Origin of the sequence: Enterobacter sp. BIGb0383 (genome assembly GCF_003751845.1) — a bacterium.
In the GTDB taxonomy this organism is placed as follows: domain Bacteria; phylum Pseudomonadota; class Gammaproteobacteria; order Enterobacterales; family Enterobacteriaceae; genus BIGb0383.
Genome location: NZ_RJKQ01000002.1, coordinates 457,055 through 687,740, shown reverse-complemented (window position 1 = coordinate 687,740; position 230,686 = coordinate 457,055). Strand labels below are relative to the sequence as shown.

The window sequence follows — 230,686 nt, the reverse complement described above, 5'->3', positions numbered from 1 at the left end:
CCGTTTTCGGCCGCCACTGATTATACAAGGATTCTAAGATGACGATTCAATCTACCCCCGTAGTGACCTCCATGCAGGTGATCCCGGTTGCCGGGCATGACAGCATGCTGATGAACCTGAGCGGCGCGCACGCGCCGTTCTTCACCCGCAATATTGTGATTATCAAAGACAATTCCGGTCATACCGGCGTGGGTGAAATTCCGGGCGGTGAGAAGATCCGTAAAACGCTGGAGGATGCGATCCCGCTGGTGAAGGGCAAAACCCTGGGCGAGTACAAAAACATCCTCAATACCGTCCGCAGCCAGTTTGCGGATCGCGATGCCGGTGGCCGCGGTCTGCAAACCTTCGACCTGCGCACCACCATTCACGTGGTAACCGGGATCGAAGCGGCGATGCTGGACCTGCTGGGTCAGCACCTGGGCGTTAACGTTGCCTCTCTGCTTGGCGAGGGCCAGCAGCGTACGGAAGTCGAAATGCTCGGCTATCTGTTCTTCGTCGGCAACCGCAAGGCAACCCCGCTGCCGTACCAGAGCCAGCCGGATGATAAATGCGACTGGTATCGTGTCCGTCACGATGAGGCGATGACCCCGGATGCGGTCGTGCGTCTGGCGGAAGCGGCCTATGAAAAATACGGCTTTAACGATTTCAAACTGAAGGGCGGCGTACTGGCGGGCGAAGAAGAGGCGGAGTCCATCGTCGCGCTGGCAAAACGCTTCCCGCAGGCGCGTGTGACGCTCGATCCTAACGGCGCCTGGTCCCTGGATGAAGCGATTAAGATCGGTAAATCCCTGAAAGGCGTGCTGGCCTATGCGGAAGATCCGTGTGGGGCCGAGCAGGGCTTCTCCGGCCGCGAGGTGATGGCGGAGTTCCGTCGCGCCACCGGCCTGCCGACCGCCACCAATATGATCGCCACCGACTGGCGTCAGATGGGCCATACCCTGTCGCTGCAATCGGTCGATATCCCGCTGGCGGACCCGCACTTCTGGACCATGCAGGGTTCCGTGCGCGTGGCGCAGATGTGCCATGAATTCGGCCTGACCTGGGGCTCACACTCCAATAACCACTTTGATATTTCACTGGCGATGTTTACCCACGTGGCCGCCGCCGCGCCGGGTAACGTCACCGCTATCGACACCCACTGGATCTGGCAGGAAGGCAATCAGCGTCTGACCAAAGCGCCGTTTGAAATCAAAGGTGGCATGGTGCAGGTACCGACCACGCCGGGTCTGGGCGTCGAACTGGATATGGATCAGGTGATGAAAGCGCACGAGCTGTACCAGCAGCACGGCCTGGGTGCGCGTGACGACGCCATGGGGATGCAGTATCTGATCCCGAACTGGACGTTTGATAATAAACGTCCTTGTATGGTGCGTTAAGCCGTCAGGATGCCGCTCTTTGCGAAGAGCGGCATTTTTACCGGATATCCCGGTGTATGTTTTGGGCAGTTAATCCGCGTAAGGACGGCTTATGAAAATTGTGATCGCTCCCGACTCGTACAAGGAAAGTTTGAGTGCACTTGAAGTAGCGACGGCGATTGAACAGGGATTCAGCGAAATCTTCCCCGACGCAGAGTATGTCAAAATCCCGGTTGCTGACGGCGGTGAAGGGACCGTTGAGGCGATGGTCGAGGCGACGGAAGGCCGCATTGTGCGGATTGCCGTCACCGGGCCGCTGGGCGAACAGGTCGAAGGTTTTTATGGCCTCTCCGGCGATGAGAAGAGCGCCTTTATCGAAATGGCAGCGGCCAGCGGTCTTGAACTGGTGCCGCAGAATCAACGTGACCCGCTGAAAACCACCTCGTGGGGTACCGGCGAGCTGATCCGCCATGCGCTGGATGCCGGGGTGAAGCACATTATTATCGGTATCGGCGGCAGCGCCACCAACGACGGTGGATCCGGGATGGTGCAGGCGCTGGGCGCGAAGCTCCTGAACGGCGATGGCGAGCAGATTGCGCCCGGCGGCAGCGCCCTGGAGAGTCTGCAAAGTATTGATATCAGCGAGCTGGATACGCGGCTGAAATCCTGTCGTATCGAAGTGGCCTGCGATGTGACCAACCCGCTGACGGGGAAAAAAGGCGCGTCGGCAGTGTTCGGGCCGCAGAAAGGGGCTACCGCAGAGATGATCTCCCGCCTCGATGGCGCCCTTGAGCGCTATGCCAAAATTATTGAACGCGATCTCGACGTTAACGTGCTGGAGCTCTCCGGCGGCGGCGCGGCCGGGGGGATGGGCGCTGCGCTGTACGCCTTCTGCGGCGCGGAGCTGCGGCCTGGCATCGAGATTGTGACCGAAGCGCTGGGACTGGCGGAGCAGCTGGCCGACGCGGACCTGGTGATCACCGGGGAAGGCCGCATTGACAGCCAGACCATTCACGGCAAAGTGCCGGTTGGGGTGGCGAAAGTAGCAAAACGCTACGACATACCGGTTATCGGTATTGCCGGTAGCCTGACCGAGGATGCGGGCGTGGTGCACGACCACGGTCTGGATGCGGTATTCAGCGTGATTTACACCGTCTGCACGCTGGAAGAGGCGCTGCGCAACGCCCGGGACAATGTCCGCATGACGGCGCGTAATGTGGCGGCGGTGCTGAAGGCGGGGCAGGAGAGCTGACATATCACCCTGTGGTCCCCTCCTTCAGGAGAGGACCATTAGCCTAACATGCGTTTTGCTTCCCGCGTCACGTTATCCATTTCATCCAGCAGCTCAAGAAACTCCGGCTCCAGCGCTTCCGGCACGCTGCCGTTGCGCATCTGATGCTCCAGCAGTGAGCAGAGGTTTTTCAGCCGTGGCACGCCGCTGTAGCTACAGCTGCCGTGCAGTTTGTGGATCGCCTCCAGCAGCCCTTCCGGCGTTTCGCCGACCAGCTGTTCCTCGACCTTATTGCGGATCTCCGGCAGGAACGACACCAGCATTTGCAGCATATCGCGGGCTAGATCGCTTTTTCCGGCGGCCTGACGCAGGGCCAACTGCCAGTCGAGGGTCGCGTCGGGATCGACCTGCGGTTCGACCGGTTCCTGTACAGGCTGCAGATCGGGATGCAGCCCGGGCATATAGCGCAGCAACAGGTTGCGCAGCTTGCTTTCGTCAATGGGCTTCGCCAGATAGTCGTTCATTCCTGCGGCCAGCAGCTTCTCTTTCTGTCCGGCCATGGCGTGTGCAGTCACGGCGATCACCGGGGTATTCTGCTGATTCGGCAGCTGACGGATCAGTTCGCAGGCGCGGATGCCGTCCATGCCCGGCATCTGAATATCCATCAGGATCAGGTCGCACTGCATCTGTCCGGCACGGGCCACCGCCTGATGGCCATCTTCGCACAGCTCAACCCGGGTCACCTGGTCATCAAGCAACGCGCCTATCAGTTTCAGATTGGCGGGATTGTCATCCACCGCCATCACCGTCATCGGCAGCCGGTTTTCATCGACCAGCAGCGGCAGGGTACTCTGGGTGGTACGGCAGTACTGGGTCAGCGCCGGCAGCAGGCGAGTGGACGTGAGGGGTTTGAGCAGACAGGCTGCCGCACCGCCGCGCTTCAGCGCCTCGGCATTGATCTGCGCGTGGCAGGGCAGAGCCAGCACCAGATAGCGGGTCAGTGACGCGGCGTGCGCCAGCCAGGCCTGGTGCATATTCAGCGGTTCACGCATGGAGACCGGGATCGCCAGCAGCAGAATATCGTAATGCGTATCCTCCAGCTCCTCCAGACTCTGGCCGTAGACCACCTCAAGCGGCGTCGAGGTGAGCAGCTCCAGCGTGCTTTGCGCCGCGGCGCTGTTGCTCTCAACGTAGGCCACGCGTTTACCGGCCAGACAATCCAGCGCGTGACTGTCGGTCAGGGCATTCAGGTTTAAGTCGAGGCTGATATGGAACCAGAAGGTTGAACCCCGGTTGGGCTGGCTGTGGAAGGAGATATCCCCGGCCATCTCTTTGACCAGCTTCTGGGTAATGACCAGCCCCAGGCCGGTGCCGCCGTGGCGGCGGGAAATGCTGGCGTCCGCCTGACGGAAGGCCTGGAACAGGCGGGACTGATCGCGCTCGGGGATACCAATGCCGGTATCGCGGATCTGCACTTCAATCTGCACCTTGGTTTTGCTGATGGAGCGCTGCTCCACCAGCACGTCAATATTGCCCGTTTCGGTAAACTTAATCGCATTGCCAACCAGGTTGGTAATGACCTGCTGCAGACGCAGCGGATCGCCAATCACATTATCCGGCACGTCATTTTTGATACTGAGGGTTAGCTCAAGGCCTTTATCGTGCGCCGAGTGCGCCAGCAGCGTCACCACCTCATCGAGAGCGTTACGCAGCGGGAAGGGGATGCTTTCGAGGATCAGCTTACCGGCTTCCAGCTTGGAGAAGTCCAGCACGTCGTTAATGATCGCCAGTAGATTGTTCGCCGAACGCTCGATGGTGCCAAGATGGTCGCGCTGGGTCGGATTCAGATCGCTTTTCAGCGTCAGTCGGGTAAAGCCAATCACGCCGTTCAGCGGGGTGCGCAGCTCGTGGGACATATTGGCGAGGAACTCTGACTTAATACGCGCTGCTTCCTGGGCGCGTTTCTTCGCCAGATCCAGCTCTACGTTCTGGATCTCCATCTGCTCAAGGGTTTCACGCAGGTCCGAGGTGGCCTGGTCAACGTTGTGCTGCATCTCTTCGTGGTAGGCCGCCAGCGACATCGCCATTGAGTTAATGCCGTTTTTCAGCATATCCAGCTCGCCGAGCATAAACCCCTCCACCCGGCTATCAAGCTGGCCGCGGCGGATACGGTCGACCGTGTTGACCATATTGCGAATGGGACCGGTGACGTCGCGCATCAGACGCCAGCCAAAAATCAGCGCAATACCGATACAGAACAGCATCATCATGCTGGAGATGAAAATTTCTTTATACTGCTGCAGTCGCACCGACTTAAGATCCAGCTCGAGCGCAACATAGCCGAGCATATTGTTGGGAGACTTGGCATCTGAGGCGGCCGACTCATCCGGCGAGTAGCTTTCGGAAATAATCGGCGTGCGCAGGATCATCACATCCCCGCGTCGGGCAACGCTCAGGCGGCGGGGAAAAGGTACGCCGTCCGCCAGTTGGAGCGTGCCGGGATCGAGATGAAAATTAGAGGTCGCAAACAGGCGGTTATTCTCGTCATACACTGAGATAGCCCGCACAATTTCCGAGTGGCGACGATGCAGAACGCTCAACAGCTGGCCGATAGACTCGCGGTTTTGCAGGTTCATCCCATATTCGCTGGAGACGGCAAGCGGTTCGATAATGCTGGCACCGGCATCTTCCAGCTGGCGCTGCAGATCGTTATAGCGATGGACGACAAAGAAGACGCTGAGCAGTAAGCCAATCAGTACGGTTGGCGCCAGGATCAGAATCATCATGCGAGCACGCAGGCTGTAGTTGGTCATGGAGTTCCGTTATGGGACAATCAGTGTGAAAATGTTTTATTGAGAAAAATCTCGACGATGGCGCAATTCTACTCTGCAAAACGGCGCGTGACGACGCGTCAAATCATAACCGTGACGGCGGACACCCTCGATCCCTTTGGCCAGGGCGTTGCGCGACATAACGGTAAAGCGCTGTTTGTACCCGGATTACTACCGGATGAACGCGCCGAAGTCACGTTAACGGAAGAGAAAAAACAGTATTCACGCGGGCAGGTAAAACGCCGTCTGAACGACAGCGACCAGCGTGAAGCCGCCCGCTGCCCGCACTTCGGCGTCTGCGGCGGCTGCCAGCAGCAGCATGCCAGCGTTGCGCTCCAGCAAAACAGCAAGCGTGCGGCGCTGTCGCGTCTGATGCACCAGCAGGTCGATGAGGTGATCGCCGATAAGCCCTGGGGATACCGTCGGCGGGCGCGTTTAAGCCTGAATTATCAGCCAAAAACCCAACGTTTACAGATGGGATTCCGTCAGGCCAACAGCAACGATATCGTCGAAGTGGCGCAGTGCCCGGTTCTGGTGCCCCGTCTTGAGGCATTGCTGCCCGAGGTTCGCACCTGCCTGAGTGAATTAAACGCGGCTCGCCACCTGGGGCACGTGGAACTTGTGCTGGCAGATAACGGTCCACTGATGGTGCTGCGGCATACAGCGGCCCTGTCGGCGGACGATCGGCAAAAGCTGGAACGTTTTTCGCATTCCCGGGGTATCGCACTGTTTCTGGCGCCCGATAGCGACACACTGGAGGCGGTCGATGCGGAAATGCCCTGGTACACCTCTGACGGGCTACGCTTAATGTTCAGCCCCCGCGACTTTATCCAGGTGAACGACGGCGTAAACCAGCAGATGGTGGCTCGCGCCCTGGCGTGGCTGGACGTACAGAAAAGCGACCGTGTACTGGATCTGTTTTGCGGAATGGGTAACTTTACTCTGCCCCTTGCTGCGCGTGCGGCAAGCGTGGTCGGGGTTGAAGGCGTCCCGGCGCTGGTCGAAAAAGGGCAGGCCAACGCCGTGCTTAATGGTTTACAAAATGTGACCTTCTTCCATGAAAATCTGGAGGACGACGTCACCTCCCAGCCGTGGGCACAGCTGGGGTTTGATAAGATTCTGATCGACCCGGCACGTGCCGGTGCGGCAGGCGTTATGCAACATATTATCAAGCTGGCGCCAGCAAAGCTGGTGTATGTTTCCTGCAATCCGGCGACGCTGGCCCGGGACAGCGAAACGCTGCAACAGGCCGGATACCAAATTCAGCGGCTGGCAATGCTGGATATGTTTCCGCACACTGGGCACCTGGAATCGATGGTGCTGTTTGAGCACGAGTAATTCATTCCGGCTTGTCGACTTCGACAGGCCCGTTTCCTTAAGGAGAGGACAATGGTTGCGGTAAGAAGTGCACATCTCAATAAAGCTGGTGAGTTTGACTCACAAAAATGGATCGCCAGTCTGGGAATTTCCAGCCAGCAGTCGTGTGAACGCTTAGCCGGGACCTGGGATTACTGTCGGGAAAAAACGCAGGGCCACCCTGACGCTGACCTGCTCCTGTGGCGCGGCGTGGAGATGGTCGAAATCCTCTCCATGCTGAGTATGGATATCGAAACGCTGCAGGCCGCGCTGCTGTTTCCGTTGGCGGACGCCAACGTGGTCAGCGAAGAGGCGATGGAGGAGAGCGTCGGCAAGCCGGTGGTCATTCTGATCCACGGCGTGCGCGATATGGCGGCTATCCGCCAGCTCAAGGCCACCCATACGGATGCCGTCTCCTCTGAGCAGGTGGACAACGTCCGTAAGATGCTGCTGGCGATGGTCGACGACTTCCGCTGCGTGGTCATCAAACTGGCGGAGCGCGTGGCGCACCTGCGCGAGGTCAAAGACGCCCCGGAAGACGAACGGGTGCTGGTGGCGAAAGAGTGCACCAATATTTACGCCCCGCTGGCGAACCGCCTGGGCATCGGCCAGCTGAAATGGGAGCTGGAAGACTACTGCTTCCGCTACCTGCATCCGGAAGAGTACAAGCGCATCGCCAAACTGCTACACGAGCGGCGTATCGACCGCGAGCACTATATCGACGAGTTTGTCGGGCGGCTGCGGGAATCCATCAAAGAAGAGGGCGTCAAAGCCGAGGTTTACGGCCGTCCTAAACATATTTACAGCATCTGGCGCAAAATGCAGAAAAAACACCTCGCCTTTGACGAGCTGTTTGACGTGCGCGCGGTGCGTATCGTGGCCGAGCGCCTGCAGGATTGCTACGGCTCGCTGGGGATTGTCCACACCCTCTGGCGCCATCTGCCGGACGAGTTTGACGACTACGTCGCGAACCCGAAACCGAACGGCTACCAGTCTATCCATACCGTGGTACTCGGGCCGGGCGGCAAAACCGTTGAGATCCAGATCCGCACCAAACAGATGCACGAGGACGCCGAACTGGGCGTTGCCGCGCACTGGAAGTACAAAGAAGGCTCCGCCACCGCTGGCGGCCCGCGCACCGGCTACGAAGACCGTATTGCGTGGCTGCGTAAGCTGATCTCCTGGCAGGAAGAGATGGCGGACTCCGGCGAAATGCTCGACGAAGTGCGCAGCCAGGTCTTTGACGACCGGGTTTACGTCTTTACGCCGAAGGGCGACGTGGTGGATTTACCCACCGGTTCTACGCCGCTGGATTTTGCCTACCATATCCACAGCGATGTCGGACACCGCTGTATTGGGGCGAAGATTGGCGGCCGCATCGTGCCGTTCACCTACCAGCTGCAGATGGGCGATCAGATTGAGATCATCACCCAGAAACAGCCGAACCCGAGCCGCGACTGGCTGAACCCGAACCTCGGCTACGTTACCACCAGCCGCGGGCGTTCCAAGATCCACGCCTGGTTCCGTAAGCAGGATCGGGACAAAAACATTCTTGCCGGGCGGCAGATCCTCGATGACGAACTGGCGCACCTCGGCATTAGCCTGAAAGAGGCGGAAAAACAGCTTCTGCCGCGCTACAACTTCAATGAAATGGATGAGCTGCTGGCGGCCATCGGCGGGGGCGATATTCGTCTCAACCAGATGGTCAATTTCCTGCAGGCGCAGTTTAACAAGCCGAGTGCCGCAGAGCAGGACGCCGCGGCGCTGCGTCAGCTGCAGCAGAAAACTTACAGTCCGCAGGGGCAGGGGCGAGCCAAAGATAACGGCCGCGTGGTGGTCGAGGGCGTCGGCAATCTGATGCACCATATTGCCCGCTGCTGCCAGCCGATCCCGGGAGATGAGATCACCGGTTTTATCACCCAGGGACGCGGGATCTCCATCCACCGCGCCGACTGCGATCAGCTGGTAGAGCTCCAGTCCCACGCGCCGGAGCGTATCGTCGATGCGGTCTGGGGGGAAAGCTATTCCGCAGGCTATTCGCTGGTGGTGCGGGTGGTGGCGAACGATCGCAGCGGCCTGCTGCGTGATATCACCACGATTCTGGCGAACGAGAAGGTCAACGTGCTCGGCGTTGCCAGCCGCAGCGACACGAAGCAGCAGCTGGCGACTATCGATATGACCATTGAGATCTACAACCTGCAGGTGCTCGGACGGGTGCTCGGTAAACTCAACCAGGTCCCGGACGTGATCGACGCCCGCCGTCAGCACGGCGCCTGATTTCTTCTTCTAAAGGGCCATGGGTGCGATGGCAACGTCGCACCCCTTCTTATTTTTCAAGGACATTCCATGACCGAAATTGACCGCCTCCTCGGCATTATGAAACGCCTGCGCGACCCGGAAAACGGCTGCCCGTGGGACAAAGAGCAGACCTTCGCCACCATCGCCCCCTACACCCTGGAAGAGACCTACGAGGTGCTGGACGCCATTAACCGGGAAGATTTTGACGATCTGCGCGGCGAGCTGGGCGATCTGTTGTTCCAGGTCGTGTTCTACGCCCAGATGGCCCAGGAAGAGGGGCGCTTCGATTTTAACGATATCTGCGCGGCGATTTCCGGCAAGCTGGAGCGTCGTCATCCGCATATCTTTGGCGATGCCACCGCCGGAAACAGCGAAGAGGTGCTGGCGCGCTGGGAAGAGATTAAAACCGCCGAGCGTGCCGAAAAGGCCCAGCATTCGGCGGTAGATGATATCCCCCACAGCCTGCCTGCGCTGATGCGCGCCCATAAAATCCAGAAACGCTGCTCGACGGTCGGGTTTGACTGGACCACCATCGGCCCGGTGCTCGATAAAGTGCATGAAGAGATCGATGAAGTGATGCACGAAGCGCAGCAGGCGGTGATTGACCAGGCAAAACTGGAAGAGGAGATGGGCGATCTGCTCTTTGCCACGGTCAATCTTTCCCGTCATCTGGGCGTGAAAGCCGAGGTGGCGCTGCAAAAAGCGAACCTCAAATTCGAGCGCCGTTTCCGCGAAGTGGAGCGAATTGTGGCCTCCCGCGGGCTGGAGATGACCGGCGTTGACCTGGAAGTAATGGAAGAAGTCTGGCAGCAGGTAAAACGGCAGGAAGCTGATCTCTAACGAGTTTTCCGGAGCAGGCGCTGTTTGTCCGTTTTTTAAATAACAAGCGCTTGATTTGCGTCAAAAACATTTACCCAAAAGGGGCTATTTTCTCACTCCTTATGTCGGCTGAAAGGCCCTGATAAATGCCTCTCCAGGGGCTTCAACGTTATCGGGGCTGCAACGATGCGAATCCAGGGCCGATGCTGCCTGAAGAACGAAGGGAGGGAGAATGAAAATTTGTCGCGCTCGTCATGTTCGGGTATACTATTTTCCCGTCCTGGTTATTCCATCGTCCTTTAAACCTAACCTCTCAGGTTCAGCATGACAACGAACTATATTTTTGTGACCGGCGGGGTCGTATCCTCTCTGGGTAAAGGCATTGCCGCAGCCTCCCTCGCAGCCATTCTTGAAGCCCGTGGCCTCAATGTGACCATGATGAAACTGGATCCGTATATCAACGTCGATCCGGGTACCATGAGTCCGATTCAGCATGGCGAAGTGTTCGTTACCGAAGACGGTGCTGAAACCGATCTGGATTTGGGCCACTACGAGCGCTTTATCCGCACCAAGATGAGCCGCCGCAACAACTTCACCACCGGTCGTATCTACTCCGACGTTCTGCGTAAAGAACGCCGTGGCGACTATCTGGGCGCGACCGTCCAGGTTATCCCGCACATCACCAACGCGATCAAAGAACGCATCCTGCAGGGTGGCGAAGGCCACGACGTGGTGCTGGTCGAAATCGGCGGCACCGTCGGCGATATCGAATCCCTGCCGTTCCTCGAAGCGATTCGCCAGATGGCGGTTGAAGTGGGCCGCGAGCACACCATGTACATGCACCTGACGCTGGTGCCGTATATGGCCGCAGCGGGCGAGGTGAAAACCAAGCCGACCCAGCATTCCGTGAAAGAACTGCTCTCTATCGGCATCCAGCCGGACGTGCTGATTTGCCGCTCCGATCGTGCCGTACCGGCCAACGAACGTGCGAAAATTGCTTTGTTCTGCAACGTTCCTGAAAAAGCCGTTATTTCACTGAAAGATGTCGATTCAATTTATAAAATCCCGGGCCTGTTGAAATCACAGGGTCTGGACGATTATATTTGTAAACGATTCAGCTTAAACTGTGCGGAAGCAAACCTGGCCGAATGGGAACAGGTTATCTATGAAGAAGCGAATCCGTCAGGCGAAGTGACTATCGGTATGGTCGGCAAGTACATTGAACTGCCGGATGCCTACAAGTCCGTTATCGAAGCGCTGAAACACGGTGGCCTGAAGAACCGCGTAACCGTCAACATCAAGCTGATTGACTCGCAAGATGTTGAAACCCGCGGCGTAGAAATTCTGAAAGGTCTTGATGCGATCCTCATCCCGGGCGGCTTCGGCTACCGTGGCGTAGAGGGCAAAATCGCCACCGCACGCTTTGCGCGTGAAAACAATATTCCTTATCTAGGCATCTGCCTGGGTATGCAGGTTGCGCTGATTGAGTTCGCGCGTAACGTAGTGGGTATGGAGAACGCCAACTCCACGGAATTTGTGCCAGACTGTAAGTTCCCGGTTGTGGCGCTGATTACCGAATGGCGTGACGAAGACGGTAACGTCGAGCAGCGCACCGAGAAAAGCGATCTGGGCGGCACCATGCGTCTGGGCGCACAGCAGTGCCAGCTGAGCGATGAGAGCAAGGTTCGCCAGATGTACGGCGCACCGGTGATTACCGAACGTCATCGCCACCGCTACGAAGTCAACAATATGCTGTTGAAACAAATTGAAGCTGCGGGTCTGCACATTGCGGGCCGCTCCGGGGACGATCAGTTGGTCGAGATCATCGAGGTGCCGAATCATCCATGGTTCGTGGCCTGTCAGTTCCACCCGGAATTTACTTCCACGCCGCGTGATGGGCATCCGCTGTTCTCTGGCTTTGTGAAAGCCGCTAGCGAGTACCAGAAGCGACAAGAGAAGTAAGTAAAGTTACAACGACAACGCGTGCCAAAGGTACGCGTTGTTTGTCTGGAGTTTTAGTTTAACTTGTACTGAGGAAAACCTAATGTCCAAAATCGTTAAAGTCATCGGTCGTGAAATCATCGACTCCCGTGGTAACCCGACTGTTGAAGCCGAAGTACACCTGGAAGGTGGTTTCGTCGGTATGGCTGCAGCCCCGTCAGGTGCTTCTACCGGTTCTCGCGAAGCGCTGGAACTGCGCGATGGCGACAAATCCCGTTTCCTGGGTAAAGGCGTAACCAAAGCTGTTGGCGCGGTTAACGGCCCGATCGCACAGGCAATCCTGGGCAAAGACGCAAAAGACCAGGCCGGCATCGATAAAATCATGATCGATCTGGACGGTACTGAAAACAAATCCAACTTCGGTGCGAACGCCATCCTGGCCGTTTCCCTGGCGAACGCCAAAGCCGCTGCTGCTTCTAAAGGCCAGCCGCTGTTCGAACACATCGCTGAACTGAACGGGACTCCGGGCAAATACTCTATGCCGGTTCCGATGATGAACATCATCAACGGCGGTGAGCACGCGGACAACAACGTTGATATCCAGGAATTCATGATTCAGCCGGTTGGCGCGAAATCACTGAAAGAAGCTATCCGTATGGGTTCTGAAGTGTTCCACACCCTGGCTAAAGTTCTGAAAGCCAAAGGTATGGGCACTGCGGTTGGTGACGAAGGCGGCTACGCGCCGAACCTGGGCTCCAACGCCGAAGCACTGGCTGTTATCGCTGAAGCGGTAAAAGCAGCAGGCTACGAGCTGGGCACCGACATCACCCTGGCGATGGACTGTGCAGCGTCTGAATTCTACAAAGACGGCAAATACGTTCTGGCCGGCGAAGGCAACAAAGCCTTCACTTCTGAAGAGTTCACTCACTTCCTGGAAGACCTGACCAAACAGTACCCGATCGTCTCCATCGAAGATGGCCTGGACGAATCTGACTGGGATGGTTTTGCTTACCAGACCAAAGTGCTGGGCGACAAAATTCAGCTGGTGGGCGACGACCTGTTCGTTACCAACACCAAGATCCTGAAAGAAGGTATCGAGAAAGGCATCGTTAACTCCATCCTGATCAAATTCAACCAGATCGGTTCTCTGACCGAAACTCTGGCTGCAATCAAGATGGCTAAAGACGCTGGCTACACCGCGGTTATCTCTCACCGCTCTGGCGAAACCGAAGATGCAACCATCGCTGACCTGGCGGTTGGTACTGCTGCAGGCCAGATCAAAACCGGTTCCATGAGCCGTTCTGACCGTGTTGCTAAGTACAACCAGCTGATTCGTATCGAAGAAGCGCTGGGTGAACGTGCACCGTACAACGGTCGTAAAGAGATCAAAGGCCAGGCATAAGCCTGACTTTAGCTCTTAAATAAAAACCCGCTTCGGCGGGTTTTTTTATGTCCAATTCCCGTGCAGCAGCTCTCGCACATGACCTGCCGCCCGTCTTCTGCGATAATCCCCGTCCTCCCCCCTTTACCGAGTTGAGTATGCAGTACCCGATTAACGAGATGTTCCAGACCCTGCAAGGCGAGGGTTACTTTACCGGCGTTCCCGCCATTTTTATTCGTCTACAGGGATGCCCGGTAGGCTGTGCCTGGTGCGACACCAAACATACCTGGGATAAGCTCGCGGATCGTGAGATTTCGCTGTTCAGCATTCTGGCGAAAACCAAAGAGAGCGATAAATGGGGCGCGGCCAGCCCGGAAGATCTGCTGGCGATTATCGGCCGCCAGGGCTGGACGGCTCGCCACGTGGTGATCACCGGCGGCGAACCCTGCATTCATGATTTAACCCCGCTGACCACGCTGCTGGAGCAGAACGGCTATGGCTGCCAGATCGAAACCAGCGGCACCCATGAGGTTCACGCCTCAGCCCGGACCTGGGTAACGGTTTCGCCGAAGGTGAATATGCGCGGCGGCTATGACGTGCTGTCTCAGGCGCTGGAACGTGCCGATGAGATTAAGCATCCGGTCGGGCGCATGCGCGATATTGAAGCCCTTGATGAACTGCTGGCGACGCTTAGCGACGACAAGCCGAGAATCATTGCGCTGCAGCCTATCAGCCAGAAAGAAGACGCGACGCGTCTGTGTATCGAAACCTGTATCGCCCGCAACTGGCGTCTCTCCATGCAGACGCATAAATACCTCAATATTGCCTGATTCAGACGCGTCAGTATCATGCCGGACGGTGCGATACTGACGCGATTCAGTATTAATTCCCTCACTTCTTTCCGATCTGAATTATATCCGGATGAATACTCACCACCATAAATTATAAGGTTATTGCTGGCATCCCCACGGCGTTAAATAATATAGATTTTGCTGCCGATTATATGGATCTTAAATCCCAGCTTCGCGTTTTATAAACTGACTCACTTCACCGCGCTTTTTTATCTCGTAGATTACGATCCACACATGCCCGATGGGATCCCTGTCGAACGAGGTCAATATGGTTCATGAAGTGGTGGTGCCTGATAACGACGCTATTAGCGTCGCGTCAGCGGAAGATCGCTTAACGGTTCGTGAAAAATTAGGGTTCGGTTTTGGTGATGCGGCCTGCAACATGAGCTGGGGCCCGGTTACCATGTTTTTAACCTATTTCTATACGGATATATTTGGTCTCAATGCGGCGCTGATTGCCAGCATGTTTTTAATTGTCCGGCTTTTCGATGCCTGTATGGATCCGGTCATTGGTGCGCTGGCCGACCGAACCACTTCCGTATACGGACGCTTTCGTCCGTGGATCCTCTATGGCTGTATTCCTTTCTGCGGTATCTGTATTCTGGCGTTTTATACGCCGGACTTAACGGGTAATGCGAAGGTGGTTTATGCCTTCTGTACCTATCTGTTGCTTTCCGTGCTCTATAGCACGGTGAATATTCCCTACTGCTCGCTGGGCAGCGTGATTACCGCGAATCCACAGGATCGGGTCTCCTGTCAGTCATACCGTTTTACCATGGCCAACTGTGCCGTACTGCTGTGCTCTTTTACTCTGCTGCCGCTGGTGGACTATTTCGGCGCGGGCAATCAGCAAAAAGGTTTCTTTATTACCAACGCGCTGTTTTCGGTCATTGGCCTGACGATGTTTTTAATGTGCGTTTTTAATACTCGTGAACGTATTTTTCCGCAGCATCGGGTCAAAGAAAATATTCTTGTCAGCTTCCGTTCGGCGTTTAAAAACGATCAGTGGCTGATGGTGGTCGCCGGAATGTTTATTGGCTGTATTCCCGCCTTTGTCTGCGGCGGGGCGACCATCTATTTTGCAAAATATCTTATGCACCTCGATAACGTGTATACCACGCTGTTTATCAGTATCGGGGTGGTGGCCTGCGTGGCGGGAAATCTGACCACCAATATGATGACTCGCTATTTCTGCAAGGTGAAACTGTACATCGCCGTCGGTTTTATTACCGCGGCGATCTCGATGATGATTTTCTTTGTCGATCCCGCCAACGTGATGCTGATTTTTATTCTTAACACCCTGCGGGCGTATATCGGCGCGATTACCGTGCCGGTGTTTTGGTCCTTTATTGCGGATGCCGACGACTACGGCGAGTGGAAACTGAAAAAACGCATGTCCGGCGTTTATGCCTCCGGCAACCTCTTTGCCCTGAAGGTCAGCCTGGCGATTGGCGGGGCGATAACGGCGATGGTGCTCTCCCTGACCCACTATGTGCCGGAAGCGGCGATACAAAGCCCGACCACCCTTAATGCCATCATGATGATGATTACGCTGATTCCGGCGGCGGGTGGAGTACTGACTTCGACCATTTTCCTGTTCTACCGGCTGGACAAGAAAATGATGCTGCGGATCCAGAACGATCTGCGCTTTGGAAAATATGCTGACTCACCGGAGATCTCGTGATGCCAAAGATAACCTTTACCCTCGATCCTCAGAACCGTATTTCGCAACTCGATCCGCGTCTGTTCGGGTCGTTTATCGAACATTTAGGCCGGGCGGTCTACACCGGCATCTATGAGCCGGAACATCCGCAGGCGACGAAAGAGGGCTTCCGTCAGGACGTCATCGAGCTGGTCAAAGAGCTGGGCGTCACTACCGTGCGCTATCCGGGCGGCAACTATGTCTCCGGCTTTAACTGGCGCGACGGCATTGGTCCGCAGGCCGACAGGCCGGTACGGCTGGATTATGCCTGGATCAGCAAAGAGACGAACCAGTTTGGCATCGACGAGTTTGCCCGCTGGTGTGAGAAAACTGGCGTTGAGCCAATGATTGCCGTGAATCTTGGGACCGGAACGCCACAGGAGGCGGGCTACTTTGCGGAGTACTGCAACCATGAAGGCGGGACGACGCTCAGCGACTTACGCATTCAGCACGGGCGGAAAAATCCCTACAACTTCCGGCTCTGGTGTCTGGGCAATGAGATGGACGGCCCCTGGCAAACCGGGCAGATGAACGCCCGCGAGTACGCGCACAAGGCGCGGGAAACGGCCAAGATCCTGCGCTGCGTCGACCCGGACGTGGAGCTGGTGGCCTGCGGCAGCTCCAGCGCCCAGATGACCACCTTCCCCGAATGGGATCGCGTGGTACTGGAGGAGCTGTACGACTACGTGGACTACATCTCCTGCCACCAGTACTACGAGAATGAGGGCAGTGAAACCGACTTCCTCGCCTCCTTCGTCAATATGGATAACTTTATCGAGACCATCGTCAGCACGGCCAACTACGCGAAGGCGCTGCGGCGAAGCGATAAAAATATGATGATCTCCTTTGATGAGTGGAACGTCTGGTATCTGCGCGGCGATCCCTGGGATGCGCCGTTCAAAGATAAAAACAACCGCTTCCCCGTTGCGCCGCCGCTGCTGGAGGATAAGTACAGCTTCCTCGACGCGCTGGTGGTGGGCGGCCTGCTCTGCTCGCTGCTCAACCATGCGGATCGGGTCAAAATGGCCAGCCTGGCCCAACTGGTGAACGTCATTGCGCCAATCTTTACCGAAGAGGGCAAAGGCGCTATCCGCCAGACCATCTTCTGGCCATTTGAGATGGTGGCCAGCGTCGCCCGGGGCTGCGTGCTGCAGCACCATTTGCCGGTGCCGACCTTCAGCAGTAAGTATGGCGAGGCGCGGATGGTCCAGTCGGCGGTGATCCATAACCCGGAGCAAAAGGAGTTGATTATCTTTGCGCTTAACTGCGACTTCAGCCAGAGCTGGGCGCTGGATATCAACCTGGCGGCCTTCGGGCGTACGCGCGTCCGCGAACACAGCGTGTTACGCAGCGACGATCTCTACGCTAAAAATACCTTTGACCAGCCGGAACGGGTAAAACCGGAGAGTATTCCACACAACGGCACGATCGAACTGCCGCCGCTGAGCTGGAGCCGGATTATCATCGCGATTGAGTAACGGAAGGGAAGGAGAGGGGCAGCGGGCGCTGTCCCTCTTTGAGATCAGCCTTTGTAGACACAGCCTGCGGTGCAGGTCTCTTTGACCATCACCGCGCTCAGCAGGGGCACAACAGGCTTCATCTGCTGCCAGATCCACTGGGCCAGCACTTCGCTGGTCGGGTTCTCAAGGCCTGGAATATCGTTGAGATAGTAGTGATCCAGGCGGTCGTAAACCGGCTTAAAGGCCGCTTTCAGCTCGGCAAAATCCATAATCCAGCCGGTATAAGGATCGACCTCACCGGTAATCTCCAGACGCACCATAAATGAGTGGCCGTGAAGGCGGCCGCACTTGTGGCCTTCCGGTACGTGGGGCAGGTGGTGAGCAGCTTCGAAGGTGAAATCTTTAAACAGGGTGGTGGACATCATAACCTCAGACTGACGAAAAACCGCCGTAGGGTACCGGAAATGACCTTTTTTAGCATTAACTAAAACCGCCAAAAACGATAAGGGAAAATCACCCTGCACAATGTCCTGGTTTTATTGATGAATATCAACGGGTTAATTAACCACTTTTACTGTTAATAACTATGACTAAAAGGGGTTAGTCCTTTTGGTTATTTATTATTTCTATCCCTTCTTTAATTGTTATTATCCCCGCCGTTAACCTTACTTTCACTTCTGTTTTTCGACATTGATACCCGGTGGGTTTTTGGCTGCATTGCGAAGGTAGCTGAGAAGATCGCGGGAATAAAAAAATAGCTTTGCTACTGGAACATAACGACGCATGACGACACAGGTCCCCCCTTCCGCTTTGCTTCCGCTGAACCCGGAGCAGCTGGCGCGCCTGCAGGCGGCCACGACCGACTTATCTCCCGCCCAGCTTGCCTGGGTTTCCGGCTATTTCTGGGGCGTGCTTAACCAGCAGCCTGGCGCAGCCATTGCTTCCGCACCGGCTCCTGCCGCAGAAATTCCGGCGATAACCCTGCTCTCCGCCTCGCAGACCGGCAACGCCCGTCGCGTCGCGGAAGCCCTGCGTGACGACCTGCTGGCCGCCAAACTCAACGTCAACCTGGTCAACGCCGGGGACTACAAATTTAAGCAGATCGCCGCGGAAAAACTGCTGGTGGTGGTCACCTCCACCCAGGGTGAAGGGGAGCCGCCGGAAGAGGCGGTTGCGCTGCATAAATTCCTGTTCTCCAAAAAAGCGCCGAAGCTGGATGGCGCGGCCTTTGCCGTCTTCGGCCTGGGTGACAGCTCCTATGAGTTCTTCTGCCAGTCGGGGAAAGACTTTGACAGCAAGCTGGCCGAGCTGGGCGCTGAGCGCCTGCTGGACCGGGTGGATACGGACGTGGAGTATCAGCCTGCCGCCGCCGAGTGGCGGGCGCGCATTGTTGAGGTACTGAAAGGCCGCGTGCCGACGGAGTCTCCGGCTCAGGCGGCGGTGACCGCGACCGGTGCTGTTAATGAAGTCTTCTCCAGCCCGTACACCAAAGAAGCGCCGCTGACGGCGACGCTGGCGGTAAATCAGAAAATTACCGGCCGCGATTCAGAAAAAGATGTGCGCCATCTGGAAATCGATCTTGGCGACTCCGGCCTGCGCTACCGTCCGGGCGATGCGCTCGGCGTCTGGTATCAGAACGATCCGGCTCTGGTCAAAGAGCTGGTGGAACTGCTGTGGCTGAAGGGCGATGAGCCGGTTAACGTTGACGGCAAAACCCTGCCGCTGGCGGAAGCCCTGCAGTGGCACTTCGAGCTGACGGTCAATACCGCCAATATCGTTGAGAACTACGCCACTCTGACCCGCAGCGAAACCCTGCTGCCGCTGGTGGGCGATAAAGCCCAGCTTCAGCACTACGCGGCGACCACGCCGATTGTCGATATGGCGCGTTTCTCCCCGGCCCAGCTGGATGCGGACGCGTTAATCGGCCTGCTGCGTCCGCTGACGCCGCGCCTCTACTCCATCGCCTCCTCGCAGGCGGAAGTGGAGAGCGAAGTCCACGTGACCGTGGGCGTGGTGCGCTACGATATAGAAGGGCGTGCCCGCACCGGCGGCGCGTCCAGCTTCCTGGCAGACCGTCTGGAAGAGGACGGCGAAGTTCGCGTCTTTATCGAGCACAACGACAACTTCCGCCTGCCGGCTAACCCGGAAACTCCAGTCATTATGATTGGTCCCGGCACCGGCATTGCCCCGTTCCGCGCCTTTATGCAGCAGCGCGCGGCGGATGAAGCGACAGGTAAAAACTGGCTCTTCTTCGGCAACCCGCACTTTACCGAAGACTTCCTCTATCAGGTTGAGTGGCAGCGCTACGTGAAAGAGGGCGTACTGAGCCGTATCGACCTGGCCTGGTCTCGCGACCAGCAGCATAAAATATACGTACAAGACAAACTGCGCGCACAGGGCGCAGAACTGTGGCGCTGGATCAATGACGGTGCCCATATTTACGTCTGCGGCGATGCAAATCGCATGGCAAAAGACGTTGAGCAAGCTTTGCTGGAAGTGATTGCTGAATTCGGCGCGATGGACGCTGAATCGGCGGATGAATATTTAAGTGAGCTGCGCGTAGAGCGCCGTTATCAGCGAGATGTCTACTAATGAGCGAAAAACATCCAGGCCCACTGGTGGTCGAAGGTAAACTGACCGATGCCGAGCGCATGAAGGTCGACAGTAACTACCTGCGCGGCACCATCGCCGAAGATTTAAATGACGGTCTGACCGGCGGTTTTAAAGGCGACAACTTCCTGCTGATCCGCTTCCATGGGATGTATCAGCAGGATGACCGCGATATCCGCGCAGAGCGCGCCGAACAGAAGCTGGAGCCGCGTCATGCGATGCTGCTGCGCTGCCGCCTGCCGGGCGGGGTGATCACCACTAAACAGTGGAAGGCGATCGATAAGTTCGCTGAAGAGAACACCATCTACGGTAGCATTCGTCTGACTAACCGTCAGACCTTCCAGTTCCACGGCATTCTGAAGAAGAACGTGAAGCCGGTACACCAGATGCTGCACTCCGTCGGGCTGGACGCGCTGGCGACCGCCAACGATATGAACCGTAACGTGTTGTGTACCTCCAACCCGTACGAATCCGAGCTGCATGCGGAAGCCTACGAGTGGGCGAAAAAGATTTCCGAGCATCTGCTGCCGCGCACCCGCGCCTATGCGGAGATCTGGCTCGATCAGGAAAAAGTCGCCACTACCGACGAAGAACCGATCCTCGGCCAGACCTATCTGCCGCGTAAGTTCAAAACCACGGTGGTGATCCCGCCGCAGAACGATATCGATCTGCACGCCAACGACATGAACTTTGTCGCGGTGGCGGAAAACGGCAAACTGGTGGGCTTTAACCTGCTGGTCGGCGGCGGACTGTCTATCGAGCACGGTAACAAGAAAACCTATGCCCGTACTGCCAGCGAGTTCGGCTATCTGCCGCTGGAGCACACCCTGGCCGTGGCCGAAGCGGTGGTGACCACCCAGCGAGACTGGGGTAACCGTACCGACCGTAAAAACGCTAAAACCAAATACACCCTGGAGCGCGTCGGCGTCGACACCTTCAAAGCGGAAGTTGAGCGCCGGGCGGGGATCACTTTTGAGCCGATCCGTCCGTACGAATTTACCGGCCGCGGGGATCGTATCGGCTGGGTAAAAGGTATCGACAATAAATGGCACCTGACCCTGTTTATTGAGAACGGCCGTATCCTCGACTATCCGGGACGTCCGCTGAAAACCGGGCTGCTGGAGATCGCGAAGATCCACAAAGGCGACTTCCGTATTACCGCCAACCAGAACCTGATTATTGCCGGCGTGCCGGACAGCCAGAAGGCGAAGATCGAGAAAATCGCCCGCGACAGCGGTCTGATGAATGCGGTGACGCCGCAGCGTGAAAACTCGATGGCCTGCGTCTCCTTCCCGACCTGTCCGCTGGCGATGGCCGAAGCCGAACGCTTCCTGCCGTCGTTTATCGATAAGGTTGAGACGGTGATGGAAAAACACGGCGTCGGCGATGAGCATATTGTTCTGCGCGTCACCGGCTGCCCGAACGGCTGCGGCCGCTCAATGCTGGCCGAGCTGGGTCTGGTGGGTAAAGCGCCTGGCCGCTACAACCTGCACCTCGGCGGCAACCGTATGGGCACGCGTATTCCGCGTATGTACCGCGAAAACATTACCGAGCCGGAAATTCTCGACTCCATTGATGAGCTGGTCGGCCGCTGGTCGAAAGAGCGTGAAAACGGTGAGGGCTTCGGCGACTTCACCGTACGCACCGGCATTATCCGTCCGGTACTCGATCCGGCGAGAGATTTCTGGGAGTAACCACGAGAGGTGACTATGTCTGTACTCGATCTGAACGCCCTGAACGCACTACCGAAAGTCGAGCGCGTGCTCCAGCTTGCGGAAACTAACGCCCATCTGGAAACCCTGGATGCCGAAGGGCGCGTGGCCTGGGCGCTGGAAAACCTGCCCGGTGAATACGTGCTCTCTTCAAGCTTTGGGATCCAGGCGGCGGTCAGCCTCCACCTGGTCAACCAGCTGCGCCCGGACATCCCGGTGATCCTGACGGACACCGGCTATCTGTTCCCGGAAACCTATCAGTTTATCGATGAGCTGACGGACAAGCTGAAGCTCAATCTGCAGATCTACCGTGCAGAGCAGAGCCCAGCGTGGCAGGAAGCGCGCTACGGCAAGCTGTGGGAGCAGGGCGTTGACGGCATTGAGAAATACAATGAGATCAACAAAGTCGAGCCGATGAACCGGGCGCTGAGCGAGCTTAACGCGCAAACCTGGTTTGCCGGCCTGCGCCGCGAACAGTCCGGCAGCCGGGCAAATCTGCCGGTGCTGGCCATTCAGCGCGGCGTCTTTAAGATCCTGCCGATCATCGACTGGGACAACCGCACCGTTTACCAGTACCTGCAAAAACACGGCCTGAAGTACCACCCGCTGTGGGACCAGGGCTATCTCTCCGTTGGCGATACCCACACCACCCGTAAATGGGAACCGGGCATGGCCGAGGAAGAGACCCGTTTCTTTGGGCTCAAGCGTGAGTGTGGATTGCACGAAGGGTAAGTGGTTTTGAGGCCCGGCAAGATGTGTGCCGGGCTGCTTTGTATTACCGAACTACTCGACAGGCATACATTCCAGGATTTTCGCCAGAACGGGGCCGTGGACTCTGGACTCGCCGGGTGGGACGTAGACAAGGGCGCGTGTGCCCATAATCTTTTTAAAGCCATATTCAATGACGGTCAGATAGTAATCCGGCGTCAGACTCCCCTTTTGATATACCCTGAAGTATTTATGTCTTTCATCGCTATAATCCCTGGGCAGAAACCTTGCGCCTTTAATGTCCTCCAGACACTGTAAAACGGCGGGGAGCCAGGTTGTGGGTGCCGCGACAGCAATCGACCGCATCCCAAGGTCACGCGCCATTTTGCCTTCAAGCTCGATTGCGGCGCTTTTGGTGGAAAACTCAGTGGCCATCAGAGGTAATGAAAAAAGACAAAGTGCAGCAGATAAAGCCAGTACTCGCATGGTAAATCCTTTCTCTTATTCACTTAATACAGTGAGATGCCACTTATCAGGTGGCGATCGGGTATTGCTCCATTGCAAAAATGCCTTGTTGGCAAAGGGTGTGGTTCGGGAAATAATCATTGTACTCACCGTTCCCGTTAACCAGAACGCTATTGCTATGCTACTGGATTCAAAATATTAATGAGTAAGCTGAAGTCATAACGAGTGTAAATTTATGGAAAAGAAACTTTTTGAAGACCTGGTCGAGAGCATGGCTGAGATGGTTGCAATCGAAAAAGGCGAGTGTGTACCCGCTCCGGAAAATGTACATCGCCATGCGCTCCCGGATGTTAAAGCCATCCTTAAAAACGGCGGGCCTGAAGCAGGCTGAATTTGGCGATGCGATGGGCTTGAGTGTTGACCTGATACGTAGCTGGGAGCAGTACCCTGGAATAATTAACTCTCTGAGAAGTATCCCTGCCTGAAAGAATTGAAACCCCATAGAACGGGGTTTCTCTTCGTCCCCTCTGAAATCGTGATTGCCAGGTCAAATCTTCTGGTGGGTGCTAACGTTTTTTGGCTCCGGAAGGTATTAATATACTTCATCTGTACTGTGGGAAATCGAAGTATCGCTAAGGATACGGAAATGGATTATTTGCGTTACTGGGGTAAAAGTCATGGCCATGACGGCGAGCAGTGCTCTGAATACCATCTGCTGGCGTACCATTGTCTGGATGTCGCGGCTTGCGGCTATATCATGATGAAACAAAACAGATATGGCGTCGCAGATGTTTTTTCTGAATTAAACATGCCCGACGCTGATGCAGCGCAATGGCTAGCCTGGCTTTTTGCCTGTCATGATATAGGCAAATTTTCGCGTGGTTTCCAGAAGTTAGTTGATCATAAGAGTGACCAGTTGGTGCCTCCGGTGGCGCGTGTTATCTATGGTTCTCGCCATGATACATTGGGCTTTTGGTTATGGAAGAAAATCAGTGCTCGCTGGGTTTCGGGGGAGGGGGATCTCTTTCCTGATATAAATATCGATGAGCGGAAGCGATTTGGCCGTGCGCTGGATATATGGATGGAGGTCAGTGCCGGCCATCATGGTGTACCGCCGGATAAAATGGATGCAGGGGCATTAATTTCGTTTGTTGATGATGATATTCAGGCCGCAAATAATTTTCTGAGAGATTTACATCGTTTTTTTTCTATCGATTCGTTACCCGCAGAATGGCTAGTGCGTGACGGGCAAAAAAGTTTAAAGCAGTGGAGTTGGTTTTTTGCCGGTTTGATCACCCTTGCCGACTGGCTAGGCTCGGATGAACGTTATTTCCCGTTTGTGAGCCGCCAAATGCCACTGAGTGAATACTGGACGATTGCCTGCCAGAATGCAGAAAAGGCGTTGCAGTCTCTGCCTGTCTCATCACCGATTTCATCCTATCAGGATTATCGTCATTTATTCCCGTTTATTGAGACGCTGACGCCGCTACAACGGTGCGCCACAACGCTTGAGCTTTCAGCTCCTGGTCCGCAGTTGATCGTGCTGGAGGATGTGACCGGGGCGGGAAAAACAGAAGCTGCGCTGATCCTTGTTCATCGGCTTTTATCCGAGGGTAAAGGCAAGGGATTGTTTGTCGGCCTGCCCACGATGGCAACGGCAAATGCCATGTATCAGCGACTGGCCGGTGCCTGGCACGTGCTTTTCGCGGAAGGCTCCCGACCTTCTCTGGTACTGGCTCATGGCGGATCCCGTATGTCCGCTGCATTTCGCGATTCCATCTGGCAACCGTCAGAAAATAAAGAAAATGACTATGCGAAAGATGATGCCAGTACGATTGCCGAATGCCATGCCTGGTTTGCTGACTCGCGTAAGAAAGCACTGCTGGCTGAGGTCGGCGTAGGCACGCTGGATCAGCTACTGATGGCGGTGATGCCTTTTCGGCATCAGTCCCTGAGATTGCTGGGGATACGGGACAAAATCCTGATCCTCGATGAAGTGCATGCCTATGATGGCTATATGGTGAAATTACTCGAAGGGCTACTTCGTTTTCATTCGGCGCAAGGCGGCAGCGTCATTATTTTAAGCGCAACGCTTCCCGCTTCCCTCAGAGAAAAACTGCTCTCCGCTTTTCGCGAGGGAGCCGGATTCTCTTCTTTGCCCTCAACGCAGGATGCAGGCTACCCCTGGCTAAGCCATTTATCTTCTCAATCCCTGATGGAGCAACAGCTCCAGACCCGAGAAGACGTTAAGCGCCGGGTGTCGGTTATATGGATTACCGAACGTGCCAGGGCCATTGAGCTTATTTACCAGGCGGTAGAGCAGGGACAATGCATATGCTGGATACGCAATACCGTTGATGATGCGATGGGGGTGTTCCGGCAGTTACTCAACGATGGAAAGATCCCAGAGGATGACCTGTTACTTTTCCATAGCCGCTTTGCTTTTGCTGACCGTGTGGCCGTGGAGGAGAAAACACTGAGCTGGTTTAGCAAAGCATCGTCAGGCAAAGAACGAAGAGGGAAAGTATTAATCGCGACTCAGGTCGTCGAGCAGAGTCTGGATCTGGATTTCGACTGGATGATCAGCGATCTCGCTCCGGTCGATTTGCTTATCCAGCGTGCGGGGAGGCTTCAGCGACATATTCGCGACGCGGACGGTAATCGAAAAATGGATCTTCCGGATGGGCGTCATTCTCCGGTGCTGTATATTCTGGCCCCGGAATGGCAAGAAGATGCGAATGAGGGATGGCTGGGGGATGAGCTTAAAGGAACCGGATATGTTTATCCCGACCATGCCTGTTTATGGCGAACCCAGGCGTTATTAAGAGAGCAGGGCGAAATTCGTATGCCGGATAACGCCAGACTGCTGGTGGATGGCGTTTATGAGGTCCTTATTGCTGCACCTGCAGCCCTGGAATCTATTGAGATTAATGTATACGGCAAAATGCTCGGGCAAAAGGCGGTGGCGGGACAGAGTCTTTTGCAACGCAATAAGGGTTACGACAGCGAGTCCAGCGATTTCTTATGGGATAAGACACGGGAACTTTCGACCCGGCTTGGTGAAGAGAGCGTCGATGTCTATCTTGGATGGCTGGATAGCGCTGGCGAGCTGCAGCCGGTGGCTGGCGGGACTGAATTCCCTTGGGAAATGAGTCGCTTACAGGTGCGTGTATCATGGTGGAAAAAACAGCAGGAACATTTCGTGTTACCTGACGAGGTGCTGCTTGAGCGCTTTCGTAAACAATACCATCGCCCGGTGGCGCAGGTACTGCTGGTGTCGGAAAAGGGCGAGGCGGATTACTACAGCAAATGTTTTGGGCTGATGTGTCCCCAAACAAAGCGGCTCTAATGTTCTGCTGCCCTTTCAGGCAGCTTTAGCGGAGTAACATAAATGGATTTGATTACGGAAGCCTGGTTACCCGTGGTGACACGCTCGGGTAGCACAACAAAGATCTCTCTTCTTGAATTGCTGGATGATGATATTGCCGATGTCGCCTGGCCCCGCGCTGATTTTCAGGGCGCGGCATGGCAATTTTTAATCGGGCTGATGCAATGCACCATTGCGCCGGAAGATGATGGAGCATGGGAAGATATCTGGGAGCAGGGGATAGCCTCGGCAGACTGGGATCATGCTCTGCAATCTCTCTCTCCAGCAATGCAATTCGGCCAGCAAAAACCAGCTTTTTTGCAGAGCTTTGAACCCCTCGACTGTGAAAGTACCTCGATTTCCGGCTTACTCATTGAAGCTCCTGGTGGAAATACGCTCAAACTGAACAAAGATCATTTTGTTAAGCGTCACGTCGTTGAGCGGATCTGCCCGCATTGCGCAGTGATGGCGCTCTTTGCCGTTCAGACAAACTCCCCTGCAGGCGGTGCCGGATACCGCGTCGGCCTGCGCGGCGGGGGTCCGTTAACCACCCTGGTGGTGCCTGCCAGCGATCAACACATCCCTCTCTGGAAAAAGTTATGGCTGAACATACTTGAGCAGGATGCATGCCCTTCACCCCAACAGTTTCAGGATATTTTCCCCTGGCTGGTGCCGACAAAAACCAGCGAAAAAGCAGGAAGGATGGTGACCCCGGAGAACGCGCACCCACTTCAGGCTTACTGGGGGATGCCGCGCCGTATTGAACTGGATTTTGAGCATACCGAGCCAGGAAATTGCGATCTTTGTGGCGAGCATCATGATGGGCTACTTCTGCAAATGCGCACTAAGAATTACGGCGTGCAGTATGACAGCTGGCTCCATCCTCTTTCCCCTTATCGCCAGGCGCTCAAAGATGCTTCAGCACCCTGGCTCGCCTTAAAGGGGCAACCAGGTGGTCTGAGCTACAAAGACTGGCCCGCTCTGATGCTGAAAAGTGAGGATAAATTCAACCGTATGCAGCCTGCCAGGGTTGTGCGTGCAATTGCCAGCCGCTATCTCAGTTTTCCGGTAGGGCTGTGGTGTTTTGCATATGATATGGATAACGCCAAGGCGCGTTGTTGGTATCAGCACCGGGTGCCTCTTATCCAGTCATCCTCCCCCGAACGTTTTAATGTCGTGATTCAGTTTGTTCTACAGCTTGCTTCGGGGTCGCTGGCGACGTTAAGAAAACATCTAAAAAAGGCGTGGTTTGAGAACCCGGATGAAGCCAAAGTGGACTTTAGCCAGGTGGATACGGCTTTCTGGCAGGAGACCGAGGCTATTTTCCAGACGCTGGTGGGCGTGCTGCTTAGCGATCCGCAGTGTGAACATGCTGTCACCCGCAGGGCAATGCACGACTGGGAGCGGAGTCTGCATCGGTACCTGTTTACGATCTTCGATCGTGAAGCGTTGAGCGACCTGGAATGCCCGGACGATATTCTGCTGCGTCAGCTGGCCGCACGTCAAAGCCTGGATGAAGACTATTGCAAGCAAAAAGCGCGTAAGGATGTATTCGCGCTATCCGAAGAATAGAGGGAAACCCAATGATGGTTAATCGTGATACATCGAAAGAGCTGGTGATAACGAATTCTGACGCGCAAAAAGCCCTGCTTGAATGGTTTGATATTTTATCCGACCGCTATGCAAGTCAGGGGGGAAAACAGATTAATGGTCGTGCCTGGCGAGCAGAGCTACGCCGTATGGAGCCGCCATTTGGCGTGATGATGTGTGAAGGATATAGCGTCCTACTGCGCCAGCTATCCGTCCATATGCCATTGTCGGCGGTAAATAAAATGGCGCTGGCGATATTCATTTCCGTGGCTGTGCATATAAAAAAACATTGCCCGGAGGGCAGCTTTGCTGCGCAACTGGGTGAAAAAAAGGATGAGAAACCTTTTCTTTCCTCCTTACGCTTTCAGCGTCTCCAGCAGGCTCGTGACCCCGATACCTTTTCTCAGCAACTGATCAGGGCAGTGAAAATACGAGAGGATAAAGGGGTGAATATTATCTCTTTAGCCGACAGTATTTTTTTATGGATGCGTGAGTGGCAAGACAGTCAGGAACATATTCCCCCGCAAAGCCATCCGTTTGCACGTAACCGTATTCGCTGGGCAAACGAATATATCTCCTCTTCCCGATAGTTATTTCTATAAGGATATTAATAATGACCACATTTATTCAGCTACATCTACTGACCGCCTATGCGCCTTCTAACCTTAACCGGGATGACTCTGGGCGGCCGAAAACCGCGCTGATGGGCGGCGTTGATCGGTTACGCGTTTCCTCTCAGAGCCTCAAGCGTGCCTGGCGGACCTCTGAATCTTTTGCCGGGGCCATGGCGGGGCATATCGGTCAAAGAACTCGACGTATTGGGGTTGAATATGTTTATAAGCCAATGCAGGCGGCAAATATCGCTGAGAAGATAGCGAAAAGCGCTGCTGAAAAAATAGCCAGCCAGTTCGGTAAATTGAAGAATGAAAAAAATGGACCGGTTGAAAAAAATCTTGAAATCGAACAGTTAGTGCATATCAGCAACCATGAAATTGAGTTGATCAACCAGTTAGTCAGCACGCTCATTGCCGAGAACCGTGAACCGGTTGATGATGAAGTCAAGTTGCTGAGAAAAGAACAGCGCAGCGTTGATATGGCGCTGTTTGGTCGAATGCTGGCATCCTCTCCAGAGTTTAACGTCGAGGCCGCCTGTCAGGTTTCTCATGCGCTGGGGGTGAGTGCCGTCACCATTGAAGATGACTTTTTTACTGCTGTTGACGATCTTAATAACAAGGACATCGATTCGGGTTCTGCCCATATGGGAGAGCAGGGCTTTGCATCTGCATTGTTCTACACCTACATCTGCATTAGCCGGGATCTGCTGCTGGAAAACCTCGGCGGGGATGAGGAACTGACCGGTCGGGTTATTGCGGCCCTGACTGAAACCACCATGACGGTTTCTCCCGGAGGAAAACAAAATAGCTTCGCCTCCAGAGCCTATGCGTCCTATGCCCTGGCTGAAAAAGGAAATCAGCAACCGCGTTCCCTTGCCGTCGCGTTCTTCCAGCCGGTGCGTGGTGATAATCATGTTCCAGTGGCAATTGAGCGCTTACAGCAACAGCTCGACAACTTTAAACGGGCCTATGATCAGCGTGCATCGAGTGAGTACGAGCTGAATGTAGATAAAGGTGAAGGTTCGCTTAGCGCGCTGCTGGAGTTTGTGCGTCAGTAAGGATGACTATGAAACAATATCTTGTTTTTCAACTTTACGCGCCTATGGCTTCATGGGGAGAGGAAGCCGTTGGCGAAGTGCGCCATACGGCATCTATCCCCACCCGCTCGGCAATACTTGGGTTGCTGGCTGCCGCATTAGGTCTTCGCAGGGATAATGAAGACGCGTTATGCCAGTTTAACCAGCATTATCATTTGGCCGTGCGACCGCTTTCATCTCGGGAACGCTGGCTGCGTGACTATCACACGGTCAGTGTTCCACGTGAAAATAAGAAGCGCCGTTATTACACGCGTCGGGATGAGCTATCCATTGCGCCTGAAGAGATTGGGACGCTGAGCACTCAGCGTGAATATCGCTGTGATGGCTACTGGCATATTGCGATAAGCGCGACGCCTGATGCGCCCTATACGCTGGATGCAATGAATAACGCGCTGCTGACGCCTCATTTTCCGCTCTATCTGGGACGGAAATCCTGTCCACTGGCCCTGCCTCTTGCCCCCCGATTGCTCGACGGTTCCTTGCAGGATGTTTTCCTTCAGGCCGCCCGGGAAATGGTCGCTCCCGAACTGGAAATGCTCGCCCAGGGAGGCACGCATTGCTACTGGGATGATCCTGATGAAACCAGTCTGGTAAGCCAGCAGCAGCGAAGCTGCCACCACCAACCGGTAAGTCGTAAACGCTGGCAATTTACGTCCTATACCCGCTACAGCGGATTGTTGCAGGAGAAGGAATAATGTATCTGTCGCGTATTCAACTTCGATTAGAAAACCTGACGCCGCAGATGCTGGAAAAATGGCAGTCTGCGATGCCTTACGCCAGTCATCAGTGGCTCTGGCAGCTTTTTCCTGAACATGCCACTCGCCCGTTTCTTTTTCGCCAGGAGCCTAAGGCGCGTTTTTTTGTGCTATCGGACACCCTGCCTTTATCGTCACATACGCTTTTCGATATTGAGACGAAGCCATTTACTCCGCAGCTTGAAGAGGGGATGGTGCTGGCATTTCAGCTGCGGGCTAATCCGGTCATTACCCGAAAAGCGAAACGCTATGACGTGATGATGGATGCGAAGTTTCAGGCAAAACTGCGTGGTGAAGCGCAGGACACATGGTGGGATCGCCAGCTGGAAGCGGCGCAGTTATGGCTGGAGAAGCAGGGTCTCCAGCACGGTTTTCGTCTCCAGCCTTCATCATCTGATGAGTTTGATAGCTGGGCCGGAACGGACGATACAAATGTATCTGTACCTACAGCCACTATTGATGCTTATCAACAGCATCGCTTTATGCGTCCTGGGGCAGACAAATCGATTATGTACAGCAGCGTGGATTACTCCGGGGTATTAGAAATCATCAACCCTTCTTCTTTTGAGCAAGCCCTGTTTCATGGCATAGGCAAAAGTAAGGGATTGGGATGCGGGATGTTGATGGTGAAAAGGCGTCGCTGATGAGCTGGCTTCCTCTGAATCCCATCCCGTTAAAAGATCGCGTCTCAATGATATTTCTCCAGTACGGCCAGATTGATGTTGTTGATGGCGCGTTTGTTTTAATCGATAAAACGGGCATCCGTACCCATATTCCGGTGGGATCGGTCGCCTGCATTATGCTCGAACCCGGCACGCGTGTTTCTCACGCAGCCGTTCGCCTGGCGGCGACCGTTGGCACGCTGCTGGTTTGGGTTGGAGAGGCGGGCGTTCGCGTATACGCTTCAGGGCAGCCCGGTGGAGCAAGATCCGATAAATTGCTCTATCAGGCTCGACTGGCGCTGGATGAAGATCTTCGTCTCAAGGTCGTAAGGAAAATGTTTGAACTCAGATTTGGGGAACCGGCTCCCAGCCGTAGATCGGTAGATCAGCTACGTGGGATTGAAGGTAGCCGGGTGAGGGCGACCTATGCGCTTCTGGCGAAGCAATACGGCGTTAAGTGGAACGGCCGCCGCTACGATCCGAAAGACTGGGGAAAAGGATATACTGTCAACCAATGTATCAGCGCGGCGACAGCCTGCCTTTACGGTATTACAGAGGCTGCGGTGTTAGCGGCGGGATACGCTCCCGCCATTGGTTTTGTCCATACCGGTAAGCCGCTTTCCTTTGTTTATGATATTGCGGACATCCTGAAATTCGATACGGTAGTCCCTAAAGCGTTTGAAATTGCGCGCGCTAATCCGGCTGAACCCGATCGTGAAGTCAGGCTTGCCTGCCGTGATATTTTTCGCAGTAGCAAGGTACTGGCAAAACTTATCCCTCTTATTGAAGACGTTCTGGCTGCAGGGGAAATATCACCGCCGCTACCTCCATCTGATGCCCAGCCCATTGCTATCCCTCTACCCGTATCGCTGGGGGATTCTGGTCACAGGAATCATTAATCATGAGCATGCTGGTAGTTGTAACCGAAAATGTGCCCCCTCGGTTAAGAGGAAGGCTCGCCGTGTGGCTACTCGAAGTGCGTTCAGGAGTTTACCTCGGAGATGTATCAACGCGTATTCGTGCAATGATTTGGGAAAATATCACTGTTCTTTCCGGTGAGGGCAATGTCGTTATGGCGTGGGCAACAAATACAGAATCGGGTTTTGAATTCCAAACCTACGGTGAAAATAGACGCATTCCGGTGGATCTGGATGGGCTGCGTTTAGTTTCCTTTCTCCCCCAATAAAATCATCGTGTTAACGCTCTTTAAAAAGTAGGTATTTTTGGTAGAACTTGAAGGCACAATAAAGTCGTTATTATTCAATTGCATACTTTTAGAGTGTTCCCCGCGCCAGCGGGGATAAACCGCGCCTGCAGCAGCTGCTGCAGATGACCTGAATGTGTTCCCCGCGCCAGCGGGGATAAACCGCTCGTCTTTGGTTTTCTTTAGCTGCTCCTGTCGTGTTCCCCGCGCCAGCGGGGATAAACCGACAACTCCGTTACGAATCATGGGCTGATCTGCGTGTTCCCCGCGCCAGCGGGGATAAACCGTTTTTCATTAAAACACTCCAACTATATGGGAGTGTGTTCCCCGCGCCAGCGGGGATAAACCGCTGGCCAGCGTAACGGACGAAACGGACGTTGTGTGTTCCCCGCGCCAGCGGGGATAAACCGCACGCCTACAACGTCACGATAGGGCACGTATTGTGTTCCCCGCGCCAGCGGGGATAAACCGTGTTGGACGTGCTCAATCAGTTCTGCGCGGGCGTGTTCCCCGCGCCAGCGGGGATAAACCGCCCGCCTGATCGCTAAGGGTACGGCATCGCTTGTGTTCCCCGCGCCAGCGGGGATAAACCGGTCGACGTGTTAATCCCGAACTCCATTACCCGGTGTTCCCCGCGCCAGCGGGGATAAACCGAACGCATCTTCCTGTCCGATTTATTCAACGCAGTGTTCCCCGCGCCAGCGGGGATAAACCGGGCCCCGTCGATACGTTCTGGACGCGTTCCGTGTGTTCCCCGCGCCAGCGGGGATAAACCGGTATGGCTGGAAACCGTGCAGCGCCTGATGAAGTGTTCCCCGCGCCAGCGGGGATAAACCGATATCAGAGAGTATTTTTTTCAGATGATGGGCGTGTTCCCCGCGCCAGCGGGGATAAACCGGGTAATGGTTATGCTTTTAGGCTTCCTCACTTGTGTTCCCCGCGCCAGCGGGGATAAACCGATGGCCTCCACCGTCTCCGTGGCGAGGTTAGAGTGTTCCCCGCGCCAGCGGGGATAAACCGCACTGGGCACGGCAGTGTTTCCGGCATCCGCTGTGTTCCCCGCGCCAGCGGGGATAAACCGGTTCACTGACATGCCAATAAGGTCGAGAAGGTGTGTTCCCCGCGCCAGCGGGGATAAACCGGGTTTCGATTTCTCGCCGAATAGCGTGACTTCGTGTTCCCCGCGCCAGCGGGGATAAACCGGCAAAGGTGCGAAAGCTGCAGCGCCACGAAGGGTGTTCCCCGCGTCGTGTTCCCCGCGCCAGCGGGGATAAACCGATCAACCGCATACGGGTTTTTATTACCATTGGGTGTTCCCCGCGCCAGCGGGGATAAACCGGGAGGGCGACTTGGGGTTAGCCGTAGCAGTTTGTGTTCCCCGCGCCAGCGGGGATAAACCGCTCCTTGCGCGAGATGTCGCCGTAGCCTGGCTGTGTTCCCCGCGCCAGCGGGGATAAACCGAACATGGCACGAGTGACTAAATCGGCCCAGAAGTGTTCCCCGCGCCAGCGGGGATAAACCCTCCATCCATATATCCAGCACACAGCCAAATCGGTGTTCCCCGCGTCAGCGGGGATAAACCGCAGGTTGATGACAGCTACTGGCTGCGGTTATCGTGTTCCCCGCGCCAGCGGGGATAAACCGCGCAAGAGCCAGCTGATCGACAAAGCCACTAAGTGTTCCCCGCGCCAGCGGGGATAAACCGCTAGATTGCAACAGCGTGGTGTTCCGTACTGGGTGTTCCCCGCGCCAGCGGGGATAAACCGGCCGCACGCGGCGGCCAGTAATGACTGTTTAAGTGTTCCCCGCGCCAGCGGGGATAAACCGAATCGGCGCAACCGACGCCTCGAGCTGCACACGTGTTCCCCGCGCCAGCGGGGATAAACCGGGCGATAATTTCATGCGGCAGCGATGCAGTACGTGTTCCCCGCGTCAGCGGGGATAAGCCGATGTGCTGCTCAACTTGATCGAGATGCTGCTGGTGTTCCCCGCGCCAACGGGGATAAACCGATGCTGCGTAATCTGCCGAAACTGCTGCGCATGTGTTCCCCGCGGCAGCGGGGATAAACCGTCGTCTGTGCCGGGGTCTGGCCGTCCATGCTGGTGTTCCCCGCGCCAGCCGGGATAAACCGGGTTATCTGGTGAAGGTGAACAGGAACCATGACGTGTTCCCCGCGCCAGCGGGGATAAACCGAAATCGCAGGTGCATTTCTGCATCTGTGACAAGTGCTCCCCGCGTCAGCGGGGATAAACCGCAACAGATTGTCTGCAGCCGGTCATTTGGAGAGTGTTCCCCACACCAGCAGGAATAAACCCCATTTATTTCCCCGCCTTCGCCAGTTCCTTCACCAGCGGCAGCATAATTCGGATTATGTCCCGGGTTCGTTTCTCGATACGGCCGGGCAGGGTCTGGTCGATATGCTGCTGGTTATCCAGCCGGATGTCGTGCGCGCTGCTGCTGTGCTTGCCAGAGGAGGCGCTGGCAGCTTCGACGGTAAGCACCGGGATATCGGCGTTGTCGAATACCGCGGCATCGCCCGGGGCGACGCCTGAACGGGTGGTGGCCTGGATCCCGTGGCGGCGGGCAAGCGTCATTGCCCGGTCTCGGGTGAGCTTGCGTACCGATGCGGGGGTGTTTTTACCGCTGCTGAAAACGAGCTTATCGCCGACGATCAGGCTATCGAGATTGATGACCAGCAGAATATTTTTCTTTTCCGCCAGGCTCAGGCGCTCAAGGTAGTTCTCCGCGCCGAGCTGTCCCTCTTCTTCGCCGCTGGTGGCGACAAAGCGGATGCCGTATTCCGTCTTCAGCTGTTTTAGCGCGTCGGCCAGCTCAAGCATCACGCCCAGCCCGGCGGCGTTATCGTCGATACCCTGCAGGGTGAGCCCGCCGAGGTTTTTTTCCGCATCCAGATCGCTGTGGGGCGCGTAGGTATCAAGATGCGCGACAATCACAATCTGCTGGCGTGCCTTGCCTTCGTGGGCGGCGATCACCGTGCTGCCGGTGACGTTGTGCCAGCTTTTATGGTTATCTTTTGCGGTGTAGAGATAGCGGCTGTTAAAGGTGCGGATATCGCTCTGGTAGCCCATCTGCGCGAACTGCTGGCGCAGGTAGTCGGCGGAGAGCATCTCGGCCGGGGTACCGGTCATGCGGCCGGGAAAGTAAGTGGCAATATAGCGGGTCTGGGTACTGGCGACGCTGCCGGGCTGCGGCGCTTTCGCCTGCGCGGGAAGCGTAAAACATGCGCCGAGAGCCAGGGAGGCTAGGGTGAGGCGCAATGCGGCGTGCATAGTGGGTCCTTACGACAGAGCAATAAAATAGACTCGCCTAGTATGAAACTGTGATCGACGTTACACAATTTCATTTGCTCTCAAATCCCCGAAAAATCGCGCCTTAAGCACTTTTTGAACTTAGCTTTTCCAGGTCGTTATTCCTTTCAGTAACTACTCATTCCAATTCGTAATTTCATTCGCTCTAAGGCGCGCCCTATAGTCCCCCTATGACTATTGTGAGTGAGCCTTAGCGCCGTGGATTACCTGCCTTTATTTGCCGCCGTCAAAAATCGTCCCGTCCTGGTGGTGGGTGGCGGTGAGATCGCTGCCCGCAAGATTGCCTTTTTACGCCGGGCCGGAGCACGGGTACAGGTAGTGGCCGACACGCTGTCGGCGGATCTGGCCGAACAGGTGCGTCTACAGCAAATTAGCTGGCTGGCAACGGCGTTCGATGAGCCGCAGCTCGATGACGTGCTGCTGGTCATTGCGGCCACCGATGATCGGGCGCTAAACCTGCGAGTTTATGAAGCGGCCAACGCTCGTCACCGGCTGGTGAACGTGGTGGATGACCAGCCGCTGTGCTCTTTTATCTTCCCCTCGATTGTCGATCGTTCTCCGCTGGTGGTGGCCATCTCTTCCGGCGGCAATGCGCCGGTGCTGGCACGGCTGCTGCGAGAAAAAGTTGAGGCGCTGCTGCCGACCAATCTCGGGCGGATGGCGGAGGTTGCCGGAGGCTGGCGTCAGCGTCTTAAAGCCTTTCGCACCACCACCGATGCGCGCCGTCGTTTCTGGGAAAAAGCCTTTCGCGGTCGTTTTGCCAGCCTGATGGCGGCGGGTAATGAAGCGGCCGCCGAGCAGGTGCTGGAGCGGGAACTGCACAGGCCCAATAGCCAGACCGGTGAAATTATTCTGGTCGGGGCAGGGCCTGGCGATGCTGGGCTGCTGACCCTGCGCGGTCTGCAGGTGATCCAGCAGGCCGACGTGGTGTTTTACGATCACCTGGTCAGCGACGAGGTGCGCGAACTGGTGCGTCGCGACGCGGAGCAGGTTTGCGTGGGAAAACGGGCTGGCGGCCATGCGGTGGCTCAGCAGGATATCAACCGGTTGCTGATTGAAGCGGCACGCGAAGGTAAAACCGTGGTGCGGCTCAAGGGTGGCGATCCCTTTATCTTCGGCCGCGGCGGGGAAGAGCTACAGGCCGCCGCTGCCGCCGGTATTGCTTTTCAGGTGGTGCCTGGTATTACCGCAGCTGCAGGCGCTACGGCCTATGCCGGGATCCCGTTGACCCATCGCGATTATGCCCAGAGCGCGACCTTTGTTACCGGCCACTACAAGGCCGACAGTCAGCCGTTTGACTGGGCGCAGCTGGCGCAGAGCCGCCAGACGCTGGCGATCTATATGGGCACCATGAAGGCGGGAGAAATCAGCCAGCAGCTGATGGCACACGGGCGCGCCAGCGATACGCCGGTGGCGGTGATCTCGCGCGGTACCCGCGTCGATCAGCAGGTGCTGACCGGCACATTACAACAACTTGAGGAACTGGCGAAAGACGCGCCGATGCCTGCCCTGCTGGTCGTGGGTGAGGTGGTGCGGCTGCATGGCGAGCTCGCCTGGTTCCGGCAACATACCTTAGCGCAGGGCTTTGACTCTGCGGTGGTGAATCTGGCTTAAGGAACGGTTATGGACCAAAAACGACTCACTCACCTGCGACAACTGGAAGCGGAAAGTATCCATATTATCCGCGAAGTGGCCGCAGAGTTTGCCAACCCGGTGATGATGTACTCCATCGGGAAAGACTCCAGCGTGATGCTGCACCTGGCGCGCAAGGCCTTCTATCCGGGCACGCTGCCGTTCCCGCTGCTGCACGTGGACACCGGCTGGAAATTCCGCGAAATGTATGAGTTCCGTGACCGTACCGCCAAAGCCTACGGCTGTGAGCTGCTGGTGCACAAAAACCCGGAAGGGGTGGCGATGGGCATCAACCCCTTCGTTCACGGCAGCGGCAAGCACACCGATATTATGAAAACCGAAGGGCTGAAGCAGGCGCTGAATAAGTACGGCTTCGATGCCGCATTCGGCGGCGCACGCCGTGACGAAGAGAAATCCCGCGCCAAAGAGCGTATTTACTCTTTCCGCGACCGCTTCCACCGCTGGGATCCGAAAAACCAGCGCCCTGAGCTGTGGCATAACTACAACGGGCAGATTAACAAAGGCGAAAGTATCCGCGTCTTCCCGCTCTCCAACTGGACCGAGCTGGATATCTGGCAGTATATCTACCTGGAAAATATCGACATCGTTCCGCTCTATCTGGCTGCTGAGCGCCCGGTGCTGGAACGTGACGGCATGCTGATGATGATCGATGACGACCGTATCGATCTCCAGCCGGGTGAAGTGATTGAACAGCGGATGGTGCGTTTCCGTACCCTCGGCTGCTGGCCGCTGACCGGCGCGGTGGAATCAAACGCGCAGACGCTGCCGGAAATTATTGAAGAGATGCTGGTTTCCACCACCAGCGAGCGTCAGGGGCGCGTGATTGACCGCGACCAGGCTGGCTCCATGGAGCTGAAAAAACGTCAGGGGTATTTCTAAGGAGCCGCCATGAACACGACTATTGCACAACAGATTGCCGATGAGGGTGGCGTTGAGGCTTACCTGCACGCCCAGCAGCACAAAAGCCTGCTGCGTTTTCTCACCTGCGGCAGCGTGGATGACGGCAAAAGCACCCTGATCGGTCGCCTGCTGCACGACACCCGTCAGATCTACGAAGATCAGCTCTCCTCGCTGCACAACGACAGCAAGCGTCACGGCACCCAGGGCGAGAAGCTCGATCTGGCGCTGCTGGTGGACGGTCTGCAGGCCGAGCGTGAGCAGGGCATCACCATCGACGTGGCCTATCGCTACTTCTCCACCGAGAAGCGTAAATTTATTATCGCCGACACCCCAGGCCACGAGCAGTACACCCGCAATATGGCGACCGGTGCCTCGACCTGCGATCTGGCGATCCTGCTGATTGACGCCCGTAAAGGCGTGCTGGATCAGACCCGTCGTCACAGCTTTATCGCCACCCTGCTGGGAATTAAGCACCTGGTCGTGGCGGTCAATAAAATGGACCTGGTCGGCTTTAGCGAGCAAACCTTCGACGACATTCGCCAGGAATACCTGACCTTTGCCGAACAGCTTCCGGGCAATCTGGATATTCGTTTTGTGCCGCTCTCCGCGCTGGAAGGCGATAACGTGGCGAGCCAGAGTGCGAACATTCCCTGGTACAGCGGCCCGACGCTGCTGGAAGTGCTGGAAACCGTTGAGATCCAGCGGGCTGTGGAAAACCAGCCGATGCGCTTCCCGGTACAGTATGTTAACCGCCCGAACCTCGATTTCCGCGGCTACGCGGGCACGCTGGCCTCCGGCAATATTGCCGTTGGTCAGCGGGTGAAAGTCCTGCCGTCCGGCGTTGAGTCCACCGTGGCGCGGATCGTCACCTTTGACGGCGACCTGCAGCAGGCGTCCGCCGGGGAAGCAATCACCGTGACCCTGAAAGATGAGATTGATATCAGCCGTGGCGATCTGCTGGTCGACGCGCAGGACGCGCTACCGGCGGTACAGTCGGCCAGCGTTAACGTGGTCTGGATGGCGGAGCAGCCGCTGACCGCAGGGCGCAGCTACGACATTAAAGTGGCCGGGAAGAAAACCCGCGCCCAGGTCAACGGCGTTGAGTATCAGGTCGATATCAACAGCCTGGCCCGTCATGAGGTGGATAACCTGCCGCTGAACGGTATTGGCCTGGTGGATCTGACCTTTGACGAGCCGCTGGTGCTCGACAACTACCAACAAAACCCGGTGACCGGCGGGCTGATCTTTATCGATCGCCTGAGCAACGTGACCGTCGGGGCGGGGATGGTTCACGAACCGCATCAGCAGGCGTCCGGTGTGCCGTCGCAGTTCAGCGATTTTGAGCTGGAACTGAACGCGCTGGTCCGTAAGCACTTCCCGCACTGGGGCGCACGCGATCTGCTGGGAGGCCAGTAATGGCGCAGCATGACGAAAACGTCGTCTGGCATGCCCATCCGGTGACCGCAGAGCAGCGCGAACAGCATCACGGCCATCGCGGCGTGGTGCTGTGGTTTACCGGGCTGTCCGGCTCCGGTAAATCCACCGTTGCCGGGGCGCTGGAAGAGGCGCTGCACAAGCTGGGGGTCAGTACGTATCTGCTGGATGGTGACAATGTGCGTCACGGTCTGTGCAGCGATCTGGGCTTCAGCGATGCGGATCGCAAAGAGAATATCCGTCGCGTCGGCGAAGTGGCAAAGCTAATGGTCGACGCCGGACTGGTGGTGCTGACCGCGTTTATCTCGCCGCACCGCGCCGAACGGCAAATGGTGCGCGAGCGGGTCGGGGAAGGGCGCTTTATCGAAGTGTTTGTCGACACGTCGCTGGCGACCTGCGAAGCGCGCGATCCTAAGGGGCTGTATAAAAAAGCCCGCGCCGGGGAGCTGCGTAATTTCACCGGGATCGATGCGGTGTATGAAGCGCCTGAACAGCCGGAAGTGCATCTCGATGGTGAACAATTAGTAACAAATTTAGTGAGCCAATTGTTAGACCTGCTCAGGCAGGACGATATTATCAGATCCTGAGATTACGCCGGGGATATCTGGATGCGCTGAAGCATTCATGATGTCAATTTACTGCCCGGCGAGTCAGGCAACAGGATTGAGATATGCGTAATAGTCAGAACATCACCATGACAGACACCGAATCGTTCGCCACCGACGATGACACGAACTGGTCTTTTCCCGGGGCGTTGATCGGCTTTGTCTCGTGGCTGCTGGCGCTGGGGATCCCCTTTCTGATTTACGGCAGCAATACGCTGTTTTTCTTCCTCTACACCTGGCCCTTCTTCCTCGCGCTGATGCCCGTTGCCGTGGTGGTGGGCATCGCCCTGCATTCCCTGCTGGATCGCAGGCTGCTGCTGAGCATTCTGGCGACGGCGCTGACGGTGGTGCTGGTTTTCGGTACGCTCTTTCTCTGGCTGATAAGCTAACCTTCACGTACCCGCCGCTAAAATGTGGTACATTTGCCCGCGTTTACGCGGCGTCACCCGCTTCCGGGGTGGAGTACTCCGGGGAGTTGTGGGATGATGAGGCCGTTTTTCAGGGGGCAGGATGGGTAAACTAACGCTGCTATTGCTGGCTTTGCTGGTCTGGCTACAGTACTCGCTGTGGTTCGGCAAGAATGGCCTGCATGATTACCAGCGCGTCAGCGATGATGTGGCCGCACAGCAGGCGACTAACGCCAAATTAAAAGCGCGAAACGATCAGCTTTTTGCCGAAATTGACGATCTCAATGGCGGCCAGGAAGCGATTGAGGAACGCGCACGCAACGAACTTAGCATGACCCGTCCGGGCGAAACCTTCTATCGCCTGGTGCCGGATGCGTCCAGACGCAGCCAGAGCGCAGGGCAGAATAACCAATAACAGGCCCAGGATTACGAGATGGCAGCAACTTTTCCGGGCGTTTGCGCTGTGGTACCGGCCGCCGGGTTTGGCCGCCGTATGCAAACGGAATGCCCGAAACAATATCTCTCAATCGGTAACAAAACGATTCTCGAACACGCCGTGGCGGCGCTGCTGGCGAACGCCCGCGTCGAGCGCGTGGTGATTGCCGTCAGCCCCGGCGATCGCCGGTTTGCACAGCTGCCGCTGGCGCAGCATCCTCAGATAACGGTCGTGGACGGTGGCGCAGAGCGCGCCGACTCGGTGCTGGCCGGACTGGCCGCCGCCGGAGACGCGGAGTGGGTGCTGGTCCATGATGCCGCGCGCCCCTGCCTGCATCAGGACGATCTTGCCCGCCTGTTGAGCTTAAGCGAAACCAGCCGCATCGGCGGGATCCTCGCCGCGCCGGTCCGCGATACCATGAAGCGCGCCGAACCGGGGCTGAATCTGATTGCCCACACCGTGGAGCGCCAGGATCTCTGGCATGCGCTGACCCCTCAGTTTTTCCCCCGCGAGCTGCTCCACGACTGCTTAACCCGCGCCCTGAACGCGGGCGCAACCATTACCGATGAAGCTTCGGCGCTGGAGTACTGCGGATTTCATCCGCAGCTGGTCGCCGGTCGCGCTGATAATATTAAAGTCACGCGCCCGGAGGATCTGGCGCTGGCAGAATTTTACCTTACCCGCTCGGCCCTGCAGGAGAATGCATAATGCGAATTGGACACGGTTTTGACGTACACGCCTTTGGCGGAGAAGGCCCAATTATCATTGGCGGCGTGCGCATCCCCTTTGAAAAAGGGCTTCTGGCGCACTCCGACGGCGACGTGGCGCTCCATGCGCTGACCGATGCTCTGCTGGGCGCGGCGGCGCTGGGCGATATCGGCAAACTGTTCCCGGACACCGATCCGGCCTTTAAAGGTGCGGACAGCCGCGAGCTGCTGCGCGAAGCCTGGCGACGTATTCAGGCCAAAGGCTATACCCTCGGCAACGTCGACGTCACCATCATCGCTCAGGCACCGAAAATGCTGCCGCATATCCCGCAGATGCGCGTCTTTATTGCCGAAGATCTCGGCTGCCATATGGACGACGTCAACGTGAAAGCCACCACCACCGAAAAACTCGGCTTTACCGGGCGCGGAGAAGGCATTGCCTGCGAGGCGGTGGCGCTGTTGCGTAAGGCGGGCCAATGACCGGTTTTGACGACCTGACCTTCCTGCACGGTGCGCCGCAGGGGCGCGGTGTACTGAAGGCCAACCCGGAAGATTTCCAGGTGGTTGAGGATCTCGGCTTTGAGCCGGACGGTGAAGGCGAGCATATTCTGGTGCGTATTCGTAAGAGCGGCTGCAATACCCGCTTTGTCGCCGATGCGCTGGCAAAGTTCCTTAAAATTCATGCTCGTGAAGTCAGCTTTGCCGGGCAGAAAGACAAACACGCGGTCACCGAGCAGTGGCTCTGCGCCCGCGTACCGGGTAACGGCATGCCGGATCTGAGCGCCTTCCAGCTGGAAGGCTGCCAGGTGCTGGAGTACGCGCGCCATAAGCGCAAGCTGCGTCTCGGTGCGCTGCAGGGCAACCAGTTCACGCTGGTCCTGCGTGAAATCAGCGATCGTGATGAGGTGGAGTCCCGCCTGCAGGCGATCCAACAGCAGGGCGTGCCTAACTACTTCGGCGCCCAGCGCTTCGGTATCGGCGGCAGCAACCTGCAGGGCGCGCTGCACTGGGCCAAAAGCAATGCTCCCCAGCGCGATCGCAATAAACGCAGTTTTTGGTTGTCGGCGGCCCGTAGTGCGTTGTTTAATCAGATAGTCAGCGATCGGCTGAAAAAAACAGACTTTAATCAAGTTGTTGACGGCGATGCGCTACAATTAGCGGGGCGCGGAAGCTGGTTTGTCGCAACCGCAGAAGAGCGGGCAGAGTTGCAGATGCGGGTCGATGATCATCAGCTGATGATCACCGCCGCGCTGCCCGGCAGCGGCGAGTGGGGGCCGCTTGGCACGGCGCTTATCGCAGAGCAGGCCTCCGTTGCCGATGATGACGCCGTCCTGCTGCAGTCGCTGCTGCTGCGGGAAAAGGTGGAGGCCGCCCGACGGGCGATGCTGCTCTATCCGCAACAACTTAGCTGGAACTGGTGGGATGACGTAACCGTTGAATTACGTTTCTGGCTGCCTGCGGGTAGCTTCGCCACCAGTGTGGTAAGGGAACTTATCGACACATCAGGTGATTATGCGAATATTGCTGAGTAACGATGACGGGATCCATGCGCCGGGCATTCAGACGCTGGCGAAAGCCCTGCGCGCCTTTGCCGAGGTGCAGGTTGTGGCTCCCGATCGTAACCGCAGCGGCGCGTCTAACTCGCTGACGCTGGAATCCTCTCTTCGGACCTTTACCTTCGACAACGGCGATATCGCGGTGCAGATGGGGACGCCAACCGACTGCGTCTATCTCGGCGTCAACGCGCTGATGCGCCCGCGTCCCGACGTAGTGGTTTCCGGGATCAATGCCGGTGCCAATCTTGGCGATGACGTGATCTACTCCGGCACCGTCGCGGCGGCGATGGAAGGCCGACATCTCGGTTTTCCGGCCCTGGCCGTCTCCCTGAACGGGCATACCCATTATGAAACCGCTGCGGCGGTCACCTGTGCCATTTTGCGGGGGCTGCAGCGCGAGCCGCTGCGCACCGGGCGGATCCTCAATATCAACGTCCCGGACCTGCCGCTGGATCAGATCAAAGGCATTCGCGTAACGCGCTGCGGCAGCCGCCATCCGGCGGATCAGGTGATCCCGCAGGAAGATCCACGCGGCAACACGCTGTACTGGATTGGCCCACCGGGCGAAAAGCACGATGCCGGCCCGGATACGGATTTTGCCGCCGTCGATGAAGGCTATGTTTCGGTGACGCCGCTGCATGTGGATCTGACCGCCCACGGCGCCCAGGAGGTGCTGTCCGGCTGGCTGGATCGCGTGGGAGTGGACGCGCAATGGTAAACAAACGTGTACAAACGCTGTTGACCCAGCTCCGCGAGCAGGGGATCAGAGACGAACAGGTACTTGAGGCCATTTCACTGGTGCCTCGTGAGATGTTTATCGACGAGGCGTTTGAACATAAAGCCTGGGAAAACGTCTCCCTGCCGATAGGCCAGGGACAGACCATTTCCCAGCCCTATATGGTGGCGAGAATGACCGAGCTGCTGGCGCTGACGCCGGAATCACGCGTGCTGGAGATCGGCACCGGTTCTGGCTATCAGACGGCAATTCTGGCCCATCTGGTACACCATGTCTGCTCGGTGGAGCGCATTAAGGGCCTGCAGTGGCACGCCCGTCGCCGCCTGAAGCAGCTGGATCTTCACAATGTCTCGACCCGTCACGGCGACGGCTGGCAGGGCTGGAAGGTTAAGGCACCCTTTGACGCGATTATCGTCACGGCGGCACCGCCTGAGATCCCGACCGAGCTGGTATCACAGCTGGCGGATGGCGGCATTCTGGTTTTGCCCGTTGGCGATGAGCACCAGCTTCTTAAGCGCGTGCGCCGCCGGGGCGACGACTTTATCATCGACACCGTGGAAAGCGTGCGTTTCGTGCCGCTGGTTAAGGGTGAGCTGGCATAAGACCCGGAGTTTTCCTGGAATTTTTCGCCACTTTTCAGCGTATTGTGGACACATTTTACAGTGTCCGGCGCGATGCGCAGCACGGTTGTTTACGTTACAGGCAGTTAACCTATTTTGCAGGGGAAAAAGATGAGCGCGGGAAGCCCTAAATTCACTGTTAGCCGTATCGCGGCATTATCACTGGTTTCACTCTGGCTGGCGGGCTGTACGTCTTCAAATAACGCGCCTGCACCGGTCAGCTCCGTTGGCGGATCCAACAGTTCCTCTTCCGGCTCCGGCGGAATGCTGATTACGCCGCCGCCGAAAATGGGCAGCGCCGCAACGTCCTCGGCAGCACCGATGCCGCAGATCCAGGCGTCGCGCCCGACGCAAATGGAACCTGTGCAGATCCAGCCTGCCGCGCAGCCGCAGGTCCAGACGCCGGTACAAACCGAAAATGGCCGTATCGTCTACAACCGCCAGTACGGCAATATTGCTAAAGGTAGCTATAGCGGCGGCAGTACCTATACCGTTAAACGTGGTGATACCCTGTTCTACATCGCCTGGATCACCGGAAATGACTTCCGCGATCTGGCCCAGCGCAACAATGTTGCCGCGCCTTATGAGCTGAACGTGGGGCAGACGCTCCAGGTCGGTAATGCATCAGGCACACCAATTACCGGTGGCAATGCAATAACCCAGGCAGATGCGAAAGCGCAAGGAATCGTCTCAAATTCTGCACAAAATTCAACCGCGGTGGTTGCGTCCAAACCTGTAATTACGTATTCTGAGACTTCAGGTGAACAAAGTGCTAACAAAATGTTGCCTAACAATCGGCCGTCAGGCACCGTCCAGACACCGGTTACGGCACCCACGGTTAGCACTACCCAACCGACTGCAAGCAGCACGTCTACCAGCTCACCGATTGCATCATGGCGCTGGCCGACCGAGGGCAAAGTCACTGATACCTTCGCCGCCGATGATGGCGGTAATAAAGGGGTCGATATTGCAGGCAGCAAGGGACAGGCAATTGTCGCAACCGCAAATGGTCGCGTCGTCTATGCCGGTAACGCGCTGCGAGGTTACGGTAATCTAATCATCATCAAACATAATGATGATTACCTGAGTGCCTACGCCCATAACGATACGATGCTGGTCCGGGAACAACAAGAAATCACGGCGGGGCAGAAGATAGCTACCATGGGTAGCACCGGAACCAGTTCAACACGATTGCATTTTGAAATTCGTTACAAGGGGAAATCCGTAAACCCGCTGCGTTATTTACCGCAGCGATAAACCGGCGAAGTACTTGTAATGCTGCCGTTATTCAGGCCGCTGGCTGAGACAGCCGCAGCCTGAATGTGGATAGGCTCAGGTGCTTTGCCCAGGGATCACGGGTAGGAGCCACCTTATGACTCAGAATACGCTAAAAGTTCATGATTTAAATGAAGATGCGGAATTTGACGAAAACGGAGTTGAGGCTTTTGACGATAAAGCCTTAGTTGAAGAGGAACCCAGTGATAACGACCTGGCAGAAGAGGAACTGTTATCGCAGGGTTCGACACAACGTGTACTGGACGCGACGCAGCTCTATCTTGGGGAGATCGGTTATTCTCCACTGCTGACAGCTGAAGAAGAAGTGTATTTCGCACGTCGCGCCCTGCGTGGAGACGTTGCCTCCCGCCGTCGCATGATCGAAAGTAACCTGCGTCTGGTGGTAAAAATTGCCCGTCGTTACAGCAATCGTGGTCTGGCACTGCTGGATCTGATTGAAGAGGGCAACCTGGGGCTGATCCGTGCGGTTGAGAAATTTGACCCGGAACGCGGGTTCCGTTTCTCCACCTACGCCACCTGGTGGATCCGTCAGACGATTGAACGGGCGATCATGAATCAAACCCGTACCATCCGTCTGCCAATCCATATCGTTAAAGAGCTGAACGTTTATCTGCGTACCGCTCGTGAATTGGCCCACAAGCTGGACCATGAACCGAGTGCAGAAGAGATTGCGCAGCAGCTGGATAAACCGGTTGATGACGTAAGCCGTATGCTGCGTCTCAACGAGCGCATTACCTCGGTAGATACGCCGCTGGGCGGTGACTCCGAAAAGGCGCTGCTGGACATCCTGGCCGATGAGAAAGAAAACGGTCCGGAAGACACCACGCAGGACGATGATATGAAACAGAGCATCGTCAAATGGCTGTTCGAACTGAACGCCAAACAGCGTGAAGTGCTGGCGCGTCGTTTTGGTCTGCTGGGCTATGAAGCGGCAACGCTTGAGGATGTGGGCCGTGAGATTGGCCTCACCCGTGAACGCGTTCGCCAGATTCAGGTAGAAGGTCTGCGTCGCCTGCGGGAAATTCTGCAGGTACAGGGACTGAATATCGAAGCGCTGTTCCGCGAATAAGCAACCATTCGTCAAAAAAGGCCAGGTCGTGAGACCTGGCCTTTTCTTTTTGGTTTACGTCTGCTGATTTTACGGCTGCGTGGTTTCGTGCAGCAGGCGCCACGTAATTCTGTCGCCTTCCTGATTGAGCACGGCGGTAGACCAGCGTACGTTAACAGGCTGTTCGGGGCGTGTTTGCGTTTCGCGGTAGTGAAGCACCGCGCCGTTGTTCCACGTCTGCAGTGTCGTTAACTCATTAATGACAATCTTCAGACCCGGTCGGCTACCGCGCTGACTATCAAGAAAATGCGCCAGTGCCGCGTAATCAAAGTGGACGCCGTTCGGCGCAATCATCATAAAATCTGCACGAAAACGCGCGAGCAGAGCATCAAAATCACCTTCACCCTGACCTAACCAGTTTTCTAACGCGATATGGGCATCAATAATCTCTGTTTCCCAGCGGGTCATGGTTTCTCCTTCGTCATCATCTTGCGTTTACACCAGGCTCTTCAGCCGGTAAATCCACTCCAGCGCCTGACGCGGCGTCAGTGAATCCGGGTCGAGATTCTCCAGCGCTTCGACCGCCGGGCTGGTCTCTTCCGCCGGAGCCAGTAGCGACATCTGCGAGCCGTCCACCTGCGTGGCTGCCGCGCTCGGAGAGAGGGTTTCCAGCTCGCGCAGTTTCTGCCGCGCCCGCTTAATCACCTCTTTTGGCACCCCGGCCAGGGCCGCTACCGCCAGGCCATAGCTCTTGCTGGCCGCGCCATCCTGGACGCTGTGCATAAAGGCGATGGTATCGCCGTGCTCGCGAGCATCCAGATGGACGTTAGCCACGCCTTCCATCTTTTCCGCCAGCTGGGTCAGCTCGAAATAGTGGGTGGCGAACAGCGTCAGCGCCTTAATGCGGCTGGCGAGGTTTTCCGCGCAGGCCCAGGCCAGAGAGAGGCCGTCGTAGGTGGATGTGCCGCGGCCAATCTCATCCATCAGGACCAGGCTGTACTCGGTGGCGTTATGCAGGATATTGGCGGTTTCGGTCATCTCTACCATAAAGGTCGAGCGGCCGCTGGCCAGGTCATCCGCCGCGCCCACGCGGGTAAAGATGCGATCAATCGGGCCGATCTCCACCTTCTGCGCCGGGACATAGCTGCCAATATAGGCCAGCAGGGCGATCAGCGCAGTCTGGCGCATATAGGTACTTTTACCGCCCATATTCGGACCGGTAATAATCAGCATCCGCCGCTGGGGAGCCAGCTGGAGCGGGTTGGCGATAAACGGCTCGTTCAGCACCTGCTCGACGACCGGATGGCGACCTTCGCTGATGCGAATGCCGGGCTTATCGCTAAAGGTCGGGCAGCTGTAGTTCAGGGTCCAGGCGCGCTCGGCAAGGTTAACCAGCACGTCCAGCTCGGCAAGCGCGCTGGCGCTCTGCTGGAGCTCTTCCAGATGCGGCAGAAGCAGGTCAAACAGCTCATCGTAAAGCTGTTTTTCCAGCGCCAGGGCCTTGCCTTTCGAGGTCAGGACCTTGTCTTCGTACTCTTTTAGCTCCGGAATAATATAGCGTTCGGCGTTCTTCAGGGTCTGACGACGCACGTAGTGGATCGGGGCGTGGTGGCTCTGGCCGCGGCTAATCTGGATGTAATAGCCGTGCACCGCGTTGTAGCCCACTTTCAGCGTATCCAGCCCCAGTCGTTCGCGCTCGCGCACTTCCAGTCGATCAAGATAGTCGGTTGCGCCGTCGGCAAGCGCACGCCACTCGTCCAGCTCGTCGTTATAGCCAGGGGCGATCACGCCGCCGTCGCGGATCAGCACCGGCGGGGCCTCGATAACGGCACGCTCCAGAAGGGAGCAAAGTTCGTTAAATTCACCCGCTTTTTCACGCAGCGCCTGCACCGACGCATCCGGCACTTCCGCCAGCTGGGCGCGCAGTTCCGGCAACTGCTGGAAGGCGTGGCGCATGCGGGCCAGATCGCGGGGGCGGGCAGTGCGCAGGGCGAGACGAGCGAGGATACGCTCCAGATCGCCAACCTGACGCAGCACCGGCTGCAGCTCGGCGGTTCTGTCCTGAAGCGCACCGATAGTCTGCTGACGATCGCGCAGCACAGCCGTATCGCGCACCGGCATATGCAGCCAGCGCTTCAGCATACGGCTGCCCATCGGCGTCACCGTACAGTCGAGCACCGACGCGAGCGTGTTTTCAATCCCGCCCGCGAGGTTCTGAGTGATCTCCAGATTACGCCGGGTGGCGGCATCCATAATGATGCTATCCTGCTGACGATCCATAGTGATGGAGCGAATATGCGGCAGGGCGGTGCGCTGGGTATCCTTCACATACTGCAGCAGACACCCGGCGGCGCACAGGCCGCGTGGGGCATTCTCAACGCCAAAGCCAATCAGATCCCGGGTGCCAAACTGCATATTGAGCTGCTGGCGGGCGGTATCGATCTCAAATTCCCACAGCGGACGACGTCTCAGGCCGCGACGGCCCTCAATCAGCGCGGTTTCAGCAAAATCTTCCGCATACAGCAGCTCGGCCGGATTGGTGCGCTGTAGCTCCGCCGCCATGGTTTCCCGATCCAATGGTTCACTCAGGCGAAAACGCCCGGAGCTGATATCCAGGGTCGCATAGCCAAAGCCTTTACTGTCCTGCCAGATAGCGGCCAGCAGATTATCCTGACGCTCCTGCAGCAGCGCTTCATCGGTGATGGTGCCGGGGGTCACAATACGTACCACCTTGCGTTCCACCGGACCTTTACTGGTCGCCGGGTCACCCACCTGTTCGCAGATAGCCACCGATTCGCCGAGGTTAACCAGCTTTGCCAGATAGTTTTCCACCGCGTGGTGAGGCACGCCCGCCATCGGAATAGGTTCACCCGCCGACGCGCCGCGTTTGGTCAGGGAGATATCGAGCAGCTGCGATGCGCGTTTGGCGTCGTCATAAAACAGCTCGTAGAAGTCGCCCATCCGGTAGAACAGCAGGATCTCCGGGTTCTGCGCCTTCAGCCTCAGATACTGCTGCATCATGGGCGTATGCGCGTCTAAATTGTCTGGTTTGTTCATCGGTCTGTGATGTCCATTCGCTTGAAATTTAATGGGTTAATGATTTTTATTGTTGTGATTAAGTATCATCGCTTTCCTGCGGGAATGCAGAAGTCCTGCCCGCTTCCCATAAGGGTGGAGGGGTATGATAACGGAGTCCGGGAGGGAGGAAAACAGGGAGGGAGTCTGACATTATGAACGAAGGCCCCTGGAACCAGTATTGAGGGGACAAGAAGGCGCTTACTTTTCAATTCATCCCACTATATTACCGTTCATCGCCGGTTAGCACCGTTCGTCACTTGATGTGGTTTTCGATTTTAGCATTGATTAAATTGAGCGACGTTAGCTTATGCTTCTGAAAAGGAAATCACGATGCTGTCATTTTTGAATATAAAAAAAGACTACAGATTGGGAACGCAAGTTGTAAAAGCATTAGGCGGTGTGGATGGTGAAATTCTTTCCGGTGAGATGGTGGCATTATGCGGCCCGTCGGGTTCAGGAAAAAGTACATTATTGAATATTTTGGGAATGCTGGATATGAACTATCAGGGGAATGTATTTATTGATGGAAAACCATTTCCCCGGAAGGCGAGTGAAGCGACTGCAATACGTCGAAACAGTCTTGGTTTCGTCTTTCAGCGGTTCAATTTAATTCCGGTTATGACAGCCATAGAAAACGTCGCCTATCCATTAACGCTGAATAAGCTCAGTGCAAAAACGAAAAAAGAAAAAGCAGAGCAAATACTGATCAAGGTAGGTCTGGAAGACTTTCTTGATTATCGTCCGGAGCGGTTGTCCGGAGGCCAGCAGCAGCGTGTGGCTATCGCCAGAGCGTTAGTACACCAACCCCGGTTAGTCATTGCCGATGAGCCGACTGCCAGTCTCGATAGCCATTCAGCAAACACAATTATTCAGATAATGAAAACGTTAGGTCACGAAATGGGCACGACCTTCGTGATCGCAACACATGACTCGCGAATGGCAAGCCAATGTGACAGATATATTAATCTGATAGATGGATTGATCTCATCTGAGGAGATCAAATGGAACGCCTGATTCCAGAGGTTATTAAAAGAGCATGGTTTAACCTGGAACGTAATAGTCGTCGTTCAATACTGTCAATAGCCATTATAACAGTGGTTGTCTTTGCTTTATGTTGCACAGGCGGGTTTGGCCTGTATACCTATCGGTCGTTAATGAAGGAAACGGCTATGAGTATCGGTCATATAACGCTTAGTCAGCCGAGATATTTTGGAGAGGAAGAGGACCTACCGCTAAGTAATGGGTTGTCTGACTATTCACAGATTGGTAAAGCCCTGGGGGGAATTGAGGGTGTCCATGCTATTTTACCGCGCATTGAATTTAATGGATTAATTAGTAATGGTCAAAAGTCGACTATTTATATGGGGACCGGGATAGATCCCCAGGAATTTTCGATCAAAGGTGACTTTCTGGCGCTGAAATCCGGGAACACTCTGAATCCGCAAAGCGACAGAGTCGCTAAAGAAGATGAACCGGAGGTGATGCTAGGGGTTAATCTTGCACAGAATCTCAAAGTCACTACCGGGGGCGTGGTCACATTACTGTCAACCACCGCGGATGGTGTGCTGAATGCGGTCGATTTCAAAGTCCGGGGGATATTTTCTACAGGCGTCCCGGATCTTGATAAAAGACAACTTTATATCAGCGTTGCGTCCGCGCAAGCCCTGCTCGCAACGCATAAGGTTAGCACGTTATCAGTGTATTTATTTGAAACACAACAGACACTGGCTGCACAAAAACAGGTCGATGCCAAACTCAAAACCCTGAAACTGGTGGAACCGGTAATCACAACGCCGTGGCAGAAATTAGCTGTATTCTATGACGGTGTTAAAAATTTATACAATCGCATTTTCGTCATTATGGGCGGAGTTATGGCCCTGGTGGTCTTTGCCGCATTATTTAATTCGATGACGATGTCGGTAACTGAAAGAACACGTGAAATAGGTACGCTTGCCGCGTTAGGCACTTATTCGATAGAGATTATTAGAGGTTTTTTGCTTGAAGCATTGCTAATAGCAACTTGCGGGGCTGTTATCGGAGGCGGATTGTCAGCCGCAATGGCGTCACTATTAACCATAGTTGATATTAGAATGCCGCCAGCACCGGGCAGAACCTCAAGTTATCCACTGCATATCTATTTGTCCTGGGAGCTTTTTATTGGAGTCGCAGTTGCTGTAGCCATAATTTGTTTTGTCGTTGCATGGTTTGCTGCTCGTAAAGGCGTAAAAAAACCAATCATTGAGGCGCTGATTTATGTCTAAAATACTTACTCTGCTATTAGCAACTATTATGGTTTTTTCCGCGAATGCTGAAACGGTGGAGCAGATGCTAAAAAAAGCGGACCAATATCGTTCCAAAGAACCCCATGCGAAGGTGACTACAGTCGTTAAGCTCTATCAGAATAATGAGCTTGATAAGACCCGGTTGTATGAAGTTTATACCCGTCCAATGCGTGAATCACTGGTACTCTTCAGGTCGAAGGTCGAGGATGGACAGAAGTTGCTTATGCTCGGAGATAATTACTGGTTATTGATGCCACAGAGTCGCAGGCCAATTAGAATTACCCCAATTCAAAAGCTTCTTGGAAACGCATCCGTTGGTGATATTTCGACCCTGAACTGGAGCGAACACTATCAGGGAACGTTACAAGGAGATCAGGAAGTCGTTATTCAAGATAAAAAAATCATGTCGAATCGACTTGAACTGACAGCGAAAACAGCGGGGGAAACCTACGCCAGAATCGAGTTATGGCTTGATAAGAAAAATGATTTCCCTTTAAAAGCTGACCTTTATTTACTCTCAGGTAAAATGGCGAAACAAGCATTTTTTATAGCAGATGACGATGTTCATCCTAAAAAAATAGTTTCAATGGTACTCCTTGATAGTATTCAACCTGAAAAGAAAACGGTTATCGATTACCAGAACGTAGTACCTTATCAGTTGGACGCAAAATATTATAATCCAGCATATTTAATCCAGCAGCCCAGGATTGAACTATGACGAAAAAAGGGCGTCTGTTTATCTTACTGATGCTCATTACAGGAGTCAGGGCTGAAGCTAACCTGAATGTCAACTGGACATGGCAAAACAGTCTGGAAAGTGAACAGTCTCGTCATACGAAGTTAAACAACGATTCTGGTGGGTCGACACAGTCTCTGGATTCGCTAATCACTTCGACAGTCGAGTGGAATAATATCACCGGGACGTTTGTGATGACAGGCAATAATCTTTTGGCGACGGACAGTCAAAACTCCACGGATAAGAAATTCATCGTGCAGGAGTTGTTCTGGCAACCGGAAATGAAGATAGCGGGTTTACCTCTTGATATAAGCGTTGGCAAAGAACGTCTGGACTGGGGAGTCGGGTACGGGTTTCGTCCCTTAGACATTTTTAAGTCCTACGAGAGGAACCCGCCAGGCATACAGGTTGATGAGGGCGTCGGTGCGGCAACGGCCTCCTGGTTTGATGGCACCGGACAATGGGAGCTCGTGGCTACCGATGAGTCATGGACGTCCAGTAATACGGATCAAGCCAGGCGGGCAAAAAAACAACATGGTATCGGGTTCCGGCGCTATGCATTGCTCAGAAATACTGAGCTGCAGGGAATTATGTACTTTGATCAGGTGCATTATGGCACCGTTGGTGGGTCTGTCGTGGCGGTGCTTAGTCCCGCCCTGGAGGTACACAGTTCGTTTGCTTATGCGCAGCGTTATCAGGCCTACAAGCAAGGCGACATTAATGAACCTGTAAAATGGGCAATGGGTCATGATTCTTATCAATTCCTGCTGGGTTTAAATTGGGCTAATACCGCAGGTTTGAATATTATCGGCGAATATTGGTACGACGGTCGTAGCTGGGATAAGAAAATGTGGAAGCAAGCAATTCAACGTTCAGGCGAACTATCACATCACTCGGATACGCGAGAGTTGGCCAGCAGCTATTCATACGGGTTGTATAACAGAAGTCTGGTTGCGCAGAATCTGATGCTGCATTTTAAGATGGATATGTCTGCTTTACATTCCAGGCGCCTGTGGCTTGAAAAATTTGAGCCGAGTGTAGATTTGTTGATTTCGCCAACCGATGGTGGCCTGGTTGCTACCCCCAGGCTTTCGTATCAGGTGTATGAGTCTGGGCAGTCTGATATGACGCTGGAGCTGGTAAGCCGTTTCTACACTGGTTTCGCCGACTCGGTGTATGCGAATGTTCCAGACAGGAATTTGACATTTATAAACCTTAAGGTAAATTTTTGAGCAGTGTGATACCGTTTTATCGATACGGAAAATAAATGAATTAACGGGTGTGAATATTACAAAATGGCAGCAATAATGCAACGTGTGTTCTAAAAGGATATTTGGATGAGCAGATTATTTCCAGTTAGCCAAAAATTCCAGTCACAGTTTATAAAAATAAGCCTTTACTGCTTAGGCGTTACTGGATTGCTCATCCTGTTCTATTCGCCATCGGGTCCGTCCGAAACCTGGACTTCTTTATTTTTCAAGAAAATGCTCATTAGTTTTGGGTATGGGTATAGCGCGTTGTTCAGCGCGGGATTGTTACGCTGGATCAAGCCATCATTATCGGAAGTCAGCGTTAATTTTTTATCCTTGATCTGTTGCATGTTTTTTGGAAGTCTTAACCTGGTACTGTTGTATCAACCATTCTCTTTTAATGAGTTTGTCCTTAATCAACAAACAATGCTCGTACCTGGATTTATTCTATCGATTGTCGGTTTTACATTTTTTTATATGAATGAGCAAAAACTGAAAGCCCGGAACGCGCTTGAGATAGCCAGGCGGCAGCAGGCTGAACAAAAGAAAGCTTTAGCATTGAGCCAACTTAAGCAGCTTCAAAGTCAAATTGAACCCCATTTTCTTTTCAATACGCTGGCTAACCTTGATGTGTTAATTGATAAAGATCCTGCATTGGCTAAACGTCTACTTGTTAATCTGACTAACTTGTTGCGGGGAACGTTGAAAAAAAATCGCAGCGACTTTGTTCAGATTCATGAAGAGCTGGCGTTGATTGATGATTACTTATCTATCCAACAGATAAGACTCGGGGCACGATTTTTTTATAAGATAACCAATGCATTTGAATCAGATAATTTTATTATTCCGCCGATGTTAATACAGCCATTAGTGGAAAATGCCATTCGGCATGGCATTGAGCCACAGCATCAGGCAGGGCATATAGAAGTGAAGGTTTGCAAAGATGCTGAAGGTGTTCTGATTCAGGTAATAGATAATGGATGCGGATTCTCGAAAGAGACTTCATCTTGTGGGCATGGGCTGGGCCTGGATAATATCCGGCAAAGACTGGATGCGATCTATATGGGAAAAGCACGACTGCACATCAAAGAGAATCTATCCCAGGGTGTTACGGCGGAAATATTCATCCCACTGATTGTAGCCAATTCAACCCCGGAAGTGAGCAATGACTAAAACGATCACCGCGATTATTGCTGATGATGAGCCTTTACTGAGATACCAGCTAAAAAAAATGCTGGCTGACTTTTGGCCTGAGCTGGACATACTCGCCAGCTGCGCAAATGGTAAAGAAGCGTTTGATGCCATCGCTGAAGCACAGCCTGATATTGCATTTCTGGATATCCGTATGCCAGAAATGGATGGCATGACGCTGGCGCGAAGGATTAATCAGCATACAAAGTGCCCGTTAGTCGTTTTTGTCACTGCGTATGATGAGTATGCCGTACGTGCGTTTGAAGCGAACGCCATAGACTATCTCTTAAAGCCACTGAATGAAAAGAGGCTGGAGAAATGTGTGTTAAAGATAAAACAACATTTTACTAATAGTTCGAAAAGAGAGAATGTGGCTGATATCAATGCATTCTTTGAAAAAATTGAGTCTCTGCATGCTGTTGAACATAAGCGCTATTTAAAATGGGTGCGTGTGCAAAAGGGGGATGATATAGAGTTAGTTCATTGCTCAGACATTCAATTTTTCAAAGCAGAAGATAAATACATATCGCTGTACAAGAAAAATAAAACGCTCTCCGACGTTTTCCTGCTGCGCGGTTCACTGCGAGAGCTATTGTCACAGCTCGATCCGGATGAATTCTGGCAGGTCCATCGTTCCATTATTGTCAATGTTAACGCAATAGAAAAAATAAAGCGCGATTGTACCGGTAAGATACAGTTAATCATCGGTGGGCATGTGTTGCAGGTCAGTCGGGCAATGCAGGATAAATTTTTATATAACATCTGAATAGATACCAAATTAATGAAGGGAGTGGGGTGATATTTATTTTTTGTATGGACCCCGCAACTCAGCTATAGGGTGGTGCATAAAATGTCATTATTAAATATCCTGGCCGGGACGCCTGTATGGGTCTGGATTTTGTTTGTATTCCTCATTGCGAGGGGAGTCAATGCGTTGAAAGACCGGGAAATGGACGTTAAACGTCTTTTCCTTTTACCGTTAATCTTTCTGTTTTGGGGGGGAAGCGGTGTGATTAATGAACTGGCGTCTCCGCACTGGGGATTAGCGTCGATGCTGACGGGGCTGATCGTTGGTGGCGGCGTGGGTTGGTTGCTCTGGCGTACGACCCCGCGTTTAAAAAACAAGGAGGGAACAGATTTGATTATCCGGCCTGGGACGCCGTTAACCCTGGTATTTATTGTTATTGCTTTTGTCACCAAATTTGCGTTGATATTCTTTCTCAATGTTGAACCGGGTTTGAAGTACAATTTTGATTTTAATATTCTGTTTGGTTTGTTAAGTGGCGTCATTGATGGGGTGTTCTGGGGTGGGACGTTAAATCTATATTTAACGCCCCGGCAGGTCCAAAAAGGAATCTGAATACCCTCGTGCCTGCGTGTTGTTGCCGGTTTATTGTTTATTTCAGGGTATAACCCCCGTCGCAATACAGCGTACTACCCGTCATATTTTTATTCTCCAGCAAAAACAGGGCTGCGTCGGCCTGCTCCTCTACCGTGCCGGGGCGCTGTACCAGAGTGACGTTGTTCCAGTAGTCGTACGCCGCGTCACGCTGTGCGGCTTCGCGATTGCGCCACAGTTCGCTGTCGGTGGTGCCGGGTGAGAGGCAGTTGACTCTGATCGGCCGCAGTTCGACGGCGAGTCCACGAGCCAGTCCTTCCAGCGCCGCGTTACAGGCGGCGTAGGCCGGTGCGCCAATCGGCCGGGCAGAGGCGGCGCCGGACATCAGGACGACCGAGGCAGTATCGCTAAGATGGGGAAGGGCTTCGTAAACCGCCCAGTATTGCGCCCAGAATTTGGCCTGGAAGAGTCCCTCCGACGTGGCACTGTCGCCATCGCGAAAATCGCCGGTGGCGTAGGAAGCCGCCGGGGTAAAAAGACCGGACAGAGCTTCAATGCCCTCAAAGAAAATGCGCAGGGATGCTCTGTCGGTAATATCGACCACGCGTCCACTTGCCTGAGGTCCCAGGCGTTCCTGCGCCTGCGCGAGTTTTTGTTCATTGCGCCCACCGATCAGCACGCGTTCGCCGCGTGCAACCAGCTTCTGCGCCAGCGCAAAGCCGATGCCCGATGTTCCGCCAATAATGGCGTAGTTAGCCTGGGTCATATCCCTGTTTCTCACTCTTAATAGAAAGAGAGTATTGAAACCCGAACGGTCCCGTTTCTATATCTCAATAGCGGATAAGCATATGCGCAGGTCCGGCGGCAGGATGCCGCCGGAGTGCTGAGGGTTATGCGCCAGCCTTCGTCAGGGCGGCGATATCGTCGGCATAAAGGTTGAGCGACAGGGCGGTAACAAACCCGTCCACGTGGGCGACTTTCGTCGCGCTGGCGATAGGCGCTGTCACGCCCGGCTGGTTAATCAGCCATGCCAGGGCCACTTCGGCCGGTTTCACCTGGTGTTTTGCCGCCACGGCGTTCAGTGCGTCGATAATCGCAAAGCCACGTGGGTTGAGATACTTAGCGATGCCCGAACCGCGCTGGCTCTGACCGAGGTCTTTTTCACTGCGGTATTTGCCGGACAGGAACCCGGAGGCGAGGCTGTAGTAGGTGACCACGCCGATATTTTCCCGCACCGTCAAATCCTGCAGCGCACCTTCGAAACCGTCACGATCGTAGAGGTTATATTCCGGCTGTAATACCTGATAGCGCGGTAGATTCTTGTCATCGGCGACCTTCAGGGATTCTGCCAGCTGCTCTGCGTTAAGGTTGGATGCGCCCACGGCGCGGATTTTTCCCGCCTTCAGCAGTTTCTCGTAGGCGGCCAGCGTCTCTTCATACGGCGTGTCGGCGTCCGGCCAGTGGGAGAAATAGAGATCGATATAGTCCGTTTGCAGGCGATGCAGGGAGTCTTCGACCGCCTGCTCAATCCAGCGGCCGGAAAGCCCTTTCTTGCCAGGCTGACCGAGATCGGAGCCGACTTTGGTAAAGAGCGTCACCTTGTCGCGCGCGCCCGGATGGGCGGCCAGCCATTTACCGATAATGGTTTCTGACTCGCCGCCCGCGTTGCCTGGTGCCCATGCCGAGTAGACATCGGCGGTATCGATGGCGGTCAGGCCTCTTTCCAGCAGGGCATCCAGCAAACTGAAGCTCTGCTTCTCATCCACGGTCCAGCCAAACACGTTGCCGCCGAAAACCAGCGCCGGGATCTGTAAGCCTGTGGTGCCTAATGAACGTAATGCCATTTGCAAAACCCTTTTCTCATGACGGGGTTCACCCTGCTTCCTGCCGGGAGAACCTCAACAATTCGGGCCAGAGAGGCCCTTTTGTCGCGTTCCTCACTGAACACGGTGCCGTCGTGCTATCCCCGATAATAGGAAAATCACGGCGTACCGGTGTGGCTTTTTTTGCTTATCGTTAGCAAAAATAATGGATTAGGCGGTTCAGCCGCGGCTTCGGCCGGACAGATTCGACGCGCTCACGGCCAGAATTGAGAGCACGCACAGCGCCGCAGCAGGCGCCAGCACGCCCCAGTAAGCGCGTTCGATATAGGGCATCCCTTCCGCCAGTACGCGGCCCCACTCCGGGGTCGGCGGCGGCGCACCTAAACCTAAAAATCCCAGCGAAGCCAGCGCAAGGGCGATACCCGGCAGGCGCAGCATAGCGTGGCGGAAAAGCGGGCCGAGCAGGGCGGGTAGCACATAGAGCAGACTACGGCGCACCGGCCCCACGCCGAGCACCGGCAGCATACGGATATAGGGTCGGGCGTTGATCTCCGTGACCAGCGCGGCCGTATGGGCAGCAAGCGGCGCCCAGCTGACGGCGATCACGGCAATGGCTGCGCCGGTCATCGTCGGACCATTAATCGCCGCCACCACCAGCCCGGCAATCACCGGCGGCAGGGCGTTGGTGACTTCAATCGGACCGGTAAACAGGCGTGGGAACAGGCCAATCATCAGCCCGATCCCCAGACAGCTCAGCGATACAAAAAGGGCCAGCAGGCAGGTATGGAGCGTGCCGTGCGCCACCCGCGCCAGCAGATCGCGCCCCATCGCATCCGCGCCAAAAGGCAGTGCGAAAGAGGGCATCTGTAGCCTGAGAAACTCAGAGGTGTTCGGGTCGCGGGGCAAACCCGCCGCCAGTAACAGCGCCAGCAGCAGAAGACAGCCCAGCGGGAGCCAGAAAGCCCGGCGGCTGGCCGGACCGGCGTTATCCTCCTGCACCGGCATCGCGCCGCTGCGCAGAGCGTGACCGAGGATCAGCAGCCGCACGGCGCTGGCGATAATCCCGGCCAGGGAGGCGATCAGCAGCAGGATCAGCACACCCGCCTGCAGGGCGGGCACATCCTGCGCCGCGGCGGCACCCAGCGTGGCACGACCGATACCGGGAATAGCAAAGACTTTTTCAACGGCAATGGCCCCGCCGGTCAGAGAGACCAGCACCAGGCCGACCAGGGGCATTACGCCGGGCAGGGTCCGTTTCAGGACCGCCAGAATAATGTGTCGACGCGAGATCCCGGCGGTGCTCCAGGTGGCAATCCAGTTTTCACTGAAGGTTCCGGCAAGGGCATCGCCGATAATCCGCCCCAGATAACCGCCCGCCGGGATACCCAGCGCCAGGGAGGGCAACACCGCATAGTGCAGTCCCTGCCAGCCGTAGGGCGGGAACCAGCGTAGCCAGACTGCGCCCACAATCAGCAGGAACGAGGCCAGCAGAAACTCAGGCAAAGCGGTAAAGAGGGCGGCGAACATCCCCCCGGAGCGACGTGCCCGGCCGCGAAGCCCCTGAATAAGCGTTGGAGCGCACAGCAGCGAGGCCAGCGTGAGCGCAACCAGGGCTGCGGAAAGCATCAGCGTGAGTGAGACGCCCGCCGCCTGCAGCATGCCGGGCAGCACGGGACGGCCCGACACCCAGGAGGTTCCGGCATCGCCGCGCAACAGGCCCTTAAGCCATTCCCACAAGAGGTGAAGCGGACCACGATCCAGGCCCAGCGACTGGCGAATGGCGTTCAGGGTTTCCGCCGTAGCCTCCTGCTCGCCGGAGCGCGCCCGGAGCAGCGCCAGGGCCGGATCCTGACCGGAGATCCACGGCAGCATACCGACCAGCACCACCACGCCCGCCAGCGTCAGCAGGCGGGAAAGCAGAGGGAGGGTAAAGCCGTAGCGCGGCTGTCCCGTCCGGCTGACGGCCGCACAGGTACGGCAATACAGTGATTCGCTCATCAACAACTCTTTATTCGGTAATCGTGTTTATTGCGCGTTGGCAAAATGGGTCGTGGCGTTGATCAACATCCGCTCGCGGGGATCGCGCACCGCATTCTTAAGCGTCGCGCTCTCGCCCTGGATCACGCGCTCATGCAGCATCGGGATCGCCGCATCGGTGGCGAGGATCAGATTCTCGGCATGCATAATCGCCTTGCGTCGGGCTTCTCCGGTAGGGATCGCCGCAGCGGCCTGTAATGCCTCATCAATATCCGCCCGGCACAGTTGGGCAATATTAAAGGAACCTTTGCAGGCGAAGTCGCTGTACATATAGGCCACCGGATCGCCGGAATCGAGCACCGTCGCACGGGAGAGAATAAAGGCGTCGAACTTGCCCGCCAGCGCATCGGACTCAATCTGGGCATATTCGCGGACGACCTGTTTGACGTTAAAGCCTGCGGCGGTCAGCTGTTGGGCCAGATAAACGGCCACTTCCGGCAGTTCGGCGCGATCGCTAAAGGTCGCAAGCGTAATAGTTGCACCGGCGGGGATACCCGCCTGCACCGGGTTAGCTACCGGCTGGCGCAGCGCGGCCGCCCAGGGCAGAGCCGGCCCCAGCAGACCTTTGGCACTATCAGCCCGTTTCTCATAGACGTTATCGACGATCTGCTGGCGATTAATGGCATCGCGCACGGCGGCGCGCATGGCCGGATCCTTCATCACGCCATGACGGCTATTCAGATAGAGCGTGTTAGTACGCGGCATCGGAACTTCGTGGATCAGGGACTGATCCAGCAGCGGAGCCTGGGAGACGGGAATGGCCTCAACCAGATCGGCCGTTCCCGTGCGCAGAGCCGCGCCGCGGGCAGCGCCATCCGAAACGAAGTTTACGTCAATGCCGCTGGCCTGGGCTTTTTCACCCCAGTAGCCGTCGAAGCGGTCCAGTACCGCACTGCTGGTACCGGTCACGCTGCGCAATACGAACGGGCCGCTGCCCATATTTACAGGCGTGACCACGCCGTTAGCCTGATAGGCCTGGCGGGACAGGATCGCCAGCTGCGGGCTGGAGAGGCGCTGTGGCAGCAGGGGATCGGCCTGGGCCGTCGACACCAGCACGGCGCGGTCGCCATCGGCTTTTACCGTTAAGCTCACGCCGTCCAGAATACGCGGCTTGGGTGACGCGGTGGCGGCGACCGACAGGGCATTCACCACGGTATTGGCATCAAGAACGGAATTATCATGGAAATGGACATTCTCACGCAGCGTAAAGCGCCAGGTGGTCTCATCAACTTTCTCCCATGCTGTTGCCAGCATCGGCTGCGCTTCGCCCTTGTCATCCAGCACCACCAACGTTTCGGCGGTGCTCCAGCGCGACAGCTTAAAGGCGTCGTCGCTCAGCGGGGTCAGCCCGGAACGCGGAGGCTGTAGCATCGCCAGCTTGATACGCTGGTCTTTTGGGGTCTGCACCTCTTGCTCTGCTTCATTAAAGCAGCCCGCCAGCAATAACGTGGCGGCCAGCAGGCCGGAAAGCGGCCACAGGTTCTTATTGTTGAGCATGCGTCTGTCCTTATTGATTGACGGCAAAGGGTTTCAATGGCGAAAGAGGGATTATCGCAGTCCCGTTAAGACGGGCACCGCATGTAAAAGCTGGCGGGTGTGAGGCTGCCGGGGTGCGTTCAGAACATTCATCGTCGGCCTGTCTTCAATGATGCGACCGTTTTCCATGACCAGCATGCGATCGCACAGCCCGGCAAGCATGGAAATATCGTGGGATACCATCAGCAGCCCCATCCTGTTCTCTTCCGTAACCTGAAGCAGGAGGGTTTTGATCTGTTCACGCAGGGGCAGATCCAGACCGCTGACGGGTTCGTCCGCCAGTAAATAGTCAGGTTTAACGATCAGCGCCCGGGCCAGCGCCACGCGCTGGGCCTGGCCGCCGGAGAGTTCTCCGGCCTTTCTGTCGAGCAGCGCGGGGCTGAGCTCAACCTGCTCAAGCGCTTCCCGCAGACGGGTCGGCTGCGGCTTTTCGTGGCAAAGATGCTTTAGTGGTTCGCTTAGCAGATCGGCGACGCGCTGGTTAGGGGCGAGAGAGCCCGCGGGATCCTGCGGAATATACTGCACGCGGCGGCGATACCAGCGCAGAGCGCGCACGCTTCCGGGACGCACCGGAATGCCGTCACAATAGACCGCGCCCTCGTCGGGCACTTCCAGCGCGAGCAGGGTCTTTAACAGCGTCGACTTTCCGCAGCCGGATGCCCCCACCAGGCCGACACGTGCGAATCTTGTCAGGCTCAGGGAGAGATCGTGAAAAATAGGAACTGCCGGCACGGGTTTTTGCCAGAACTTATGCGGCGCGCTCTGGTAGCGGCTGACGCGGTCAAGGCGCAAAAAGGCCTGCGGGGAAAGGCTCATCCGGCAAGCGCTCCGGTCGGGTTAACGCGGAAGCAGTCTTCGGCATTCCTCGCTGCGCTGACCAGGCTTCGGGTATAGGCTTGTTGTGGGTTGTTCAGCAGCTGCGCCATGGTGCCCGACTCGATAATCTCGCCATCCTGCATCACCAGCCCGCGCTGGCAAAGCTGTGCCGCCACGGCGATATCATGGGTGATAAACAGCAGGGCGGGCGCATCTGCGGATGCGCTGTGCGCTTTCAGGGTTTGCAGCACTTCATGCTGGGTGATCACATCGAGGGCGGTTGTGGGTTCATCGGCCACGAGCAGACGGGTGTTGCCGAGAAGGGCCAGCACAATACAAATACGCTGACGCTGGCCACCGGATAGCTCGGCCGGATAGCGCTGAAGCAGATTAGGGATAGCGCTGAGCTGCATGGCGTCGAGCAGGGCGTGCAGCGACTCCGGCGTGGTTTTCAGCGCCAGCGTCAGCTGTTTACCCACCGTCATCAGCGGGTTAAGGGCGGTGGCAGAGTCCTGAAAAATGGTCGCTACGCGCGCGGGCTGCGGGCGTGCCAGGGCATTGCGCTGGCTCACATCAACACCGTTAACCCGAATCGTTCCGCTCTGCTGAACGCCCGGCACAGATACGCCGGCTATCGCTTTGGCCGTCAGTGACTTACCGGAACCGGACGCGCCGATCAGGCACACACGTTCACCGGGATAGAGTGCGAAGCTGACTTTATTGACGCGGGTCTGGCCGCCAGGCGACAGGCTGAGGTTATGGACGTCTAAAAGTGCGCCTGTGGGCTGAACGGGTCTGAGCATGGGAAAGCATCGCAAATATTAAGAGATATGTAATAACATAACAAAATGTGGCGAGGGAGTGCAAAGGGATTGTTAATTTATCTGCGCTGTTCCCCGGTCAATCGGGAACAGCGCATGAACCTGTAAATCAGTGCTTCATCGCCCGGCAAATCACCGCCATCACAATTGCGCTGCAAAACGGAAACGCAGCCATCAGCAGCCAGGGAACCGCCGCTTCCGGCGATGGCGTAAGGGCCCGATCTAGCTGATTCCCCAGCAGGAAGTTCCCCACCAGGACCGCCACGCCACCCATCGATGCCAGAGCACCGTAGTGTGCACCCAGATTTTTGTCACCGGCGAAGCGCGGGACCAGATCCATACCCACCGGTACCACCAGCATCTGCCCCAGCGTCAGCAGTGTCACCATCCCGGCCGCTGGCAGCAGACGCTGCCAGCCTTCCGGTGGCGTAGAGGGCGCAAAAACAGCCACGAAGACAAAAGAGAGGGAGAGCAGAATAAAGCCTGCGGGCAGGGTGATTCCAACCCCAATTCGGCGGGCAAACCGCGCCAGCGGCAGCTGAAGGCAGATGATCAGCAGGGAGGCCAGCATAAACAGCGGGCCGAGATCCTGTTCGCTGCTGCCGGAGCGCTTAAGTTCCACCGGAAGCGCCAGATAGAGCTGGTTATAGCTAAACAGATAGGCGCTGTAGGCGACCATAAAGACCACAAAGCGCGGCTGGCGGAAGGTTTGCCACCAGGGCGCAATATGGACTTCGCGATGACCACGTGGAGAAGGCGGTAAGCTGAAGAACAGAATCACCAGGGCGATAACAAACACGACCGCCCCGGCAAGGGCAATGCGCTGGAAGCCAAACCCCGCAAGGAGTGAACCCAGTACCGGTCCGAGAACCGCACCCAGCTCGCCGCAGATGGCAAATACCGCAAACCACTCGGCGCGACTGCGTTTGCCGTCGCTCTCGCTCTGCGTTCCCGCCGTTGCCAGCAGGGCCTGGATAGCCGGGGAGAAGAGCGCCCCGCCGATGCCGGTCAGACAGGCGCCCAGTACGACCGGCCACAGGGACTCGCCAAAGGCCAGCAGCAGATAACCCGCGATACGCACCAGACAGCCGCAGAGGATCACCACCCGGCCACCGTAGCGATCCGCCAGTGCACCGCCCACCAGGAACATCCCCTGCTGGGAGAAGGTGCGCAGCCCGATAATCAGGCCGATAACCGCGCCGGAGAGCAGCAGGTTATCCCGCAGATAGATTGCCAGGAACGGCACAACGGCATAGAAACCGATATTAAAAACAAACTGACTGCCCGATAAAAGATAAGGTGAAGTCCGTTGAACCTTGCCGGAAGTTAAGAGAGACATGCGTGGCCATAAAAACGTTAAGGGTCATTTTCAGGCATCTTACTGACTTCATTCCCGTAACCACAACGATTTATTCTTTTACTCAATAACCCTATAAATAACATGCCTTTGTGGCTCTCTAACCCCGCCGTGGTAGCCATATTGACTTTGCCGGAGCGCCCCGGTATAAGTTCGCAGTTTACGAATGATTTACATTTGCAACTATTTTCCGCGCGTCTGATGCGCCTGATGACACAAAAAATACAAGGTTAAACCCGATGTTAATTCTAAAGAAAAGTGTGATTGCAGCAGGGATGTTTTTAATGGGAATGACGTCGGCAATGGCGACAAATTATCCGCTGACGATTGAAAACTGCGGGGCGAAAGTCACCTTTACCAAAGCGCCTGAGCGTATGGTGGCGCTGGGGCAGAACACGGCAGAAATTATGCTGCTGCTGGGCCTGGAGGACAAAATGGTCGCCAGCGCCTTCTGGCCGACAAAAGTCCTGCCTTCTCTGGCAAAGCAAAATGAAAAGGTCAAAATTCTGACGGTGGAAAGCCCGACGCTGGAGTCAATTCTTGCCCAGGATCCTGACTTCGTCGCGGCTCAGCTGCCGATGCTGCTTGGTCCGGACAGCAAAGTGGCGAAGCGCGAAGACTTTACCGCCGTCGGCATTAATAGCTATTTATCCCCTGGCGTTTGCGCCACCAAAATGGATACCGGTGACATCTACGGTAGCCGCAGCAAGCTGTGGGATATGTCTTACCTCTACCAGGAAATCACCGAGCTGGCGACCATCTTTAACGTTGAGCCACGCGGTGAAGCACTGGTGGCCGACTTTAAAAAGCGCGAAAGCGACCTGAGAGCAAAATTCGGCAAGTCGGGCAAGGATCTCTCCTTCCTGGTCTGGTTCTCCAGCTCGTCTCCGTCTGCTGATGCCTATCTCGGCGGTAAAAACAGCGCATCCGGCTTTATTGCCAACGTACTTGGCGGCCACAATGCGATGACTTCCGAGACCGAATGGCCGACCGTTGGCTGGGAAAGCATTATTGCCACTAACCCGGATGTTATCGTCGTATCCCGTCTCGATCGTAACCGTTGGGCACTGGATAGCGCCGAAGAGAAAATCAAATTCCTGAAAACTGACCCGGCGGTTAGCCAGCTGGACGCGGTGAAAAAAGGCCATATCGTGGTGATGGACGGACAGGCGATGAACCCGACGATCCGCACCATTTACGGGGCTGAAGAAGTCGCGGCACAGCTTGAGAAACTGGGACTGAATTAATGGCACTGTTTTCAGGGGCTGCGTTAAAGAAAACGCAGCTGACCATCCTGTTTTTGCTGTCGCTGGTCCTGCTGGCCATCGTTATCGCCCTGAGCGTTGGCGTTGGCGAGCTGTCGATCCCTATCAGGACGACTTTCTATGCGGTAACCAATAAGCTGGGCCTGACGGCGGAACCGTTAAGCCGGATCCATGAGACGGTGATCTGGGACTTCCGCCTCAGCCGTGCACTGGTCGCGGCCTGCAGCGGCGCAGGGCTGGCGATTTGCGGCGCGGTGCTGCAAAGCCTGCTGAAGAACGCGCTGGCCGAGCCTTACGTGCTCGGCGTTTCCGCCGGGGCATCAACCGGTGCCGTCACCATCGTGGTGCTGGGTGTGGGGAGCGGTGCCGTGTCGCTCTCCTTCGGCGCTTTCGTCGGGGCCTTTGCCGCCTTCGCCTTTGTGGCGTTGCTGACTAACGGCGCACGTGGCGGTAACGAACGCACGATTCTGGCCGGGGTTGCCGCCTCGCAGCTGTTTAATGCGATCACCGCCTGGACCATCAGCACCTCCGCCAGCGCCCAGCAGGCGCGTGACGTCATGTTCTGGCTGCTGGGTAGCTTTAGCGGCGTGCGCTGGCCGGAGCTACAGCTGATTGCTGTGGTGATCCTGATTGGGCTGGCGATTTGTCTGTACCATGCCAAAGCGCTTGATGCCTTTACCTTCGGTGATGACGCGGCGGCCTCGCTGGGCATTCCCGTTGGCTACGTCCGACTGATCCTTTTTGCGACCACGGCGCTGATTGCAGCGACCATCGTCAGCATGGCAGGGTCGATCGGCTTTGTCGGGCTGGTGGTGCCTCACGTCATGCGTTATCTCTTCGGCCCGCTGCATCGTACGCTGCTGGTGGCCTGTGCGATGATGGGGGCGATTCTGATGGTGCTGACGGATATTGCTGCCCGTACCGTTATCGCGCCGCAGAGCTTACCGGTTGGCGTGGTGACGGCGCTTATCGGCGTGCCTTTCTTTGCCGTCATTCTTTATCGCTCAAGGAAATAACGATGAGCATTAGCGCAGAAAATATCTGCTGGCGAGCAGGTAAAAAAATCATCGTCGACGACGTCTCCTTGTGCGTGGAAAAAGGGCATACGCTAGGGCTGCTGGGGCCAAACGGTTCGGGAAAATCCTCCCTGCTGCGTATTCTGGCGGGGCTGAGGCGTCCCGATGCGGGAAAAATCATGCTCGACGGCGACGATATTGCCAGGCTTGGCAGAAAAACGCTGGCCCGACGCGTCGCCTTTGTTGAGCAGCACGCGCTGACCGAATCCAATATTCGGGTGCGCGATGTGGTTAAGCTGGGGAGAACACCGCACCACTCCGCGCTGTCGCCCTGGACTCATGAAGATGACGCCATTGTGAATGACGCGCTGGCGCGGGTTGAAATGCTGGATCGTTGCGAGCAGGGCTGGCAGAGCCTCTCCGGGGGTGAACAGCAGCGCGTGCATATCGCCCGTGCTCTGGCACAGTCTCCGACGGAGATCCTGCTCGATGAGCCGACTAATCACCTTGATATCCACCATCAGATGCAGCTCCTGCGCTTAATCAGCGAGCTGCCGGTGACCAGTATTGTGGCGCTGCACGATCTTAACCATGCGGCCATGTTCTGCGACTCGCTGCTGGTGATGCAAAAAGGGAAAATCGTGGCCAGCGGCACGCCGGATGAGATCCTCACGGAAGAGATGCTGCACAGCGTGTTTCAGGTGCGCTGCAAAATTGAAATCTCACCGCACCACGGCAAAAAGCATATTCATTTCCTGTAATGCCTCTGAAAGCCGCGAAAGCGGCTTTTTTATTGCTCTGCGACCGCAGCCAGCGCCGCGACGTCGCCGGAGACAATCAGCGGAAGATGGCGGCTAATCTTCTCCACCGGCCAGTCCCACCAGGCCAGCCTTTCCAGCGTCTTGATGCTATCGGCAGGGAAGCGGGAGTGGATCACTCTGGCCGGATTACCGCCTACGACGGACCAGGCCGGTACATCCGCCGTCACCACTGAACGCGCGGCGATAATCGCCCCGTTGCCGACTTTGACGCCGGGCATAATTAGCGCCTCAAAGCCAATCCAGACATCGTTGCCAATAACCGTATCGCCCTTATAAGGCAGATCGCCAGGTTCGGGCATCACCTTCTCCCAGCCGCTACCAAAGATCTGGAACGGGTAGGTCGAGATGCCGGACGTTTTGTGATTAGCGCCGTTCATAATGAACTTCACGTCGCGGGCGATGGCGCAGAACTTGCCGATAATCAGCTTGTCGCCAATAAACGGGAAGTGATACAGCACGTTGCGTTCGAAATTCTCCGCATCGACGGGATCGTCATAGTAGGTGTAGTCGCCAATAATAATATTGGGGTTGTTGACGGTATTTTTGATATAGCACACCTGCGGAAAACCGATCATTGGGTGCTTATTTTGCGGGTCCGGACCGTTCATATTGGCTCCTTGCGCGTTTGAAAGATAAGGCAGTGACAAACAGTAGCATGGATTGCGGCGCCAGGGGAAAAACTGCGGCAGAGAACGATGCTTGTCTGAAACAAATAGAGTGTCATTTCTTTTATCTGGAGTTGCCATCGCAAACGGAGAATAACCAGGTGAATCGATATTGTTTTTGAATTTTATGACGGGATAATGCCTGTACCGAAATAAAAAGGAGAGCAGAAATAAAAGATGGTACAGAGGAGGTCCGCGTTGGTTCGGTGAAAACAGCACGGGAAAAAGGTGGCGTCACCACGTTAACGAGAGAGGCAGACCATGAAAAGGAATTTATACATGCAATGAATATGCTTGTCGCTGAGCATGGAACAATCACGGATGATGAATTTTTCAGGGTGCTGTGATGCTGGGTTTTTTATATTTAGGGCGATGTCTTAATGTGGGTAAATATATTTTTATAGATACCTTAAAAATAGAGGAATACCGGTAACCCACCCCAATAGCGGTAGATTACCGGTACCCGTATTACTGCACCATCGCCAGCAGCGCTTTCGCCACGCCTTCAGAGCTGGCCGGGTTCTGACCGGTGATCAGTTTGCCGTCTTCAATGACAAACGGTGCCCAGTCAGGACCTTTCTGGTAGTCCGCACCCTGGGCGATAAAGAGATCTTCGATCAGGAAAGGCACCACGTCGGTCAGCTCAACGCCCGCTTCTTCGCCGTTGGTAAAACCGGTTACCCGGCGGCCTTTGACCAGCGGTTCGCCCGAGGCGGCTTTCACATGGCGCAGCACGCCCGGCGCATGGCAGACAAAGCCGATGGGTTTGCCCGCGCGTTCGAAGGACTCAATCAGGCTGATGGAGCGCTGTGATTCCGCCAGATCCCACAGCGGGCCGTGGCCGCCGGGGTAGAACACCGTATCGAAGTCCTCCTGGTTCACCGTATCGAGTTTTACGGTGCTAGCCAGCGCTTTCTGCGCGGCCGGGTCGGCTTTAAAGCGGTGGGTCAGCTCGGTCTGGAAATCAGCCAGATCGCTTTTCGGGTCCAGCGGCGGCTGGCCGCCCGCCGGTGAGGCCAGCACAACCTCGGCGCCGGCATCTTTGAAGACGTAGTAAGGGGCGGCAAACTCTTCCAGCCAGAAACCGGTTTTTTTGCCGGTGTTGCCCAGTTCGCTATGCGAAGTCAGTACCATTAAAATTTTCATCTTTCCCTCCGGGAATATCGGTTATGGGGCAGTCTTAGCCTTTCAGAAAGGCTTCAATATCGGCTTTTTTGTTCAGGTAAGGTGCACGCAGACGCAGATTGGACGCGCCGTCCTGGCTCTGCACGACCACCGGTTTCTGATGGCTAAAGCGACGGAAACCGTGGATGCCGTGGTAAGCCCCCATGCCGGAGGCACCGACGCCGCCGAAGGGCAGACTGTCGATAGCGGCGTGGGTCATCACGTCGTTGATCACCACCGCACCCGAGGTGGTTTTCGCCACAAACGCCGCCTGATGCGTTTTGTCGTCGCCAAAGTAGTAGGCGGCAAGCGGGCGTGGATGGGCGTTGATATACGCGATGGCCTCATCGCTGTCGCGCACGGTTTTCACCGGCAGCAGCGGGCCAAAAATTTCTTCCTGCATAATCAGCATGTCGTCAGTGGCGTTGAGTACCAGCTGTGGCGCGATTTTGCGCGTGGCAGCATCGGCATCCTGCTCGCCTTCAGGGGCGAGGCTGACGATGGTGGCGCCTTTCTCGCGGGCATCCTCAAGCAGTCCTGTCAGGCGTTCAAAGTGTCGCTGACTAATGATAGCGGTGTAGTCCTGATTCGCCTGAATTGTCGGAAAACTCCGGGCAATAAAGGTTTTGGCCGCCGCGACAAATTCGCCGACTTTCTCCTGTGGGATCAGCAGGTAATCGGGTGAAAGGCAAATCTGGCCCGCGTTAAAGGTTTTGATCGTCAGGGTTCGCTCTGCCGCCTGTGCGACGTCGGCATCATTATCGATCACGACCGGTGATTTGCCGCCCAGCTCCAGTGTGACCGGCACCAGATTTTCCGCCGCGGCCCGCATCACATGTTTGCCCACGGTGGTGCTGCCGGTAAAGATCAGATGGTCGAAGGGCAGACCGCTGAAGATTTGCCCGGCTTCGGCATTACCCAGCACGACGCTCAGTTCGCTTTCATGGAAGTACTGAGGTATCAGCTTCGCCAGCAGCTCAGAGGTGTGCGGCGTCAGCTCGGAAGGCTTCAGCATGGCGGTATTGCCTGCGGCAAACACGCCGGCCAGTGGCCCGAAAGCGAGGTTAATCGGGAAGTTCCACGGGCTGATAATCCCGACCACGCCCAGCGGCTGCTGCTCGATCCAGGCCTGAACACCGGGTGCCGGCTCGGCAACGGCTTCGGGCTGCATCCAGTCGCTCACCTGGTCGGCGGCGTGCTGCAGCATGGTGACCGTTGTCGCCATATCAACCAGCAGGGACTGATAATGGCTGCGGTTGCCGAAATCCTGGTTCAGGGCTTCGTCAATGGCTGCGTGGTTGTCGCTAATCAGTTTTACCGCCCGCAGCAGGCGATCTTTGCGCAGTTCTGCGCTGGCCGGGCCAGCCTGCAGATGGGCACTTTTCATGGTGGCTAACTGCGTCTGTAGCATAGTTTTTAGTTGTTCTGACATCACAGGGCTCCGTTATCGGGTGTGTTATTTGCGATGGGTAAAGCGTAACGGAGCTGGCTTCCCGGCGCTAACAACGCTATTTTGTTAGGGGTATAAATATTTTTATGGGGTACGTATGTCTCTGAGTCGTTTACGCACGTTTATCGAGGTTTATCGCCAGCGCTCGATTACCGCGGCGGCAAGAAGCCTGAACCTGACACAGCCCGCCGTTTCTCAGCATATTGCCGGGCTGGAAGCGACGGTGGGAAAACCGCTGTTTGAACGTCAGACTCACGGCGTGGAGCCGACGTCGGCGGCGGACGAACTGGCGGCGGATATCGGCAATAAGCTGGATGCAGCTGAAGCGGCGCTGGCCTCGGCAAGGGCGCGTTCGCTGGGCGTGGCGGGCACGCTGCAGATTATTGGCCATGCGGACTTTATGGCGGAGAAATTACCCCAGGGCCTGCTGCCGCTACTGGAAGCCGAGGTCCGGATCCGGATGCACACGGGGGATGGTCCCCTGGTGATTCAGATGCTGCTGGACGGGCACTGCGATTTAGGGATTTCCGCCCATCCGGTGACGGATGAGCGCTTAAAAAGCGAGGTGATCTTTACCAATAGCGTGGTGGCGGTAGCTGCACCGGCGGTGGTTGAGCGTATTCTCCAGGCGGACAATCCGGGCAAGGCGCTGAATCAGGAACCCTTACTGGCCTACAACCTGGAGCTCTCGCTAATCGACAACTGGCTGATTAAAAACCAGATCCCCATGCCCGATAAACTCCCCGCCGTGGTTGGGCAGGATCTTCGTGCCCTGCGCAGCCTCCTTACCCAGGGATTCGGCTGGACGGTGCTGCCCGAATACCTTTGCCGCGAGCAGCTCGGGCGCGGCGAGCTGGTGGCCATCCCACCGCCGGTGAGCAATACCGAGATCGGTTACAACCTGATCTGGACGCCGGGCACTCTGAGACAGCCGCGGGTGGCCCATGCCAGAGAAGTGCTGCTGGAGCAGATTGGACCCTAAGTGCGGCGGCCCGGACCGGTTATTTCGGGCCGAACATCGCCTCCAGCTGTTTAGCATCCGGCATGCCGACCACCTGCTGTAGCTCCTGCTTATCGTTCATATAGTAAATGGCCGGCGTGGCGTTTGCGCCCGCCTCATCCATCAGGCGCTGGTGATGCTGCAACGCGCTAAAGGTCTCTTTGCTGGTTTTCTCCGGGAACGGCGGCAGTTTTTTTCCGTTGGATAATTCGTACTCGCTCCAGGCTTTAGCCGGGTCGGCTGCGCTCAGGATTGCCGAAGCGTAGCGCCCACTTTGCGGATTTATCACCGCCACCAGCAGCGTATTCAGTTCGACTTTTCCGGCGCTGACCCACGGCTGAGCGGCGGCCCAGAACTGTTTGCAGTAAGGGCAGAAAGGATCGGCAAAGACAATGATTTTACGTTTTGCCTCCGGGTTGCCCTCCTTAATGCCCTGCGCGGCCTGGAATTTTTCCCATAGCTTGCGCCCTTCAGGGATATAGATCTGCTCCTGGAAAATCGCCTCGCTCAGGTTCTCGCCTTTTTCATTGTACAGATAGCCGGAGATGGCATGTTTGCCGTCCGGCGTCAGCCAGATGGTGACGCCCATATCCTGATATCGTCCCACCCAGCTGCGTAATCCGCCTTCCGTTTTGATCTCTTTAATAATGGTGATGCCCTGCTTTTCGATTTGCTGGACCGCCGGAGGCAGCGCATCGTTGGCCGACGCCAGCCAGGGAAGGGCGGCAAGCAGGGCGAGAGAGGTATAACGCATAAGATAATCCTTGTTGTCAGCGGCGGGTGCACTGGGGTGATTTCAGCAGTCTTTTACCCATGTCGCAACTTTGCTACTCATCACGGGGTAGTTTGTTAATGATTAGCATGCGAATGATCGTGGTCAAACTTTTCACAATATATCCGATCGTAATATAGTGTTTTATATAGCGACTGGTTCCCTATGAATAATCCAACCCGACTGGCATCCCTGATGCCGCTGCTCCTCACCTTTTCCGCGCCCCTGGTCCACGCAGCAGAGCGTGCCGCCGACGGCAAAGAAGAGAATATTATCGTCACCGGCAAGCGCGTTGCAGCCTCGACGCAGGCGGCTTCCGGCGCCGGTTTTAAAACCTCTGAACTGGATGTTGGCCCGCTCGGCAACAAAGCCTGGATCGATACTCCTCTGTCATCAACCACCGTGACCGCAGCGATGATTGAGAACCAGCAGGCTAAAAGCGTCAGTGAAATGCTGAAATACTCTCCCAGTACGCAGATGCAGGCGCGCGGCGGGATGGACGTCGGGCGGCCGCAAAGCCGTGGGATGCAGGGTAGCGTGGTGTCAAACAGTCGCCTGGACGGGCTGAATATTGTCTCCACCACCGCATTTCCCGTTGAGATGCTGGAGCGCCTCGACGTGCTCAACAGCCTGACCGGATCGCTTTACGGGCCGGCCAGCCCGGCGGGACAGTTTAATTTTATCGCGAAACGTCCCACCCAGGAGACGCTGCGCCAGGTCACGCTGGGCTACCAGAGCCGCAGCGCGCTGACCGGCCATCTCGATCTGGGCGGTCACGTTGATGACGATAACCAGTTTGGCTATCGCCTGAACCTGCTCAACGAAGAGGGCGAAGGCAACCTGGCTGACAGCACCCGCCGCCGCAAGCTGGCCTCCGTGGCGCTCGACTGGAATATCCGTCCCGGCACGCAGCTGCAGCTGGATGCCAGCCACTATGAATTCGTACAGAAAGGGTATCCAGGCAGCTTCAGCTACGGCGCCAACGTTCAGCTGCCGTCCGCACCCGATGCGAAAAATAAAAATCTGGCGCTGAGTACCGCAGGTAATGCGCTCACTACCGATACCCTCAGCACGCGCCTGATTCACTATCTCAATGATGACTGGTCCCTGACGGCGGGCGTGGGCTGGCAGCAGGCCGATCGCGCCATGCGCTCCGTCTCCAGCACTATTCTGAACAGCGAAGGCGATATTAGTCGCAGAATGAGCAACTCCAGTGCCGCAGGGCGTTTCCGGGTGCTCAGTAACACGCTCACGCTGAACGGGCACGTTGATACCGGCAGCATCGGCCACGACCTGGCCTTCGCCACCAGCGGCTACGTCTGGTCTATCTACTCTGCGAAAGGTAGTTCCCAACAGTACAACTGGGGCAACAGCAATATGTATCACCCTTCGGCGATGGACGAGAAGGGCGACGGGCGTATCAGGATGAATGGCGATCGCTATAAGTCGAGCGAGAACAGCCAGCAGAGCATCACGATCGGCGACACCCTGACCCTGACGCCGCAGTGGTCGGCGATGTTCTATCTGAGCCAGAGCTGGCTGCAGACCAAAAACTTCAACCGCAGCGGAGAACAAACCGGGCAGGACGATCAGCAGGGCTTAAGCCCGAGCGCAGCGCTGATGTATAAAATTAACCCGTCCCTGATGGCGTATATCAGCTATGCCGACTCGCTGGAGCAGGGCGGAACAGCCCCGACCGACAGCGATGTTAAAAACGAAGGGCAGACGCTTAATCCCTACCGCAGTCAGCAGTATGAAGCGGGCCTGAAGGCCGATCTTGGCGATCTCAATCTCGGCGCGGCGGTATTCCAGCTGAAGCGGCCTTTCGCCTATGTGGATAGCCGCGACATGGTCTACAAAGCGCAGGGCGAGCAGGTGAACAACGGCCTGGAGCTAACCGCGACGGGACGCGTGTATGACGGGCTGAATATTTACAGCGGCGTGACGTTCCTCGATCCGAAGCTGAAGGATACCGTATCCGAAAGCACGCGTGACAAACGTGTGGTGGGCGTGCCGAAAGTGCAGGCCAATCTGCTGGTCGAGTATAACCTGCCGTCAATGCCGGAGCTGGTCTACAGTGCCAATCTCCACTACACCGGCAAACGGGCGGCGAATGATACCAATACCGCCTGGGCCGATAGCTACACCACCCTGGATCTGGGTACGCGCTACCACACCCGAATCAGCAATGTTCCGACCACCTTCCGGGTGACGGTCAATAACGTGACCGACGAACATTACTGGGCTTCTATCTTCCCGTCAGGCACCGACGGAAACGGCGGTTCTCCGAGCGCGTTCCTCGGCGGCGGTCGCGAAGTGCGTGCCTCCGTGACCCTTGATTTTTAAGCGGGCGATAAAATGAAACGACTCTCCGCGCTGATTCTGGCGCTTGGACTCCTCGTTAACGGCGGCCTTCGGGCCGCCACGCCGGACAGCGAAGTGCGTATTGCCACCTCGTGGCCGGCACAGAACACCATCATTGCGATGCTCGGCTACGGCGACAATATTGTCGGCACCTCGATTGTCGCAAAACGGATCCCGCTGTTTCGCCAGAGCCTGCCGTATATTGATAACGTGCCGGTGATTAGCGTCAACAGCAGCCACGAGCTTAATCCGGAGCAGCTGATTTCACTGGGTGTCCAGCTGCTGTTCGTTCCGCAAGGTACGACGGTGCCACAGGCGGACCGGCTGGCGAAAACCGGGCTGCGGATCCTCACTTTTGAAGCCAACTCCATGCAGAACCTGACCGTCCGGGTGCAGCAAACCGCCGACGCGCTGGGCGAGGATGCCCGCAAAAAAGCTCAGGATTACCAGCGTTACTTCGACAGAAATGTTGCCCTGGTCGCATCCCGATTACAGGGGCTGCCGGAAAGCGAGCGGGTGACGGTCTATCACAGCGTGGGCAGTCCGCTGACCACCAGCGGTCGCCCCTCGCTGAATCAGGACTGGATGGATCTGGCCGGTGCCCGCAACATTGCGGAAAACTGGTTTGGCGGCGTGAAAAAAGGCTCGGGTGAAGTGTCGCTGGAGCAGATTGTCGCGGCGAATCCGGCGGTGATTGTCGCCATGAATAAGCATGATGCGGATGAGATCCTCGCGTCGCCCGTCTGGGCCGCCGTCGATGCGGTGGCGCATCATCGGGTGTATGTGAATCCGAGGGGGATGTTCTGGTGGTGTCGGGAAACCAGCGAAGAGGCGCTCCAGTTCCTGTGGCTGGCAAAAACCCTCTACCCGGAACGTTTTGCCGATGTGGATATGCGCCAGGAGACCCGCGATTTTTATCAGCGCTTCTTTGATCTTCAGCTTAGCGAGGCGCAGATCGGCGATATTCTTAACCCACCGTCGCCTCGCTAAAGGTTATCTCTGCGTTATCGGGCGTTCGCTTCGATTTCCTGCACTTTCTGCCAGCCTGGCAGACTTTTCAGCCGCTGTGCATAGCGCTGAAGATGAGGGAAACGTTCGCCCGCGTTCAGCTGATCCAGGGCGGTATTCACCACGAAGCCCAGCATAATATCGGCCCCGCTCAGGGTGTCGCCGACGATAAACTGACGGGTTGCCAGCGTCTCGTTCAGGAAGCCAAAGACCTTCTCAAATTCGGTGTCCGCATAGCCCGCGAGGAAATTCATGCGGGTACCTGTTTTTTGTTCAAACTCGCCAAAAATCTTTAACAGCACCGGCAGCATGGCGGAGCTTTCCGCAAAATGCACCCACTGCAGATAATCAATATAGTCAGGCGTGTCGGCTGCGGGGGCCAGATGTGGCGCATAGCGGGCGATCAGATACTCCACAATCGCGCCAGACTCGGCGATGACTTTTCCCTTCTCTTCGATAACCGGTGATTTCCCCAGGGGATGAATCGCTTTAAGCGACGCCGGAGCCAGATGCGTTGTCGCATCTCGCTGATAGCGCACCAGTTCATAGGGGATCCCGGCTTCTTCAAGTAGCCAGAGAATGCGCACGGAGCGCGAATCGTTCAGATGGTGAAGCGTGATGCCCATTGCCGTCTTCCTTCATTGTTGCCGGGGGATGCCTTTTGCATGATGAAGGGGATTTTACCGGATTCGTTCGGGCCTGGCGCATAAGGCGGTTTGTGATGGTCGATAAATATTTTTATAGGGCATTATGGGTTGAATGCTAATGATCTTGATATTAATTATCATTAGCATTTATAATCTTTTTCCTGTGCTATCAGTTTGATAAATCCTTCTGAAAGAAGGCAATAAAAAAAATTATGCAAAAAAAGACTTCCCTCATGGCCTGTCTGGCGCTGTGCGGCTCCCTGATGCTGGCAGCCTGTCAGCAGCCGGTACGCACCGACTCAAGGGCAGACAGTTCGCTAATCCCGGCCTCGTCGCTTATTCGTAACGCTCAAACGGGCGCTCAGCTGACGCCGGATGCGTTACTTCAGCTGCTGAGCCAGGCACCGATGGTGATTGTCGGTGAAGAGCACACCAATCCCGCGCACCACGATATTGAACTCTGGCTGCTCAAAAACCTGCAAAAACAGCGCCCGCAGGGCAGCGTGCTGCTGGAAATGCTCGCCAGCGACCAGCAGACCGCCGTTAATCAGGTTAAACAGGCCGTGCAGTCCGGCACCGTCATGCGGGAAGAGCGTATTCAGATGGCGCTGCGATGGATACCTGGCTGGCCATGGCCGCTCTATCGTGAGGTTGTGCTGGAGGCGCTGGCGGGTGACTACCCTCTGCTGGTGGCCAATATCAACCGGGAAAAAGTTAGCGCGCTCTATCGTGCACCGGTCTTCCCTGAGGGGAAACGGACGACGGATAAATCCGTCCAGGATGCGCTCACGGCGGTGATCTCTCTGATGCACAACGGGGAACTCTCGCCTGAACAGCTTCGGGGAATGTTGTCGATCCAGCAAAACCGGGATCGCTTTATGGCCCGGCAGCTGATGGCCGCTCCGCGTCCGGCGCTGCTGATTGCCGGTGGTTATCATGCGTCAAAAGACGTGGGGGTGCCGGTGCACCTTGCCGATCTTAACGCCGATAAACCGGTGGTGCTGATGCTCTCCACAACGGGAACAAACATTAGCCATGCCCAGGCGGACTACATCTGGTTTGTACCGGCTAAAAAATGAAGACCGTGCTGACTTTCTCCTCCGGCTTACCGCACTCTCCCTGGGCGAAAGGGACTGTCGTGAGCCTGATGGCGCACCTGGGCGTGGCTGCGGCGTTTATGCTGCACTTCGCCAGTCCGCCGTCGACGGAATCGCCTGCGGCGGTGATGATCGACTTTTCGCCCGAGTTTGAAGTCTCTTTTGTCACGCCTGAATTGCCGCCGGGTGTCAGCCAGCAGCGTAGGGTAGAGGCGATGACGCTGGAAGAGACGGTGCCGGATAAAGAGATGCCCTTACTGCCGGTAGTGGAGCAGGCCGAGCTGAAACAGGCCGCCCGTCAGCCGGTAAAAAAAGTGGAGGCGCGGAAAAAATCCCGTCAGCAGCAGCAGGAGGAAAAGGGCAACTCGACCCTGACCAGCCGCGCGGCACCGCCGGTACAGACGCAGATTAGCCAGCGTGTTGCTGCGCCAATAGACACGGATTCAGCCCGAATTAATGAAAGTAAAGTGACCTGGGAGTCGCTGGTAAAAGGGAAAATCAACCGCTCGCGTAATTACCCCGACGATGCAAGAAGGCGTAAGCGAACCGGGACGGCGATGATTGTCTTTAGCGTTAATAGCGGCGGCGACGTGCTCAGCAGCAGCCTCGTCAACTCGTCCGGAACGATCTCGCTCGATCGGGCGGCCATCGCCGCTCTGCAAAAAGCGCAGCCGCTGCCGGCTCCGCCAAAAGAACTGTTACACAATGGCGTCCATAAAGTGACGCTACCGGTTGAGTTTACGCTGAGCCAAATATAACGACAGCGATTTTTTATTTGTTATTAAAGAATGATTATCTCCGCAAAATAAAAAGGGTTATTTAGCCCTGGCTTATTGCGGCAATTTTTTGCTTTTTTCTATTCTCAATGAATTTCCGGGGGTTAAATTGAAACGTTCGTATATGGTGTGGTCCGTACTGACGGGCAGCCTTATTATTTATGGTAGCGCGGCTGCCGCAGAAAAGGAAAAAGAGGGGGAGTCGGTCTTTTCCACGCTGACGGTGACGGATAATGCGCTGGCGGAAAAAAATCACCCCGGCTCCTCTGAGCAGACTTACACCCGACCCGGGGCGCACAGCTCGCGAACCCTGAATGAGAATTTGCAAAGTCTGGATGCCTCGTTACGCAGTATGGCCGGTACCTATACCCAGATCGATCCGTTGCAGGGCGCCGTCAACGTCAACGTTCGTGGGATGAGTGGCCTGGGACGCGTCAACACGATGGTGGACGGCGTCACCCAGACCTATTTCGGCATGGCTCCCGCCAGCTACCACGGCGGCGCGGGCAGCAGCGCGGGCGCGCTTATCGACCCTAACTTCCTGGCCGAGGTGGACATCACCCGCGGCAACAGTGCTGGTTCGCAGGGCGTTAACGCCCTGGTCGGTAGCGCTAATATGCGCACTATCGGGGTGGATGACCTGGTGAAAGAGGGGCGTAATACGGGCCTGCTTTCCCGCTTCTCGGTGGGGGATAATGGCCTGGGGCGGACCGGAATGGTTGCCGTCGCCGGTAAGACCGATCTTTTTGACAATGGCGGCAGCCTGGGCGCGCTGGTCGGCCTGAGCGGCAGCCGAATCTACGCAACCTATCAAAATGGCGGTGGCCGCAGCAGTAAAGACTTTATTGGCGAAGATAATAACTATATGCGCCAGGAGCCGCGCTCTCAGCTGTATAAAATTAACTTTAACCCGGACCAGTTTAACCGGATTGAATTAGCCGGGCGAAATTATCAGAATGCGTTTACCCGGCGCGATATCACCAGCGACGACTACTACCTGCGCTATAATTATGCTCCTCTTAATGAGCTGATTGATTTTAATTTACAGGCCAGTACCAGCCGGGGTAACCAGGATTATAATATCGAGTCGCTGTATAATTTTTATGACGCCTCGACGACCAATAAATCCAATTCGCTGGATATGAGTAATACCAGCCGTTTTAGCCTGGCCGACGTTGACGTGGAATTCCTGCTGGGCGGTAAGCTGATGAATACCCGCTATACCCGCAGCTTTAGCCAGGAAAATGAGACGGACAGAAATGCCTTTGCGCCTTCGGGCAAGCAGGATATTGCCGCGCTTTATACGGGATTAACCCTCAAGAGAAGCATTTATCAACTCGATCTGAACCTGAACTATACCCAAACGAAGGTTAAGGGTCTGAAGCCGGCCTGTGCCGACAATGAGCTGTGCTTCCCGCAGGCTGAAGCCCAGCTCAACCTGGTCGACAGAGCGTTTAATCCATCGGTTAATCTCTCTGCTCAGGTGACGCCGTGGCTGCAGCCCTTCGTTGGCTGGAGCCGTTCGTCGCGCGCACCTAACGTGCAGGAAGTGTTCTTCGCCAACGAAGGCGGGGCGTCGATGAATCCGTTCCTGAAGCCGGAGCAGGCGGACACCTTCGAAGCCGGGTTTAACATCAACAAAGAGGGGGTCTTCAGCGAGAAGGATACCTTCCGTATGAAGGCGCTGGCCTACGAATCACGGTTCAAAAATTACATCTTCAGCGAGTCCTTTTTCCTTTGCAACAACCGCGCGCTGTGCCACGACATCGATAATTCTGCCAGTGGCTTTAACGCCAACGTCTCTGTGAACAGCCTGTCGCCGGTAAGCGCATCCGGCTATGAGATTGAAGCCGGATACGATATCGATGTGGCCTATATCAACGTCTCCTGGAGCAAGCAGGACACCGATCAGCCGACCTCCATCGCCAGTACGACCACCAGCTTTGGCTATGACGATATCAGTGACTTACCGGAAAGCTACGCCACCGTCGATATTGGCGGGCGCTTCTTCGATCAGAAGCTGACCGTCGGCGGCCTGATTAAATACACCGGTAAAACCAAACGCCTGAGTACCGAGGGAATTGATACCGACACCAATACGGTGCCGAAAGAGGATATGCCGAGGATCCCGACCATTATCGATCTCTACAGCAGCTATAAGGTGACGGATAACGTTCTGCTGCGTCTGGGCGTGCAGAACCTGCAAAACCGCGACTATTCAGAAGCGCTGAATAAAATGAATCAGAACCTCAGCTATGCCAGAGATGGCGCATCGATTAACACCACGGCGCGTGGCCGTACCTGGATTTTCGGCGGGGAAATCCATTTCTGAGTTTCTGACCGGTTCAACATTAATGGGATACAAGAAAATGCATCAACTGAAAACGACTCTGCGCATTGCCGCCGTCTTACTGGCGGGCTGCCTCTCGGCCCAGGCGCTGGCCATCGATCCGCCGACGGCTGAAGCCTCGCGTTTCGCGATGAAGACCAACTATCTTCAGACGGCTGAAGAAGGGATCTATGAAATGGTCTATGACGGCAAAAACAATCGGGTCTTTGCCGCCGCGATGGACAGAGTGAACCGGGAGGCGAATCAGGGCTACCTTTATGCGTTCTCGCCGTCAACGCTGGCCGTTGAAAACCGGCAGGCTATGCCGTATCGGGCATTTTCGCTGGCGATTAACCCGTCTGCTGGCCAGCTCTATGTCGGTCATACCCAGTCCGCTTCCCTGCGTATCAGCCTTGTGGATGTGGCCAGCAATAAGGTGCTCAAAACCAGCGAGAAGCTGACCTTCGGGCAGAGCAATATGGAGGATGCCCGCTTTGAGCATCTGCGCCATATGGTCTACAGCACGGCGGCCAATACGCTGTTTGTCAGCTACAGCAATATGCTTAAAGGCCCGGAGGGAAGAAAGCCGGTCCATAAGCTGCTGATGCTTGACGGCACCACTCTGAAACTGCTGGGTGAAGTGAAGGATGCCTATAACGGCACGGCTTACGGGCTCTCTCTCGATGAGAAAACCCAGAAAGTCTATGTCGGTGGCAAGGACTACGTGAATGAGATCGATGCGGTAAGCAAAAAGGTACTGCGCACCATTCCGCTGCAGAATGTTAAGCCGCAGATCACCAGCGTGCAGAACCTGACCATCGATTCCGCCTCTAACCGTATCTTTGCGGTGGTCTTCGATCATGAGGATCGCAGCGGGACGCACGACGGGCTGTATGTCTTCGATCTGCGTGACGGCAAGCAGCTGGGCTATGTGCATACTGGCGCGGGGACCAACGCGGTGAAATATAACCCGAAATATAACGAGCTTTACGTCACCAACTTTACCAGCGGCACCCTCAGCGTGGTGGACGCCAAAGATTACCAGGTGACCAAAACCTTTAATGTGCCGCTCTATCCGAATCAGATGGTGCTATCGCCGGACTTCGATACCCTGTACGTCGGGATCAAAGAGGGCTTTAACCGCCAGTGGGATCCCGACGTGTTTGTCGAAGGGGCCAAAGAGCGTATTTTACGTATCTCGCTGAATAAGTCCTGATTGTGAGATAACGCCAAAACGCCACCGGAATCGAATTCTGGCGGCGTTTTCACTTAACGTTGTTTACCCACGCTATCCAGCGCTTCCATCATCGGACTGAGCAGATAGCTCAGAACTGTTCGCCTGCCCGTTTTGATTTCCGCCGTCACCTGCATTCCCGGCTCCAGGGGCCTTTCTTGCCCGTCGACCTTCAGCGTCCGCTGATTCAGGGCGATCACCGCCCGATAAACGAGGCCCATTTCACGGTCTTCCGTTGCATCGGCGGAGACGTGTTTCAGCTCGCCTTCTACCCAGCCGTAGCGGGTAAAATCAAAGGTACTGACCTTTACCGTGACGCGCTGGCCCGGATGCAGAAAACCCACGTCCTGATTGAGAACCAGCACTTCCGCCATCAGCACGCCCTTATCCGGTACGATTTTCAGCAACTCCTGGGGTGGCTCCACGGCCCCGCCTGCGTCACGGAACACCAGAGACTCCACCGTGCCGGAAACCGGCGCACGCAGCGTGTAATGGGCAATTTGCGACTCCAGCTGTTTCAACTGGCTACCCAGGAGTCGGTTCTCATCCGCTCGCTCGGCGATCTCCTGCACCAGAGTATTCACTTTTTCCGCGTCCCCGGCCTGCCTCTGCGCTTCCACGCGCGCGATACTGCTATGGATTTCCGCAATTCCGGCGTCGGCCATTTCCACCGTATGCCGGGCTTCGAGGTATTTCTTGCTGACTTCCAGCAGGCTGTCCCGGCTGGTGAGCTGCTTACGGTGCAGGCTTTGCAGCGCCTGATACTGCTCCTGAAACAGGGGCAGCTGTCCGCTGGCCAGCGCTTTCTGCGCGTTATACCCCGCCAGCTGAGCCTCCAGTACCGCTTTCTGGGTGTCGTACACCACTTTTTCGCGCCGGTCCTGGTCCATTTCCGCCACCAGCCGGGCCGAAATCTGCTGAGCCAGCGTATTGTCCTCCTGACGGAAGGCGTCCGGGAGCGTCGCGGAAATCGATGCTCCCTGGTAATGACGCTCCAGCCGCTGCAGACGGGCAATTTGGAAGCGATTAAGCCGCTGACGGAGGCGATTTTCTGCCGCCTGTTCCTCCAGATGCCGACCGTTGAGTTTTATCAGCGTCTGCCCCTGCTTCACCTGCATCCCATCCCGCACCAGGACGGCGGTTACCTCGGCGGTGACGACCGTATTCACCGGCCGCGACAGCTCACTGATAACCACTTTCCCCTGGGTGACGGCGACAATATCCACCTTCCCGCAGGCCGCCCAGATAACCGCTGCGGTCAACAGCACGATAATACTCCACAGAATAAACCGCCCGGCGGGTGAGGGCGGCGTCTCCTGAATTTCCAGGACGGCGGGCAGGAATTCCCGATACCTGGCACTCATCCGGCATCTCCATTCTGCAGGGCATTCAGACGCGCATACAGACCGCCCTGCGTCAGCAGTTCGTTGTGAGAACCCTGTTCAATAATGCGCCCGGCTTCCATGGCGATAATCCGGTCGGCGCGGCGGACGGCCGACAGGCGGTGCGCGATAATAAACACGGTTCTGTCCCGGCAGATCTCGGCCATATTTTGCTGGATCACGCGCTCGGACTCATAGTCCAGCGCGCTGGTGGCTTCATCAAAGATCAGGATTGTGGGTTGGGTAATCAGAGCCCTTGCGATCCCGATCCGCTGCTTCTGTCCACCGGAAAGCTGGCTGCCATGCTCGCCGACAGGGGTGTCATATCCCTGAGGAAGGGCGCTGATAAATTCGTGGGCACCCGCCAGCGTTGCGGCTTCGGTTATCTGTGCCACCGAGGCATCGGGTACCGCCAGGGCGATGTTATCCCGGATGGAGCCGGAGAAGAGCTGGGTCTCCTGCAGTACAACGCCCACCTGACGACGTAGCCAGCCGGGATCGGTATGGGCAATATCCGTCCCGTCGATAAAGATTTGCCCGGAGCCGGGCAGGTACAGACGCTGGATCAGACGTGCGAGGGTACTTTTCCCCGAGCCGGAGCGGCCCACAATGCCGATGCACTCGCCGGGACGGACCGTCAGGGTGACCCCGTCCAGCACCGGGGCATCGTCCTGGCGGTAAGAGAAACGGATATTGGCAAAGCGCACGGCGCCCTTAATCGTCGCCAGCGTGATACCGCTTTCCGGCGGTTTCTCCGGTGGAACGTTTAAAATATCCCCCAGCCGCCGGACCGATACGGAGACCTGCTGGATATCCTGCCATAGCTGCACAAGCCGCAGAACGGGCGCGGTAACCTGACCGGCAAACATATTGAAGGCAATCAGACCACCCACCGTTAGCTCGCCCATAATCACCTGCTGCGCGCCGTACCACAGGATCGCGACGCTGGTTATCTTACTGATAAAACGGGATATCTGGCTGGCAATATTGCCCAGGTTGCGGGTCTGGAAACAGCTGCTGACAAAGGCGGCGATCTGCTCATCCCAACGGCGGGCCATCTGGTGCTCAACCGACATCGCCTTGACGGGCTCAATCGCCGTGATGCTTTCCACCAGAAAGGCCTGATTCTGCGCCCCCTGACGAAACTGTTCGTCCAGCCGCTGACGCAGCGGGCGGGTGATCGCCACGGATAACAGAATGTAGGGCACCAGCGAGGTCAGCACGATCAGGGTCAGCGGCAGGCTATAGAATGCCATCACCACAAAGAAGACGACGGTGAACAGCAGGTCAAGACACAGAGTCAGGGCGCTGCCGGTGAGGAACTCGCGCACCGTTTTCAGCTCGTGGACTCTCGCCACCGTGACCCCGGCCTGGCGTCCCCGGAACCAGGCCAGCGGCAGGGCCAGCAGGTGCCGGTAAAGCAGCGAGCTCAGGGTGGCATCAATGCGCTGAGAGGTGTGCGCCAGCTGATAATTTCGTAAACCATCCAGCACGACCTCTGCCAGGGTAATACAAAACATGCCCAGCGCCAGTACGTCCAGCGTTGTCAGGCTCTGATGTGCCAGAACCTTGTCCACCACGACCTGAAAAAAGAGCGGGGTGACCAGGGCCAGGAGCTGAATAAAAAACGACGCTAGCAAGACTTCGCCAATCAGCTGCCGGTAGCGCATAAAGGCCTGCAGAAACCAGCGGAAGTTAAATTCGCGTGCCAGCTGCTCCGCTGAAAAACGGCGGGTGAAGAGAAAACCGCTTACGACGGATCCCTCCGGCATCGCGTGAGTTTCCGGGCGCTGAGCTTCCGGGGATTGAATAAGCCACTGCCCGTTTTTTACGGCCAGCAACAGCACGACGCCTCTCTCTGGCAGGTGGAGCAGCGCCGGGATCGGGAGTTTATCGGTCACTCTGAGCTTTCGGTGGTATCGACAGCGCAGCCCGCTATGGCGTGCGGCACGGGTTAGCTGCAGGGCGACCTCATGATTTGCGTCGGTCCTGAACTGCTCCCGCAGCGCAGGAAGATTAACGGCGATCCCATGGAAGCCCGCGATTAGCGCGAATCCCTGCCATAAAAGGCTTTCCTCAGACATCCTGTCCCTCTGTCAGTAACCGGCGATGGATCTCAGGCTTTCCGGGCTGTTGTAAGCCGTTGCCAGCGGCGTCACGACCTCGGACACGCCGCTGTCATCTCCGTCGCCATCGGCCAGAAAGAGGCTGATATCCTGTTTGAGCAGGGCGAAAGAGATCGCGTTATCGGCGGCTTCCGTGACCGGCAGGGCAATACCGTGTTCCGTGTAGTTGAGGATATCTTCGGGCAACCAGAGCGTGCCATCCGCGAACTCGATGCGCTCTATTCTGTTGCTCTCATAGTCGAAGAAGTTATTCACCGTAACGCGGTCGGTACCGTCGGCTATCGACAGGATCAGATGATTGCTCCGTGATGTGCTGAACGTTCGCGACAGGCGTACCTGCTCCGGCAGGATCCCTTCGCCGAAGCGCAGGATATCCACCTCCTCGGTATAGAGGCGGTTATCGGTAATGACATCCTGGCCGTCACCGGCGTTAAACAGGTAGGTATCGCTGCCGTAGCCGCCCTGGAGGATATCGTTGCCGGTTCCACCCACCAGCAGGTCCTTACCCCATCCTCCCGTCAGCACGTCGTTTCCGGCCCCGCCTGCCAGCAAGTCGTTACCGGAACCGCCATCCAGCGTGTCGTTACCCTCGTCGCCGTAAAGCATGTCATTGCCGTCGAGTCCCTTCAACGTGTCATCGCCGCCCGCAGCGTGGATTTCGCTTCCTTCCTTGCAGGCCCACAGCGTATCGGCTTCTTCTGTCGTGGTCAGCACCCTCGCTTTTATGGATGCGAGGTCCCAGACGGTGCCGTCGGCAAACTCGATCCGCTCTATTTCATAGCCGACGTTGTCGAAGAAGTTATTTATCGTGATGCGATCGGTGCCATCGGCTATCGACAGGATCAGATGGTTTTTCTGCCCTGCGCTGAACGTCCGCGACAGGTGTACCTGCTCCGGCAGGATCCCCTCGCCGAAGCGCAGAATATCCACTTCCTCGGTATAGAGGCGGTTATCGGTGAGGGTGTCCTGGCCGTCTCCGGCGTTAAACAGATAAATATCGCTCCCGTAGCCGCCATTGAGGATATCGTTGCCGGTTCCGCCTGCCAGCATGTCTTTACCCCATCCTCCTGTCAGCACGTCATCTCCGGCCCCACCGTCCAGCAGGTCATTGCCCGAGCCGCCATTCAGAGTGTCGTCACCCTCATCGCCGTAGAGGCGGTCATTGCCATCGACACCCGTTAGCCTGTCGTTGCCGCCCGCAGCGTGGATTTCGCTTCCTTCGTTATAGGCCCAGAGCGTATCGGCCTCCTCTGTGACGGTCAGCAACATGGCTTTTAGGATCGCCGGGTTCCAGACGGTACCGTCGGCAAACTCTATTCGCTCTATCTCGTAGCTGACGCTGTCGAAGAAGTTATTTATCGTGACGCAGTCGCTGCCGTCCGCTATCGACAGGATCAGGTGGTTGCTCCAGCCGGTGCTGGTGGTTCGGGACAGGCGTACCTGCTCCGGCAGGATCCCCTCCCCGAAGCGCAGGACGTCCACTTCATCGAAGTAGAAACGGTTGTCAAAGAGAGTGTCCTGGCCATCTCCGACGTTAAAAATATAGGTATCGCTGCCGCTGCCTCCTTTCAGAATATCGTTGCCAGACCCGCCGACAATAAAGTCATTTGCGGCATTCCCGGTCAGTACATCATCCGCCTCGCTGCCCGTAAAGATCCGGTTTGAAGGGATCCCCAGCCGATCCCTGATCGCGTTGAAAGAAGGCTGATACTCAAACCAGGCATACAATGTACTGCTCAGCTGGAGAAACTGAATCATGTTGCTGCCCTTCAGGGCCGAAAGATGGGCTTCGAAGGCGGCAACATTCAGGGACACGGCGGCGGAATCCGCATCAATTTCCACACGAATCAGATCAAACGCGTCACGGTACAGCGTCTGTGCCAGCAGTCTGGCTTCGGTAAAGGCCGCAAAGCGCTGGTATTCATTCTGGAGCGTTTTGGCCGCATTCTGAAGCGGGTCCGTTGTGTCGTTGGTTTCATTCCGATAGCCGCTGCCGGTAGCGATTTCCAGCACCGCCAGCTGGCGGGCATCGATATACGCGCCCCGGCTGTTACTGGCTATCTCGCTCACCCCGGCCCAGGCATACATAATCTCCTGAATCAGTCCCGTATTTTTGGCGGCCTGCGGATCGGCGACAAACTGCATCACCAGAGCCTTTAGCGGCTCACTATTTTTCATGGCGATATGAAGATCGGCCAGATTGCCGAAGCCCTGCACCCAGGGCAGGGCGCGGATCGCCTCTGTCAGGCTGGCATCTCCGTTATAGCGGCTGGAACGGGTATCGGTGGCAAACCAGACATCGGCAGACTGGCCTGTAGATCCATCCGTTCGGGTGAAGATACCGATTTGCTTATGCGCATTTCCCTGGCCGTCCACGCGGGATGAGTTCTGGTAGCCGGTGCCAATGGACGCCACGTCAGCCTGCTCCATCGTCAGCAGCTCCCCGTCGTCAACCCGGCCATTGCTGTTGCGATCCTGCCAAACCTGAAGCTGCTGCCAGAGCGGATCGTTTCCGTCCAGCACGCCGTCCTGGTTACTGTCCAGCGCCTGCAGGGCCTGATACCCGTTAGCCGCCAGCTCGCCGTTTTCAAGCCAGGTGCTGTCACCGAACAGTTCGCTGCCGCTATCGATAATCCCGTTGTCGTCGCGATCCAGCACCAGCAGCCCGTCATCGGGCGCGACCCATCCGGACCGCTCCGCAAACCGGTTACCGTCGTGATCAAAGAAAATCCCGGCATCAAGGGAGAGGGTCTCCACGCCGTCATTATCGAGGTCAAGAATTACCGGGCTGAATATTTTCTGCGCCGGGTTCTTGCTCGGCCCGGATGCGTCACCCCCGAGCCCGGGTAACAGGCTGTCCGGCGGCAGCAGCCATTCGCCGCTATGGGGATCGACGATGCCGTATTTACGTGCGCCCTCAAGCACGGCGTTAGCCATGTTCTGGGCATCTTCTGATGCCAGGAAAGAAGCGATCCCCAGAATGGTTGCGAGAGCTGCACCGTACGGATGACGACCAGCAAACAAAGCTGTAATATCGCTGCTTGCGTCGAGCCAGTCACTGGCGGTATCTGTGCCGTTGCGATATTTAACCATCAGATTGGCCAGGGAAGTGACGGAACCAAATTTTCCACTTATAATGCTCAAAGACTGAGAAAGTGGTTTCATCATTTCTGTTTGAGATATTTTCCCAAGTGCAACCTGTATTGCATTCATAATGCTATTCGCAGTATCAATAAAATCAATTCTGTCTGAATCTATGTTTTCAGATGATGTTTTTTCACTCATAAATAACCTCCGTGTATAATATCCCAGATGGATTTTATGTTATGGCAAATCATACCCAACATTACCGGGATGGCCCTTCCGATACAAAACCAATAATCTATGTCCAGTGCTTCTTTAGGAATGTCTTTTCGTCCGTGTATGTACTTAAGACGTAGGGGTAATGTATCCGCTACCGTATAAATAATGGATAGGATAAGTGCAGTCACAAATAGTGAAATAGACAGCGCAGCAATACCAGCATGTTTGTCGATATGCTTGTGCAGAAGATATCCTGCCCCTTCAGCCAGAAAACAACTGATTAGAACAAATATCAACTTTTCCCTTTTCTTGAGAAGGACCTTAGTATCAATCCCGTCATATTTCAATCTCATATCCTCCGTGCTAATGATATCGACGGTAAGAGCAAGACTTCAGGGGAATGCTAAGCTATTCCGTTATGTTTTTCGATAATGATACTATCTATTCATGGTGAAAATGTATTTTTGGGAGGTTGGTGTGCAGGTATATTATTCATGCGGGTTCCCCGGTGTTAAAAACCACTCATCCTTATGTAGGATTAGATATATAGCCCGGCGCGATTGACTGTCAATGGTTTCCGCCTGTGATGGCGTATTTTCAGAAAAACATTAAGATGATTGCTGCGAATATTCAGCCAGAGAAACGCATAATAACCAGCGAAATAGATAATGCCGAAGGTTTCCCTCCGGCATTATATGCTCAGCTCAGAAATTTTCGCTGAATAAAGTCCTGTGCCAGGCGCAGGCCCTGGGGGGAGATTGTATGCGGTACGCCCTCTTCAAAGTGCGTGGTGACCGGCACGCCCAGCGCTTCCAGTCGTGCGGCGGCGCTTTCGCCTTCATGCCAGGGGATCACCGGATCGGCTTTACCGTGGATAATCAGCGCCTCTGCCCCGACAACCCGGTTAAACGGTTCGGGAGAGGAGAGGCGGGCTGAAAACGCGATGACGCCACACAGCGGAAGACGGTCGCTGACCAGTACGTCAAGGGCCATAATCCCGCCCTGGGAAAAACCGGCCAGAATCAGCTTGTCCTGGGTTGGGTCAACATCGTAGCGGCTGAAGATCGTCTGCAGATGGGCATCGAACGCGGCTCGCGCCTGTACAATTCTCTCCGCCCGGTTGGCTTCGGTGACCCCGTTAACGCTAAACCACTGAAAACCCGCGCCGCCCATATCGAAGCGCTGCGTGCCGTCCGGCGTCACGAAGGTGACGTCGGGCAGGCTTTGCTGCCACCAGGTCACCAGGTTGCCGAAGTCGCTGCCACTGCTGCCAACGCCGTGCAGCAGTATGACCAGTTTTTTAGCCATGGTGTTGTTCCTCAGGCCAGTAAGCGCCAAGGTCCGGACCCGTGGGGACGATCCCGTTCGGGTTCAGCGCCTTGATGGAGTAGTAGCCCTGTTTAATATGATCGATATTGACCGTTTCGCGGATGCCCGGTATCGCCAGGATCCGTCGGGTATAGCCCAGCAGCCGGGCATAAGCCTGAAGCGGGCGCAGGTTGCATTTAAAGATGCCGTGATAGGCCGCATCGAAGCGGATCAGGGTGACAAACAGGCGGATATCCGCTTCGGTAAATTCACTTCCGGTCAGGAAAGGACGGCCGTCGGCAAGGCGGTTTTCCAGACTATCGAGCATGGCGAAGACGCCGTCACAGGCTTCCTGATAGCTCTCCTGGGTGGTGGCAAAACCGGCGCGATAGACGCCATTATTCAGTCGGGGATAGATCTCCGCATTCAACTGGTCGATCTCTTCCCGCAGCGCCGCCGGGTAGAGATCGATACGTGAATCGGCCAGCGTGCCAAAACCGCTATTAAGCATTCTGACGATATCGGCGGATTCATTGTTGACGATGGTGTGCGTCTTTTTATCCCAGAGTACCGGTACGGTCGCCCGACCGGTAAAGCCGCTGTCAGCCTGAGTGTAGAGCTGGTGGAGCCACTCTTTATGATTCACCGTATCCCGGGTTGCGCCGGGATAGTCGCCGAAATGCCAGCCTTCATCCAGCAGCCAGGGTTCGACCACCGACAGGCTAATGACCGATTCCAGCCCCTTGAGCTTGCGGGCGATCAGCGTCCGGGATGCCCAGGGGCAAATCAGCGCCACGTAGAGATGATAACGGTCCGGCTCAGCGATAAAACCGCCGCTGCCGGTGATGCCTGGCGCACCGTCCGGGGTGACCCAGTGGCGGAAGCTGGAGGTCTGGCGCACAAAGCCGCCTTTCTCATCGGTGGCCTGAACCGGGTGCCATTCGGCGGTCCATTTTCCGTTTACCAGCATGGTGATCTCCTCTCAATTCAGTGAATAAGAAGGACTATAAACTCTTTCCATATGGATGATTATCTGGCCGTACGGCGCAACTTTATTTCCAAAATGGAATAAATCAAAGGCCGCTATCCCAATCCGGTTGACCGGCGAAAGCTGCAATCAGAAAGTCGATCAGCAGCCGGGAACGGGCGGCCAGATATTTAGCCGGAGAGTAGACAGCAAACAGCCCAAGGGGCGCGGCTTCACAGGTCTGGAGCAGGGGGCGGACAAGCCCCTCCTGTACGGCGCGGCTGGCGACAAAGGTTGGCAGCCGGGTAATGCCGAGGTCGGCGCAGGCAGCCTGCAGACAGACCTCGGCGTTGGAAAAGCGCATTTTGGCCCGGACGGTCTGGGTATGCGTGTGGCCGTGGGCATCGCGGTATCGCCACTGACCCGGCTCGCGGAAATTAGTGTCAATAATACAGTCGTGCTGCGCCAGCTGGCTCCAGTGTTCGGGGACGCCACGGGCAGCAAGATAGCCTTCGGAAGCCAGGGTTATCACGCGGATATCGCACAGCTTGCGGGCAATCAGATTACTGTCTTCAAGATGCCCTATCCGCAGGGCGAGATCGAAGCCCTCATCGACGACGCTGACCAGACGATCGTTGAAGCTGACGTCCAGTTCGATATCGGCGTAGCGACGGGCAAACTCCACCAGATGGCCGGTAAGCTGCCGTGTCCCGAAGGTGACCGGCGCGGAGATTCTCAGTACCCCGGCGGGCGAACCGGCAATATTGCGCACCGAATCGTTGAGGGCATCGTAGTCTGCAATCAGCGGGCGGACCCGCTGATAGTAGGCGTTGCCAACATCCGTCGGCGTCAGGGAGCGGGTGCTGCGGCGGAAAAGCTGCACGCCCAGCGCCTGCTCAAGACGGGAGATCAGTTTCGATGCCTGACCGTGGCTGGTGCCCAGCCGCTGGGCGGCGGCGGTAAAGCTGCCGCTTTCCATCACGGCGATAAACATGCGATCGCAATCCAGTCTTTGCATAGGGTGTCCGGCGTTGTTACAGGGGCGGTTGTACGGTTTATCTTACGGATACCCCGACGTAAAACCAGTCGTCAGGAATCAACCGGCTGTTTATTCGTGGTTTTTCTAACTAATAAGGCTAATGATAATTGGATTGCAAATCAGAATCATTATCGATAAGATCCGTTCCCTCTACAGGGATAGCGGATTTATCCTAATAACAAAAAAACACAACCCACTGTAATAAAACAACTAATACAGGTGAACCGTCCGTTGTTAATGGTTCCGGCATGGAGTGTCGGATAGCGCGAACGGGTCATTACGTGGGGCAGGGCGAAAACTTTCATGATCCCGCAATATGCTGCTGATGGCGTTAATGTGCCGTCCAATGACCGTAATGATGGAAACCCGCTGTGGCGTAAAAGCGCTGCGGGCGTTCTCTCTTTGCTGGTACACGGTGCGCTGCTGGCGGCATTTATCGGCTATACCAGCAGCAGAAGTTTGTCTCCGGTCGACACGGCCGGTCGGGCAGGCAGCGCCATGTCGGTGGTCGCGATGGCCCCTCCCGTTGCGGAAAATGTGGCGGCACCGCCACCGACTACCGTGCCGGTGATGCTGGAGCCGCCGGTTAAAACCGTCGTGGCCGAGAACGCCGAGATTGTGGTCGCGCAAAAGCCCGTTGCCCCGGAAAAACCGATCGTCAAAAAATCCCCGCTTCGCCAGAGTAAACCTGTTGAAAAACCACGCCCGGTTGTGGAAAAAGCGAAGCCGAGTGCGCCTGCAGTTGTGAGCGCTCCCAGCGAAGCGGCACGCCCTGCAGGTCCCGTTGCAACAGAGGCTACCACCTCATCGTCTGGCGTCAGTCAGCCCTCTTCCGGGAGCGCGCAGCAGCCAGGCGAAAGCGCGTCAGGCAATGCGGCAAAAGGGGCGGGCAATAACACCAGCACTCAGTTCCGCATTCTGCACCGTCGGGTGAACTATCCCACCCGCGCCCGCTCGCTGGGCGTCGAAGGGCAGGTCCGCGTGAAGTATGACGTCACCGCCTCCGGCACCGTCACCAATATTCAAATCCTGGCGGAAAACCCGCCGGACGTATTTAGCAGCGATCTCCGTCGGGATATTGCCCGCTGGCGCTATGACACCACTGGCGAACTTAAAAACCAGGTTGTCACCGTTATTTTCAAACTTGATGGACGTATTCAGGTCATTAACTGATTTTATCTCTGGGAATTTTTCATGAAACAGGTCGGGTGTATTGTTATTCCGCTCAGCATTATTGCTGCGCCAGTTATGGCTGAAAGCCAGGCTGAAATTAATCAAACAAGTAACGTGGAACAAGTCTCTCCGGCACAGGAAGAAAATGCTGTCGATGATACTATTGTTGTACGCTCTGCCCCGACCAGCCAGTCGATGGGGACGCAGATAATTAATGCGGATCAAATCAAAAAAACGCCGATGGGGAACGGAAACATTACGGAATTACTCAAAAGTAATCCGAATGTGCGTTTTTCTAACGATACTAACTCCAGCATTAACCCCGGCGAAATTGCCCCGGAGAATGTCTCCTTCCACGGTGAGAAATTCTATAACAACAACTTTATGATCGACGGGCTGTCGAACAATAACAACGTTAATCCGGGTGCGAATAACGGTGACTTAACGTTGCCGCCAGATGGTTTTTCCCCGACAGATCTGCCCGCAGGCGGCACCCAGTCGTTCTGGATAAATACGGAACTGCTCGACAGAGTTGAAGTTTTCGACAGCAACGTTTCTGCAAAGTACGGTAACTTTACCGGCGGTGTGGTCGATGCCCGACTGATCGACCCGTCTCTGGATCGCGTCAGCGGAAAAGTTTCCTGGCGCACCTCCCGCGATAACTGGACTAAATATCATCTTAATGACGAGGATGAGTCGGATTTTTACGCGGCCACCAAATTTTATAACCAGCCGCAATTTACCAAGAATTTTTATACCTTAACGGTCAACCAGCCGATTAATGATCAGAGCGGCATTATCTTCGCCTATAACCGGCAGGAGTCGGTGATCCCGCAATACCAGTCCGTCATGGGTGAATGGGATAACCAGAAACGCCTGGGTGAGACGTACTTACTAAAAGGCATCTGGTTTGCGGATAACGGCGATATTTTCCGCATGACCGGGATGTACTCTCCGCACAAATCGACCTACAACAAAGATAACGTTAAAAACGGCGGCTTCTCCAATACCGGCGGTGGCTACCGCGGGAATATCGAATGGGAACATTATGCGCCCTGGGGGAAGGTTACCAGCCTGGTTGGCTATCAGTTTGATCAGAATAAAATCGAGCAGGAGTCTGACACTTATCAGACCTGGTATCGTTACAATACTGCAAGCAACTTTGTCTCTGACACCATAACCTGGGGCAGTTCAGCGGCCAGTGCCAAAGTGCAATACGGTCATCTCGGGGGTTACGGTACCTATAGCACCGACAAATCCACGACCCGGTTTAAGCAGGACTACGAGTTTACGCCCTTCGCCGGGCTTGGCGTGGGCCATCAGGTTGATGCCGGGTGGGAGCTTGGTCTCTACGAGACCCGCTATCGCCGCTTCCGCGATGTTGCCAGCAATAACGGTGTGGCCACCATTGATAAAAATGTCGTTTGCCAGGCCGGTGATGACTTCTGTATTGACGGTGAGCAATATTTCAAACGTCGCACGCTCTACCCGCAGCGTACCGAGCAGGGCAGCTATACCGACTATGCCGTCTATCTGCAGGACAGCATGACTTACAAACGTCTGGAAGTGACCCCGGGCGTGCGCGTGCAGTATGACGATTTTATGCAGAACCTAACCGCTGCGCCGCGCTTTGCCGCATCACTGGATGTCTTTGGCGATAAGAGCACGCGTCTGTTCGGCGGAGCTAACCGTTACTATGGTCAGAGTATCCTGGCCTATAAGTTACGCACGGGGATCAGCGCAAAAATCGCCCAGACGCGCACCAATGCGAATTCGCCATGGGTGGGCGATACCGTCGGTTATAACTCTTTCGATTACGATATCTCCGATCTGAAAACGCCTTACAGTGATGAGCTGTCGCTGGGCCTCTCCCAACGCATACTCAACTCTGTCTGGACGGTTAAGTGGGTAAATCGCCAGGGGCGGGACCAGTTTGGTCGTGACAGAACCGTCGATGAAAACGGGCAGAAACGTTACATCATGACCAACAGTGCGAAGACCGCCGGTGATACCTGGTCCCTGACGGCAGAGCCAGTCAGCCCCCATCACTGGAGCATGATGGATCTTAACTGGAAGCTGGAAGCCTCCTGGATTAAGAACAAATCCAGCTCCCAGGCTTATTACGATGAAAGCAACTCTGATAACGAGATGGCGATTATCGACGGCAAGCTGATCGAAAAAGGGGACATGGAAGCAATGAACTTTAACGTACCCTGGATTGCCAGTGCGAAAATCTATACTTACTTCCCGGCACTCAATCTCAACTGGACGCACAGTCTTGGTTATAACTCCGGCATTACGGGATATACCAGCAGGTCGATCTCCTGCCCTGTGGCAAACAGCGCCTGTGGTAGCTATAGCGGCACAGCCTATCTGTATGAGAAGACAAAGTTTGACGACTACTTCACCTACGACTGGCGGTTTGGCTGGAAGCAGCCGACCTTTAAAGATCAGTCTGTTGAACTGACGCTGGATGTGCTTAACGTGCTGGACAATGTGATTGAAGCCAAACAGACCGGCACAGCCGGCAGCACTAAAGTGACCTACAAAACCGGACGTCAGTTCTGGTTCGGCGTCGCCTATAACTGGTAACCCCCTGTGACCGTTCGCCACATCGTGGCGGGCGGTTTTTTTTGCCGACGGGCGCAGGCCGGTCGGCCGCTTTGAGCAAATCGTAAGGATAATCATGATACGTAAGGGTATTCACAGCCTCTGCGTGGCGCTGTGTCTCTCCGCCTTCAGCCCGGCGGTACAGAGCGAGGAAACGCGTTCCCCTCTGCCGGTTTTGACCGAAGGCACCCTGGCTAACGGCCTGGGCTATACGCTGGTTCCCGTTCACTCCGATAAAGGGCGTATTGATATTCGTCTTGGCGTGGATGCCGGATCCCTGGATGAAACCGACGCCCAGTCCGGCGTGGCCCATATGGTTGAGCATATGGTGTTTCGCGCCAGCGAGGCCTGGCCTGAAGGCGTGGCGGAAGCGCTGGCTAAGCAAGGCTGGAAGCGTGGGCTGCACTATAACGCGGTCACCAACTATGAACGCACCCAGTACATGATGAGCCCGCCGAACGGCACCAAAGGGCTGGATACCTCTCTGAACGCGCTGGCGCAGATGGTGGCCCATGCCCGCCTCACCCAGACCGACCTCGACGATGAGCGTAAAATCATTCTCGAAGAGTGGCGCGGCAAACTGGGTGTCGCTACCCGGATGAACGCCCAGCGTATCGCTGCGCTGCGCGACGGCTCCCGCTATCCGCAGCGGGTGACCATCGGCAGTGAAGACGCAATTAATACTATGCCAGCGACGCAGCTGCAGGCGTTTTATCAGCGCTGGTATCACCCGAACAATATGCGGTTGATGATCATTGGCGATATTAAGCCCGCCGACGTTCAGGAGCTGATCGTTCGTCATTTCGGTGCTCTGCCGTCGGTTGCCTTACCGGAACGCACGCTGGCCTGGTATAACCAAAAGCTGGAATCCCAGCTGCGCGTTGTGCGCCTGCAGGATAGCGAAAGCGGCGGTAGTCAGGTTTCCTGGGTTAACCGTATTGACGATCCTAAGGCCTCCGATGACGGAGAATACCGCCATCGCCTGATTAACCAGATTACCCTCTCCGCCCTGACTCGCCAGCTGAAACGCCAGCGCGATCTGCTGCCGACTTCCGTAGGCAATGTGGTGGTGCGGAAATCCGATATTGGCCGTACCACCGTGGCCTTTGGACTCTTTGCCGATACGCTGCCAGGTGAGCATAGCAAGGCGCTGGACACCCTGATCCGCGAGCGTGAAAGGCTGATCCGTTTCGGGGTGAGCGAAAAAGATGTCGAGAACGTTAAGGCTGATATTCGTGAAACGGCCCTGAAAATGAAAGCGGCACCGGAGAAACGTGCGTTTGCCGACTGGGTACAGATGCTGGCTATCGCCTGGCAAAACCGTAACGCCTATGTCCCAACCCAGACCCGTGCCGTCAGGGCGCTGGCAGAGCTGGATGGCATTACCGCTGCGGATATCAATACCCGTCTGCGCAGCTGGCTACAGGCACCGGACCAGCTGGTGCAGTTCAGCATTCCGGGTAAAACCGAGGCCAGCCTGCCGGATGCCGCAGCCATTGAGCAGCGCGTTCAGACGATTGCTGCGGAAAAACTGCAGCCGACGCCTGCGGAGAAGACCACCGCTCTGGCACCGCTGCCGGTGCGCGATACCGCCGGGAAGCGCGTTGCGGTAACCCGTTTTGCGAAAGAAAAAGTGGAAGAGTGGACGCTCAGCAACGGCGATCGCGTGGTCTGGCTGCGCACGCCGCTGGCGAAGAACACCGTTCGCGTTAACGCGCACAGTCAGGCGGGTTATCTGAGCCAGGGTCTGGTGGCCTGGCAGGCCCAGCTGGCTTCACAGCTGGTCGACCAGAGTGGTCCTGCGGGCTGGAGCAGCGCAGATATGCAGCGCTGGAAGGCGGATAACGCTCTGTCGTTAAGCGTTACTCAGGAAGCCTGGTCCCTTGAGGTTAGCGGTCAGTCTCCCGTTGATAAAATTGACGCGCTTTTCCACCGCTATCAGCTGCTGCATACGGATGCCAATATTGATGCCGACAGCATGAAAGACAGCATTATGTCGCTGGCCCGTCGCCAGGTGATGCAGCAGGGATCCCTGTCGGCAGAACGGTCAAAAAGCACCGTCGCGCTACGCTACGGGAAGCCCGCGTTTACCGAGCCGACGGAAGCCGAACTGCTAAGTCTGACCGTCAAGGATCTGCTGGCCCAGTGGCAGACCACGCGTCGGGCGCCGGTGACCTGGTTTATCCTCGCCGATATGCCGGCGGATAAACTGAAAAAATCCGTTGAGCACTATCTGGCTGGCATCGTGCGCGATAAGCCGCTGAATGCCGCGCCGTGGCTGCCGCTGCCGGGACAGCGTGAGCAGCAGGAAGCCCTGAATATCGAGCCAAAAGCCGATGTTCGCCTGTGGAGCTTTAGTGAAACGCCGTGGAGCCCGGAGAAGGCGGTCCAGGTGAGTATTGCCCGCAACCTGGCGAATCAGCAGTTGAAAACCGCCCTGCGCGATGATGCTCGCGGCGTCTATAACCTGCTGTTTAACAGCGAGCTGAATGATAAAGACAACCGTATTGAGAGCGAGCTGCGTTTTACCACCTCATCCGAACGCGCCCAGGAACTGGCGGTACGTGCAGAGCAGGCTCTGAAGGATGCGCCGGGCCAGATCACCGCACAAATGGTGGATAACGAACGCCAGGCTTTCCGGCGTACCGAGCAGACGCGTGCGCAGGATATCACGACCGTGCAGCGCCGTTTAATCCTCAGCTATCGCCACTTTAATAGCCCGGAATATCTGAGCCGCCTGAACACCCTTGACCAGGCCATTACCCTGGAAGGCGTGCGCGCAATGGCTGAGCGTCTTTACAACCCGGATAACCGGGTGCTGTACACCGTCTTACCGCAAGAGACCCAACCATGAGAATGAAACTGGCCATTGTGTGGCAGTTAAGCCGCGCCTTCTGGAGCGGCAAGCAGAGCTGGAACGCCTGGCTGCTGCTGGCGGTTATCGTCGGGCTGGGCGGAACTATCGTCTATCTCAACGTGTTGATTAATGAATGGAGTAAATCCTTTTATGATGCGCTGGGTGCGTTTAACGGCGCGATGATCTACAGCCTGGTGAAAGAGTACTGCGTCTTTATTCTGATCTATATCGGCGTATTCGTGTATCAGGCCTGGTTCACTAAGCTACTGATCATTCGCTGGCGCGAGTCGCTGACTGCCGATCTGGTGGATAGCTGGCTGGCGAAGCAGGCTTTCTATCGGATGGCGCTCTCTGGCCGGGTGGATAACCCGGACCAGCGTATCGCCGAAGACATTAACTTTTTTGTCGATAAAACGGTGAGCCTGTCGGTATCGTTTCTGATCACCAGCGCCCAGCTCTTCTCCTTTGTCTGGATCCTCTGGAAGCTCTCCGGAGTGCAGACCTTTAACCTGTTCGGTCATGATGTGGTGATCAAAGGCTACCTGGTCTGGGTGGCGGTGGCTTACACCCTGATCGGCAGCCTGGTGACCCACTGGATCGGTAAGCGCCTGCACGGCCTGAACTACCAGAAACAGCGTGCGGAGGCGGATTTCCGTGCGGCGCTGCTGCGCAAGCACGATAACGCTGAGCAGATCGCACTCTACCAGGGCGAGCGCTGGGAGAAACAGCATCTTCACCAGACCTTTATGGGCATCGTGAAGAACTGGCGTTCCCTGATGGATCGCGAACGTAATCTGGGCTTCTTCACCACCGGCTATAACCGCGTCAGCCTGATCGTGCCGGTTTTTGCCGCGCTACCGGCGTTTATGGCGAAAACCATCACCCTCGGCGGGCTGATGCAGGTGCGTTCCGCATTTGGTCAGGTGCACGGGGCGCTGAGCTGGTTTATCCGCGTCTATACGGCGCTGGTGGAACTCTCTGCCAGTATTGAGCGTCTGGAGCAGTTCCGTCAGGCGATTGCCGAAAGCCAGAATCCGGAAGACACCACGCCGGTGGGCGAGAGCCTGCAGGTTGAGTCGCTGTCGCTCTCCACGCCGCAGGGCACGGCGCTGCTGAAAGGGATGGATTTCAGTTTCCCGGCGGGAAGCTGGAGCAAAATCTCCGGGCGCAGCGGGATGGGGAAATCAACCCTGCTGCGCACGCTGACCGGCGTCTGGCCGTGGTTCGAAGGACGCTGGCAGCGACAGCAGGGGAAAAGCCTGCTGCTGCCGCAGCGTAGCTATCTCGGGCAGGGCACCCTGCGGGAAGTCCTTTGCTATCCTGAGCAGCCGTCCGACGACAGCGAAGGCCTGGCGGTTCTGCTGGCCGACACCGGGCTGGGTGAATGGGCACCGTCTCTGGATAAGCAGCTTAACTGGGAGCAGGTGCTCTCCGGCGGGCAAAAACAGCGGCTGGCCTTTGCCCGTGCGCTGCTGCTAAAGCCGGATACCCTCTGGCTGGATGAGGCCACCAGCAGCCTGGATGCCCAGTCGGCGCAGGAGATGCTGACGCTTATCAAAGCGCGTCTGCCGGACTGTACGGTGATTGCGGTTTCGCATCAGAGCGAGATCGACCACCATTTCAGCCAGCATATTGATCTCAACCCCTATACCATGGCGCGCTAACACTTAGGGTGGATTGGTTCCCGTCTTTGTAAGGTGTATTATTAATGCACTTTTAAGAGGCGGGAACTGTTATGTCCGGAAAACGCATCCTTCGTGAAAAGCTGACCATCGGTAAGATGATTGCGCTCTGGCAGTGCAGCGGCCCGCAGGCTTCTGAAAGCGCAGAGCACTATCAGGCGCTGCAGGCCTACGCGAACAAGCGCCTCGATAAATGTGTATTCGGTGAAGAGAAACCCGCCTGCAAACAGTGTCCGGTCCACTGCTATCAGCCTGCGAAGCGGGAAGAGATGAAGCAGATTATGCGCTGGGCAGGTCCACGTATGCTGCTACGTCACCCGATACTGACCATCCGTCATCTGATTGATGACAGACGGCCCGTTCCTGAACTCCCCGAAAAGTACCGTCCGCGAAAATAACCCTCAGGGCTTTTTCTCCGGCAGGGCGGCGATCCAGTTCATAGCCATCTGCGGCCAGAGTGCGGCCGGCATTCCCTGAACGTTTCTGATCCCAAATCCGTGCTTACCTTCGGCAAACAGATGCAGTTCTGCCGGGACTTTTTTCGCCCGCAGCGCGTTAAACATCACCAGCGAGTTATCCATCGGTACGGAAGGGTCGTCCACGGCGTGCATCAGGAAAGTGGGCGGCGTATCGGCGGTGACGTGCAACTCCGGTGAATAGCGGTTCAGCTGCGCGTCCGTCGGCTTATCGCCGGTCAGCTCTTTTCGCGAGCCGGGATGGGCGATGGCCTGGTCCATGGAGATCACCGGATAGCCGAGCAGCACGAAATCGGGCCGTGCGCTCTGGCGGTCAATGGCGTCCGTCGGGCGATACACGCCTTCCTGATAGCGCGTCTCCAGGCTGGCTGCCAGATGGCCGCCCGCTGAAAAGCCCATGACGCCAATTTTACCGGCGTCGAGGTTCCACTCCCCGGCGCGGGCGCGTAGCGTCCGCAGCGCCCGCTGGGCATCTGCCAACGGCGCATCCGCGCCTTCCGCATGGCCGTCGCCGGGCATCCGGTAGGTCATCACAAACAGGGTGTAGCCGCGGGCGTTAAACAGCGGAGCCAGATCGCTGCCCTCTTTATCCAGCACCACGCGCTTATAGGAACCGCCGGGGATCACCAGCAGGGCCGAACCGTTCGGTTTTTCCGGTGCATAGACGGTAATCTCCGGCGCACGAATCCCGGTTACAGCCCTGTCGGGCAGGGCGGGATCTTTACTGCGTTCACTGAGTTCATAGCGCACTGAGCTGGTGCTGGCGCCAGGCGCTTCGCCGCCGGGCCAGACAGGAAACGACATCGGGCCTGTGGCAAGGGCGGTTTGAGAGGCGCACAGCAGCAGTGCGGCACCGGAAAGCGATAAAGCATTCATAAGCGTCTCCAGAGTGAAAACGCTTATGTATCATTGGCGGGGAAGCAGTAACGCGAGAGCAATCACAAAATACTGTTTTATAAAAAATGAAATAAAACAGGTGGTTGAATGATTACGCGCGGGTCGCGATAAGGATCGCCGAGGCTTTGATCAGGGCGATAACGCGTTTGCCCTGGGTCAGGTTCATCTCGTCGCGGCTTTCGTTAGTGACCACGGCGACAATCTCAAAACCGGCATCGGTCTGCAGATGAACGGTGGCATTCACCGCGCCCTCGCTGACCGACGTGATTTCACCGGCAAACTGGTTGCGGGCAGAGAATTTCAGGCCACAATCTTCGCTGGCAAGGGTCACCCACGGGGCTTTAATCAGAGCAATGGCCTCTTTCCCGGGAACCAGGCCCAGCGCCTCTTTACTGCTGGTGGTCACTACGGCGACCAGTCGGGCACCGCCGGACAGCGTCAGTTCAATTTCATCATTCACGGCGCCGTGCGAGGTTGCGCTGACGGTGCCTGTAAGCTGGTTACGTGCTGAAACGGCCATACTCATCTCCTTTGATAAACGGTTATCCTGCCCAGCCTAACACAACCTTTGCGGCGTTGCCTTTGCACTAAAGGAGGAGGGCGTGGGCTGGTATGAGTCTATTAGTGCGCAGCAAGTTCGTGGAAGAAAGCCGGATTGGTCTGGATCACGGCCAGAACTTTTGCCGCCAGCCCGGTAGGGTTGCGGCGTTTTGCTTCCCAGCTTTTGATGGTATCAATGCTGGTCCCTAACGCGTTGGCCATCTCTGCCTGGGAGACGTTGAGCTGCTCTCTTATGGCCCGGACATCAGCAATTTCATAGCGTGTCACGCGGGCCGGTTTTTTAACACCGTTTTTGATGTCAACTGCCTCTTCCAGCGAGGTTTTCAGATCGTTAAAAAAAGTCATTTTACACCTCATCTTTCAGTCGTTTAGTCAGCTTTTTAAGCTCGGCCTTTTCTGTATCAGTCAGACTGTCTTTAATACTTTTCGGATATACCATTACCAGCCAGATAATCTCTTCTGTTGCCAGGAAATAAATCACCCTTGCGCTACCGCTTTTCCCCTGCGGGCCCGTGGCCATTCTGATTTTGCGTAGCCCACCTGTTTTCTGTATCAGGTCGCCTTTCTCGGGGAACTGGATAAGCGTTTTTTGCAGTTCTTTAAGCTCATCATCAGTGGCAATCTGTTTTATCTGGCGGGTAAACATGGGCGTTTCGATAAACTCAATCGCGTGATCCACGGGCACTCTCCCTGTGAGGTACATAGTACACTAGTTGAGTACTATGTACACCTTTATTTGGTTGCTTTGTGAGCTGAGGGTAGTGTATTGACTGGAGAGGGGTAAATCAGGAGTGCGTCGTTTTCCGTAGCGGCTCGCAGAGTGGAGATGTTCTGCTCCTCTCGCTGTGGGAGAGGAGCAGTGGGAAGGCAAATCTTAGTCGAGGTCCGCCCCGTTGCTGGCAATCACTTTCTTATACCACCAGAACGATTTTTTACGCGTGCGCGTCAGGCTGCCGTTGCCCGCGTCGTCGCGGTCCACGTAGATGAAGCCGTAGCGCTTGCTCATCTCGCCGGTTGAGGCGGCAACCAGGTCGATACAGCCCCAGCTGGTATAGCCGATGACCGGGATCCCGTCGGCAATCGCATCGCCCATGGCGCGGATATGCTCGCGCAGATAGCTGATGCGATAGTCATCATTAATCTCGCCGCGGACGTTAAACTCATCCTTCGCGCCCAGGCCGTTTTCCACCAGGAACAGCGGTTTCTGGTAGCGGTCGTACATCATATTCATGGTGATACGCAGGCCCAGCGGGTCGATACCCCAGCCCCATTCGCTCACCTCGATATGCGGGTTGCGCAGGGATTTCACGATATTGGCGGCGCTGGTGTTAGAGGCGTTCATATCCGCCGAGGCGCAGCGGGAGGCGTAGTAGCTGAAGGAGACGAAATCGACCGTGTTCTTCAGGATTGCGGCATCGCCCGGTTCCATCTCCACGGTCACGCCTTTGTCGCGAAATACGCGGGCGGCCCAGACCGGGTAAGCTCCGCGGGCCTGAACGTCGATAAAGAACAGGTTTTCGCGATCTTTCTCCAGCGCGGTCCAGACATCTTCCGGCTTGCAGGAGTAAGGATAGAAGTTACCGCCCGCCAGCATGCAGCCAACCTGATTGGCCGGGTTGACCTCATGGGCGATTTTCGTCGCCAGCGCGCTGGCCACCAGCTCGTGGTGCGCGGCCTGGTATTTCACCTGCTCCTGATTTTCACCTTCCTCAAACACCAGTCCGGCACCGGAGAAGGGGCTGTGCAGCATGATGTTGATTTCATTGAAGGTCAGCCAGTACTTCACCAGACCGTCAAAGGCTTCAAAACAGGTACGGGCGTAGCGGGCGAAGAAATCGACCATTTTACGGTTACGCCAGGAGCCGTACTCTGTCACCAGATGCATCGGGACGTCGAAGTGGCAGAGCGTAACCAGTGGCTCGATACCGTACTTTTTGCACTCTTCAAATACCGACCGGTAAAAGGCGATACCCTCGGCGTTGGGCGTCAGCTCGTCGCCGTTCGGATAGAGGCGGCTCCAGGCGATAGAGGTGCGAAACACGCCAAAGCCCATTTCCGCCATCAGGGCGATATCTTCTTTATAGCGATGATAAAAATCGATCGCCTGATGGCTGGGATAGAACTCATCCTCGCGCAGGGCAAAACGCTTTTGCTGGCCGATTTTCACCGCCAGGCGATTCTCGCCGTGGGGGATCATATCAACGGTGGTCAGCCCTTTACCGCCCTCGCGGAAGGCCCCTTCCGACTGGTTGGCGGCCAGTGCGCCGCCCCATAAAAATCCTTCTGGAAAGACAGACATGCGTTTCCTCGCTGTGGTCATCAAACTCGTGCTTCTGTAACGGTGGCAGGCGTAGCGGCCTGCAGCTTACGGGCTTTTTCGGCCTCGTCTTCCACCGGAATATCTTCAAATCCGAGAATCAGGGTCAGAACAAAGGACAGAACGACCGCCAGTGCCATCACGCCGAATACCCAGGCGATCGTCATCGGGTTAGCCGGGTCGAAGAACTGGACGCTGGTAAACAGGCCCGGAGCTGCCATTGAGTGGCTCGCCAGTCCGGCGATACCGGCGACCGCGCCGCAGATAAAGCCGCTGATCAGGCTGGCGATAAGCGGACGTTTCAGACGTACCGCCACGCCGTACAGCGCCGGTTCAGAAATGCCCGCCAGAATGGCCGATGCCGCCGCCGCCATCGCCGTCTGACGCAGTTCAGGGTTTTTCGTTTTCCATGCCACCGCCAGGGAAGAGCCGCCCAGGGACAGGTTAGCGCCAATTTCTGACGGCATGACCATCCCTTCTTTGCCGGTTTCGGCGATAGTCTGAATAATGGTCGGGGTAAAGACGCGGTGCATCCCGGTCATCACCAGCAGCGGCCAGAGTGCGCCCATAATGGCGACCGACAGCCAGCCCAGATAGTCATGAATGGTGTACACCAGCGCGGAGATGGCGCTACCGATCCAGATCCCAATCGGGCCAATCAGCATAATCGCCAGCGGCGCCGCGATCAGCACGATCAGCATCGGCTTAAGGAAGTTTTTAGTGACCGCCGGGGTAATACGATCCACCCAGCGTTCGATATACGACAGGCACCAGGTCATGACCAGCGCCGGGATCACCGTGTAGGTGTATTTCACCGCGGTGACCGGCACCAGAGCGAACTCAACCACCTGGCCCTGGGCGGCTTTCGCCATCAGGTCGATAAAGCTCGGGTGAACCAGCACCCCGGCAATCGCAATCGCCAGCGACATATTGGTTTTGAATTTAACGGCGGCAGAGGCGGCCACCATCAGCGGCAGGAAGAAGAAGGCGCCGTCGCCGATCACGGTCAGGATCGCAAGGGTAGAAGAGCCTTTCTCCAGCACGCCGCTCATCTCGAGGATCATCGCCAGAAGCTTGATCATCGAACCGCCGATAATCGCCGGGATCAGCGGAGACATGGTGCCGATCAGCGCATCGAGGATACCCGCACCGATACGCTTCAGGGTCAGTTTTTGCTTACCTGCTGGCTGGGCTGGCTGCATATCCGTTGGCAGCAGGCTGACCACTTCACGGAAAGCGTGGGATACCGTGTTGCCGATAATCACCTGGCACTGGGTTTCGTTACGCACCACACCCATCACGCCGCTAATGCCTTTCAGCGTCGCCGTATCCACCTGGTTTTCATCTTTTACAACAAAGCGCAGACGCGTCATACAGTGGGTGACGGCTGCAATATTTTCCGCGCCGCCGAGGGCTGAGACCACGCCGTGGGCTAACGCCGCATAATTCTTAGACATAGGATTTTTATCCTGATTTATCAATAAGATGTTTTTTTATCCGTGCCGAATATGGACATCAGCACCGATGGAACTTTGTATAGGGAACCGGTTCCACAAAAGCATGAAGAGTTTCATATGCCGAAACAAGATGCAAAATGGATGACTTTTTATATTCGTGATGCTGATCACCAAAAGGTGTCCGGTCATCGCTATTTGCTGCGCGTGGGGTGGCTGAAAATCGCCGGAGGCTGAAGTACACTGCTGCACATCTTTTTCAGACGAGCAGGAAAATATGGCAACGATGCTGGAGGTAGCAAAGCGGGCAGGGGTGTCGAAGACCACCGTATCCCGCGTGCTGTCAGGGAATGGCTACGTTAGCCTGGAGGCCAAAGAGCGCGTGCTCCAGGCCATTGAAGAGAGCGGCTACCGGCCGAATTTGCTGGCGCGCAACCTGGCGACCAAAAAGACCCAGACCCTGGGGCTGGTGGTGACCAACACCCTCTATCACGGGGTCTATTTTAGCGAGCTGCTCTCCCACGCCGCCAGAATGACCGAAGATCAGGGACGGCGTCTGATCCTTGCCGACGGTAAGCACAGCGCGGACGAGGAGCGCGAGGCGATCCAGTACCTGCTCGACCTGCGCTGCGACGCGATTATTATCTATCCGCGTTTTCTGAGCGTGGATGAGATGGATGAGATTATCGAAAGCCACTCGCAGCCGATTATGGTGCTTAATCGTCGGCTGCGAAAAAACGGCAGCCACTGTGTTTACTCCGACCAGCAGGCGTCAAGCCAGGCGGCGGTGACGCAGCTGATTGAGCTGGGCCATCGGGATATCGCGTTTATTACTGGTTCGCTGGATTCACCGACCGGCGCTGAGCGTCTTTCTGGTTACAGGGATGCGCTGGCGCGGTACGCGATTCCGCTACGTGAGTCGCTGATTGTTAAGGGTAAGTGGACCGCGGCCAGCGGAGCCGAGGGTGTGCAACAGCTGTTAGCCAGCGGGAATACGTTTAGCGCGCTGGTGGCCAGCAATGATGATATGGCGATTGGGGCGATTAAACAGCTGCATCTTCAGGGAATTAACGTGCCGGAGCAGGTGTCGGTGATTGGTTTTGACGATGTGGCGCTGGCACCCTGGATGGTGCCTGCGCTCTCCAGCGTCAGAGTGCCGGTAACGGAGATGGTGAAAGAGGCCATTAACCGGCTGATTTTTATGCTCGACGGCGGGGAATTTACCAGCCAGTCCGCCTTTCCCGGCGAGCTGATTCGCCGGGAGTCGGTGGTTAACGGCCCGACGTTCTGAGCCCTTAGCCCAGCGACAGGGATTTCAGCAGGCCAAAGGCCTCCGGCATCCGCGCTTCGCTGACCGCAAAGGCGCGCAGCGAACCCGCAGCGTCACAGCCGCGGGCCACCATACCCGCTGCATCGGCGGTAATTTGCCACTGCAAATCACGGCGGCGGGTTTCTCCTGCCAGCTGCATCGGCAGCGCCGGGGTTTTAATCTTCACCAGCATCGGAGGAAGATTCACCGGCGTGGCGTTGCCAAGCAGGCTTTTCGCCAGCGCCATGGCGCTGAGCTGGATGGGCTGCAGATACGGCATAAGCTGACCGTCGATCTCCGCGCAGTCGCCCAGCGCCCAGATATCGGGCTGGCTGGTTTGCAGGCTGCGGTCGACCTTAACACCACGGTTTACTTCCACTCCGGCACAGCGTGCCAGGGCGATTTCCGGGCGCAGACCGGCGGCGGCCACCACCACGTCGGCCTCCAGCGTGCGCTGACGGTCAAACGTTGCGCGGATCCCGTTGTTCTGCTGTTCCAGCGACTCCAGCTGCGAGTTCAGCAGCAGATGCACGCCCATTTCGGTGAGTGTATGCTGCAGGCGGCTGCTGACCTCCGGCGGCATCAGCGAGGCCAGCACGCTGGCGGCGTTATCCACGACCGTTACCGCTTTGCCGGCGCGGCAGAAATCCATTGCCAGTTCACAGCCGATTAAGCCGCCGCCGACAATCAGCACCCGCTGTGCGTCGCGAAGCCGCGCTTCGCAGGCGCGATACTCCTGCTGGCCGTTGAGGGTCAGCATCAGCTCGTGACCGGGCACCGGCGGCACGGCGCTGCTGGCACCGGTTGCCAGCACCAGCTTGTCGTAGTGCCACTGTTTATCTCCGCTGCTGACCGTATGCGCCTGCGCATCGATAGCCGTAATACGGGTGTTGGGGAACAGGCTGAGCTGGTACTGCTCGGCAAACTCCCCCGCCGTCTGGCGGGTCATCTCATCGGCGGACTGGCCCAGGCTTATCACATGGCTCAGATCCGGTTTGTTGTACTCATCCATACTGTCGGCCGCAATCAGCGTCAGGGGCATATCAGCGCTCTGTTTGCGGAGATTTTTCACCAGCTGGCGGGCAGCGAAGCCCGAGCCAATAATCAGGATGCCGCGACTCATTTTGCCTCCGTTGCCAGTTCGTCAAAGACATCTTTGCCGAGAGAGCATTCCGGACACAGGAAGTTATCCGGGACATCGCTCCACGGTGTGCCCGGTGCGACGTCCTGCATGGGTTCGCCTTTTTCCGGATCGTAAATCCACTGACAGACGCTGCACTGCATGCACGGACCGAGGTCGGCTGCAGCGGCTGCAGCACAGGCGCAGGCCTCTTGTTCCGGGGACGCTTTGACGTCAGCTTCCGGCAGGGGAGCGAGCGCCCACTGACGGGCAATGTCGCGCCCGTGCTGGCGGCAGAGTTCCAGCGCATCCATATCCGGCCGCCATTTAGCCTTCAGGCTGAGGGACATTTCAAAACCGGCATCCTGCAGGCGAGTGGAGAGGCGGTCTACCGCACCGCCGCTCCAGCCGTGGGAACCGAAGGCGCTGGCGCGTTTATTGCGGAAGCGCAGGCCGGTCATCTCTTCCACCAGGCCGGCAATTTTCGGCATCATCACGTTATTCATGGTGGAGGTCCCGACCAGCGTACCTTTGGACCGGAAGACGTTGGTTAAGATCTCGTTTTTATCGCTGCGTGCCACGTTAAAGATTTTGACCGCCACGTTAGGGTCCACTTCGTTGATGCCCTGGGCGATGGCGTCGGCCATCATGCGGGTATTATTGGACATGGTGTCGTAGAAAATAGTGATGCGATCTTCCTGATAATCCGCCGCCCATTTCAGATACAGCTCAACGATTTGGGTCGGGTTATCGCGCCAGACCACACCGTGAGAGGTGGCAATCATATCGACCGGCAGATTAAAACCGAGGATCTCGGTGATTTTTGGCGTCACCAGGCGGCTGAACGGCGTCAGAATATTGGCGTAGTAGCGCTGGCACTGTTCGAACAGTTCAGTCTGGTCCACCTCGTCGTTAAACAGACGTTCGTCACAGTAGTGCTGGCCGAAGGCGTCGTTGCTGAACAGCACCGCGTCGCCGGTCATATAGGTCATCATGCTGTCCGGCCAGTGAAGCATCGGGGTTTCAACAAAGATCAGCTGTTTGCCGTTGCCCAGATCCAGCGTGTCGCCGGTTTTTGCCACGTGGAAATCCCACTCGGGGTGATGATGGTGGCCGTTAATGGAGTCAATGGCGTTAGCGGTACAGTAGATTGGCGTGTCCGGGATGCAGGACATCAGTTCGGTCAGCGCCCCGGCGTGGTCCTCTTCCGCATGGTTAATGACGATATAGTCGATATCCGCCAGGTCGATTTCGCTACGCAGATTCTGCACAAACTCGCGGCTGAACTTATGATCGACCGTATCGATCAGCACATTTTTTTCTTCACGGATAAGATAGCTGTTATAGCTGCTGCCGCGCAGGGTTTTATATTCGGTACCGTGAAAATCGCGCACTTCCCAGTCACGTTGTCCTACCCAATGAATGTTGTTTTTTACCAGAATAGACATAGCCACCTCAGACAATAAAGAGTGTTTTTTCAAACAGGATGTCTGCCTATAATCAAGTTACGTGCCAACTTTTTAATTTATTGATATTAATGGGTTTTGTGTTTTACACTGCCTGGTTGGATGTCAATATGACTATACTTGAAGTTGTCAATATGACATCATTGGTAGTCAAAATGACAATGGAGAGTGGCGATGAGTTTTTCTACCGACGTGCTGGCGCGAATTGCCATTGAACTACAGCGGGGAATTGGCCATCAGGACCGCTTTCAGCGGCTTATCGCCACTCTGCGCGAAGTGCTGGCGTGTGACGCCTCGGCGCTGCTGCGCTATGAAGCCCGGCAGTTTATTCCGCTGGCGATCGACGGCCTTTCCCCGGACGTGCTGGGGCGGCGTTTTACCCTTGAGGGGCATCCGCGGCTTGAGGCTATCGCCCGCGCCGGGGACGTGGTGCGCTTTCCTGCCGACAGCGATTTACCCGACCCCTATGACGGCCTGATCCCCGGTCAGGAGAGCCTGAAAGTCCATGCCTGCGTCGGCCTGCCGCTGTTTGCCGGGCAGAACCTTATCGGTGCCCTGACCCTCGACGGCCTTTCTCCAGACCAGTTTGATGCGTTTAGCGATGAAGAACTGCGGCTGATTGCTGCCCTGGCGGCGGGCGCGCTGAACAATGCCCTGCTGATTGAACAGCTGGAAAGCCAGAACGTTTCGCCGGGCGACGGCGGAGCGTTTGAGCAGGCGCCCGCCGCGGAGATGATTGGCCTGTCGCCGGGCATGATGCAGCTAAAAAAAGAGATTGAGATCGTTGCCGCATCGGATCTTAACGTGCTGATTAGCGGTGAAACCGGCACCGGTAAAGAGCTGGTGGCGAAGGCCATCCATGCGGGCTCGCCGCGCGCATCGCATCCGCTGGTTTACCTCAACTGCGCGGCGCTGCCGGAAAGCGTGGCGGAAAGCGAGCTGTTCGGCCATGTGAAGGGCGCTTTTACCGGGGCGATCAGCCACCGACAGGGCAAATTTGAAACCGCTGATAACGGGACGCTGTTCCTCGATGAGATCGGCGAGCTGTCGCTGGCGCTGCAGGCCAAATTGCTGCGGGTCCTGCAGTATGGCGATATTCAGCGGGTCGGGGACGACAGCAGCCTGCGGGTAGACGTACGCGTGCTGGCGGCCACCAACCGCGATCTGCGTGAGGAAGTGCTGTCCGGGCGTTTTCGCGCCGACCTGTTCCATCGCCTGAGCGTTTTTCCTCTGTCGGTGCCGCCTTTACGCGAGCGCGGAGAGGATGTGGTCCTGCTGGCGGGTTACTTCTGCGAGCAAAGTCGGCTGCGTACGGGACTGGGACGGGTGATTTTAAGCCCCGGAGCCCGGGCGCAGCTGCTACGCTATAGCTGGCCCGGCAACGTGCGCGAGCTGGAACATGCCATTTATCGCGCTGTGGTGCTGGCCCGTGCCGCCCGCGTGGGGGATGAGGTTGTGCTGGACGTGCAGCATTTTACGTTTAGTGCCGATGCCGCGCCGCCGATGGTTCAGCCCGCCGCCGAACAGCCCGTGATTCAGAATCTGCGTGAGGCCACCGACGCCTTTCAGCGTGAGCTCATTACCCGCGTGCTGGCGGAAAAGGGGCATAGCTGGGCGGCCTGCGCCAGGGCGCTGCAGACGGACGTCGGCAATCTTCACCGGCTGGCAAAACGGCTGGGGCTGAAAAGCGCGATATAAAATCTGGTGGATCTCCCTCGCCGCGCTTCCTTGAGGCAGCGGGGATGTTTTACCATACTGGCCTTTGCCGCAATTCGTTGAATGGATAGTCTATGTCTAAGCGTCGTTATATTGCTTTCCTGCCTCTTTTAGCTCTGCTGGCGGCCTGCAGCAGCAAACCGCAAACCCAGGCGGCAGCGCCTGCCGCCACCGCGCCTTCCGGCGGCTTTTTGCTTAAGCCACAGCATGATGTGACGATGCCCGGCGGCGATTTTGCCGGTAACCCGGCGGCAGAAAAGTTTATTGAACGGATGGTGAGCAAGCACGGCTTCGATCGCGGCCAGCTGCATGAGATTTTATCCCAGGCTAAACGGCTGGATTACGTCCTGCGTCTGATGGACAAGCAGGCCCCGACGCCGACGACCCAGCCGCCTTCCGGCCCGAACGGAGCATGGCTGCGTTACCGCAAGCAGTTTATTACCCCGGACAACGTGCAGAACGGCGTTGCCTTCTGGAACCAGTATCAGGATGCGCTGACCCGTGCCTGGCAGGTGTATGGCGTGCCGCCGGAAATTATTGTCGGTATCATCGGAGTGGAAACCCGCTGGGGCCGCATTATGGGTAAAACCCGTATCCTGGACGCGCTGGCGACCCTCTCCTTTGAATACCCGCGTCGGGCGGAATACTTCTCCGGCGAGCTGGAAACCTTCCTGCTGATGGCCCGTGATGAACAGGACGATCCGCTGGATCTGAAAGGCTCCTTTGCCGGAGCAATGGGCTACGGCCAGTTTATGCCGTCTTCTTATAAGCAGTACGCGGTGGACTTTAACGGCGACGGGCATATCAACCTGTGGGATCCGGAGGACGCCATTGGCAGCGTGGCGAACTACTTTAAAGCTCACGGCTGGGTGAAGGGCGAGTCGGTGGCGGTTGAGGCCAGCGGCCAGGCCGTCGGCGTGGCAAACGGCTTTAAAACGAAGTACAGCCCGGCGCAGCTCGCCAATGCCGGTCTTAAGCCGCTGCAGCCGCTGGGTAACCCGGACCAGGTCAGTCTGCTGCGGCTGGATATCGGCACCGGCTATCAGTACTGGTATGGTTTGCCGAACTTCTACACCATCACCCGCTATAACCACAGTACCCATTATGCGATGGCGGTGTGGCAGCTGGGCGAAGCCGTCGCCCTGGCGCGCGCTCAGCAGTAACCTCCTCTTCTTCCCCTCCCGGTTGCGGGAGGGGCTCCACGAAACATTTTGTCGCACTACATTTACGCGTGCTCGTTTACATCACGCGCCGCGCTGATTATTGTTACGTTATAACATTTAATCTGGTGTGCCGATGTCTCCTTCTCTTTTTTCTCTCTCCGCGCTGACCCGCGTCCTGCTGGCCAGCGTGCTGCTTATTGTGCTGGGTCTGGCGGTTCACTGGGCGGTATTACTGCCATGATCGAACTGCAACAGCTGGTGGCGGGCTATAGCGGCCAGCCGATTACCCCGGTGCTGAATCACCGAATTGACGCCGGCAGCATGACGGCGATTACCGGAGCCAATGGCTGCGGTAAATCGACGCTGCTGAAAACGCTGGCCGGATTTATTCCGCCCGTCAGCGGCGGTCTGTGCTGGAGCGGAAAACGGCCAGTGATTGGCTGGCTGGCCCAGCGACACGCCCTGGAGGCCCAGTTTCCGGTGACCGTACGGGACGTCGTGAGCATGGGCGGTTGGCCGGGGATCTCTTTGTTTCGCGGCTTTAACCGTACGATGCGCCTGCGCGTGGAGTCAGCCCTGGATCGCGTCGGGCTACTGGCGCTGGCGGGCACCACCATTGATGAGCTCTCCGGCGGCCAGTTCCAGCGGATGCTGTTTGCCCGCGTCCTGCTTCAGCGGGCGCCGCTGGTGATGCTTGACGAACCTTTTACCGGCGTGGATGAGGCGACCTGCGAAGTACTGATGGATCTGATGCTGGAGATGCATCAGCAGGGGCAAACCCTGCTGGCGGTGCTCCACGACAGCCAGCGGGTGGCGCGGCATTTCCCGCAGGTCATGCGTCTGGATACCGTTTCCTGCGAAATGACACAGGCGGTCCCGGCATGATCTGGTCTCTCTTTTTTCAGCCGTTTATCGAGTTTGGCTTTATGCGACGGGCGCTGGTGGTTTGCCTGGCGCTCTCGGTCAGCACCACCGCGCTGGGCGTCTTCCTGCAGCTGCGGCGCATGAGCCTGATGGGGGATGCGCTGTCCCACGCCATTCTGCCCGGCGTGGCGGTGGGGTATCTGCTGAGCGGCATGTCGCTGCTGGCGATGAGTATCGGCGGGTTTATTGCCGGGATCCTGGTGGCGCTGGTGGCGGGGCTGGTCAGCCGCCGTACGCCGCTCAAAGAGGATGCCAGCTTTGCCGGTTTCTATCTCGGGTCGCTGGCGCTGGGCGTCACGCTGGTGTCTCTGCGCGGCTCCAGCGTCGATCTTCTGCACTTGCTGTTTGGCTCCATTCTGGCGGTGGATCGCGATGCGGCGATCTTTGTGACCGGCGTAGCCGGGCTGACGCTGCTGCTGCTGGCACTGTTTTATCGCGGGCTGGTCAGTGAAGCCTTCGACAGCGCCTGGCTGCAGGTTAACGCTCGCTGGCTGCCGTCGCTGCTGCACGGACTGTTTCTGGCCCTGCTGGTACTGAATCTGGTCGCCGGTTTCCAGGTGCTGGGCACCCTGATGACCGTTGGCGTCATGATGCTGCCTGCGGTGGCGGCGCACTGCTGGGCACGTACGCTGCCCGGTCTGCTTCTGTTTGCGGGTTGCAGCGGGGTGCTTTGCGCCTGGCTGGGCCTGAGCCTCTCCTGGTCTGCAGGGCTTCCGGCCGGCCCTTCGATTGTGCTGACGGCCAGCGGGCTGTTCCTGTTTTCAATTTTATTTGGCACGCGCAGCAGGCTGGCAGACAGCCTGCGGGCGCTTTTTAAGTAGCAAGGAGAAACGATGAAACGTAGTGGTGTCATTATCGCGCTGGCGCTGAGCCTGCTGGCGCAACAGGCGTCAGCGAAGACGCTGAATGTGGTAACCAGCTTCTCTATTCTGGGCGATATGGTCCAGGAAGTGGGCGGCGAACATGTAAAGGTGACCACTCTGGTCGGCCCGGATGGCGATCCGCATACCTTTGAGCCGTCGCCAAAAGATAGCGCGGCTCTGAGCAAAGCGGACGTGGTGGTGGTCAACGGTCTGGGTCTGGAAGGCTGGCTCGACCGTCTGGTGAAAGCATCCGGCTTTAAAGGAACCCTGGTGGTGGCTTCTGACGGCGTGAAAACCCATACGCTCGATGAAGATGGCAAGACGGTGACCGATCCCCATGCGTGGAACAGCGCGGCGAACGGTGCGCTTTACGCGAAGAATATTCTCGCCGGACTGGTGAAGGCCGATCCAGAAGATAACGCCGCACTGGCCGCGTCGGGACAGGGGTATATCGACCAGCTGCAACGGCTGGATAGCCAGACGAAAGCGCGTTTTAGCGCCATTCCCCAGGCGAAGCGTAAGGTGCTGACCAGCCATGATGCGTTCGGCTACTTTGGCCGCGCCTATGGCGTGACTTTCCTCGCCCCGCAGGGACTGTCATCGGAAAGCGAAGCCAGCGCGGCTGACGTGGCCGGGCTGATCCGCCAGATCAAAGCCGACGGTGTTGATACCTGGTTTATGGAAAACCAGCTCGATCCGCGTCTGGTAAAGCAGATTGCCAGCGCTACCGGCGCGAAGCCGGGCGGCGAGCTCTATCCTGAGTCCCTTTCCGTAAAAGGCGGCGTTGCCGACACCTATCTGAAAGCGATGCAGCATAACGTTGATACCATCGCCAATAGCATGAAGTAACCGGCGCAGACCGGGCTGCTCTGAGGCTGGCGTTCGCCGGCCTTTTTTTCTGAAGACGCCTCGTAAAATCACAACCTCATCCCCATCTTTCACGGGAAAGTGCTATCTTGTGCGACAGCATTTTTCCGGCAGAAGAGGTCATGATGACGGACAGTGAATTGATGCAGCTTAGCGAACAAATCGGCCTGGCCCTGAAACAGCAGGGTGCCACGCTGACGACGGCAGAATCCTGCACCGGCGGCTGGATAGCCAAGGTGATTACCGATATTGCAGGCAGCTCCGCCTGGTTTGAACGCAGCTTTATTACCTACAGCAACGAAGCCAAAGAGCAGATGGTCGGCGTGCGCGGCGAGACGCTGGCGCAGCACGGTGCGGTGAGCGAACCAGTGGTGGTTGAAATGGCCATCGGCGCGCTGAAGGCGGCGCGGGCGGGCTATGCCATCTCGGTCAGTGGCATCGCCGGGCCGGACGGCGGCAGCGAAAGCAAGCCGGTGGGAACGGTCTGGTTCGCCATTGCCAGCGCGGCAGGCGAGGGGATCACCCGCTGCGAATGCTTCGAGGGCGACCGTGAATCGGTGCGTCGTCAGGCGACGGCGTACGCATTACAGACGATGTGGCAACAATTTCTACAAAACACTTGATACTGTATGATTGTACAGTATAATCGCCGCAACAGAACAGAAATCAACGGTGGGGCGCAGCAGTGCTTTACCCGGCATGACAGGAGTAATAATGGCTATCGACGAGAACAAACAGAAAGCGTTGGCGGCAGCACTGGGCCAGATCGAGAAACAATTCGGTAAAGGCTCCATTATGCGCCTGGGTGAAGACCGTTCCATGGATGTGGAAACCATCTCTACCGGTTCGCTTTCACTGGACATCGCGCTGGGCGCTGGCGGTCTGCCAATGGGCCGTGTCGTAGAAATCTACGGCCCGGAATCCTCCGGTAAAACCACCCTGACCCTGCAGGTTGTTGCCGCCGCTCAGCGCGAAGGCAAAACCTGTGCGTTTATCGATGCCGAACACGCGCTGGACCCAGTCTATGCTCGCAAGCTGGGCGTTGATATCGATAACCTGCTCTGTTCTCAGCCGGACACCGGTGAGCAGGCGCTGGAAATCTGTGACGCGCTGGCACGTTCCGGTGCGGTAGACGTTATCGTGGTCGACTCCGTTGCGGCACTGACGCCGAAAGCGGAAATCGAAGGCGAAATCGGCGACTCCCATATGGGCCTTGCGGCACGTATGATGAGCCAGGCGATGCGTAAGCTGGCGGGTAACCTGAAGCAGTCCAATACCCTGCTGATCTTCATCAACCAGATCCGTATGAAAATCGGCGTGATGTTCGGTAACCCGGAAACCACCACCGGTGGTAATGCGCTGAAGTTCTACGCCTCCGTGCGTCTGGACATTCGCCGTATCGGCGCGGTGAAAGACGGTGAGAACGTCGTCGGTAGCGAAACCCGCGTGAAGGTCGTGAAGAACAAAATTGCGGCACCGTTTAAGCAGGCCGAGTTCCAGATCCTCTACGGTGAAGGCATCAACTTTTACGGCGAAGTCGTTGACCTGGGCGTGAAAGAGAAGCTGATCGAGAAAGCCGGTGCCTGGTATAGCTACAACGGTGACAAAATTGGTCAGGGGAAAGCGAATGCGATTAACTGGCTGAAAGAGAACCCGGTTGCGGCGAAGGAAATTGAGAAGAAGGTACGTGACCTGCTGCTCAATAACCAGGACGACAAGCCGCAGTTCGCGGTTGACGCCGATGGCGAAAGCATCGAAGACACGAAAGAAGACTTCTGATCCCCGGATCGGATAAACAAGGGCTGCTGATGCGGCCCTTTTTGTTTTCCTGCGACTGAGGAAGATATCCATGAGTGAAACCACGCCGCGCCGTCCGGCCTATGCCCGTTTGCTGGACCGTGCTATTCGCATTCTGGCCTCCCGCGATCACAGCGAGCAGGAGCTGCGGCGTAAGCTGGTTGCGCCGGTTATGACCAAAAACGGCCCGGAAGCGATTGAGTTTGCGGAAGAGGATCTGGAGCGCGTTATTGCCTGGTGCTTTGAAAGCAACTATCTGGACGATAATCGCTTTGCCGAACGCCTGATTGCCAGCCAGAGCCGCAAAGGCTACGGGCCGGCGCGCATTCGCCAGACGCTGAGCCAGAAGGGCATCCCACGCTCGCTTGCCGAACAGCTGATGCGTGAGTGCGAGATTGACTGGACAGAAGCCGCCCGTGAACAGGCTGAACGAAAATATGGCGATCCGCTACCGACGGATTTTGTCCAGAAGGTAAAGGTGCAGCGTTTCCTGATGTATCGCGGCTACCTGATGGAAGATATTCAGGCTCTGTTCGCAAAATAAGTCCCGCTGTGTGGCCCGTCCTTATCCGCAAGTGACGCTAACGTGCGTCTTCATCTGCCCAAAATCGTAAATATGCTGCCCGGTGTCTGAATATTTAGCGCCTGAACGCATACGGGATTTTACTTCGCAGTAAAGAAAACTTATCTTATTCCCACTTTTTTCCGTCAGGCGGCCCGTCCTTCGACAAGAACGGTACCTGCCTGCGATACTCGTTAGCTTGATTTCAGGATAATTATGAGCAAGAGCACCGCTGAGATCCGTCAGGCGTTTCTCGACTTTTTCCATAGCAAGGGACATCAGGTTGTTGCCAGCAGCTCCCTGGTACCGAACAACGATCCGACTCTGCTGTTTACCAACGCCGGGATGAACCAGTTCAAGGATGTTTTCCTTGGCCTTGATAAGCGTAATTATTCCCGCGCAACCACCTCGCAGCGCTGCGTGCGCGCAGGCGGTAAACACAACGATCTGGAAAACGTCGGTTACACCGCACGTCACCACACCTTCTTTGAAATGCTGGGCAACTTCAGCTTCGGCGACTATTTCAAACATGATGCTATCCAGTACGCCTGGGAGCTGCTGACCGGTGAAAACTGGTTTGCGCTGCCGAAAGAGCGTCTGTGGGTCACCGTTTATGCTACGGATGACGAAGCCTACGACATCTGGGAAAAAGAAGTCGGCATCCCGCGTGAGCGCATTATCCGCATTGGCGATAATAAAGGCGCGCCTTATGCCTCAGATAACTTCTGGCAGATGGGTGATACCGGTCCTTGCGGTCCGTGCACCGAGATTTTCTTCGATCACGGCGATCATATCTGGGGTGGTCCTCCGGGTAGCCCGGAAGAAGACGGCGACCGCTATATCGAGATCTGGAACATCGTCTTTATGCAGTTCAACCGTCAGGCTGACGGGACCATGGAGCCGCTGCCGAAACCTTCCGTCGATACCGGTATGGGTCTGGAGCGTATTGCAGCCGTTCTGCAGCATGTGAATTCCAACTACGAAATCGATCTCTTCTCCACCCTGATTGACCAGGTGGCGAAGGTGACCGGTGCGACCGATCTGAGTAACAAGTCGCTGCGCGTCATTGCGGACCATATCCGCTCATGCGCCTTCCTGATTGCCGATGGCGTGACGCCGTCCAACGAAAACCGTGGTTACGTGCTGCGCCGCATTATTCGCCGCGCTATCCGTCACGGCAACATGCTGGGCGCGAAAGATACCTTCTTCTACAAGCTGGTTGGCCCGCTGATTAGCGTAATGGGTTCCGCCGGTGACGAACTGAAACGCCAGCAGGCGCAGGTTGAACAGATTCTGAAAACCGAAGAAGAGCAGTTTGCCCGCACGCTTGAGCGTGGTCTGGCTCTGCTGGACGAAGAACTGGGTAAACTGAAAGGCGATACGCTGGACGGCGAAACCGCATTCCGTCTGTATGACACCTACGGCTTCCCGGTCGATCTGACGGCGGACGTCTGCCGTGAGCGTAATCTGAAAGTTGATGAAGCCGGCTTTGAAGCCGCGATGGAAGAGCAGCGCCGTCGCGCGCGTGAATCCAGCGGTTTTGGTGCGGACTATAACGCGATGATCCGCGTTGACGGCAGCTCTGAATTTAAAGGCTACGACCACCTTGAACTGAACGGCAAAGTGACCGCGCTGTTTATCGATGGGAAAGCGGTTGAGCAGGTTAACGCAGGTCAGGACGCGGTAGTGATCCTGGATGCGACTCCATTCTACGCTGAGTCCGGCGGCCAGGTGGGTGATAAAGGCGAGCTGAAAGGCACCGGCTTCACCTTCTCCGTCAGCGACACGCAGAAATATGGTCAGGCTATCGGCCACGTTGGCAAACTGGCAACCGGCTCGCTGAAAGTGGGCGACGGCGTGCAGGCGGAAGTGGATGAAGCGCGTCGTGAACGCATTCGTCTGAACCACTCCGCGACGCACCTGATGCACGCGGCGCTGCGCCAGGTATTGGGTACCCACGTGGCGCAGAAAGGCTCGCTGGTTAACGATAAAGCCCTGCGCTTTGACTTCTCTCATACGGAAGCCATGAAGCCGGCGGAAATCCGTGCGGTGGAAGATCTGGTGAACGAGCAGATCCGTCGTAACCTGGCGGTTGAAACCCAGGTGATGGATCTTGACGCGGCGAAAGCGAAGGGCGCAATGGCGCTGTTTGGTGAGAAATACGACGAGCGCGTTCGCGTTCTGAGCATGGGCGATTTCTCTACCGAACTGTGCGGCGGCACGCACGCGCGTCGTACCGGTGATATCGGCCTGTTCCGTATCGTTTCTGAGTCTGGTACTGCGGCGGGCGTTCGTCGTATCGAAGCGGTGACCGGCGAAGGGGCGATTGCCAGCGTACGTGCTGACAGCGATCGTCTGCATGACGTCGCGCAGCTGCTGAAGGGCGATAGCCAGAACCTGAGTGAGAAAGTGCGCTCGGTGCTGGAGCGCACTCGCCAGCTGGAAAAAGAGTTGCAGCAGCTGAAAGAGCAGGCGGCAGCGCAGGAAAGCGCCAGCCTCTCCGGCAAAGCCATCGACATCAACGGCGTGAAGCTGCTGGTGAGCGAGCTTGCGGGCGTTGAGCCTAAGATGCTGCGAACCATGGTTGACGATCTGAAGAACCAGCTGGGTTCGACAGTGGTCGTTCTGGCAACCGTGGCGGATGATAAGGTTTCTCTGATTGCGGGCGTGTCTAAGGACGTTACCGACCGCGTGAAGGCGGGGGAACTGGTAGGTATGGTCGCGAAACAGGTAGGTGGTAACGGCGGCGGGCGTCCGGATATGGCGCAGGCTGGCGGTACCGACGTTGCGGCACTGCCTGCAGCATTAGCCAGTGTTAAAGACTGGGTGAGCGCAAAGCTGTAATAATGAATGCGCTGGAGAACGCCACGATCCCCGGATCGTGGCGTTTGTATCTGCGCTAACGACAACGCTATATACCCAAAATAATTCAAGTTGCAGGAAGGCGGCGACGCAGTGAATCCCCGGGAGCTTACATCAGTAAGTGACTGGGGTGAGCGAGGAAAGCCAACGCACCTGCAGCTTGAAGTATGCAGGGTATACACAAAGTTAGGTTGAAATTGTGTACATCGGCTAAACTTACGTCTAACGGAAGGTAAAGCGGTGACTGCTACCACCAGGGTATTGTCATTGCATCCCTTCTGGCGTTATATGATGGATAATGCCGGGATACAGAAAGACCCGACTCTTTATAATCTTTCAAGGAGCAAAGAATGCTGATTCTGACGCGTCGAGTTGGTGAGACCCTCATGATTGGGGATGAAGTCACCGTGACTGTTTTAGGGGTGAAGGGCAACCAGGTTCGCATTGGCGTGAACGCCCCGAAAGAGGTCTCCGTTCACCGCGAAGAAATCTACCAGCGTATCCAGGCTGAAAAATCCCAGCAGTCCAGTTACTAATGTTCTCGCGTCTCACCGCCCGGTGAGACGCAACATTTCTCTCTTCCCTCTCGATTCTTTTTCTCTTTTTTCGTCTTATTTTCTCTTTTCTCTCTCTTTTAGCGTGCGCAGGCCCGGCCTCGAGCCGATTTTTTGCAACGCATAAATGGCGTGGATCCTGCGGATTGTCACTGATAAATCGCCCTTTTTGCTGGTTTTGCAAACTAATTGAACGTGAAGTGTGCAAACGATTAAAGGTCTCGAAAAAATGTTTGACTTATAAGTGCCAGAAAGTAATATGTGCGCCACGCAGCGACGAAGAGCAGATAACAAGTTCTTCGAAGCACTCGCAAGAGGCGTTGTGTGGTGAGGTGGCCGAGAGGCTGAAGGCGCTCCCCTGCTAAGGGAGTATGCGGTCAAAAGCTGCATCCGGGGTTCGAATCCCCGCCTCACCGCCATTTTGCATCCATAGCTCAGCTGGATAGAGTACTCGGCTACGAACCGAGCGGTCGGAGGTTCGAATCCTCCTGGATGCACCATATTCTCCCGGATACGCAGTGCCGGTTGTATATAGGCAGTGTGTTCTGCGTAGTAAATCAGTTTCCCGTTGCATCCATAGCTCAGCTGGATAGAGTACTCGGCTACGAACCGAGCGGTCGGAGGTTCGAATCCTCCTGGATGCACCATCTCTGCTTTTACTAAATTGTCTTCCCGATGCATCCATAGCTCAGCTGGATAGAGTACTCGGCTACGAACCGAGCGGTCGGAGGTTCGAATCCTCCTGGATGCACCATCTTTGTTTATCCTGAATTGTCTTCCCGTTGCATCCATAGCTCAGCTGGATAGAGTACTCGGCTACGAACCGAGCGGTCGGAGGTTCGAATCCTCCTGGATGCACCATCTCTTCAAAAAATTTTCTTCGCAATCCTCCATCGATTCTCTTCATTGTCATCAGCGACAAAAAAGTCCGTTTACGCTAAAGTATCCAGCCTGTTACCCGGTTTGCGAGGATACGATGTACGAACGTTATGCGGGACTGATTTTCGATATGGATGGCACCATCCTCGATACCGAGCCGACGCACCGTAAAGCATGGGACGATGTCCTTGGCCGCTATGGCCTGCGCTACGATCTGCAGGCGATGATTGCTCTGAATGGTTCACCGACCTGGCGTATTGCGCAGTCGATTATCGAACTGAACCAGGCCGATTTCGATCCGCATCTGCTGGCGAATGAGAAAACCGCGCTGGTTAAATCGATGCTGCTGGATACGGTACGTCCTCTGCCGCTTCTTGAGGTGGTGAAAGAGTGGCACGGCCGTCGCCCGATGTCCGTTGGCACAGGCAGCGAAAGCGTGCTGGCAGAATCCCTGCTTAATCATCTTGGCGTGCGTCACTACTTCGACGCGGTGGTTGCCGCCGATCACGTTAAACATCACAAACCGGCTCCCGATACCTTCCTGCTGTGCGCAGAACGCATGGGCGTCGAGCCTTCGCGCTGCGTCGTGTTTGAAGATGCTGACTTTGGTATTCAGGCGGCGAAGTCTGCCGGTATGGATGCTGTGGACGTGCGTCTGCTGTGAGTGACGGGCTGTCGCTGTTTTCTCTTTTTATCAGCAGCTTCCTTAGCGCAACCTTATTACCCGGTAATTCGGAGGTTGTGCTGGTCGCAATGCTGCTGTCAGGCGTAAGTCAGCCGTGGTTATTGGTAGTAATAGCAACAATGGGTAATAGCGCTGGAGGGGTAACTAACGTTATTCTTGGGCGCCTGTTTCCGCTACGCGAAACCTCGCGCTGGCGGGAAAAAGCAACGGGCTGGCTAAAGCGTTATGGCGCAGCCACACTGTTACTAAGCTGGATGCCTGTTATAGGCGATTTACTGTGTCTGCTGGCGGGATGGATGCGCATCTCATGGGGACCGGTACTCTTTTTTTTGTGCCTTGGAAAGGCGATACGCTATATCGTCATCGCGGCGGTAACGCTCCAGGGGATGACGTGGTGGCACTAATTGGATTGTTTGAGCGGCCCTCGTGGAACGTCTCTTCATCATCAACCATTACAATTATGCTGAATAACATGATTTTGACAGGCGGGAGGTCGATTTGATCCCGGACGTATCACAGGCGCTGGCCTGGCTGGAAAAACACCCTCAGGCCCTTAAAGGGATCCAGCGGGGCCTTGAGCGCGAAACGCTGCGCGTCAATGCAGATGGCTCACTGGCAACCACCGGTCATCCGGCGGCGCTGGGCTCGGCATTAACACATCAGTGGATCACTACCGACTTTGCAGAAGCGCTGCTGGAGTTTATTACTCCAGTGGACGGCGATATCGATCATATGCTGACCTTTATGCGCGATGTGCATCGTCACACCGCGCGTAATATTGGCGATGAGCGGATGTGGCCGCTGAGTATGCCGTGCTATATCGAAAACGGTCAGGATATCGAGCTGGCGCAGTACGGCACCTCGAATATCGGCCGTCTGAAAACGCTGTACCGTTCCGGGCTGAAAAACCGCTACGGCGCGCTGATGCAGACGATCTCTGGCGTACACTATAACTTCTCGCTGCCGATGGCATTCTGGGAAGCGAAGTGTGGCGAGACGAATAAAGAGTCCATCTCTGCGGGCTACTTCCGTCTGATCCGCAACTATTACCGCTTTGGCTGGGTGATCCCGTATCTGTTTGGTGCTTCTCCGGCCATCTGCTCCTCGTTCCTGCAAGGGAAAGAGAGCGCGCTGCCGTTTGAGAAAACCGACTGCGGGATGTATTACCTACCATATGCGACCTCTCTGCGTCTGAGCGATCTCGGCTATACCAATAAATCGCAAAGTAATCTCGGTATTACGTTTAACGATTTAGAGACCTATGTGGCAGGATTGAAGCGGGCGATTAAAACTCCGTCGGAAGAGTACGCGAAAATTGGTCTGCAGAAGGACGGTGAGTATCTGCAAATCAACAGCAATATTCTGCAGATCGAGAACGAACTCTACGCGCCGATCCGTCCGAAACGCGTGACCCGCAGCGGTGAAACGCCGTCGGATGCGCTGATGCGCGGCGGTATTGAGTACATCGAAGTTCGCTCGCTGGATATTAACCCGTTCTCACCGATTGGCGTGGACGAGCAGCAGGTACGCTTCCTGGATCTCTTTATGGTCTGGTGCGTGCTGGCCGATGCGCCGGAAATGAGCAGCGATGAACTGCTTTGCACCCGTACCAACTGGAATCGCGTCATCCTTGAAGGCCGCAAACCGGGTCTGACGCTGGGAATGGGCTGTGAAAGCGCGCAGTTCCCGCTGGCGAAAGTCGGTAAGGATCTGTTCCGCGATCTTAAACGCGTGGCGCAGACGCTGGATAGCATTCACGGCGGTGATGCCTACCAGAAAGTGTGTGATGAGCTGGTGGCCAGCTTCGACAATCCGGACTTAACGTTCTCCGCGCGTATTTTGCGTTCTATGATCGATAATGGAATTGGCGGAACCGGTAAGGCGCTGGCGGAACAATACCGTGATATGCTGCGGGAAGAGCCGCTGGAGATCCTTAGCGAGGCGGAATTTAGCGCCGAGCACGACGCCTCTCTGACGCGACAGCATCAGCTTGAAGCGGCGGATACGGAGTCGTTTGAAGCCCTGCTGGCGAAGCACGCTTAGTACAAAAGAAAAAGGCCACATTACTGTGGCCAAAAATTTCATCTCTGAAATCCAGTGATGATGATAACAAATGCGCGTCTTTCATATATTCAGACTCGGGTCGGGCGAAAGAGTTCATTTAATTTTAAAAAATTATGCTATTCGTAATCCTGTGGGGAAAACGTGGGTGAGAATCCGCCAGTCCCAGAGTGAGAAGGATAAACCGGAGGAGACAAAATGCCGTTGTTAGATAGCTTTACTGTCGATCATACCCGTATGGACGCGCCTGCCGTTCGTGTTGCTAAAACCATGAACACGCCGCACGGCGATGCCATAACTGTCTTCGATCTGCGCTTCTGCGTGCCGAACAAAGAAGTGATGCCGGAACGCGGTATCCACACCCTGGAGCACCTGTTCGCGGGCTTTATGCGTGACCATCTGAACGGTAACGGTGTCGAAATTATCGATATCTCGCCGATGGGCTGCCGCACCGGTTTCTATATGAGCCTGATCGGTACCCCTGACGAGCAGCGCGTGGCGGATGCCTGGAAAGCGGCGATGGCCGACGTGCTGAAAGTGAAGGAACAGAACCAGATCCCGGAGCTGAACGTCTATCAGTGTGGCACCTACGAGATGCACTCCCTGAGCGAAGCCCAGGATATCGCCCGTGATATCATCGCGCGCGGCGTTGGCGTGAACAGCAATGATGAGCTGGCTCTGCCAAAAGAGACGCTGCAGGAACTGCACATCTAGTGTTAAAACAGGGCAGACGCTATGTCTGCCCTGTCTGTTTTACGGGTTCACCACCCGATATTCCACGCTGTGCGCCTCGTCGGGCTGTGGAACCTCCAGCTTTGCCGCCATCCTCTGCAGCACATTTTCCGGTACCGCATGTTCCCGGTTCGCATTCTGTTTCTTCCACTGCTGCCACGGCACTTCCAGATAGACAATCCTGACCTGTGCGCCATAGGCGGTAAACAGCGTAATTAACTGCGAGCGCAGCTGCCGGGTAATGTTGGTGGCATTCCAGACAAACGGCGTTTTACGCCGCAGCAGCACGCGGGCCTCCTCTTTTGCCTGCTGGACAATGCGCCCGGTTGCGGACGAATCGCCCGGGCTGACGCCGTGCTGGCGGCGAAGATCATCCAGGCTTACCGTTGCCATGCCCTGACAGTGCTCGCGGATATAGCTGTCCTTGCCCATACCGGGCAGGGCGCTAAGCACGATCACTTCGAAACTATCCTTTACCCAGGGTTCGAAGTCCGGCGCGCTTTCCGGGTGGGTCAGGTAGTGCCAGCGGCTGTTGGCGGAGGAGAAGGTTCGCGCTTCGCCCCAGCACTGTTGCTCCTGGCAAAACAGCTCAAACAGATCGATTCTGTCGAGCATCTCCTGTTTGTCCTCACAGTGACGGCCTGCCATATCTGCCCTGGCAAGCGTCGCCAGCAGACGGGTATCCACACGCATGGCCGCGGCCAGCAGCTGACGCTCCGGCGACGGACGCTCCATAATCCACAGAGGCAGCCCGTGCAGGCGCACCAGAGAGGCGATTTGTTCCCGTAGCGTAAAGGGCGTGGGCACCTCGCTATAAAGAATGTGCCTGGCGGTGAGTTCGCCTTTACGGGCATGGCCCGGCGAGCTGATGCGGCCATGCTCGTCCGTCTGGGTGGTGCTGCGCTTTTCCACATCGTGCAGTAGCGCAGCGGCCCATAAGAGCTCCTGCTGCTGCGGATCCAGCGCCTGCCACGCGGGCTGTGACTCCAGAGCACTGAGCACCATTCGGGTATGGATCGCCACGTCGCCTTCGGCGTGGTGATACGGATCCTGCGGAACCTCGTGCATGGCTTTGACCCAGTCAAAGCGCTGGCTTAGCGCATCCCACGATTTATCCTGACTTATCTGCCAGATCATTTTTCCTCCTTGTGGGCAAACTCCCACCCCATCAGCGCCCGACGCCAGTTGCGCTTCCAGTGCTGCGTGGTTTTAACATGATTTTTGCGTACGTACTTAAAAACGTTATGCGCAAAGCTATCGACCGGAAACGCGTCAGCGTTGCGGCTGACAATGCCTTCCAGCGTGCAGGGCTGACCGGTCTGCACATCCCAGGGATCGAACGCACCCCGGCTGCCGGTCAGCGCCAGAAAATGCTGACGCCAGCGGCTTTCGTCATCGGCAGGCTGCGGCAGCGGGATTTCCGGGACGCACTGAAAGTCGAACAGGGCGGCGTAAAACTGCACCTCTTCCCAGCTTAGCCACATATCTTTGCAGCGAACGGCAAACAGATAAAAGTCCTGCTCCAGGGCGCGGTATTCAATGGAGTGAACCGCATACAGGTTCTCACCAAACAGTTCCAGGTCGCCGAGGTCGTTTTTCAGCAGCTGCCAGCGCTGGCGGATCCGACTGGTCCATGCGGAGTCGGTCGGCGCCGCATGGGAGCGGGCAAACACCCCGTAGCGATTCAGGCAGTTGTTTTCGCCGTCCAGCTTTTCCGTATGCACCAGCGTGTCGATAGCCTGCAGATCCCGCCAGTATCCGGCGTTGATCCGGTCGTCGCTGGTGGTCCCGGGGGAGAAGGGATAGTGCCAGGTTCTCCCGTATTTACGTTGAGTATCCATAATTTTTCTTATTCTTGTGCCCATAGCTTTGCGACACACAGGCAGGCGAAGACGCACAGCGGCTGTGAGTGAAGAAGGGGCTAATGGTGATTAATTTTTTCCCGGTTCAGCGCAATGGCGTGCCGGTACGGGAAATCGGGGGTAAGTGAAACAAACCTGAGTGAATGGGCTCAGAACCGGTTAAAAAGTGAGTGGGAAATATCGGGGACGGGCGGAGAATACGCTTGTTATGACAAAGTTGCAAAAAAAATGAGGCCCGAAGGCCCCATCATAATTAGTGGGCTCCGCCACCTCCACCGCCTGCACCGAACGGCGGTTTCGCAAACCACACCAGACCTATCATCAGGATGAATATGCCGGCAGAGAACCAGAAAATCTCATTGGCGGAGATAATCAGGCCCTGATTGGTGATCTGCTGGGCAATCCAGCCGGAAGCTTGCTGCTGGCTCATCCCGAGCCCTTCAAGCTGCCGGTAAACTTCCTGGCTATTAGGGTTAAACGGATTAACCGACTCGGTGAGCTGCGCATGGTGCATCGATTCCCGACTGGTCCACAGGGTGGTGGTAATCGACGTACCAATAGAGCCTGCCAGGGTTCGGGCAAAGTTCGACAGGCTCGATGCCGCCGCCAGACGCTCCGGCGGCAGGCCGGACAGCGTAATGGTGGTCAGCGGCATAAAGAAGCAGGCCACCGCGAAGCCCTGGATAAACTGCGGCCACGCAGAGGCGCCAAAGTCCATGCCCGGTTCAAAGGTGTAAGCGCGCCAGTAGAAGCACACGGCGTACATGATAAAGCTGAACGTCACCAGCCGGCGCATATCGAGCTTATGGGCAAAGCGACCGATAATCGGCGACAGCAGGACCGGAATTAAGCCTACCGGCGCAGACGCCAGCCCTGCCCAGGTTGCGGTATAGCCATAGACCTCCTGCAACAGCTGCGGCAGCAGAACGATGGTGCCAAAGTAGAGCATGTAGGCCAGGCTGATACAGAGACAGCCAATGGTGAAGTTACGCGACTTAAACAGGGAGAGATCGACTATCGGGTTATCGTCGGTCAACTCCCAGACTATCAGGAAGCTGATGGCGACTACCGCCACCACGGTCAACACGATAATTTCGCTGGAGGCGAACCAGTCCAGCTCTTTACCGCGGTCGAGCATAATTTGCAGGCTCCCGATACCCACCACCAGCAGCGCCAGACCGATACCGTCAATACGCCGCTGTTCGGTGCGGGTTTCGCGCCCGCGCAGGCTTTGCAGCGCCAGCGCCACCACTACGGCACCGATGGGCACGTTGATAAAGAAGATCCAGCCCCAGTGGTAGTTATCGCTGATATAGCCGCCGAGGATAGGGCCGCAGATCGGCGCGACGATCACCGTCATTGACCAGAGTGCCAGCGCAATCGAGCGTTTCGCTGGAGGATAGTTACTGAGGAGCAGACTCTGGGAGAGCGGGATCAGCGGCCCGGCAACAATCCCCTGAATGACGCGGAAGAAGATCAGCATCGTCAGGCTGTTGGACATGCCGCAGGCCCAGGAGGCGATCACGAAGGCGATTGTCGACCAGAGGAACAGCCTGACCTCGCCGACGCGCTTCGCCAGCCAGCCGGTTATCGGGATAGAGATAGCGTTCGCCACCCCGAACGAGGTGATCACCCATGTCCCCTGGCTCAGTGACGCGCCCAGGTTACCGGCAATGGTCGGGATCGCCACGTTGGCGATGGTCGAGTCCAGCACCTGCATGAACGTCGCCAGCGACAGCGCAATGGTCATAATGACCAGCTGCGCGCCTTCCAGCGGTTTTCTTGGTTGCATTGCGCTCACCTCAGGTTAACCCGCGTTGGCCTGAATGATCTCGGAAATCAGCGTGTTAACCGGGTCGAGCTTCACTTCTCTCGCCGAGCTTTCATAGGCCGGACCGGTGCGCGTCTGGCTGGCCAGTACCTTGCCGTCACGGTTCGCGGTATCGACTTTCACCAGCGTTGAGAGACCGATACGCAGCGGATGCTCCGCCAGCTGCTTCTCATCCAGCTCGATACGTACCGGTAGACGCTGAACCACTTTGATCCAGTTACCGGTGGCGTTCTGCGCCGGAAGCAGGGAGAAGGCGCTGCCGGTGCCCATATCCAGGCCCACGACTTTACCGGTATAGGTGACTTCGTCTCCGTAGATATCGCTGACGATGGTCGCCGACTGGCCGATACGCATATGCGCCAGCTGGGTCTCTTTAAAGTTGGCGTCAACCCACAGCTGAGTGGCGGGTACGACCGCCATCAGCGGCGTGGTGGTGCCGATCTGCGCACCTGGCTGTACGGCACGACGCGACACATAGCCAGTGATAGGGCTCACCACTTTGGTGCGCTCCAGCGCCAGCCAGGCGTTACGCACTTCGGTGGCAGCCTGCAGTACGGCGGGCTGCTGCTCCAGCGCGGTATCGAGGATAATCGCCTGATTTGCGTTGTACTGCTGAACGGCAACGTCCAGCTGAGCCTGGGCGCTGGCGACCGCATCGCGGGCGTGCTGCAGCTCTTCGCGACCAATCAGGTTGGCGCTGCCGAGCGGAACGCGACGGTTAAGGTCGGTCTGGGCCTGAGCAAGGGCGGTTTTTTGCACCTGAATGTTGGCCTGCAGCTGCTTACTGTTGATCATCTGCTGACGAGTCTGACGAACGCCGGAGGCCAGCTCCGTTTTCGCTTTTTCAAACGCCTGCTGTGCGTCGGTCTGGTCAAGCGTGACCAGCACGTCGCCCTGTTTCACAAAGTCGGTATTGTCAGCCCAGACTTTCGTCACGCTGCCGGATACCTGCGCCATGATTTGAACCTGGTTCCCTGCCACGTAAGCATCGTCAGTTTCTTCAAAATGACGCGCTACGATAAACCAATAAATCCCATATGCCACGGCAACAATAATGAAGAGCAAGGTCAACAGAAGAAGGGTGCGCTTACGTTTACCTTTCTTATTGACCGGTTGCTGCGGGGTGTGAGTCTCCGCATTTGCGCTCATGTTATTCTCCACGATCTTATTATTTCACATCGGCTTGCGCCGACCTGCTTGTCAGAAAGGCCAGCAGTAGTTGCCTGCTGGCCTGTCAGTTTTTTCTGGTGAATTCGGTTAACTGAGCGATTTACCGCCTTAACTCATCGCCTCAAGGATCACGCCTTCTTCATCCATCTGGTCGAGGCGGGTGAGGAGCTTACGCGTAATCTGCTCAAGCTGATCTTTTTCCGATGCGTTCAGCGCGGACCACAGCTCGTGCAGGCAGTGGTGCTGAGGTGGCAGCACCTGGCGCAAAAATTCATGGCCTTTTTCGGTCAGCTGAAGATGCAGACAGCGGCGGTCGTTATCGCTTTCACGGCGTTCAATCCAGCCGCGTTTTTCCAGCTCGTCAGCGATACGGGTCGCATTGGTACGGGATGAACCGAGCGCGCAGCTCAGCTCTGAAGGCTGAATACTGTGATTTTCCTGGGATTCCAGGGTAATTAATGCCATAAACAGGGTTTCGTTAATCCCCTGGGCTTTCAGCATTTTATTGCGGTTTTCCAGCAGCTTACCCTGCATATGCATGCACAGACGAGTCAACAGGATTTCCTGAAAAGGGAAGTCTTCGTGACGGCTGGCACGAAACGTAAGCATTTGTTCAATGGGGGTAAACGAACTATCCATTTGGGTATGACCTCATTAATTTCAGTCGATATAGTAACGACTGTTACAAATAAAGTAAATGTATTATTCATCTCCGGGAATGTCATCAATCGATAAGAGCAGCAAAAATTCCCAGGCTAAACCATAGACCAGGGGGCAGCTTAACACCCCCTGGTCGGCCTGCAGGGATCAAATCAGAATAAACGCAGGCTCAGGCAGGCTGACGATGGTAGCCGCGCCACCACACCAGCAGGCCAAGCAGAGAGACAATGGCACCGGCCAGGCAGACGCCGGTCCATCCAGCGTGTTGCCAGGCGGACGCTGAGATCAGCGACCCGGCGGCACCGCCAATAAAGTAGCTGGTCATATAGCCCGCCGTCAGGCGGTTACGCGCTTCGGGCTTCAGGTGGTAGATCACCGTCTGGTTGGTGATATGCACGCCCTGAACCGTCAGATCCAGCACCAGAATACCGACGATCAGCGCGATAACCGACGTATGGCCGAACCAGATAGCGCCCCAGGAGAGCAGAAGCAGCAGCAGGCTACCGGTGGTGGTCAGGTGCGCTTTGCCCTTATCCGCCAGCGCACCCGCCGGTCGTGCTCCCAGCGCGCCGGCTGCGCCCACCAGGCCAAACAGGCCGATGGTGGCGTCGGAGAAGTTAAACGGCGGCGAGGCCAGCAGAAAGGCCATTGAGGTCCACAGAATACTGAAGTTGGCGAAGCTCAGGCAGCCGAGCAGGGCGCGGGTACGCAGCAGCCGGTCGCCGATAAACAGACTAAAGATAGAGCCCAGCAGCTGAGGGTAGTTAAGGTGATTGTCCTGCTCGATCTTCGGCAGGCCGCGCCACAGGGCCAGAGCCATCAACACCATCAGCACGGTGGCAACCCAGAAGACGGTGCGCCAGCCGCCGAGGCTGGCCAGCAGGCCCGCCACCGTTCGCGCCAGCAGGATCCCCAGCAGCAGGCCGCTCATAATTGTCCCGACCACTTTGCCGCGCTTCTCCGGCGCGGCGAGGGTGGCCGCCAGCGGCACCAGGGTTTGCGCCACGACCGAGAAGAGTCCGGTCAGGGCGGTGCCGAGCAGCATCATGCCCAGCGACTGGCTGCTGGCGGTAATAAGCAGGCCGCCCGCCGAGAGCAGGGTCATGGTGACAATCAGTTTCCGGCGCTCAAACATATCGCCGAGCGGTACCAGGAAGAACAGCCCCGCTGCGTAGCCCAACTGGGCAGACGTCACGATAAAACCGGCCTGGTTTGGCGAAATGGCGAACGCGCGGGCGATAGTATCAAGCAGAGGCTGGGCGTAATAGTTACTGGCAACCGCTAAACCGGTGGCCACGGACATCAGCGCAATCAGCGCCGGGCTAAGCCCTTGAGAAGTTTTTGTCATCACTGGAATTCGTTAGTTGAGTCATTATTTTACCAGTGGCAATAATAACCGGGGAATATGAATGAGGAAGGATTGTCGCTTGTCGGTACGTGCGGTGTTCCCCTCTCCCGGGCGGGAGAGGGGAAAGGGGAGCGTTACTTCTGCGCGGCCAGCGCGTCTTTCACCCAGCCGTCGAACTGCTGCTGGTGGGCTTTGATCCAGCCATCAACGTGGCCCTGGATATCCGCTTCAGAGGATTTGCCTTCGTGCATCATGGCGTTCTGGGCGTTGATATCCGCCAGAGGCAGTTTCATCAGGGAGAACAGTTTTGCCGCCGCCGGGTTTTTCTCAGCCCATTCTTTGTTGGCGACGATATGCATGGTGTTCACCGGGAAGCCGTAGTTCATACCGTTAGGCAGTTTGGTGTCGATATCTTTCTGCTCGCCCGGCAGGGAGGAGAACGGCACCTGCAGCCAGACCACATCTTTACCCGGTTTCAGCACGTCGCTCACCCAGTAGGGTGTCCAGGTGTAGTAGATCACCGGCTTACCTTCTTTAAAGCGGGCAATGGTATCGGCCATCATCGCGGAGTAGTTACCGTGGCTCACGGAAACGGTCTTCGCCAGATCGAAAGCTTCGTTCTGATGGTTAATCACCGGCTCACAGCCCCAGCCCGGCGAACAGCCCATCATGTCAGCCTTACCGTCACCGTTGGTATCGAACAGTTTGGCGATCTTCGGATCTTTCAGCTGTTCAATATTGGTGATCTTGTACTGCTCGGCGGTTTTCTTATCGATCAGATAACCCTGGGCAGCACCGGAAACAAAGGTCCCTTCGCGATAGAACTTCTTGTCACCGCCGGCTGCGGCATACATGTCATCATGCAGCGGCTGCCAGTTGACGGCGGTGAAGGTGGCATCGCCGGAGGCGATTGAGGTATAGCCCACGTTGTAGTCCACCTCGCTCGGCTTATTCACGGTGTAGCCGAGTTTTTCCAGGGCGCGGCTTACCAGCAGGCTCTGGAAGGTCTCTTCGGAAATGGTGCTCTGGACCGGCTGAACGGTAATGCCTTTACCTGGCAGGTCTGCAGCAAAAGCGCTGGTGGAGATAAGGGTGGCAAACGCTGTGGCAAAAAGTACGCGATGTCGCATCGTTGTTCCTTCTTCTTTATTGACGGGTCGCTGCTATCCCGGCGACGACGTGCCGCCGGGAAGACAGGATTACTTGATGAATGGACGGGTCAGCAGACCCAGCGGGCCGGTGGTGTACCAGCGGCGGTTGCCACGACTGCGGGAGTCGCGACCGACAGCCTGAGTCAGGCGGTCAAGAATAATGGCCAGGATAACGATCCCTACGCCGCCGACGGTTGCCAGCCCCATATCGAGACGACCAATGCCGCGCAGTACCATCTGACCGAGCCCACCGACGGCGATCATCGAGGCGATAACGACCATCGAGAGGGCCAGCATCAGCGTCTGGTTGACGCCCGCCATAATGGTCGGCATCGCCAGCGGTAACTGCACTTTAAACAGCATCTGTCGCGGGCTTGCGCCGAACGAACGGGAGGCCTCGATCAAATCGGCCGGGACCTGGTTAATCCCGAGGATCGTCAGGCGGATAATCGGCGGCAGGGCGAAGATAATGGTCACCACCACGCCCGGGACGTTGCCGATACCAAACAGCATGACGATGGGCACCAGATAGACAAACGCCGGCGTGGTCTGCATGGCGTCCAGCAGCGGCCGCACAATTTTTGCCGCTCTGGGGCTACGCGCCAGCCAGATCCCCATCGGTAAACCGATCACCAGACAGAAGAGCAGGGCGGTCAGTACCAGGGCCAGGGTAATCATCGCCTGGGACCAGGCGCCAATGGCACCGATGGCAATCAGTGAAATCAGCGTTGCGATACCCATTCCCGCGCTGCCGAACTGCCAGGCGATAAGCGCGAAAAGCGCAATCGCCACCGGCGCGGGCATCCCCAGCAGCAGCTGCTGGAAGCCGGTCAGGATATAATCCACCGGGACGCGGATCCCCTGGAACAGCGGGCGGAAATGCACCACCACCCAGTCGATCCCCTGGGTTACCCAGCTATCGAGGGGGATCAGCGTTTTATGGAACGGGTCCATAATATCGAAGTGTTCTGGTGCCGGTGCAGGCGCACTGGTGAGCCAGTCTGCGCCACCGCCGTCGGCCGGTGCAGCCGTTGACGGCGAGCCCCAGGCATCGGCGGACTGGGCGGCGTTATCCGCCGCCTCTGTGGTTCCCCACGGATTGGATTGATCAGCCATTGTTTGCCCCCTCGCGATCTAAAGCCTGTAGCAGCATGCGTTTTGAAATAATGCCAACGTACTGTTGTTCCTCCCCGATAACCGGCACCGCACAGGGAGCCTGGCCGACGTGGGAGAGCAGTTCGCTAAGCGGAGTTTCCGCATCCACCGCAATGGGGGCGTCAATCAGCGCGGACTCGATACCCTGGCTCTGATCCAGGGCTGCCTTCAGAGAGTCAATCGAGACAACGCCGACAAACTTATTGCCGCGTTCGATAACGTAGCCGTATTCACGATCTTCATCCTGGAGCATTTTCAGCGCCGAACGCGGACCGAAGCCTGGCGTTTTACGGATCAGGCCAACCGGGCTACGGCGGGCAATATCTTTGGCGCTAAAGACCTGGCTAATATCGACGCCGCGGAAGAAGGTGCGAACGTAGTCATTGGCCGGGTTGTTGAGGATTTCGTCAGGCGTACCGACCTGCACCACTTCGCCGTTTTGCATAATGGCGATGCGATCGCCGATACGCATGGCTTCGTCGAGATCGTGGGAAATAAAGACCACGGTGCGCTGGTGTTTAGCCTGCAGCTTCACCAGCTCATCCTGCATTTCCGTACGGATCAGGGGATCGAGCGCGGAGAAAGCTTCGTCCATCAATAAAATATCGGGGTTGATCGCCAGCGCTCGTGCCAGACCCACACGCTGACGCATACCGCCAGAGAGTTCATCCGGATAGCCGTGAGCATAGTTTTCCAGCCCAACCTGACGCAGCGCATCCAGCGCTTTTGCCTGGCGTTCAGCTGCGGGCACACCCGCAAGCTCCATACCGAAGGCGGTGTTATCCAGCACCGTCATATGCGGCATCAGGGCAAATGACTGGAACACCATGGCTATCTTCTTCCTGCGCACCTCGCGGAGTTCGGCATCGGAGATTTTGGCGATATCGACGCCGTCAATCAGTACCTGTCCGCGGGTGGGTTCAATCAGGCGATTGAGAAGGCGAACCATGGTGGATTTTCCTGATCCGGATAACCCCATGATGACAAAAATCTCGCCTTCTTCAATGGTCAGACTGGCGTCTTTAACGCCAAGCGATAGCCCCGTCTTTTCCAGTATTTGTTCTTTTGAAAGTCCTTTTTCAATATATTTGAAGGCGCGCTGTGGGTGCTCTCCAAATACTTTATATAGATTCTTAATTTCTAATTTAATTGCCATGCAATAGAAAGGTTCCTGTTATTTATTATGTCGATAAATTACCTGATGAAAATAGTTAACTGGATATACCCTAGCATAATATGAGACTGTGACAACCCTCAATTTCCTGTGTTTGCGGCCTGTGCGGATGCGGAAGTCGGCGGAAGCCCCCATGATATAAGGGCTGAGCGCCGGTGTGTTTATGCTGATATTTTTTGTTTCAGGCAGCAATATTTCGTCTGAATTGTGATGATTCAGACGAATATGGCAGGTAAATTACAGTGTAGAGGTTGTGCTAATTATGGCCAGGTTGTGGGGCGATATTTGCTGATTCTTTTTGGTTTTGAGGAATATAAAAAACGCCCTCTTTTTTTAAGAAAGGGCGTTAAAAACGAGCGTCAGAAGTTCCAGTCTTCGTCCTCGGTTTCGACCGCCTTGCCCATCACGTAGGAGGAGCCGGAGCCGGAGAAGAAGTCGTGATTTTCATCGGCATTCGGCGACAGCGCCGCGAGGATGGCCGGGTTGACCTCGGCCATTTCCGGCGGGAAGAGCGCCTCATAGCCCAGGTTCATCAGCGCCTTGTTAGCGTTGTAGCAGAGGAAGGCTTTGACATCTTCCAGCCAGTCGGTCCCGGCGTATAAATCTTCGGTGTAGGCCAGTTCGTTGTCATAGAGATCCATCACCAGATCCATGGCGAAGTTTTTCAGCTCTTCGCGTTTGGCATCGCTGACTTTTTCCAGCCCCTTCTGGTACTTATATCCAATGTAATAGCCGTGTACCGCCTCGTCGCGAATGATTAAGCGAATCAAATCCGCGGTGTTGGTCAGTTTACCGCGGCTGGACCAGTACATCGGCAGCCAGAAGCCGGAGTAAAAGAGGAAAGATTCGAGAAACACGCTGGCGATTTTCTTTTTCAGCGGTTCGTCGGCGGCGTAATGCTCAAGGATGATTTGCGCCTTGCGCTGCAGCGGGCCATTCTCTTCGCTCCAGGCGTAGGCGGCGTCCACATCTTTGGTCTGGCAGAGGGTGGAGAAAATCGAACTGTAGGAGCGGGCGTGTACCGCTTCCATAAAGCTGATATTCGACATCACCGCCTCTTCGTGCGGCGTCAGCGCGTCCGCCATCAATGCCGGCGCGCCGACGCTATTCTGGATGGTGTCGAGCAGCGTCAGGCCGGTAAAGACGCGGATGGTCAGCCGCTGTTCCGTTTCGCCGAGCGTTTGCCAGGCAGGAAGATCGTTGGACAGCGGCACTTTCTCCGGCAGCCAGAAGTTGCTGGTCAATCGGTTCCACACTTCCAGATCTTTATCGTCCTGGATCTTGTTCCAGTTAATGGCGCTGACGCGTGTTAAATGGCCCATTCCTTATCTCCTTACAGCGCGCATGACACGCAACCTTCAATTTCGGTACCGGCTAACGCCAGCTGACGCAGGCGAATGTAGTAGAGGGTTTTAATCCCTTTCTTCCAGGCGTAAATCTGCGCTTTGTTGATATCGCGGGTGGTGGCGGTATCCGGGAAAAACAGCGTCAGGGAGAGTCCCTGATCGACGTGGCGCGTTGCCTCGGCGTAGGTGTCGATGATCTTTTCCGGCCCGATATCCCAGGCATCCTGATAGAGGTGCAGGTTCTCGTTAGTCATAAAGGGAGCAGGGTAGTAGACGCGGCCGGTTTTCCCCTCTTTGCGGATTTCAACGCGCGACACGATCGGGTGAATGCTCGATGTGGCGTGGTTGATATAGGAAATCGAGCCGGTGGGCGGCACCGCCTGCAGGTTCTGGTTGTAGATGCCATGCTGCATCACCTCCTCGCGCAGCTGTTGCCACATCTCGCGCGTCGGTAGGGTAATGCCGCTGCGGGCGAACAGCTCGTGTACTCTGGCGGTTTTCGGCTGCCAGTCGTCCTGCAGATACTGTGCGAAATACTCGCCGCTGGCGTAGCGGGAGTTTTCGAAGCCTGCAAAGCGCTGGCCGCGCTCTTTCGCCAGCAGCATCGAGGTGTGCAGGGCGTGCCAGGTAATGGTGTAGAAGTAGAAGTTGGTGAAATCTAACCCCTCTTCACTGCCGTAGGCAATACCTTCCCGCGCCAGGTAGCCGTGCAGGTTCATCTGCCCCAGGCCGATGGCGTGAGAGGCGGCGTTACCGGCTTCAATCGACGGCACGCTGCGGATATGACTCATATCCGACACTGCGGTCAGGCCACGAATGGCGGTTTCGACGGTGCGGCCAAAATTGGGCGAGTCCATGGTATGGGCGATATTCAGCGAACCGAGGTTGCAGGAGATATCGTGGCCGGTGTCGGCATAATCCAGATTCTCGTCGTAGGTGGTGGCGCTGTTAACCTGCAAAATTTCCGAGCACAGGTTGCTCATATTGATGCGCCCGGCAATCGGGTTGCTACGGTTAACCGTATCCTCGTACATGATGTACGGATAGCCGGATTCAAACTGAATTTCCGCCAGCCGCTGGAAGAAATCACGGGCGCTGATCCAGGTTTTACGGACGCGTTCGTCGGCGACCAGCTCATCGTACAGTTCGCTAACGGCGATATCGCCGAAGGGTTTGCCGTAGAGGCGCTCCACATCGTAGGGGGAGAACAGCGCCATCTGCGCATTCTCTTTCGCCAGATTAAAGGTGACATCCGGGATCACCACGCCCAGCGACAGGGTTTTAATACGAATTTTTTCGTCGGCGTTTTCACGTTTGGTATCGAGGAAACGCAGAATATCCGGGTGATGAGCGTGCAGATAGACCGCGCCCGCGCCCTGACGCGCACCCAGCTGGTTGGCGTAGGAGAACGCATCTTCCAGCATTTTCATCACCGGGATCACCCCGGAGGACTGGTTTTCGATACGCTTAATCGGCGCACCGGCTTCCCGCAGGTTCGACAGCAGGAAAGCCACGCCGCCGCCGCGCTTGGAGAGCTGCAGGGCGGAATTCACCGCCCGGCCGATGGACTCCATATTGTCCTCAATGCGCAGCAGGAAGCAGGAAACGAGTTCGCCGCGCTGCTTTTTACCACAGTTAAGGAAGGTTGGGGTCGCAGGCTGGAAACGGCCGGAGAGCATCTCTTCCATTAGCTGCAAGGCCTGACGTTCATCGCCCTGGGCCAGGGTCAGTGCCACCATGCAGACGCGATCCTGGAAGTGTTCAAGGTAGCGCTTACCGTCAAAGGTCTTCAGCGCGTAGCTGGTGTAAAACTTCCATGCGCCAAGGAATGTCTGGAAGCGAAAACCGCTGGCGTGTGCCTCCGCAATCAGGTCGACCACGAATGCGCGGTCATAGCGTGCCAGCACGTTTGCGTCGTAGTACTCTTCGGCAATCAGCCAGTTGAGCCGCTCATCCTGGCTGGCAAAGGTCACGGTATTCGGCACCACGTGCGCGGTATGGAAGGCGTCAACCGCCTGATGGTCTTTCTCAAACTGAATGCGGCCCTCTGCATCATACAGATTCAGCATGGCATTCAGCGCGTGGAAGTCCGGTGCGGACTGCGTCACGCGTTCTGCGGTTGTCGTTGCCAAAATTCGCTCACTCCTTTACGCACGTTTTCAATATCACGTTGTGTACCCATCAGCTCGAAGCGGTACAGATAAGGGACCGCACACTTCTGCGCGATAACGTCACCTGCGCGTCCGTACGCATCGCCAAAATTGCGGTTACCGGCGGCGATCACGCCGCGGATCAGCTGGCGGTTATGCGGATCGTTTAAAAAACGGATCGCCTGGCGCGGCACGGCGCCTGCGGTTCCGCCGCCGCCGTAGCTCGGGACCACCAGAATATAGGGCTCGTCTACCCGGATACGCTCGCGCTCGTTGAGCGGGATACGTATCGCCGGCAGCCCCAGACGCGTGATAAAGCGGTGGGTATTTTCAGAGCTGCTGGAGAAGTAGACGAGGATACTCATGCGCTGGCGGCGCTCGGTGCCGTCGTCAGGCGATTGATCATATCCGGACGGAAGCCGGACCAGCGGGTTTCCCCGGCAACGACGACCGGCAACTGGCGGAAGCCCATCTCACGTAACTCATCGACGGCTTCCGGAACCAGATCCAGATTGACCATCTCAAATTCAAATCCGCGGCTTTCCATCGCCCGTTTGGTGGCGTGGCACTGAACACAGTCATTTCGAGTGTAAATAGTAATGCGCATGATTCGTATTTCCATCTAGAATAAGAGAACGCCGCGAGTGGTCGCGTCGGGTTGTGTGTTGCCTGCTGAAGAGAATACTAGATGTAGTTGAAAAAAGTTTCAACCATACAAGATATGGGAATTTTACCAGGGCCTGATTCCCGCTGTTGCGCACAGCGGGAGGGACTGTTTTATATCGAAATTACATACGCATGCTGACGGCGAGGCGGTTAAAGGCGTTCATCAGGCCGATGGCAAAGGTCAGATCGCTGATTTCAACCGGGCTAAATTGCTCCGCAAGCGGCAGGTAAACGTCATCCGGCGCATGGGTGTCGGCGATATGGGTGACGGATTCGGCCCAGGCCAGCGCCGCCTGCTCCCGCGCATCAAAATGGTGGCTGACGCGCCAGCCTGCCAGCGCATCCAGCTTCGTTTGCTCAACGCCTGCTTTGCGCAGCGCCTTGCTGTGCATCTCAAGGCAGAAAGCACAGCCGTTAATTTGCGACACGCGCAGATAGATCAGCTCAATCAGGGTGTTATCAAGTGAGCACTTCTCCACGGCTTTTTTAGCCTGCACAAAAGCGTTGTAGATCTCCGGTGAGAGGTCGTAGTAGGGCTGGCGTAATAGGGTCATAGTGGGTTTCCTCGTGAATTTGCGGGCAATGTAGCACTATAATGGACTGCTAATCAGTGCCATCTTTTAACAAAAAAAGCAGACCATATGGACATCCCGGCCTTATCCCGTTACCGGCAAATCGCCCGGCAGATTAAAGAAGCCATTGAGAAAGGCGAGCTGACGCCCGGTAGCCGTTTGCCCTCAAGCCGTACCTGGGCTCAGGAGCTGGGCGTATCGCGGGCGACGGTGGAGAGCGCCTACGGGGAGCTGGTGGCCCAGGGCTGGCTGGTGCGACGCGGCCAGGCCGGGACCTTTGTCAGTCAGACGCTGGCGGTCCGGCACGAGGCAAGTCCACCCACCGCGCTGGCCGGTGAAGACCCCGGTCTTCTGCCGTTTCAGCTCGGGCTACCCGCGCTGGACAGATTCCCGCGTGCGCTCTGGGCGCGGGTGATGGGACGCCGCCTGCGTACCCAGTCGCGCTACGACCTGGCCCTGGGCGATGTCTGCGGGGAGCGAATACTGCGGCAGGCCATCGTCGACTATCTGCGTTTTTCCCGCAGCATTGACTGCCAGCCGGAGCAGATTTTTATTACCTCCGGCTATGCCGCGTCGGTGACGCTGATCCTGCAAACCCTGGCCTCGCCGGGCGACGGTATCTGGATGGAAGATCCCGGTTTTCCCCTGATCAGACCGGTTATCGAGGGGCAGGGGATCGCCCTTAACCCGGTGCCGGTTGACGCGCAGGGAATGGATATCGCGGCGGGAATTGCCCGCTACCCGCAGGCGCGCTTTGCCCTGCTGACGCCCGCACATCAAAGCCCGCTGGGCGTGGCGCTGTCGGTTTCGCGCCGTCGGGCGCTTCTTGACTGGGCCGCACAGCGCCAGGCGTGGATCATCGAAGATGATTACGACAGTGAATTTCGCTATCAGGGAAAACCGCTGCCGCCGCTAAAAAGCCTGGATGCCCCGCAGCGGGTAATCTACGCCGGGACGTTCAGCAAATCGTTGTTTCCTGCCGTACGCACGGCCTGGCTGGTGGTGCCTGCGCCGCTGGTCAATGCCTTTCGTCAACGGGCGTCGCTGAGCGCCTGTACGGTGCCGCTGCTCTGGCAGCAGACGCTGGCGGATTTTATTACCGAGGGGCATTTCTGGCGGCATCTGAAAAAAATGCGCCAGTGCTACGCCTTACGGCACCGATGGCTGGTGGAAGCGCTGACCGCGCACGGTTTGTGCTGCGTTGAGCAGCAGGGGGGGATTCAGCTAAGGGTGGACGTAGAGGCCGACGATCGGGAGAGTGCCCGACGCGCCAGAGAGGCCGGACTGTCGGTTCAGGCGCTGAGCGACTGGCAGATAGAGCCACGCGGGCACAGGGGACTGCTGATCTCCTTTACCAATCTGACTTCGCCGGAAATGGTGGAACAGGCGGTGGAAAAGCTCGTTCGTGCGATAGCATAAAAAAACCTGTGAGCCGAAGCCCACAGGTCTTTTTTATCTATCACCGGTATCAGCGGCGCAGGCTAAGCAGCGCGCCGAGGAAAATACCGACCGCCGCTGCCGCGCCGACGCTGCACCAGGGGCGTTCACGGACAAAGGTATCCGCGCAGCCAACGGCATCACGCGTTGCCTGCTGTACCCGGTTCCGGCCATGCAGTCGGGCGCGGGTCTCTTTCAGGAGCGCCTGCGCTTTGCGGCGGGCGTTTTCCCCTTCCTCTTTGGCATCGCTGCCCCAGGACTTAAGCACATCTTCCAGGCTATCGGCTAACTGGCTAACATCATTGTGGATCTCTTCCACACCGTCATCGACGTCTTTACGGTTCGGTCTGTTAAACATAAATTCCTCCCTTGATTTCGATGAGACTTTTAGTTTAGACCACGTTTTTATCCTCTGTGGGCCTCTTCCTGCCGAAGAATGTGTTTATGGACTTTTCTGAAAGCCGCCTCATTGCCGAATACTGTAAGGTTGCGGGGCTGTAAAAGATGATGAGGAATCACTATGTATTTACGACCCGATGAGGTGGCGCGCGTTCTGGAAAAGGTGGGCTTTACCATCGATGCGGTAACCCAAAAAACCTATGGCTACCGCCGTGGGGAGAACTATGTCTATGTGAATCGCGAGGCGCGAATGGGGCGCACGGCGTTAATCATTCACCCGACGCTAAAAGAGCGCAGCCAGTCTCTGGCGGAACCGGCCTCTGATATTAAAACCTGCGATCACTATCGTCACTTTCCGCTTTATTTAGGCGGCGAGGCTCAGGAGCATTATGGGGTCGCTCACGGCTTCAGTTCACGTATGGCGCTGGAGCGTTTCCTTCACGGGTTGTTTGGCGAGATGCAGTAATTCAGCGACTGGCTTATTGCCAGTCGCCGTGGTTCAGATGCTGGCCTGATGATATTTGCTGACCCGGAATAAGCGACGGCAATAATCGAGAAAATAGCCATATACCGCACCCATCATCATTGAAATAACGATGTTCGAGGTGACGGCGGCGGCGATCTGCTGCCAGCTGGCGCCGACGACCAGCAGAATGGCGACATAGACCGGCGACTGAAAGCTGACGTAGGCCAGCACGTCCGCCAGGTTTTTCATCCAGCCACCCGGAGCCAGGCGGCGGGCCTGGCGCATAATCAGGTCGCGATACATCCCGTAGGGCCAGGCGATAATAATATTGACGGGAATGGCCACCAGTCGTGATGAAAGTGACTGCTCAAAGGACATTCCGGAGAGGAAAATTTCGATCAGCATGTTGACGATAGAACAGTAGACCACCATGGCAAAGGTGTCTGCTGCCGCATGACGCAGGCGCGACTGCGAAGAAAACATGTTGATGCTCCTTAGAGAATAAGCCTGAAGAAGTGCTTATTTAGCGATTTGGGTTGCATTTTTCTTTGCGTGTAGATTATATCTCTGCATATAAACTGGCAACTAGCTCAAAATTTTTATTTGATGCTTTTTTATCTATAAAATCCTCTGTTACCGTTTGTTTTTTGCTCATTTCGCTATTTTTTGTTTTGAAGGGTTTAAATTGTTTAAAATACAATGTGTTGCATTATTTGGTCGGGAAACCTGACAGACGCAGTGGAGATCGGGCGAGAAGTCAGGCTTGCGGGATTTTTACTGCTGATGTCGGCATTAAGCCAGCATAAAACACCAATATTAAGCCTTGCCAGCCAGAAGATGATCCATGCCTTATTATCCTGTTCACCTTATATGACTTTTATTCATTATTTTATTCTTTATGAAATAAGCATTCACCGGCATTATTGAATATATTTTGATGGGTTAAGGGTTGCTGGAAATAAAGTTTGAAATACATTAAGCTGCGTTTTCTTTTTTTATTTCGTGTTTAACAAGGATTGGTTAATAATTATGAGTGTGAAACTTCAGAATTTTAATAGTATACGTGCGCTACGCGCCCTGGCACGCCAGTTTTCCTCGCAGGAACTCATCGAACTCCTGCAGAAACTGCGGACGGTGATTGATGAACGACGGGAAGAAGAGCGTCTTCTTCAGCATCAGTCTGCTCAGCGCGGTGAAAAGATAGAGCAGTGGCTCAGGCTGATACAGGCTGAGGGCATCCATCCACAAGAGCTGCTGGGCGGATACGGTGAAGGGAGTGGCGCAATACGAGGCGGCCCGCGCAAGCCTCGCCCGGCAAAATATCGTTTTGTCGATATTAACGGCATGACGAAAACCTGGACCGGCCAGGGAAGAACGCCAAAAACCATTGCCAAAGCGCTGCGACAGGGAAAATCGCTGGAAGATTTTCTTATTTAACGTGGGACGGTGAGGAGCGTCGTCTCCTCACCCTGTGATATCAGCAGACGCCAAAATCACCGTCTTCTTTATAAAGGGTCACGTCGTCGGCTTTTAACGTCAGGGGTGCACCCTGTTCATTCGCAGCCGGTACGGCGACGATCCGATCGTCATGAACTTCCACGACTTTTAATTTTGGTCCGCCCATCCGCGGCTGGACAAGATCGCCTGGTGAAAATGTACTCATGATTGTCTCCTCTTTTTGTCGGAACTCTCACTGTAGTGCAGCGAGGGCTGCCGGTACAAGCCCGTACCAATCAAGGAGTAGCGTTCACCTCATTCAGCAGAAGGTAAAAGAGCGTAAACGGCTGGCTGCTTTAGGCATTTCGACTATGCTTAAAGTGAAATTCTCTTTTTTTTACAACACGCTAATTGCTTCCAGGGAGGTGCTATGGGGTTCTGGCGTATCGTATTTACCATTATTCTCCCCCCGCTGGGCGTGCTGCTCGGTAAGGGGTTTGGTGGGGCATTCCTGCTTAACATCCTGCTGACGCTGCTGGGTTATATTCCGGGTCTGATCCATGCGTTCTGGGTGCAGACAAAAGACTAAGGCCATCGTCGGGCCGTCCGGTTTAGCGGACGGCCCGGCTGTATTACCCGGCCTGCAGACCGTTCAGGCGGAAGAAAACGATACTCTCTTCCAGCACTTTCGCCTGCTCCTCAAGCGAGGAGGCGGCGGCGGAAATTTGCTGCACCAGTGACGCATTCTGCTGGGTCGTGCCATCCATCTCATTGACCGCGATATTCACCTGGTTAATGCCCTGACTCTGCTCATCCAGCGCCTGAACAATCTCGTTAATCACCAGATTGACGGCGGAGACGGCCTCGATAATTTGCTTCATCATCGCACCGGTGTTGTTGACCAGCGATACCCCTTCGCTGACGCGGGCGGAGGATTCACCGATCAGGCCGGAAATCTCTTTCGCCGCGCTGGCGCTGCGCTGGGCCAGGTTTCGTACTTCACCGGCTACCACCGCAAAACCGCGACCCTGTTCACCGGCGCGAGCGGCTTCCACCGCGGCGTTTAGCGCCAGAATATTGGTCTGGAACGCAATCCCGTCGATGATGCTGTTGATGTCGCTGATTTTCTGCGAGCTGGTATTAATCCGCGTCATGATATCGACCACTTCTCCCACCAGCGACTCTCCTTCACCGGCAATATGCGCGGCCCTGCGCGTCAGGTCCGTTGCCTTGTGGGCGTTTTCAGCATTGTTACGGATGGTGGAGGAGATCTCTTCCATGCTGGCGGCCGTCTGTTCAATGGCGGCCGCCTGCTGCTCGGTGCGGGCGGCGAGATCGAGGTTACCGGCGGCAATTTCACTGCTACCGGCGCGGACCGAGGTTGTCGCATCGGTGATATTACTGACCATCCGGTGCAGCTGTGACTGCATGGTATGCAGCGCATAGAAGATGCTGATCCGGTCGTTTTTCTGCACCGGGATGGCACTGCCGAGATCGCCGGTCGAGACGGCGAGGGCAATCTGCGCCGCTTCCAGCGGCTCACCGCCAACCGGGCGGGCCACATTGCGGGTGAAGACACCGGCCACGATAGCGCTGACCACCAGAATACTGATGACCATCAGGCAGGCTGCCCAGAGAATATTTTGCCAGGTCTGCGCCATTACCACGCTAACCGGCGTGACGATCGCCAGCTTCCACGGTGTTTCACTGTTGCCGACGTCGATAGCCTGCCAGAGGATAAACGCGGGCTCCTTGAGGATCGGATCGTCGTAGCGACTGACGCCGTTAAACGCCACGCTGCCGGTAAAGGGTTTTCCGATACTGGCCGCATCCGGACTGGATACCACCTTGCCGTCTGCGGACAGCAGCAGCGCGTAGCCGGTGCCGTTCCACGGCCGGATCTGCCCAATCGTCTGCTGCAGGGTTTGCAGCGAGAAGTCGGAGGTCACCGAGCCGATAAACTTGCCGTCGCGCATAATCGGCGCGGCAATGGAGGTCAGCATCACATCCACCCCGTTGTAGGGGTAGATATAGGGTTCAATAATCACATCGCGCTGGCGCTGGCGGGGAAGCAGATAGTAGTTGCCGCTGCCCGCCGTTTCATAGTCGGTAAGATTATGCAGCGCCGGGTTTCCGCTCCCGTCGCGGTCGATATAGCGGGCATAGCGGCCGGCGGGATCCTGCTCCGGCTGGCCGGCAAACTCGCTATCCCTGCCGTCGAAAGCGTTGGCTTCGAAGGTCAGCGACATGGAGAGAAAGTCCTCGTGCTGGCGCAGATACTCGGTCAGCAGCCGATCCAGCCCTTTACGTTCGGTTAATCCTGCCTGTCTGAGCGACCAGGCGCTGTTACCCAGATCCCGGGCGGCGGAGAGTGCGGCATCCAGCTTACGCTGAACCACCAGCGCCTGTGTCTGACCGATTTGTTGCAGATACTTGCCAGCGACATCCTGTTGCTGCGACATGGACTGCCAGGTAAGCAGTCCAATAGTGACGATAAAACCGACCGAAATGGTTAAAAAACTGCATACCAACATCAGTGTTCTGGTTTTCATCTTACGCTGAGAAAAGGTCGCTAAACCCATAGACTGCTCCACACCTGTTATCAATTTAGTAACATTCGCCTTTAATATCGGCGGCCAGCGCTGAAGCCTTACAACGCCCGGTGCGGTTTTTTGTGTGTGCCTGATTGGCAACGGATTTTTGTTTGGGAAAGTGATAAGCGGGGCATCCGGCCGGGGTCAAACCCCGACCGGGATAGCGTCATCAGAAACTGTACGAGAGGCTGCCGACGATGCTGCGCTCGGCACCAAAGTAGCAGTAGGAGAGAGAGTTACAGGTCGATACGTAGCGCTTATCGGTCAGGTTATTGACGTTAAGCTGTGCGTTCAGCCCTTTCAGACCGACGTTCGACAGGTCATAGCCCACCGCCAGATCCATCAGCGTGTAGGACGGCAGCGTATGCGTATTGGCGCGATCCGAGGCTACGCCGTTGACATAGCGCACGCCGGAGCCGACGGTCAGTCCGTTCAGCGGGCCGTTTTTCACATCGTAGCTCAGCCAGGCGCTGGCCTGGTTACGCGGGGCATATATCGCGCGGCGACCCTGCTCTTTCGGGCCGCTCTTTTTGTAGCGCACGTCGGTGTAGGTATAGGCCGCCTGCAGACGCAGGTTATCCGTCAGATTACCCACCGCTTCCAGCTCCACCCCTTTTGATTCGATCTCTCCGATGGCGCGGTACGGGTCATCCGGATCGTCTTTGGTGGCGACATTGGTCTGGTTAATGCGGAATACCGACGCGCTGTACTGGGTGTCAGAGCCTTCCGGCTCGTACTTCATCCCCGCTTCCCACTGCTTGCCTTCCATCGGGTCGAGGATTTTACCGTTTTCATCAACAAAGCTGGTGGGCGTAAAGGCGGTGGAGTAGCTCACGTAGGGCGCAAACCCATTATCGAATAAATACAGCAGGGCCGCACGGCTGCTGAAGTTGCCCTGATCGATCGTATCGCGGGTGCCGTCGAGTTTATTGACGTTGGTGACGTTGACCCAGTCATAGCGGCCGCCGAGCGTCAGACGCCAGCGATCCCAGGAGAGCTGATCCTGAGCGTAGACCCCGGTCTGATCCAGCTTGTGTTTTTCGCTGGCGTAGCGGGTAATGGAACCCAGAGGTTCAGCCCCGTAAATGGGTTTAAAGGCATTAATCGCCGGGAAATCACCGGAATAGCCGTTGGTATTGTTGCTACGGCGCTGGTAGTCGACGCCGACCAGCAGGCGGTGGTTGATATCGCCCGTATCGATGCTGCCGTCCAGCTGATTATCGATGGTAATGGCGGACAGGGACTCATCCGAGCCGGAGTAACCCCGTTTTAGATCCGTATCATTCGCCCAGCCTGCGGCGTAGACCTGGTTTAGTTCCACTTTGGTGCGCAGATAGCGCAGCTTCTGGCGCGCGGACCAGCCGCTGTCAAAGGCGTGCTCAATGTTATAGCCCACCATATTCTCGCGGCGATCGTACTTGTCGTAGTCGTCTTCGCCTTCAAAGAAGCCATTGGATATTTTCTGTCCGGCGTGTGGGACAACCGTGCCCTCATAGGGCATGCCGGAGTGGCTGCCGCCTTCCGGATCGCGGTGGATATAGGCCATCAAATCCAGGCGGGTCTGGTCGGTGATACGCCAGGTCAGGCTGGGCGCAAAGGCATAGCGCTCCTCTTTGGTGCCAAACTGGGTATCGGCGAAGCGGGTCATGCCGCCAAGGCGGAAGGCGACCCGATCGTTATCGTCCAGCGGACCGGTGAGGTCAAAGGCGGCGCCGCGCTGTTTATTGTTACCGGCGAAGACTTTTACCTGACCCCCGGCGTCAAACGAGGGCATGCGTGAGTTCATGGCGACAATCCCGCCCGGCGAAGAACGGCCGTACAGCACCGATGCCGGACCGCGAACCACTTCAATACTGTCGAGGAACCAGGGATCGATCACCAGTGAGCTATGGGAATTGGTATCGCCCATTATCTTCAGGCCATCGAGATAGAGATTATCCAGGCTACCGTCTGAAAAACCGCGCAGGACAATATAGTCAAAGCGGTTAGAGGCCCCAATCTGGTCGCTGAAAACGCCCGGCGTGTAGCTGACGGCCTGGCGCACGCTGATGGCACCCTGTTCTTCAAACTGCTGACGGGTGACGATGGAGACGGCCTGCGGAGTTTCGATATCCGGGGTTTCCAGTTTGGTTGCGCCGCTCTGTACCGTCGAGGTGACCACCACCGTATCACTCTTGCCGGTCGCGGTCGGCGTATCCTGAGCCATCGCCTGAAGGCTAACTCCGCTGGTAATACAGCCAATCATTAGCGCCAGTCGCGTTTTTGCGAACATGAAAATCTCCAAAGCACGTTATTATTGTAAATAAGAATTATTACCTTTTTCGCGCTGCCGATAGCTATGCGCCGTGCCGATTTACGTATGCGCGGTGACAAAAACGGCGAGAGCAGGGAACCTTTTGGACGGGGAAAAGGGATCAGGCGTCCCGAAGATCGCTGGGCGCAATGCCGTAGCGGCGACGGAAGGCGGTGGAAAAGTTGGTGGCGTGCTGATAGCCCGACATCCAGGCCGCCTGCTGGACGCTGTAGCCCTGCTGAAGATAGCGGCGGGCGAGGGCCAGACGACAGTCGCGCAGGTAGTCGAAGACGGAATGGCCGTAGGCCTGGCGAAACTTGCTGCGCAGGCTGCTGGAGCTCATGGCCGCCAGCTGGGCCAGTTCATTCAGGGAGTACTCTTTTTCCGGATGCTGCTCAAGCAGCTGGCGGATGGTCTCCAGTCGACCGTGCTGGGCGGCCAGCGGAAGCGTCCGCTGATGGCTGTCCTGCATGCGCAGTTGAAGGCCATGGCCCAGCAGTTGGAGCAGGACGCCCTCCAGCATCATCTGCCGCGGCAGGCCGACAAGGGCATGATGCAAAGGTTGATGCAGCCCCGATAGCAGATAGCCAGGCACCGGCCATAAAAAAGTGGGCGAGCCGTTTTCTTCCCAGGCTTCTAACAGCGAGTGCAGCAGCGGCTGGCGGCTAAAGGTGTCCGGGTAGATCCCCAGCGACAGCGTTCTGAGGTGACGGTCGGCAGAATGGCTGGCATTCATCGTCTGGTGCTCGCCGAGCCGGGCGCTGAATGCCATTCCCGCCTGCACCACGTACTCTTTCCCGCTGAGGCGAATCACGACCGCGCCTTCCAGCACCACCAGCATATACAGCGGGCAGGCGTGCAGGGAGGTGGTTTCATAGGGTTGCAGAACGCGGACGTTGGAATTGGTCAGGCAGATGCCGGAGGAGAGGGTGAGTTCTTCGACCTCACCCTGGACGACAACTCGCGTATCCTGGGCGTAACGACGGCATGACGACCAGGCCGGAAAGCGAAAGTCGATGCCGTAACGTTCACCAATATCAACGAAATCGTCGATCAGAAAAGACCGCGTCAGCGCTGCGGAGAGAGTCGTTTCATTTTGTTTGACGCCCAAAATCACACCTGCACGTAGCGAGAGTCCCAGGGAACAGCGGAGATATCGCGGAATACGATACCATCGTCACCTGGCGTCATCAATCATGTTGATAACCATTCTCACTTTGCCGGACGGCGGACATCAGGCCGCGCTGTGCTCGCCTGTCTGCCAGACTGGGCTATTTTCACCGCATTCTGCACGCATCGCGCTGTATAAGGAACAGAGTTCCTGCAGGCTCTTGGTACCGGTCCGCTTCATCAGCCCATTACGCTGTACGCTGACCGTCGTCGGGCTGACGCCGCGGATGCGGGCAATATCGTCGAGCGAGTGGCCGCGCAGGATCAGCCGCATAATTTGCTGCTCGGCACCGGTGAATTTAAACGGATAGGGCGTGTAGCCGGGCTGCTGGTTCTGTTCGGCCAGCTTACCCATGACCTGGAGAGACTGGCGAAGCTCTTCGGCAGTCATTGTTTCTGACAGGCAGAGTTTTATCAGGTCGGGGAAGAGGCGGCTCAGGGTATCAAAGTAGCGTTCGGAAGAGATAAAAATGGCGTAGTGATCCGGCGGACGGGAGAAAAACAGGCTGTACATCTCCATCATATCCATGCCGGTTGTGACATAGATAGAAGAGGCGTGTCGCCTGAAAGGATTTTCCCGCTCGCTGCTCAGCTGCTTAAGCACTTTTTCAATCCCACAGATGAAAAAGCGATCCTTTCCATAGATTGTCATATGGGCTCCAGAGGGTATCAATGTCTAATAGTATTCTTATTTATACGGGCACTATCCGGTTCTTTTTTATGCGTTTTTATCCGATTTTTGTTCATGCCAGCGAGAGGTTCAATCACAATATGTGCGCTTGTTTAGGTTCTGTTTAGGGTTGCGTTTAAATATTGTGATCCAGAGCATCCCGTGGCGACCCGCTCGGGCTGTCGCCTCAGGAGAGGATTCAGTGTATTGCATTTTCAAATCCGCGATAGAATTTTTATCCAGGAATAAGTTTATCGTAATATTTTCCTGAATCTGTCAATAGCGGCGATAAATTACAGGTGCCCATTGTTCATTCTTGTGTATCATACTGATTATATTGGTTTTTGTTTTTATTGTCATTTTTAGGAACATCTTTATAAAACCAAATTTGATGTCCGTCACTTCTTAATTGAATATCCGATCACCGTCTCAAAACGCTATTTCAGTTTGTGTAAAAGTGTGTTTCGTGTGATTTAATACTTTCAACTTATAAAGCAAGAGATAAGACATGTGGTTATCAGAATTTCTCCTGATAATGGCATCGAAATATTCTGTGTGGTGAATCCCCCTAAGCGGCGGGGTCATGCTGATATGAGGTAATCCTCAGTGATGTTTCGTTTTTATGGGCGAATTGGGCTGGTCGGCACCTAATTCACCGGGAGGCACCCGGCACCACACACCACTTAATTGTTTGCACGATCATAGATCTGTTATTGAATAATGAATTCTTGTATTACGAGAACGGTGAATTGTTTCGCGTAATGATGGAATACTATGCAATTCGGTTATTTAAAATAAATTAAAAATTATCTGCATATTTGCAGAGAACATCATGTGCCTTTCAACTATCAATACGTAGGGGATTTTTACTATGAAGTTGCGTTCATTATTAATAGCTACTGTTCCTTTTATCAGTATCGCAGCCCATGCGGTGACTTTCGACTACCGTCATGAAACCAATGACAACGGCGGCAATAACCATAAAGATCGTCTGTCGATGTCTCACCGTTTTGCTAACGGTTTTGGTTTATCGCTGGAAGGTAAATGGAAAGGCGGGCAGAAAAAGGACAAAGCCTTTGATGAGACCGTCAGCAACGGGACCGAAGTCGTCGCCAGCTATGTCTATAAAATTAATAAAACCTTCCAGGTTGAACCCGGTTTTTCACTGGACAGTAGCTCAACCTCTAACAACTACCGCCCGTATCTGCGCGGCAAAGCCAATATTACTGATGATGTGAGCGCGTCACTCCGCTACCGTCCTTATTTCAAACGTAATAACAGCAATATCGGCACTGCGAAAGATACCACTGAAAACGGTTATAACCTGACTGCAGTCTTCACGTTTAAATTCCTGAATGACTATTCACTGGATTACGAACTGGATTACAAAAAAGCGAACTCTGCAGGCGTTATTATTGCCGATAACGAGAGCTACGACTGGACCCATGACTTTAAATTGACCTATAAGTGGGATAAAAACTGGTCGCCGTATATGGCTATTGGTAATGTGTCCGGTAGCAAAGCGACGGATGAAAGACAAACCCGTTACCGTGTTGGCGTGAAATACTCCTTCTAATAACTGGTGTAGTTAATCCCATCAAGCGAATAAGGATTTCATTTGAAATCCTTATTTTTTTAGCGAGGCGACTCATGAAAATTTCAGGACTGGCGCTGGCAGTTGGGCTGTGTTGTGCAGCCTCTGCCATGGCTCAGGATAGCCAGCGTCTTAACAGCGTCAAAACCTTTGCCGACACGGTACTGGATAAAGCTGGCGATAAGTACAATCACAACGTTCCGCTGCTGGCTAACGGCGTTGATCCGCGCACAGGGAAGCAAATGGAGTGGATTTTCCCCGACGGGAAAACGGCGGTGCTCTCTAACTTCTCCGCCCAGCAAAACTTTATGCGCGTGCTGGTTGGGTTGAGCAACCTGACGGGTGATGAAAAGTATCGTAAGCGGGCCGAAGACAATGTGCGCTACTACTTCGACCACTATCAGGACAAAAGCGGCCTGCTGCTGTGGGGCGGACACCGCTTTGTCGATCTGAAAACGCTGCAGCCGGAAGGCCCAAGCGAAAAAGAGATGGTCCACGAGCTGAAAAATGCCTATCCGTATTACGACCTGATGTTTGCGGTGAATAAACCGGCCACGGCGAACTTTATTCGCGGGTTCTGGAATGCGCATGTCTATGACTGGAAAATCATGGAAACCAGCCGCCACGGCGAGTACGGCAAAAGTATGGGCAAACTCTGGGACAGCGAATTTGAACAGCAGCCGCCGTTCTACTCCACCAAAGGGCTGAGCTTCCTGAATGCCGGTAATGATCTGATCTACTCCGCATCCGTGCTGTACCAGCATGACGGCGAGCGCGGTGCCCTGACCTGGGCCAAACGACTGGCCGAACAGTATGTTCTGCCGCGGGATAAAAAGACCGGGCTTGGCGTGTATCAGTTTACCCAGCCGCTCAAGCGGGCGGAAACCACCGACGACTCGGATACGCACTCTAAGTATGGCGACCGCGCTCAGCGCCAGTTTGGTTCTGAACTCGGTGCGGATGCGCTGGAAGGCAATATGATGCTGAAAGGCCGCACCAGCACGCTCTACTCCGAGAATGCACTGATGCAGCTGGCGCTGGCGAAGTCTCTGGGGGCTGACGGTGCGGACATCAAAAAATGGACGCTCGACGGCCTGAAAGCGTTCGCGAGCTATGCCTATGATGAAAGCAACAACACCTTCCGCCCGATGCTGGCCAACGGCACCGATCTGACCGACTACGTCTTAAAGCGTGACGGCTACTACGGCAAGAAAGGATCGGTCCTGAAAGCGTATCCGGCGGGCAATGAGTTCCTGCTCTCCTACGCCCGGGCCTGGACGCTGGAACCGGACCCGCAGATGTGGAAAGTGGCTCGCGGTATCGCGCGTGGACAGGGACTGGGTGATATCGGCGAGGCGGGTGGAGCTAACAGCAAGCTGGATCTCAACACCACCAATAACGATCCGTACTCCATCTTTGCCCTGATCGATCTGGCCCAGGCGACCGGCAATAAAGGTTACCTGCAGCTGGCGGAAAAGGTCGCCGACAATATTATCAACACTCGTCGACTGAACGGCTTCTTTGTTGAAGATCCGGCCTATGTCTATGCCGATATCGACAACATCGCGCCTTACGCCCTGCTGGCGCTGGAAGCGGCTCTGCGTAACAAACCCGACGCCGTCGCCCCCTTCTTAAACGGCGCGGGCTTTACCGAAGGCGCATACCTGATGGCCGACGGCACCGTGCGTTACTCCACGCGCGATGAAGAGCTGTTCCGTCTGAAGGAAGGGGAGTTGCTTAAGCCGAACGGTAAGAAATAATCTCGTTGATTTGCCGTTGCCGCCGCGCTGCTATTATCAGCGCGGTGGCGTATCAATGATAAGGCGGCAAAGATGTTTAATCGTATGATATTGGTTGTTTCCCTCAGCCTGCTCTCAGGCTGTGTTAACCTGGGTAAAGTCGGGATGCATCCGCAGCTAAAGACGTCCAGTTTTTCAGCCAGTATGGATCGGACCTACCGCTGTCTGGACAGCGAAGCGATTCGCCAGGCGCTACGTCTCACTGAGGATGACCGTCTTCCCGGCGGTGGCAGGCGGTATAACCTCCTGGACCAGCATAATGCGGTTGTTGCGTGGCTGGATATGAACTCTTCCGGTAAGCAAACCAGTATCGATCTCTTCTACGGGCGCAGTGAACCGCAGACCGAACGGCAGTTACTGACGATGGTTAAGCAGTGCCAGCGGGAGTTGGACTGATTCTGAGGCTAGTTTTACTCATCGTCCCGCTCTTTGGCCGCACGCTGACGTTCGTAAAACTCATCTTCTGCCGTAATGATTTCATCCAGCAGCGAATCCATATCGACATCATGGAGCTCTTCGACAAAAAGGCCGGTTAGCGAGGATTCTGGCGTTAATTTTCCGTCTTCATATAACGCCCAGATCTCTTTCGCATAGCGCGTTTTCAATAGCTGCGGGGCGAACTGACCGTAGTAAGAGGTGATGTTATTCACATCACGTTCAAACATAGACTCAGCGTGGTTGTTTGCGGCGGCGTCAACGGCCTGCGGCAGGTCGATAATGACCGGCCCCTGCGCATCAAGCAGCACATTAAACTCCGACAGATCGCCATGCACAATCCCGGCACACAGCATGCGCACGATATTGCGGATCATCGTATGGAAATCAGCAACGGCCTCTTCTTCCGTCAGGGACACATCGCTAAGACGTGGCGCAACCGCGCCATCGGCATCGGTGACCAGCTCCATGAGCAACACGCCGTCTATGCACAGATAGGGCTGCGGCACGCGCACTCCGGCGTTGGCAAGGCGGAACAAGGCATCAACCTCCGCCGTTTGCCAGACCTCTTCCTGCTGCTTGCGACCGAACTTCGAGCTTTTTTGCATGGCGCGGGCATTACGCGTATTGCGGACTTTACGCCCTTCCTGATACTGCACCGCCTGCTTAAAGCTACGCTGCGTCGCTTCTTTATAGACTTTGGCGCACTGAACTTTATCACCGCATAGCACGGTGTAAACGTCAGCTTCTTTACCGCTTTTCAGTCGTTGAAGCACGTCGTCAATCAGGCCATCATCGACCAGGGGCTGGATTCTGTTTGGGATTTTCATGCCGCTTTATACCGCATTTTAGTCCGTTGATCCCCCCATTTTTCACGGAGATGATAAGTTGAATCAGGTCAGACGGTTACTGATTTTTCGGTGCCCAGTATTCGTCCTGCACATTTGCCAGGCAATCACCGCCTTTGTCTCTGTCTCTGTACGCGTAAGCGACAGCAACACGTTTGGCTTCGGCTTGCTGATAAACCCATTGATAGCGTTTAGTCGCGATTTTTATGTTCTGCACGCCTTGTGAAACTAACTTCTCACCAGCTGGCTCTCCATCAAGAGAGCCGCAAAGAACGCCAGCGTAGGAATTTGAAAGGAGTGGCAATGGTTTCGAGCTTGCCGCTTCATTCGCCATAGTACTGATTGAAGTTAATGAGGCTATCAATGCTACTACGAGTTTAAGGTTCATTGTTTTTTTCCTTGCATTTGCTAGTAGTTATTAACCGTATTTAGCGCTTAATTATGAGCATTACCAAATGACATCTCATCTCTGTTGGTCAGCCGATCCTTAACCGATCGGCATTATCTTCACTGAGTGTTAATTGCTTTAATTAATGCTGCTCCAAGTTGGCGAGTATTCAGATCATTGCCGTTAGAATTTGTGATACTTACACCAAGCACTTCAGCTATTGTCCTCAAATTTGGTCTAACTGGTCGGGCGTCCATTCCATTCACTTTAACGGTAATCGAGCCGCTGGCGTGTTGATTGATGACGTACATTTGATATTGAGCTGATAGTACAATTTTGTCAGAACTGTCCGGTGAATGCACAACCTCAAAAGTTGCTGAGACTATGCCCCTCTTTCCCCAGTTTCGAAGATAGCCTGACCATATATTAGCTCGCAAATTAGAGGTTTTTTTAAACGAATGCACCTTCCAGTCGCCAGCCTCAATGGAACCATCCTCCATCCTTAGTTCAACATAGGCACGGCCTGACTCAACTAGTCTATCTTTGAACTCTTCCTCATTTTCTGGAATGAAGGTTAATTTGGGTTTTGAGCCTGGATCTGTATCTATCTCATAAGCATCAAGGAGCCTTTCAATAACGCTTTCCGGCGTTTCAAAGCCAGCAGCGTGACTGGCAAGCCTGTTGTATGTCTTATCCGACACGCTTAACATTTTCATAAACACCCCTGACATAATCATAAAATAAATCATATATGATAGTGGTGGAAAGGCAAGTTGTTTATGAAATTATCCCCTGAGGGTCTGGAAACTTTGTGAATTGGAATGGCTTACCTCACCATCGCTCTCCACCAGTCTTATGCCGTTGCTTAAATTCTGCCGCCACAATTCGGGCGGATGCGCGTTTACATCTTTGTAGATCGGCGTAGCGTGCAAGAGACTTATCATGGAGAAAAGAATATGACCAAAGTAGCACTGGTAACCGGCGGCAGTAAGGGAATTGGCTACGCTGCGGCAAAAGCCCTCTATCAGATGGACTATATCGTGGTGGTGGTTGCACGCGATGAAGCGAAACTCACCGCCTGCGCGGAGGGCTTCGATCCGCAACGTTTTATTCCGCACGCCGCCGATGTCGCCGACCCCGCATCCGTCAGGGCGCTGTTCGCCCGAATCGAGCAGGATTATGGCCGGCTGGATATTTTATTTAATAACGCCGGTAACAACAGCCCGGCAAAATCCGTCGAAGAGATTACCTACGACGAATGGCTGCGGGTGTTTAACGTCAATGTCCATGCCAGCTTCCTCTGTGCGCAGGAGGCGATCAAACTCATGAAGGTTCAGCGGCCGATGGGCGGGCGCATTATTAATAACGCCTCGATTTCCGCCATGACCCCGCGTCTTTATTCTGCGGCCTATACCGCATCAAAGCACGCGATTACCGGGCTGACCAAAGCCATCTCGCTGGACTGTCGCAAGTTCAATATCGCCTGCGGGCAGATTAATATCGGCAACGCCGAAACGGAGATGTCCGGGCGGATGCGCAAAGGCGTGTATCAGGCGGACGGCAGAATTCAGCCGGAAGCAATGATGGACGTGGCGGATGTCGCGGCGGCGATTGCCATGATGGCGGCGCTACCGGCCTCCACTAACGTGCTGGAGATGACCATTATGGCGAACGAGATGCCGTTTGTGGGTCGCGGCTAGGCCGATTCGCGGATAATCAGTTCGCCGGAAAGGGTAATGCGCTGGGTCTGCAGGCCCGGCTCATTGAGGTTGCGGATAATTAACGCCGCGGCCTGGCGCCCGGTCTCTTCGCTGGCCGACGAGACATAGGTAAAGGACGGTGACGTCAGATTGACGTGCAGCATATCCTCAAAGCCGATCAGCGCGACCTGCTGGGTCAGGAAGACATCTTTCCCGACGGTGCGTCCCACCTGATGAATACCGTTAAGGCAGCCGATCATCGCCGCAGGCGAGTGGCAGAGCAGGGCGGTAATGGTGTTGTTCTTTTCCAGCAGTTGGCGAGTCACCTGGCTTGCCGCATGGGTATCATCGCTGCAGGCGGGCGCGGCTTCGTCACGAAAAATCATCCCGTTCTGTGTCAGGGCGCTGTGAAAACCCTGCAGGCGCTGCTGGCGAATTAAATCGTTACCCTGGCCGCCAATATAGGCGATGCTGCGGTGTCCGCGTTCGATAAGGTAACGCGCCGCAAGGCTGGCGGCCTGGCGGTTATCGCGCATCACCAGGTTGCAGGATCCACTCAGCAGGGACTGGGAGACCACCACCAGCGGCAGCGCACATTCGCGGATGGGCTCCGGCAGCGCGGTTTCAACCGTTTCCGCAGAGAGATAAATCACCCCGGCGACGCCCTGCTGTTTAAAGGAGAGCAGGCAGCGGACCAGTGATTCACCCTCATTTTGCGGCTGGCAGAGAAACACCATATAGCCCTGTTTTTCAAGATGCTGCACGACGCTCGCCATCACTTTGATGGAAAAGCTGTCGTTAAAGTCACGCAGGACAAGGCCGATCAGATTCGAGGTATTGGCGCGGAGATTAGCGGCGGCGACGTTATGCACGTAGCCGAGGCTCTGGATAGCCGCCTGCACTTTGTCGATGGTGGCTGCGGAGATTTTACCCTTCTGACGCAGCACCAGAGAGACGGTCGACACCGATACGCCTGCCTCTTTTGCGACATCAATAATGCTGACTTTCTTCACATGCCTTCCCTGAATCCGTATGCACAAAAGCACGTCCTCCGCAGGTGCGGAGGACGTGCGTTACCTTACCATCTCAGGCTTATTTGCCCATCATCGTTGACATGGTTTGCGCGATAAACTGTGCGCGAGCGCCAAAAATAACCTGAACGCCTTTGTCGCCGACGAAGACCACGCCGCGTGCGCCGACGCCGTTGAGGCCATCTTTATTCACCTTCTCACCGTCAGTGACTTCCAGACGCAGACGGGTAATACAGGAGCCGACGGAGTCGATATTCTGCGCGCCGCCGAGCAGGGCGATAATTTCCGTCGCCAGCTCGTTATCGGTTTTATCATCTGCGCTGGCGGTTGCATCGGTACGACCCGGCGTTTTCACGTCGAAGCGACGGATCACAAAGCGGAAGGTGAAGTAGTAAATCAGCGCCATCGGCACGCCGATAATAATCACGTTGAGGTAGTTGGTCTGGTAGCCGTTAAACGACGGCAGGATCCCGAACGAGATATAGTCGATAAGCCCGGCGGAGAACGACTTGGCGATATGGGCATCCAGCAGATACATGGTCATATACGCCAGACCGGCCATAATGGCGTTAAACACGTACAGGATTGGCGCCACAAAAATAAAGGTGAACTCAACCGGCTCGGTGATACCCGTCAGGAAGCAGGTCAGCGCCGCGGAGAACAGAATACCGGAGGCAATTTTCTTATTGCGGGTATGCGCTTCGTGGTACATCGCCAGGCAGGCCGCAGGCAGTGCGAACAGCATCAGCGGGAATTCGCCCTGCATAAACTTACCGGCGTTATGGTAGGTGTCGCTGCTAAAGGATTTAACGCCTTCTTCCAGCATTTTGAACCAGATTGTCTGATCGCCGTGGATCACCTGACCGGCCTGGGTGGTGTAGTCGCCGAAGGAGTACCAGAACGACGGATACCAGATATGGTGCAGGCCCAGCGGGATCAGCGCACGTTCGACCAGACCGAAGATAAAGGTCGAGGCGGCCTGGTTATCGCCGTTCACAATCACCGACAGGGCATCGATGCCCGCCTGGATATGCTGCCAGACATAGGGCAGCAGCAGGCCGAGCACAAAGGAGAGCAGGGCGGTGGCGATGGCGACAAAACGCTTGCCGGAGAAGAAGCCGAGGAACTCCGGGAGCTGCATCGCATGGAAGCGGTTATAGCACCAGGCCGCGAGGATCCCGCAGATTAGGCCGCCAAAGACGCCCATTTGCAGCGTCGGGATGCCGACGACCATCGCATATTTTCCGCCAGATGACGCCATCTCCGGTGTAATGCCCAGAACGGTGCCGATCGTCATATTGGTGATAAACACCGAGACCGCAGCAGAGAGCGCGGCAATACCGGATTCCGACGCCAGTCCGACCGCCGAGCCAATTGCAAACAGCATCGGCAGGTTATCGAAAATAACCCCACCGGCGTTCATCATCAGCGGCATATGGAACTTATCGCCGAACGCCAGCAGCAGACCCGCGGCCGGCAGTAGTGAGATTGGCAGCATCAGCGCGCGGCCAATCATCGATAATTTAGACAACGATTTAACAAACCCTGATATCAGACTCATGCTGATTCCCCCGAGTGACAACCCTTAATGACGCGTAATCGCGCTGTTCTTTTTGTGAGTAGAACGTTCTAGTAGAACGTTCTACTTATCGTCTAAGAACACGCCCGAACCCGCAACTAAATTTTTACATTCAGCCAGACGAGTTGGTGATTATTTGAAGTCGATCGAGAATAAACCGTTATGGATATAAGGGTATTTACGCCAGGAGGAAGAAACCGCCCGGCAGGCAGAACGCCGCCGGGCGAGAAGACTCAGGCAGTCACGGTTACGGTGTTACCGTCAAAGGACACCGTCTGACCGGCGATGATTTTGCAGCGTTTGCGGGTTTCCACCGCGCCGTCAACGGTCACCTGGCCGTCGGCAATCACGAGTTTGGCCTGGGCACCGCTTTCGCTCCAGCCTTCCAGCTTTAACAGATCGCACAGTTCGACATGTGGATGTTTACCTAATGAAAATGTCGCCATTCTTATGCGTCCTCTGTGTCATGGTATTCTTCACACGCCTGCAGCGTGTTCTGGATAAGCGTGGCTACCGTCATCGGGCCAACGCCGCCGGGAACCGGCGTAATATAAGATGCGCGTGCGGAAGCTTCTTCAAAGCTTACATCGCCCACGACCTTACCGCTTTCAAGGCGGTTGATGCCGACGTCAATGACGATAGCACCCTCTTTGATCCACTCACCCGGAATAAAGCCCGGCTTGCCTACGGCAACGATCAACAGATCGGCATTTTCAACGTGATGACGCAGATTGCGGGTAAAGCGGTGGGTCACGGTGGTGGTGCAGCCGGCCAGCAGCAGCTCCATACTCATCGGGCGACCTACGATATTAGACGCGCCGATCACCACGGCATTCAGGCCATAGGTGTCGATATTGTAACGCTCAAGCAGGGTCACGATACCGCGTGGGGTACAAGGACGCAGGCGCGGTGCACGCTGGCACAGACGACCGACGTTATACGGATGGAACCCGTCGACGTCTTTGTCCGGGGCGATACGCTCCAGCACCTTCACGTTGTCGATGCCCGCAGGCAATGGCAGCTGCACCAGAATGCCGTCAATTTCGGCATCGCCGTTCAGCTTATCAATCAGCGCCAGCAGATCGGCTTCGCTGGTGGTTTCCGGCAAATCGTAAGAGCGGGAGATAAACCCAACCTCTTCACAGGCTTTGCGTTTGCTTGCGACATAAATCTGCGAAGCAGGGTTGCTGCCAACCAGCACAACCGCCAGGCCCGGGGCGCGTTTTCCGGCCTCAATGCGGGCCTTCACTTTTTCAGCAACCTCAGAGCGCACCTGCTGCGCAATCGTTTTACCGTCAATAATCTTTGCTGCCATCAGAGAGAAGATTCCATCTGTCACGTTCATCGGGGGGATGGCTATATTTTGTCAGAAGCCGGGCGCGCTGTCAGGTATCTCTTTACGTGAACCGTCATTTTACCCCCTGCAATTGTCCGATAAACGCGCACTTCTCCGCCTGGTGGCCCCAAAGTCATTGACTCGTAAGGCGTGGAACGTATAATTCCAGGCGTTTCACGCAGCAATGCGTGTCTCCCGCATAAAAATGCGCCCTTAGCTCAGTCGGATAGAGCAACGGCCTTCTAAGCCGTGGGTCGCAGGTTCGAATCCTGCAGGGCGCGCCATTTCATATCAATTGATTACGCTTCTTTCATCTCCTCCTGATTTCCCATGTGGGACATATTTGGGACATCATCCCCCAAAATGGTATCAATTTTCCGTGCGTGCTCAGTCAGATGGTTTGGCGCCAGGTAGGCATAACCATCTGAACCAACACTGCTCATCTTATATATACAAAATTCTGAGCAGTGAGAGTAATGAAAGAGGAGTTGGTTTAGCGTCACCTTGAGAGAAAACCGACCGGAAGCACGGTATCAGATTAAAGTGGCCTCAAATGGAGTATTTTCGTAAAATCCACGATTCTATGTACAGTGACGGATATTCACATGGATGTAAAATTGAAGGTTATTACCGTTGGTGATAAAACCACTACCGGCGGATATGTACAAAACGGGGCGCTGACGGTGTTCTGTGACGGTCGTCCGGTTGCCCTTATCGGTTCTTTGTCACCCTGCCCCAAATGCGGCACCACAGGTGTAATTCGCCAGACCCGACCATTTAATGTTATTGCTGAAAATAAGCCGGTCTGTCTTGAGGGGGATGTGGTTGAATGCGGCTGCCCGCACGGTTCAAACCGCCTTATTGCCTCTCCCGGTGCGCAGGAGTTTATTGGTTACAGCGATGGCATGGTCGGCTCAAGGCTCAGTCTTGCGGAGGCTGAAGGATTCAGTGTCGGGGATGTGGAACCGGAACAATACGCGCAGGGGGTAAGAAGGGTAAAAATCCCTCCCTATTTAAGCGGCGAAAAAAAAGAGTCAGATTTTATTCCCGATTATCCGGTATTACGTAACACCCGTGATTTGCCGGATGAAGTCCTTCGCAATATGCTGAAAGCGAATAACCAGGATGTAATGCTTCTTGAACTGACTGAAATTTTTGAAGTGCTGGCGTCATGGGGAGCCTATAAACAGGGCTGGGCCAGCATTACGCAGAGCGGGCCGGGCCAGATCGTGGTTAATTATGGCGTCAATATCAAAGATGTGGTGACAACCTCAATGGTTATCAGTCAGTTAGGAAGCATTGGCATCAAGGCAACGATTTACGTTAACCATAAAGGCACGGAATTAATAAAGCTGAGTGGTTATCCCGGTATTAGAACAATACTTAACGCGCCCGTCTTTGCAGCTAAAAACCCAAAAGTGATTGATGTAGGGATCGGTAAATACGGGCTAAGAAATTCAATTACAAGCGGTGCGCGTCTGACATTTTATGTGGCTGCAGCATACAGAACGATAGATTATATATTAAATGATGCGACATCCCTTGCCAGGTTTATAGGATCGCTGGCTACAGATATAGTAAAAATCGGTATCTCATCACTAATTGCATGGGGAGCAGCAAGCGCAGTGATATCTTTCACGGCTTTCGTTTCTGCCCCATTAATTGTTGTCGTTGGCGTTGGACTTGCTACTTCAATCGTACTTAATGAGCTTGATGATCGGTTTGGGATCACAGATAAACTTGTTTCCTACTTAGAACATGCCCAGCAGGAGTTTGTTATTAAAGCCAAAGAAACTGGTAATGAGCTTATAGACCTTGGGGCTATGCATGCAGATAAGATGCTGGAGAAAGGTGTTAGAGTTGTAGAATCAGAAGTAAAAAAATATTTAAGGAAGAAATTAGAAGATCTAATTCCAGGGAGATTTTGATGGAGGTATTTAACTTTAAAAAGCGGTTATTTTTTGTTTTTTTTGACATTAGCCTGCTGCTGATAACATTTCTATCTGTTTACTTTGGAGTTAACAGACTGATTACTTACTTATTATATCCTGATGTTATAGTTTTTTCTTTTTTTACTGTTTTCTCAATCTTATTCTTTTTGCTAACCATGCCTATTATTGCTTTGTCGGTTAATCCTATAGGTAAGGGAAGGCAGGCTAATATTGTTTTTCAGAAGAATATGGGCAAAGCAATAATATTAGGTCTATTGTTTATTATTATCTCCACGATTTTATTTAACGTCATATTTACTAACGATCTTAATAAGGAAGGATACATAAAATGTCGTGGGATTCCTTCTGGGTGGATGCCGGGAATGGCGGTTAAATATGCCCTCAGCGAAGAACTGTGTATGAAAAAGCTGAGCGCTGAGAGCCACCTTGTCGGCAGGTGAAATAACCGTCCTGCAGAAGAGATATCCGGCACGATGGCATGGCTAAATATTAACCAGGCTGCGATGAATAACTGATGGTAACGTATGGCGTGCTGGAAATTTCATTATAAAAGCCAGAGCGCCGACAGTCTGGAGCACGAAGGCCACCAGCTTACCCCGGCAGATTTCCGGGAAATCGATCGCTCGGTTAACGCCGATACAGTCCGGCGCCACAGGTTCCGCGAAATGATGCTATCACCCGCCTATCAGTGGAAGAAGCCAGCGCCGCGCAGGCAGATGAGTATTAATAAAATTACTTTTATTCACCTTTACACTTTTGCATACAGTAAGATTACGAAATGCCTATGGGCACTAATTTTTGATGAAAAAGTGTGCTTAAAAGCAGGTTGCAAGAACATTTGGGGGCATTAAAGGGGGGCATGTCGCACCTTTGAACATGAAAATGTCATTTAAATACATTGACATGGCTGTTTATATTGAATCCTGCAGGGGCGCCATTTTTACTTCTTGTCGTATCTCCTGAAGCTCTCTCCGTAATGGGAACATTTCTGCGCCTTAATAAGGCGGTTTACACCACGATCGCTGATTTTCAATGAAACGTACTGTGCATCTTGTCAATGGATAGGGAGCTATCACGCAGAGTCGTGAAATGGCATTTTACGCAGGGCAATACCCGTGGTTATATGCATTTGTTAACGGTAGTACACCGTTTTAGACGAAAACAAACCGCAGGAGATTGCATAATGGCAGTGACAACCCTCAACAGCGTAGCGGATCACCTGCTTTGCTTTGCTCAAGAGCATGGGGATGTTATGACGCCGCTGAAACTGCAAAAGATGGTGTTTTATGCTGATGCCTGGTACATGGCATTGAACGATGGCGAAGAATTGATCCCCGAGCGGTTTGAAGCATGGGTCCATGGTCCTGTTGCACGAGAACTCTACATTAGGTTTGCTGATTATAAATGGCAGCCTATCGTCCGTGAAATACAATGCCCGGAACTCCCCAAGAATATTTCAGAGCATCTGAACGAGATCTATAACGTGTTTGGCAAGTTCTCTGCTTATGAGATGGAACAGATGACCCATCAGGAAAAGCCCTGGCTAATGGCTCGCGGTGATATTCCATCTGATGCTCCGTGCCGGAATGACATAGATAAAGGTGTCACAGCTGAGTTCTACCGCAGCATGACGGATGCTTAATCATGGTTAAAGGGAAGATTAAAGCGGGAAAACTTCTGGCAGCCGAAAACAAAATTGTTGCCAGAACGCCCAGTTCAACCGCGACAACCCTTAGTTTTTCTTTCCAGTATATTGATCCCGCACATGCTAAGTTTCGTTTTTCCGGGCAGACAGCGGTTTATTTCTGCAAAGTACTTAAGCGTCTTAAAGATATATCGAGCCTGACATTACTCGAGTTTACGACAAACCGAAATGCGTCGCTGAAATCGCATTGTATTGTGTGGGACACGACTTCCGAGCCTGAGGGTTTTACCCACTTTAACGAGCAATTCCAGAGTGTTACGCCCTATCAGTTTGCAATAACTCGTAATGAACACGGTCGCATACATGGTTTTTTCATAGGTAACGTATTCCACGTTGTATGGCTTGACCCCGATCATCAGCTTTATCCAGTGCAATAGCCGATCCGCTCGTAGATATCCGCATTCGTTATATAAAAAACTACATAACTCATTGGCTCGTCAGCAAAATCTCGTTTCCCCCATCAACCCCACACTCTTTTGATCCGGCATCTGCATTTACCTCGATTGGGGTATGCAATTCGACCTAATCCTAAAATATCTTACTGTCCAAAATAACTACTCATAAATGGTGTGGTTTTTCTTGCCGCTCTACCGCTCAGGAGGGCGTCATTTATGCAAGGGAGTGTGATGGTTGATTTATCCCGTCGGGGCATGTTGACAGGCAGCTGGCGTCGCGCCAGCAACGGGATACGTCCGCCGTGGAGCAGGGAAGAGACTCACCTTTTAGCCTGTTGCCTTCGTTGTGATGCCTGCATCCATGCGTGTGAAACCCGGATCCTGCGGCGGGGCCAGGGGGGATATCCGAGCGTTGATTTCAGACAGGGAGAGTGCAGCTTTTGTTATGCCTGCGCAGAGGCCTGTCCTGAATCCCTGTTTCTTCCGCGCCACGTCGCGGCATGGGATCTGAATGTTACGATCGGCGAAAACTGCCTGGCAAATCAGCAGGTTGAGTGCCACCGCTGCCAGGATGGCTGTGAACCCATGGCGATTACCTTTCGTCCCACGCTGTCCGGTATCTATCAACCCCGGCTCGACAATCAGGCCTGTAACGGATGTGGCGCATGTGTCGCTATCTGCCCGGTATCAGCCATCAATGCGGAGTACCACCATGGACACTAACTGGCAGGTCTGCAGCCTGGTCGTTCAGGCCAAAAGTCAGCATATCAGCGATATCGCTGCGCAATTGAGTTCGTTTCCGGGTTGTGAAGTGGCGCTGAGCGATGTGGAAAGCGGCCAGCTGATCGTGGTGGTTGAAGCTGAGCAAAGTGAAACGGCTATAAAAACAATCGAGTCAGTACGCAACGTTGCGGGCGTGCTGGCGGTGTCGCTGGTTTATCACCAGCAGGATGAGCAAGGTGAGGAAACAGCATGAAACTTAGTCGTCGTAGCTTTATGAAAGCTAACGCCGCTGCGGCCGCCGCAGTGGCTGCTGGGTTAAGCGTGCCGGGCGTTGCCCGGGCGGTCGTCGGTCAGCAGGAAGCGATTAAGTGGGACAAAGCCCCGTGCCGTTTTTGCGGTACGGGCTGTGGCGTGCTGGTAGGAACCCAGCAAGGACGCGTTGTGGCCTGCCAGGGCGATCCGGATGCGGCGGTTAACCGCGGGCTTAACTGCATCAAAGGCTATTTCCTGCCCAAAATCATGTACGGCAAAGACCGTTTAACGCAGCCGATGCTGCGCATGAAAGAGGGGAAATATCACAAAGAAGGTGAATTCACTCCGATTAGCTGGGAGCAGGCCTTTGATGTGATGGAAGAGAAATTCAAAACGTCGCTGAAAGAAAAAGGGCCAGAGGCTATCGGTATGTTCGGCTCCGGCCAGTGGACGGTATGGGAAGGCTACGCGGCGGCGAAACTGTTCAAAGCCGGTTTCCGTAGCAACAATATCGACCCGAACGCACGTCACTGCATGGCGTCAGCGGTGGTGGGTTTTATGCGTACCTTCGGTATGGATGAGCCGATGGGCTGCTACGACGATATTGGACATGCGGATGCGTTTGTCCTGTGGGGCGCAAATATGGCGGAAATGCACCCGATCCTGTGGTCGCGCATTACCAACCGTCGTCTGTCGAATCCCGACGTTAACGTCGCGGTACTCTCCACCTTCCAGCACCGTAGTTTTGAGCTGGCAGATAACGGCATCATCTTTACGCCGCAGAGCGACCTGGTGATCCTGAACTACATCGCCAACTACATCATTCAAAACAATGCGATAAACCAGGATTTCTTCAGCAAGCACGTTAATCTGCGTAAAGGCGCGACCGATATCGGCTACGGTTTACGCCCGACGCATCCGCTGGAAAAAGCAGCGAAAAATCCGGGTTCCGATGCGTCTGAGCCCATGAGCTTCGAAGAATACAAGGCGTTTGTCGCGGAATATACGCTGGATAAAACGGCGGAAATGACCGGCGTACCGAAAGATCAGCTGGAACAGCTGGCGCAGCTGTATGCCGACCCGAAAAAGAAAGTCATTTCCTACTGGACGATGGGCTTTAACCAGCACACCCGCGGCGTATGGGCCAATAACCTGGTCTACAACCTGCATCTGCTGACCGGCAAAATCTCTCAGCCTGGCTGTGGCCCATTCTCTTTGACCGGTCAGCCTTCTGCCTGTGGTACGGCGCGTGAAGTGGGGACGTTCTCGCACCGTCTGCCTGCCGATATGGTGGTGACCAACGAGAAACACCGTGATATCTGCGAAAAGCACTGGCAGCTGCCCACCGGTACGATCCCGGCGAAAGTCGGTCTGCATGCGGTAGCGCAGGATCGTGCGCTGAAAGACGGCAAGCTTAATGTCTACTGGGTGATGTGTAACAACAACATGCAGGCCGGGCCGAATATCAATGAAGAGCGTATGCCGGGCTGGCGCGATCCGCGTAACTTTATCATCGTTTCCGATCCGTACCCGACCGTCAGCGCGCTGGCTGCCGACCTGATCCTGCCGACGGCGATGTGGGTGGAAAAAGAAGGCGCCTACGGTAACGCCGAACGCCGTACTCAGTTCTGGCGTCAGCAAATTAAAGCGCCGGGCGAGGCAAAATCCGATCTGTGGCAGCTGGTGCAGTTTGCGCGTCGCTTCAAAACCGAAGACGTCTGGCCGGAAGCGTTGCTGGCGGATAAACCAGCGCTGCGCGGCAAAACCCTGTACGAGGTTCTGTTTGCCACACCGGCGGTTACGCAATACCCGCTGAGTGAACTGGCAGACGATCGGCTTAATGATGAATCCCGCGAACTGGGCTTCTATCTGCAAAAAGGCCTGTTTGAAGAGTATGCCTGGTTTGGTCGTGGACACGGGCACGACCTCGCGCCATTCGACGATTACCACAAAGCACGCGGCTTACGCTGGCCGGTGGTCGAGGGGAAAGAGACGCAGTGGCGCTACAGCGAAGGTCACGATCCTTATGTGAAAGCGGGAGAAAGCTACAGGTTCTACGGCAAGCCGGACGGTAAAGCGGTGATCTTTGCGCTGCCGTTTGAACCGGCGGCAGAAGCACCGGATAAAGAGTATGACCTGTGGCTCTCCACCGGCCGTGTGCTGGAGCACTGGCACACCGGCAGCATGACGCGCCGCGTGCCGGAGCTGCACCGCGCCTTCCCTGAGGCCGTCCTGTTTATCCACCCGCTGGATGCAAAGGCCCGCGACCTGCGTCGTGGCGATAAGGTCAACGTGATTTCCCGCCGTGGCGAAGTCGTCTCGACGGTTGAAACACGCGGTCGTAACCGTCCGCCGCAGGGGCTGGTCTATATGCCGTTCTTCGACGCCGCTCAGCTGGTGAATAACCTGACGCTGGATGCCACGGATCCGCTTTCTAAAGAGACGGATTTCAAGAAGTGCGCCGTGAAGCTGGCGAAGGTGTAACGCGGCGTGACGGCAAAACCCCAACATGGCCGCCGCCGTTTTCTGCGCGATATGATTCGCGCAGCGGGCGGGCTGGCTGTCGTTGGTGTGGCGCTGGGGCTGCAGCAGCAAACCGCACGCGCAACCGGGGTGCGGTTACGCCCGCCGGGAGCCATCGGTGAAGACGCTTTTGCCAGCACCTGCGTGCGCTGCGGCCAGTGTGTTCAGGCTTGCCCTTATCACACGCTGAAACTGGCGACGCTGGCCTCCGGGCTGGCGGCCGGTACACCCTATTTTGTCGCCCGCAATATTCCCTGCGAAATGTGTGACGACATTCCGTGTGCCAGAGTCTGCCCGAGCGGCGCGCTGGAGCGGGAGATTGAGTCCATCGACGATTCGCGTATGGGGCTGGCGGTCCCGCTGGATCACGAGAGCTGCCTCAATTATCAGGGGCTGCGCTGCGACGTCTGCTATCGCGACTGTCCGAAGATAGACGAGGCCATCACCCTGGAGCTGGATCGCAATCTGCGCACCGGTAAGCACGCACGGTTTATTCCTGTCGTTCATAGCGATGCCTGCACCGGATGCGGGAAGTGCGAAAAGGTCTGCGTGCTGGAGCAACCGGCGATAAAAGTTCTGCCGCTGTCGCTGGCAAAAGGGGCGGCAGGACACCATTACCGCTTCGGCTGGCTGGAGGGGAGCAATGGCAAACCGTAAACGTGATGCCGGGCGTGCGGCGCGGGCAAAAAAAGGCTGGTGGCGAAGCCATCGCTGGCTGGTACTGCGTCGCCTGAGCCAGTTTCTGGTGCTGGTGATGTTTCTCAGCGGCCCGTGGTTCGGCGTGTGGATCCTGCGTGGCAATTACAGCAGTAGCCTGCTGCTGGATACCCTGCCGTTAACCGATCCGCTGATTACCCTGCAAAGCCTGGCCAGCGGGCATCTGCCTGCGGCAGTGGCGTTAACGGGGGCCGCCCTCATTACGGGGCTGTATGCCCTTGCGGGTAAACGCGTGTTTTGCGGTTGGGTCTGCCTGCTGAACCCCATCACCGATTTAGCCAGCGGGCTGCGCAGAAGGTTTGACCTCAATCAGTCTGCAGTCCTCCCACGCGCTATCCGCTACGTGCTGCTGGTGGTCATTCTGCTGGGATCGACTCTGACGGGCACGCTGCTGTGGGAGTGGATAAACCCGGTCTCTCTGCTGGGGCGCTGCCTGGTGATGGGGTTCGGTAGCGGCATATTGCTGATTATCGCCCTGTTTCTATTTGATTTACTGGTCGTTGAGCATGGCTGGTGCGGGCACCTTTGCCCGTCAGGCGCGCTCTATAGCGTGCTGGGAAGCAAAGGGGCGTTAACCGTTTCGGCACATAAACGCGAGAGATGTAACCGCTGTATGGATTGTTTTCATGTTTGCCCTGAACCGCATGTGCTACGTGCGCCGGTGCTGGATGAGCAAAGCCCGGTACAGGTGACCCGTCGCGATTGCATGGCCTGCGGTCGCTGTGTGGATGTCTGTGCTGAGGATGTTTTTACAATAACAACACGATGGAGTTCGGGAGCGAAATCATGAAAAACCGTGACCTGATTAACGCGCTGAGTCGATGGACGGCGGCGCTGACGCTGGTAGTGAGTGGGGCCGTCTGGGCGGCAAACGGCGTGGATCTGAGCCAGTCACCGGAAGTCTCGGGGACACAGGAAGGGGCAATTCACATGCCGAAAGAGCGGGAACGTATGCCGTTGAACTATGTTAATCAGCCGCCAATGATCCCGCACAGCGTTGAGGGTTACCAGGTGACGACCAATACCAACCGCTGCCTGCAGTGCCACGGTATCGAAAGCTATCGTACCACCGGCGCGCCGCGTATCAGTCCGACGCACTTTATGGACAGCGACGGCAAAGTGCTGGCGGAAGTGGCTCCGCGCCGTTACTTCTGCCTGCAGTGCCATGTCCCGCAGGCGGACGCCGCACCGATTGTCGAAAACACCTTCACACCCTCAAAAGGTTACGGGAAATAAGAGGCCATTATGGAAAATTCTAACCGTAAACCCGGCTGGATTAAGCGCGTCTGGCGATGGTGGCGTCGTCCCAGCCGTCTGGCGCTCGGCACGCTGCTGTTAGTCGGCTTTGTGGGCGGCATTATTTTCTGGGGCGGCTTTAACACCGGGATGGAAAAGGCCAACACTGAAGAGTTCTGCATTAGCTGTCACGAAATGCGCAACACGGTCTATCAGGAATACATGGAAACCGTACACTACAACAACCGCAGCGGTGTGCGAGCGACCTGCCCTGATTGCCACGTCCCACACGAGTGGGGCCCGAAAATGATCCGTAAGATCAAGGCCAGCAAAGAGCTGTACGCCAAAGCTATGGGGTTGATAGATACACCGCAAAAGTTTGAAGACCACCGTCTGACGATGGCGCAAAACGAATGGCGGCGCATGAAAGACAATAACTCGCAGGAGTGTCGTAACTGCCACAACTTCGAGTTTATGGATTTAACGGCTCAGAAAGGCGTTGCAGCCAAAATGCACGACCAGGCTGTGAAAGAGGGACAAACCTGTATTGACTGCCATAAAGGGATAGCGCACAAGCTGCCCGATATGCGCGAAGTCAAACCAGGTTTTTAACAGGACGTTGCCGCGTGGGAGTACTTGAAGCCAGAGAACTGCTCTGCGAGCGGGATGACAGAATACTGTTTAGTGCGCTGTCATTTCGCGTAAACGCAGGGGAATGGGTGCAGATAACCGGAGGTAACGGCGCGGGGAAAACCACTCTGCTGCGGTTGCTCACCGGGCTGGCGCGTCCTGACGCCGGAGAGGTTTGCTGGCAAGGGCAACCGCTGCACCGGGTGCGTGATGATTTCCATCACGACCTGCTGTGGATCGGACATCAGCCGGGAATAAAAAACCGGCTTTCGGCGCTGGAAAATCTGCGCTTCTTCCATCCTGATGGCGATATCGCCCTGTGTCTGTCCGCGCTGGCGCAGGCGGGGCTTGCCGGGTATGAAGATATGCCGGTGAATCAGCTTTCCGCCGGGCAGCAGCGTCGCGTGGCGCTGGCTCGCCTGTGGCTGACCCGCGCCACGCTGTGGATCCTCGATGAGCCGTTTACCGCGATTGATGTCAATGGCGTCGAGCGACTGACCCGGCGTATGGCCCAGCATACGGGGCAGGGCGGCATGGTTATTCTCACCACCCACCAGCCTCTCAACGTGGCGACCGATTCCGTCCGGCGTATTGCGCTGACCCGCGAGAGGGCTGCGCCATGATGTGGCACATCTTCCGTCTTGAACTCCGCATTGCGTTCCGCCATAGCGCGGAAATCGCCAATCCACTCTGGTTCTTCCTGATTGTTATCACCCTGTTCCCGCTGAGCATTGGCCCGGAGCCGCTGCTGCTGGCGCGCATTGCGCCGGGGATTATCTGGGTTGCGGCACTGCTGGCGTCGTTACTGGCGCTGGAGCGCTTATTCCGCGATGACCTGCAGGATGGCAGCCTCGAACAGCTCATGCTGCTGCCGCTGCCGCTACCGGCCGTGGTGCTGGCGAAAGTGATGGCGCACTGGGTAGTGACCGGCCTGCCGCTGCTTGTTCTCTCTCCGCTGGTGGCGCTGCTGCTGGGAATGGATATGTACGCCTGGCAAATCATGGCGTTAACGCTGTTGCTCGGCACGCCGACGCTGGGTTTTCTCGGCGCGCCGGGCGTTGGGTTAACGGTGGGGTTAAAGCGGGGTGGCGTACTGCTGAGCGTGCTGGTGCTGCCGCTCACGATCCCGCTTCTTATTTTTGCCACTGCCGCGATGGATGCGGCCTCGATGCACTTACCCGTTGAAGGATACCTGGCGATTCTGGGCGCGCTGCTGGTGGGCAGCGCAACCCTAAGTCCTTTTGCAACGGCGGCCGCGTTGCGCATCAGTATGCAATAGCATCGTTATGACTTTAGCGTGCCTGAAGGGATCGGATAAGGCGTTTTCCGCCATCCGGTACAACGGAAGTTTCATTTTTTTGCCTGAGTCTGGTGACTGAACTATGTGGAAAATACTTCATCAACTGGCGATTCCCTCGCGGCTCTATCAGATCTGCGGCCGGTTAATCCCGTGGCTGGCGATGGCCTGCGTTGTGATACTGGCCGCGGGCTGGGTCTGGGGATTTGGCTTTGCGCCCGCGGATTCTCAGCAGGGGCAAAGTTATCGCATCATCTACCTGCATGTCCCGGCGGCAATCTGGTCGATGGGGATTTATGCCTCGATGGCGGTGGCCGCGTTTATCGGCCTGGTCTGGCAGATGAAAATGGCCAATCTGGCCCTGGCCGCGATGGCGCCGACCGGAGCGGTGTTTACCTTTATCGCCCTGGTGACCGGTTCCGCATGGGGTAAACCGATGTGGGGAACCTGGTGGGTATGGGATGCCCGACTCACGTCTGAGCTGGTGCTGCTGTTTCTCTACGTTGGCGCGATTGCGCTATGGCACGCGTTTGATGACCGGCGTCTGGCGGGGCGTGCCGCCGGTATTCTGGTGCTGATTGGCGTGGTTAACCTGCCGATTATTCACTACTCGGTGGAGTGGTGGAATACGCTGCACCAGGGATCGACCCGCATGCAGCAAAGTATTGATCCGGCGATGCGCACGCCGCTGCGTCTGGCGATCGTCGGCTATCTGCTGCTGTTTATCACGCTGACGCTGATGCGCATGCGTAACCTGATCCTGCTGATGGAAAAACGCCGCCCGTGGGTAAGTGAACTGATCTTAAAGAGAGGCCGCCAATGACCCCTGCATTTGCATCCTGGAGTGAATTTTTCGCGATGGGCGGCTACGCCTTGTATGTCTGGCTGGCCGTGGTGATGAGCGTTATCCCGCTGACGGGGCTGGTGCTGCACTCAGCGCGGCAGCATCGCACGATTTTGCGCGGCGTGGCGCAGCAGAGCGCAAGAGAAGCCCGCAGGCGTGCGGCGCAAGAACAGCAGGAGGTGGCATGAATATTCGACGAAAAAATCGGCTATGGGTCGCCTGTGCGGTACTGGCGGGTCTGGCCCTGACCATCACGCTGGTGCTCTACGCGCTGCGTGCCAATATCGACCTGTTTTATACGCCGGGCGAAATACTCTACGGCAAGCGCGAAACCCAGGAGATGCCTGAGGTCGGTCAGCGCCTGCGCGTGGGTGGCATGGTTATGCCGGGCAGCGTGAAGCGCGATCCGCAATCGCTGAAGGTCAATTTCAGTATCTATGACGCAGAAGGCGTGGTGGATGTCACCTATGAAGGCATCCTGCCGGATTTATTCCGTGAAGGGCAGGGCGTGGTCGTGCAGGGGGAGCTGGATAACGGCAATCATGTGCAGGCAAAAGAGGTGCTCGCCAAACATGATGAGAATTACACGCCGCCGGAAGTCGAAAAAGCGATGCAGGAAAACCATCGTCGCCCGGCAAGCGTTTATAAGGATAACGCGTCATGATGCCTGAAATTGGCAATGGCCTGTTGTGCCTTGCGCTCGGCGTCGCATTGCTGCTCTCGGTCTATCCGCTGTGGGGCGTTGCGCGCGGTGATAGACGGATGATGTCCTCTGCGCGGCCATTTGCATGGCTACTGTTTATCTGCGTGATGGGGGCGTTTCTGGTACTGATCCACGCCTTCGTGGTCAATGACTTTACCGTGACCTACGTGGCCAGCAACTCTAATACTCAGCTTCCGGTCTGGTATCGCGTGGCGGCAACCTGGGGAGCGCATGAAGGTTCGCTGCTGCTGTGGGTGCTACTGATGGGCGGCTGGACGTTTGCCGTCGCGCTGTTTAGCCAGCGAATGCCGCTGGATATCGTCGCACGCGTCCTGGCGGTGATGGGGATGATCAGCGCGGGTTTCCTGCTGTTTATTCTGTTTACCTCCAACCCCTTTGCCCGCACCCTGCCTGACTTCCCCGTGGAAGGGCGCGACCTGAATCCGCTGTTGCAGGATCCGGGACTTATTTTCCATCCGCCGCTGCTGTATATGGGCTACGTCGGTTTCTCCGTGGCCTTTGCGTTTGCCATTGCTGCGCTGATGAGCGGGCGTCTGGACAGCACCTTTGCCCGTTTTTCGCGTCCCTGGACGCTGGCGGCCTGGGTGTTTCTGACGCTGGGTATTGTGCTCGGCTCCGCATGGGCATATTACGAGCTGGGCTGGGGCGGCTGGTGGTTCTGGGATCCGGTCGAGAACGCCTCGTTTATGCCGTGGCTGGTGGGGACTGCGCTGATGCACTCCCTGGCGGTGACGGAACAGCGTGCCAGCTTCAAGGCCTGGACGCTGCTGCTGTCGATTTGCGCCTTCTCGCTCTGCCTGCTGGGGACGTTCCTGGTGCGCTCCGGCGTGCTGGTGTCGGTGCATGCCTTCGCCTCCGATCCGTCGCGTGGGATGTTTATTCTGGCCTTTATGGTCCTGACGATCGGCGGTTCTCTGCTGCTCTTTGCGGTACGCGGGCATAAAGTTCGCTCACGGGTGAATAACGCGCTCTGGTCGCGAGAATCGCTGCTGCTAGGGAATAACGTTTTGCTGATTGCCGCCATGCTGGTGGTGCTGCTGGGGACGCTGCTGCCGCTGGTGCACAAACAGCTGGGGCTGGGCAGTATTTCGATTGGCGAGCCGTTCTTCAATACGATGTTCACGTGGCTGATGGCGCCGTTCGCGCTGCTGCTGGGCATCGGGCCGCTGGTACGCTGGGGACGTGACCGACCGCGCAAACTGAAAACGTTACTCAGCATCGCGTTGGTCACTACGCTGGTGCTGTCGCTGCTGTTACCCTGGCTGTTCGAAGACCGGATTGTTGCGATGACGGTCGTGGGTATGGCGATGGCCGGCTGGATATTTGTGCTGGCCATAGCCGAAGCGTTCCTGCGTATTTCACGCAAAACGACGCTGACGGCAAGCTACTGGGGCATGGTATCCGCTCACGTGGGGCTGGCGATTACCCTCGTGGGCATTGCGTTTAGTCAAAACTACAGCGTTGAGCGTGATGTGCGCATGAAGGCGGGCGATAGCGTCAGTATCCACGATTATCAATTCACCTTCCGCGACGTTAAAGAGATCACCGGCCCTAACTACCGCGGGGGTGTAGCCACTATCAGCGTCACGCGTGACGGCAAACCGGAAGCGACGCTGCATGCGGAAAAACGTTTTTATAACAGCACAAGCGCGATGATGACCGAAGCGGCAATTGATGGCGGGCTGACCCGTGACCTGTACGCGGCGTTAGGCGAAGAGCTGGATAACGGCGCATGGGCCGTACGTCTGTACTACAAGCCCTTTATCCGCTGGATTTGGGCAGGTGGGTTGCTGATGGCGCTGGGCGGCGTGTTCTGTCTGTTTGATCCACGCTATCGCCAGCGCATGCGTCCCCGCACGGCCGGGCAAAAAAACGCGTCGGAGGCAGTATGAAGCGCAACGTACTTTTGATCCCGTTGATTATTTTTCTCATTATCGCGGCTGCGCTGCTGTGGCAGCTGGCGCGTAACGCCCAGGGAGACGATCCCACTCATCTGGAATCGGCCTTGATCGGCAAACCCGTGCCGACTTTCCGCCTGGAGTCGCTGGATAATCCGGGTCAGCATTATCAGGCCGATGTGCTGACCCAGGGTAAGCCGGTATTGCTCAACGTCTGGGCGACCTGGTGCCCGACCTGCCGCGCTGAACACCAGTATCTGAATCAGCTCTCGGCACAAGGGGTTCGGGTGGTCGGGATGAACTATAAAGACGATCGTCAAAAAGCGATTGTCTGGCTGAAAGAGCTGGGCAATCCGTATGCGCTGAGTCTGTTTGACGGAGACGGTATGCTCGGACTGGATCTGGGCGTGTACGGCGCGCCGGAAACATTTCTTATCGATGGTAAAGGCATTATTCGCTACCGCCATGCCGGGGAGTTGAACGCCAGGGTATGGGAAAGCGAGTTCAGGCTGCTGTGGGATAAGTACAGTCAGGAGGCGGCACAATGAGATGGTTACTGGGCATGCTGATACTGGCGATATCAGGGTCCGCGCTGGCGACAATTGACGTGATGCAGTTTAAGGACGAAGCGCAGGAGCAACAGTTCCGCCAGCTTACCGAGCAGTTACGCTGCCCGAAATGTCAGAACAACAGCATTGCCGACTCTAACGCGATGATTGCCACCGACCTGCGGCAAAAGGTCTATGAGCTGATGCAGGAAGGGAAAAGCCAGAAAGAGATCGTCGATTACATGGTGATACGGTATGGCAACTTCGTCACCTACGATCCACCGCTGACGCCGCTGACCGTACTGCTGTGGGTGGTGCCGATTGTGGCGATGGGGTTGGGTGGCTGGATTATTTTTGCGCGTTCCCGCCGCCGTGTACGGCTGAAACCCGACGTTTTTTCCGAGGCTATCCCGCAGGATGGCAAACGGGCTGGGTGGTGGCTGTTCGCACCCGGGGCGGTGATTGCGCTGGTGGTGGGGGCGGTCAGTTATTATCAAACCGGTCATTATCAGCAGGTAAAAGTCTGGCAACAGGCCACCGCACAGGCTCCTGCGCTGCTGGAACGGGCGCTGGATCCAAAGGCTGAGTCGCTGAATGAAGAAGAGATGACGCGTCTGGCGCTGGGGCTGCGTACGCGTCTGCAATCCGATGCCGGAAACGTTGAGGGCTGGATCATGCTGGGGCGTATTGGCATGGTATTAGGTAATGCCAGCACGGCGACCGGCGCTTATGCCAACGCTTACAGGCTGGACCCCAAAAACAGCGATGCGGCGCTGGGGTATGCCGAAGCGCTGACCCGTTCCTCCGATCCGGATGATAATCGTCGGGGAGGGGAGTTGTTACGTCAGTGGGTCAAGGGAGAGCATGCCAACGTGCGCGTACTGAGCATGTACGCTTTTAACGCGTTTGAGCAGCAGCGCTTTGGCGAGGCGGTTGCGGCATGGGAGATGATGCTGAAATTACTGCCTGCAAACGACACCCGTAGGGTGGTGATTGAACGCAGTATTAAAATGGCGATGGCGCAGCTTACGCCGCAGGAGAAATAAGCGTGGCGCCATTGGACATTTTCTGGACTACGGCATTCCGCGCGTTTGCAGGAAAAATATGGTGGCGGCAACGCGAGAGCGCACGTTAAGTTTGCGCAGCAGGTTACGAATATGCACTTTCACCGTTTGTTCGGAAATATGCAGTACCGACGCAATCTGCTTGTTTGACAGCCCCTGAGCCAGTTCGTGTAAAACATCCAGTTCGCGCTCGGTGAGGATGCTGAAGACATCTTCTTCTGCACCAAATAGCTCACGTTCTCGTAAATACTCGCTGACGCTGGTGCTAAAGGCCTTACCGCCTTTGGCACCACGACGAATGGCCTCAAGCAGAAATTCTGGCTCGCTATCTTTCAGCAAATAACCATCAGCACCGGCATCCATCAGGGCGTAAATATCGCTGGTGGAATCTGACACGGTCAGAATGATGATTTGCGCAGTGACGCCCGCCCGGCGCAGCGCATTCAGGGTATTCAGCCCACTCATACCTTTCATGCAGAGATCCAGCAGGATCATATCAAGGTCAAGGCGGCTTGCCAGAGCGATTGCACTTTCGCCATCGCCTGCTTCAGCGACTACGCTGAAAGTGTTATCCATCTGCAGTAATTGACGGATCCCTCGCCGCATCAGGGGGTGGTCATCAACGATCATCACCTTAACAGGTGTTAATTCCGGCATCTTATTCTCCTGGGCATACTTTTTTGCTTATCTTTCCTGATGCTGCAGCAACTTCGCCATATTAATAGACTCGATCAACCGTGCCCGATTCACCCTCGGCGAGTTTACATCCATCACTTTTTGCCATACTGAAGCCGCCCGGGCGTAGTCCGCCTGCATAAACGCATCGGAAGCCAGCAGCATCAGCGCGGTGACTTCACTGGCGTCCAGCGCCAGGGATTTATCGATCATTTCCCGGGTTTGTGGCGTCATATGCTGTCCGGCCTGGTAGTACAGTACCGTCGCCAGCGCCGAATAGATTTCGGCGTTTTCACCGCGTAAACGTAGCGCCTGTTGATAGGCCAGGAGCGCATTCTGATACGCGTTTTGCCAAAGATAATACTCACCCAGCTGCGCCCATTGAGCGCTGTCCTGTGGATTGGCACGGATGTGTGATTGCAGGGAAAGGAGCTGTTTTTCCTGCCTGTTTTCATCAGAAAATGCGCGTAAAGGATCCGCCCGTCGGGCCAGCTCCTGACGGGCTGCCTGCCATTTTGGCGTCAACAGGTAACCTCCGATGCAGGCGATGACCATCAGGACAGCCGCAGCGGTCAGTCGTTTTACGGGCGGTTCGGGCAGACTCATTGTTCGTCCTCCTCAGAACGCTGGCGCATTCTCATCTGCCCTATCACGACGCCCATCAGCAACAACAGCAGGCACGGCAGTGCCCACAGCAGCAGCGTTTGCGCATTCAGAGGTGGGTTATAACGGACGAAATCACCGTAACGATCGGTCATCCAGGCGACGATCTCCTCATCGCTTTTGCCCTCTTCGACCATGCTGTAAACCTTATGGCGCATATTGACCGCCACCGGGGCATTGGATTCCAGCAAGTTTTGATTCTGACACTGCGGGCAGCGCAGCTGGCTGGCAATAAACAGCGCCTTTTCCTGCTGCTGCTGGTTTTTAAAGGGCCAGGTGTCCACCACCTGGGCATGCGTGGTGAAAGTGATAAAAAGCAGGATAATGCTGCAGAGTAAAAACGTTCCGCTGTTATGCATTGCGTCTTCTCCCTTGCCATCCGCTGAGTATCGCACCGGCTACCATCAGCAATCCTCCGCCCCAGATCCAGCGTACGCCGGTCTGCACGTATAAGCGCATGGCATAGCGGTCCTGGCCGGTTTTTTCGCCCATCACCGCATACCAGTCATGCAGCAGGTTCCAGTGGATATCCGGCGTCATCATTTGCTGGCGGCGTGCGGCATAGAAACGTCTTTCAGGCTGAAGCGTGCCAATCCGTTTCTCATTCCGCCAGAGCGTAATCAGCGCTTTTTCACGGGTGTAGTTTTCTTTGGCTTCCAGACTGAGGCGATCAAAACGAAAAATGTAGCCCGCCAGCCCGACCTGCTGCCCCGGACTCAGATTCAGGCTGATCTCCTGACGGCTACCGCTGGAAAAGACGATCCCGACCGCGAAAAGTAGCACGCCGGTGTGCGCCAGAAGCGGCGGAAGCTGGCTTCGTACAGATCTCTTCCGATTCTTAAACGTAGCAATAACGATAACGACCAGCATTAGCAGGCCGAACGGTAGCGTCGCACGATTAAAGTACGGTGCACCAACGGAGAGCCGCCCCCAGCCGAGCAGGCCGTAAATCATCGGGTAGAGCGTGCCGGTCAGTACGATCAGCAGTACCGCGCAAAAGAGCAGCAGCGTGATGAGAATCATCATCTCACGCGACCCTCCGCCAAAACGCGGGGTCTGACGTACATCCTGTGCCCGCCAGGCGTACAGACCGAGTGACGCGAGGCTTAAGGTGATAAACAACGTAAACAGCGGCGTGGCGCGGACGTTATCCAGCGCGAAGGCATGAACAGAAACCAGAATGCCGGAACGCACAATCAAGGTGCCCAGCAGCGACAAAATCAGGGTGACGATCGCCAACAGCAGCGACCAGTGACGGAAACTCCCGCGCTGACGTGAGACAGACAGGCTATGCAGCAATGCGCTGGCGGAAAGCCAGGGAAGTAAGGACGCGTTTTCTACGGGATCCCAGAACCACCAGCCGCCCCAGCCCAGGGCAGAGTATGCCCACCAGGAGCCGAGGATAATACCCAGCGTCAGAGCGCACCATCCGGGCAGCGCCCAGCGCCAGCAGACCAGGGCGGTCTTCGTGCTAAAGCCATCGCCAGGCAGCGAGGCCAGCGCCACGCCCGCGGCCACCATCAATCCACCGTAGCCCAGATAGAGCAGGGGCGGGTGAAGAATGAGTCCGGGGTGTTGCAGCATGGGGTTGAGGTCGCGCCCTTCAATGGCCGACGGGAAGAGACGGACAAACGGATCGGACCACGCCACCACAAACAGCAGCAGTAAGGCCATCATGATTGACAGGATGCTGAGCGTCAGCGGAAACAGCGCGTCCGGCTCACGGCGATAGCGCCAGGCAAACAGCGCGCTCCAGCCCGAAAGAAGAAGCACCCACAGCAGGAGCGATCCCTCATGACCCCCCCATACCGCCGCCAGTTTTAATCCCCACGGCAGCAGGCTGTTGCTATGCTGGGCAACGTAAATAACGGAAAAATCATCGATCAGAAAACTGAACACCAGAATGGCAAAGGCCAGCAACAACAGCAAAAATTGCGTCCAAATGCCAACGCTGGCCAGATGCGTTATGCCCTGCCAGCGCAGGCGAACGCCTGCCAGCGTGGCACACGGGGTCAACAGGTTGACCCCGAGGCTCAGCAATAGCGCCAGAAAACCGATTTCAGGAAGGAGAACGTCCAGATATCACCTTATGCAACCGTCAGTTGCCCTGCGTACAGAATAAAAAAGCGCAGCAACAGCACGCCGGTCAGGCTTGCGCCGCACACGATCAGCACGCCGTGAAGCGTCGGGCTGCGACTGGCCCAGGGTTTGAGCAGCATCGGCACGATCAGCCCGAGTCCTGCCACGCCCAGCCAGAACCACCAGGTCCAGAAACCGCCACCCAGTGCCGCGACCAGCGCACGCGTTTTTCCGTCATCGCCCAGTGCCAGCCCGACGAAGAACGCCGCCAGCAGGAAGATCTCCAGCCATATCACCGGGGTCTCTATGCGGTGAACAAAATACGCCTCGGTACTGTGTGGGTTACCACGATGGCGCAATGCCATGGCAATGAGCGCCACCGCCGCGCCGGACGAGATCCCGGAGAACAGGAACAGTACCGGCAGGATGGGGTTATTCAGGAACGGATAGGACTTCAGTGCCGACAGCAGGAACCCGGTGTAGGCACCCAGCAGGACAGCCAGCACCAGCATCACCGTTTCAAGCAGGCGATGGAACGGCGCGAGCAATGTCAGCCATTTCTGCACCATGCTCAGACGCGGCATAAAGCGCTGCTGCAGGGCAAAGATCTCTTTTTCAAAGATTTTTGCCAGCCACAGTACCAGCACCACCATATACAGCTGGAACAGCATGACGCCCATCGACATCACCGAAGTGAAGCTGTAGTGGAACATCAGTTTCCAGAAGGTCCACGGACGCGTCAGATGGAAGACCAGGATCAGCAGCCCGAGAATAATGGCCCCCGGTCCCGCAACCAGCGTCGTGCGCAGCAGGGTACTGTCTGAACCGCCTGCCTCCGGGTGCAACCGTCGCAGCAATATCGACAGCGTTACCAGCCCGGCGGAAATACCGATCAGGAACAGATAAATGGCGATGGGCCAGTCCCAGACCAGTGATTCAAAATGAAAAGCAGAATCGGGTGTCATTGGCTCACCTCCCCATATTTAAAGGGAACGCGGTAGACCTTCGGTTTCGTGCCCAGCGCCAGCTTGTAACGGTAAGTATTTTTCTGCTGCAGCAAACGAGCGATAGCGCTGTTGGGATCGTCCAGATTGCCAAACGTCAGCGCCTGCGTCGGACATGACTCCACGCAGGCGGGCTGTTTGCCCGCCTTCAGATTGGTTTTGCGGCAGAAATCGCACTTATCCGCCGTCTTGCTGAGCGGATGGATAAAGCGCACGCGGTAAGGACAGGCCGCGATACAGTACTGGCACCCGACGCAAAGGTCCGGGTTCACATCGACAATGCCGCTGGCGGCGTCGCGATACGATGCGCCCGTCGGACAGACGTCAACGCAGGGGGCGCGATCGCAGTGCTGGCAGGAGTGACGGAAGAAACGATACTTCACATCGGGGAACTCTCCCAGCGGCTCGCTGCGGATAATCGTCAGGCGCGATACGCCTTCCGGCACGCTGTTAACTTCCCGGCAGGCGTCCATACAGGCCGTACAGCCGATACATAATGACTCATCATGCACCATGCCGTAACGCACGCCGTTGATGTTCAACGTTTTCGCCACGACGCGTCCAGCCGTTCCGCTAACCGCCACCAGCGCGCTGACGCCGGTAATAAACTGGCGACGAGAGCAACTCATGGCTGCTCCTTAAGCAACGGAACCGACGCCGGATTAAAGTGCGGATTAGTACGCTGGTCGCTATGGCAATCCACGCATATTTTGACGCGCCCTTTATCGTTTAGCGTCTGCATTTTATCCTGCGGCGAATGCAGTGAATGGCAGCTGGCACACGCCACTTTGGTCACGTGGACATCGTGAGGCCAGAACGCTTTTTGCAACTGCTCAGGCAGATGACAGGAGAGACAGACGCTATTCTGCTGCTCCACGTTGTACATCGGCTGGTTAAAGCGCATCACATCCTTCACCCCTTCCCGGTGGTGCGGTGACGGCTGGCCGTGACAGTTGGTGCAGGTAATGGGCAGCTTATTGTTTGGGTTGATGGCTTGTGCATGTTGACCATGCATGCCTTCAGCGTCTGGCTTGTGACAATCCAGGCAGGCGGCATCCGGGTTACGCTGTTGGGTGACCGTCCAGCGTTGCTCCGATTCCTGTGGCGTTGGCGTGGCCGTGATTCCGCACAGGCTCCAGAACAGGCCTGACGCCAGCACCCCAGCGGTTAATAACGAACGTAATACGCTCATATTCACTCCGTTGAGTTATCCGCCCCTCGCGAGGCGGCGTGGGGTTATTGGCTTAACAGACCGTTTTTACGCGCCTGGTCTTCCCATTGCGGGATCGTTGTTTTGATAAAGTCCTGCTTCTCGGCATTGATTTGCTGCATGTTCAGACCGATTGCCTTCTGGGCTTTCTCCTTGGTGGAAATATCCGGCAGCGGGACCTCATCCGTGATGCCTTTGGTCGCCAGCAGACGAACCAACCGGGTACGCGCATCGGCGGTTTTGTCCATCGCGCTACCCAGCATCCGCAGACCTTCTTCCGGTGCGTGCATATGAATGCCGTGAGAGGCAATCGCCAGGTCCCAGCGCCATTGCGCGTGGCGGATATCCTGCAGAATCGGCTTCATCTCAGCTTCCGTCGCGCCGGCATCCCACGCGGCTTTTGCTTCAAAGTGCGCATGGACCAGCTGATCCTCAACCTTGATTTTCAGGTCATGAATCGCTTGTTTACGCTCGGCGACCACTTTTTGCAGGGACGCTTTGTCCTGGGTGTGGCAGTTGGCGCAGGTCTGTGGGAAGTTATCGAACGGATTACCGATCTTATGATCGGTGTAAAGCTTGCCTTCAGCGTTTTGCACTTTCGGCATATGGCAATCGATACAGGTCACGTTGTTCTTGCCGTGAATACCCGCGCTCCAGGTTTCATATTCCGGATGCTGTGCTTTCAGCATGGGCGCTTTGGACAGGGAGTTGGTCCAGTCAGAGAAGGCGATGGCATCGTAGTATTTCTCCATGTTCTCGACTTTCATGCCTTCGTCCCACGGGAACTTAACGGCTTTGTCCTTACCCTCAAAGTAGTATTCAACGTGGCATTGGCCGCAGACCATCGATTGTTGGTCAAAGCGACCGGCTTTATCAAAGGGTTTGCCAATGGCTTCCATCGCACGTGCCGCATAGGGGCGTGATAGCGTGAGCGCAGGCTTCCCTTTGGCGAAATCTTCCGAGGCGGTGTTATGGCAATCTGCACATCCCAGGTTGTTAACCACTTCCGGGCCGCCGCTTGCCCATTTACCGTGGAAGTAGCCCTCTTCACCCTCTTTCTGGATCAGACGGGCTACATCCGGGCTTTTACAGCTCCAGCAGGCCATCGGCATCGGGCCGTCCTCGGCGGTTTTTGGGGCACCGGTACGTAAGGTTTCACGCACATCGGTGACGGCATACGCGTGTCCACGCGGTTTGTTGTAATCGCGGGAGAAGGCATATCCGGCCCACAGAATCACGAGGCGTGGATCTTCTGCCAGCGCATCTTCACGGGCTGACTGCTCCGACGTGGCTTTCCATGAGAGGTATTGATCGGGATGCTGAGGGGAGAAGGTTTCATTCTTCGCTTCAACGGTGACGGGCTTTGCGGGTAAAGACGTTTGTTCAGCGTGAACAGAAGAAATAAATAAAAACGGTAATATCAGGCTGAAAAAACGGCGTACGCGTGATTTTGTCCTTGCCATAGGGGTCTCATCCAGATGACGCCATCGTGTTCAATGGCGGTTCTTTTTATTGTTTTCCATAACAGCAACCACTCTCATACTGTCATCACATTGCTCAGCCCTCTTTGTAACAAGAAACCACACTGAAAATGTTGTTTTTAATCAATTGTAAGTGCATGTAAAATGCCACTTTAGGGGTATTTGTGCCCTCTGCGCTCTAACTCTTTGGTCGTGGCGCAGAAAACGTATCGTGCATTAATCAACTTAATGAATGCCATATGCCGTTATTCTGCGTGACAGAGGATGCTTCAGCCTCTTATTGATTCAACGAACGGATGCTAATCTGTGATTATTCCTAAAAGCGATACAGACTATGGAGCAGCTATCGTGCTCCCTTTATAATTTCGGACATTAAATTGTCTTTAATAAAAAACCATTCTGGCGATGGCGGTTTTACACTGCTATCTCACTCATTCAGAGATAATCATGAACCCTACAGTCAAATACCGGGCTGATATTGATGGTTTGCGCGCGTTCGCCGTGCTTTTTGTGGTGCTCTTTCACTTTGGGCTAGGATTCCCCGGTGGTTTTGTGGGGGTCGATGTCTTCTTTGTTATTTCCGGTTACCTTATTGGTGGTCATATATATCAAAGTAAGCTGGAAGGTCGATTTTCCTGGGGGGCATTTTACGTTCGTCGAATAAAAAGGATCCTGCCTGCCCTTATTACCGTATTGATTGCGGTCTGGCTGATTATGTTTTTTATTGCGACGCCAGCAGACTTCAAAAGACTGGGGCGTGATGCTGCGGCAACGTTGCTGTCTATTTCCAACGTGACGCTCTGGAATTCTATCGATTATTTTAGCCCCAATGCAGAACATAACCCCTTGCTGATGACGTGGTCGCTGGCGGTGGAAGAGCAGTTCTATTTTCTTGCGCCTTTGCTGATCCTTACCCTGACGCGTTTTGATAAAAACAGGTCGCTCTGGCTGATGGCTATCGCGACGCTATTCTGTTTTATCCTTGCTGCCGTTGGGACAATCAAGGCACCGAATAGCGCGTGGTTTTTGACGCCTTTCAGAGCCTGGGAGCTATTTGCTGGTGCGCTACTGGGTATGGTACATACCCATTATCCTGCGGGTTTTTCATCCAAAAAAGACAATGTCAAATCCGCTGTGGGACTCGCGTTGGTCACCCTCTGTGCGCTGTTCTACGGTAGCCAGACATCCTTCCCCGGCATCGGCGCTTTGCCGGTTATTCTCGGGGCTGTGTTGCTTCTGGACGCTCAAACGGCTTTTATCAACCGTCGCCTGTTTTCCTGGAGGCCACTGCGTTTTATCGGGCTGATCTCCTATTCACTCTATCTCTGGCACTGGCCGGTTATTAGCCTTTATCGCTACCTTTGCGAAGCCGAACCGGGAGCAGTAACCCGTATTTTGCTGGTCGCTCTCTCGATGGTTCTGGCAACAGTCAGCTACTACGTAATCGAAAAACCTTTCCGGGCCGCACAGCATCCGCAGCCACGGGTGTTCTGGCGCTACGGCGCTGTTATGGGCCTGCTTACCCTTATTTTTGCCATGACCTGGCAGCAAAAAGGTTTTCCCTCCCGCTGGCCGCTGGAGTTCACCCGGATGCAGGCTGAGATCGAAGAAGCGGAAGATCTCTGCATGACGTCCTACGGCGATACGCTATTGACGGGAAATGCCCTCTGCAACGGTGGGGCGCGCGGCCAAAAGAAAATTGCGTTAATCGGCGACAGCCACGCAGGCGCTCTGGCTGCCGCGTTTCGTGAACTGGCGCAGGAGCACCAGCTGACGCCGGTCATTTTTGCGAAGTCTTCCTGTGCGCCGCTGTTGGGCGTCTATCGTCATTCTGCGGGCTGGCCGCTCCACGATGCGCAGTGTCGGGATTTCAAGCAGGATGTGGATGACTATTTGGCCCGGGATGAGCAGATATCGACCGTTATCATTGCGGGTTTCTGGCAATCCGGTTTGATGGAGGGAAAAGCCCCCTGGCTGTCTGAAAACGCGCCGTCATTACGGCCCGACCAGGCGTTGCAACAGGGGCTAGCAGAAACCATTTCCCGCCTGCAGCGGATGGGCAAACGTGTGATTGTTCTGGGGGATGTCCCGATGATGAGTTTTACCCCGGAAAAACGTGTGATGCGCTGCTTTAGCCGCACTTTTGCGTATGCTAATCCACAAGGTAGCGGAGTGTGTGAATTTGCCGGTCATGATAGCATTGAGCCCGATACTGCTTCGGCACTGCTGAACAACGTGTCGATGCAGCAGAATGCCGTGTTTGCCAACCTACAGGACGCGCTGTGCGACACAGCAACCTGCCGCTTTGCTGAAAGTGCTCATATTTACTATAAAGACCCTCATCATTTAACCCGATATGCTGCGGATAAAGTGCTGAGAAGCGTCCTGATGCCTCTTATTACGCCGTAAGAAACGATCCCATCAGATGGGGCGCGGACGTCCGTTCACACTTACGTTTTCTGAGTATGACGTGGTAAAGGCATGGTGGTTTGAATCCCACCTGAATACGGTTGAATCTTACCCTGGATGCGAATGCTGGGGTGACTGGGTTCAGGAGATGCTGGAACGGTAAGTCACCGTCGTTTGAAACTCGCGTGAGTAAATTATTATCATAGGTGGTATGCTGTGATTATATGACGGAGCTCATTGGGTTATGAAATGACATTGAACTACTACTTTAGAAATATATTTCCTGGACTTGTCTTGGTTTGTATGTCTTTTTATGGCTGGATGCAGTCTCCTGAAAATGACATGAAATTGACAATACTTATTTTTACTGTGGTGAGTTGCCTACTCTGTCCATTTTCAAAAAAATGCCTGGAAAGCATTGCGCTGAGATTTACTAACAGGTGCTTTTGGCAAAAAAGAGCTTTTACGGATTCTGCCGGTGGGAGCTTGATCGCTCTTTTTTATGTGTTCTGCTTTATTCTTGCGATCCCCTTTTCCTTTATCTATTTCATTTTCAATGTAAAATCCCTTAAGCATAAGAGTGGGTAACAAAACATCATATATCCTATTCTGGTATCCGGATCCATTGCTGCTGTCAGAAAGGGATGTGTAATATCTACGGAGAAAAGCATAATGAAATTCAGTGCTATTATCTTTGCGTTATTCACTTTTTTATTTGTTTTTTCTTCAGGAACCACACTGGCTAAGCAGCAAACAACTTCAGACGATAAGATAAAACAGCTCATTATCGAAGAGTCGATAGCAGCCTATCCTGGCGTATGCGCCTGTCCTTTTAACAGGGCCAGGAACGGCAGCTCCTGCGGCCGCCGTAGTGCCTGGAGCAAGGCGGGCGGCTACTCGCCTGTTTGTTACAAAGACGAAGTGACTCAAGAGATGGTCAGGGAGTGGCGAGATAGAAATTGACCGTAAATACCGTATTTGTTTTCCTCCGAACGTCGTCGCAACGGCGATCGTGGTTAGAGGTTTTTTGTTATATCAAGCGTGTAGTCTTTCATCTCTATCACTCTGCACGCCATGTTTGTCAGACGTTCATTCAGAAAGTGCGTAACTAAAATTATCGCGGTGCCTTTAGCGAGTAACTCACTAATGCAATTGATTAACATTTCTATATTTTGTTTATCTATGTTTGAAAAAACCTCATCCAATAATACTATAGGTGCTTGATTATACAGACATCTACCAAATGATATTCTTAATTGTTCACCGCCAGAAAAAATCTTCCCATCTTCTGCGTTACAGTTCGAATCTAATAAGTGAGAAAGATTCAGCTTCTTTATTATTGAAAGGGCGCGAGCATGATCAATATCACTGTCTGGATAGGCAATGTTATCAATGATATTCTCTTTGTCGATATAAAAATTTTGAGAGATATACGTCAATATCGATCTATATCCTTCTATATCGAGGGTGGTGATGTCAGTATCGTTTAAGAAAATTGTGCCGGCCGCAGGATGATATAACCGCAAAATAGTTCTGAGCAATGAGGTCTTTCCTGTGCCGCTGGCACCTTTAACGATAAGCATTTCACCGGAGCCACAAGAAAAAGAGAGCTTGTTGAGGAGTTTTCTTTCACTAAAGCCTAATGATAAGTTTTTTACACTGATACGAATGCTGTTGAAGGTCTTTGTCACAGCACCCTCGTTATTTTCCGAGTCCAGGGAGTAGAGGTGTCTTATTTCTTTACAGGATATAATGCCTTTCTGAATCAGTTGGTAGTAAGAGGCTATATTTCTGACAGGGGAAAAGAATTTATTGGCATAGGACAGGTTAATAGCCAGGGCTCCTATAGGGAGAAAATTTTCATATATATTATGGATGGTGTAGAGCATAACAATAGATACACCAAGTACCCTTGCTCCGCCCTCAATGGGGAAAAAGAGTGCTAAACTCCTGGCGCCTGAAACTCGGGTTTTTAATGATTTTGATAAAATATAACCAAAGTTTTTATTTTCATATGCCTCGCCATTATGAACTTTAACCTTTTCAAATTGCGAAACTAATTGTTCTGATTTTTCCGCAAGTAATGAATCATAATCCCTGGTTTTTTTTGCAACAACTCTTTGTTTTCTCCCTGTGACGATGCTGGCCAAATAGATTAGTGGGACGATCAGGAGTTGGATGATTAAAATCTTGTAGTCTACTATGATTAAGTAGATAGAGATAAAAATAAAATCAACTAGATCAGAGAGTAAAGTATAAAATGGTCGTTCAAAAATAAAACTTAACCTGGCCGTGTCATTTATGACTAAATTAACTACATCTCCTTTATATAGTTTCAGCTGCGTATCGAACTTTAGCGTGGTTAGTTTTTTGAAAACGGATGCGCGAACATTGGATATGATTTTTTCTGATATAACGGTGGCCAGGTAGGAATAGTAGTTCTTCAGTAGAATGGCGAGCAAAGAGAATATAAAAAACATAAACACATAAGTTAAAACATGATACTGGTTGGTTTCACCGGTTAGAAATGAAAAAGGGCTTTTACTGGCTGCGATGTCATTGTTTGATAAGCTATTTAATATTAAGCTGACAAATTGCTCTGGTAATAAAGAAAAGAATGACGTGATCGCGGCCAGCAGAAAGCAAAAAAACAACCCTGTTAGTTTAATTCTGGATTTTCTAATGATAAAAATAACGTCATCCACTTTTGAAATCCTTTTCTGTTTATTGCATTCCGTTTCTGTGAAAATTATTTTAGTGATTATACTCTTACCGTTCGATGCAAAGAAATATATGCATCACACTCTACGTTTCTGTACGAACGTCGATTCCTCAGGCCGGTATTGTTGAAAACGGATGATGTTCAAGGCAAAGTGGGTACTTTCAACGCGCCAGATACCACGGAGCACCGCATTATGCTGGAACTCAGACCCGGCTGTGAATGTTGCAACACCGATCTTCCCGCCGATTCCGGCGAAGCGCTGATCTGCTCGTTTGAATGTACCTTCTGCGCACCCTGTGCAGAGAAGATGGACATGCGCTGCCCGAACTGCGGCGGTGAACTGGTAAGACGGCCTCGTAGGGCAGCGGAAAAATGGGTCAATAACCCGGCCTCGATAACCCGCGTGTTTAAACCGCAGGGCTGCGCCTGAATAAAAAAAACCGTAGCCCGACAGTCAGGCTACGGTTTTTTAAAGCGGGTGGGGGCCTATTTTAAACCCAGCGCGTTTCTCATCGTGTAGAACAGGTCGGTCTGGTCGGTCAGGCCGACGACGTTCGCGGCGTGAGGGCCGTAGGCGGCAACGCGAAGCTGGCTGCCGGTGTGGTTTTGCGAATCGTCTTCTGAGTTGCCATAGCTGATGGTCATCACTGCGTCATCTTTGGTGTTGAGCGCCTGCGTCAGCCCCGGCGCTTTTGAGCCGTTCTCAAGGATTTGGCTTGAGTGGGCGTGGTCGGCGGTCACGATCACCAGCGTATTGCCGTCGCGGCGGGCGAACTCCAGCGCTTTTTGCACGGCTTCATCCAGATCGACAGTCTCGCCAATTTGCCCACACGGGTTGGCGGCGTGATCCTGCTTATCGATAGAGGCTCCTTCGACCTGCAGGAAGAAACCGTTCGGCTGCTTGCTCAGCAGGTCGATGGCTTTATCGGTCATCTGTGCCAGCGTTGGCACGCTGGCGTCGCGTTTGGCGTTGACTTCACAGGTGACCGGCGGCTGGTCCAGATTGCCGTGGTAGGTGGCTTTCGGCCCCAGCCAGCGCACGGGCATGTTGCCGTCGGCGAACAGCCCCAGCAGCGGCTTGTCCTGATTCGCAGCGGTAATACCGTTCAGGCTGCTGGCGTCCGTGACCAGCTGATAGCCCATGGCTTTGGCCTGCTCGCTCAGGGTTTGTCCCTGGAATTTACCGGCCTTCGCCATTTCTTTAAACGTCGCCGCACCGCCGCCGAGGGTGACATCGGCGCGGGTGACCAGCAGCTGTTCGGTGATGGAGCCGCGACCGCCGTTTTCCAGCGCGTTGGTGGCACACAGCTCGCTGGTTTTCACCGGGCCGTAGCATTTACGTGAGGTGACGTGCGAAGCCTGCGCGGCCGGGGTGGCATCCTGTAACTCGGAAGTGGTCACGTTGCCGGTGGCTTTGCCCGCCGCTTTGGCAATTTCCAGCAGGGTCTGGTGATCCTTGCCATTAACGTCAACGCCCAGCGCGCCGTTATAGCTCTTCACGCCGCTGGACCAGGCGGTCGCGGAGGCGGCGGAGTCGGTCACATAGTTCGGCTTATGGGTTTTTTTATCCAGCGAGTAGTGGGTGTACTGTCCGGTGAGCGGCAGGGCATCGATACCCTCAAAGGAGCCGCCCGCACCCAGAGCATAGTTGCGCGCTGCGGTAATCTCAGAATCCCCCATGCCGTCGCCAATCAGCAGGATGACATTTTTCGCCGTTTTATTACTGAGAGAGGCTTTCAGAAACTCGGTCTGATCCGCTGTCAGTCGGCGTGCGCCGCCCGGCTGAGTCAGGTCGCCCTGAGCCTGGCGGTGATAATCGGCGTCGGCAGCGATGGCGCTGCCCGCCATCAGGGAAACAATAAGAGAAACCAGCAGTTTACGTTGCATATCGTTACGCTCGCTTTTATTTAAGAAAAATAACATCCGTTTACACATAGAGTAAAACCAATGCAGATGACAAAAATATGAACGTCTCTTCTCTGGCAATAGGTCTGAAATAGCGGGATTTTTTCTTATCCTGGCAGGCAGAATGGCCATGATGTGCCAGGCTTAATCAGGTTAGTTTTGTCTGTAGCTTTTAATGGATGAGGTGAATAATGGGTATTCTTTCCTGGATTATTTTTGGGTTGATTGCAGGTATTCTGGCGAAGTGGATTATGCCGGGTAAGGATGGCGGTGGGTTTATTATTACCGTTGTTCTGGGGATCATCGGTGCCGTCGTGGGCGGATGGATCAGCACCTTTTTTGGCTTCGGTCGGGTCGACGGGTTTAATTTCGGCAGCTTTGTGGTGGCGATTATCGGCGCGCTGGTCGTGCTCTTTGTTTACCGCAAAATCAGAAGTTAAAGAGTCTCTTGTCTGATGCTGAGCCGCCTGATGGGCGGCTCTTATTATTGCGGTTTATTTTAACAGCAGCACTTTACAACTCTTGCCTTTAATCTTGCCGCTCTGCAGCTGCTGTAAAGCCCGTTTTGCGCTGGCTTTACGGATCGCCACATAGGCATGCACCGGATACATATCGATTTTACCCACTTCCGCCGCCGTCAGCCCCGCATCACCGGTCAGCGCACCGAGAATGTCGCCAGGGCGTATTTTGGCTTTACGGCCGCCATCAATACACAGGGTCACCATCTCTGGTTCGAGCGGAGCGCTGTTGCTGCGGCTAATTTCGCTGGCCGGCGCCCACGTGACCTGCATCCCGGGATAGTCATCAATCGCATTAGCGCGGCTGATTTCCTGCGGCGTACAGAGACTGATGGCCAGTCCTTCCATTCCGGCACGGCCTGTACGGCCAATGCGGTGGACGTGGACTTCCGGGTCGAAAGCCAGCTCAAAGTTAATCACCAGCTCCAGCTCTTTAATGTCGAGACCGCGGGCGGCAACGTCGGTTGCGACCAGAACGCGGCAGCTGCGATTGGCGAAGCGGACCAGCACCCGATCGCGGTCGCGCTGTTCCAGATCGCCATGCAGAGCCAGCACGCTGATACCGCGAGCATCCAGCGCGTCAAAGACGCTCTGGCAGTCGCGTTTGGTATTACAGAAGATGACGCAGGAAGCTGGTTGATAATGTCCCAGCAGCGCCGTCAGTAGCGGCATACGCTGTTCTTTGGTCGTTTCGTAGAAACGCTGTTCGATGCGGGTTTCCTCGGCATCATCTTCCACGTCAAAACGCTGCGGATCGCGCTGTACGCGGGCGCTGATGCGTTCGATCTCTTCCGGATAAGTGGCTGAGAAGAGCAGGGTCTGGCGATCCGGTGGCGTATAGGAGATGACATCGTCGATAGCGTCGGTAAAGCCCATATCGAGCATCCGGTCCGCTTCATCCAGCACCAGTACCTTGAGGCTGTCCAGCACCAGTGATTTTTTGCGTAAATGTTCCTGAATGCGTCCAGGCGTACCGACGACAATATGCGGGGCATGAACCAGCGAGTCGAGCTGGTGGCCCATCGGCTGGCCGCCGCAGAGGGTCAGGATTTTAATGTTTTGCGCAAAACGCGCCAGGCGGCGCAGCTCTTTGCTTACCTGATCCGCCAGTTCACGGGTCGGGCAGAGGACCAGCGCCTGGGTGCAGAAGTCGCCCACTGCAATGCGGTTGAGCAGCCCGATACCAAACGCCGCCGTTTTGCCGCTGCCGGTTTTTGCCCTGGCCCGCACGTCCGCGCCGCTCAGTACGGCAGGCAGCGTCATCGCCTGAACCGGCGTCATTGCGCTGTAGCCCAGCTCAGTAAGGTTGGATAACTGCTCAGCAGGCAGCGGAAGAGAAGAGAAAGCGGTTGTACTCACAGTGGTTACTCGATCAGAACGACAAAACGAAAGGCGACGCCAGCATCGTGCGGCGCGGTGTGCGGCAATAATAGCAAAATTCACGGCCGTTGGCCGGGTTTCGTGCCTAAAGCAGCGGGGTAAAGCCGTTATTGAGCAGAAAACCTTGTCCTTCCGGGGACTGAATATAGTCCGCGAGCAGCCGGGCTTCGGAACGGGCGGGTTTGATTAGCGCCAGCATATAGTCAGCATCAATGCGGTAAGGCGCAGGAAGCTGGAGTACGTGCAGATCCGGCTGACCGATCAGCAACGGCAGATAGCTGGCATAGCCAATATGAATATCAGCCCGCCCGGAGCGAATCAGCCAGCTGGCCGCCATCATCCCGGCGGGAACACTCTCGCTCGCGGGACCGCCGACCAGCGCTCTGGCCCGTTCACGCAGGGCTTTTCCCCAGCCGCGATGGAGATGCTCGATGCGCTCAAAGAGCTGAACCGCATAATCCCCGCCCGGATCGCTGCCCGGCGTCGAGGTGGACAGGATAAAACGCGGATCGCGCAGGGCCATCAGCCAGGACTGCGAGGTCAGCTCGGGAATATTGCGCATCACAATACAGAGCTGGTTGCGGGTAAAGAGCGCGGTCTCTTCCGCCAGACCCAGGTTTTTCAGGCGCAGCGGATGGGCGCAGTTGGCGGAGGCAAAGAGATCCACGGCATCCCCGCGAAGAATCGCCTCGCTTAACAGCCCGGCCGGGCCGAAAGTGGGGGTGATATCGACGGCATAGCGCTGGCTAAACGTCTCCAGCAGTGGCGTAAAGGCGCGGCGCAGGCTGCCGGCAGCGTAAATATTCAGGGACGCGTTCACAAGGCTTCCTCTTTGTTCAGAAGCGGCACCAGCGTGCGGTAACCTTCCACGCTGACCTCCCTTACCGGCAGGCCGTAAAGACGGGAGAGATTCTCTTCGGTGATCGTCTCATCGCAGGAGCCATAGAGAAACTGGCGATCCGCCATCAGCAGCAGCGCCCGGTCGGCTATCGCCAGAGCGTGGGCGGGATCGTGGGTGGTCAGCAGAATACTGAGATCGGTCGTCCTGGCCAGTCGCTGAAGCAGGCGCAGGACATGGGCCTGGTTTTGCCAGTCGAGCGCGGCGGTGGGTTCATCCAGAATCAGCATCCGGCACTCGGACGCCAGTGCGCGGGCAATCAGCACCAGCTGGCGCTGCCCGCCGGAGAGCGCGTTAAAATCCCTGTCGGCCAAATCGGTAATGCCGAGCTGGGCCAGCGCATCGCGGGCTACCGCCACATCGTGCGCGGAGGGCAAGGCGAACAGACGGATCCTGGCCGCACGGCCCATCAGCACCATATCCAGCACGCTATAGGCAAAGGGCGGGGTAAATATCTGCGGCACAAAGCCGACCGGGTCCGTGCAATGAAGCGTTCCGGCAATCGGCGGTAAGTGGCCGATCAGCGTATGCAGCAGCGTGGTTTTGCCGCGCCCGTTAGTGCCGAGAATGGCGGTGACTTCACCGGCCCGGCAGCGGAGATCCAGCGGCGGAAAAAGCCCCTGCTGAGGAAGATAGCCATACTCCAGTCCGACGGTCGATAAGGGGATCGTGGGCATGTTAGCCTCCTCTGTTCTGGTGCCGGGTGCGGTACAGCAGCACGGCAAAAACCGGTGCTCCGAGCAGCGCCGTCAGGATCCCCACCGGGATCTCGGCGGCACTCAGGGTTCGGGCCAGAGTGTCCACCAGCAGCATAAATGCGCCGCCCAGCCACAGGGAGACCGGCAGCAAACGCCGGTGATCGGCCCCGACCAGCAGACGCGCAACGTGGGGGATGACCAGCCCGATCCAGCCAATGCTTCCGCTGACCGCAACCTGTGCGGCGGCGATAGCGGCGCACAGGCATAAAATCAGCCAGCGCAGGGGCTGGACGGCCACACCCAGCGCCCGCGCATCCTGTTCACCCATCGACAGAACGTTAATATGCCAGCGTAATCGCAGCAGCAGGCCGCCTGCGACGCACAGCACGGCTGCCAGAGTCAGCAGCTTATCCGGCCGCGCGGTGGCGAAACTGCCCAGCAGCCAGAAAACGATATTCGGGAGTTTCTCTTCCGTATCCGCCAGGTACTGCATCAGGCTGACCAGCGCGCCGAAGAAGCCGCTGAGGATCACCCCGGCCAGAATCAGGATCAGAACGTTATGTTTCCCCAGCGCCGTCGCCATCACGAAGATCAGCAGCAATGCCGTCATACCGAAGGTAAAGGTGGAGAGCAGCAGCAACAGCGGAGACCAGCTCAGCAGAATCGCTAAGGTGCCACCAAAAGCCGCACCGGCAGAGACGCCGATAATATGCGGGTCGACCAGCGGGTTACGAAAAACGCCCTGCAGGGTTGCGCCGCTCAGCGCCAGCCCGGCACCGGCACACAGCGCCAGCAATATGCGGGGGAGTCGGACGCTCCACACGACCTGGCGTTCAATATCGCTAATCGTCGGGTGGCGTCCCGACAGTGGCTCGATCAGGATTTGCACTACCCGCCAGGGAGAGAGGCCATAGTGGCCCATCCCCAGCGAGCAAACGGAGATTGCCAGCGTCAGTGTGATGACCGCCAGCAGGGTAATGCGGTACGAACGAGGTTTCATTGGGCCGGGCGATAGTCCATGCGGTAGAAGCGCTGGTAATACGCATCCGCTGCTTTTTGCATATCCACATCGGCGAAGCGTTCAGGATAGAGTTTCTTCGCCATCCACAGTTCGCCAATCGCCAGCGCCTCCGGCATCGGGTAGCCCCAGGCCTTAGCGTACTCCGGCATCAGGTAAACCCGATGATTTTTCACGGCATCAATAGCCTGCCACGCCGGATCGTTCTGGATTTTATTCACCTCGTCCGGGTAGCGATCCTGGACGAAAATAACCTGCGGGTTCCACTCCAGCACGTTCTCAATGGAAACCTGCTTAAAGCCTTTGATGGAGGCGGCCGCGACGTTGATGGCCCCGGCGTGTGACATCATCAGGCCGGTGTATTTCCCCGAACCGTAAGTGGTGAGGTCAGGGTTTGCCATATAGACGCGAATGCGTTTCTCGGGAGCAATAGTTTGTAAGCGCGTACTGACCTGCTGACGGGCATTGAATGTGTAATCGATCAGCGCCTGGGCCTGTTTCTGCCGCTCCACCACCTCGCCAATCAGGCGAATACCGGTTTTCAGCCCTTCGTTATAGGCGGTGTCTTCATCGGTCATTGCCGGGTTGATTTTATTGGCTTCTCCTGCACTATCCTGACGCAGGGAAATGGCAACCACCGGGATACCCGCCTGCTCGATCTGCGAAATCATTTCCGGCGGGGCATAATTTGCGACAAACACCACCTGAGGGGCGAGTTTCAGCAGACTCTCAATATTCACCTGCGTCAGGTCGCCCGGCATCGGCAGATTGACAAGGCCCGGTGCCAGACGAATATAGTGCTCGCCCAGCTGTTTTTTCCAGCTCGACAGGATACCGACGACGCTCTCCTGCGCGTCCAGCTGCACCAGCAGGTTCAGGGTCTGATGCTGGAGGACCACCACGCGGTTAACATGGTCAGGGATTGTGACCTGACGTCCCAGCTGGTCAGTAACCTGCCGTGCCGCCCATACATTAGAAAAGACAAAAAACAGTCCTGCCAGCCACAGCGTGCGGCTCCATTTATTTTTCATTTTGCGCTACCTGATAAACGTTATGTACAAAATTATACAGCGATAGCGGGCAAGAAAACACGCATTAACGCTCGGCTACTCACTAAGGGGCGGGAAGAAGCTCGGCGGTGACATTATGGAAGCCACAGGCCTTCTGCTATGGTCTGCGGTACAGTTTCAGTGGTGCGATTTGAGCCCTGATGACGTCAGCGACTTCATATAAATAGAGATAATCGACAGCGCTTTTAGGGTATTGGGCATGCCCATTTTGCGCATCAGTCGGGCTTTAAGGCTGCTGATGGTTTTGATATTTCGATGCCTTATCTCAGAGATCTCTTTTACGGAAAGTCCCTCTGCCAGCATCATCAGAATTCGTGATTCAATGCCGGTTAATCGGGTATTCATTCGCTGATGAGGGACTCGCTCTCTTTCCAACAATAATCTGACAATAGCCTCTTTTACATCGCACAGTGGCGCATTATGCGAAACATATAAACAATCAATTTTGAATACGCAGGATAATATCTTCTGCAACACATCGTGGCACACAATGAGCATATTCGCTTTACCGACCTTAGCCAGTCGCCTTTCGATCCACTGAATGTCGCTGTAATTGATATTGCATTCATTTATTACAGCGATAATTTGTACGGCATTATTGCTCTCGTGAATATCATCAAGGCGTTCGTAGGTAATAAGTTGGCTATGGAAAAAACAACTTTCCAACAATGAGTTAAGCCCATTTGCGGTGTAGTGGCATCCACCGACAATAGCCAGTCCTTTTGTCTTTCGCTGTGTCATGATATCCGTAATCTTATTTGTCCATGTCTGACAGAGATTATAATGTTTTTAACGCTATGCTCTACTAAAGTCATCATATAAAACTGGCCCATAACCCACTCTGTATTTGTTTCTTTGTGGGACGAATCCTAATGTCCATCTAATTAAACCGAGTGAAAACGAAACATATTGGCTAAATAATGTGTGTTTTGTGCGTACATTCTTAATTCACCCCGGGTATATGCCATTTTAATACCCCATGGGTTATATTCCCTAGCCACACTGGAACACGGTTTTTACTGGGAATATAGACGGTTGTTGCAGTATTGTTAATGAACTCTTAATAATTAAGATGCTCTGAACAGAGGAAGACGTCATGCAGAAAATGGAGATTATTTCCGCTTCTGGAAATATAAAGTCAATGGTGGTCGGCGGGCGCTACAATATTACCCAGCCGGGCGTTACCGTTAAAATGGAAGTCCCTAAAGGCGGCATTATTGGCTCACAAAAAGTCAATAACGACCTGCTCCTGGTGATGAAAGATGGCGAGAAAGTCACGCTGGAGAACTTCTTTGTCGCGAATGGTGGGGTAAAAAACAAGCTAGTGCTTGATGATGGCGGAAGCCTCTATGTGGCGGACTACAATTCCCAAAGTTTTGCGGGTCTGAGCTTTACGCCTGTCGCCAGTATGAACGAGGTGATCGCAGCGGAAGAGGGCGGAATCAGCACTGCGGCATGGGCCATTCCTCTGGTGGGGCTGGCGGCTATTGGCGGCGGTATAGCGATTTATAACCGCAACAGCAGCGATGATAACCACAATAACAGCAGCAACGATGAGAGTACGCAGGCGGCAGCGAAAGCGCTGACCGAGACCCAGGCGGCGCTTGATGCCAGCAGCGCAAGCTTAGACGCTTCACTGCAGGAGCTTGAGGCTGCGGTTGTGGCGATGAAAGCAACCCAGGATGATGCCTCTGTTGCCGCGGTAAACACGGCGAAAGCTGCTCTGGACGAGGCTGCACAGGCGCTGCAAACGGCCAGTACCGCTCATCAGACGGCGATCGACAATGCGAAAGCCAAAGGCATTGATACTACGGCCGCCGAGCAGGCTGAAACCGCCGCACAGCAGAGCATCGTTACCGCCACTGAAGCCAGTGATGCCGCGGTGGTTCTGACGGAAACCGCGCTGGCGCTGATTGCCGCAGCCACCGGAGAAGCCTTCACCACTGTCCAGCTTAGCCTTGCCAGCACCCAGAGCGATGTTGAGCTGGCGAAGTGTCAGCCGACAGAGGAAAACGTGGGCTCCTGTACGCAATATCAGGAGCAGGCGGACCAGGCGTTAGCCGAGATGCAGGAGCTGATCAACCAGCTGGAACAGCTGATTCAGAATGCGCAGGAGCAGGGCTTTGACGCAGGCATTTGCGGCTCTCTGCTCAGCCGCTTGCAGACCGAGTGCGATGAGACGGCTCTGGCGATTGCTGAAGCCATTGCCCAGGCGCAGCAGAACAAGCTGGATCTGGACGCGGCAAATGAAGCCGTTCTGGCCGCGAATGAAGCGATGGAAGCGGCAGTACAGCAAAAAGCCGAAGCGGCAGGGCAGCTGAGTGCCGCCCTGGCGCTGAAGGCGGAAGTGCTGGAAAACAATCAGCTTGATCGCATCGATGAAGTGAACCTGAGTATCGCCAAGGCCAATGCCGCGCTGGCGGCTGCCGCTGTTGCTGCGGACAATGCCAATGCTGCAGTGGTCGCTGCAGAGGAAGCGATAGCGAAGGTGAGTCCTGATGTTGAAGCTCAGCTGATCCCGGAAACAGGGGGATCTATTGATGTCAGCGATCTACAGAGCATCGATACGGGTCTGCAGAGTGACACGCATAAAACATTCTTTGAAGCGCTGCAGGATTTTGCCCAGTCTATCATTGATTCGGCAAAGGCTATCTTCCAGCAAATCCTCGACTCTAAACCGGTTGAAATCATCCAGTCGGTGATTAGCGATATTATGGACGGTATCGGTGCTGTCACCGATGTGCTGGCGGGCAAAATTGGTGCCGTTGTCGATGCCGTAGGGACCGCATTCAGTGCCGTTGGTAACCTGATTGGCACCGGAGCCACCTTCTTTAGCTCACTGTTCAGCTTGGGCTTTGACGCCGTAAAAGAAGTGCTTGGTAGCATCACTGAAGGTATTGGTGCGGTCGTTTCCGGAATTACCCAGGGCGTATCCGATGCGCTGTCGGGTATGACGCTGACAGACTGGATCAACCCGCTTAAGTGGGTGGTGCTGGTGAAGGATGTCATCGTCAATAGCGTTGGTAATGTCTTTAACAATCTTGTCGATGTCATCACGGCGCTGCCGGGGAAATTTATCGATTCGGTAACGGCTAAAATTGCTGAAGTGGGCGGGGCGCTGAGCACCAAGTTCAGCGAGGCGTTTACCATCATCAAGGATTCGGTCAGCGATGTCCTGAAAACGGTATTCGATGCGTTTATTCAGAATCCGTATGAGACGCTGCTGAAGCCAATTATTGATAAGATCACCGATCTTATCAGCAATCCGATCGAATCTATTTCGTCGCTGATTTCTGCCATTGTCGAGAGCGTCAAAGATGGCATTGATATTGTTAAAAGCATCCTGTCGCTGCCGGGTGAATTGATTAATAACGTGGTGAAACTGGTCACCGATATTATCGATTCTTTCGGTTCCGATTCGGTAGTGAACGGCGACGGCACTGAAATCCAGGATCTGATCAAAAGCGTGATTGAAGACTCGATCTCGTCAACCGACAGCGGCGACATCAATCTGGACGCCATTCTGGGTGGGACGGCGGAAGAAACGGCCAGTGAGACCGTGGCGGATAACGTCACTGAAATCGCCACCGCAACTCTGCAGATCGCCATTGTTACGGATGATAACCTCGCTGTTGCAGCATAATTATTGACCCTTTGCGCTCCGGTAACCCGGAGCGCATTTATCACCCGGTAGTCATTCTGTTCTCATCCGGACCGCCTGGTCTGGTAGCGAAAGGACGTCGTTTAACCATGAGAATTTATTATTTTCCCGACGCGAAAATTTGCCTCTTTTTCGCGGTTTTCGCCTGCGCGACTTACGGATACAGCGCCGAAGATAAGCTCTGGCCGGTGACCTTTAACGACGGTGGGGAGTCTGCGGCTGTGCAACATATTGAGACGGCTGAAGTCGTACCGCAGCAGGAAAAGCCCACGCCGGTATTTGTTGCGGCGCCTGCAGCGCCGCAGCCGGTCGCGGAGTCGACCATCACCGTGGTGGCACCCGCCCGCCGTCAGGATGCCAGCAGCACAAGTCTGTGGGATGCCGTAGCGCTGGCGGTGAAGTGGCATCCGCTGATTAAACGCGCGGAGCAGGAGCTGGCGCAAAGTCAGGAAGCGATTAATGAAGCGGAGGCGGGCTGGCTGCCTTCGCTGAGCGCCGGGGTGAAATCCGGTTTTGAAGAGAACCAGTATAGCGGGCGCGATGAAGGCTCCAGCGCGCTGGTGCTGAGCGCCAGTCAGCTGCTGTACGATTTTGGCAAGACGGAAAGCAAGGTCGGGCTGGCGAACACCACGGCACGCCATCAGGCGAGCAGCCGGGATAAGAGCGTCAGCGATATTGCATATGAAACGGTGAGCGATTATCTGCAGGCCGTGCGCTATCAGCGCCTGGCCGAAATTGCGGCCACGCAGGTGACGGGTTTTTCTACCATTAATGAGATTGCCCGTAAGCGTGCAAGCCTCGGGGCCAGCGCCCAGTCTGATTATTCCCAGTCGAAGGTGCGCTTAGCCTCATCCGTTGCCGCACAGCATGACTATCAGGCCCAGGCCAATCGCTGGTCGGCGGCGCTGGACAGCATCACCAACAGCGCCGTCTCATCCCGGCTAAGCATGCAGTTCCCTGACGGAATGGAGGGGATCTGTCGCAATACGCCCACCGGGAATATCACTTCGCCCACTATCGCCATGGCCCACGCGCAGATCGATATGGCGCGGGACAGGGTCGCGGCGGCAAAAGCGGACTATTACCCGACGCTTTCGCTGGATCCCAGCTACGAATATCAGCTTGATGATGACAGTACCTCGACGAATCGAAGCAGCAAAAAAGGCCGCTGGGGCGTCTTTATCAACGTCAGCGTCCCGCTGTATGAAGGGGGTTCTCAGGTCTCGAGGACCCGCCAGTCGGAGCAGGTATTGCAGGCCGCGCAGTATAACCTCGATCGGGAAAAAACCGATGCCGTGCAAAAGCTGAACGAAGCGACCAGCCAGATTGCCAGCATGCAGGAAAGCCTGGTTGCCAAAAAGACCCGCGAGGGCGAGGCGTTGCAAACCCGCGATCTCTACAAGATGCAGTATATCGAGCTGGGTAATCGCTCGTTTTCCGACCTATTGACGGCCGAGGCGGAAATTCATCAGACGCGGATGGATATCGTCAATCAGTCATACACCATGACTCTGCTTTCCGTTGAATGCTTATATTACTCGGGACAGCTGGCGGATTATTTTATTGCCGGTCGGCAGTAAGGATACAAAGATGATGATGGATATTTCAGATGAGCAGCAGGTCGCGATGCCGCCTGTGGACGTGGAAAGTGAGCAGCGTCCGGACCTGCTGAGCTGGCAGGAGGCTATTGCGGACGTGGCGCACCATTACCGGCTGGATGTTTCCCGACAGACAATGACGATCGCCGCGCAGTGGCACCAGCATCAGACCGGCGATGATCCGATTCGGATGATGGCGAAACAAGCCGGGCTGGCCATGAAAACCGCGTCGTTGGTCACCTTCCGCTTTAGCAGCTGGCTGCTGCCTGTGGTGATTGAAATGCACGACGGGCGCGTGGCGGTGCTGAAAAATATTGAGGCGGGCGAGCTCTATATTCTTGCCTTCGCTGAAGAGCAGGGGCTGCTGACCACCTTTACCCGCGAAGAGCTGCTGGAAAATGGCCGTCGCGTGGTGCTGTTGCGTCCGGTGAAAAACGCGGCCGATCCTCGCGTCGATGACTATATCAAACCGGCGGAAAAGCACTGGATCTGGCAGATTGTGTTCAGCGATATCCGCCCCTATTTTTACGTGATCCTCGGCTCCCTGTTTGTCAACGTGCTTGGGCTGGCAGGTATCACCTATTCGATGCAAACCTACGACCGTATCATTCCGGCCCAGTCGTACCCGACCATGTGGGTGCTGTTTGCCGGCGTGGCGCTGGCGTTTGTTTTCGATCTGATGCTGCGCATGATGCGCTACAGCATCACCGATATTCTCGGTAAGCGGGCGGATCTGCGTATTTCCGATCGGGTATTTGGCCACGCGCTGCGGATCCGCAACGGCCATCGGCCCCAGTCGACGGGCACCTTTATTTCCCAGCTGCGGGATCTGGAGCAGGTGCGGGAGATGATCACCTCCTCGACGGTGGTGGCAATCGCCGATCTGCCGTTCTTCTTCCTGTTCCTGTTTATTATCTGGATGCTGGGCGGGATTGTCTTTCTGGTGCCGCTGGCCGGGATGCTGCTGATGGTCCTGCCGGGGTTCCTGTGTCAGGATAAACTGGCGCTGCTGGCGCGTGCCGCCATGCGGGAGTCCAATCTACGCAGCGCAATGCTGGTGGAGAGCGTGCAGGGGCTGGATGATATTAAAAGCCTGCAGGCCGAGTACCGTTTCCAGCAGCAGTGGCTGCATTACACCACCACCACTGCGCAAAGCAGCCTGGAACTCAAGCATTTGACTCACCAGCTCACCTCCTGGTCCTATCTTATCCAGAATGCCGTCTTCGTCTGCGTGGTGCTGGTCGGCACGCCGCTGGCGATGAGCGGCGAGCTTTCTACCGGGGCGCTGGTGGCCTCCTCGATATTAAGTTCGCGGATGATGGCGCCGATTTCGCAGCTGGCCGGGATCCTCACCCGCTGGCAGCAAACCAAAGTCGCCATCGCCGGGCTGGACAGCCTGATGGACCTGCCGGTAGATAATCCCCAGGGGAGCCAGCGGGTGCATAAGCCCGCTCTGTACGGTCACTATCTTCTGAAGGATACGCGTTTTCGCCATCATATCAGCAGCTCGCATGCGGCCCTGCACGTCAACACCCTGGAGATCCGTCCCGGCGAGCGCATTGCGCTGCTGGGGCGCAACGGCGGCGGCAAGTCCTCTCTGTTGAACGCGCTGGCGGGTCTGATGATCTGTGAAGAAGGCGTCATGACCCTGGACGGTATCAAGCCTGAAAATATCGATCCCGCCGATCTGCGGCGCGATATTGGCTACCTGTCCCAGCGTTCGCGCCTGTTCTACGGTTCGGTCCGCGAAAATCTTACCCTCGGTATGCCGCTGGCTAACGACCAGGAACTGCGGGCCGCGCTGGAAAAAAGCGGGGCGCTGGGCTTTATTCACCAGCTTCCGAACGGGCTGGACTATCGGGTGCAGGAGGGTGGAACCGGGCTGTCCGGCGGTCAGATTCAGTCCCTGCTGCTGAGCCGGTTGATTTTGCGCAATCCGGATATTGTCCTGCTGGATGAACCCACCGCGTCGCTGGATGACGAAACCGAGGCAGAGTTTGTCAGTCGTATGCAGCCCTGGCTGGCGGGTAAAACGGTGGTGATCGCGACGCACCGCAAGAAAGTCCTTGAGCTGGTTGAACGCGTGGTGGTGATTTCTCAGGGGCGTATCGCTCTGGATGCCGCGAAGCAGCAGGTTATCGGTTCACTCTAATGGAAGGTGAAAAGCGCATGGCAAGTCAGAGTTTTTGGGCCCGCGTAAAAGGCCGGGTTGCTGCCGTTACAGAATTTATTCAGACGGTATTTATTGCCAACAGAAAGCAGGGTCTCGCAGCCGATGGTGCCGGTATTGACGATGCGGTGGCCTTCTCCGGAGTGAACGAGGTCAGCCTGAGCGGCGCACGGCGAGTCATTTTCATCATCATCGCTTTTTTAGCCCTGTTTGCGGTGTGGTGCAGTTTCTTCAGCATTGATGAAGTTTCAAAAGGCAACGGCAAGGTGATCCCCGGCTCAAAAGAGCAGGTGATCCAGTCCCTGGACGGCGGGGTGCTGGAGCGTATTTATGTCAAAGAGGGACAGATTGTCGAAGCCGGTGAAATCCTCGCCCAGCTTGACGTGGTGCGTACGGAGTCAACCTTCGAAGAGTATGAGGCGAAGTACCGTGCGCTGCTGGCCCAGCAGGTCAGGCTGAGCGCCGAAGGCAACGGTACGCCGCTGGCGTTTCCCGAGACGCTAAGCGGTTTTCCTGTGCTGGTTGAGGCTGAAACGCGCCTCTACACCTCGCGAAAAACGCAGTTCGAGGAGGCGATGCAGAACATTGCGGATGCCCGGAAGCTCATTAAAAACGAGCTGGCGATTAACACGCGTCTGGCTAAAGAAGGCGCTTCAAGTACCGTCGAGGTGATCCGTCTGCGGCGTCAGCTGGTCGATCTGAATATGAAAGTGTCCGAGCTGCAGGCGAATTATCACGTTAAATCACGCGAGGAGCTGTCAAAAGTCTCGGCGGAGATCTCCGGTATGACTCACGGCCTGCGTGGCCGACAGGATCTGGTGTCTAAATCGACCCTGCGCTCTCCGGTGCGTGGGATTATTAAAGATATCGAAATCAATACCATCGGCGGTACGCTCCCACCGAACGGGGCCATTATGCGCATTGTTCCGCTGGACGATACGCTGCTGATCGAGGCGCAGATCCTCCCCCGTGATATTGCCTTTATCCATCCGGGGCAGAAGGCGCGGGTCAAAATTACCGCCTATGACTACTCCATTTATGGCGACCTGCCTGGCGAGGTGATCACCATCTCCCCGGATACCATCAAAGATGAGCAGAAGCCGGATGTCGTCTACTACCGGGCCTATATTCGTACCGCGAAGGATTACTTACTCAATAAACAGGATCGGAAACTGTTTATTTCACCGGGCATGGTGGCCTCCGTGGACATTGTCACCGGACGTAAAACCATCGCCCGCTATCTGATCAAGCCTTTTAATAAGGTGAACGAGGCGTTAACCGAGCGCTAACGCTGACTTCCATAACCCGTAAACGCTCACGCGACGCTCCGTTGCGCGGGCGGCACATGCAAGGAAAACGATGATGGAAAATGAAACTAAAGATGTTGTTATTGGCACCCACGCTTTCACCCTGGTGCAGCTCGATCCCTGGCGTCGCCTGACGTTTATTGCCGACTTACAAAAGGAATTCCTTGCACCGCTGCTGGCGCAAAGTGACGCCAACGAGCTTTCGGGACTGCTTAACAGCGGTGAGAAGGGGGAAATGGACGTGATGGCCATTGTGTCTGGATTTTCCAGCGCCATCGACGGTAAAAGCCTTGAGAAGTGGACGCGTCGCGTGCTCAGCGACGGGCTGGTCATTTATACCCGGCCCGACGGGCAGCGGGCCAAGCTGAGTTTTGCCGAGCTGAATAAATTCTTTACTAACCCCACCGATATCATCGTGCTGCTGAAAGAGGCGGTCGTCCTCAATATGGTGGATATTGGTGAGCTGATGAAGTCTTTCTCGTCGTCGAAAGTCGGTGAGGCAAAGGTGACGGAAGCCTGATGACCGGGCTGGCTGGCGATAGCCTGTTAAACCGGCGTCACAATCGTCGGATAGAGCAGCGTCTCCAGCCAGCTAATGACGACCAGAACCTTACCGCTAAGGACGAACCACAGGCCGCCCGTCAGCACGGCGAGGACGAGAACCATAAGCGCTATTTCTGTTTTATGCATCTGGTCACCGGGTTAAAGATATCGGGCGATGATCGAGTTTACAGGTGGCTGCATAAACACACCAGCACCCTCTGGCGAGTCCGTGCGCCTGCCTACAACAAAATGCCCGTTTTTCGCCCAGGCCATCAAGCTTGATGCATATCAATACGCCCTGAATCACCCCCTACACAATAGGGGTAACTATTAAGGGTGTGAAACTATGACTGAGCTTAAAAACACAGTGGACGTAAAACTGGCCTTTCCGCTCTGGAAAGGCGTATTGACGGTGCTGTTTGGCGCCATAATCTGGTTTATACCGCCGCCAGCGGGACTGGCGGCCAATGCCTGGCATATGTTTGCCATCTTTGCCGCCACCATCTTCGCGATTATCCTCAAGGTGCTGCCGATGGGGGCGGTGACCATGATCGCACTGATCGTCTCCGCGCTGACCGGGGTGACGCCGCTGAGTGCGAAAGGGGATCAGGTGGCAGCGCTCTCCGGCTTTGCCAACGGCACCATCTGGCTTATCGGTATCGCCATGTTTATTTCCCGCGCGGTCATCAAAACCGGCCTCGGCAAGCGCGTGGCACTGTGGTTTATTTCAAAATGCGGCTCCAGCATGCTGGGCGTGGCCTACGGGCTGGCGCTTTCCGATCTGGTGCTCGGCCCGGGGATCCCGTCCGCCTCGGCGCGTGGCGGCGGCATTATGTACCCGATTACCCAGTCTATCGCGACCGCCTACCAGTCTGAGCCGGGGCCAACGGCGAGAAAGGCCGGGGCATTCCTGATGCTCTGCGTTTCGCAGATTGACGCTATCGTCTGTACCATGTTCCTGACCGCGATGGCGGGCAACCCGTTGGTGGCCGAACTGGCAAGAAGCCAGGGCGTCGAGATTAGCTGGACCACCTGGTTTATCGGTGCCATCGTGCCGGGCATCGCCTCCCTGATCCTGCTGCCGCTGGTGCTCTATTTCTTCTACCCGCCTGAACTGAAAAAGACCCCGGAAATCCCCGGCATTGCCCGCCAGGAGCTGAGAAAAATGGGGCCAATGTCGCTGGCGGAGAAAATCCTCGCCCTCGACTTTGTGCTGCTGATCCTGCTGTGGACCGTCGGCGATATCTTCTTCTCTATCCCGGCAACGCTTTCGGCCTTTATTGGCCTGGCGATCCTGCTGGTCAGCAATATTATGTCGTGGAAAAACATCGCCGAAGAGAAAACCGCCTGGGACACCATGTTCTGGTTTGCGGTGCTGGTGATGATGGCGAATGCGCTCAATAAGTACGGCATGATTAGCTGGATCTCAGAAAAAATCGTCGGCTACGTCGGGCACTTTGACTGGCTGACGGTATTCCTGCTGCTGGTGCTGGTCTATTTCTATACCCGCTATTTCTTCGCCTCTGCGATGGCCCATATTTCCGCTATGTATCTGGCTTTCCTGGCGGTGGCGATCTCGGTCGGTGCGCCGCCGCTCTTTGCCGCGCTGGTACTGGGTTATACCTCCAACCTGTCGATGGGGCTGACCCAGTACTCCGGCGGTCCCGGTCCGGCGCTGTTTGGCTCGGGTTATAACACCACCGGTCAATGGTGGGGCGTCAGCTTTATCGTATCGATTGCCTCAATCCTTATCTGGCTGCTGCTGGGCGGGGCGTGGATGAAAGTGGTCGGCTTCTGGTAAAACCGCCTGCAATCAGGGTTGATAATACAAAGGGAATGCGTATAGTTCTCATTCTCTTTGTTATTACTGCGCTCGCAGGGAATATAATCATAAGCCCTGGTAACGAGCCTCCGCCCCGACTGATTAATAAGGTGAAGGATTTCCCTGATGAAGATGAAAACGTCCGCGCTGGCACTGCTGGTGGCAACGGTACTGACAGGCTGTGCCGCACAGTCATCCGCTCCGGCAGCGCCTGAAGTCGCAAAAGAGCCCACTACCGTTGCGGCAACTGACGTGGTGAAGCGCGATCTGGCCGACGGCCTGTATGAAATGGTGCTCAGCCCGGCAGGCGACGCGCTGTACGTTGCCAGTTCTGAAGGCTTCAAAGATGTGCAGGGCGGCGTAGTCTACAAACTCGATCCTAAAACCCTGAAAACCATCGGACGCAGCCACACCGACCTGAAAAACTTCGGGATGGATATCTCCGCTGACGGCAAAGTGGTGTATGTCACCAACTCCCTGGACGGCGGCATCAGCGCCCTGAACACCGCCGACGGCAAAGTGAAAGGCCGCACGCTGTTCCCCGAGCGCAATAAAGAAGGCTTCCCGTACGGTGCGCGTCAGGTGATGCTGCACAACGGTCTGCTCTATATCGGCGCGGTTGCCGATCCGGCGGTGATCTGGGTGGTGGATGCCGAAACGCTGAAGCTGAAAACCCGCATCAAAAACACCGGGAAATGGATGACCGGCCTGCACTACTCTGAGAAAACGCAGCGTATCTATGCGGCCAACGGCGGCGGTGAAATCCTGGTGATCAACCCGCGCAATAATCGTATCGAACACCGCTGGAAGCCGCTGGGCGACAAACCGGCTCTGCTGCTGAACATGGCGGAAGATACGGAAACTGGCCGTCTGTTTGTCACCGACAACTCCCAGGCGAAAACCACCCTGGTGGTCGATATCAATACCGGCAAGCTGCTGAAAACGCTGGATGTGGGCGATTCCCTGTCGGTGAAATTCAACCCGAAACGTCACGAGATTTACATCACCCGTCGTGACGGCGGTAAACTGCTGAGCCTGGATGCCACCTCTTACGCGGTGAAAAAATCCTGGGATCTGCCACCGAACCCGAACAGCATGCTGCTGTCCGCCGATGGGCAAACTCTGTTTGTTACGGTAAAACAGCCGTTTAACAAGGATCACTCCACCAGCGCACCGGACAGCGTCGTCCGTATCGCTCTGGATAAGTAAGCCTCTCGCCTCGTTACCGGAACGCGCCCTCTGTCCGCGGCGCGTTCCGGATTTCTGCTAGATCTCGCCCATCACCAGCATCGGTTTCTCCGTCCGTCCTTCAGCCCGGTAAAACGCCATTGCCTCTTGCCAGTCGGCCTGCGAAAAGCATCGGATGCCGCCGAGTCTGCTGATTTTCAGCAACGTCCAGATCTCACTAAACAGCGACTGCCACCGGGCGGGCGTGAGATCGTCCAGATAATTTCGAATATGGAACCAGTGCATTCGCGGCAGCCTGCGGGTTTGCCGGAAGGGCTGGCCTGAGAGCAGGCCATAGCAGATAAACAGCGCCGCGTCGGGAAGCGTTTGCAGGAGGGTTTCGGCAAGCTGTCCACCGGTGGCGTCAAAAACCAGGTCTGAGTCCCTGGCAATGCGTTCCACGGCCTGAACATCCTGCTGCGATACTGGCGTAATGCCGCAGTCGATAAGCCTTTGCGCATGAACGACAGAGCGATGGATCCCGGCGACTGACACGGCCCCCATCCGCAATGCCCACTGTCCCAGTAATAAGGCACAGTCGGACCCCGCGGCGGTCAGCAGCACCCGCTTGCCTGCCGGGGAATAAAGCCGGAGCATCAGCAGCGCCGCCAGCGGGTTAATATAAGCCCGGGCGGCGAGGGCCGTGTCGATTTCATCCGGAACGAGGACCGCCCAGTCAGGATCGCAGTCAACGTGGGTTTGCCAGGTCCCTTCACCGCGTAGCGGCAGCACGCGCTTGCCCGTCAGGTGGCTAAGTCCGTGCGGGGCTGATAGCACTACGCCGACGCCTTCATAGCCGGCAACGACGGGCGGCGTGATGCGATGGCTGTAGGCCCCGGTCACCGGAATAAGATCCGAGGCGTTGATCGGGGCACAGAGCATCCTGACCCGTAATCTGTCGGCAGGGCAGGGAGGCAGAGGAGCAGACTCAACCTTAAGCGTCTCCTCCGGAAGGCCAAAGTGGCGATAGCAGATAGCGGTGTGATTCATGGGATCTCTGCGGCAACAGTACCGGGTTTTTTAATAACGTGTGCAGGTATTAATAAACGAGTGGGGACCGCCTATCAAATAGGACAGATTATCGATTTTAAAGACATCTACCTGAAAGTCGTCCTTACCGATTGTATATTCATTCAGCAACAACTGAAATAAATCGTCGGTGATATCATCGCCGTTTAATTTTTCAATGCTTTTGATTTTATAAGAAAATGTTTTGCCCTGAGTTAATGAGCCCGCCTCAAAGCGCACGCTGCGGTTGATCTTGCTGATCTTATCGCCGCTTTGCGTGGTTCCACCGATCAGGAAATAACCATCCTGCAAAGAGTAAAATCGTAAATCCTGAGAAACATTGAAATAAATATCTTTGTTGTTGTCGTTAAGTATATACCGAGTGAAAGTAAGGCATTTGAACGGGAAAAGATTAAAGCTGTTAATTTTATTTTGAATTGTGATTACGCTGACTGGCGTTGCCAGCACTAAAAAAACAACGCCCAGCATAATTGTTTTTTTAATCATTGATTTCATTCCGGTTTGAATAAAAAATATTGTCGCAGGATAGGTTCACACCCTCTGACCCTGTGCGGCATAAAGAGAGCATTGTCCGGCCATATGTCTGGGGCGTGCTGGAAGGATAGTAATCAAAGTAAAGGTTAAATCCTTTGGTGCAGGAGAGGTTATTTTCTTGCAGGATTTTTGCAACCTGATTCTCTACTTTCTCGTTGTAGTATTCACGCTCGGATTTGACGGTATGTATCACGCAGCCTGTCTGTAGCGTATGCGCAGTGAATGTCGGGTCACGTTCTGTATTTCTGGCCTTCAGGATCCACAATCCGGCAAGCGTGGCCATAATCAGCACGGCGAGTCCTGCCCCCAGGGGAAGCAGGGGATACGCGAAGAGACCGCGAGGGTTTTTCTTCGCAGGCTCAGGGGCTGAATGTTCTACCCGCTGTACAGGCTCGTTCTGTGCTGAAGTCTTTACGATGCCGATCTGTTCGTCGAGTTTTATGCCAATTTTGGGGATGGTGATAACGAAATTGTCGCAGCCAAAAGCAAGCATGCTGCGCCGCAGCAAACTCAGATATTGATTAAGATTGCTGTTTGAGCCCGTTAGTCCGTACTTGTCCCAGACCTCGCGGAAAAGGAAATCTCGGGTCAGAATTTCACACTCAGACTCCAGTATAATCTGCAGCAATCGCTGCGCAGGCAGGGGAAGCTGGACAACATCGTTTGTCTCAAGGTGCTGAAGAGTGCCATCTCCGCTATTGAAAATAATTGAATTATTTATGGTATACTGCACGGCAACTCCCCGTAATACCTAAGATTTCACTGCAATACGTTATTAATACACAGTCTTCGCCAATCTGCCAGCGCCACGCTTTCCTGTCCGGTATCTGCTTTACATTAACCGGAGGCACGCCAGTCTTGCGGCAGGCCACGCTAAGTGTTAAAAGGTGCCCCTTCTATAAAAATGATAAAGGGGAAGGACGTGAAGAACGCGTCAACCGCATCCGCAAACACATCAGGCGATGCCGGGTCGGAGCAGCAGCCGACACTGCAGCGAGGGCTGCAAAACCGCCATATTCAGCTGATTGCCCTTGGGGGCGCGATTGGCACCGGACTGTTTCTGGGCATTGGCCCGGCGATCCAGATGGCCGGACCGGCCGTACTGCTGGGTTACGGCGTCGCCGGTATTATTGCCTTTCTGATTATGCGCCAGCTCGGCGAGATGGTAGTGGAAGAGCCGGTATCCGGCTCCTTCGCCCACTTTGCGTATAAATACTGGGGGCCGTTCGCCGGTTTCCTTTCCGGCTGGAACTACTGGGTTATGTTTGTGCTGGTCGGCATGGCGGAACTGACCGCCGCCGGTATCTATATGCAGTACTGGCTGCCCGACGTGCCGACCTGGATCTGGGCGGCGGTCTTCTTCGTTATCATTAATGCCATAAACCTGGTCAACGTCCGCGTGTACGGTGAAACCGAATTCTGGTTTGCGCTGATTAAGGTACTGGCGATTATCGGTATGATCGGCTTCGGCGTCTGGATGCTCTTCTCCGGTCACGGTGGCGAGCGTGCGGGGATCGAAAACCTCTGGCAGCACGGCGGCTTCCTGGCGACGGGCTGGCACGGGCTGATTCTCTCTCTGGCGGTAATTATGTTCTCCTTCGGCGGACTGGAGCTGATCGGCATTACCGCCGCAGAAGCGCGCAACCCGGAAAAGACGATTCCTCAGGCCGTAAACCAGGTGGTGTACCGCATCCTGCTGTTCTATATCGGTTCTCTGGTGGTTCTGCTGGCGCTCTATCCGTGGAGTGAAATCCAGTCTAACAGCAGCCCGTTCGTGATGATTTTCCACGAACTCGACAGCAATATTGTGGCCTCAGCGCTTAACGTGGTGATTCTGGTGGCTTCGCTGTCGGTCTATAACAGCGGCGTTTACTCCAACAGCCGGATGCTGTTTGGCCTGTCGGTTCAGGGGAATGCGCCTAAGTTCTTAACCCGCGTCAGCCGTCGCGGCGTGCCGGTAAACTCCCTGTTCCTCTCAGGTGCGATCACCTCTCTGGTGGTGCTGGTGAACTATCTCCTGCCGCAGAAGGCGTTCGGCCTGCTGATGGCGCTGGTGGTAGCGACTCTGCTGCTGAACTGGATCATGATCTGTCTGGCGCACCTGAAATTCCGCGCCGCGATGCGTCGCCAGGGCCGTGAGACGCAGTTTAAAGCCCTGCTGTATCCACTGGGTAACTATGTGTGTATCGCCTTCCTCGCCTTTATCCTGGTGCTGATGTGCACCATCGATGATATGCGTCTGTCGGCAATTCTGCTGCCAGGCTGGATCCTGTTCCTGTTTGTCGCCTTTAAGGCGCTGCGCCGTACTCCGCGCTGATCCTTTTCCCCCGCCGTCCGGCGGGGGAAGCCTCCCACATTTTTATCGTGACCGATCTCCCAGATCCGCTGTGACGTACAGGATCTTTGTTTTGTAATCGATTACTTTGCATTTGAGATGTTTTGTAATCGATTACTTTTTGAGGTGAGGCAAATGGTGTCAACAACCGAAAGTCGTGGGAAAGCAAACGTGTCATACCGGCTCCTTGTGCCGCGTCTGTCACTGATGATGTTTATGCAGTTCTTTATCTGGGGTAGCTGGTCGGTAACGCTGGGTCTGGTGATGACCCAGTACAATATGTCATTGCTGATTGGCGATGCCTTCTCCGCAGGTCCCATCGCGTCGATTCTTTCGCCGTTTGTACTGGGGATGCTGGTTGACCGCTTCTTCCCGTCACAGAAGGTGATGGCGGTGATGCATCTGCTTGGCGCCATTTTCCTGTGGTTTGTGCCGCAGGCGCTGGTTGCCGAAAACGGTGCGCTGCTGATTGGCCTGCTGTTTGGCTATACCCTGTGCTATATGCCGACGCTGGCGCTGACCAACAATATTGCGTTCCACAGCCTGGCGAATATCGATAAAACCTTCCCGGTGGTGCGCGTCTTCGGCACCATCGGCTGGATTGTCGCGGGGATCTTTATCGGCGTGACCGGCATTTCCGACACCACCGGTATCTTTACCCTGGCGGCGGCGTGTTCAGTGCTGCTGGCGATCTATAGCCTGACGCTGCCGCATACGCCGGCCCCGGCGAAAGGGCTGCCGGTTAAGCTGCGCGATCTGCTCTGCGCCGATGCCTTTGCGCTGCTGAAAACCCGTCACTTCTTTATCTTCTCCCTGTGCGCGACGCTGATCTCCGTCCCGCTGGGTACCTACTACGCCTATACCGCGTCCTTCCTGTCTGACGCGGGCGTAGCGGATGTCAGTACGGCCATGTCCTTCGGCCAGATGTCTGAAATCTTCTTTATGCTGGTGATCCCGCTGCTGTTCCGCCGTCTTGGCGTGAAGTACATGCTGCTGATCGGCATGCTGGCGTGGTTTGTGCGCTACGCCATGTTCGCGATGGGCGTCAGCGAGGAAGGGCGTGCGCTGCTCTATCTCGGCATCCTGCTGCACGGCGTGTGCTACGACTTCTTCTTTGTGGTTGGCTTTATCTATACCGACCGCGTGGCGGGCGAGAAGGTGAAAGGTCAGGCCCAGAGCATGATCGTGATGTTCACCTACGGTATCGGGATGCTGCTCGGCTCGCAGATCTCCGGCGCGCTCTATAACCGAATTGTTGCCGGTCAGACCGTACCGCAGGCGTGGGTAACCTTCTGGTGGATCCCAGCCGTGGCCGCTGCCGCCATCGCATTAATTTTCCTTTTCTCTTTCAAATACGATGAGAAAGAGCCTGAGTAATTGTTCGGAGGGGTTATGAAAACGATCAAGGGACCTGGTATTTTTCTGGCGCAGTTTATCGGGGGCCAGCCCCCGTTTAACTCGCTGGAAGGGCTGGCCGACTGGGCTGCGGGGCTGGGGTATAAAGCGCTGCAGATCCCCTGCAATCATAAGGCGATTTTTGACCTTGAACGGGCAGCCAGCAGCCAGGCGTACTGCGACGAGGTGCGCGGTATTCTGGCTGAACGCGGGTTAAGCATCAGCGAGCTGTCGACCCATCTGGAAGGGCAGCTTGTTGCTGTACATCCGGCCTATGACGACGCCTTCGACGGCTTTGCGCCGCCCGAGGTTCGCGGCAACCCGCAGGCGCGTCAGCGCTGGGCGACGCAGATGCTAATGCTTGCCGCAAAGGCTTCACAGAATCTGGGTCTTAGCGCCCACGCTACGTTCTCCGGGGCGCTGGCCTGGCCCTATTTTTACCCCTGGCCGCCGCACAATGCGGCCCTGCTGGATGAGGCATTCCAGACGCTGGCCCGACTCTGGCGGCCGATCCTCGATGCTTTTGATGAGCATGGCGTGGATCTCTGCTATGAAATTCATCCCGGCGAGGATCTGCACGATGGTGCCACCTTTGAGCGCTTCCTCGCGCTGGTGGATAACCATCCGCGCTGCAATATTCTCTACGATCCGAGCCATCTGCATCTCCAGCAGATGGATTACCTGGCGTTTATCGATATCTACCATTCGCGGATTAAAGCCTTCCACGTGAAGGATGCTGAGTTTCGCGGCAACGGGCGCAGCGGCGTTTACGGCGGTTACCAGCCGTGGATCGACAGAGCAGGGCGCTTCCGCTCGCTGGGCGACGGGCAGATCGATTTTAAAACCATCTTCAGCAAGCTTACCCAGTACGGCTATGACGGCTGGGCGGTGCTGGAGTGGGAGTGCTGCCTGAAGGACGCTGAAATCGGCGCGCGGGAAGGCAGTGAGTTTATCCGTCGCCACATTATTCCCGTGTCGGGACGGTCGTTTGATGATTTTGCCGCAGGCGGTGAGGTACGTTCATGATTCAGGTTGGCGTTATCGGGACCGGGTTTATTGGCCCGGCGCATATTGAGGCGCTGCGGCGCACGGGGATGGTTGAGGTGGTTGCCCTCTGCGACGTCTCGGACGAGGCGGCACAGGCCAAAGCCGCCGAGCTGAACATCCCTCACGGCTACGGCAGCGTTGAGCAGCTGTTAGCCCATCCCGGCCTGCAGGTGGTACATAACTGCACTCCGAACCATCTGCACGCGGCCATTAACCGGCAGATTATTGCTGCTGGTAAGCATGTTTTCTCCGAAAAACCACTCAGCATGACGCCGGAAGAGGCGCGGGAGCTGGTGACGCTGGCGGAGCAGTCCGGCGTGATACACGGCCTCAGCTTTGTCTACCGCCAGTTTGCGATGGTGCAGCAGGCGGCCAGTATGGTGCGTAACGGCAGCGTCGGGCGTATTTTCTCCACCCAGGGCGGCTATCTTCAGGACTGGATGCTGCTGGAAACCGACTACAACTGGCGTGTGGACGCGGCCCTCGGCGGACGTTCCCGCGCGCTGGCGGATATCGGCTCCCACTGGTGCGATACCCTGCAGTTTGTCACCGGGCGACGGATTGTCGAGGTAATGGCCGACCTCTCCGTGGTCTGGCCTACGCGTAAAGCCAGCGTCGGCGGGGGGCAGACCTTTACCGGCGGGCAGACGGCTCAGCGTTTTGAAGATAAGGCTGTCACCACCGAAGACAGAGGCGCGGTACTGCTGCGCTTCGATGACGGCAGCAAGGGCAGCTTCACCGTTTCCCAGGTGAGCGCCGGGCGTAAAAACCAGCTCACCTTTGAGGTCAACGGCAGCGACTGCTCGCTGGGCTGGGATCAGGAGGTGCCCCAGCGTCTGTGGATCGGTCATCGTCAGCAGCCCAACCAGTGGCTGAGCGACGATCCGGGCCTGCTGAATCCCGACGTGGCGGACCGGGCGCACTTCCCCGGCGGGCATATTGAAGGCTGGCCTGACGCCTTTAAAAATATGATGATCCAGTTCTACCGTGCGGTGGCAACGGGCAAGATGCCTGCCACAGGGCAGGCGAGCTTCGCCTCATTCCATGACGGCGCGGATGCGATGTATATCGTTGACGCCATTGTGGAAAGTCATCAACAGCAGCGCTGGATAACCGTCGCGAGATAACGCGTTGCCCGTTCGCCGGGCAGCGCTTTTGTGATAGCCTGCGGTTATTGCGCTATTAGCAGGGTCTATCGTCCGTATGTCTATTCAGAAAATCGCCCGCCTGGCGGGGGTCTCGGTGGCGACGGTGTCGCGGGTGCTCAACAACAGCGACACCGTCAAAGCCGGCAACCGCGAGCGCGTGCTGCAGGCTATCAAGGAAAGTAATTACCAGCCTAATCTGCTGGCCCGCCAGCTGCGCACGGCCCGCAGCCAGATGATCCTCGTGATGGTGTCGAATATCGCCAACCCGTTTTGCGCGGAGGTGGTTAAAGGCATTGAAGAGCAGGCGGAGCGTAACGGTTACCGTATTCTGCTGTGCCACTCTGGCTCTGACGTCGAGCGCTCGAAGTCCGGGTTGACGCTGCTGTCGGGTAAAATCGTTGACGGCATTATCACCATGGACGCCTTCTCCCGGTTGACGGAGCTGGCGACGCTTATCGGCGACGCACCCTGGGTGCAGTGTGCCGAATATGCTGACAGCGGGGCCGTTTCCTGCGTCGGGATCAACGATGTGGATGCCGCCCAGTCGGTGGTGAATCATCTTGCCGACGCGGGACGTCAGCGCGTTGCCTTGATCAATCACGACCTCAGCTACAAGTACGCCCGCCTGCGCGAACGGGGCTATAAAGCCGCTATTTATGCCAACGGGCTGGCGTATCAGACGGTAGAATACGCCAGCGAGCTAAGCTCGTCGGCCGGTAAGGCGGCAATGGAGCAGCTGCTGGCGCAGGAACCGCGGCCTGACGCGGTATTTGCCGTGTCCGATACGCTGGCCGCCGGGGCGATGCGCGCCATTGCCCAGGCCGGGCTGCGTATTCCGCAGGATATTGCGGTGGTGGGCTTTGACGGAACGGAGCTGGCGGAGATGGTGTCGCCGCAGCTGACCACCATCGAGCAGCCTTCGCGGGAAATCGGCCGCCGGGCCGTCGAGCTGCTGCTGAATAAGATCGACAACCCCGACGGCGCGGCGGAACGCATCATGATGGACTGGCGCTATATTTCCCGCGCCAGCGCCTGACGATTACGGCTGAATAGCCCCGGCCAGGGAACGCACGTCGTTCCCGGTGGGTGCCTGGTGGATCCGCAGGCCAAACTCCTCAACCACGGCAAAGATATGGTCGAAAATATCGGCCTGAATGCTCTCATATTCGAGCCAGATAACCGTGCTGGTGAAGGCGTAAATCTCAATCGGCAGCCCCTGATTATCCGGCGCAAGCTGGCGCACCATCAGCGTCATATCCTGACGAATACGCGGATGATTGCGTAAGTACTCGTTCAGATAGGCGCGGAACGTGCCAATATTGGTCATTTTCCGGTGATTCAGGGCTGAAGCACCGCTATCCTGCTGCTGGTTCCACTGGGCAATCTCTTCCCCGCGTGCCGCCATATACGGCTTCAGCAGCCGGGCCTGAATCAGCTTCTGCTGCTCTTCTTCGTCAAGAAAATGGATGCTGGTGGTGTCGATATTAATACTGCGCTTAATCCGACGTCCGCCGGATGCCGACATGCCGCTCCAGTTTTTAAACGAGTCTGAGACCAGCGACCAGGTCGGGATGGTGGTAATAGTATTATCCCAGTTGCGCACTTTGACCGTGGTCAGGCCGATATCCGTGACCGCGCCGTCAGCGCCGTATTTCGGCATTTCAAGCCAGTCGCCGAGCTTCAGCATATCGTTCGCGGAAAGCTGGATCCCGGCTACCAGTCCCAGTATCGGGTCTTTAAAGACCAGCATCAGTACCGCCGCCATCGCGCCGAGGCCGCTTATCAGAATTGCCGGGGACTGGCCGATCAGCAGGGAAATGACCAGAATGCCAACCAGAATGGCCACAATCAGCTTCACGCCCTGGAAAATGCCTTTAAGCGGTAGCTGAGAAGCAGCGGCCAGCTTCTGGGAGAGGTTAAAGATCACGTCCAGCAGCGAGAAGAAGGCGAGCATGGCGTAGATCATCACCCACAATCGGGCGCAGGTGCTGACCAGCTCGGCTGATTCGCTGCCTTTTTGCAGCCACAGGGTGGCCTGAACGTTGACGATAATCCCCTGAAGGGTAAAGGCCAGGCGGTGGAACAGTTTGTTCTGGGTGATGATCTGCAGCCACAGATGGGTACTGGCCCGGGCACGCTTCTCAAAAGCCCGCAGCACCAGGCGGTGCAGAATAAAATGGACGACGATGGCCGTCAGTAAAATAATGGCAAACACAATCGCCAGTGAGGTGGTGTGCGTCAGCTCAACCCCGAGCTCCTCAACCTGTGCAAAAAGCTCCTTCATAACGTCTCCTTTTATCAAAATCGGGGACATCATGACCTGGGGAGTTTAACGATGCAAATCCTCTCCCGAAGGAGAGGATGTGAGCGACGGGCAAATCAGCATTCGGTGAGCGTTGTGCTCAGAGGCAGACGAGACTTCGGCAGCGCCGCGTTAAAATCTTCTACGCTATGGTGTCCGACCGGCACCACCACCACGCTGGTAAAGCCTTTCTCACGCAGGCCAAACTCTTCGTCAAGGACAGCCGCGTCAAAGCCTTCGATGGGCACGGCATCCAGACCCAGTGCGCCAACGCCCAGCAGGAAGTTACCGACGTTAAGGTAAACCTGTTTCGCCATCCAGTGATGGTCGTCTTTCAGATCGACGCGGTGCATATCGGCAAAGTAGCGACGGCCTTTGTTATTACCCGCTTTGGCTTCCGGAGAAGCGAAACGACCGTCGGCATCTTCCTGATCCAGCACGGCGTCCAGCCAGGCGTCGTCCATCGCGGTTTTGGCGCAGAACACCACTACGTGGGAAGCATCAAGCATTTTACGCTCGTTAAAGACATAGCCACCGGCGGCGGATTTTGCCACGCGGGTTTTACCTTCGTCCGTGCTGGCCACGATAAAGTGCCACGGCTGGGAGTTGGTGCTGGATGGGCTGTACTGCAGCAGGGTTTTCAGCTTTTCCCCTTCGTCGGCGGTCAGTTTTTTGCTCGCGTCGAATGCCTTGGTGGAGTGACGTTTCAAGGCGACTGAAATGATATCCATAACTACTCCTGAGTTTTTTAGCCCGGTGGGCACGCTTAATGGCAGCAGGATACCGTCCTGCCAGGCAAAAGATAAGGGATTAAAATGCGGAAACACTTATACTTAGCGGCGATAAATCAGGCCGGACGCAGCCTCTGCCGTGCCTTTTTCGGCAGCTTATCGACCACCAGATTCCAGGAATCGATAACCAGATCGGTCACCAGCTCCGGGCTGAGATCGTCCCCGGCATAGAGGGAGATCCAGTGCTTTTTATTCAGATGATAACCGGGTTCGATACTGCGGTAGATTTGCTGATTAAGCAGTGACTTTTGCGGATCGGATTTCATGCTGACCAGCGGCCTGCCGCGGGATACAGAGGTCATCATAAAGATTTTCCCCTCCACCTTAAAGACGTCATATTCCGGGCCAAACGGCCAGCAGTGTTCGGTAAAGGGCAGGTCGAGGGCGACCTGCTTTGCGCAGTCCTGTAGGCTTTTGCTGTCCATCGTCTATTTCAGCTCGTCGGCAAGGGCGCGCCACATGGCTTCAAAACCGAGCTTTTTATAATGCGCGGCGCTGTCGGGTTCGAGGGTGGCAAATTCCATGGTAGTGTTGATCAGCGACCCGAAAAGCGCATCGCCAAACGCACGGTATTCGCGGGAGCGGAAAGCGGGCAGAACCGACTGTTCGCACAGTTCGTTCAGTTCCGGGAACATTTCCGTGACTTTCTGTCGGGTTTGCTCGGTGATCTTATCGCTGACCGAAAGCTGACGGATCGCCTGATGGGCAGGCGGATTGCGCAGTCCCCAGTCAACGTAGCTGTTCCAGATATGGCAGGTGTTGGTCTTTGCGTCGGTTTCGGTGTGGTCCCAGGAGACCAGCATCGCCTTGCACAGGTCCTGTTTCAGATACAGATAAAGCTCGTTCAGCAGATCGTCTTTGGTCGCGAAGTAGCGAAACAGCGTGCCTTCCGCAACGCCTGCACCCCGGGCAATGAGCGCCGTTGAGGCGGCGATCCCCGACTGTGCAACGGCCGTGGTCGCGGCTTCCAGTAACGCTTGTTTTTTGTCTTCACTCTTAGGACGAGCCACTACACTTTACCTCATCGATTTTAAAAACCACGATTGAAACATGCCCTTTCCGGTGCTGCAACGTTGAATGTCAAAGATTGAAAATCAACTTGACGATTTTTCGCTACCCTCTAATAATGAGTGCTTACTCACTCATAATCAAGTTTTCCCGCGTATCTCTACGGAAAGGGACGCGTCTCAGGGTCAGGATATGAAGCGTCTGATAATTTGCGTGGTGGTTGTTATGTTAATTGCGTCTGCGGCAACGCTGCCGTTTGTCCTCAATGCCGGTTTTGGCCAGGCCCCGAAAGGGAGTGAGCTGACCCGGGTTGAAACCTCGCCGAACTATCGTGACGGTCAGTTCCATAACCAGCTGCCGACACCGGGCTTTACCGGTGACAGGAATATGCTGCAGGTGTGGTGGGATTTTCTGGTGACCAAACGTGAAAACGCCCGTCCACAGCAGCCGCTGCCGCTGGTGGCGACGGATATTGCCAGCCTGCCGCTCGACCAGGACGTGATGCTGTGGCTGGGACACTCGTCCTGGTATCTGCAGATAGCGGGAAAACGCATTCTGATCGACCCGGTGTTCAGCAACTATGCCGCGCCATTCTCATTTCTGAATAAGGCCTTTGTCGGCGAGTATCCCTGGCGTGCAGAGACGATGCCGGAGATCGACCTGCTGATTATCTCCCACGATCACTATGATCACCTGGACTACGCCACCATTAACGCGTTGCGCCCGAAAATTAAGCGCGTGATTACGCCGCTGGGCGTGGGGTCGCATCTGCGTTATTGGGGCATTGACGGGAACATTATCAGCGAGGCGGACTGGAACCAGGCGCTGACGGTGGACGAGACGCTGACCGTTCACGTACTCCCGGCCCGCCACTTCTCCGGGCGCGGCCTGAAGCGTAATCAGACCCTGTGGGCCAGCTTTATGTTCTCCACGCCGGGCAGCAACGTCTATTACAGCGGCGATACCGGCTACGGTCCGCACTTCAAAGCGATTGGGGAGCAGTTTGGGCAGGTGGATCTGGCGATTATGGAAAACGGCCAGTACGACGCGGACTGGAAGTTTATTCATATGATGCCGGAAGAGGCGGCCCAGGCGGCAGTAGAGTTAAAGGCGAAGGCGATTGTGCCCGGCCACTCCGGACGCTTTGTGCTGGCCCGACACAGCTGGAACGACCCCTGGCAGCGGCTGGCGAAAGCCAGCGAAGATAAAGAGTATCGCCTGCTGACCCCGCAGCTGGGTGAGCCGGTGTCCATCGCCGATCGGGCGCAGCAGTTCAGCGCCTGGTGGGATACGTCCCGTAAACAGTAATCGAAGAGCAGAGAGGGAGAGAGGTATGACAATTTCCGCTCAGGTTATCGACACTATCGTCGAATGGATCGACAGCAACCTGCACCAGCCTTTACGTATTGACGATATCGCACGTCATGCGGGCTATTCCAAATGGCATCTGCAGCGGCTGTTTTTACAGTACAAAGGCGAGAGCCTTGGGCGCTATATTCGCGAGCGCAAGCTGCTGCTGGCGGCGCGGGATCTGCGCGACACGGATCATAAGGTTTACGATATCTGCCTGAAATACGGCTTTGATTCGCAGCAAACCTTTACCCGCATCTTTACCCGCACCTTCCACCAGCCGCCGGGCGCATACCGGCGTGAAAACCACAGCGGCGCCCACTGAAACCGCCCCGTAAAGGGGCGGTATGCGGTGATTACCAGTCGTAGCTGATGGTCGCGGTGACGTTTCGCCCCACACCATAGAAGCAGGCCGTGGTACCGCTACAGGAAGCAACATAGTGCGTATCGGCCAGGTTATTGACGTTGAACTGCACTTTCGCACCTTTCAGGCTGCTGCTTAGCTCACCCAACTGATAGCTCATCATCAGATCATAGAGATCGACCGATGGCACCTTAAAGGTGTTTTTCGCATCGCCGTAGCTGGTGCCGATATAGCGCATCCCTGCACCGGTGGTCAGGCTTTTCAGCGGACCGTTCGGCACCGTATAGCTGGCGAATGCCGACGCCATATGGGTTGGGATGCGCGCCGGGCTTTTCCCTTCGGTACCGGCGACGGTGGTACTGACGTTTTCCGTGTCCGTATAGGTGTAAGAGCCGATCAGGCTGATACTGTCATTGAGCAGGGAGGAATGGATTTCCGCTTCGAGCCCTTTTGAACGAATCTCCCCGGTGTTTTCATACCATTTCAGATCGCTGTTATAGGTGGCGACGTTGTTCTGCCTCAGGTCATACACCGCCAGCGACATAATGGTGCTATCCGTCGGCTGGTATTTAACCCCGATCTCCGTCTGCTTGCCGGTCGTTGGTGCGAAGGGTGCTACACCCGGAGCACGGTTGGTTTGCAGATTAGGTTCAAACGAGGTGCTGTAGCTGATATAGGGCGACAGGCCAAAATCAAAGGCGTAAAGCAGCCCGGCACGCCCGGTGAACTTGCTGTCGTTTTGCTGAGTGGCTTCACTCGGGGTGGCGGTCATATCGCGGGTGCGCACTTCGGCCCAGTCATAGCGTCCGGACAGCAGCAGTTCCCAGTTATTCCAGCTCAGCTGATCCTGCAGATAGAGACCCATTTGATCGAGATTCTGCTGCTCGTTGGTCCGGGTATCCATGGTGCTTTCATCGATGTTCAGGCCATAGACCGGCCGGGTCCAGTCCATATCGTAATCCGCGCTGCTGCCGCGCATCAGTAGCTGTTTGTCCTTGCTCGATTTGTAATCCATCCCGCCCAGCAACGTATGGTTAAGCGTGCCGGTGGTAAACTGCGCTTCCAGCTGGTTATCGAGGCCGAACTCATTGGTCGTGCGTTCTTCTCGCTGGGCATAGCGGGTCAGCACGGTGCTGCCCTCGGCGTTGTTGGCATTGACCAGATAACGGTACTTCTGCTTGATGCTGGCGTAGCGCGCGTTTTGTCGGAAGGTCAGCGTCTCGTTGATCTGATGTTCAAACTCGTAGCCAATCATTGCCTGCTCGCGCCAGGACTGGTCATAGTTCGGATCGCTGACGTTAAAATCACGCGGGATATAGCGGCCACCGGCGCTGACGACGGTGCCGTAGTACGGCAGGAAGTTGCGGTAGCCCGCGTCAGGATCTTTCTGGTAGCTGGTCAGCAGTGTAAAGCGTGTTTGATCGTTTGGCAGCCAGGTGATGGCCGGGGCGATGGCGATGCGCGTCTCTTTATAATCTTTGACCTGGTTTTGCTGGGTGCGGGCAATCCCGTTCAGCCGGTACAGAACGCGGCCGTCATCGCTTAACGGGCCGCCGAAGTCAAAGGCACCTTCCGCCAGATCCCGGCTGCCGGTGCTGAACTGTACTTTGTTGATGGACTCGCTGGTCGGGCGCTTGCTGGTCATGCTGATAAGCCCGCCCGGGTTCACCTGGCCAAACAGGACCGATGCCGGGCCGCGTACCAGTTCTACGCGCTCCAGCAGCCAGGGGTCGAAGGTGCCGGTTTGCGATGATGCGGTGGCACCATAGCTTAGGCCGTCGAGGAATTTGGGTACATAGCTGAAGCCGCGAACAAAGACCTCGTCATTGCGGTTGGATGAACCCCGATATTCCGTAAAGACCCCGGCGCTGTAGCGCAGCGCCTGCGAAACGGACGTTGCGTCAAGCGCGTCCATCTGGTCGCGGGTGACTACCGATACCGACTGGGGCGTTTTGATAAGCTCTGCGGACGTTTTCGTGGCCGAAAGGGTGCGGGTCGCCACCATTCCTTTTACCGGGGCGGTGGGCTCCTGGCTGACACCCTGGGTGACCACCAGTGTTTCTTCCGTACCTTTCGCCTGCGCGTTGAACCCTGTTGCCGCAAGACTTAGTACCCAGAGTTGCATTATCTTATTGTTTTTAAACATGCCTTTTCCTGTTTCCTTACCGTTCTTGCCATAAAAAAACCTGCCGTTGTTAGCGTGCAGGTCATCATCATTTGCTCATTGATGTTATTGCAAATCATTACCATTTGCATTAGCGTTGTTAACAAATGTCAGAGGGAGCGGGTCAACAAGATGGCGTGGCGTGATTTAGTGTTTGGGGTGAGTGCCATACCGGCTCTGGCGATGGCCTGTGAATCACCCGTTCTACAGGGCGATCTCCAGGGGAAGTTTGATGCCAGCGGCGAGATCTGTTTTGAACTGCCGACTCTGGGAGAGAACTATGTCTCAGCCACGCTGGTCGGGGTGACGGATGCCCATCTGCTTGACGACAAGAATCGTCGGCTGCGTACGCTGGTGGATGCCGGACCGGTGGACGGTGAGCAGACGCTGCTGTTTGCACTGCCGGTGAATCAGCCTTCCACGCTGGTACTGAAAGGAAAGGAAGGGGGGCGCTGGCGCTTCCAGTGGCGGATCGGGGAAACCTCTTCTCTGGCGCGTACGCAAAGCCTTGATCCTATCAGTCCGACGCTTCAGCGGGTACTGCACGAGCTGGCGGCGGGTGGCAACACCGACGCCTTCTGGCGTACCCGTAAAGCGCAGGGCACACCGATGGTGGAGCCGGTCGATGCCGACCATAAGCGTATTACCTTCCTGTGGCGCGGCGCACGTAACAACGTCTTTATTCTGGGATCGCCCGCGGGCGATCACGATCCGCTTTTTCGCCTGGGCCAGTCGGATATCTGGTTCCGTAGCTATGTGGTGCCAGCCGACACGGTGATGCAGTACAAGCTGGCGCCCGATGTGCCACGGGTTGAGGGTACGCCGCGTGACCAGCGACGGGCTATTCTGGTCAGCGCCCAGGCCGATCCGCTTAATCCCCGATCCCTGAGCGCGACCGGAAGCGATCGCTGGAATCGTTCCTCGCTGCTGGCACTCGATCCTACCCGCTACTGCACCACCGAGGCACTTTCCCGCCCGCTGAACCACGGTAGCCTTAGCCGTCAGATGCTGCGCAGCGAGCGGCTCGGCAATAGCCGGGAAGTCGCTATCTATCGTCCGCGTATGGCCCAGCCTGCGCGCTGGACGCTACTGTTATTCGACGGGAAAACCTACCAGGATGAGTACCATATCGCGAACCTGCTGGATGGCCTGATTGCCCGCCATCTGCTGCCGCCGGTCAACGTGGTCTTTATCGACAGCCTGGATCACGCCCGGCGGGCAAAAGAGCTGCCGCCCAATCCTGATTTCGCCGACTTTATGGCCCATGAACTGCTACCGTGGCTGCGTCAGCAGGGCGTCGCGCTGCAGCGGCAAAAAACGGTGCTGGCCGGGTCGAGCTACGGCGGGCTGGCCTCTTCCTGGGTGGCGCTGCGCTATCCACGCCTGTTTGGCAACGTGCTGAGCCTTTCCGGCTCTTACTGGTGGGCTCCGAAAGGGGAAGCGCCGGGCTGGCTGACGCAGCAGTATCAACAGTCGCCGCGTTATCCGGTGCGTTTCTGGCTACAGGCAGGACGATTTGAAACCCACGGGCCGAACGGCGGGATTTACCGCAACACCCTCGATTTCGAAAAAGTGCTGCGGGATAAGGGCTATCAGGTGAGCTTCCATCCCTCCTCCGGCGGTCATGACTATGCCGTCTGGTGCGAGGCGCTGGTGCAGGGGATGCGCGATTTTACCGGAGTAAAATCCATCCGTCGTTAAACGGCAAACCAGCGCCGCCAGACAAAGCGCAGGACGAAATATTCGATAGCGCCCAGCAACACAAACCACAGGCAGAACAGGATCGTGTAGAGCTGGTTGAGATCCATCAGATGGAGGGTTTCAACCAGCTTTTGCGCCAGCACAATCCCGAGCGAAGGCGCGGGCAGCAGCAGGCACGACAGAAATGCCATCATCAGGATCCCGGCGGCGGTGATTAGGGCTTCTTGCGGGTGTTTCATCGTTATGTTAATCGTCAGTTAAAAAAGCCATTGTCCGGGAATTTCCCGGATAACGCAATATGGGACATTGACGATATAACAGTAACCCTTCCCTGGTATATTAAAAGACAGAATTCGGCCTGCTAATTAATATTGAATAAATACATTTATTAAATAATTAAATAGCTGATGTAAAGCTGTCTGTTTTTTTATCCCATAAAACTGACAAAAGTATAAGTACTGTACCCGACCAGGGTGGCGATCAGGATTGCAAGCAGGATGTACAGCGCCAGTCGGCGTCCGCGATAGATTCCAGACATATATTTCCTCGTTTAGTTGAGGTTTAAAAATAGTGGGTATGATTAACGCATTAAATGTTTTATGACGTCAGTGTTGATGATGTTACTGCTAATTTAGTTGCGTTTGATCAATTTTCGTAGCGACAAAATAAACGGCATCTAAATATAGATGTTATAGGCCGGAAACGAATTCTGGCTTTCACCCCACGGACTTGTAAAAGGAAATCCCACCTTGACCAAAAGAAATATAACTTCGGCTGGCGAAGCGCATTCCGGCCATGCGTATCAGCAGACTGTGGCTCAGGTGTTGGCGCAAACCCAGAGCCAGCCGGATGGCCTGACCCCGGCACAAGCCGCAGAGCGTCTGACGCAGTATGGCCCTAACGCGCTGCCGGAAAAAAAAGGCAAGCCGGGCTGGCTGCGCTTTCTCTCCCACTTTAACGATGTACTGATCTACGTCCTGCTGGCCGCGGCGGCGCTCAAGGCGGTCATGGGCCACTGGGTGGATACTTTTGTGATCCTCGGTGTGACTGTGATCAACGCCATGATTGGCTTTATTCAGGAAAACAGCGCGGAGAAATCGCTGAAGAGCATCCGCAATATGCTCTCCAGCGACGCCCGCGTGGTGCGCAATGGCCGCCATGAAACGGTGCCAACGCACCAGCTGGTGCCGGGCGATATTGTGGTACTACGCGCGGGGGACCGCATTCCGGCCGACCTGCGCATTATCGAAGCACATAACCTGCGGGTCGAAGAAGCGATTCTGACCGGCGAATCCACGGTGGTCGACAAGCACAGCTGCCAGCTGGTGGGGGAGCTGCCTCTCGGTGACCGGACCAATTTACTTTACTCCGGGACCACCGTCAGCGCGGGTGGCGGTATGGGCGTGGTGATTGCCACCGGTCAGGAGACCGAGCTGGGCCATATCAACCAGATGATGGCCGGTATCGAAAAACACCGCACGCCGCTGCTGGTGCAGATGGATAAACTGGGCAAAGCGATTTTCTATATTATCCTCGCCATGATGGGCGCGCTGTTCGCCTTTAGCCTGGCGTTCCGCGATATGCCCATCGGTGAACTGATGGTATCGCTGATAAGCCTGGCCGTGGCGGCCGTACCTGAAGGTCTGCCGGCAATTATCTCCATTATTCTGTCGCTGGGCGTCCAGGCGATGTCCCGCAAGCGCGCCATTATCCGCAAGCTGCCTTCCGTTGAAACCCTGGGGGCGATGACGGTGGTCTGCTCGGATAAAACCGGTACCCTGACGATGAACGAAATGACGGTGAAAGCGATTATCACCGCCGACTGCCGCTATCGCGTCGACGGTGACAGCTATGAGCCGCAGGGACATCTCTATCTTGAAGGCAGCGACGAGCCGGTCCAGGTTCAGTCGGGCACGCTGCTGGAAAGTTATCTGCGCACTATCGATCTCTGTAACGACAGCCAGCTTATTCAGGATGAGCGCGGCCTGTGGGGGATCAGCGGCGGGCCAACCGAAGGGGCGCTGAAGGTCCTGGCGGCAAAGGCCGGACTGGCATCGGTGAGCACGTCGCTGGTCAGCAAAATCCCGTTTGATTCTCAGTATAAATATATGGCGACGCATCATCAGATTGGCGACGCGCAGCAGGTGCTGGTGACCGGTGCCCCGGACGTTATTTTTGCACTCTGTCAGCAGCAGCAAACGAAGCAGGGGATTGCGCCTTTTGATCGAAATTACTGGGAAGCTGAGATGGAGCGCTATGCGCGGCAGGGTCTGCGTATGGTGGCTGCGGCCAGTAAACCCGCCGAGGCCGATGCGGGTCCGCTGACCCACGAATGTCTGCGTAACGGTCTGATCTTCCTCGGCATCGC

At 55.8% G+C, this 230,686-nt stretch carries 207 protein-coding genes, 6 tRNA genes, 4 pseudogenes and 1 CRISPR repeat array (2 of these 218 cut by a window edge); of the genes and pseudogenes, 130 read left to right on the top strand and 87 right to left on the bottom strand.

Annotated elements, in window-relative coordinates; genetic code table 11:
• The 3 genes from EDF81_RS11640 to EDF81_RS11630 form a co-directional block, all read left to right on the top strand.
• On the top strand, positions 1–20 hold the 3' portion of the coding sequence (locus EDF81_RS11640) for an enolase C-terminal domain-like protein (RefSeq protein WP_123348287.1). The gene continues 1,321 nt to the left of window position 1, outside the view; only the last 20 of its 1,341 coding nucleotides appear in the window; its start codon lies off the left edge, out of view; its stop codon occupies positions 18–20.
• A gap of 18 nt (positions 21–38) precedes the next feature.
• Complete coding sequence (gudD, locus tag EDF81_RS11635) at positions 39–1,376, top strand: glucarate dehydratase (RefSeq protein ID WP_123348286.1); 1,338 nt, start codon at positions 39–41, stop codon at positions 1,374–1,376.
• A gap of 91 nt (positions 1,377–1,467) precedes the next feature.
• Complete coding sequence (locus EDF81_RS11630; protein ID WP_123348285.1) at positions 1,468–2,607, top strand: glycerate kinase; 1,140 nt, start codon at positions 1,468–1,470, stop codon at positions 2,605–2,607.
• A 38-nt stretch (positions 2,608–2,645) separates the two neighbouring features.
• On the opposite strand, the gene barA is transcribed toward EDF81_RS11630, so the two are convergent.
• Positions 2,646–5,399, bottom strand: coding sequence for a two-component sensor histidine kinase BarA (barA, locus tag EDF81_RS11625; RefSeq protein WP_123348284.1), 2,754 nt, complete (start codon positions 5,397–5,399; stop codon positions 2,646–2,648).
• A gap of 57 nt (positions 5,400–5,456) precedes the next feature.
• Between barA and rlmD the strand changes: the two genes are divergently transcribed.
• From rlmD to EDF81_RS11585, 8 genes are all read left to right on the top strand, one after another.
• Positions 5,457–6,755, top strand: coding sequence for a 23S rRNA (uracil(1939)-C(5))-methyltransferase RlmD (rlmD, locus tag EDF81_RS11620; RefSeq protein ID WP_123348283.1), 1,299 nt, complete (start codon positions 5,457–5,459; stop codon positions 6,753–6,755).
• Positions 6,756–6,806: 51 nt separating this feature from the next.
• Positions 6,807–9,050: a GTP diphosphokinase gene (relA, locus tag EDF81_RS11615; RefSeq protein WP_123348282.1), complete on the top strand. Its 2,244-nt coding sequence runs from the start codon at positions 6,807–6,809 to the stop codon at positions 9,048–9,050.
• 69 nt (positions 9,051–9,119) lie between these two features.
• Positions 9,120–9,911: a nucleoside triphosphate pyrophosphohydrolase gene (gene mazG, locus EDF81_RS11610; protein ID WP_123348281.1), complete on the top strand. Its 792-nt coding sequence runs from the start codon at positions 9,120–9,122 to the stop codon at positions 9,909–9,911.
• A gap of 303 nt (positions 9,912–10,214) precedes the next feature.
• On the top strand, positions 10,215–11,852 hold the full coding sequence (gene pyrG, locus EDF81_RS11605; protein WP_123348280.1) for a glutamine hydrolyzing CTP synthase: 1,638 nt from the start codon (positions 10,215–10,217) through the stop codon (positions 11,850–11,852).
• Positions 11,853–11,934: 82 nt separating this feature from the next.
• On the top strand, positions 11,935–13,233 hold the full coding sequence (gene eno, locus EDF81_RS11600; protein ID WP_123348279.1) for a phosphopyruvate hydratase: 1,299 nt from the start codon (positions 11,935–11,937) through the stop codon (positions 13,231–13,233).
• 137 nt (positions 13,234–13,370) lie between these two features.
• Positions 13,371–14,042, top strand: a complete 672-nt coding sequence (gene queE, locus EDF81_RS11595; RefSeq protein ID WP_123348278.1) for a 7-carboxy-7-deazaguanine synthase QueE — start codon at positions 13,371–13,373, stop codon at positions 14,040–14,042.
• Positions 14,043–14,331: 289 nt separating this feature from the next.
• Positions 14,332–15,747 (top strand): MFS transporter, encoded by a 1,416-nt coding sequence (locus EDF81_RS11590; protein WP_123348277.1) that lies wholly within the window; start codon positions 14,332–14,334, stop codon positions 15,745–15,747.
• Positions 15,747–17,243: an alpha-N-arabinofuranosidase gene (locus tag EDF81_RS11585; RefSeq protein ID WP_123348276.1), complete on the top strand. Its 1,497-nt coding sequence runs from the start codon at positions 15,747–15,749 to the stop codon at positions 17,241–17,243. The genes EDF81_RS11590 and EDF81_RS11585 overlap by 1 nt, the downstream gene beginning before the upstream one ends.
• A gap of 44 nt (positions 17,244–17,287) precedes the next feature.
• On the opposite strand, the gene queD is transcribed toward EDF81_RS11585, so the two are convergent.
• Positions 17,288–17,650 carry a 6-carboxytetrahydropterin synthase QueD gene (gene queD, locus EDF81_RS11580; RefSeq protein WP_123348275.1) on the bottom strand — a complete coding sequence of 121 codons (363 nt, stop codon included), beginning with the start codon at positions 17,648–17,650 and terminating at the stop codon, positions 17,288–17,290.
• A gap of 358 nt (positions 17,651–18,008) precedes the next feature.
• Between queD and cysJ the strand changes: the two genes are divergently transcribed.
• The 3 genes from cysJ to cysH are packed head-to-tail and all read left to right on the top strand — an operon-like array spanning position 18,009 to position 22,279.
• Complete coding sequence (gene cysJ, locus EDF81_RS11575) at positions 18,009–19,817, top strand: NADPH-dependent assimilatory sulfite reductase flavoprotein subunit (protein ID WP_123348274.1); 1,809 nt, start codon at positions 18,009–18,011, stop codon at positions 19,815–19,817.
• Positions 19,817–21,529, top strand: a complete 1,713-nt coding sequence (gene cysI / locus EDF81_RS11570) for an assimilatory sulfite reductase (NADPH) hemoprotein subunit (RefSeq protein ID WP_123348273.1) — start codon at positions 19,817–19,819, stop codon at positions 21,527–21,529. The genes cysJ and cysI overlap by 1 nt, the downstream gene beginning before the upstream one ends.
• A gap of 15 nt (positions 21,530–21,544) precedes the next feature.
• A complete protein-coding gene (gene cysH, locus EDF81_RS11565) occupies positions 21,545–22,279 on the top strand; it encodes a phosphoadenosine phosphosulfate reductase (protein ID WP_123348272.1) in 735 nt (244 codons plus the stop codon).
• Between the two features lie 51 nt (positions 22,280–22,330).
• On the opposite strand, the gene EDF81_RS11560 is transcribed toward cysH, so the two are convergent.
• Positions 22,331–22,741: a hypothetical protein gene (locus EDF81_RS11560; RefSeq protein ID WP_123348271.1), complete on the bottom strand. Its 411-nt coding sequence runs from the start codon at positions 22,739–22,741 to the stop codon at positions 22,331–22,333.
• Between the two features lie 214 nt (positions 22,742–22,955).
• Here EDF81_RS11560 and EDF81_RS11555 point away from each other — a divergent pair, with 214 nt between their 5' ends.
• The 9 genes from EDF81_RS11555 to cas2e all read left to right on the top strand — a co-directional run bounded on the left by EDF81_RS11555 (position 22,956) and on the right by cas2e (position 31,991).
• The gene (locus EDF81_RS11555) at positions 22,956–23,111 is read left to right on the top strand and encodes a hypothetical protein (protein ID WP_311316601.1); all 156 of its coding nucleotides are present in this window, start codon (positions 22,956–22,958) and stop codon (positions 23,109–23,111) included.
• A gap of 255 nt (positions 23,112–23,366) precedes the next feature.
• Entirely contained in the window at positions 23,367–26,069 is a 2,703-nt protein-coding gene (gene cas3, locus EDF81_RS11550; protein WP_184999514.1) for a CRISPR-associated helicase Cas3', read from the top strand.
• A 42-nt stretch (positions 26,070–26,111) separates the two neighbouring features.
• Positions 26,112–27,659: a type I-E CRISPR-associated protein Cse1/CasA gene (gene casA / locus EDF81_RS11545; protein WP_123348270.1), complete on the top strand. Its 1,548-nt coding sequence runs from the start codon at positions 26,112–26,114 to the stop codon at positions 27,657–27,659.
• An 11-nt stretch (positions 27,660–27,670) separates the two neighbouring features.
• Complete coding sequence (casB, locus tag EDF81_RS11540; RefSeq protein ID WP_404851485.1) at positions 27,671–28,267, top strand: type I-E CRISPR-associated protein Cse2/CasB; 597 nt, start codon at positions 27,671–27,673, stop codon at positions 28,265–28,267.
• A 23-nt stretch (positions 28,268–28,290) separates the two neighbouring features.
• On the top strand, positions 28,291–29,349 hold the full coding sequence (gene cas7e / locus EDF81_RS11535; RefSeq protein WP_123348269.1) for a type I-E CRISPR-associated protein Cas7/Cse4/CasC: 1,059 nt from the start codon (positions 28,291–28,293) through the stop codon (positions 29,347–29,349).
• Positions 29,350–29,357: 8 nt separating this feature from the next.
• Positions 29,358–30,083 (top strand): type I-E CRISPR-associated protein Cas5/CasD, encoded by a 726-nt coding sequence (gene cas5e / locus EDF81_RS11530; RefSeq protein WP_123349042.1) that lies wholly within the window; start codon positions 29,358–29,360, stop codon positions 30,081–30,083.
• Positions 30,083–30,787 (top strand): type I-E CRISPR-associated protein Cas6/Cse3/CasE, encoded by a 705-nt coding sequence (gene cas6e / locus EDF81_RS11525; protein ID WP_123348268.1) that lies wholly within the window; start codon positions 30,083–30,085, stop codon positions 30,785–30,787. Before cas5e ends, cas6e begins: the two co-directional genes overlap by 1 nt.
• The gene (cas1e, locus tag EDF81_RS11520) at positions 30,787–31,704 is read left to right on the top strand and encodes a type I-E CRISPR-associated endonuclease Cas1e (protein ID WP_123348267.1); all 918 of its coding nucleotides are present in this window, start codon (positions 30,787–30,789) and stop codon (positions 31,702–31,704) included. The genes cas6e and cas1e overlap by 1 nt, the downstream gene beginning before the upstream one ends.
• A 2-nt stretch (positions 31,705–31,706) precedes the next feature.
• On the top strand, positions 31,707–31,991 hold the full coding sequence (gene cas2e / locus EDF81_RS11515; RefSeq protein WP_123348266.1) for a type I-E CRISPR-associated endoribonuclease Cas2e: 285 nt from the start codon (positions 31,707–31,709) through the stop codon (positions 31,989–31,991).
• Between the two features lie 93 nt (positions 31,992–32,084).
• Positions 32,085–34,325: a CRISPR direct-repeat array (repeat unit 29 nt; unit sequence GTGTTCCCCGCGCCAGCGGGGATAAACCG).
• Positions 34,326–34,328: 3 nt separating this feature from the next.
• On the opposite strand, the gene EDF81_RS11510 is transcribed toward cas2e, so the two are convergent.
• The gene (locus EDF81_RS11510) at positions 34,329–35,300 is read right to left on the bottom strand and encodes an aminopeptidase (protein ID WP_123348265.1); all 972 of its coding nucleotides are present in this window, start codon (positions 35,298–35,300) and stop codon (positions 34,329–34,331) included.
• A gap of 246 nt (positions 35,301–35,546) precedes the next feature.
• Between EDF81_RS11510 and cysG the strand changes: the two genes are divergently transcribed.
• From cysG to rpoS, 13 genes are all read left to right on the top strand, one after another.
• Positions 35,547–36,953 carry a siroheme synthase CysG gene (gene cysG / locus EDF81_RS11505; protein WP_184999531.1) on the top strand — a complete coding sequence of 469 codons (1,407 nt, stop codon included), beginning with the start codon at positions 35,547–35,549 and terminating at the stop codon, positions 36,951–36,953.
• 9 nt (positions 36,954–36,962) lie between these two features.
• The gene (gene cysD / locus EDF81_RS11500; RefSeq protein ID WP_123348264.1) at positions 36,963–37,871 is read left to right on the top strand and encodes a sulfate adenylyltransferase subunit CysD; all 909 of its coding nucleotides are present in this window, start codon (positions 36,963–36,965) and stop codon (positions 37,869–37,871) included.
• 9 nt (positions 37,872–37,880) lie between these two features.
• On the top strand, positions 37,881–39,308 hold the full coding sequence (gene cysN, locus EDF81_RS11495) for a sulfate adenylyltransferase subunit CysN (RefSeq protein ID WP_123348263.1): 1,428 nt from the start codon (positions 37,881–37,883) through the stop codon (positions 39,306–39,308).
• Entirely contained in the window at positions 39,308–39,913 is a 606-nt protein-coding gene (gene cysC, locus EDF81_RS11490; RefSeq protein ID WP_123348262.1) for an adenylyl-sulfate kinase, read from the top strand. The genes cysN and cysC overlap by 1 nt, the downstream gene beginning before the upstream one ends.
• A gap of 83 nt (positions 39,914–39,996) precedes the next feature.
• Positions 39,997–40,320 carry a DUF3561 family protein gene (locus EDF81_RS11485; protein WP_123348261.1) on the top strand — a complete coding sequence of 108 codons (324 nt, stop codon included), beginning with the start codon at positions 39,997–39,999 and terminating at the stop codon, positions 40,318–40,320.
• 121 nt (positions 40,321–40,441) lie between these two features.
• Entirely contained in the window at positions 40,442–40,753 is a 312-nt protein-coding gene (gene ftsB / locus EDF81_RS11480) for a cell division protein FtsB (RefSeq protein WP_123348260.1), read from the top strand.
• 18 nt (positions 40,754–40,771) lie between these two features.
• Positions 40,772–41,482 carry a 2-C-methyl-D-erythritol 4-phosphate cytidylyltransferase gene (ispD, locus tag EDF81_RS11475; RefSeq protein WP_123348259.1) on the top strand — a complete coding sequence of 237 codons (711 nt, stop codon included), beginning with the start codon at positions 40,772–40,774 and terminating at the stop codon, positions 41,480–41,482.
• Positions 41,482–41,961 (top strand): 2-C-methyl-D-erythritol 2,4-cyclodiphosphate synthase, encoded by a 480-nt coding sequence (ispF, locus tag EDF81_RS11470; RefSeq protein ID WP_123348258.1) that lies wholly within the window; start codon positions 41,482–41,484, stop codon positions 41,959–41,961. Before ispD ends, ispF begins: the two co-directional genes overlap by 1 nt.
• A complete protein-coding gene (truD, locus tag EDF81_RS11465) occupies positions 41,958–43,013 on the top strand; it encodes a tRNA pseudouridine(13) synthase TruD (RefSeq protein WP_123348257.1) in 1,056 nt (351 codons plus the stop codon). Before ispF ends, truD begins: the two co-directional genes overlap by 4 nt.
• Positions 42,994–43,755, top strand: coding sequence for a 5'/3'-nucleotidase SurE (gene surE / locus EDF81_RS11460; protein WP_123348256.1), 762 nt, complete (start codon positions 42,994–42,996; stop codon positions 43,753–43,755). Before truD ends, surE begins: the two co-directional genes overlap by 20 nt.
• Positions 43,749–44,375 (top strand): protein-L-isoaspartate(D-aspartate) O-methyltransferase, encoded by a 627-nt coding sequence (locus tag EDF81_RS11455; protein ID WP_123348255.1) that lies wholly within the window; start codon positions 43,749–43,751, stop codon positions 44,373–44,375. The genes surE and EDF81_RS11455 overlap by 7 nt, the downstream gene beginning before the upstream one ends.
• Positions 44,376–44,504: 129 nt before the next feature.
• Entirely contained in the window at positions 44,505–45,650 is a 1,146-nt protein-coding gene (gene nlpD / locus EDF81_RS11450; RefSeq protein ID WP_123348254.1) for a murein hydrolase activator NlpD, read from the top strand.
• Between the two features lie 115 nt (positions 45,651–45,765).
• Positions 45,766–46,758 carry an RNA polymerase sigma factor RpoS gene (gene rpoS, locus EDF81_RS11445; RefSeq protein ID WP_123348253.1) on the top strand — a complete coding sequence of 331 codons (993 nt, stop codon included), beginning with the start codon at positions 45,766–45,768 and terminating at the stop codon, positions 46,756–46,758.
• Positions 46,759–46,827: 69 nt separating this feature from the next.
• Here rpoS and EDF81_RS11440 read toward each other — a convergent pair whose 3' ends face one another.
• A complete protein-coding gene (locus EDF81_RS11440) occupies positions 46,828–47,205 on the bottom strand; it encodes a DUF4440 domain-containing protein (protein ID WP_123348252.1) in 378 nt (125 codons plus the stop codon).
• Positions 47,206–47,232: 27 nt separating this feature from the next.
• Positions 47,233–49,794, bottom strand: a complete 2,562-nt coding sequence (gene mutS / locus EDF81_RS11435) for a DNA mismatch repair protein MutS (RefSeq protein ID WP_123348251.1) — start codon at positions 49,792–49,794, stop codon at positions 47,233–47,235.
• Between the two features lie 351 nt (positions 49,795–50,145).
• On the opposite strand from mutS, the gene EDF81_RS11430 reads away from it, so the two are divergent.
• The 7 genes from EDF81_RS11430 to EDF81_RS11400 all read left to right on the top strand — a co-directional run bounded on the left by EDF81_RS11430 (position 50,146) and on the right by EDF81_RS11400 (position 56,634).
• Positions 50,146–50,829 (top strand): ABC transporter ATP-binding protein, encoded by a 684-nt coding sequence (locus tag EDF81_RS11430; protein ID WP_123348250.1) that lies wholly within the window; start codon positions 50,146–50,148, stop codon positions 50,827–50,829.
• Complete coding sequence (locus tag EDF81_RS11425; protein ID WP_123348249.1) at positions 50,817–52,076, top strand: FtsX-like permease family protein; 1,260 nt, start codon at positions 50,817–50,819, stop codon at positions 52,074–52,076. The genes EDF81_RS11430 and EDF81_RS11425 overlap by 13 nt, the downstream gene beginning before the upstream one ends.
• Positions 52,069–52,815, top strand: coding sequence for an outer membrane lipoprotein-sorting protein (locus tag EDF81_RS11420; protein WP_123348248.1), 747 nt, complete (start codon positions 52,069–52,071; stop codon positions 52,813–52,815). The genes EDF81_RS11425 and EDF81_RS11420 overlap by 8 nt, the downstream gene beginning before the upstream one ends.
• Positions 52,812–54,065 (top strand): hypothetical protein, encoded by a 1,254-nt coding sequence (locus EDF81_RS11415; RefSeq protein ID WP_123348247.1) that lies wholly within the window; start codon positions 52,812–52,814, stop codon positions 54,063–54,065. The genes EDF81_RS11420 and EDF81_RS11415 overlap by 4 nt, the downstream gene beginning before the upstream one ends.
• Positions 54,066–54,170: 105 nt before the next feature.
• Positions 54,171–55,256, top strand: coding sequence for a sensor histidine kinase (locus EDF81_RS11410; protein WP_123348246.1), 1,086 nt, complete (start codon positions 54,171–54,173; stop codon positions 55,254–55,256).
• Positions 55,249–56,040: a LytTR family DNA-binding domain-containing protein gene (locus EDF81_RS11405; RefSeq protein WP_123348245.1), complete on the top strand. Its 792-nt coding sequence runs from the start codon at positions 55,249–55,251 to the stop codon at positions 56,038–56,040. The genes EDF81_RS11410 and EDF81_RS11405 overlap by 8 nt, the downstream gene beginning before the upstream one ends.
• 84 nt (positions 56,041–56,124) lie before the next feature.
• Entirely contained in the window at positions 56,125–56,634 is a 510-nt protein-coding gene (locus tag EDF81_RS11400; protein WP_123348244.1) for a DUF6622 family protein, read from the top strand.
• Positions 56,635–56,671: 37 nt separating this feature from the next.
• Here the strand turns inward: EDF81_RS11400 and EDF81_RS11395 are convergent, their stop codons facing one another.
• The 7 genes from EDF81_RS11395 to EDF81_RS11365 form a co-directional block, all read right to left on the bottom strand.
• Positions 56,672–57,379 carry an SDR family oxidoreductase gene (locus EDF81_RS11395; RefSeq protein WP_123348243.1) on the bottom strand — a complete coding sequence of 236 codons (708 nt, stop codon included), beginning with the start codon at positions 57,377–57,379 and terminating at the stop codon, positions 56,672–56,674.
• Between the two features lie 124 nt (positions 57,380–57,503).
• Complete coding sequence (locus EDF81_RS11390; RefSeq protein ID WP_123348242.1) at positions 57,504–58,457, bottom strand: aldo/keto reductase; 954 nt, start codon at positions 58,455–58,457, stop codon at positions 57,504–57,506.
• 198 nt (positions 58,458–58,655) lie between these two features.
• Positions 58,656–60,434 carry an ABC transporter permease subunit gene (locus EDF81_RS11385; protein ID WP_123348241.1) on the bottom strand — a complete coding sequence of 593 codons (1,779 nt, stop codon included), beginning with the start codon at positions 60,432–60,434 and terminating at the stop codon, positions 58,656–58,658.
• A 27-nt stretch (positions 60,435–60,461) separates the two neighbouring features.
• Positions 60,462–61,970: an ABC transporter substrate-binding protein gene (locus tag EDF81_RS11380; protein ID WP_123348240.1), complete on the bottom strand. Its 1,509-nt coding sequence runs from the start codon at positions 61,968–61,970 to the stop codon at positions 60,462–60,464.
• A gap of 51 nt (positions 61,971–62,021) precedes the next feature.
• Entirely contained in the window at positions 62,022–62,825 is an 804-nt protein-coding gene (locus tag EDF81_RS11375; RefSeq protein WP_123348239.1) for an ABC transporter ATP-binding protein, read from the bottom strand.
• On the bottom strand, positions 62,822–63,628 hold the full coding sequence (locus EDF81_RS11370; RefSeq protein WP_123348238.1) for an ABC transporter ATP-binding protein: 807 nt from the start codon (positions 63,626–63,628) through the stop codon (positions 62,822–62,824). The genes EDF81_RS11375 and EDF81_RS11370 overlap by 4 nt, the downstream gene beginning before the upstream one ends.
• Before the next feature lie 127 nt (positions 63,629–63,755).
• On the bottom strand, positions 63,756–64,985 hold the full coding sequence (locus EDF81_RS11365; protein ID WP_123348237.1) for an MFS transporter: 1,230 nt from the start codon (positions 64,983–64,985) through the stop codon (positions 63,756–63,758).
• A 293-nt stretch (positions 64,986–65,278) separates the two neighbouring features.
• Here EDF81_RS11365 and EDF81_RS11360 point away from each other — a divergent pair, with 293 nt between their 5' ends.
• From EDF81_RS11360 to EDF81_RS11350, 3 genes are read left to right on the top strand one after another with little or no spacing between them, the layout of a single operon-like run.
• Positions 65,279–66,250, top strand: a complete 972-nt coding sequence (locus EDF81_RS11360) for an ABC transporter substrate-binding protein (RefSeq protein WP_404851495.1) — start codon at positions 65,279–65,281, stop codon at positions 66,248–66,250.
• A complete protein-coding gene (locus tag EDF81_RS11355) occupies positions 66,250–67,284 on the top strand; it encodes an iron ABC transporter permease (RefSeq protein ID WP_123348235.1) in 1,035 nt (344 codons plus the stop codon). The genes EDF81_RS11360 and EDF81_RS11355 overlap by 1 nt, the downstream gene beginning before the upstream one ends.
• A 2-nt stretch (positions 67,285–67,286) precedes the next feature.
• Positions 67,287–68,045 (top strand): ABC transporter ATP-binding protein, encoded by a 759-nt coding sequence (locus tag EDF81_RS11350; protein WP_123348234.1) that lies wholly within the window; start codon positions 67,287–67,289, stop codon positions 68,043–68,045.
• Between the two features lie 29 nt (positions 68,046–68,074).
• Here EDF81_RS11350 and EDF81_RS11345 read toward each other — a convergent pair whose 3' ends face one another.
• Entirely contained in the window at positions 68,075–68,713 is a 639-nt protein-coding gene (locus EDF81_RS11345; protein ID WP_123348233.1) for a Vat family streptogramin A O-acetyltransferase, read from the bottom strand.
• A 305-nt stretch (positions 68,714–69,018) separates the two neighbouring features.
• Between EDF81_RS11345 and EDF81_RS24250 the strand changes: the two are divergent.
• A pseudogene (locus EDF81_RS24250) lies at positions 69,019–69,117 on the top strand (hypothetical protein); the annotation flags it as partial.
• A gap of 121 nt (positions 69,118–69,238) precedes the next feature.
• On the opposite strand, the gene EDF81_RS11340 reads toward EDF81_RS24250, so the two are convergent.
• Together EDF81_RS11340 and EDF81_RS11335 are read right to left on the bottom strand one after the other, a co-directional pair.
• Positions 69,239–69,916 (bottom strand): type 1 glutamine amidotransferase domain-containing protein, encoded by a 678-nt coding sequence (locus tag EDF81_RS11340; protein WP_123348232.1) that lies wholly within the window; start codon positions 69,914–69,916, stop codon positions 69,239–69,241.
• A 34-nt stretch (positions 69,917–69,950) separates the two neighbouring features.
• Positions 69,951–71,369 (bottom strand): coniferyl aldehyde dehydrogenase, encoded by a 1,419-nt coding sequence (locus EDF81_RS11335; RefSeq protein ID WP_123348231.1) that lies wholly within the window; start codon positions 71,367–71,369, stop codon positions 69,951–69,953.
• 112 nt (positions 71,370–71,481) lie between these two features.
• Here EDF81_RS11335 and EDF81_RS11330 point away from each other — a divergent pair, with 112 nt between their 5' ends.
• Positions 71,482–72,366 (top strand): LysR family transcriptional regulator, encoded by an 885-nt coding sequence (locus tag EDF81_RS11330; protein WP_123348230.1) that lies wholly within the window; start codon positions 71,482–71,484, stop codon positions 72,364–72,366.
• Positions 72,367–72,385: 19 nt separating this feature from the next.
• Here EDF81_RS11330 and dsbG read toward each other — a convergent pair whose 3' ends face one another.
• Positions 72,386–73,138, bottom strand: a complete 753-nt coding sequence (gene dsbG, locus EDF81_RS11325) for a thiol:disulfide interchange protein DsbG (protein WP_123348229.1) — start codon at positions 73,136–73,138, stop codon at positions 72,386–72,388.
• Positions 73,139–73,321: 183 nt separating this feature from the next.
• Here dsbG and EDF81_RS11320 point away from each other — a divergent pair, with 183 nt between their 5' ends.
• Together EDF81_RS11320 and EDF81_RS11315 are read left to right on the top strand one after the other, a co-directional pair.
• Positions 73,322–75,502: a TonB-dependent siderophore receptor gene (locus tag EDF81_RS11320; protein WP_123348228.1), complete on the top strand. Its 2,181-nt coding sequence runs from the start codon at positions 73,322–73,324 to the stop codon at positions 75,500–75,502.
• 12 nt (positions 75,503–75,514) lie between these two features.
• Positions 75,515–76,510 carry an ABC transporter substrate-binding protein gene (locus EDF81_RS11315; RefSeq protein ID WP_123348227.1) on the top strand — a complete coding sequence of 332 codons (996 nt, stop codon included), beginning with the start codon at positions 75,515–75,517 and terminating at the stop codon, positions 76,508–76,510.
• Positions 76,511–76,524: 14 nt separating this feature from the next.
• Here EDF81_RS11315 and EDF81_RS11310 read toward each other — a convergent pair whose 3' ends face one another.
• Positions 76,525–77,154, bottom strand: a complete 630-nt coding sequence (locus EDF81_RS11310) for a glutathione S-transferase family protein (RefSeq protein WP_123348226.1) — start codon at positions 77,152–77,154, stop codon at positions 76,525–76,527.
• Between the two features lie 233 nt (positions 77,155–77,387).
• Between EDF81_RS11310 and EDF81_RS11305 the strand changes: the two genes are divergently transcribed.
• The 4 genes from EDF81_RS11305 to EDF81_RS11290 all read left to right on the top strand — a co-directional run bounded on the left by EDF81_RS11305 (position 77,388) and on the right by EDF81_RS11290 (position 82,593).
• Positions 77,388–78,254 carry a ChaN family lipoprotein gene (locus tag EDF81_RS11305; RefSeq protein WP_123348225.1) on the top strand — a complete coding sequence of 289 codons (867 nt, stop codon included), beginning with the start codon at positions 77,388–77,390 and terminating at the stop codon, positions 78,252–78,254.
• Positions 78,251–79,030, top strand: coding sequence for a TonB family protein (locus EDF81_RS11300; RefSeq protein WP_260232700.1), 780 nt, complete (start codon positions 78,251–78,253; stop codon positions 79,028–79,030). The genes EDF81_RS11305 and EDF81_RS11300 overlap by 4 nt, the downstream gene beginning before the upstream one ends.
• A 142-nt stretch (positions 79,031–79,172) precedes the next feature.
• A complete protein-coding gene (locus EDF81_RS11295; RefSeq protein WP_404851496.1) occupies positions 79,173–81,380 on the top strand; it encodes a TonB-dependent receptor domain-containing protein in 2,208 nt (735 codons plus the stop codon).
• 37 nt (positions 81,381–81,417) lie between these two features.
• Positions 81,418–82,593 (top strand): YncE family protein, encoded by a 1,176-nt coding sequence (locus tag EDF81_RS11290; protein WP_123348223.1) that lies wholly within the window; start codon positions 81,418–81,420, stop codon positions 82,591–82,593.
• Between the two features lie 53 nt (positions 82,594–82,646).
• On the opposite strand, the gene EDF81_RS11285 is transcribed toward EDF81_RS11290, so the two are convergent.
• The 7 genes from EDF81_RS11285 to EDF81_RS11255 all read right to left on the bottom strand — a co-directional run bounded on the left by EDF81_RS11285 (position 82,647) and on the right by EDF81_RS11255 (position 92,715).
• Entirely contained in the window at positions 82,647–83,975 is a 1,329-nt protein-coding gene (locus EDF81_RS11285; protein ID WP_123348222.1) for an HlyD family type I secretion periplasmic adaptor subunit, read from the bottom strand.
• Entirely contained in the window at positions 83,972–86,077 is a 2,106-nt protein-coding gene (locus EDF81_RS11280) for a type I secretion system permease/ATPase (protein WP_123348221.1), read from the bottom strand. Before EDF81_RS11280 ends, EDF81_RS11285 begins: the two co-directional genes overlap by 4 nt.
• Before the next feature lie 12 nt (positions 86,078–86,089).
• Positions 86,090–89,212, bottom strand: a complete 3,123-nt coding sequence (locus EDF81_RS24245) for a calcium-binding protein (protein WP_184999516.1) — start codon at positions 89,210–89,212, stop codon at positions 86,090–86,092.
• A 188-nt stretch (positions 89,213–89,400) separates the two neighbouring features.
• Positions 89,401–89,775, bottom strand: a complete 375-nt coding sequence (locus EDF81_RS11270) for a hypothetical protein (protein ID WP_123348219.1) — start codon at positions 89,773–89,775, stop codon at positions 89,401–89,403.
• Positions 89,776–90,121: 346 nt separating this feature from the next.
• Positions 90,122–90,730, bottom strand: coding sequence for an alpha/beta hydrolase (locus EDF81_RS11265; protein ID WP_123348218.1), 609 nt, complete (start codon positions 90,728–90,730; stop codon positions 90,122–90,124).
• Entirely contained in the window at positions 90,723–91,706 is a 984-nt protein-coding gene (locus tag EDF81_RS11260) for a glutathione S-transferase family protein (protein ID WP_184999532.1), read from the bottom strand. Before EDF81_RS11260 ends, EDF81_RS11265 begins: the two co-directional genes overlap by 8 nt.
• A 97-nt stretch (positions 91,707–91,803) precedes the next feature.
• Complete coding sequence (locus EDF81_RS11255) at positions 91,804–92,715, bottom strand: LysR family transcriptional regulator (protein ID WP_123348216.1); 912 nt, start codon at positions 92,713–92,715, stop codon at positions 91,804–91,806.
• A gap of 324 nt (positions 92,716–93,039) precedes the next feature.
• On the opposite strand from EDF81_RS11255, the gene EDF81_RS11250 reads away from it, so the two are divergent.
• The 5 genes from EDF81_RS11250 (at position 93,040) to EDF81_RS11230 (ending at position 101,456) form a co-directional block, all read left to right on the top strand.
• Positions 93,040–93,909 (top strand): TonB family protein, encoded by an 870-nt coding sequence (locus EDF81_RS11250; protein ID WP_123348215.1) that lies wholly within the window; start codon positions 93,040–93,042, stop codon positions 93,907–93,909.
• 21 nt (positions 93,910–93,930) lie between these two features.
• A complete protein-coding gene (locus tag EDF81_RS11245; RefSeq protein WP_123348214.1) occupies positions 93,931–96,501 on the top strand; it encodes a TonB-dependent siderophore receptor in 2,571 nt (856 codons plus the stop codon).
• Between the two features lie 94 nt (positions 96,502–96,595).
• Positions 96,596–99,373, top strand: a complete 2,778-nt coding sequence (locus EDF81_RS11240) for a M16 family metallopeptidase (RefSeq protein ID WP_123348213.1) — start codon at positions 96,596–96,598, stop codon at positions 99,371–99,373.
• Positions 99,370–101,040, top strand: coding sequence for an ABC transporter ATP-binding protein/permease (locus EDF81_RS11235; protein ID WP_123348212.1), 1,671 nt, complete (start codon positions 99,370–99,372; stop codon positions 101,038–101,040). The genes EDF81_RS11240 and EDF81_RS11235 overlap by 4 nt, the downstream gene beginning before the upstream one ends.
• 71 nt (positions 101,041–101,111) lie before the next feature.
• Positions 101,112–101,456: a nitrous oxide-stimulated promoter family protein gene (locus tag EDF81_RS11230; RefSeq protein ID WP_123348211.1), complete on the top strand. Its 345-nt coding sequence runs from the start codon at positions 101,112–101,114 to the stop codon at positions 101,454–101,456.
• Positions 101,457–101,459: 3 nt separating this feature from the next.
• On the opposite strand, the gene EDF81_RS11225 is transcribed toward EDF81_RS11230, so the two are convergent.
• From EDF81_RS11225 to ascF, 6 genes are all read right to left on the bottom strand, one after another.
• Entirely contained in the window at positions 101,460–102,410 is a 951-nt protein-coding gene (locus EDF81_RS11225) for an alpha/beta hydrolase (protein ID WP_123348210.1), read from the bottom strand.
• 112 nt (positions 102,411–102,522) lie between these two features.
• On the bottom strand, positions 102,523–102,951 hold the full coding sequence (locus tag EDF81_RS11220; RefSeq protein WP_123348209.1) for a molybdopterin-binding protein: 429 nt from the start codon (positions 102,949–102,951) through the stop codon (positions 102,523–102,525).
• Between the two features lie 101 nt (positions 102,952–103,052).
• A complete protein-coding gene (gene nadS, locus EDF81_RS11215; RefSeq protein ID WP_123348208.1) occupies positions 103,053–103,337 on the bottom strand; it encodes a NadS family protein in 285 nt (94 codons plus the stop codon).
• Between the two features lies 1 nt (position 103,338).
• Complete coding sequence (locus EDF81_RS11210; RefSeq protein WP_123348207.1) at positions 103,339–103,671, bottom strand: type II toxin-antitoxin system RelE/ParE family toxin; 333 nt, start codon at positions 103,669–103,671, stop codon at positions 103,339–103,341.
• A gap of 195 nt (positions 103,672–103,866) precedes the next feature.
• Positions 103,867–105,291, bottom strand: a complete 1,425-nt coding sequence (locus EDF81_RS11205; protein WP_123348206.1) for a 6-phospho-beta-glucosidase — start codon at positions 105,289–105,291, stop codon at positions 103,867–103,869.
• A 20-nt stretch (positions 105,292–105,311) separates the two neighbouring features.
• Positions 105,312–106,766, bottom strand: coding sequence for a PTS cellobiose/arbutin/salicin transporter subunit IIBC (gene ascF, locus EDF81_RS11200; protein WP_123348205.1), 1,455 nt, complete (start codon positions 106,764–106,766; stop codon positions 105,312–105,314).
• Between the two features lie 51 nt (positions 106,767–106,817).
• Between ascF and EDF81_RS23945 the strand changes: the two genes are divergently transcribed.
• Both EDF81_RS23945 and EDF81_RS11195 read left to right on the top strand, forming a co-directional pair.
• Positions 106,818–107,000, top strand: coding sequence for a hypothetical protein (locus tag EDF81_RS23945; protein WP_148049925.1), 183 nt, complete (start codon positions 106,818–106,820; stop codon positions 106,998–107,000).
• Between the two features lie 40 nt (positions 107,001–107,040).
• The gene (locus tag EDF81_RS11195; RefSeq protein ID WP_123348204.1) at positions 107,041–108,054 is read left to right on the top strand and encodes a LacI family DNA-binding transcriptional regulator; all 1,014 of its coding nucleotides are present in this window, start codon (positions 107,041–107,043) and stop codon (positions 108,052–108,054) included.
• A 4-nt stretch (positions 108,055–108,058) separates the two neighbouring features.
• Here the strand turns inward: EDF81_RS11195 and norW are convergent, their stop codons facing one another.
• Both norW and norV read right to left on the bottom strand, forming a co-directional pair.
• Positions 108,059–109,195 carry an NADH:flavorubredoxin reductase NorW gene (gene norW / locus EDF81_RS11190; protein ID WP_123348203.1) on the bottom strand — a complete coding sequence of 379 codons (1,137 nt, stop codon included), beginning with the start codon at positions 109,193–109,195 and terminating at the stop codon, positions 108,059–108,061.
• Positions 109,192–110,640 carry an anaerobic nitric oxide reductase flavorubredoxin gene (norV, locus tag EDF81_RS11185; RefSeq protein WP_123348202.1) on the bottom strand — a complete coding sequence of 483 codons (1,449 nt, stop codon included), beginning with the start codon at positions 110,638–110,640 and terminating at the stop codon, positions 109,192–109,194. The genes norW and norV overlap by 4 nt, the downstream gene beginning before the upstream one ends.
• 192 nt (positions 110,641–110,832) lie before the next feature.
• Here norV and norR point away from each other — a divergent pair, with 192 nt between their 5' ends.
• From norR to luxS, 19 genes are all read left to right on the top strand, one after another.
• Entirely contained in the window at positions 110,833–112,356 is a 1,524-nt protein-coding gene (norR, locus tag EDF81_RS11180) for a nitric oxide reductase transcriptional regulator NorR (protein WP_123348201.1), read from the top strand.
• A gap of 92 nt (positions 112,357–112,448) precedes the next feature.
• Positions 112,449–113,537, top strand: a complete 1,089-nt coding sequence (mltB, locus tag EDF81_RS11175; protein WP_123348200.1) for a lytic murein transglycosylase B — start codon at positions 112,449–112,451, stop codon at positions 113,535–113,537.
• A 237-nt stretch (positions 113,538–113,774) separates the two neighbouring features.
• The gene (locus tag EDF81_RS11170) at positions 113,775–114,422 is read left to right on the top strand and encodes a metal ABC transporter ATP-binding protein (protein WP_123348199.1); all 648 of its coding nucleotides are present in this window, start codon (positions 113,775–113,777) and stop codon (positions 114,420–114,422) included.
• The gene (locus EDF81_RS11165; protein WP_123348198.1) at positions 114,419–115,282 is read left to right on the top strand and encodes a metal ABC transporter permease; all 864 of its coding nucleotides are present in this window, start codon (positions 114,419–114,421) and stop codon (positions 115,280–115,282) included. The genes EDF81_RS11170 and EDF81_RS11165 overlap by 4 nt, the downstream gene beginning before the upstream one ends.
• Positions 115,283–115,294: 12 nt before the next feature.
• Positions 115,295–116,173, top strand: a complete 879-nt coding sequence (locus EDF81_RS11160) for a metal ABC transporter substrate-binding protein (protein WP_123348197.1) — start codon at positions 115,295–115,297, stop codon at positions 116,171–116,173.
• Between the two features lie 143 nt (positions 116,174–116,316).
• The gene (pncC, locus tag EDF81_RS11155; protein ID WP_123349039.1) at positions 116,317–116,814 is read left to right on the top strand and encodes a nicotinamide-nucleotide amidase; all 498 of its coding nucleotides are present in this window, start codon (positions 116,317–116,319) and stop codon (positions 116,812–116,814) included.
• Between the two features lie 91 nt (positions 116,815–116,905).
• Positions 116,906–117,970: a recombinase RecA gene (gene recA, locus EDF81_RS11150; RefSeq protein WP_123348196.1), complete on the top strand. Its 1,065-nt coding sequence runs from the start codon at positions 116,906–116,908 to the stop codon at positions 117,968–117,970.
• Between the two features lie 70 nt (positions 117,971–118,040).
• On the top strand, positions 118,041–118,532 hold the full coding sequence (gene recX / locus EDF81_RS11145; RefSeq protein ID WP_123348195.1) for a recombination regulator RecX: 492 nt from the start codon (positions 118,041–118,043) through the stop codon (positions 118,530–118,532).
• 234 nt (positions 118,533–118,766) lie between these two features.
• The gene (alaS, locus tag EDF81_RS11140) at positions 118,767–121,394 is read left to right on the top strand and encodes an alanine--tRNA ligase (protein WP_123348194.1); all 2,628 of its coding nucleotides are present in this window, start codon (positions 118,767–118,769) and stop codon (positions 121,392–121,394) included.
• Between the two features lie 368 nt (positions 121,395–121,762).
• Positions 121,763–121,948 (top strand): carbon storage regulator CsrA, encoded by a 186-nt coding sequence (csrA, locus tag EDF81_RS11125; protein WP_000906486.1) that lies wholly within the window; start codon positions 121,763–121,765, stop codon positions 121,946–121,948.
• A gap of 344 nt (positions 121,949–122,292) precedes the next feature.
• Positions 122,293–122,385, top strand: a tRNA-Ser gene (locus EDF81_RS11120).
• Between the two features lie 4 nt (positions 122,386–122,389).
• Positions 122,390–122,466 (top strand) — tRNA-Arg (locus EDF81_RS11115).
• Positions 122,467–122,536: 70 nt separating this feature from the next.
• Positions 122,537–122,613, top strand: a tRNA-Arg gene (locus EDF81_RS11110).
• Between the two features lie 30 nt (positions 122,614–122,643).
• Positions 122,644–122,720: transfer RNA gene (locus EDF81_RS11105), tRNA-Arg, on the top strand.
• A gap of 30 nt (positions 122,721–122,750) precedes the next feature.
• Positions 122,751–122,827, top strand: a tRNA-Arg gene (locus tag EDF81_RS11100).
• 115 nt (positions 122,828–122,942) lie between these two features.
• Positions 122,943–123,509: a fructose-1-phosphate/6-phosphogluconate phosphatase gene (gene yqaB, locus EDF81_RS11095; RefSeq protein ID WP_184999517.1), complete on the top strand. Its 567-nt coding sequence runs from the start codon at positions 122,943–122,945 to the stop codon at positions 123,507–123,509.
• A complete protein-coding gene (locus tag EDF81_RS11090) occupies positions 123,506–123,934 on the top strand; it encodes a YqaA family protein (RefSeq protein WP_123348192.1) in 429 nt (142 codons plus the stop codon). Before yqaB ends, EDF81_RS11090 begins: the two co-directional genes overlap by 4 nt.
• 94 nt (positions 123,935–124,028) lie before the next feature.
• Positions 124,029–125,573: a glutamate--cysteine ligase gene (gshA, locus tag EDF81_RS11085; RefSeq protein ID WP_123348191.1), complete on the top strand. Its 1,545-nt coding sequence runs from the start codon at positions 124,029–124,031 to the stop codon at positions 125,571–125,573.
• 216 nt (positions 125,574–125,789) lie between these two features.
• Positions 125,790–126,305, top strand: a complete 516-nt coding sequence (gene luxS, locus EDF81_RS11080) for an S-ribosylhomocysteine lyase (protein ID WP_123348190.1) — start codon at positions 125,790–125,792, stop codon at positions 126,303–126,305.
• Positions 126,306–126,344: 39 nt separating this feature from the next.
• Here luxS and EDF81_RS11075 read toward each other — a convergent pair whose 3' ends face one another.
• From EDF81_RS11075 to EDF81_RS11005, 14 genes are all read right to left on the bottom strand, one after another.
• Entirely contained in the window at positions 126,345–127,460 is a 1,116-nt protein-coding gene (locus EDF81_RS11075; protein ID WP_123348189.1) for an AAA family ATPase, read from the bottom strand.
• A complete protein-coding gene (locus EDF81_RS11070) occupies positions 127,457–128,164 on the bottom strand; it encodes an RNA ligase family protein (RefSeq protein ID WP_123348188.1) in 708 nt (235 codons plus the stop codon). Before EDF81_RS11070 ends, EDF81_RS11075 begins: the two co-directional genes overlap by 4 nt.
• 274 nt (positions 128,165–128,438) lie before the next feature.
• The gene (gene emrB, locus EDF81_RS11065) at positions 128,439–129,977 is read right to left on the bottom strand and encodes a multidrug efflux MFS transporter permease subunit EmrB (RefSeq protein ID WP_123348187.1); all 1,539 of its coding nucleotides are present in this window, start codon (positions 129,975–129,977) and stop codon (positions 128,439–128,441) included.
• 15 nt (positions 129,978–129,992) lie between these two features.
• On the bottom strand, positions 129,993–131,165 hold the full coding sequence (emrA, locus tag EDF81_RS11060; RefSeq protein ID WP_123348186.1) for a multidrug efflux MFS transporter periplasmic adaptor subunit EmrA: 1,173 nt from the start codon (positions 131,163–131,165) through the stop codon (positions 129,993–129,995).
• A 129-nt stretch (positions 131,166–131,294) separates the two neighbouring features.
• Complete coding sequence (gene mprA / locus EDF81_RS11055; RefSeq protein ID WP_123348185.1) at positions 131,295–131,825, bottom strand: transcriptional repressor MprA; 531 nt, start codon at positions 131,823–131,825, stop codon at positions 131,295–131,297.
• 190 nt (positions 131,826–132,015) lie between these two features.
• The gene (locus tag EDF81_RS11050) at positions 132,016–133,194 is read right to left on the bottom strand and encodes an MFS transporter (protein ID WP_123348184.1); all 1,179 of its coding nucleotides are present in this window, start codon (positions 133,192–133,194) and stop codon (positions 132,016–132,018) included.
• Positions 133,195–133,328: 134 nt separating this feature from the next.
• Positions 133,329–134,324, bottom strand: coding sequence for a glycine betaine/L-proline ABC transporter substrate-binding protein ProX (proX, locus tag EDF81_RS11045; RefSeq protein WP_123348183.1), 996 nt, complete (start codon positions 134,322–134,324; stop codon positions 133,329–133,331).
• Positions 134,325–134,393: 69 nt separating this feature from the next.
• Positions 134,394–135,461, bottom strand: coding sequence for a glycine betaine/L-proline ABC transporter permease ProW (proW, locus tag EDF81_RS11040; protein ID WP_123348182.1), 1,068 nt, complete (start codon positions 135,459–135,461; stop codon positions 134,394–134,396).
• Positions 135,454–136,656 carry a glycine betaine/L-proline ABC transporter ATP-binding protein ProV gene (gene proV / locus EDF81_RS11035; RefSeq protein WP_123348181.1) on the bottom strand — a complete coding sequence of 401 codons (1,203 nt, stop codon included), beginning with the start codon at positions 136,654–136,656 and terminating at the stop codon, positions 135,454–135,456. The genes proW and proV overlap by 8 nt, the downstream gene beginning before the upstream one ends.
• 377 nt (positions 136,657–137,033) lie before the next feature.
• Positions 137,034–137,996 (bottom strand): class 1b ribonucleoside-diphosphate reductase subunit beta, encoded by a 963-nt coding sequence (nrdF, locus tag EDF81_RS11025; protein ID WP_123348180.1) that lies wholly within the window; start codon positions 137,994–137,996, stop codon positions 137,034–137,036.
• 11 nt (positions 137,997–138,007) lie between these two features.
• Positions 138,008–140,152, bottom strand: a complete 2,145-nt coding sequence (nrdE, locus tag EDF81_RS11020) for a class 1b ribonucleoside-diphosphate reductase subunit alpha (RefSeq protein ID WP_123348179.1) — start codon at positions 140,150–140,152, stop codon at positions 138,008–138,010.
• A complete protein-coding gene (nrdI, locus tag EDF81_RS11015; protein WP_123348178.1) occupies positions 140,125–140,535 on the bottom strand; it encodes a class Ib ribonucleoside-diphosphate reductase assembly flavoprotein NrdI in 411 nt (136 codons plus the stop codon). The genes nrdE and nrdI overlap by 28 nt, the downstream gene beginning before the upstream one ends.
• Complete coding sequence (gene nrdH / locus EDF81_RS11010; protein ID WP_123348177.1) at positions 140,532–140,777, bottom strand: glutaredoxin-like protein NrdH; 246 nt, start codon at positions 140,775–140,777, stop codon at positions 140,532–140,534. The genes nrdI and nrdH overlap by 4 nt, the downstream gene beginning before the upstream one ends.
• Positions 140,778–140,958: 181 nt before the next feature.
• Complete coding sequence (locus tag EDF81_RS11005; RefSeq protein ID WP_123348176.1) at positions 140,959–141,390, bottom strand: carboxymuconolactone decarboxylase family protein; 432 nt, start codon at positions 141,388–141,390, stop codon at positions 140,959–140,961.
• Positions 141,391–141,477: 87 nt separating this feature from the next.
• Here EDF81_RS11005 and EDF81_RS11000 point away from each other — a divergent pair, with 87 nt between their 5' ends.
• Positions 141,478–142,827: a PLP-dependent aminotransferase family protein gene (locus EDF81_RS11000; RefSeq protein ID WP_123348175.1), complete on the top strand. Its 1,350-nt coding sequence runs from the start codon at positions 141,478–141,480 to the stop codon at positions 142,825–142,827.
• A gap of 49 nt (positions 142,828–142,876) precedes the next feature.
• On the opposite strand, the gene EDF81_RS10995 is transcribed toward EDF81_RS11000, so the two are convergent.
• Positions 142,877–143,203 (bottom strand): DUF883 domain-containing protein, encoded by a 327-nt coding sequence (locus EDF81_RS10995; protein ID WP_123348174.1) that lies wholly within the window; start codon positions 143,201–143,203, stop codon positions 142,877–142,879.
• A gap of 162 nt (positions 143,204–143,365) precedes the next feature.
• Between EDF81_RS10995 and EDF81_RS10990 the strand changes: the two genes are divergently transcribed.
• The gene (locus EDF81_RS10990) at positions 143,366–143,710 is read left to right on the top strand and encodes a DUF2002 family protein (protein ID WP_123348173.1); all 345 of its coding nucleotides are present in this window, start codon (positions 143,366–143,368) and stop codon (positions 143,708–143,710) included.
• Positions 143,711–143,743: 33 nt separating this feature from the next.
• Here EDF81_RS10990 and alaE read toward each other — a convergent pair whose 3' ends face one another.
• Entirely contained in the window at positions 143,744–144,193 is a 450-nt protein-coding gene (gene alaE, locus EDF81_RS10985) for an L-alanine exporter AlaE (protein WP_123348172.1), read from the bottom strand.
• A 546-nt stretch (positions 144,194–144,739) separates the two neighbouring features.
• Between alaE and EDF81_RS10975 the strand changes: the two genes are divergently transcribed.
• Entirely contained in the window at positions 144,740–145,147 is a 408-nt protein-coding gene (locus EDF81_RS10975; protein WP_123348170.1) for an H-NS family nucleoid-associated regulatory protein, read from the top strand.
• Positions 145,148–145,187: 40 nt separating this feature from the next.
• Here EDF81_RS10975 and EDF81_RS10970 read toward each other — a convergent pair whose 3' ends face one another.
• Positions 145,188–145,373, bottom strand: coding sequence for a hypothetical protein (locus tag EDF81_RS10970; RefSeq protein ID WP_123348169.1), 186 nt, complete (start codon positions 145,371–145,373; stop codon positions 145,188–145,190).
• 204 nt (positions 145,374–145,577) lie between these two features.
• Between EDF81_RS10970 and EDF81_RS10965 the strand changes: the two genes are divergently transcribed.
• A complete protein-coding gene (locus EDF81_RS10965; protein ID WP_123348168.1) occupies positions 145,578–145,736 on the top strand; it encodes a YqaE/Pmp3 family membrane protein in 159 nt (52 codons plus the stop codon).
• A 43-nt stretch (positions 145,737–145,779) separates the two neighbouring features.
• On the opposite strand, the gene EDF81_RS10960 is transcribed toward EDF81_RS10965, so the two are convergent.
• The 4 genes from EDF81_RS10960 to EDF81_RS10945 all read right to left on the bottom strand — a co-directional run bounded on the left by EDF81_RS10960 (position 145,780) and on the right by EDF81_RS10945 (position 151,856).
• The gene (locus EDF81_RS10960) at positions 145,780–147,729 is read right to left on the bottom strand and encodes a methyl-accepting chemotaxis protein (protein WP_260232699.1); all 1,950 of its coding nucleotides are present in this window, start codon (positions 147,727–147,729) and stop codon (positions 145,780–145,782) included.
• A gap of 181 nt (positions 147,730–147,910) precedes the next feature.
• Positions 147,911–150,013, bottom strand: a complete 2,103-nt coding sequence (locus EDF81_RS10955) for a TonB-dependent siderophore receptor (protein ID WP_123349037.1) — start codon at positions 150,011–150,013, stop codon at positions 147,911–147,913.
• A gap of 142 nt (positions 150,014–150,155) precedes the next feature.
• A complete protein-coding gene (locus EDF81_RS10950; RefSeq protein WP_184999518.1) occupies positions 150,156–151,145 on the bottom strand; it encodes an AraC family transcriptional regulator in 990 nt (329 codons plus the stop codon).
• A gap of 123 nt (positions 151,146–151,268) precedes the next feature.
• Positions 151,269–151,856, bottom strand: coding sequence for a helix-turn-helix transcriptional regulator (locus EDF81_RS10945; protein WP_123348167.1), 588 nt, complete (start codon positions 151,854–151,856; stop codon positions 151,269–151,271).
• A gap of 889 nt (positions 151,857–152,745) precedes the next feature.
• On the opposite strand from EDF81_RS10945, the gene EDF81_RS10940 reads away from it, so the two are divergent.
• From EDF81_RS10940 to EDF81_RS10930, 3 genes are all read left to right on the top strand, one after another.
• Positions 152,746–153,450 carry an oligogalacturonate-specific porin KdgM family protein gene (locus EDF81_RS10940; RefSeq protein ID WP_123348166.1) on the top strand — a complete coding sequence of 235 codons (705 nt, stop codon included), beginning with the start codon at positions 152,746–152,748 and terminating at the stop codon, positions 153,448–153,450.
• 74 nt (positions 153,451–153,524) lie between these two features.
• Positions 153,525–155,228, top strand: coding sequence for a pectate lyase (locus EDF81_RS10935; protein ID WP_123348165.1), 1,704 nt, complete (start codon positions 153,525–153,527; stop codon positions 155,226–155,228).
• 72 nt (positions 155,229–155,300) lie between these two features.
• Positions 155,301–155,663 carry a hypothetical protein gene (locus EDF81_RS10930; protein ID WP_123348164.1) on the top strand — a complete coding sequence of 121 codons (363 nt, stop codon included), beginning with the start codon at positions 155,301–155,303 and terminating at the stop codon, positions 155,661–155,663.
• 14 nt (positions 155,664–155,677) lie between these two features.
• Here EDF81_RS10930 and EDF81_RS10925 read toward each other — a convergent pair whose 3' ends face one another.
• From EDF81_RS10925 to EDF81_RS10915, 3 genes are all read right to left on the bottom strand, one after another.
• Positions 155,678–156,532, bottom strand: coding sequence for a PA4780 family RIO1-like protein kinase (locus EDF81_RS10925; RefSeq protein ID WP_123348163.1), 855 nt, complete (start codon positions 156,530–156,532; stop codon positions 155,678–155,680).
• Positions 156,533–156,608: 76 nt separating this feature from the next.
• Complete coding sequence (locus tag EDF81_RS10920; RefSeq protein ID WP_123348162.1) at positions 156,609–156,938, bottom strand: hypothetical protein; 330 nt, start codon at positions 156,936–156,938, stop codon at positions 156,609–156,611.
• A 119-nt stretch (positions 156,939–157,057) separates the two neighbouring features.
• Entirely contained in the window at positions 157,058–157,654 is a 597-nt protein-coding gene (locus tag EDF81_RS10915; protein WP_123348161.1) for a hypothetical protein, read from the bottom strand.
• A 240-nt stretch (positions 157,655–157,894) separates the two neighbouring features.
• Here EDF81_RS10915 and EDF81_RS10910 point away from each other — a divergent pair, with 240 nt between their 5' ends.
• Positions 157,895–158,638, top strand: a complete 744-nt coding sequence (locus EDF81_RS10910; RefSeq protein WP_123348160.1) for an SDR family oxidoreductase — start codon at positions 157,895–157,897, stop codon at positions 158,636–158,638.
• Here the strand turns inward: EDF81_RS10910 and malI are convergent.
• From malI to folD, 4 genes are all read right to left on the bottom strand, one after another.
• Positions 158,635–159,651, bottom strand: a complete 1,017-nt coding sequence (gene malI / locus EDF81_RS10905; RefSeq protein ID WP_123348159.1) for a Mal regulon transcriptional regulator MalI — start codon at positions 159,649–159,651, stop codon at positions 158,635–158,637. The two genes, EDF81_RS10910 and malI, sit on opposite strands and share 4 nt — an antisense overlap.
• A gap of 79 nt (positions 159,652–159,730) precedes the next feature.
• Entirely contained in the window at positions 159,731–161,230 is a 1,500-nt protein-coding gene (locus EDF81_RS10900) for a PTS transporter subunit EIIC (protein ID WP_123348158.1), read from the bottom strand.
• A gap of 251 nt (positions 161,231–161,481) precedes the next feature.
• Positions 161,482–161,694: a ribosome-associated protein YbcJ gene (gene ybcJ / locus EDF81_RS10895; RefSeq protein WP_123348157.1), complete on the bottom strand. Its 213-nt coding sequence runs from the start codon at positions 161,692–161,694 to the stop codon at positions 161,482–161,484.
• A gap of 2 nt (positions 161,695–161,696) precedes the next feature.
• A complete protein-coding gene (folD, locus tag EDF81_RS10890; RefSeq protein ID WP_123348156.1) occupies positions 161,697–162,563 on the bottom strand; it encodes a bifunctional methylenetetrahydrofolate dehydrogenase/methenyltetrahydrofolate cyclohydrolase FolD in 867 nt (288 codons plus the stop codon).
• A 228-nt stretch (positions 162,564–162,791) separates the two neighbouring features.
• Here folD and EDF81_RS10885 point away from each other — a divergent pair.
• Positions 162,792–162,868: transfer RNA gene (locus EDF81_RS10885), tRNA-Arg, on the top strand.
• A 15-nt stretch (positions 162,869–162,883) separates the two neighbouring features.
• On the opposite strand, the pseudogene EDF81_RS24240 reads toward EDF81_RS10885, so the two are convergent.
• Positions 162,884–163,003 (bottom strand): annotated as a pseudogene (locus tag EDF81_RS24240) (integrase); the annotation flags it as partial.
• Between the two features lie 186 nt (positions 163,004–163,189).
• Here EDF81_RS24240 and EDF81_RS10880 point away from each other — a divergent pair.
• The 20 genes from EDF81_RS10880 to EDF81_RS10785 all read left to right on the top strand — a co-directional run bounded on the left by EDF81_RS10880 (position 163,190) and on the right by EDF81_RS10785 (position 179,074).
• The gene (locus EDF81_RS10880; RefSeq protein WP_123348155.1) at positions 163,190–164,512 is read left to right on the top strand and encodes a PAAR domain-containing protein; all 1,323 of its coding nucleotides are present in this window, start codon (positions 163,190–163,192) and stop codon (positions 164,510–164,512) included.
• Positions 164,512–164,976: a hypothetical protein gene (locus EDF81_RS10875; RefSeq protein WP_123348154.1), complete on the top strand. Its 465-nt coding sequence runs from the start codon at positions 164,512–164,514 to the stop codon at positions 164,974–164,976. Before EDF81_RS10880 ends, EDF81_RS10875 begins: the two co-directional genes overlap by 1 nt.
• 84 nt (positions 164,977–165,060) lie before the next feature.
• Positions 165,061–165,387, top strand: a complete 327-nt coding sequence (locus tag EDF81_RS24365) for a hypothetical protein (RefSeq protein WP_404851487.1) — start codon at positions 165,061–165,063, stop codon at positions 165,385–165,387.
• Between the two features lie 332 nt (positions 165,388–165,719).
• On the top strand, positions 165,720–166,178 hold the full coding sequence (locus EDF81_RS10865; RefSeq protein ID WP_123348153.1) for a Panacea domain-containing protein: 459 nt from the start codon (positions 165,720–165,722) through the stop codon (positions 166,176–166,178).
• A 2-nt stretch (positions 166,179–166,180) separates the two neighbouring features.
• Positions 166,181–166,618, top strand: coding sequence for a hypothetical protein (locus EDF81_RS24235; RefSeq protein ID WP_260232698.1), 438 nt, complete (start codon positions 166,181–166,183; stop codon positions 166,616–166,618).
• Positions 166,619–166,867: 249 nt separating this feature from the next.
• Positions 166,868–167,359, top strand: a complete 492-nt coding sequence (gene napF, locus EDF81_RS10855) for a ferredoxin-type protein NapF (protein WP_123349034.1) — start codon at positions 166,868–166,870, stop codon at positions 167,357–167,359.
• Positions 167,349–167,612 carry a chaperone NapD gene (gene napD, locus EDF81_RS10850; protein WP_123348152.1) on the top strand — a complete coding sequence of 88 codons (264 nt, stop codon included), beginning with the start codon at positions 167,349–167,351 and terminating at the stop codon, positions 167,610–167,612. The genes napF and napD overlap by 11 nt, the downstream gene beginning before the upstream one ends.
• Positions 167,609–170,095, top strand: coding sequence for a nitrate reductase catalytic subunit NapA (gene napA / locus EDF81_RS10845; protein WP_123348151.1), 2,487 nt, complete (start codon positions 167,609–167,611; stop codon positions 170,093–170,095). Before napD ends, napA begins: the two co-directional genes overlap by 4 nt.
• Before the next feature lie 6 nt (positions 170,096–170,101).
• Positions 170,102–170,791 (top strand): ferredoxin-type protein NapG, encoded by a 690-nt coding sequence (napG, locus tag EDF81_RS10840; RefSeq protein WP_260232697.1) that lies wholly within the window; start codon positions 170,102–170,104, stop codon positions 170,789–170,791.
• A complete protein-coding gene (gene napH, locus EDF81_RS10835) occupies positions 170,778–171,641 on the top strand; it encodes a quinol dehydrogenase ferredoxin subunit NapH (RefSeq protein WP_123348150.1) in 864 nt (287 codons plus the stop codon). The genes napG and napH overlap by 14 nt, the downstream gene beginning before the upstream one ends.
• Positions 171,638–172,087 (top strand): nitrate reductase cytochrome c-type subunit, encoded by a 450-nt coding sequence (napB, locus tag EDF81_RS10830; protein WP_123348149.1) that lies wholly within the window; start codon positions 171,638–171,640, stop codon positions 172,085–172,087. The genes napH and napB overlap by 4 nt, the downstream gene beginning before the upstream one ends.
• Before the next feature lie 9 nt (positions 172,088–172,096).
• A complete protein-coding gene (gene napC, locus EDF81_RS10825) occupies positions 172,097–172,699 on the top strand; it encodes a cytochrome c-type protein NapC (protein WP_123348148.1) in 603 nt (200 codons plus the stop codon).
• A 14-nt stretch (positions 172,700–172,713) separates the two neighbouring features.
• Positions 172,714–173,340, top strand: coding sequence for a cytochrome c biogenesis heme-transporting ATPase CcmA (ccmA, locus tag EDF81_RS10820; RefSeq protein ID WP_123348147.1), 627 nt, complete (start codon positions 172,714–172,716; stop codon positions 173,338–173,340).
• A complete protein-coding gene (gene ccmB / locus EDF81_RS10815; RefSeq protein ID WP_123348146.1) occupies positions 173,337–173,996 on the top strand; it encodes a heme exporter protein CcmB in 660 nt (219 codons plus the stop codon). Before ccmA ends, ccmB begins: the two co-directional genes overlap by 4 nt.
• Before the next feature lie 103 nt (positions 173,997–174,099).
• On the top strand, positions 174,100–174,837 hold the full coding sequence (locus tag EDF81_RS10810; RefSeq protein ID WP_123348145.1) for a heme ABC transporter permease: 738 nt from the start codon (positions 174,100–174,102) through the stop codon (positions 174,835–174,837).
• Positions 174,834–175,046, top strand: coding sequence for a heme exporter protein CcmD (gene ccmD, locus EDF81_RS10805; protein WP_123348144.1), 213 nt, complete (start codon positions 174,834–174,836; stop codon positions 175,044–175,046). The genes EDF81_RS10810 and ccmD overlap by 4 nt, the downstream gene beginning before the upstream one ends.
• Positions 175,043–175,522 carry a cytochrome c maturation protein CcmE gene (ccmE, locus tag EDF81_RS10800; protein ID WP_123348143.1) on the top strand — a complete coding sequence of 160 codons (480 nt, stop codon included), beginning with the start codon at positions 175,043–175,045 and terminating at the stop codon, positions 175,520–175,522. The genes ccmD and ccmE overlap by 4 nt, the downstream gene beginning before the upstream one ends.
• Positions 175,519–177,474 carry a heme lyase CcmF/NrfE family subunit gene (locus tag EDF81_RS10795; protein WP_123348142.1) on the top strand — a complete coding sequence of 652 codons (1,956 nt, stop codon included), beginning with the start codon at positions 175,519–175,521 and terminating at the stop codon, positions 177,472–177,474. The genes ccmE and EDF81_RS10795 overlap by 4 nt, the downstream gene beginning before the upstream one ends.
• Entirely contained in the window at positions 177,471–178,028 is a 558-nt protein-coding gene (dsbE, locus tag EDF81_RS10790; protein WP_123348141.1) for a thiol:disulfide interchange protein DsbE, read from the top strand. Before EDF81_RS10795 ends, dsbE begins: the two co-directional genes overlap by 4 nt.
• Complete coding sequence (locus tag EDF81_RS10785) at positions 178,025–179,074, top strand: cytochrome c-type biogenesis protein CcmH (RefSeq protein WP_123348140.1); 1,050 nt, start codon at positions 178,025–178,027, stop codon at positions 179,072–179,074. Before dsbE ends, EDF81_RS10785 begins: the two co-directional genes overlap by 4 nt.
• A gap of 27 nt (positions 179,075–179,101) precedes the next feature.
• Here the strand turns inward: EDF81_RS10785 and narP are convergent, their stop codons facing one another.
• From narP to nrfA, 7 genes and pseudogenes are all read right to left on the bottom strand, one after another.
• Entirely contained in the window at positions 179,102–179,749 is a 648-nt protein-coding gene (gene narP, locus EDF81_RS10780; RefSeq protein ID WP_123348139.1) for a nitrate/nitrite response regulator protein NarP, read from the bottom strand.
• A 27-nt stretch (positions 179,750–179,776) separates the two neighbouring features.
• Entirely contained in the window at positions 179,777–180,373 is a 597-nt protein-coding gene (nrfG, locus tag EDF81_RS10775; RefSeq protein ID WP_123348138.1) for a heme lyase NrfEFG subunit NrfG, read from the bottom strand.
• Positions 180,370–182,509, bottom strand: a pseudogene (gene nrfF, locus EDF81_RS10765) (heme lyase NrfEFG subunit NrfF). The gene nrfG and the pseudogene nrfF overlap by 4 nt, the downstream one beginning before the upstream one ends.
• 8 nt (positions 182,510–182,517) lie before the next feature.
• Positions 182,518–183,474, bottom strand: coding sequence for a cytochrome c nitrite reductase subunit NrfD (gene nrfD, locus EDF81_RS10760; protein WP_123348135.1), 957 nt, complete (start codon positions 183,472–183,474; stop codon positions 182,518–182,520).
• Complete coding sequence (gene nrfC / locus EDF81_RS10755) at positions 183,471–184,142, bottom strand: cytochrome c nitrite reductase Fe-S protein (RefSeq protein WP_123348134.1); 672 nt, start codon at positions 184,140–184,142, stop codon at positions 183,471–183,473. Before nrfC ends, nrfD begins: the two co-directional genes overlap by 4 nt.
• A complete protein-coding gene (nrfB, locus tag EDF81_RS10750) occupies positions 184,139–184,705 on the bottom strand; it encodes a cytochrome c nitrite reductase pentaheme subunit (protein WP_123348133.1) in 567 nt (188 codons plus the stop codon). The genes nrfC and nrfB overlap by 4 nt, the downstream gene beginning before the upstream one ends.
• A gap of 44 nt (positions 184,706–184,749) precedes the next feature.
• Positions 184,750–186,186 (bottom strand): ammonia-forming nitrite reductase cytochrome c552 subunit, encoded by a 1,437-nt coding sequence (gene nrfA, locus EDF81_RS10745; RefSeq protein ID WP_123348132.1) that lies wholly within the window; start codon positions 186,184–186,186, stop codon positions 184,750–184,752.
• Between the two features lie 465 nt (positions 186,187–186,651).
• Here nrfA and EDF81_RS10740 point away from each other — a divergent pair, with 465 nt between their 5' ends.
• The 3 genes from EDF81_RS10740 to EDF81_RS10730 all read left to right on the top strand — a co-directional run bounded on the left by EDF81_RS10740 (position 186,652) and on the right by EDF81_RS10730 (position 189,576).
• Entirely contained in the window at positions 186,652–188,613 is a 1,962-nt protein-coding gene (locus EDF81_RS10740) for an acyltransferase family protein (RefSeq protein ID WP_184999519.1), read from the top strand.
• A 249-nt stretch (positions 188,614–188,862) separates the two neighbouring features.
• On the top strand, positions 188,863–189,201 hold the full coding sequence (locus EDF81_RS24360; RefSeq protein ID WP_123348130.1) for a colicin E1 family microcin immunity protein: 339 nt from the start codon (positions 188,863–188,865) through the stop codon (positions 189,199–189,201).
• An 84-nt stretch (positions 189,202–189,285) separates the two neighbouring features.
• A complete protein-coding gene (locus EDF81_RS10730) occupies positions 189,286–189,576 on the top strand; it encodes a hypothetical protein (protein ID WP_123348129.1) in 291 nt (96 codons plus the stop codon).
• Positions 189,577–189,629: 53 nt separating this feature from the next.
• Here EDF81_RS10730 and EDF81_RS10725 read toward each other — a convergent pair whose 3' ends face one another.
• Positions 189,630–191,318 carry an ABC transporter ATP-binding protein gene (locus EDF81_RS10725; protein ID WP_123348128.1) on the bottom strand — a complete coding sequence of 563 codons (1,689 nt, stop codon included), beginning with the start codon at positions 191,316–191,318 and terminating at the stop codon, positions 189,630–189,632.
• 210 nt (positions 191,319–191,528) lie between these two features.
• Here EDF81_RS10725 and EDF81_RS10720 point away from each other — a divergent pair, with 210 nt between their 5' ends.
• A complete protein-coding gene (locus EDF81_RS10720) occupies positions 191,529–191,765 on the top strand; it encodes a DUF1272 domain-containing protein (protein ID WP_123349032.1) in 237 nt (78 codons plus the stop codon).
• A gap of 56 nt (positions 191,766–191,821) precedes the next feature.
• On the opposite strand, the gene phoA is transcribed toward EDF81_RS10720, so the two are convergent.
• Complete coding sequence (phoA, locus tag EDF81_RS10715) at positions 191,822–193,222, bottom strand: alkaline phosphatase (protein WP_123349031.1); 1,401 nt, start codon at positions 193,220–193,222, stop codon at positions 191,822–191,824.
• Between the two features lie 209 nt (positions 193,223–193,431).
• Between phoA and EDF81_RS10710 the strand changes: the two genes are divergently transcribed.
• Positions 193,432–193,680 (top strand): GlsB/YeaQ/YmgE family stress response membrane protein, encoded by a 249-nt coding sequence (locus tag EDF81_RS10710; RefSeq protein ID WP_123348127.1) that lies wholly within the window; start codon positions 193,432–193,434, stop codon positions 193,678–193,680.
• A 54-nt stretch (positions 193,681–193,734) separates the two neighbouring features.
• Here EDF81_RS10710 and dbpA read toward each other — a convergent pair whose 3' ends face one another.
• From dbpA to EDF81_RS10680, 6 genes are all read right to left on the bottom strand, one after another.
• Positions 193,735–195,117, bottom strand: coding sequence for an ATP-dependent RNA helicase DbpA (gene dbpA / locus EDF81_RS10705; RefSeq protein WP_123348126.1), 1,383 nt, complete (start codon positions 195,115–195,117; stop codon positions 193,735–193,737).
• A 106-nt stretch (positions 195,118–195,223) separates the two neighbouring features.
• Positions 195,224–195,958 (bottom strand): molybdate ABC transporter substrate-binding protein, encoded by a 735-nt coding sequence (locus EDF81_RS10700; RefSeq protein ID WP_123348125.1) that lies wholly within the window; start codon positions 195,956–195,958, stop codon positions 195,224–195,226.
• The gene (locus EDF81_RS10695) at positions 195,955–196,713 is read right to left on the bottom strand and encodes an ABC transporter ATP-binding protein (RefSeq protein ID WP_123348124.1); all 759 of its coding nucleotides are present in this window, start codon (positions 196,711–196,713) and stop codon (positions 195,955–195,957) included. Before EDF81_RS10695 ends, EDF81_RS10700 begins: the two co-directional genes overlap by 4 nt.
• A 1-nt stretch (position 196,714) precedes the next feature.
• Positions 196,715–197,734, bottom strand: coding sequence for an iron ABC transporter permease (locus EDF81_RS10690; RefSeq protein WP_123348123.1), 1,020 nt, complete (start codon positions 197,732–197,734; stop codon positions 196,715–196,717).
• A complete protein-coding gene (locus EDF81_RS10685; protein WP_123348122.1) occupies positions 197,731–198,783 on the bottom strand; it encodes an ABC transporter substrate-binding protein in 1,053 nt (350 codons plus the stop codon). Before EDF81_RS10685 ends, EDF81_RS10690 begins: the two co-directional genes overlap by 4 nt.
• A gap of 156 nt (positions 198,784–198,939) precedes the next feature.
• Entirely contained in the window at positions 198,940–199,563 is a 624-nt protein-coding gene (locus EDF81_RS10680) for a helix-turn-helix transcriptional regulator (RefSeq protein WP_123348121.1), read from the bottom strand.
• A 355-nt stretch (positions 199,564–199,918) separates the two neighbouring features.
• On the opposite strand from EDF81_RS10680, the gene EDF81_RS10675 reads away from it, so the two are divergent.
• From EDF81_RS10675 to EDF81_RS10655, 5 genes are all read left to right on the top strand, one after another.
• Entirely contained in the window at positions 199,919–202,465 is a 2,547-nt protein-coding gene (locus EDF81_RS10675; protein WP_123348120.1) for a BapA/Bap/LapF family prefix-like domain-containing protein, read from the top strand.
• Between the two features lie 107 nt (positions 202,466–202,572).
• Positions 202,573–204,063 (top strand): TolC family protein, encoded by a 1,491-nt coding sequence (locus tag EDF81_RS10670; RefSeq protein WP_123348119.1) that lies wholly within the window; start codon positions 202,573–202,575, stop codon positions 204,061–204,063.
• Between the two features lie 10 nt (positions 204,064–204,073).
• Complete coding sequence (locus EDF81_RS10665) at positions 204,074–206,233, top strand: type I secretion system permease/ATPase (RefSeq protein WP_260232696.1); 2,160 nt, start codon at positions 204,074–204,076, stop codon at positions 206,231–206,233.
• A 17-nt stretch (positions 206,234–206,250) separates the two neighbouring features.
• Positions 206,251–207,540, top strand: a complete 1,290-nt coding sequence (locus EDF81_RS10660) for an HlyD family efflux transporter periplasmic adaptor subunit (protein ID WP_123349029.1) — start codon at positions 206,251–206,253, stop codon at positions 207,538–207,540.
• 70 nt (positions 207,541–207,610) lie between these two features.
• Positions 207,611–208,078, top strand: coding sequence for a phage tail assembly chaperone (locus EDF81_RS10655; protein ID WP_148049924.1), 468 nt, complete (start codon positions 207,611–207,613; stop codon positions 208,076–208,078).
• 26 nt (positions 208,079–208,104) lie between these two features.
• Here EDF81_RS10655 and EDF81_RS23935 read toward each other — a convergent pair whose 3' ends face one another.
• Positions 208,105–208,248: an Ecr family regulatory small membrane protein gene (locus tag EDF81_RS23935; protein ID WP_148049923.1), complete on the bottom strand. Its 144-nt coding sequence runs from the start codon at positions 208,246–208,248 to the stop codon at positions 208,105–208,107.
• A gap of 199 nt (positions 208,249–208,447) precedes the next feature.
• Between EDF81_RS23935 and EDF81_RS10650 the strand changes: the two genes are divergently transcribed.
• Together EDF81_RS10650 and EDF81_RS10645 are read left to right on the top strand one after the other, a co-directional pair.
• Positions 208,448–209,902, top strand: coding sequence for a DASS family sodium-coupled anion symporter (locus EDF81_RS10650; protein WP_123348117.1), 1,455 nt, complete (start codon positions 208,448–208,450; stop codon positions 209,900–209,902).
• 147 nt (positions 209,903–210,049) lie between these two features.
• Positions 210,050–211,132: a YncE family protein gene (locus EDF81_RS10645; RefSeq protein ID WP_123348116.1), complete on the top strand. Its 1,083-nt coding sequence runs from the start codon at positions 210,050–210,052 to the stop codon at positions 211,130–211,132.
• 57 nt (positions 211,133–211,189) lie between these two features.
• Here EDF81_RS10645 and EDF81_RS10640 read toward each other — a convergent pair whose 3' ends face one another.
• Genes EDF81_RS10640 through EDF81_RS10630 form a run of 3 tightly spaced genes read right to left on the bottom strand, consistent with a single transcriptional unit; the run spans position 211,190 to position 213,446 of the window.
• Positions 211,190–212,140, bottom strand: coding sequence for a zinc-dependent alcohol dehydrogenase family protein (locus tag EDF81_RS10640; protein WP_123348115.1), 951 nt, complete (start codon positions 212,138–212,140; stop codon positions 211,190–211,192).
• Between the two features lie 30 nt (positions 212,141–212,170).
• Complete coding sequence (locus EDF81_RS10635) at positions 212,171–212,665, bottom strand: hypothetical protein (protein ID WP_184999520.1); 495 nt, start codon at positions 212,663–212,665, stop codon at positions 212,171–212,173.
• Positions 212,658–213,446 (bottom strand): hypothetical protein, encoded by a 789-nt coding sequence (locus tag EDF81_RS10630; protein ID WP_123348113.1) that lies wholly within the window; start codon positions 213,444–213,446, stop codon positions 212,658–212,660. Before EDF81_RS10630 ends, EDF81_RS10635 begins: the two co-directional genes overlap by 8 nt.
• 189 nt (positions 213,447–213,635) lie before the next feature.
• Here EDF81_RS10630 and pheP point away from each other — a divergent pair, with 189 nt between their 5' ends.
• The 5 genes from pheP (at position 213,636) to EDF81_RS10605 (ending at position 219,674) form a co-directional block, all read left to right on the top strand.
• Complete coding sequence (gene pheP, locus EDF81_RS10625; RefSeq protein ID WP_123348112.1) at positions 213,636–215,030, top strand: phenylalanine transporter; 1,395 nt, start codon at positions 213,636–213,638, stop codon at positions 215,028–215,030.
• A 153-nt stretch (positions 215,031–215,183) separates the two neighbouring features.
• Positions 215,184–216,425: an MFS transporter gene (locus EDF81_RS10620; protein WP_123348111.1), complete on the top strand. Its 1,242-nt coding sequence runs from the start codon at positions 215,184–215,186 to the stop codon at positions 216,423–216,425.
• 15 nt (positions 216,426–216,440) lie between these two features.
• On the top strand, positions 216,441–217,469 hold the full coding sequence (locus EDF81_RS10615) for a sugar phosphate isomerase/epimerase (RefSeq protein WP_123348110.1): 1,029 nt from the start codon (positions 216,441–216,443) through the stop codon (positions 217,467–217,469).
• The gene (locus tag EDF81_RS10610) at positions 217,466–218,617 is read left to right on the top strand and encodes a Gfo/Idh/MocA family protein (RefSeq protein ID WP_123348109.1); all 1,152 of its coding nucleotides are present in this window, start codon (positions 217,466–217,468) and stop codon (positions 218,615–218,617) included. Before EDF81_RS10615 ends, EDF81_RS10610 begins: the two co-directional genes overlap by 4 nt.
• 76 nt (positions 218,618–218,693) lie before the next feature.
• Positions 218,694–219,674, top strand: a complete 981-nt coding sequence (locus EDF81_RS10605; protein ID WP_123348108.1) for a LacI family DNA-binding transcriptional regulator — start codon at positions 218,694–218,696, stop codon at positions 219,672–219,674.
• 3 nt (positions 219,675–219,677) lie between these two features.
• Here EDF81_RS10605 and EDF81_RS10600 read toward each other — a convergent pair whose 3' ends face one another.
• The 4 genes from EDF81_RS10600 to EDF81_RS10585 all read right to left on the bottom strand — a co-directional run bounded on the left by EDF81_RS10600 (position 219,678) and on the right by EDF81_RS10585 (position 222,741).
• Entirely contained in the window at positions 219,678–220,922 is a 1,245-nt protein-coding gene (locus EDF81_RS10600) for a mechanosensitive ion channel family protein (RefSeq protein WP_123348107.1), read from the bottom strand.
• 95 nt (positions 220,923–221,017) lie between these two features.
• The gene (nfsB, locus tag EDF81_RS10595; RefSeq protein ID WP_123348106.1) at positions 221,018–221,671 is read right to left on the bottom strand and encodes an oxygen-insensitive NAD(P)H nitroreductase; all 654 of its coding nucleotides are present in this window, start codon (positions 221,669–221,671) and stop codon (positions 221,018–221,020) included.
• A gap of 116 nt (positions 221,672–221,787) precedes the next feature.
• The gene (locus EDF81_RS10590; protein ID WP_123348105.1) at positions 221,788–222,156 is read right to left on the bottom strand and encodes an MmcQ/YjbR family DNA-binding protein; all 369 of its coding nucleotides are present in this window, start codon (positions 222,154–222,156) and stop codon (positions 221,788–221,790) included.
• Between the two features lie 3 nt (positions 222,157–222,159).
• Positions 222,160–222,741 (bottom strand): TetR/AcrR family transcriptional regulator, encoded by a 582-nt coding sequence (locus tag EDF81_RS10585; protein WP_123348104.1) that lies wholly within the window; start codon positions 222,739–222,741, stop codon positions 222,160–222,162.
• Positions 222,742–222,931: 190 nt separating this feature from the next.
• Between EDF81_RS10585 and EDF81_RS10580 the strand changes: the two genes are divergently transcribed.
• Together EDF81_RS10580 and EDF81_RS10575 are read left to right on the top strand one after the other, a co-directional pair.
• Positions 222,932–224,047 carry an MBL fold metallo-hydrolase gene (locus EDF81_RS10580; protein ID WP_123348103.1) on the top strand — a complete coding sequence of 372 codons (1,116 nt, stop codon included), beginning with the start codon at positions 222,932–222,934 and terminating at the stop codon, positions 224,045–224,047.
• Between the two features lie 25 nt (positions 224,048–224,072).
• Complete coding sequence (locus EDF81_RS10575) at positions 224,073–224,414, top strand: RamA family antibiotic efflux transcriptional regulator (protein ID WP_123348102.1); 342 nt, start codon at positions 224,073–224,075, stop codon at positions 224,412–224,414.
• Positions 224,415–224,445: 31 nt separating this feature from the next.
• Here the strand turns inward: EDF81_RS10575 and EDF81_RS10570 are convergent, their stop codons facing one another.
• A complete protein-coding gene (locus EDF81_RS10570; protein WP_123348101.1) occupies positions 224,446–226,599 on the bottom strand; it encodes a TonB-dependent siderophore receptor in 2,154 nt (717 codons plus the stop codon).
• Between the two features lie 150 nt (positions 226,600–226,749).
• On the opposite strand from EDF81_RS10570, the pseudogene EDF81_RS10565 reads away from it, so the two are divergent.
• Positions 226,750–228,374, top strand: a pseudogene (locus EDF81_RS10565) (alpha/beta hydrolase-fold protein); the annotation flags it as partial.
• Here the strand turns inward: EDF81_RS10565 and EDF81_RS10560 are convergent.
• A complete protein-coding gene (locus EDF81_RS10560) occupies positions 228,315–228,557 on the bottom strand; it encodes a DUF1158 domain-containing protein (RefSeq protein WP_123348099.1) in 243 nt (80 codons plus the stop codon). The pseudogene EDF81_RS10565 and the gene EDF81_RS10560 overlap by 60 nt on opposite strands.
• 510 nt (positions 228,558–229,067) lie before the next feature.
• On the opposite strand from EDF81_RS10560, the gene EDF81_RS10555 reads away from it, so the two are divergent.
• Positions 229,068–230,686 carry the 5' portion of a cation-transporting P-type ATPase gene (locus tag EDF81_RS10555; RefSeq protein ID WP_123348098.1) on the top strand. Its footprint extends 1,135 nt past the window's final position, so the window shows 1,619 of its 2,754 coding nt (coding positions 1–1,619); it begins with the start codon at positions 229,068–229,070; its stop codon lies beyond the right edge, outside the window.

Excerpts from the sequence above, each read along its gene's own strand:
- EDF81_RS10915 (WP_123348161.1), bottom strand. The coding sequence starts at position 157,654 with ATGAAAATGTTAAGCGTGTCGGATAAGACATACAACAGGCTTGCCAGT.
- napD (WP_123348152.1), top strand. The coding sequence starts at position 167,349 with ATGGACACTAACTGGCAGGTCTGCAGCCTGGTCGTTCAGGCCAAAAGT.
- cysJ (WP_123348274.1), top strand. The coding sequence starts at position 18,009 with ATGACGACACAGGTCCCCCCTTCCGCTTTGCTTCCGCTGAACCCGGAG.
- EDF81_RS11360 (WP_404851495.1), top strand. The coding sequence starts at position 65,279 with ATGTTTTTAATGGGAATGACGTCGGCAATGGCGACAAATTATCCGCTG.
- EDF81_RS10655 (WP_148049924.1), top strand. The coding sequence starts at position 207,611 with ATGATGGAAAATGAAACTAAAGATGTTGTTATTGGCACCCACGCTTTC.
- EDF81_RS11050 (WP_123348184.1), bottom strand. The coding sequence starts at position 133,194 with ATGACAAAAACTTCTCAAGGGCTTAGCCCGGCGCTGATTGCGCTGATG.
- EDF81_RS11395 (WP_123348243.1), bottom strand. The coding sequence starts at position 57,379 with ATGACCCAGGCTAACTACGCCATTATTGGCGGAACATCGGGCATCGGC.
- EDF81_RS10795 (WP_123348142.1), top strand. The coding sequence starts at position 175,519 with ATGATGCCTGAAATTGGCAATGGCCTGTTGTGCCTTGCGCTCGGCGTC.
- nrfB (WP_123348133.1), bottom strand. The coding sequence starts at position 184,705 with ATGAGCGTATTACGTTCGTTATTAACCGCTGGGGTGCTGGCGTCAGGC.
- EDF81_RS11160 (WP_123348197.1), top strand. The coding sequence starts at position 115,295 with ATGAAACGTAGTGGTGTCATTATCGCGCTGGCGCTGAGCCTGCTGGCG.
- EDF81_RS10785 (WP_123348140.1), top strand. The coding sequence starts at position 178,025 with ATGAGATGGTTACTGGGCATGCTGATACTGGCGATATCAGGGTCCGCG.
- EDF81_RS10945 (WP_123348167.1), bottom strand. The coding sequence starts at position 151,856 with ATGACAATCTATGGAAAGGATCGCTTTTTCATCTGTGGGATTGAAAAA.
- EDF81_RS10925 (WP_123348163.1), bottom strand. The coding sequence starts at position 156,532 with ATGAAAATCCCAAACAGAATCCAGCCCCTGGTCGATGATGGCCTGATT.
- EDF81_RS11390 (WP_123348242.1), bottom strand. The coding sequence starts at position 58,457 with ATGGCATTACGTTCATTAGGCACCACAGGCTTACAGATCCCGGCGCTG.
- napF (WP_123349034.1), top strand. The coding sequence starts at position 166,868 with ATGGTTGATTTATCCCGTCGGGGCATGTTGACAGGCAGCTGGCGTCGC.
- ybcJ (WP_123348157.1), bottom strand. The coding sequence starts at position 161,694 with ATGGCGACATTTTCATTAGGTAAACATCCACATGTCGAACTGTGCGAT.
- EDF81_RS10810 (WP_123348145.1), top strand. The coding sequence starts at position 174,100 with ATGTGGAAAATACTTCATCAACTGGCGATTCCCTCGCGGCTCTATCAG.
- EDF81_RS11280 (WP_123348221.1), bottom strand. The coding sequence starts at position 86,077 with ATGTCTGAGGAAAGCCTTTTATGGCAGGGATTCGCGCTAATCGCGGGC.
- EDF81_RS11440 (WP_123348252.1), bottom strand. The coding sequence starts at position 47,205 with ATGACCCGCTGGGAAACAGAGATTATTGATGCCCATATCGCGTTAGAA.
- csrA (WP_000906486.1), top strand. The coding sequence starts at position 121,763 with ATGCTGATTCTGACGCGTCGAGTTGGTGAGACCCTCATGATTGGGGAT.
- EDF81_RS11245 (WP_123348214.1), top strand. The coding sequence starts at position 93,931 with ATGAAACAGGTCGGGTGTATTGTTATTCCGCTCAGCATTATTGCTGCG.
- EDF81_RS10930 (WP_123348164.1), top strand. The coding sequence starts at position 155,301 with ATGTTTAATCGTATGATATTGGTTGTTTCCCTCAGCCTGCTCTCAGGC.
- EDF81_RS11220 (WP_123348209.1), bottom strand. The coding sequence starts at position 102,951 with ATGGCCGTTTCAGCACGTAACCAGCTTACAGGCACCGTCAGCGCAACC.
- yqaB (WP_184999517.1), top strand. The coding sequence starts at position 122,943 with ATGTACGAACGTTATGCGGGACTGATTTTCGATATGGATGGCACCATC.
- EDF81_RS11255 (WP_123348216.1), bottom strand. The coding sequence starts at position 92,715 with ATGCAAAGACTGGATTGCGATCGCATGTTTATCGCCGTGATGGAAAGC.
- phoA (WP_123349031.1), bottom strand. The coding sequence starts at position 193,222 with ATGCAACGTAAACTGCTGGTTTCTCTTATTGTTTCCCTGATGGCGGGC.
- EDF81_RS10600 (WP_123348107.1), bottom strand. The coding sequence starts at position 220,922 with ATGAAGGAGCTTTTTGCACAGGTTGAGGAGCTCGGGGTTGAGCTGACG.
- EDF81_RS10940 (WP_123348166.1), top strand. The coding sequence starts at position 152,746 with ATGAAGTTGCGTTCATTATTAATAGCTACTGTTCCTTTTATCAGTATC.
- EDF81_RS11075 (WP_123348189.1), bottom strand. The coding sequence starts at position 127,460 with ATGATCTGGCAGATAAGTCAGGATAAATCGTGGGATGCGCTAAGCCAG.
- recA (WP_123348196.1), top strand. The coding sequence starts at position 116,906 with ATGGCTATCGACGAGAACAAACAGAAAGCGTTGGCGGCAGCACTGGGC.
- EDF81_RS10570 (WP_123348101.1), bottom strand. The coding sequence starts at position 226,599 with ATGTTTAAAAACAATAAGATAATGCAACTCTGGGTACTAAGTCTTGCG.
- EDF81_RS11250 (WP_123348215.1), top strand. The coding sequence starts at position 93,040 with ATGATCCCGCAATATGCTGCTGATGGCGTTAATGTGCCGTCCAATGAC.
- folD (WP_123348156.1), bottom strand. The coding sequence starts at position 162,563 with ATGGCAGCAAAGATTATTGACGGTAAAACGATTGCGCAGCAGGTGCGC.
- EDF81_RS11585 (WP_123348276.1), top strand. The coding sequence starts at position 15,747 with ATGCCAAAGATAACCTTTACCCTCGATCCTCAGAACCGTATTTCGCAA.
- EDF81_RS11235 (WP_123348212.1), top strand. The coding sequence starts at position 99,370 with ATGAGAATGAAACTGGCCATTGTGTGGCAGTTAAGCCGCGCCTTCTGG.
- EDF81_RS10910 (WP_123348160.1), top strand. The coding sequence starts at position 157,895 with ATGACCAAAGTAGCACTGGTAACCGGCGGCAGTAAGGGAATTGGCTAC.
- napA (WP_123348151.1), top strand. The coding sequence starts at position 167,609 with ATGAAACTTAGTCGTCGTAGCTTTATGAAAGCTAACGCCGCTGCGGCC.
- mazG (WP_123348281.1), top strand. The coding sequence starts at position 9,120 with ATGACCGAAATTGACCGCCTCCTCGGCATTATGAAACGCCTGCGCGAC.
- cas7e (WP_123348269.1), top strand. The coding sequence starts at position 28,291 with ATGACCACATTTATTCAGCTACATCTACTGACCGCCTATGCGCCTTCT.
- narP (WP_123348139.1), bottom strand. The coding sequence starts at position 179,749 with ATGCCGGAATTAACACCTGTTAAGGTGATGATCGTTGATGACCACCCC.
- EDF81_RS11375 (WP_123348239.1), bottom strand. The coding sequence starts at position 62,825 with ATGAGCCTTTCCCCGCAGGCCTTTTTGCGCCTTGACCGCGTCAGCCGC.
- EDF81_RS10720 (WP_123349032.1), top strand. The coding sequence starts at position 191,529 with ATGCTGGAACTCAGACCCGGCTGTGAATGTTGCAACACCGATCTTCCC.
- EDF81_RS11350 (WP_123348234.1), top strand. The coding sequence starts at position 67,287 with ATGAGCATTAGCGCAGAAAATATCTGCTGGCGAGCAGGTAAAAAAATC.
- norV (WP_123348202.1), bottom strand. The coding sequence starts at position 110,640 with ATGTCTATTCTGGTAAAAAACAACATTCATTGGGTAGGACAACGTGAC.
- EDF81_RS10710 (WP_123348127.1), top strand. The coding sequence starts at position 193,432 with ATGGGTATTCTTTCCTGGATTATTTTTGGGTTGATTGCAGGTATTCTG.
- EDF81_RS11485 (WP_123348261.1), top strand. The coding sequence starts at position 39,997 with ATGCGTAATAGTCAGAACATCACCATGACAGACACCGAATCGTTCGCC.
- EDF81_RS10560 (WP_123348099.1), bottom strand. The coding sequence starts at position 228,557 with ATGAAACACCCGCAAGAAGCCCTAATCACCGCCGCCGGGATCCTGATG.
- EDF81_RS11070 (WP_123348188.1), bottom strand. The coding sequence starts at position 128,164 with ATGGATACTCAACGTAAATACGGGAGAACCTGGCACTATCCCTTCTCC.
- cas6e (WP_123348268.1), top strand. The coding sequence starts at position 30,083 with ATGTATCTGTCGCGTATTCAACTTCGATTAGAAAACCTGACGCCGCAG.
- EDF81_RS11290 (WP_123348223.1), top strand. The coding sequence starts at position 81,418 with ATGCATCAACTGAAAACGACTCTGCGCATTGCCGCCGTCTTACTGGCG.
- EDF81_RS11425 (WP_123348249.1), top strand. The coding sequence starts at position 50,817 with ATGGAACGCCTGATTCCAGAGGTTATTAAAAGAGCATGGTTTAACCTG.
- EDF81_RS11355 (WP_123348235.1), top strand. The coding sequence starts at position 66,250 with ATGGCACTGTTTTCAGGGGCTGCGTTAAAGAAAACGCAGCTGACCATC.
- nlpD (WP_123348254.1), top strand. The coding sequence starts at position 44,505 with ATGAGCGCGGGAAGCCCTAAATTCACTGTTAGCCGTATCGCGGCATTA.
- EDF81_RS11365 (WP_123348237.1), bottom strand. The coding sequence starts at position 64,985 with ATGTCTCTCTTAACTTCCGGCAAGGTTCAACGGACTTCACCTTATCTT.
- cysN (WP_123348263.1), top strand. The coding sequence starts at position 37,881 with ATGAACACGACTATTGCACAACAGATTGCCGATGAGGGTGGCGTTGAG.
- alaS (WP_123348194.1), top strand. The coding sequence starts at position 118,767 with ATGAGCAAGAGCACCGCTGAGATCCGTCAGGCGTTTCTCGACTTTTTC.
- EDF81_RS11230 (WP_123348211.1), top strand. The coding sequence starts at position 101,112 with ATGTCCGGAAAACGCATCCTTCGTGAAAAGCTGACCATCGGTAAGATG.
- pncC (WP_123349039.1), top strand. The coding sequence starts at position 116,317 with ATGACGGACAGTGAATTGATGCAGCTTAGCGAACAAATCGGCCTGGCC.
- emrA (WP_123348186.1), bottom strand. The coding sequence starts at position 131,165 with ATGAGCGCAAATGCGGAGACTCACACCCCGCAGCAACCGGTCAATAAG.
- gudD (WP_123348286.1), top strand. The coding sequence starts at position 39 with ATGACGATTCAATCTACCCCCGTAGTGACCTCCATGCAGGTGATCCCG.
- nrdI (WP_123348178.1), bottom strand. The coding sequence starts at position 140,535 with ATGAGTATCCTCGTCTACTTCTCCAGCAGCTCTGAAAATACCCACCGC.
- EDF81_RS11590 (WP_123348277.1), top strand. The coding sequence starts at position 14,332 with ATGGTTCATGAAGTGGTGGTGCCTGATAACGACGCTATTAGCGTCGCG.
- casA (WP_123348270.1), top strand. The coding sequence starts at position 26,112 with ATGGATTTGATTACGGAAGCCTGGTTACCCGTGGTGACACGCTCGGGT.
- EDF81_RS23945 (WP_148049925.1), top strand. The coding sequence starts at position 106,818 with ATGGACATCAGCACCGATGGAACTTTGTATAGGGAACCGGTTCCACAA.
- cas5e (WP_123349042.1), top strand. The coding sequence starts at position 29,358 with ATGAAACAATATCTTGTTTTTCAACTTTACGCGCCTATGGCTTCATGG.
- EDF81_RS11320 (WP_123348228.1), top strand. The coding sequence starts at position 73,322 with ATGAATAATCCAACCCGACTGGCATCCCTGATGCCGCTGCTCCTCACC.
- EDF81_RS10690 (WP_123348123.1), bottom strand. The coding sequence starts at position 197,734 with ATGAAACCTCGTTCGTACCGCATTACCCTGCTGGCGGTCATCACACTG.
- cas2e (WP_123348266.1), top strand. The coding sequence starts at position 31,707 with ATGAGCATGCTGGTAGTTGTAACCGAAAATGTGCCCCCTCGGTTAAGA.
- EDF81_RS10635 (WP_184999520.1), bottom strand. The coding sequence starts at position 212,665 with ATGATTAAAAAAACAATTATGCTGGGCGTTGTTTTTTTAGTGCTGGCA.
- EDF81_RS11560 (WP_123348271.1), bottom strand. The coding sequence starts at position 22,741 with ATGCGAGTACTGGCTTTATCTGCTGCACTTTGTCTTTTTTCATTACCT.
- EDF81_RS10695 (WP_123348124.1), bottom strand. The coding sequence starts at position 196,713 with ATGCCCACGATCCCCTTATCGACCGTCGGACTGGAGTATGGCTATCTT.
- eno (WP_123348279.1), top strand. The coding sequence starts at position 11,935 with ATGTCCAAAATCGTTAAAGTCATCGGTCGTGAAATCATCGACTCCCGT.
- EDF81_RS11205 (WP_123348206.1), bottom strand. The coding sequence starts at position 105,291 with ATGTCTGTCTTTCCAGAAGGATTTTTATGGGGCGGCGCACTGGCCGCC.
- EDF81_RS11430 (WP_123348250.1), top strand. The coding sequence starts at position 50,146 with ATGCTGTCATTTTTGAATATAAAAAAAGACTACAGATTGGGAACGCAA.
- EDF81_RS11265 (WP_123348218.1), bottom strand. The coding sequence starts at position 90,730 with ATGGCTAAAAAACTGGTCATACTGCTGCACGGCGTTGGCAGCAGTGGC.
- rpoS (WP_123348253.1), top strand. The coding sequence starts at position 45,766 with ATGACTCAGAATACGCTAAAAGTTCATGATTTAAATGAAGATGCGGAA.
- EDF81_RS24245 (WP_184999516.1), bottom strand. The coding sequence starts at position 89,212 with ATGGTTAAATATCGCAACGGCACAGATACCGCCAGTGACTGGCTCGAC.
- EDF81_RS10675 (WP_123348120.1), top strand. The coding sequence starts at position 199,919 with ATGCAGAAAATGGAGATTATTTCCGCTTCTGGAAATATAAAGTCAATG.
- EDF81_RS10620 (WP_123348111.1), top strand. The coding sequence starts at position 215,184 with ATGGTGTCAACAACCGAAAGTCGTGGGAAAGCAAACGTGTCATACCGG.
- dsbE (WP_123348141.1), top strand. The coding sequence starts at position 177,471 with ATGAAGCGCAACGTACTTTTGATCCCGTTGATTATTTTTCTCATTATC.
- cysD (WP_123348264.1), top strand. The coding sequence starts at position 36,963 with ATGGACCAAAAACGACTCACTCACCTGCGACAACTGGAAGCGGAAAGT.
- nrfG (WP_123348138.1), bottom strand. The coding sequence starts at position 180,373 with ATGAGTCTGCCCGAACCGCCCGTAAAACGACTGACCGCTGCGGCTGTC.
- nrfA (WP_123348132.1), bottom strand. The coding sequence starts at position 186,186 with ATGGCAAGGACAAAATCACGCGTACGCCGTTTTTTCAGCCTGATATTA.
- EDF81_RS11000 (WP_123348175.1), top strand. The coding sequence starts at position 141,478 with ATGGACATCCCGGCCTTATCCCGTTACCGGCAAATCGCCCGGCAGATT.
- EDF81_RS11380 (WP_123348240.1), bottom strand. The coding sequence starts at position 61,970 with ATGCTCAACAATAAGAACCTGTGGCCGCTTTCCGGCCTGCTGGCCGCC.
- EDF81_RS10665 (WP_260232696.1), top strand. The coding sequence starts at position 204,074 with ATGATGATGGATATTTCAGATGAGCAGCAGGTCGCGATGCCGCCTGTG.
- pyrG (WP_123348280.1), top strand. The coding sequence starts at position 10,215 with ATGACAACGAACTATATTTTTGTGACCGGCGGGGTCGTATCCTCTCTG.
- EDF81_RS10875 (WP_123348154.1), top strand. The coding sequence starts at position 164,512 with ATGGAGGTATTTAACTTTAAAAAGCGGTTATTTTTTGTTTTTTTTGAC.
- EDF81_RS10935 (WP_123348165.1), top strand. The coding sequence starts at position 153,525 with ATGAAAATTTCAGGACTGGCGCTGGCAGTTGGGCTGTGTTGTGCAGCC.
- casB (WP_404851485.1), top strand. The coding sequence starts at position 27,671 with ATGATGGTTAATCGTGATACATCGAAAGAGCTGGTGATAACGAATTCT.
- EDF81_RS11340 (WP_123348232.1), bottom strand. The coding sequence starts at position 69,916 with ATGAAAATTTTAATGGTACTGACTTCGCATAGCGAACTGGGCAACACC.
- EDF81_RS11240 (WP_123348213.1), top strand. The coding sequence starts at position 96,596 with ATGATACGTAAGGGTATTCACAGCCTCTGCGTGGCGCTGTGTCTCTCC.
- ccmB (WP_123348146.1), top strand. The coding sequence starts at position 173,337 with ATGATGTGGCACATCTTCCGTCTTGAACTCCGCATTGCGTTCCGCCAT.
- EDF81_RS11310 (WP_123348226.1), bottom strand. The coding sequence starts at position 77,154 with ATGGGCATCACGCTTCACCATCTGAACGATTCGCGCTCCGTGCGCATT.
- EDF81_RS11225 (WP_123348210.1), bottom strand. The coding sequence starts at position 102,410 with ATGAATGCTTTATCGCTTTCCGGTGCCGCACTGCTGCTGTGCGCCTCT.
- ispD (WP_123348259.1), top strand. The coding sequence starts at position 40,772 with ATGGCAGCAACTTTTCCGGGCGTTTGCGCTGTGGTACCGGCCGCCGGG.
- proW (WP_123348182.1), bottom strand. The coding sequence starts at position 135,461 with ATGGCTGATCAATCCAATCCGTGGGGAACCACAGAGGCGGCGGATAAC.
- EDF81_RS11270 (WP_123348219.1), bottom strand. The coding sequence starts at position 89,775 with ATGAGATTGAAATATGACGGGATTGATACTAAGGTCCTTCTCAAGAAA.
- EDF81_RS24235 (WP_260232698.1), top strand. The coding sequence starts at position 166,181 with ATGGTTAAAGGGAAGATTAAAGCGGGAAAACTTCTGGCAGCCGAAAAC.
- EDF81_RS11420 (WP_123348248.1), top strand. The coding sequence starts at position 52,069 with ATGTCTAAAATACTTACTCTGCTATTAGCAACTATTATGGTTTTTTCC.
- EDF81_RS24365 (WP_404851487.1), top strand. The coding sequence starts at position 165,061 with ATGGCGTGCTGGAAATTTCATTATAAAAGCCAGAGCGCCGACAGTCTG.
- EDF81_RS11165 (WP_123348198.1), top strand. The coding sequence starts at position 114,419 with ATGATCTGGTCTCTCTTTTTTCAGCCGTTTATCGAGTTTGGCTTTATG.
- relA (WP_123348282.1), top strand. The coding sequence starts at position 6,807 with ATGGTTGCGGTAAGAAGTGCACATCTCAATAAAGCTGGTGAGTTTGAC.
- napC (WP_123348148.1), top strand. The coding sequence starts at position 172,097 with ATGGAAAATTCTAACCGTAAACCCGGCTGGATTAAGCGCGTCTGGCGA.
- cysH (WP_123348272.1), top strand. The coding sequence starts at position 21,545 with ATGTCTGTACTCGATCTGAACGCCCTGAACGCACTACCGAAAGTCGAG.
- EDF81_RS11370 (WP_123348238.1), bottom strand. The coding sequence starts at position 63,628 with ATGCTCAGACCCGTTCAGCCCACAGGCGCACTTTTAGACGTCCATAAC.
- EDF81_RS10900 (WP_123348158.1), bottom strand. The coding sequence starts at position 161,230 with ATGAGTCTGATATCAGGGTTTGTTAAATCGTTGTCTAAATTATCGATG.
- truD (WP_123348257.1), top strand. The coding sequence starts at position 41,958 with ATGACCGGTTTTGACGACCTGACCTTCCTGCACGGTGCGCCGCAGGGG.
- EDF81_RS11400 (WP_123348244.1), top strand. The coding sequence starts at position 56,125 with ATGTCATTATTAAATATCCTGGCCGGGACGCCTGTATGGGTCTGGATT.
- ispF (WP_123348258.1), top strand. The coding sequence starts at position 41,482 with ATGCGAATTGGACACGGTTTTGACGTACACGCCTTTGGCGGAGAAGGC.
- nrfD (WP_123348135.1), bottom strand. The coding sequence starts at position 183,474 with ATGACACCCGATTCTGCTTTTCATTTTGAATCACTGGTCTGGGACTGG.
- EDF81_RS11195 (WP_123348204.1), top strand. The coding sequence starts at position 107,041 with ATGGCAACGATGCTGGAGGTAGCAAAGCGGGCAGGGGTGTCGAAGACC.
- cas1e (WP_123348267.1), top strand. The coding sequence starts at position 30,787 with ATGAGCTGGCTTCCTCTGAATCCCATCCCGTTAAAAGATCGCGTCTCA.
- EDF81_RS10640 (WP_123348115.1), bottom strand. The coding sequence starts at position 212,140 with ATGAATCACACCGCTATCTGCTATCGCCACTTTGGCCTTCCGGAGGAG.
- ftsB (WP_123348260.1), top strand. The coding sequence starts at position 40,442 with ATGGGTAAACTAACGCTGCTATTGCTGGCTTTGCTGGTCTGGCTACAG.
- luxS (WP_123348190.1), top strand. The coding sequence starts at position 125,790 with ATGCCGTTGTTAGATAGCTTTACTGTCGATCATACCCGTATGGACGCG.
- dsbG (WP_123348229.1), bottom strand. The coding sequence starts at position 73,138 with ATGCGTTATACCTCTCTCGCCCTGCTTGCCGCCCTTCCCTGGCTGGCG.
- EDF81_RS23935 (WP_148049923.1), bottom strand. The coding sequence starts at position 208,248 with ATGCATAAAACAGAAATAGCGCTTATGGTTCTCGTCCTCGCCGTGCTG.
- ccmD (WP_123348144.1), top strand. The coding sequence starts at position 174,834 with ATGACCCCTGCATTTGCATCCTGGAGTGAATTTTTCGCGATGGGCGGC.
- cysI (WP_123348273.1), top strand. The coding sequence starts at position 19,817 with ATGAGCGAAAAACATCCAGGCCCACTGGTGGTCGAAGGTAAACTGACC.
- EDF81_RS10680 (WP_123348121.1), bottom strand. The coding sequence starts at position 199,563 with ATGACACAGCGAAAGACAAAAGGACTGGCTATTGTCGGTGGATGCCAC.
- EDF81_RS10590 (WP_123348105.1), bottom strand. The coding sequence starts at position 222,156 with ATGGACAGCAAAAGCCTACAGGACTGCGCAAAGCAGGTCGCCCTCGAC.
- EDF81_RS11555 (WP_311316601.1), top strand. The coding sequence starts at position 22,956 with ATGGAAAAGAAACTTTTTGAAGACCTGGTCGAGAGCATGGCTGAGATG.
- surE (WP_123348256.1), top strand. The coding sequence starts at position 42,994 with ATGCGAATATTGCTGAGTAACGATGACGGGATCCATGCGCCGGGCATT.
- EDF81_RS10970 (WP_123348169.1), bottom strand. The coding sequence starts at position 145,373 with ATGAGTACATTTTCACCAGGCGATCTTGTCCAGCCGCGGATGGGCGGA.
- nfsB (WP_123348106.1), bottom strand. The coding sequence starts at position 221,671 with ATGGATATCATTTCAGTCGCCTTGAAACGTCACTCCACCAAGGCATTC.
- norR (WP_123348201.1), top strand. The coding sequence starts at position 110,833 with ATGAGTTTTTCTACCGACGTGCTGGCGCGAATTGCCATTGAACTACAG.
- EDF81_RS10605 (WP_123348108.1), top strand. The coding sequence starts at position 218,694 with ATGTCTATTCAGAAAATCGCCCGCCTGGCGGGGGTCTCGGTGGCGACG.
- EDF81_RS10995 (WP_123348174.1), bottom strand. The coding sequence starts at position 143,203 with ATGTTTAACAGACCGAACCGTAAAGACGTCGATGACGGTGTGGAAGAG.
- EDF81_RS11455 (WP_123348255.1), top strand. The coding sequence starts at position 43,749 with ATGGTAAACAAACGTGTACAAACGCTGTTGACCCAGCTCCGCGAGCAG.
- EDF81_RS24360 (WP_123348130.1), top strand. The coding sequence starts at position 188,863 with ATGACATTGAACTACTACTTTAGAAATATATTTCCTGGACTTGTCTTG.
- proX (WP_123348183.1), bottom strand. The coding sequence starts at position 134,324 with ATGCGACATCGCGTACTTTTTGCCACAGCGTTTGCCACCCTTATCTCC.
- mprA (WP_123348185.1), bottom strand. The coding sequence starts at position 131,825 with ATGGATAGTTCGTTTACCCCCATTGAACAAATGCTTACGTTTCGTGCC.
- EDF81_RS11305 (WP_123348225.1), top strand. The coding sequence starts at position 77,388 with ATGCAAAAAAAGACTTCCCTCATGGCCTGTCTGGCGCTGTGCGGCTCC.
- rlmD (WP_123348283.1), top strand. The coding sequence starts at position 5,457 with ATGGCGCAATTCTACTCTGCAAAACGGCGCGTGACGACGCGTCAAATC.
- EDF81_RS10645 (WP_123348116.1), top strand. The coding sequence starts at position 210,050 with ATGAAGATGAAAACGTCCGCGCTGGCACTGCTGGTGGCAACGGTACTG.
- nrdH (WP_123348177.1), bottom strand. The coding sequence starts at position 140,777 with ATGCGCATTACTATTTACACTCGAAATGACTGTGTTCAGTGCCACGCC.
- EDF81_RS11330 (WP_123348230.1), top strand. The coding sequence starts at position 71,482 with ATGTCTCTGAGTCGTTTACGCACGTTTATCGAGGTTTATCGCCAGCGC.
- mutS (WP_123348251.1), bottom strand. The coding sequence starts at position 49,794 with ATGAACAAACCAGACAATTTAGACGCGCATACGCCCATGATGCAGCAG.
- EDF81_RS10650 (WP_123348117.1), top strand. The coding sequence starts at position 208,448 with ATGACTGAGCTTAAAAACACAGTGGACGTAAAACTGGCCTTTCCGCTC.
- cas3 (WP_184999514.1), top strand. The coding sequence starts at position 23,367 with ATGGATTATTTGCGTTACTGGGGTAAAAGTCATGGCCATGACGGCGAG.
- EDF81_RS10730 (WP_123348129.1), top strand. The coding sequence starts at position 189,286 with ATGAAATTCAGTGCTATTATCTTTGCGTTATTCACTTTTTTATTTGTT.
- ccmE (WP_123348143.1), top strand. The coding sequence starts at position 175,043 with ATGAATATTCGACGAAAAAATCGGCTATGGGTCGCCTGTGCGGTACTG.
- napB (WP_123348149.1), top strand. The coding sequence starts at position 171,638 with ATGAAAAACCGTGACCTGATTAACGCGCTGAGTCGATGGACGGCGGCG.
- napH (WP_123348150.1), top strand. The coding sequence starts at position 170,778 with ATGGCAAACCGTAAACGTGATGCCGGGCGTGCGGCGCGGGCAAAAAAA.
- EDF81_RS11295 (WP_404851496.1), top strand. The coding sequence starts at position 79,173 with ATGGTGTGGTCCGTACTGACGGGCAGCCTTATTATTTATGGTAGCGCG.
- EDF81_RS10660 (WP_123349029.1), top strand. The coding sequence starts at position 206,251 with ATGGCAAGTCAGAGTTTTTGGGCCCGCGTAAAAGGCCGGGTTGCTGCC.
- alaE (WP_123348172.1), bottom strand. The coding sequence starts at position 144,193 with ATGTTTTCTTCGCAGTCGCGCCTGCGTCATGCGGCAGCAGACACCTTT.
- queD (WP_123348275.1), bottom strand. The coding sequence starts at position 17,650 with ATGATGTCCACCACCCTGTTTAAAGATTTCACCTTCGAAGCTGCTCAC.
- EDF81_RS10610 (WP_123348109.1), top strand. The coding sequence starts at position 217,466 with ATGATTCAGGTTGGCGTTATCGGGACCGGGTTTATTGGCCCGGCGCAT.
- EDF81_RS11005 (WP_123348176.1), bottom strand. The coding sequence starts at position 141,390 with ATGACCCTATTACGCCAGCCCTACTACGACCTCTCACCGGAGATCTAC.
- nrfC (WP_123348134.1), bottom strand. The coding sequence starts at position 184,142 with ATGAGTTGCTCTCGTCGCCAGTTTATTACCGGCGTCAGCGCGCTGGTG.
- EDF81_RS11405 (WP_123348245.1), top strand. The coding sequence starts at position 55,249 with ATGACTAAAACGATCACCGCGATTATTGCTGATGATGAGCCTTTACTG.
- proV (WP_123348181.1), bottom strand. The coding sequence starts at position 136,656 with ATGGCAATTAAATTAGAAATTAAGAATCTATATAAAGTATTTGGAGAG.
- norW (WP_123348203.1), bottom strand. The coding sequence starts at position 109,195 with ATGAGTCGCGGCATCCTGATTATTGGCTCGGGCTTCGCTGCCCGCCAG.
- EDF81_RS10575 (WP_123348102.1), top strand. The coding sequence starts at position 224,073 with ATGACAATTTCCGCTCAGGTTATCGACACTATCGTCGAATGGATCGAC.
- EDF81_RS10685 (WP_123348122.1), bottom strand. The coding sequence starts at position 198,783 with ATGAAAAATAAATGGAGCCGCACGCTGTGGCTGGCAGGACTGTTTTTT.
- EDF81_RS10990 (WP_123348173.1), top strand. The coding sequence starts at position 143,366 with ATGTATTTACGACCCGATGAGGTGGCGCGCGTTCTGGAAAAGGTGGGC.
- nadS (WP_123348208.1), bottom strand. The coding sequence starts at position 103,337 with ATGACTTTTTTTAACGATCTGAAAACCTCGCTGGAAGAGGCAGTTGAC.
- EDF81_RS11345 (WP_123348233.1), bottom strand. The coding sequence starts at position 68,713 with ATGAACGGTCCGGACCCGCAAAATAAGCACCCAATGATCGGTTTTCCG.
- queE (WP_123348278.1), top strand. The coding sequence starts at position 13,371 with ATGCAGTACCCGATTAACGAGATGTTCCAGACCCTGCAAGGCGAGGGT.
- EDF81_RS11170 (WP_123348199.1), top strand. The coding sequence starts at position 113,775 with ATGATCGAACTGCAACAGCTGGTGGCGGGCTATAGCGGCCAGCCGATT.
- EDF81_RS11410 (WP_123348246.1), top strand. The coding sequence starts at position 54,171 with ATGAGCAGATTATTTCCAGTTAGCCAAAAATTCCAGTCACAGTTTATA.
- ascF (WP_123348205.1), bottom strand. The coding sequence starts at position 106,766 with ATGTCTAAGAATTATGCGGCGTTAGCCCACGGCGTGGTCTCAGCCCTC.
- recX (WP_123348195.1), top strand. The coding sequence starts at position 118,041 with ATGAGTGAAACCACGCCGCGCCGTCCGGCCTATGCCCGTTTGCTGGAC.
- EDF81_RS10740 (WP_184999519.1), top strand. The coding sequence starts at position 186,652 with ATGAACCCTACAGTCAAATACCGGGCTGATATTGATGGTTTGCGCGCG.
- EDF81_RS10920 (WP_123348162.1), bottom strand. The coding sequence starts at position 156,938 with ATGAACCTTAAACTCGTAGTAGCATTGATAGCCTCATTAACTTCAATC.
- EDF81_RS11630 (WP_123348285.1), top strand. The coding sequence starts at position 1,468 with ATGAAAATTGTGATCGCTCCCGACTCGTACAAGGAAAGTTTGAGTGCA.
- cysC (WP_123348262.1), top strand. The coding sequence starts at position 39,308 with ATGGCGCAGCATGACGAAAACGTCGTCTGGCATGCCCATCCGGTGACC.
- EDF81_RS10670 (WP_123348119.1), top strand. The coding sequence starts at position 202,573 with ATGAGAATTTATTATTTTCCCGACGCGAAAATTTGCCTCTTTTTCGCG.
- EDF81_RS10955 (WP_123349037.1), bottom strand. The coding sequence starts at position 150,013 with ATGTTCGCAAAAACGCGACTGGCGCTAATGATTGGCTGTATTACCAGC.
- EDF81_RS11315 (WP_123348227.1), top strand. The coding sequence starts at position 75,515 with ATGAAACGACTCTCCGCGCTGATTCTGGCGCTTGGACTCCTCGTTAAC.
- mltB (WP_123348200.1), top strand. The coding sequence starts at position 112,449 with ATGTCTAAGCGTCGTTATATTGCTTTCCTGCCTCTTTTAGCTCTGCTG.
- EDF81_RS11415 (WP_123348247.1), top strand. The coding sequence starts at position 52,812 with ATGACGAAAAAAGGGCGTCTGTTTATCTTACTGATGCTCATTACAGGA.
- barA (WP_123348284.1), bottom strand. The coding sequence starts at position 5,399 with ATGACCAACTACAGCCTGCGTGCTCGCATGATGATTCTGATCCTGGCG.
- EDF81_RS10615 (WP_123348110.1), top strand. The coding sequence starts at position 216,441 with ATGAAAACGATCAAGGGACCTGGTATTTTTCTGGCGCAGTTTATCGGG.
- EDF81_RS10965 (WP_123348168.1), top strand. The coding sequence starts at position 145,578 with ATGGGGTTCTGGCGTATCGTATTTACCATTATTCTCCCCCCGCTGGGC.
- EDF81_RS10865 (WP_123348153.1), top strand. The coding sequence starts at position 165,720 with ATGGCAGTGACAACCCTCAACAGCGTAGCGGATCACCTGCTTTGCTTT.
- emrB (WP_123348187.1), bottom strand. The coding sequence starts at position 129,977 with ATGCAACCAAGAAAACCGCTGGAAGGCGCGCAGCTGGTCATTATGACC.
- EDF81_RS11385 (WP_123348241.1), bottom strand. The coding sequence starts at position 60,434 with ATGAGCGAATCACTGTATTGCCGTACCTGTGCGGCCGTCAGCCGGACG.
- EDF81_RS11300 (WP_260232700.1), top strand. The coding sequence starts at position 78,251 with ATGAAGACCGTGCTGACTTTCTCCTCCGGCTTACCGCACTCTCCCTGG.
- EDF81_RS11285 (WP_123348222.1), bottom strand. The coding sequence starts at position 83,975 with ATGAGTGCCAGGTATCGGGAATTCCTGCCCGCCGTCCTGGAAATTCAG.
- EDF81_RS10960 (WP_260232699.1), bottom strand. The coding sequence starts at position 147,729 with ATGGGTTTAGCGACCTTTTCTCAGCGTAAGATGAAAACCAGAACACTG.
- EDF81_RS10880 (WP_123348155.1), top strand. The coding sequence starts at position 163,190 with ATGGATGTAAAATTGAAGGTTATTACCGTTGGTGATAAAACCACTACC.
- nrdF (WP_123348180.1), bottom strand. The coding sequence starts at position 137,996 with ATGGGCCATTTAACACGCGTCAGCGCCATTAACTGGAACAAGATCCAG.
- EDF81_RS10975 (WP_123348170.1), top strand. The coding sequence starts at position 144,740 with ATGAGTGTGAAACTTCAGAATTTTAATAGTATACGTGCGCTACGCGCC.
- EDF81_RS10580 (WP_123348103.1), top strand. The coding sequence starts at position 222,932 with ATGAAGCGTCTGATAATTTGCGTGGTGGTTGTTATGTTAATTGCGTCT.
- EDF81_RS11510 (WP_123348265.1), bottom strand. The coding sequence starts at position 35,300 with ATGCACGCCGCATTGCGCCTCACCCTAGCCTCCCTGGCTCTCGGCGCA.